The sequence below is a fragment of the Streptomyces sp. BJ20 genome (assembly GCF_022869105.1).
In the GTDB taxonomy this organism is placed as follows: Bacteria; Actinomycetota; Actinomycetes; order Streptomycetales; family Streptomycetaceae; genus Streptomyces; species Streptomyces griseoincarnatus.
In genome coordinates this window covers 5,060,918-5,288,051 of sequence record NZ_CP094918.1, presented here as the reverse complement: position 1 = coordinate 5,288,051, position 227,134 = coordinate 5,060,918, and the positions used below count along the sequence as shown (strand labels likewise).

202 protein-coding genes, 1 tRNA gene, 3 rRNA genes and 4 pseudogenes (2 of these 210 cut by a window edge) are annotated in these 227,134 nt (G+C 72.4%); 136 read left to right on the top strand and 74 right to left on the bottom strand.

Annotated features, from left to right (window positions below):
* A protein-coding gene (locus MTR79_RS23910) for a YbhB/YbcL family Raf kinase inhibitor-like protein (protein ID WP_244791941.1) crosses the window boundary here: on the bottom strand, window positions 1–446 show its 5' portion. 94 nt of this gene lie to the left of the window's left edge; the window shows 446 of its 540 coding nt (coding positions 1–446); it begins with the start codon at window positions 444–446; its stop codon lies off the left edge, out of view.
* 41 nt (window positions 447–487) lie between these two features.
* Window positions 488–1,270, bottom strand: a complete 783-nt coding sequence (locus tag MTR79_RS23905) for a sporulation protein (RefSeq protein ID WP_114873390.1) — start codon at window positions 1,268–1,270, stop codon at window positions 488–490.
* A gap of 191 nt (window positions 1,271–1,461) precedes the next feature.
* Between MTR79_RS23905 and MTR79_RS23900 the strand changes: the two are divergent.
* Together MTR79_RS23900 and MTR79_RS23895 are read left to right on the top strand one after the other, a co-directional pair.
* Window positions 1,462–1,629: pseudogene (locus MTR79_RS23900) on the top strand (3-methyladenine DNA glycosylase); the annotation flags it as partial.
* Window positions 1,630–1,649: 20 nt separating this feature from the next.
* Entirely contained in the window at window positions 1,650–2,249 is a 600-nt protein-coding gene (locus MTR79_RS23895) for a DNA-3-methyladenine glycosylase (RefSeq protein ID WP_244791939.1), read from the top strand.
* A gap of 7 nt (window positions 2,250–2,256) precedes the next feature.
* Here MTR79_RS23895 and MTR79_RS23890 read toward each other — a convergent pair whose 3' ends face one another.
* Complete coding sequence (locus MTR79_RS23890; protein ID WP_244791938.1) at window positions 2,257–3,759, bottom strand: recombinase family protein; 1,503 nt, start codon at window positions 3,757–3,759, stop codon at window positions 2,257–2,259.
* A gap of 47 nt (window positions 3,760–3,806) precedes the next feature.
* Between MTR79_RS23890 and MTR79_RS23885 the strand changes: the two are divergent.
* From MTR79_RS23885 to rrf, 4 genes and pseudogenes are all read left to right on the top strand, one after another.
* Window positions 3,807–4,158, top strand: a pseudogene (locus MTR79_RS23885) (DNA-3-methyladenine glycosylase); the annotation flags it as partial.
* A gap of 542 nt (window positions 4,159–4,700) precedes the next feature.
* Window positions 4,701–6,228 (top strand): 16S ribosomal RNA (locus MTR79_RS23880).
* A gap of 308 nt (window positions 6,229–6,536) precedes the next feature.
* Window positions 6,537–9,661 (top strand): 23S ribosomal RNA (locus MTR79_RS23875).
* A 104-nt stretch (window positions 9,662–9,765) separates the two neighbouring features.
* Window positions 9,766–9,882, top strand: a 5S ribosomal RNA gene (rrf, locus tag MTR79_RS23870).
* The 16S, 23S and 5S rRNA genes sit together here, the layout of an rRNA operon.
* A gap of 87 nt (window positions 9,883–9,969) precedes the next feature.
* Here rrf and MTR79_RS23865 read toward each other — a convergent pair.
* Window positions 9,970–11,196: a hypothetical protein gene (locus tag MTR79_RS23865; protein WP_244791937.1), complete on the bottom strand. Its 1,227-nt coding sequence runs from the start codon at window positions 11,194–11,196 to the stop codon at window positions 9,970–9,972.
* Between MTR79_RS23865 and MTR79_RS23860 the strand changes: the two genes are divergently transcribed.
* A complete protein-coding gene (locus tag MTR79_RS23860; protein WP_244791936.1) occupies window positions 11,161–11,802 on the top strand; it encodes a tetratricopeptide repeat protein in 642 nt (213 codons plus the stop codon). The genes MTR79_RS23865 and MTR79_RS23860 overlap by 36 nt on opposite strands.
* 81 nt (window positions 11,803–11,883) lie before the next feature.
* Here the strand turns inward: MTR79_RS23860 and MTR79_RS23855 are convergent, their stop codons facing one another.
* Window positions 11,884–13,176 (bottom strand): DUF1015 domain-containing protein, encoded by a 1,293-nt coding sequence (locus tag MTR79_RS23855; protein ID WP_244791935.1) that lies wholly within the window; start codon window positions 13,174–13,176, stop codon window positions 11,884–11,886.
* A gap of 72 nt (window positions 13,177–13,248) precedes the next feature.
* Between MTR79_RS23855 and MTR79_RS23850 the strand changes: the two genes are divergently transcribed.
* From MTR79_RS23850 to MTR79_RS23835, 4 genes are read left to right on the top strand one after another with little or no spacing between them, the layout of a single operon-like run.
* Window positions 13,249–14,277: an HAD hydrolase-like protein gene (locus MTR79_RS23850; RefSeq protein ID WP_244791934.1), complete on the top strand. Its 1,029-nt coding sequence runs from the start codon at window positions 13,249–13,251 to the stop codon at window positions 14,275–14,277.
* A gap of 55 nt (window positions 14,278–14,332) precedes the next feature.
* Window positions 14,333–15,376: an iron chelate uptake ABC transporter family permease subunit gene (locus MTR79_RS23845; RefSeq protein ID WP_102640190.1), complete on the top strand. Its 1,044-nt coding sequence runs from the start codon at window positions 14,333–14,335 to the stop codon at window positions 15,374–15,376.
* Complete coding sequence (locus tag MTR79_RS23840) at window positions 15,373–16,410, top strand: iron chelate uptake ABC transporter family permease subunit (RefSeq protein ID WP_244791933.1); 1,038 nt, start codon at window positions 15,373–15,375, stop codon at window positions 16,408–16,410. Before MTR79_RS23845 ends, MTR79_RS23840 begins: the two co-directional genes overlap by 4 nt.
* The gene (locus tag MTR79_RS23835) at window positions 16,407–17,273 is read left to right on the top strand and encodes an ABC transporter ATP-binding protein (protein WP_244791932.1); all 867 of its coding nucleotides are present in this window, start codon (window positions 16,407–16,409) and stop codon (window positions 17,271–17,273) included. The genes MTR79_RS23840 and MTR79_RS23835 overlap by 4 nt, the downstream gene beginning before the upstream one ends.
* A gap of 4 nt (window positions 17,274–17,277) precedes the next feature.
* On the opposite strand, the gene MTR79_RS23830 is transcribed toward MTR79_RS23835, so the two are convergent.
* Window positions 17,278–17,625 (bottom strand): sterol-binding protein, encoded by a 348-nt coding sequence (locus tag MTR79_RS23830; protein ID WP_244791931.1) that lies wholly within the window; start codon window positions 17,623–17,625, stop codon window positions 17,278–17,280.
* Between the two features lie 42 nt (window positions 17,626–17,667).
* Here MTR79_RS23830 and MTR79_RS23825 point away from each other — a divergent pair, with 42 nt between their 5' ends.
* The 5 genes from MTR79_RS23825 to MTR79_RS23805 all read left to right on the top strand — a co-directional run bounded on the left by MTR79_RS23825 (window position 17,668) and on the right by MTR79_RS23805 (window position 23,005).
* A complete protein-coding gene (locus MTR79_RS23825; RefSeq protein ID WP_048459167.1) occupies window positions 17,668–18,024 on the top strand; it encodes a hypothetical protein in 357 nt (118 codons plus the stop codon).
* A 7-nt stretch (window positions 18,025–18,031) separates the two neighbouring features.
* Window positions 18,032–18,847, top strand: coding sequence for a TlyA family RNA methyltransferase (locus tag MTR79_RS23820; RefSeq protein WP_086700406.1), 816 nt, complete (start codon window positions 18,032–18,034; stop codon window positions 18,845–18,847).
* On the top strand, window positions 18,844–19,749 hold the full coding sequence (locus MTR79_RS23815) for an NAD kinase (RefSeq protein ID WP_048459165.1): 906 nt from the start codon (window positions 18,844–18,846) through the stop codon (window positions 19,747–19,749). Before MTR79_RS23820 ends, MTR79_RS23815 begins: the two co-directional genes overlap by 4 nt.
* 167 nt (window positions 19,750–19,916) lie before the next feature.
* Window positions 19,917–21,659: a DNA repair protein RecN gene (gene recN / locus MTR79_RS23810; protein WP_244791930.1), complete on the top strand. Its 1,743-nt coding sequence runs from the start codon at window positions 19,917–19,919 to the stop codon at window positions 21,657–21,659.
* Between the two features lie 206 nt (window positions 21,660–21,865).
* Entirely contained in the window at window positions 21,866–23,005 is a 1,140-nt protein-coding gene (locus tag MTR79_RS23805) for a glycosyltransferase family 4 protein (RefSeq protein ID WP_086700403.1), read from the top strand.
* Between the two features lie 36 nt (window positions 23,006–23,041).
* Here the strand turns inward: MTR79_RS23805 and MTR79_RS23800 are convergent, their stop codons facing one another.
* The gene (locus MTR79_RS23800; RefSeq protein WP_086700401.1) at window positions 23,042–24,673 is read right to left on the bottom strand and encodes a PucR family transcriptional regulator; all 1,632 of its coding nucleotides are present in this window, start codon (window positions 24,671–24,673) and stop codon (window positions 23,042–23,044) included.
* Window positions 24,674–24,754: 81 nt separating this feature from the next.
* Here MTR79_RS23800 and MTR79_RS23795 point away from each other — a divergent pair, with 81 nt between their 5' ends.
* Complete coding sequence (locus MTR79_RS23795; protein WP_244791929.1) at window positions 24,755–25,711, top strand: LLM class F420-dependent oxidoreductase; 957 nt, start codon at window positions 24,755–24,757, stop codon at window positions 25,709–25,711.
* A gap of 7 nt (window positions 25,712–25,718) precedes the next feature.
* Here the strand turns inward: MTR79_RS23795 and MTR79_RS23790 are convergent, their stop codons facing one another.
* The gene (locus tag MTR79_RS23790) at window positions 25,719–27,521 is read right to left on the bottom strand and encodes a glycoside hydrolase family 15 protein (protein WP_189366025.1); all 1,803 of its coding nucleotides are present in this window, start codon (window positions 27,519–27,521) and stop codon (window positions 25,719–25,721) included.
* 461 nt (window positions 27,522–27,982) lie between these two features.
* On the opposite strand from MTR79_RS23790, the gene MTR79_RS23785 reads away from it, so the two are divergent.
* The 12 genes from MTR79_RS23785 (at window position 27,983) to MTR79_RS23730 (ending at window position 41,999) form a co-directional block, all read left to right on the top strand.
* On the top strand, window positions 27,983–29,632 hold the full coding sequence (locus tag MTR79_RS23785) for a CTP synthase (protein ID WP_048459161.1): 1,650 nt from the start codon (window positions 27,983–27,985) through the stop codon (window positions 29,630–29,632).
* Window positions 29,633–29,739: 107 nt separating this feature from the next.
* Window positions 29,740–30,366, top strand: coding sequence for an NUDIX hydrolase (locus tag MTR79_RS23780; protein ID WP_033276798.1), 627 nt, complete (start codon window positions 29,740–29,742; stop codon window positions 30,364–30,366).
* Window positions 30,367–30,550: 184 nt separating this feature from the next.
* Window positions 30,551–32,608 carry a tetratricopeptide repeat protein gene (locus MTR79_RS23775; protein WP_189366013.1) on the top strand — a complete coding sequence of 686 codons (2,058 nt, stop codon included), beginning with the start codon at window positions 30,551–30,553 and terminating at the stop codon, window positions 32,606–32,608.
* Window positions 32,609–32,744: 136 nt separating this feature from the next.
* Window positions 32,745–33,869 (top strand): alanine dehydrogenase, encoded by a 1,125-nt coding sequence (gene ald, locus MTR79_RS23770; protein ID WP_086702757.1) that lies wholly within the window; start codon window positions 32,745–32,747, stop codon window positions 33,867–33,869.
* A 413-nt stretch (window positions 33,870–34,282) separates the two neighbouring features.
* On the top strand, window positions 34,283–35,419 hold the full coding sequence (locus MTR79_RS23765) for a ParA family protein (RefSeq protein ID WP_244791928.1): 1,137 nt from the start codon (window positions 34,283–34,285) through the stop codon (window positions 35,417–35,419).
* On the top strand, window positions 35,404–35,964 hold the full coding sequence (locus tag MTR79_RS23760; protein ID WP_175449813.1) for a hypothetical protein: 561 nt from the start codon (window positions 35,404–35,406) through the stop codon (window positions 35,962–35,964). Before MTR79_RS23765 ends, MTR79_RS23760 begins: the two co-directional genes overlap by 16 nt.
* A gap of 555 nt (window positions 35,965–36,519) precedes the next feature.
* On the top strand, window positions 36,520–37,644 hold the full coding sequence (locus MTR79_RS23755; protein WP_244793288.1) for a segregation/condensation protein A: 1,125 nt from the start codon (window positions 36,520–36,522) through the stop codon (window positions 37,642–37,644).
* Window positions 37,641–38,294: an SMC-Scp complex subunit ScpB gene (gene scpB, locus MTR79_RS23750; RefSeq protein WP_189366011.1), complete on the top strand. Its 654-nt coding sequence runs from the start codon at window positions 37,641–37,643 to the stop codon at window positions 38,292–38,294. The genes MTR79_RS23755 and scpB overlap by 4 nt, the downstream gene beginning before the upstream one ends.
* Window positions 38,294–39,409: a pseudouridine synthase gene (locus MTR79_RS23745; RefSeq protein WP_048459156.1), complete on the top strand. Its 1,116-nt coding sequence runs from the start codon at window positions 38,294–38,296 to the stop codon at window positions 39,407–39,409. Before scpB ends, MTR79_RS23745 begins: the two co-directional genes overlap by 1 nt.
* Window positions 39,410–39,505: 96 nt before the next feature.
* The gene (locus MTR79_RS23740; RefSeq protein WP_086702751.1) at window positions 39,506–40,225 is read left to right on the top strand and encodes an NUDIX domain-containing protein; all 720 of its coding nucleotides are present in this window, start codon (window positions 39,506–39,508) and stop codon (window positions 40,223–40,225) included.
* Window positions 40,222–41,250: an ADP-ribosylglycohydrolase family protein gene (locus MTR79_RS23735; protein WP_244791927.1), complete on the top strand. Its 1,029-nt coding sequence runs from the start codon at window positions 40,222–40,224 to the stop codon at window positions 41,248–41,250. Before MTR79_RS23740 ends, MTR79_RS23735 begins: the two co-directional genes overlap by 4 nt.
* Window positions 41,247–41,999, top strand: a complete 753-nt coding sequence (locus MTR79_RS23730) for a nucleotidyltransferase domain-containing protein (protein ID WP_048459153.1) — start codon at window positions 41,247–41,249, stop codon at window positions 41,997–41,999. Before MTR79_RS23735 ends, MTR79_RS23730 begins: the two co-directional genes overlap by 4 nt.
* Here MTR79_RS23730 and MTR79_RS23725 read toward each other — a convergent pair.
* Together MTR79_RS23725 and MTR79_RS23720 are read right to left on the bottom strand one after the other, a co-directional pair.
* On the bottom strand, window positions 41,925–42,668 hold the full coding sequence (locus tag MTR79_RS23725) for a nucleotidyltransferase domain-containing protein (protein WP_086702747.1): 744 nt from the start codon (window positions 42,666–42,668) through the stop codon (window positions 41,925–41,927). The genes MTR79_RS23730 and MTR79_RS23725 overlap by 75 nt on opposite strands.
* A gap of 22 nt (window positions 42,669–42,690) precedes the next feature.
* Window positions 42,691–43,107, bottom strand: a complete 417-nt coding sequence (locus MTR79_RS23720; RefSeq protein WP_189366008.1) for a Rieske (2Fe-2S) protein — start codon at window positions 43,105–43,107, stop codon at window positions 42,691–42,693.
* Window positions 43,108–43,299: 192 nt separating this feature from the next.
* On the opposite strand from MTR79_RS23720, the gene aroH reads away from it, so the two are divergent.
* From aroH to der, 5 genes are all read left to right on the top strand, one after another.
* Window positions 43,300–43,662: a chorismate mutase gene (gene aroH, locus MTR79_RS23715; RefSeq protein ID WP_048459150.1), complete on the top strand. Its 363-nt coding sequence runs from the start codon at window positions 43,300–43,302 to the stop codon at window positions 43,660–43,662.
* Window positions 43,659–44,744, top strand: coding sequence for a prephenate dehydrogenase (locus tag MTR79_RS23710; protein ID WP_086702742.1), 1,086 nt, complete (start codon window positions 43,659–43,661; stop codon window positions 44,742–44,744). The genes aroH and MTR79_RS23710 overlap by 4 nt, the downstream gene beginning before the upstream one ends.
* A 138-nt stretch (window positions 44,745–44,882) precedes the next feature.
* Window positions 44,883–45,569, top strand: coding sequence for a (d)CMP kinase (gene cmk, locus MTR79_RS23705; RefSeq protein WP_048459148.1), 687 nt, complete (start codon window positions 44,883–44,885; stop codon window positions 45,567–45,569).
* Window positions 45,566–46,258 (top strand): lysophospholipid acyltransferase family protein, encoded by a 693-nt coding sequence (locus MTR79_RS23700; protein ID WP_189366007.1) that lies wholly within the window; start codon window positions 45,566–45,568, stop codon window positions 46,256–46,258. The genes cmk and MTR79_RS23700 overlap by 4 nt, the downstream gene beginning before the upstream one ends.
* Window positions 46,259–46,332: 74 nt before the next feature.
* Window positions 46,333–47,823, top strand: a complete 1,491-nt coding sequence (gene der, locus MTR79_RS23695; protein WP_048459146.1) for a ribosome biogenesis GTPase Der — start codon at window positions 46,333–46,335, stop codon at window positions 47,821–47,823.
* Between the two features lie 55 nt (window positions 47,824–47,878).
* Here der and MTR79_RS23690 read toward each other — a convergent pair whose 3' ends face one another.
* Together MTR79_RS23690 and MTR79_RS23685 are read right to left on the bottom strand one after the other, a co-directional pair.
* The gene (locus tag MTR79_RS23690) at window positions 47,879–48,253 is read right to left on the bottom strand and encodes a hypothetical protein (RefSeq protein WP_244791926.1); all 375 of its coding nucleotides are present in this window, start codon (window positions 48,251–48,253) and stop codon (window positions 47,879–47,881) included.
* A gap of 132 nt (window positions 48,254–48,385) precedes the next feature.
* Window positions 48,386–49,213, bottom strand: coding sequence for a hypothetical protein (locus tag MTR79_RS23685; RefSeq protein WP_086702737.1), 828 nt, complete (start codon window positions 49,211–49,213; stop codon window positions 48,386–48,388).
* 545 nt (window positions 49,214–49,758) lie between these two features.
* Between MTR79_RS23685 and MTR79_RS23680 the strand changes: the two genes are divergently transcribed.
* Window positions 49,759–50,406 carry a transglycosylase family protein gene (locus MTR79_RS23680; protein ID WP_244791925.1) on the top strand — a complete coding sequence of 216 codons (648 nt, stop codon included), beginning with the start codon at window positions 49,759–49,761 and terminating at the stop codon, window positions 50,404–50,406.
* A gap of 397 nt (window positions 50,407–50,803) precedes the next feature.
* Window positions 50,804–51,019: an I78 family peptidase inhibitor gene (locus MTR79_RS23675; protein WP_006131512.1), complete on the top strand. Its 216-nt coding sequence runs from the start codon at window positions 50,804–50,806 to the stop codon at window positions 51,017–51,019.
* A 63-nt stretch (window positions 51,020–51,082) separates the two neighbouring features.
* On the opposite strand, the gene MTR79_RS23670 is transcribed toward MTR79_RS23675, so the two are convergent.
* A complete protein-coding gene (locus tag MTR79_RS23670; protein WP_086702734.1) occupies window positions 51,083–52,087 on the bottom strand; it encodes a phosphatase PAP2 family protein in 1,005 nt (334 codons plus the stop codon).
* A gap of 234 nt (window positions 52,088–52,321) precedes the next feature.
* Window positions 52,322–53,602, bottom strand: coding sequence for a glycosyltransferase family 39 protein (locus MTR79_RS23665; protein ID WP_244791924.1), 1,281 nt, complete (start codon window positions 53,600–53,602; stop codon window positions 52,322–52,324).
* A gap of 275 nt (window positions 53,603–53,877) precedes the next feature.
* On the opposite strand from MTR79_RS23665, the gene MTR79_RS23660 reads away from it, so the two are divergent.
* A complete protein-coding gene (locus tag MTR79_RS23660) occupies window positions 53,878–55,578 on the top strand; it encodes an MFS transporter (protein ID WP_086702731.1) in 1,701 nt (566 codons plus the stop codon).
* 689 nt (window positions 55,579–56,267) lie between these two features.
* Window positions 56,268–57,458: an acyl-CoA dehydrogenase family protein gene (locus MTR79_RS23655; protein WP_086702730.1), complete on the top strand. Its 1,191-nt coding sequence runs from the start codon at window positions 56,268–56,270 to the stop codon at window positions 57,456–57,458.
* Between the two features lie 39 nt (window positions 57,459–57,497).
* Here the strand turns inward: MTR79_RS23655 and MTR79_RS23650 are convergent, their stop codons facing one another.
* Entirely contained in the window at window positions 57,498–57,935 is a 438-nt protein-coding gene (locus MTR79_RS23650; RefSeq protein ID WP_048459138.1) for a cell division protein SepF, read from the bottom strand.
* Between the two features lie 291 nt (window positions 57,936–58,226).
* On the opposite strand from MTR79_RS23650, the gene MTR79_RS23645 reads away from it, so the two are divergent.
* From MTR79_RS23645 to MTR79_RS23635, 3 genes are all read left to right on the top strand, one after another.
* A complete protein-coding gene (locus MTR79_RS23645) occupies window positions 58,227–59,405 on the top strand; it encodes a DUF5685 family protein (protein ID WP_086702728.1) in 1,179 nt (392 codons plus the stop codon).
* Between the two features lie 330 nt (window positions 59,406–59,735).
* The gene (locus MTR79_RS23640; RefSeq protein ID WP_086702726.1) at window positions 59,736–60,641 is read left to right on the top strand and encodes a S1 family peptidase; all 906 of its coding nucleotides are present in this window, start codon (window positions 59,736–59,738) and stop codon (window positions 60,639–60,641) included.
* 510 nt (window positions 60,642–61,151) lie between these two features.
* Entirely contained in the window at window positions 61,152–62,198 is a 1,047-nt protein-coding gene (locus MTR79_RS23635) for a S1 family peptidase (RefSeq protein ID WP_189366024.1), read from the top strand.
* A 60-nt stretch (window positions 62,199–62,258) separates the two neighbouring features.
* Here the strand turns inward: MTR79_RS23635 and MTR79_RS23630 are convergent, their stop codons facing one another.
* Complete coding sequence (locus MTR79_RS23630) at window positions 62,259–63,326, bottom strand: DUF3533 domain-containing protein (protein WP_086702723.1); 1,068 nt, start codon at window positions 63,324–63,326, stop codon at window positions 62,259–62,261.
* Between the two features lie 154 nt (window positions 63,327–63,480).
* On the opposite strand from MTR79_RS23630, the gene MTR79_RS23625 reads away from it, so the two are divergent.
* From MTR79_RS23625 to MTR79_RS23615, 3 genes are all read left to right on the top strand, one after another.
* Window positions 63,481–67,032 carry a DNA polymerase III subunit alpha gene (locus MTR79_RS23625; protein WP_244791923.1) on the top strand — a complete coding sequence of 1,184 codons (3,552 nt, stop codon included), beginning with the start codon at window positions 63,481–63,483 and terminating at the stop codon, window positions 67,030–67,032.
* Complete coding sequence (locus MTR79_RS23620) at window positions 67,029–67,997, top strand: hypothetical protein (RefSeq protein WP_189366002.1); 969 nt, start codon at window positions 67,029–67,031, stop codon at window positions 67,995–67,997. The genes MTR79_RS23625 and MTR79_RS23620 overlap by 4 nt, the downstream gene beginning before the upstream one ends.
* Before the next feature lie 203 nt (window positions 67,998–68,200).
* Window positions 68,201–69,064, top strand: a complete 864-nt coding sequence (locus tag MTR79_RS23615) for an alpha/beta fold hydrolase (RefSeq protein ID WP_244791922.1) — start codon at window positions 68,201–68,203, stop codon at window positions 69,062–69,064.
* 74 nt (window positions 69,065–69,138) lie between these two features.
* On the opposite strand, the gene MTR79_RS23610 is transcribed toward MTR79_RS23615, so the two are convergent.
* A complete protein-coding gene (locus MTR79_RS23610; protein WP_244791921.1) occupies window positions 69,139–70,191 on the bottom strand; it encodes a lytic polysaccharide monooxygenase in 1,053 nt (350 codons plus the stop codon).
* Between the two features lie 182 nt (window positions 70,192–70,373).
* Between MTR79_RS23610 and MTR79_RS23605 the strand changes: the two genes are divergently transcribed.
* A complete protein-coding gene (locus MTR79_RS23605) occupies window positions 70,374–70,844 on the top strand; it encodes a GNAT family N-acetyltransferase (RefSeq protein ID WP_244791920.1) in 471 nt (156 codons plus the stop codon).
* Between the two features lie 14 nt (window positions 70,845–70,858).
* Here the strand turns inward: MTR79_RS23605 and MTR79_RS33630 are convergent, their stop codons facing one another.
* Complete coding sequence (locus MTR79_RS33630; protein WP_086700014.1) at window positions 70,859–70,993, bottom strand: hypothetical protein; 135 nt, start codon at window positions 70,991–70,993, stop codon at window positions 70,859–70,861.
* A gap of 138 nt (window positions 70,994–71,131) precedes the next feature.
* Between MTR79_RS33630 and MTR79_RS23600 the strand changes: the two genes are divergently transcribed.
* Window positions 71,132–71,752 (top strand): class I SAM-dependent methyltransferase, encoded by a 621-nt coding sequence (locus MTR79_RS23600; RefSeq protein WP_189365998.1) that lies wholly within the window; start codon window positions 71,132–71,134, stop codon window positions 71,750–71,752.
* Between the two features lie 20 nt (window positions 71,753–71,772).
* On the opposite strand, the gene MTR79_RS23595 is transcribed toward MTR79_RS23600, so the two are convergent.
* Both MTR79_RS23595 and MTR79_RS23590 read right to left on the bottom strand, forming a co-directional pair.
* Window positions 71,773–72,273, bottom strand: coding sequence for a DUF402 domain-containing protein (locus tag MTR79_RS23595; protein WP_086699999.1), 501 nt, complete (start codon window positions 72,271–72,273; stop codon window positions 71,773–71,775).
* Window positions 72,254–73,186, bottom strand: a complete 933-nt coding sequence (locus MTR79_RS23590; protein WP_086700001.1) for a GNAT family N-acetyltransferase — start codon at window positions 73,184–73,186, stop codon at window positions 72,254–72,256. Before MTR79_RS23590 ends, MTR79_RS23595 begins: the two co-directional genes overlap by 20 nt.
* Window positions 73,187–73,282: 96 nt before the next feature.
* Here MTR79_RS23590 and MTR79_RS23585 point away from each other — a divergent pair, with 96 nt between their 5' ends.
* A complete protein-coding gene (locus MTR79_RS23585) occupies window positions 73,283–73,648 on the top strand; it encodes a GntR family transcriptional regulator (protein WP_086700016.1) in 366 nt (121 codons plus the stop codon).
* Between the two features lie 81 nt (window positions 73,649–73,729).
* Here the strand turns inward: MTR79_RS23585 and MTR79_RS23580 are convergent, their stop codons facing one another.
* Both MTR79_RS23580 and MTR79_RS23575 read right to left on the bottom strand, forming a co-directional pair.
* A complete protein-coding gene (locus MTR79_RS23580) occupies window positions 73,730–74,488 on the bottom strand; it encodes a DUF72 domain-containing protein (RefSeq protein WP_086700002.1) in 759 nt (252 codons plus the stop codon).
* A 16-nt stretch (window positions 74,489–74,504) separates the two neighbouring features.
* On the bottom strand, window positions 74,505–75,599 hold the full coding sequence (locus MTR79_RS23575) for a DUF5925 domain-containing protein (protein ID WP_189365994.1): 1,095 nt from the start codon (window positions 75,597–75,599) through the stop codon (window positions 74,505–74,507).
* A 169-nt stretch (window positions 75,600–75,768) separates the two neighbouring features.
* Between MTR79_RS23575 and MTR79_RS23570 the strand changes: the two genes are divergently transcribed.
* Entirely contained in the window at window positions 75,769–76,575 is an 807-nt protein-coding gene (locus tag MTR79_RS23570; RefSeq protein WP_244791919.1) for an SGNH/GDSL hydrolase family protein, read from the top strand.
* A 9-nt stretch (window positions 76,576–76,584) separates the two neighbouring features.
* On the opposite strand, the gene MTR79_RS23565 is transcribed toward MTR79_RS23570, so the two are convergent.
* The 4 genes from MTR79_RS23565 to MTR79_RS23550 form a co-directional block, all read right to left on the bottom strand.
* Window positions 76,585–78,204, bottom strand: coding sequence for a serine/threonine-protein kinase (locus tag MTR79_RS23565; protein ID WP_244793285.1), 1,620 nt, complete (start codon window positions 78,202–78,204; stop codon window positions 76,585–76,587).
* Window positions 78,205–78,282: 78 nt separating this feature from the next.
* Window positions 78,283–79,848 (bottom strand): nickel transporter, encoded by a 1,566-nt coding sequence (locus MTR79_RS23560; RefSeq protein WP_244791918.1) that lies wholly within the window; start codon window positions 79,846–79,848, stop codon window positions 78,283–78,285.
* Window positions 79,845–81,422 (bottom strand): hypothetical protein, encoded by a 1,578-nt coding sequence (locus MTR79_RS23555; RefSeq protein WP_244791917.1) that lies wholly within the window; start codon window positions 81,420–81,422, stop codon window positions 79,845–79,847. The genes MTR79_RS23560 and MTR79_RS23555 overlap by 4 nt, the downstream gene beginning before the upstream one ends.
* A 101-nt stretch (window positions 81,423–81,523) precedes the next feature.
* Window positions 81,524–83,056, bottom strand: coding sequence for a DUF4331 domain-containing protein (locus MTR79_RS23550; RefSeq protein WP_086700010.1), 1,533 nt, complete (start codon window positions 83,054–83,056; stop codon window positions 81,524–81,526).
* Window positions 83,057–83,339: 283 nt separating this feature from the next.
* On the opposite strand from MTR79_RS23550, the gene MTR79_RS23545 reads away from it, so the two are divergent.
* From MTR79_RS23545 to MTR79_RS23535, 3 genes are all read left to right on the top strand, one after another.
* Window positions 83,340–83,882 carry a sigma-70 family RNA polymerase sigma factor gene (locus tag MTR79_RS23545; protein WP_048459120.1) on the top strand — a complete coding sequence of 181 codons (543 nt, stop codon included), beginning with the start codon at window positions 83,340–83,342 and terminating at the stop codon, window positions 83,880–83,882.
* On the top strand, window positions 83,879–84,700 hold the full coding sequence (locus MTR79_RS23540) for an anti-sigma factor (protein WP_244791916.1): 822 nt from the start codon (window positions 83,879–83,881) through the stop codon (window positions 84,698–84,700). Before MTR79_RS23545 ends, MTR79_RS23540 begins: the two co-directional genes overlap by 4 nt.
* Before the next feature lie 126 nt (window positions 84,701–84,826).
* A complete protein-coding gene (locus MTR79_RS23535; RefSeq protein WP_031021765.1) occupies window positions 84,827–85,099 on the top strand; it encodes a hypothetical protein in 273 nt (90 codons plus the stop codon).
* 174 nt (window positions 85,100–85,273) lie between these two features.
* On the opposite strand, the pseudogene MTR79_RS23530 reads toward MTR79_RS23535, so the two are convergent.
* The 4 genes and pseudogenes from MTR79_RS23530 to hmgA form a co-directional block, all read right to left on the bottom strand.
* Window positions 85,274–85,438: pseudogene (locus tag MTR79_RS23530) on the bottom strand (ABC transporter permease); the annotation flags it as partial.
* 191 nt (window positions 85,439–85,629) lie between these two features.
* Window positions 85,630–86,799 carry a type ISP restriction/modification enzyme gene (locus MTR79_RS23525; RefSeq protein ID WP_244791915.1) on the bottom strand — a complete coding sequence of 390 codons (1,170 nt, stop codon included), beginning with the start codon at window positions 86,797–86,799 and terminating at the stop codon, window positions 85,630–85,632.
* 25 nt (window positions 86,800–86,824) lie between these two features.
* Window positions 86,825–87,574 carry a GntR family transcriptional regulator gene (locus tag MTR79_RS23520; RefSeq protein WP_102640611.1) on the bottom strand — a complete coding sequence of 250 codons (750 nt, stop codon included), beginning with the start codon at window positions 87,572–87,574 and terminating at the stop codon, window positions 86,825–86,827.
* A gap of 27 nt (window positions 87,575–87,601) precedes the next feature.
* Window positions 87,602–88,963, bottom strand: coding sequence for a homogentisate 1,2-dioxygenase (gene hmgA / locus MTR79_RS23515; protein ID WP_244791914.1), 1,362 nt, complete (start codon window positions 88,961–88,963; stop codon window positions 87,602–87,604).
* 182 nt (window positions 88,964–89,145) lie between these two features.
* Here hmgA and MTR79_RS23510 point away from each other — a divergent pair, with 182 nt between their 5' ends.
* The 8 genes from MTR79_RS23510 to MTR79_RS23475 all read left to right on the top strand — a co-directional run bounded on the left by MTR79_RS23510 (window position 89,146) and on the right by MTR79_RS23475 (window position 99,720).
* Entirely contained in the window at window positions 89,146–89,718 is a 573-nt protein-coding gene (locus MTR79_RS23510; RefSeq protein WP_086700395.1) for a hypothetical protein, read from the top strand.
* Entirely contained in the window at window positions 89,718–90,335 is a 618-nt protein-coding gene (locus MTR79_RS23505; RefSeq protein WP_086700393.1) for a TetR/AcrR family transcriptional regulator, read from the top strand. The genes MTR79_RS23510 and MTR79_RS23505 overlap by 1 nt, the downstream gene beginning before the upstream one ends.
* Before the next feature lie 101 nt (window positions 90,336–90,436).
* Window positions 90,437–92,701, top strand: coding sequence for a molybdopterin oxidoreductase family protein (locus MTR79_RS23500; RefSeq protein ID WP_086700392.1), 2,265 nt, complete (start codon window positions 90,437–90,439; stop codon window positions 92,699–92,701).
* Between the two features lie 135 nt (window positions 92,702–92,836).
* Window positions 92,837–94,246, top strand: a complete 1,410-nt coding sequence (locus tag MTR79_RS23495) for a citrate:proton symporter (RefSeq protein WP_086700390.1) — start codon at window positions 92,837–92,839, stop codon at window positions 94,244–94,246.
* 42 nt (window positions 94,247–94,288) lie between these two features.
* Window positions 94,289–95,533 (top strand): MFS transporter, encoded by a 1,245-nt coding sequence (locus tag MTR79_RS23490; protein WP_244791913.1) that lies wholly within the window; start codon window positions 94,289–94,291, stop codon window positions 95,531–95,533.
* A gap of 227 nt (window positions 95,534–95,760) precedes the next feature.
* Entirely contained in the window at window positions 95,761–97,137 is a 1,377-nt protein-coding gene (locus MTR79_RS23485; protein WP_244791912.1) for an ABC transporter ATP-binding protein, read from the top strand.
* Between the two features lie 92 nt (window positions 97,138–97,229).
* Complete coding sequence (locus tag MTR79_RS23480) at window positions 97,230–98,618, top strand: aldehyde dehydrogenase family protein (protein ID WP_086700386.1); 1,389 nt, start codon at window positions 97,230–97,232, stop codon at window positions 98,616–98,618.
* 16 nt (window positions 98,619–98,634) lie between these two features.
* Complete coding sequence (locus MTR79_RS23475) at window positions 98,635–99,720, top strand: Zn-dependent alcohol dehydrogenase (protein ID WP_102640620.1); 1,086 nt, start codon at window positions 98,635–98,637, stop codon at window positions 99,718–99,720.
* 346 nt (window positions 99,721–100,066) lie between these two features.
* Here MTR79_RS23475 and MTR79_RS23470 read toward each other — a convergent pair whose 3' ends face one another.
* The 3 genes from MTR79_RS23470 to MTR79_RS23460 all read right to left on the bottom strand — a co-directional run bounded on the left by MTR79_RS23470 (window position 100,067) and on the right by MTR79_RS23460 (window position 102,861).
* Window positions 100,067–101,167 (bottom strand): alkene reductase, encoded by a 1,101-nt coding sequence (locus MTR79_RS23470; RefSeq protein WP_244791911.1) that lies wholly within the window; start codon window positions 101,165–101,167, stop codon window positions 100,067–100,069.
* Window positions 101,168–101,239: 72 nt separating this feature from the next.
* On the bottom strand, window positions 101,240–101,842 hold the full coding sequence (locus MTR79_RS23465) for an NAD(P)-binding domain-containing protein (protein ID WP_244791910.1): 603 nt from the start codon (window positions 101,840–101,842) through the stop codon (window positions 101,240–101,242).
* Entirely contained in the window at window positions 101,839–102,861 is a 1,023-nt protein-coding gene (locus MTR79_RS23460; protein ID WP_244791909.1) for a zinc-binding dehydrogenase, read from the bottom strand. The genes MTR79_RS23465 and MTR79_RS23460 overlap by 4 nt, the downstream gene beginning before the upstream one ends.
* Window positions 102,862–102,955: 94 nt before the next feature.
* On the opposite strand from MTR79_RS23460, the gene MTR79_RS23455 reads away from it, so the two are divergent.
* Window positions 102,956–103,567 (top strand): TetR/AcrR family transcriptional regulator, encoded by a 612-nt coding sequence (locus MTR79_RS23455; protein WP_048459103.1) that lies wholly within the window; start codon window positions 102,956–102,958, stop codon window positions 103,565–103,567.
* A 25-nt stretch (window positions 103,568–103,592) separates the two neighbouring features.
* Here MTR79_RS23455 and MTR79_RS23450 read toward each other — a convergent pair whose 3' ends face one another.
* Together MTR79_RS23450 and MTR79_RS23445 are read right to left on the bottom strand one after the other, a co-directional pair.
* Complete coding sequence (locus MTR79_RS23450) at window positions 103,593–104,315, bottom strand: helix-turn-helix transcriptional regulator (protein ID WP_189365978.1); 723 nt, start codon at window positions 104,313–104,315, stop codon at window positions 103,593–103,595.
* Between the two features lie 667 nt (window positions 104,316–104,982).
* Window positions 104,983–105,624 carry a TetR/AcrR family transcriptional regulator gene (locus MTR79_RS23445; protein WP_244791908.1) on the bottom strand — a complete coding sequence of 214 codons (642 nt, stop codon included), beginning with the start codon at window positions 105,622–105,624 and terminating at the stop codon, window positions 104,983–104,985.
* A gap of 93 nt (window positions 105,625–105,717) precedes the next feature.
* Between MTR79_RS23445 and MTR79_RS23440 the strand changes: the two genes are divergently transcribed.
* The 3 genes from MTR79_RS23440 to MTR79_RS23430 all read left to right on the top strand — a co-directional run bounded on the left by MTR79_RS23440 (window position 105,718) and on the right by MTR79_RS23430 (window position 108,090).
* Window positions 105,718–106,869, top strand: coding sequence for an acyl-CoA dehydrogenase family protein (locus tag MTR79_RS23440; protein ID WP_086701494.1), 1,152 nt, complete (start codon window positions 105,718–105,720; stop codon window positions 106,867–106,869).
* Window positions 106,870–106,948: 79 nt separating this feature from the next.
* On the top strand, window positions 106,949–107,236 hold the full coding sequence (locus MTR79_RS23435; RefSeq protein ID WP_048459099.1) for a YiaA/YiaB family inner membrane protein: 288 nt from the start codon (window positions 106,949–106,951) through the stop codon (window positions 107,234–107,236).
* A 215-nt stretch (window positions 107,237–107,451) separates the two neighbouring features.
* A complete protein-coding gene (locus MTR79_RS23430) occupies window positions 107,452–108,090 on the top strand; it encodes a TetR/AcrR family transcriptional regulator (protein WP_086701493.1) in 639 nt (212 codons plus the stop codon).
* On the opposite strand, the gene MTR79_RS23425 is transcribed toward MTR79_RS23430, so the two are convergent.
* A complete protein-coding gene (locus tag MTR79_RS23425) occupies window positions 108,087–108,548 on the bottom strand; it encodes a MaoC family dehydratase (RefSeq protein ID WP_086701491.1) in 462 nt (153 codons plus the stop codon). The genes MTR79_RS23430 and MTR79_RS23425 overlap by 4 nt on opposite strands.
* A 131-nt stretch (window positions 108,549–108,679) precedes the next feature.
* Here MTR79_RS23425 and soxR point away from each other — a divergent pair, with 131 nt between their 5' ends.
* Entirely contained in the window at window positions 108,680–109,156 is a 477-nt protein-coding gene (soxR, locus tag MTR79_RS23420; RefSeq protein WP_086701490.1) for a redox-sensitive transcriptional activator SoxR, read from the top strand.
* Window positions 109,157–109,192: 36 nt separating this feature from the next.
* Here soxR and MTR79_RS23415 read toward each other — a convergent pair whose 3' ends face one another.
* The 3 genes from MTR79_RS23415 to MTR79_RS23405 form a co-directional block, all read right to left on the bottom strand.
* On the bottom strand, window positions 109,193–110,260 hold the full coding sequence (locus tag MTR79_RS23415) for an RNA ligase (ATP) (RefSeq protein WP_244791907.1): 1,068 nt from the start codon (window positions 110,258–110,260) through the stop codon (window positions 109,193–109,195).
* A 220-nt stretch (window positions 110,261–110,480) separates the two neighbouring features.
* Window positions 110,481–111,083, bottom strand: a complete 603-nt coding sequence (locus MTR79_RS23410) for a hypothetical protein (protein WP_048459094.1) — start codon at window positions 111,081–111,083, stop codon at window positions 110,481–110,483.
* Between the two features lie 465 nt (window positions 111,084–111,548).
* Window positions 111,549–112,805: a DUF1343 domain-containing protein gene (locus MTR79_RS23405; RefSeq protein WP_189365974.1), complete on the bottom strand. Its 1,257-nt coding sequence runs from the start codon at window positions 112,803–112,805 to the stop codon at window positions 111,549–111,551.
* 169 nt (window positions 112,806–112,974) lie between these two features.
* Between MTR79_RS23405 and MTR79_RS23400 the strand changes: the two genes are divergently transcribed.
* A complete protein-coding gene (locus MTR79_RS23400) occupies window positions 112,975–113,748 on the top strand; it encodes an SDR family oxidoreductase (protein ID WP_048459092.1) in 774 nt (257 codons plus the stop codon).
* A 205-nt stretch (window positions 113,749–113,953) separates the two neighbouring features.
* Window positions 113,954–114,547, top strand: a complete 594-nt coding sequence (locus MTR79_RS23395; protein ID WP_048459091.1) for a TetR/AcrR family transcriptional regulator — start codon at window positions 113,954–113,956, stop codon at window positions 114,545–114,547.
* Between the two features lie 57 nt (window positions 114,548–114,604).
* Here the strand turns inward: MTR79_RS23395 and MTR79_RS23390 are convergent, their stop codons facing one another.
* Entirely contained in the window at window positions 114,605–115,819 is a 1,215-nt protein-coding gene (locus tag MTR79_RS23390; protein WP_086701483.1) for an acyl-CoA dehydrogenase family protein, read from the bottom strand.
* A 6-nt stretch (window positions 115,820–115,825) separates the two neighbouring features.
* Window positions 115,826–116,848, bottom strand: a complete 1,023-nt coding sequence (locus MTR79_RS23385) for a phosphotransferase family protein (protein WP_086701481.1) — start codon at window positions 116,846–116,848, stop codon at window positions 115,826–115,828.
* 196 nt (window positions 116,849–117,044) lie between these two features.
* Between MTR79_RS23385 and MTR79_RS23380 the strand changes: the two genes are divergently transcribed.
* A complete protein-coding gene (locus MTR79_RS23380) occupies window positions 117,045–117,977 on the top strand; it encodes an NADP-dependent oxidoreductase (RefSeq protein ID WP_086701480.1) in 933 nt (310 codons plus the stop codon).
* A 99-nt stretch (window positions 117,978–118,076) separates the two neighbouring features.
* Here the strand turns inward: MTR79_RS23380 and MTR79_RS23375 are convergent, their stop codons facing one another.
* The 3 genes from MTR79_RS23375 to MTR79_RS23365 are packed head-to-tail and all read right to left on the bottom strand — an operon-like array spanning window position 118,077 to window position 119,366.
* Window positions 118,077–118,397 carry a DUF202 domain-containing protein gene (locus MTR79_RS23375; protein WP_189366023.1) on the bottom strand — a complete coding sequence of 107 codons (321 nt, stop codon included), beginning with the start codon at window positions 118,395–118,397 and terminating at the stop codon, window positions 118,077–118,079.
* An 8-nt stretch (window positions 118,398–118,405) separates the two neighbouring features.
* Window positions 118,406–118,798 carry a DUF202 domain-containing protein gene (locus tag MTR79_RS23370; protein WP_122215052.1) on the bottom strand — a complete coding sequence of 131 codons (393 nt, stop codon included), beginning with the start codon at window positions 118,796–118,798 and terminating at the stop codon, window positions 118,406–118,408.
* A 10-nt stretch (window positions 118,799–118,808) separates the two neighbouring features.
* Window positions 118,809–119,366, bottom strand: a complete 558-nt coding sequence (locus MTR79_RS23365; RefSeq protein ID WP_244791906.1) for an NUDIX domain-containing protein — start codon at window positions 119,364–119,366, stop codon at window positions 118,809–118,811.
* Between the two features lie 257 nt (window positions 119,367–119,623).
* On the opposite strand from MTR79_RS23365, the gene MTR79_RS23360 reads away from it, so the two are divergent.
* The 4 genes from MTR79_RS23360 to MTR79_RS23345 all read left to right on the top strand — a co-directional run bounded on the left by MTR79_RS23360 (window position 119,624) and on the right by MTR79_RS23345 (window position 123,636).
* Complete coding sequence (locus MTR79_RS23360) at window positions 119,624–120,574, top strand: hypothetical protein (RefSeq protein ID WP_189366022.1); 951 nt, start codon at window positions 119,624–119,626, stop codon at window positions 120,572–120,574.
* A gap of 57 nt (window positions 120,575–120,631) precedes the next feature.
* Window positions 120,632–122,173, top strand: a complete 1,542-nt coding sequence (locus tag MTR79_RS23355; protein WP_086704578.1) for an APC family permease — start codon at window positions 120,632–120,634, stop codon at window positions 122,171–122,173.
* Window positions 122,174–122,267: 94 nt separating this feature from the next.
* A complete protein-coding gene (locus MTR79_RS23350; protein WP_086704574.1) occupies window positions 122,268–123,029 on the top strand; it encodes a molybdopterin-dependent oxidoreductase in 762 nt (253 codons plus the stop codon).
* Entirely contained in the window at window positions 123,013–123,636 is a 624-nt protein-coding gene (locus MTR79_RS23345) for a cytochrome b/b6 domain-containing protein (protein WP_189365970.1), read from the top strand. Before MTR79_RS23350 ends, MTR79_RS23345 begins: the two co-directional genes overlap by 17 nt.
* 62 nt (window positions 123,637–123,698) lie before the next feature.
* On the opposite strand, the gene MTR79_RS23340 is transcribed toward MTR79_RS23345, so the two are convergent.
* Complete coding sequence (locus tag MTR79_RS23340) at window positions 123,699–125,096, bottom strand: gluconate:H+ symporter (RefSeq protein ID WP_086704577.1); 1,398 nt, start codon at window positions 125,094–125,096, stop codon at window positions 123,699–123,701.
* Window positions 125,097–125,172: 76 nt separating this feature from the next.
* Entirely contained in the window at window positions 125,173–125,691 is a 519-nt protein-coding gene (locus tag MTR79_RS23335) for a gluconokinase (RefSeq protein ID WP_086704850.1), read from the bottom strand.
* A gap of 144 nt (window positions 125,692–125,835) precedes the next feature.
* Between MTR79_RS23335 and MTR79_RS23330 the strand changes: the two genes are divergently transcribed.
* The gene (locus MTR79_RS23330) at window positions 125,836–126,537 is read left to right on the top strand and encodes an FCD domain-containing protein (protein WP_086704851.1); all 702 of its coding nucleotides are present in this window, start codon (window positions 125,836–125,838) and stop codon (window positions 126,535–126,537) included.
* 38 nt (window positions 126,538–126,575) lie between these two features.
* Here MTR79_RS23330 and MTR79_RS23325 read toward each other — a convergent pair whose 3' ends face one another.
* Window positions 126,576–126,962: a helix-turn-helix domain-containing protein gene (locus MTR79_RS23325; RefSeq protein ID WP_189365969.1), complete on the bottom strand. Its 387-nt coding sequence runs from the start codon at window positions 126,960–126,962 to the stop codon at window positions 126,576–126,578.
* A 105-nt stretch (window positions 126,963–127,067) separates the two neighbouring features.
* Here MTR79_RS23325 and MTR79_RS23320 point away from each other — a divergent pair, with 105 nt between their 5' ends.
* Complete coding sequence (locus MTR79_RS23320) at window positions 127,068–127,469, top strand: RidA family protein (RefSeq protein ID WP_086704853.1); 402 nt, start codon at window positions 127,068–127,070, stop codon at window positions 127,467–127,469.
* Window positions 127,470–127,490: 21 nt separating this feature from the next.
* Here MTR79_RS23320 and MTR79_RS23315 read toward each other — a convergent pair whose 3' ends face one another.
* Together MTR79_RS23315 and MTR79_RS23310 are read right to left on the bottom strand one after the other, a co-directional pair.
* The gene (locus tag MTR79_RS23315; protein WP_244791905.1) at window positions 127,491–127,868 is read right to left on the bottom strand and encodes a YchJ family metal-binding protein; all 378 of its coding nucleotides are present in this window, start codon (window positions 127,866–127,868) and stop codon (window positions 127,491–127,493) included.
* Window positions 127,869–127,932: 64 nt separating this feature from the next.
* Window positions 127,933–128,017 (bottom strand) — tRNA-Leu (locus tag MTR79_RS23310).
* A gap of 196 nt (window positions 128,018–128,213) precedes the next feature.
* Between MTR79_RS23310 and MTR79_RS23305 the strand changes: the two genes are divergently transcribed.
* The 3 genes from MTR79_RS23305 to MTR79_RS23295 all read left to right on the top strand — a co-directional run bounded on the left by MTR79_RS23305 (window position 128,214) and on the right by MTR79_RS23295 (window position 130,910).
* Window positions 128,214–129,539, top strand: coding sequence for a M20/M25/M40 family metallo-hydrolase (locus tag MTR79_RS23305; protein WP_048459075.1), 1,326 nt, complete (start codon window positions 128,214–128,216; stop codon window positions 129,537–129,539).
* A 168-nt stretch (window positions 129,540–129,707) separates the two neighbouring features.
* Complete coding sequence (gene chpH, locus MTR79_RS23300; RefSeq protein WP_006135972.1) at window positions 129,708–129,941, top strand: chaplin ChpH; 234 nt, start codon at window positions 129,708–129,710, stop codon at window positions 129,939–129,941.
* 165 nt (window positions 129,942–130,106) lie between these two features.
* Complete coding sequence (locus MTR79_RS23295) at window positions 130,107–130,910, top strand: chaplin (protein ID WP_244791904.1); 804 nt, start codon at window positions 130,107–130,109, stop codon at window positions 130,908–130,910.
* A gap of 77 nt (window positions 130,911–130,987) precedes the next feature.
* On the opposite strand, the gene MTR79_RS23290 is transcribed toward MTR79_RS23295, so the two are convergent.
* Window positions 130,988–131,176, bottom strand: coding sequence for a DUF5703 family protein (locus MTR79_RS23290; protein WP_004933366.1), 189 nt, complete (start codon window positions 131,174–131,176; stop codon window positions 130,988–130,990).
* A gap of 47 nt (window positions 131,177–131,223) precedes the next feature.
* Between MTR79_RS23290 and MTR79_RS23285 the strand changes: the two genes are divergently transcribed.
* Complete coding sequence (locus tag MTR79_RS23285) at window positions 131,224–131,907, top strand: hypothetical protein (protein ID WP_189365967.1); 684 nt, start codon at window positions 131,224–131,226, stop codon at window positions 131,905–131,907.
* Window positions 131,908–132,180: 273 nt separating this feature from the next.
* On the opposite strand, the gene MTR79_RS23280 is transcribed toward MTR79_RS23285, so the two are convergent.
* Together MTR79_RS23280 and MTR79_RS23275 are read right to left on the bottom strand one after the other, a co-directional pair.
* Complete coding sequence (locus MTR79_RS23280) at window positions 132,181–134,238, bottom strand: helix-hairpin-helix domain-containing protein (RefSeq protein ID WP_244791903.1); 2,058 nt, start codon at window positions 134,236–134,238, stop codon at window positions 132,181–132,183.
* Window positions 134,235–135,221 carry an aldo/keto reductase gene (locus MTR79_RS23275; RefSeq protein WP_086702039.1) on the bottom strand — a complete coding sequence of 329 codons (987 nt, stop codon included), beginning with the start codon at window positions 135,219–135,221 and terminating at the stop codon, window positions 134,235–134,237. The genes MTR79_RS23280 and MTR79_RS23275 overlap by 4 nt, the downstream gene beginning before the upstream one ends.
* Window positions 135,222–135,409: 188 nt before the next feature.
* Between MTR79_RS23275 and MTR79_RS23270 the strand changes: the two genes are divergently transcribed.
* Entirely contained in the window at window positions 135,410–136,465 is a 1,056-nt protein-coding gene (locus MTR79_RS23270; RefSeq protein ID WP_048459069.1) for an LLM class F420-dependent oxidoreductase, read from the top strand.
* Window positions 136,466–136,795: 330 nt separating this feature from the next.
* Window positions 136,796–137,584, top strand: coding sequence for a ferritin-like domain-containing protein (locus MTR79_RS23265; protein WP_189365965.1), 789 nt, complete (start codon window positions 136,796–136,798; stop codon window positions 137,582–137,584).
* Between the two features lie 12 nt (window positions 137,585–137,596).
* Here the strand turns inward: MTR79_RS23265 and corA are convergent, their stop codons facing one another.
* A complete protein-coding gene (gene corA / locus MTR79_RS23260) occupies window positions 137,597–138,592 on the bottom strand; it encodes a magnesium/cobalt transporter CorA (protein WP_048459067.1) in 996 nt (331 codons plus the stop codon).
* A gap of 107 nt (window positions 138,593–138,699) precedes the next feature.
* On the opposite strand from corA, the gene MTR79_RS23255 reads away from it, so the two are divergent.
* The 4 genes from MTR79_RS23255 (at window position 138,700) to mshC (ending at window position 142,203) form a co-directional block, all read left to right on the top strand.
* Window positions 138,700–139,386: a histidine phosphatase family protein gene (locus MTR79_RS23255; RefSeq protein ID WP_048459066.1), complete on the top strand. Its 687-nt coding sequence runs from the start codon at window positions 138,700–138,702 to the stop codon at window positions 139,384–139,386.
* Between the two features lie 87 nt (window positions 139,387–139,473).
* Complete coding sequence (locus MTR79_RS23250; RefSeq protein ID WP_048459065.1) at window positions 139,474–140,064, top strand: DUF3090 domain-containing protein; 591 nt, start codon at window positions 139,474–139,476, stop codon at window positions 140,062–140,064.
* Window positions 140,028–140,861: an SCO1664 family protein gene (locus MTR79_RS23245; RefSeq protein ID WP_244791902.1), complete on the top strand. Its 834-nt coding sequence runs from the start codon at window positions 140,028–140,030 to the stop codon at window positions 140,859–140,861. Before MTR79_RS23250 ends, MTR79_RS23245 begins: the two co-directional genes overlap by 37 nt.
* A 112-nt stretch (window positions 140,862–140,973) precedes the next feature.
* Window positions 140,974–142,203 carry a cysteine--1-D-myo-inosityl 2-amino-2-deoxy-alpha-D-glucopyranoside ligase gene (gene mshC / locus MTR79_RS23240; protein WP_048459063.1) on the top strand — a complete coding sequence of 410 codons (1,230 nt, stop codon included), beginning with the start codon at window positions 140,974–140,976 and terminating at the stop codon, window positions 142,201–142,203.
* Between the two features lie 129 nt (window positions 142,204–142,332).
* Here mshC and MTR79_RS23235 read toward each other — a convergent pair whose 3' ends face one another.
* The 5 genes from MTR79_RS23235 to MTR79_RS23215 form a co-directional block, all read right to left on the bottom strand.
* Window positions 142,333–143,310 (bottom strand): PAC2 family protein, encoded by a 978-nt coding sequence (locus tag MTR79_RS23235; protein WP_048459062.1) that lies wholly within the window; start codon window positions 143,308–143,310, stop codon window positions 142,333–142,335.
* A 227-nt stretch (window positions 143,311–143,537) separates the two neighbouring features.
* Window positions 143,538–145,154 (bottom strand): glycerol-3-phosphate dehydrogenase/oxidase, encoded by a 1,617-nt coding sequence (locus MTR79_RS23230; protein WP_086704663.1) that lies wholly within the window; start codon window positions 145,152–145,154, stop codon window positions 143,538–143,540.
* 7 nt (window positions 145,155–145,161) lie between these two features.
* Window positions 145,162–146,700 (bottom strand): glycerol kinase GlpK, encoded by a 1,539-nt coding sequence (glpK, locus tag MTR79_RS23225; RefSeq protein WP_048459060.1) that lies wholly within the window; start codon window positions 146,698–146,700, stop codon window positions 145,162–145,164.
* 83 nt (window positions 146,701–146,783) lie between these two features.
* A complete protein-coding gene (locus MTR79_RS23220; RefSeq protein WP_048459059.1) occupies window positions 146,784–147,578 on the bottom strand; it encodes an MIP/aquaporin family protein in 795 nt (264 codons plus the stop codon).
* A gap of 339 nt (window positions 147,579–147,917) precedes the next feature.
* Complete coding sequence (locus tag MTR79_RS23215; RefSeq protein ID WP_048459058.1) at window positions 147,918–148,682, bottom strand: IclR family transcriptional regulator; 765 nt, start codon at window positions 148,680–148,682, stop codon at window positions 147,918–147,920.
* Window positions 148,683–148,981: 299 nt separating this feature from the next.
* Here MTR79_RS23215 and metH point away from each other — a divergent pair, with 299 nt between their 5' ends.
* The 3 genes from metH to MTR79_RS23200 all read left to right on the top strand — a co-directional run bounded on the left by metH (window position 148,982) and on the right by MTR79_RS23200 (window position 155,405).
* On the top strand, window positions 148,982–152,494 hold the full coding sequence (metH, locus tag MTR79_RS23210) for a methionine synthase (protein WP_244791901.1): 3,513 nt from the start codon (window positions 148,982–148,984) through the stop codon (window positions 152,492–152,494).
* A gap of 152 nt (window positions 152,495–152,646) precedes the next feature.
* The gene (locus MTR79_RS23205) at window positions 152,647–153,348 is read left to right on the top strand and encodes an HAD family phosphatase (protein ID WP_086704661.1); all 702 of its coding nucleotides are present in this window, start codon (window positions 152,647–152,649) and stop codon (window positions 153,346–153,348) included.
* A gap of 449 nt (window positions 153,349–153,797) precedes the next feature.
* Window positions 153,798–155,405: an ABC transporter substrate-binding protein gene (locus MTR79_RS23200; protein WP_086704659.1), complete on the top strand. Its 1,608-nt coding sequence runs from the start codon at window positions 153,798–153,800 to the stop codon at window positions 155,403–155,405.
* A gap of 251 nt (window positions 155,406–155,656) precedes the next feature.
* On the opposite strand, the gene MTR79_RS23195 is transcribed toward MTR79_RS23200, so the two are convergent.
* Window positions 155,657–156,328 (bottom strand): response regulator transcription factor, encoded by a 672-nt coding sequence (locus tag MTR79_RS23195; RefSeq protein WP_048460039.1) that lies wholly within the window; start codon window positions 156,326–156,328, stop codon window positions 155,657–155,659.
* 14 nt (window positions 156,329–156,342) lie between these two features.
* Window positions 156,343–157,287, bottom strand: a complete 945-nt coding sequence (locus MTR79_RS23190; RefSeq protein ID WP_048460038.1) for a RecB family exonuclease — start codon at window positions 157,285–157,287, stop codon at window positions 156,343–156,345.
* 223 nt (window positions 157,288–157,510) lie between these two features.
* Here MTR79_RS23190 and MTR79_RS23185 point away from each other — a divergent pair, with 223 nt between their 5' ends.
* The 3 genes from MTR79_RS23185 (at window position 157,511) to MTR79_RS23175 (ending at window position 160,820) form a co-directional block, all read left to right on the top strand.
* Complete coding sequence (locus MTR79_RS23185; protein WP_048460037.1) at window positions 157,511–159,061, top strand: site-2 protease family protein; 1,551 nt, start codon at window positions 157,511–157,513, stop codon at window positions 159,059–159,061.
* 61 nt (window positions 159,062–159,122) lie between these two features.
* On the top strand, window positions 159,123–160,025 hold the full coding sequence (locus MTR79_RS23180) for a tRNA (adenine-N1)-methyltransferase (protein WP_019522703.1): 903 nt from the start codon (window positions 159,123–159,125) through the stop codon (window positions 160,023–160,025).
* Between the two features lie 219 nt (window positions 160,026–160,244).
* Complete coding sequence (locus MTR79_RS23175; protein ID WP_189366837.1) at window positions 160,245–160,820, top strand: hypothetical protein; 576 nt, start codon at window positions 160,245–160,247, stop codon at window positions 160,818–160,820.
* An 80-nt stretch (window positions 160,821–160,900) separates the two neighbouring features.
* Here the strand turns inward: MTR79_RS23175 and MTR79_RS23170 are convergent, their stop codons facing one another.
* Window positions 160,901–161,200 (bottom strand): ferredoxin, encoded by a 300-nt coding sequence (locus MTR79_RS23170; RefSeq protein ID WP_086699039.1) that lies wholly within the window; start codon window positions 161,198–161,200, stop codon window positions 160,901–160,903.
* Window positions 161,201–161,451: 251 nt separating this feature from the next.
* Here MTR79_RS23170 and arc point away from each other — a divergent pair, with 251 nt between their 5' ends.
* The 6 genes and pseudogenes from arc to prcA all read left to right on the top strand — a co-directional run bounded on the left by arc (window position 161,452) and on the right by prcA (window position 167,363).
* On the top strand, window positions 161,452–163,218 hold the full coding sequence (gene arc, locus MTR79_RS23165) for a proteasome ATPase (protein WP_086699041.1): 1,767 nt from the start codon (window positions 161,452–161,454) through the stop codon (window positions 163,216–163,218).
* A gap of 232 nt (window positions 163,219–163,450) precedes the next feature.
* Window positions 163,451–164,962: a depupylase/deamidase Dop gene (gene dop / locus MTR79_RS23160; protein WP_343233869.1), complete on the top strand. Its 1,512-nt coding sequence runs from the start codon at window positions 163,451–163,453 to the stop codon at window positions 164,960–164,962.
* Between the two features lie 198 nt (window positions 164,963–165,160).
* On the top strand, window positions 165,161–165,379 hold the full coding sequence (locus MTR79_RS23155) for a ubiquitin-like protein Pup (protein WP_086699042.1): 219 nt from the start codon (window positions 165,161–165,163) through the stop codon (window positions 165,377–165,379).
* 147 nt (window positions 165,380–165,526) lie between these two features.
* Window positions 165,527–165,706: pseudogene (locus MTR79_RS23150) on the top strand (endonuclease domain-containing protein); the annotation flags it as partial.
* Window positions 165,658–166,503 (top strand): proteasome subunit beta, encoded by an 846-nt coding sequence (gene prcB, locus MTR79_RS23145; RefSeq protein ID WP_244791900.1) that lies wholly within the window; start codon window positions 165,658–165,660, stop codon window positions 166,501–166,503. The pseudogene MTR79_RS23150 and the gene prcB, both read left to right, overlap by 49 nt.
* 65 nt (window positions 166,504–166,568) lie before the next feature.
* Window positions 166,569–167,363 (top strand): proteasome subunit alpha, encoded by a 795-nt coding sequence (gene prcA, locus MTR79_RS23140; RefSeq protein WP_189366836.1) that lies wholly within the window; start codon window positions 166,569–166,571, stop codon window positions 167,361–167,363.
* A 542-nt stretch (window positions 167,364–167,905) separates the two neighbouring features.
* Here prcA and MTR79_RS23135 read toward each other — a convergent pair.
* Window positions 167,906–168,907: a LacI family DNA-binding transcriptional regulator gene (locus tag MTR79_RS23135; protein ID WP_244791899.1), complete on the bottom strand. Its 1,002-nt coding sequence runs from the start codon at window positions 168,905–168,907 to the stop codon at window positions 167,906–167,908.
* 88 nt (window positions 168,908–168,995) lie between these two features.
* On the opposite strand from MTR79_RS23135, the gene MTR79_RS23130 reads away from it, so the two are divergent.
* The 17 genes from MTR79_RS23130 (at window position 168,996) to MTR79_RS23050 (ending at window position 186,452) form a co-directional block, all read left to right on the top strand.
* Window positions 168,996–170,255, top strand: a complete 1,260-nt coding sequence (locus MTR79_RS23130; RefSeq protein ID WP_244791898.1) for an MFS transporter — start codon at window positions 168,996–168,998, stop codon at window positions 170,253–170,255.
* Between the two features lie 9 nt (window positions 170,256–170,264).
* Window positions 170,265–171,626: a Pup--protein ligase gene (pafA, locus tag MTR79_RS23125; RefSeq protein ID WP_048460026.1), complete on the top strand. Its 1,362-nt coding sequence runs from the start codon at window positions 170,265–170,267 to the stop codon at window positions 171,624–171,626.
* A 137-nt stretch (window positions 171,627–171,763) separates the two neighbouring features.
* Window positions 171,764–172,765, top strand: coding sequence for an FKBP-type peptidyl-prolyl cis-trans isomerase (locus MTR79_RS23120; RefSeq protein ID WP_189366478.1), 1,002 nt, complete (start codon window positions 171,764–171,766; stop codon window positions 172,763–172,765).
* A gap of 62 nt (window positions 172,766–172,827) precedes the next feature.
* The gene (locus MTR79_RS23115; protein WP_019521618.1) at window positions 172,828–173,199 is read left to right on the top strand and encodes an FKBP-type peptidyl-prolyl cis-trans isomerase; all 372 of its coding nucleotides are present in this window, start codon (window positions 172,828–172,830) and stop codon (window positions 173,197–173,199) included.
* 123 nt (window positions 173,200–173,322) lie between these two features.
* A complete protein-coding gene (locus tag MTR79_RS23110; protein WP_086704624.1) occupies window positions 173,323–174,276 on the top strand; it encodes a WYL domain-containing protein in 954 nt (317 codons plus the stop codon).
* 18 nt (window positions 174,277–174,294) lie between these two features.
* Window positions 174,295–175,290 (top strand): WYL domain-containing protein, encoded by a 996-nt coding sequence (locus MTR79_RS23105; RefSeq protein ID WP_086704625.1) that lies wholly within the window; start codon window positions 174,295–174,297, stop codon window positions 175,288–175,290.
* Window positions 175,291–175,354: 64 nt separating this feature from the next.
* Window positions 175,355–175,615 (top strand): hypothetical protein, encoded by a 261-nt coding sequence (locus tag MTR79_RS23100; RefSeq protein ID WP_086704626.1) that lies wholly within the window; start codon window positions 175,355–175,357, stop codon window positions 175,613–175,615.
* A 9-nt stretch (window positions 175,616–175,624) separates the two neighbouring features.
* Window positions 175,625–175,819: a hypothetical protein gene (locus MTR79_RS23095; RefSeq protein ID WP_048460021.1), complete on the top strand. Its 195-nt coding sequence runs from the start codon at window positions 175,625–175,627 to the stop codon at window positions 175,817–175,819.
* A gap of 257 nt (window positions 175,820–176,076) precedes the next feature.
* A complete protein-coding gene (gene tatA, locus MTR79_RS23090) occupies window positions 176,077–176,355 on the top strand; it encodes a Sec-independent protein translocase subunit TatA (protein WP_048460020.1) in 279 nt (92 codons plus the stop codon).
* Window positions 176,356–176,447: 92 nt separating this feature from the next.
* Window positions 176,448–177,317 (top strand): twin-arginine translocase subunit TatC, encoded by an 870-nt coding sequence (gene tatC, locus MTR79_RS23085; RefSeq protein WP_244791897.1) that lies wholly within the window; start codon window positions 176,448–176,450, stop codon window positions 177,315–177,317.
* Between the two features lie 31 nt (window positions 177,318–177,348).
* The gene (locus tag MTR79_RS23080; RefSeq protein ID WP_189366477.1) at window positions 177,349–178,239 is read left to right on the top strand and encodes a diacylglycerol kinase; all 891 of its coding nucleotides are present in this window, start codon (window positions 177,349–177,351) and stop codon (window positions 178,237–178,239) included.
* Window positions 178,240–178,276: 37 nt separating this feature from the next.
* A complete protein-coding gene (locus MTR79_RS23075) occupies window positions 178,277–181,135 on the top strand; it encodes a DEAD/DEAH box helicase (protein ID WP_189366476.1) in 2,859 nt (952 codons plus the stop codon).
* Window positions 181,136–181,545: 410 nt separating this feature from the next.
* A complete protein-coding gene (locus MTR79_RS23070; protein WP_189366475.1) occupies window positions 181,546–183,156 on the top strand; it encodes an ATP-binding protein in 1,611 nt (536 codons plus the stop codon).
* A complete protein-coding gene (locus MTR79_RS23065; RefSeq protein ID WP_006132309.1) occupies window positions 183,153–183,560 on the top strand; it encodes a roadblock/LC7 domain-containing protein in 408 nt (135 codons plus the stop codon). Before MTR79_RS23070 ends, MTR79_RS23065 begins: the two co-directional genes overlap by 4 nt.
* On the top strand, window positions 183,557–183,967 hold the full coding sequence (locus MTR79_RS23060; RefSeq protein WP_048460015.1) for a DUF742 domain-containing protein: 411 nt from the start codon (window positions 183,557–183,559) through the stop codon (window positions 183,965–183,967). Before MTR79_RS23065 ends, MTR79_RS23060 begins: the two co-directional genes overlap by 4 nt.
* Window positions 183,948–184,568 (top strand): ATP/GTP-binding protein, encoded by a 621-nt coding sequence (locus MTR79_RS23055; RefSeq protein ID WP_189366474.1) that lies wholly within the window; start codon window positions 183,948–183,950, stop codon window positions 184,566–184,568. Before MTR79_RS23060 ends, MTR79_RS23055 begins: the two co-directional genes overlap by 20 nt.
* A 312-nt stretch (window positions 184,569–184,880) precedes the next feature.
* Window positions 184,881–186,452 carry a cytochrome P450 gene (locus tag MTR79_RS23050; RefSeq protein WP_244791896.1) on the top strand — a complete coding sequence of 524 codons (1,572 nt, stop codon included), beginning with the start codon at window positions 184,881–184,883 and terminating at the stop codon, window positions 186,450–186,452.
* Here the strand turns inward: MTR79_RS23050 and MTR79_RS23045 are convergent.
* The 3 genes from MTR79_RS23045 to MTR79_RS23035 form a co-directional block, all read right to left on the bottom strand.
* Window positions 186,446–187,399 (bottom strand): RluA family pseudouridine synthase, encoded by a 954-nt coding sequence (locus MTR79_RS23045; RefSeq protein ID WP_244791895.1) that lies wholly within the window; start codon window positions 187,397–187,399, stop codon window positions 186,446–186,448. The two genes, MTR79_RS23050 and MTR79_RS23045, sit on opposite strands and share 7 nt — an antisense overlap.
* A gap of 119 nt (window positions 187,400–187,518) precedes the next feature.
* On the bottom strand, window positions 187,519–188,358 hold the full coding sequence (locus MTR79_RS23040; protein WP_086700532.1) for a siderophore-interacting protein: 840 nt from the start codon (window positions 188,356–188,358) through the stop codon (window positions 187,519–187,521).
* 41 nt (window positions 188,359–188,399) lie between these two features.
* On the bottom strand, window positions 188,400–189,329 hold the full coding sequence (locus MTR79_RS23035) for a 5'-3' exonuclease (protein ID WP_233229845.1): 930 nt from the start codon (window positions 189,327–189,329) through the stop codon (window positions 188,400–188,402).
* 226 nt (window positions 189,330–189,555) lie between these two features.
* Here MTR79_RS23035 and MTR79_RS23030 point away from each other — a divergent pair, with 226 nt between their 5' ends.
* The 5 genes from MTR79_RS23030 to MTR79_RS23010 all read left to right on the top strand — a co-directional run bounded on the left by MTR79_RS23030 (window position 189,556) and on the right by MTR79_RS23010 (window position 195,949).
* Window positions 189,556–190,641: a glycine betaine/L-proline ABC transporter ATP-binding protein gene (locus MTR79_RS23030; RefSeq protein ID WP_244791894.1), complete on the top strand. Its 1,086-nt coding sequence runs from the start codon at window positions 189,556–189,558 to the stop codon at window positions 190,639–190,641.
* Complete coding sequence (locus tag MTR79_RS23025) at window positions 190,634–193,255, top strand: ABC transporter permease/substrate binding protein (RefSeq protein ID WP_244791893.1); 2,622 nt, start codon at window positions 190,634–190,636, stop codon at window positions 193,253–193,255. Before MTR79_RS23030 ends, MTR79_RS23025 begins: the two co-directional genes overlap by 8 nt.
* A gap of 408 nt (window positions 193,256–193,663) precedes the next feature.
* Window positions 193,664–194,236, top strand: coding sequence for an XRE family transcriptional regulator (locus MTR79_RS23020; protein ID WP_033274986.1), 573 nt, complete (start codon window positions 193,664–193,666; stop codon window positions 194,234–194,236).
* The gene (locus MTR79_RS23015) at window positions 194,233–194,961 is read left to right on the top strand and encodes a helical backbone metal receptor (RefSeq protein ID WP_244791892.1); all 729 of its coding nucleotides are present in this window, start codon (window positions 194,233–194,235) and stop codon (window positions 194,959–194,961) included. The genes MTR79_RS23020 and MTR79_RS23015 overlap by 4 nt, the downstream gene beginning before the upstream one ends.
* A 52-nt stretch (window positions 194,962–195,013) precedes the next feature.
* Complete coding sequence (locus MTR79_RS23010) at window positions 195,014–195,949, top strand: LysR family transcriptional regulator (RefSeq protein ID WP_244791891.1); 936 nt, start codon at window positions 195,014–195,016, stop codon at window positions 195,947–195,949.
* Window positions 195,950–196,348: 399 nt separating this feature from the next.
* Here MTR79_RS23010 and MTR79_RS23005 read toward each other — a convergent pair whose 3' ends face one another.
* The 3 genes from MTR79_RS23005 to MTR79_RS22995 form a co-directional block, all read right to left on the bottom strand.
* Window positions 196,349–197,035 carry a gamma-glutamyl-gamma-aminobutyrate hydrolase family protein gene (locus MTR79_RS23005; protein WP_086702638.1) on the bottom strand — a complete coding sequence of 229 codons (687 nt, stop codon included), beginning with the start codon at window positions 197,033–197,035 and terminating at the stop codon, window positions 196,349–196,351.
* 19 nt (window positions 197,036–197,054) lie between these two features.
* A complete protein-coding gene (gene eat, locus MTR79_RS23000) occupies window positions 197,055–198,500 on the bottom strand; it encodes an ethanolamine permease (protein WP_086702639.1) in 1,446 nt (481 codons plus the stop codon).
* A gap of 157 nt (window positions 198,501–198,657) precedes the next feature.
* Window positions 198,658–199,392, bottom strand: coding sequence for an FCD domain-containing protein (locus MTR79_RS22995; RefSeq protein ID WP_244791890.1), 735 nt, complete (start codon window positions 199,390–199,392; stop codon window positions 198,658–198,660).
* Window positions 199,393–199,476: 84 nt separating this feature from the next.
* On the opposite strand from MTR79_RS22995, the gene MTR79_RS22990 reads away from it, so the two are divergent.
* Genes MTR79_RS22990 through MTR79_RS22975 form a run of 4 tightly spaced genes read left to right on the top strand, consistent with a single transcriptional unit; the run spans window position 199,477 to window position 204,101 of the window.
* Window positions 199,477–200,847, top strand: a complete 1,371-nt coding sequence (locus tag MTR79_RS22990) for a glutamine synthetase family protein (RefSeq protein ID WP_086702642.1) — start codon at window positions 199,477–199,479, stop codon at window positions 200,845–200,847.
* Between the two features lie 8 nt (window positions 200,848–200,855).
* Window positions 200,856–202,232 carry an aldehyde dehydrogenase family protein gene (locus MTR79_RS22985; RefSeq protein WP_199207047.1) on the top strand — a complete coding sequence of 459 codons (1,377 nt, stop codon included), beginning with the start codon at window positions 200,856–200,858 and terminating at the stop codon, window positions 202,230–202,232.
* A gap of 6 nt (window positions 202,233–202,238) precedes the next feature.
* Entirely contained in the window at window positions 202,239–203,021 is a 783-nt protein-coding gene (locus MTR79_RS22980; RefSeq protein WP_086702645.1) for a 3-oxoacyl-ACP reductase, read from the top strand.
* 42 nt (window positions 203,022–203,063) lie between these two features.
* On the top strand, window positions 203,064–204,101 hold the full coding sequence (locus MTR79_RS22975) for a DUF2510 domain-containing protein (RefSeq protein ID WP_189366469.1): 1,038 nt from the start codon (window positions 203,064–203,066) through the stop codon (window positions 204,099–204,101).
* Between the two features lie 26 nt (window positions 204,102–204,127).
* Here the strand turns inward: MTR79_RS22975 and MTR79_RS22970 are convergent, their stop codons facing one another.
* Complete coding sequence (locus tag MTR79_RS22970) at window positions 204,128–205,330, bottom strand: amino acid deaminase/aldolase (RefSeq protein ID WP_189366468.1); 1,203 nt, start codon at window positions 205,328–205,330, stop codon at window positions 204,128–204,130.
* Window positions 205,331–206,649: 1,319 nt separating this feature from the next.
* Here MTR79_RS22970 and MTR79_RS22965 point away from each other — a divergent pair.
* Complete coding sequence (locus MTR79_RS22965; protein WP_244793283.1) at window positions 206,650–207,489, top strand: hypothetical protein; 840 nt, start codon at window positions 206,650–206,652, stop codon at window positions 207,487–207,489.
* Window positions 207,486–208,649 carry a type VII secretion-associated serine protease mycosin gene (mycP, locus tag MTR79_RS22960; protein WP_189366467.1) on the top strand — a complete coding sequence of 388 codons (1,164 nt, stop codon included), beginning with the start codon at window positions 207,486–207,488 and terminating at the stop codon, window positions 208,647–208,649. The genes MTR79_RS22965 and mycP overlap by 4 nt, the downstream gene beginning before the upstream one ends.
* A 21-nt stretch (window positions 208,650–208,670) precedes the next feature.
* Here the strand turns inward: mycP and MTR79_RS22955 are convergent, their stop codons facing one another.
* Window positions 208,671–209,480, bottom strand: coding sequence for a serine hydrolase (locus MTR79_RS22955; RefSeq protein ID WP_308430284.1), 810 nt, complete (start codon window positions 209,478–209,480; stop codon window positions 208,671–208,673).
* Window positions 209,481–209,540: 60 nt separating this feature from the next.
* Here MTR79_RS22955 and MTR79_RS22950 point away from each other — a divergent pair, with 60 nt between their 5' ends.
* On the top strand, window positions 209,541–210,320 hold the full coding sequence (locus MTR79_RS22950; RefSeq protein ID WP_244791889.1) for an SseB family protein: 780 nt from the start codon (window positions 209,541–209,543) through the stop codon (window positions 210,318–210,320).
* A 13-nt stretch (window positions 210,321–210,333) separates the two neighbouring features.
* Here the strand turns inward: MTR79_RS22950 and MTR79_RS22945 are convergent, their stop codons facing one another.
* The gene (locus MTR79_RS22945) at window positions 210,334–210,711 is read right to left on the bottom strand and encodes a DUF1844 domain-containing protein (protein WP_086705465.1); all 378 of its coding nucleotides are present in this window, start codon (window positions 210,709–210,711) and stop codon (window positions 210,334–210,336) included.
* 398 nt (window positions 210,712–211,109) lie between these two features.
* On the opposite strand from MTR79_RS22945, the gene infC reads away from it, so the two are divergent.
* The 10 genes from infC to MTR79_RS22895 all read left to right on the top strand — a co-directional run bounded on the left by infC (window position 211,110) and on the right by MTR79_RS22895 (window position 222,925).
* Window positions 211,110–211,754 carry a translation initiation factor IF-3 gene (gene infC, locus MTR79_RS22940; RefSeq protein WP_078540917.1) on the top strand — a complete coding sequence of 215 codons (645 nt, stop codon included), beginning with the start codon at window positions 211,110–211,112 and terminating at the stop codon, window positions 211,752–211,754.
* A gap of 110 nt (window positions 211,755–211,864) precedes the next feature.
* Window positions 211,865–212,059 (top strand): 50S ribosomal protein L35, encoded by a 195-nt coding sequence (gene rpmI / locus MTR79_RS22935; RefSeq protein WP_003977225.1) that lies wholly within the window; start codon window positions 211,865–211,867, stop codon window positions 212,057–212,059.
* A gap of 98 nt (window positions 212,060–212,157) precedes the next feature.
* The gene (gene rplT / locus MTR79_RS22930; protein WP_004933571.1) at window positions 212,158–212,541 is read left to right on the top strand and encodes a 50S ribosomal protein L20; all 384 of its coding nucleotides are present in this window, start codon (window positions 212,158–212,160) and stop codon (window positions 212,539–212,541) included.
* A gap of 183 nt (window positions 212,542–212,724) precedes the next feature.
* A complete protein-coding gene (locus MTR79_RS22925; protein WP_102641491.1) occupies window positions 212,725–213,585 on the top strand; it encodes an RNA methyltransferase in 861 nt (286 codons plus the stop codon).
* A 91-nt stretch (window positions 213,586–213,676) separates the two neighbouring features.
* Window positions 213,677–214,822 carry an ATP-binding protein gene (locus MTR79_RS22920; protein ID WP_244791888.1) on the top strand — a complete coding sequence of 382 codons (1,146 nt, stop codon included), beginning with the start codon at window positions 213,677–213,679 and terminating at the stop codon, window positions 214,820–214,822.
* Window positions 214,823–214,997: 175 nt separating this feature from the next.
* Window positions 214,998–216,116, top strand: coding sequence for a phenylalanine--tRNA ligase subunit alpha (gene pheS, locus MTR79_RS22915; protein WP_086699306.1), 1,119 nt, complete (start codon window positions 214,998–215,000; stop codon window positions 216,114–216,116).
* Window positions 216,116–218,638: a phenylalanine--tRNA ligase subunit beta gene (gene pheT / locus MTR79_RS22910; RefSeq protein WP_189366466.1), complete on the top strand. Its 2,523-nt coding sequence runs from the start codon at window positions 216,116–216,118 to the stop codon at window positions 218,636–218,638. Before pheS ends, pheT begins: the two co-directional genes overlap by 1 nt.
* An 898-nt stretch (window positions 218,639–219,536) precedes the next feature.
* The gene (locus tag MTR79_RS22905) at window positions 219,537–220,601 is read left to right on the top strand and encodes a PP2C family protein-serine/threonine phosphatase (RefSeq protein WP_244791887.1); all 1,065 of its coding nucleotides are present in this window, start codon (window positions 219,537–219,539) and stop codon (window positions 220,599–220,601) included.
* 289 nt (window positions 220,602–220,890) lie between these two features.
* The gene (locus MTR79_RS22900) at window positions 220,891–222,231 is read left to right on the top strand and encodes a transcriptional regulator (protein ID WP_086702870.1); all 1,341 of its coding nucleotides are present in this window, start codon (window positions 220,891–220,893) and stop codon (window positions 222,229–222,231) included.
* 166 nt (window positions 222,232–222,397) lie between these two features.
* A complete protein-coding gene (locus MTR79_RS22895) occupies window positions 222,398–222,925 on the top strand; it encodes an NUDIX hydrolase (protein WP_244791886.1) in 528 nt (175 codons plus the stop codon).
* Window positions 222,926–223,129: 204 nt separating this feature from the next.
* On the opposite strand, the gene MTR79_RS22890 is transcribed toward MTR79_RS22895, so the two are convergent.
* Complete coding sequence (locus MTR79_RS22890) at window positions 223,130–223,990, bottom strand: 3-hydroxybutyryl-CoA dehydrogenase (RefSeq protein ID WP_048459989.1); 861 nt, start codon at window positions 223,988–223,990, stop codon at window positions 223,130–223,132.
* Window positions 223,991–224,153: 163 nt separating this feature from the next.
* Here MTR79_RS22890 and MTR79_RS22885 point away from each other — a divergent pair, with 163 nt between their 5' ends.
* Window positions 224,154–225,443 carry a family 10 glycosylhydrolase gene (locus MTR79_RS22885; RefSeq protein ID WP_244791885.1) on the top strand — a complete coding sequence of 430 codons (1,290 nt, stop codon included), beginning with the start codon at window positions 224,154–224,156 and terminating at the stop codon, window positions 225,441–225,443.
* On the opposite strand, the gene MTR79_RS22880 is transcribed toward MTR79_RS22885, so the two are convergent.
* Together MTR79_RS22880 and MTR79_RS22875 are read right to left on the bottom strand one after the other, a co-directional pair.
* The gene (locus MTR79_RS22880; protein ID WP_048459988.1) at window positions 225,444–225,644 is read right to left on the bottom strand and encodes a DUF1918 domain-containing protein; all 201 of its coding nucleotides are present in this window, start codon (window positions 225,642–225,644) and stop codon (window positions 225,444–225,446) included.
* Window positions 225,645–225,842: 198 nt separating this feature from the next.
* Window positions 225,843–226,760 carry a DMT family transporter gene (locus tag MTR79_RS22875; protein WP_086702077.1) on the bottom strand — a complete coding sequence of 306 codons (918 nt, stop codon included), beginning with the start codon at window positions 226,758–226,760 and terminating at the stop codon, window positions 225,843–225,845.
* Between MTR79_RS22875 and MTR79_RS22870 the strand changes: the two genes are divergently transcribed.
* On the top strand, window positions 226,759–227,134 hold the beginning of the coding sequence (locus MTR79_RS22870) for a PLP-dependent aminotransferase family protein (protein ID WP_086702079.1). 1,061 nt of this gene lie beyond the right edge of the window; the window shows 376 of its 1,437 coding nt (coding positions 1–376); it begins with the start codon at window positions 226,759–226,761; its stop codon lies off the right edge, out of view. The genes MTR79_RS22875 and MTR79_RS22870 overlap by 2 nt on opposite strands.

Genomic DNA, 227,134 nt, shown 5'->3' with positions numbered 1-227,134 from the left:
TCCGCGTCCGGACCCAGCTTCTCCTGGTCCACGGCGTACACGGTGAACACGTACCGGTGCGGACCGTCACCGGGCGGCGGCGCGGCGCCGCCGAACTCCTTGGTGCCGTAGTCGTTCCGCGCGTGGACGGCGCCCTCCGGCAGCCCCTCGAACGAGCCGCTCCCGGCGCCGGCCGCCAGCTCGGTCACCGAGGCCGGGATGTCGAACACCACCCAGTGCCAGAACCCGCTGCCCGTCGGGGCGTCCGGGTCGTAGCAGGTCACGGCGAAGCTCTTGGTCTCCGGCGGGAAACCCTCCCAGCGCAGGTGCGGCGACGTGTTGCCCGCCGCGTGGACCTGAGCGTCCTTGAGCGTCGCCCCCGCCGTCACATCCTCGCTCGTCACCGTGAACGACGGCACGGGCGGATGGAAGTCATGGGGGAGCGGCCGCCGCTTGAGCTCGGTCACCTCGGTACCTCCTGATCGATGACGTTCGGTCCCGAACGAGCCTAGAACCAGTTCCGCTTGGAGCCGACCTCCGACAGCCACTGGTTCAGGTATGCCGCCCAGTCGGTCCCCTGGTAGTCGTTCAGGCCCACCTGGAAGGAACGGAACGTGTCGCTGCCCTCGCTGAACAGACCCGGCCTCTTGTCCATCTCCAGCACGACGTCCATCGCCTGCGCGTCGGCGACGAAGCTCAGCTCCACCTGGTTCAGCCCGCGGTACTGCGACGGCGGGTAGAACTCGATCTCCTGGTAGAACGGCAGCTTCTGCCGCGTCCCCCGGATGTGGCCGCGCTCCATGTCCGCGCTCTTGAAACGGAAGCCGAGCTGGATGAACGCGTCCAGGATCGCCTTCTGCGCCGGCAGCGGGTGCACGCTGATCGGGTCCAGGTCACCGGAGTCGACGGCCCGCGCGATCGCCAGCTCGGTGGTCACACCGATGTCCATCCCGCGCAGCGGCTGCCCGTCGATCATCGTGATCGGCGTCTCCCACGGGATCTCGAGCCCGAACTGCACGGCGTGCACCGCGCCCGCCTGCAGCTCGAAGGCCCCGCCCAGCTGCTGCTTGGTGAACTCGATGTTCTGCTTGTACTCCTCGTCGCCGCTCTCGACCTCGACCTTGGCCTGAAGACCGACCGACAGCCCTTCGATCTGCTGGTTCACGGACCCGCCCTGGATCCGCACCTCGCCCTGGACCACGCCCCCAGGAACGACGTTGACCTCGTGCAGCACCGTCTCGACCGAGGCCCCGCCGGCCCCCAGACTCGCCAGCAGCTTCTTGAACGCCATGTCTCTCCCTCTCCAGGCGACCCCGGCTGGGTCACACCCGATCCGCGGGCCAGCAGCACGTCGTGCGCCGGACTCCGATCCCTAACAACGCGATCCGGCCGCGGCCGGTTCCGTGTGCCCCACACCCCGGCGGCCGCGGCGACCGGTTGACCAGCCCGGCGCCGGCCCCGCCTCCAGTACCCTCGGACGGCATGATCGCGAGCCCCGACCGTACGCCCCTGCCGAGGGAGTTCTTCGACCGGCCCGTCCTCGAGGTCGCCCCCGACCTGCTCGGCCGCCTCCTCGTCCGCGACACCCCGGACGGCCCGATCGCCCTGATGTTCGGTGCGCCCGGCCCTATGTACGTCTACTTCACCTACGGCATGTCAAGGCGGTCGGGATGAACGTCGATCTCCTCGCCCACCCTGCCGAAGAGGTCGCCCCCAAGCTGCTCGGGAGTGTACTCACCTGCAAAACTGCCGAGGGGAGCGTAAGCATCGCCATCAGCGAGACAGAGGCGTACTCCGGCGCGGCCGACCCGGCTTCCCACGCCTACCGCGGCCGGACACCCCGTAACGCCGTCATGTTCGGACCCGCAGGACACCTGTACGTCTACCGGTCCCATGGTCTCCACTGGTGCGCCAACGTCGTCACCGGGACGGATGGCATCGCCTCGGCTGTCCTCATCCGGGCAGGCAAGGTCATCGAGGGGGAAGACCTGGCCCGCGAGCGGCGAGGGGAGAAGGTCGAGAGTCCACGCCTTGCCCGAGGTCCCGGGAACTTCTGCCAGGCGCTCGGCATCACAGCGGAACACAACGGTGCAGACCTCCTCACGGGTACCTCGGTCGTGTTGTCCGAGGGGGAGCCTGTACCTGCCGCGCTCATCCGGGTCGGTCCTCGGGTCGGCGTGAGCAAGGCCCACGACTGGCAACACAGGTTCTACCTCGCCGGCGATCCGACGGTCTCGGCGTATCGCCTGAGCCCGCGCGCCAAGCCGTGACCGGGTCTCAGGGGTGCCGGAACGTGATCCGGCAGTGCTCGGCCTTGAAGCTTCGAACCCCTCGACCACGCGGCATCAGCTCGACGCGCTCGCAGACTTGCATGACGACGGTCCGCACGTAGTCGATGCGGTCGGGGTCCTCGTAGTCCAGTTCCTCCCACAGGTACTCGTCGTCACCCAGGTCGACGCGTACCCGCTTCGCTGCCAGGTCTGCCAGCTCAGTCCGGATTTCGGTCAGGTCGGCGTCGCACCTGCCGATGCCCGTCCGCAAGGTCGATGCGTCGATGTCACCTACGGCGAACATCTCCGCCAGGGCGGTGCGCCTCTCGGATGCTGCCGTCTCCTCGGCCAGCAGCTCGGCCTCTCGCTCCTCGTCTGCGGGATCCGTGGCCGGCGCCGCGTTCCACTCCTCGGCCCTGCCGATGACCTTCCTGACCATGAAGGAGTCGAGAGGGTCCGCGGGGCAGGTGATGCACCGGTCACCTGAACAGGTGTAGATGCGGTACCGCTCTCCTGCCGCGTTCTTCCTGCTCCACCCTTGGGTGACGGCGGCCTGACACTTCGAGCAGCGGACCACGCCGGACAACAGGGCCTTGCGCTTGCCGCCACCGCCCGTGTTGCGCTCGGGGTCGCTCAGGTGGCGGACCAAGGCCCGGAACATGCCCTCAGAGACGATCGCCTCCCAGTTGCCCGCGCCGGTCTCCTCGGTCCGCCGCACGCGCTCCCCGTCCGGCTTCTCGACCCACTGCGAGTACGTCTGGATTCCCGCGTTCCTCGGCTTCAAGAGGACGCTCCGAAGGTTCGAGCTGCGCCACTCCTTGCCGTGAGGCGAGAGCAGTCCACGTGTGTTCCAGTCCTTCGCGACGGACCAGAGGGTGACGCCGGCCAGGACATCCTGGTACGCCTGCAGCAGGGCTTCCGCCTCTGCTTCCCGGTGCCTGCCGTCCCGCTCGAAGCCGAAGGGGCGAGTACTCCAGAAGGGCCTCCCCGACTCCCGGCGCCGCTGGTGTCCGAGTATCTGACGCTCAACTCGCATCTCGGTCTCGTTGCGAGCCACCACAGCGCCGATGCGAGCAGCGAGACGGCCGGACGGGGTGGACAGGTCGAGCACTCCCTGCGCCTGTGCGGCGGCCAGCGTGACGCCGGTCGCCTCGGCCAGGTCGACCAGATCCTCGAGGTCCCAGGGGGTGCGGTACATACGGTCGTAGTGGCGGGACACGATGGCGTCTGCCTTGCCGTCCTCCACCAGAGCCTTGACGCGCTCCCACTCGGCGCTCCGCTTGGTTCCCCGCTTCGTCGAAGCCGACGTGTCCTTCTCAACGATCGTGGCTACGACCGACCAGCCCTTCCGGTCGCACAGCGCCTGACTCAGCTCGACCTGTTGTGTCAGGTTTCCACCCTTGGACTCCTCGCCCCTCGGAGTGGGGCTGAGTCTGGCGTAGATGATCGCTCGCACTGCCTGTCTCCTGTTTGTCGTCGCTTGCGGATGATGCGGACCAACGACATACATGCCTGGTGAGTCACCTACGCATGTGGTCTTGCATGAACAGGGCCTTCCAGGGGCGGGCGAGCGCGGTGCTGCTGAGCGCGGATGAGATCCTCGAGCGCGGAGCTCGCCCGCACCCGCCGGCTTTCCGCCCGGAACGACAAGGAACTGGCCAAGGGCCCGGCCCGCCTCGCGACAGCCCTGGACGTCGACCGCTCCCTCAACGGCACGGACGCCTGCGCCACCGGCGACACTCCGCTCCGCATCCTCCACGGCACGCCCGTCGATTCCTCCCAGGTGCGGAACGGACCGCGCACCGGCGTCTCCGGGGAGGGGGGCGTGCACCCGTGGCGGTACTGGGTGGCGGACGATCCGACGGTCAGCCCCTACCGCGCCCACGTGCCGCGTCGGCGCCGAAGTTGACTCGCCCGTGGAAGATGCGTAACGTAGCCCGAGCCGCTTGAGCCGGGCAGGGCGTTCGTTCTGCATCCGCAAGCGGCCAACCCACTACCTACGACCACCCCATCAGCGGGGTCGATTCCGGCGTGTCCGCATGCCTGAATTCGAAGCCGCCGGCCCCGATTATGAATCGGGCGGGGAGATCGGTTAACGTAGTGAATGTCGAAAGGACGACGGGTGAAAGCCCAAAGCCCAACGACATCCCGTCGACCGGGAATCGGAGCCGAAAGGGTCTGATAGAGTCGGAAACGCAAGACCGAAGGGAAGCGCCCGGAGGAAAGCCCGAGAGGGTGAGTACGAAGGAAGCGTCCGTTCCTTGAGAACTCAACAGCGTGCCAAAAGTCAACGCCAGATATGTTGATACCCCGTCCATCCGGTTTCGGATGGTCGAGGTTCCTTTGAAAAAACACAGCGAGGACGCTGTGAACGTCGGGACTATTCCTCCCGATGTTCCGCTCTCGTGATGTGTGCACCCGCGCTTTTAATTAAGCACTGTCGGGTAAACATTCACGGAGAGTTTGATCCTGGCTCAGGACGAACGCTGGCGGCGTGCTTAACACATGCAAGTCGAACGATGAACCTCCTTCGGGAGGGGATTAGTGGCGAACGGGTGAGTAACACGTGGGCAATCTGCCCTGCACTCTGGGACAAGCCCTGGAAACGGGGTCTAATACCGGATACTGACCCGCTTGGGCATCCAAGCGGTTCGAAAGCTCCGGCGGTGCAGGATGAGCCCGCGGCCTATCAGCTTGTTGGTGAGGTAATGGCTCACCAAGGCGACGACGGGTAGCCGGCCTGAGAGGGCGACCGGCCACACTGGGACTGAGACACGGCCCAGACTCCTACGGGAGGCAGCAGTGGGGAATATTGCACAATGGGCGAAAGCCTGATGCAGCGACGCCGCGTGAGGGATGACGGCCTTCGGGTTGTAAACCTCTTTCAGCAGGGAAGAAGCGAAAGTGACGGTACCTGCAGAAGAAGCGCCGGCTAACTACGTGCCAGCAGCCGCGGTAATACGTAGGGCGCGAGCGTTGTCCGGAATTATTGGGCGTAAAGAGCTCGTAGGCGGCTTGTCACGTCGGTTGTGAAAGCCCGGGGCTTAACCCCGGGTCTGCAGTCGATACGGGCAGGCTAGAGTTCGGTAGGGGAGATCGGAATTCCTGGTGTAGCGGTGAAATGCGCAGATATCAGGAGGAACACCGGTGGCGAAGGCGGATCTCTGGGCCGATACTGACGCTGAGGAGCGAAAGCGTGGGGAGCGAACAGGATTAGATACCCTGGTAGTCCACGCCGTAAACGGTGGGCACTAGGTGTGGGCGACATTCCACGTCGTCCGTGCCGCAGCTAACGCATTAAGTGCCCCGCCTGGGGAGTACGGCCGCAAGGCTAAAACTCAAAGGAATTGACGGGGGCCCGCACAAGCGGCGGAGCATGTGGCTTAATTCGACGCAACGCGAAGAACCTTACCAAGGCTTGACATACACCGGAAAGCATCAGAGATGGTGCCCCCCTTGTGGTCGGTGTACAGGTGGTGCATGGCTGTCGTCAGCTCGTGTCGTGAGATGTTGGGTTAAGTCCCGCAACGAGCGCAACCCTTGTCCCGTGTTGCCAGCAGGCCCTTGTGGTGCTGGGGACTCACGGGAGACCGCCGGGGTCAACTCGGAGGAAGGTGGGGACGACGTCAAGTCATCATGCCCCTTATGTCTTGGGCTGCACACGTGCTACAATGGCCGGTACAATGAGCTGCGATACCGCGAGGTGGAGCGAATCTCAAAAAGCCGGTCTCAGTTCGGATTGGGGTCTGCAACTCGACCCCATGAAGTCGGAGTCGCTAGTAATCGCAGATCAGCATTGCTGCGGTGAATACGTTCCCGGGCCTTGTACACACCGCCCGTCACGTCACGAAAGTCGGTAACACCCGAAGCCGGTGGCCCAACCCCTTGTGGGAGGGAGCTGTCGAAGGTGGGACTGGCGATTGGGACGAAGTCGTAACAAGGTAGCCGTACCGGAAGGTGCGGCTGGATCACCTCCTTTCTAAGGAGCACTTCTCACCAACTCCGGTTGGTCAGAGGCCAGTTCATCAGCGAACGTCTGATGCTGGTTGCTCATGGGTGGAACGTTGACTACTCGGCGCACTTGATCGTCTTCTCCTTCCAGTACTGCTCTTCGGAGCGTGGAACGTTGAGGGAAGCGGGGAGTGTGTCGGGCACGCTGTTGGGTGTCTGAGGGTACGGCCGTGTGGTCGCCTTCAGTGCCGGCCCCAGTGCACTCAAGCCGTTTGGCTTGGGGTGATGGGTGGTTGGTCGTTGTTTGAGAACTGCACAGTGGACGCGAGCATCTGTGGCCAAGTTTTTAAGGGCGCACGGTGGATGCCTTGGCACCAGGAACCGATGAAGGACGTGGGAGGCCACGATAGGCCCCGGGGAGTCGTCAACCAGGCTTTGATCCGGGGGTGTCCGAATGGGGAAACCCGGCAGTCGTCATGGGCTGTCACCCTTGCCTGAACACATAGGGCAAGTGGAGGGAACGCGGGGAAGTGAAACATCTCAGTACCCGCAGGAAGAGAAAACAACCGTGATTCCGGGAGTAGTGGCGAGCGAAACCGGATGAGGCCAAACCGTATGCGTGTGAGACCCGGCAGGGGTTGCGCATTCGGGGTTGTGGGATCTCTCTTTCATGGTCTGCCGGCCATGAGGCGAGTCAGAAACCGTTGATGTAGGCGAAGGACATGCGAAAGGTCCGGCGTAGAGGGTAAGACCCCCGTAGTCGAAACGTCAGCGGCTCGTTTGAGAGACACCCAAGTAGCACGGGGCCCGAGAAATCCCGTGTGAATCTGGCGGGACCACCCGCTAAGCCTAAATATTCCCTGGTGACCGATAGCGGATAGTACCGTGAGGGAATGGTGAAAAGTACCGCGGGAGCGGAGTGAAATAGTACCTGAAACCGTGTGCCTACAAGCCGTGGGAGCGTCGCGTTGAGTGCTTGCACTCAACGTCGTGACTGCGTGCCTTTTGAAGAATGAGCCTGCGAGTTTGCGGTGTGTTGCGAGGTTAACCCGGGTGGGGAAGCCGTAGCGAAAGCGAGTCCGAACAGGGCGCTGTAGTAGCACGCTCAAGACCCGAAGCGGAGTGATCTAGCCATGGGCAGGTTGAAGCGGAGGTAAGACTTCGTGGAGGACCGAACCCACCAGGGTTGAAAACCTGGGGGATGACCTGTGGTTAGGGGTGAAAGGCCAATCAAACTCCGTGATAGCTGGTTCTCCCCGAAATGCATTTAGGTGCAGCGTCGTGTGTTTCTTGCCGGAGGTAGAGCACTGGATAGGCGATGGGCCCTACCGGGTTACTGACCTTAGCCAAACTCCGAATGCCGGTAAGTGAGAGCGCGGCAGTGAGACTGTGGGGGATAAGCTCCATGGTCGAGAGGGAAACAGCCCAGAGCATCGACTAAGGCCCCTAAGCGTACGCTAAGTGGGAAAGGATGTGGAGTCGCACAGACAACCAGGAGGTTGGCTTAGAAGCAGCCACCCTTGAAAGAGTGCGTAATAGCTCACTGGTCTAGTGATTCCGCGCCGACAATGTAGCGGGGCTCAAGCGTACCGCCGAAGTCGTGTCATTGCGATATGTACCCCCAACGGGGATCGTGATGGGTAGGGGAGCGTCGTCTGCCGGGTGAAGCAGCCGCGTAAGCGAGTTGTGGACGGTTGACGAGTGAGAATGCAGGCATGAGTAGCGATTCACACGTGAGAAACGTGTGCGCCGATTGACTAAGGGTTCCTGGGTCAAGCTGATCTGCCCAGGGTAAGTCGGGACCTAAGGCGAGGCCGACAGGCGTAGTCGATGGATAACCGGTTGATATTCCGGTACCCGCTGTGAAGCGTCAAACATCGAATCCAGTGATGCTAAGCCCGTGAAGCCGCCGGCTGAGTCTTCGGACGAGGTCGGAGTGGTGGAGCCGGTGACCCGAGCTGGTAGTAGGTGAGTGATGGGGTGACGCAGGAAGGTAGTCCATCCCGGGCGGTGGTTGTCCCGGGGTAAGGGTGTAGGACGTCAGGTAGGCAAATCCGCCTGGCATGTGTCTGAGACCTGATGCCGAGCCGATTGTGGTGAAGTGGATGATCCTATGCTGTCGAGAAAAGCCTCTAGCGAGTTTCATGGCGGCCCGTACCCTAAACCGACTCAGGTGGTCAGGTAGAGAATACCGAGGCGTTCGGGTGAACTATGGTTAAGGAACTCGGCAAAATGCCCCCGTAACTTCGGGAGAAGGGGGGCCACATCCGGTGATGAGCTTCGCGCTCTGAGCTGGGGGTGGCCGCAGAGACCAGCGAGAAGCGACTGTTTACTAAAAACACAGGTCCGTGCGAAGCCGTAAGGCGATGTATACGGACTGACGCCTGCCCGGTGCTGGAACGTTAAGGGGACCGGTTAGCTTGGATTCGTCCAGGCGAAGCTGAGAACTTAAGCGCCAGTAAACGGCGGTGGTAACTATAACCATCCTAAGGTAGCGAAATTCCTTGTCGGGTAAGTTCCGACCTGCACGAATGGCGTAACGACTTCTCGACTGTCTCAACCATAGGCCCGGTGAAATTGCACTACGAGTAAAGATGCTCGTTTCGCGCAGCAGGACGGAAAGACCCCGGGACCTTTACTACAGTTTGATATTGGTGTTCGGTTCGGCTTGTGTAGGATAGCTGGGAGACTTTGAGCATCGGACGCCAGTTCGGTGGGAGTCGTCGTTGAAATACCAGTCTGGTCGTGCTGGATGTCTAACCTGGGTCCGTGATCCGGATCAGGGACAGTGTCTGATGGGTAGTTTAACTGGGGCGGTTGCCTCCTAAAGGGTAACGGAGGCGCCCAAAGGTTCCCTCAGCCTGGTTGGTAATCAGGTGTTGAGTGTAAGTGCACAAGGGAGCTTGACTGTGAGACCGACGGGTCGAGCAGGGACGAAAGTCGGGACTAGTGATCCGGCGGTGGCTTGTGGAAGCGCCGTCGCTCAACGGATAAAAGGTACCCCGGGGATAACAGGCTGATCTTCCCCAAGAGTCCATATCGACGGGATGGTTTGGCACCTCGATGTCGGCTCGTCGCATCCTGGGGCTGGAGTCGGTCCCAAGGGTTGGGCTGTTCGCCCATTAAAGCGGTACGCGAGCTGGGTTTAGAACGTCGTGAGACAGTTCGGTCCCTATCCGCTGTGCGCGTAGGAGTCTTGAGAAGGGCTGTCCCTAGTACGAGAGGACCGGGACGGACGAACCTCTGGTGTGCCAGTTGTTCTGCCAAGGGCATGGCTGGTTGGCTACGTTCGGGAGGGATAACCGCTGAAAGCATCTAAGCGGGAAGCCTGCTTCGAGATGAGGACTCCCACCCACTTGATGGGGTAAGGCTCCCAGTAGACGACTGGGTTGATAGGCCGGATATGGAAGCACGGTAACGTGTGGAGTTGACCGGTACTAATAGGCCGAGGGCTTGTCCTCAGTTGCTCGCGTCCACTGTGTTAGTTCTGAGACAACGACCGTTGTCGGCTTTGAGTAGAACGCATAACAGAAGAGTGTGCTTGTTCGCTCGAAACCATTAGGGTTTCGGTGGTCATAGCGTAGGGGAAACGCCCGGTTACATTCCGAACCCGGAAGCTAAGCCTTACAGCGCCGATGGTACTGCAGGGGGGACCCTGTGGGAGAGTAGGACGCCGCCGAACAATCTTTGGAAGGACCCCTGGTCGCCAGCGTTCAGCTGGGGCCAGGGGTCCTTTTTGTATTTATGCTTGCAGTACCCGAGACAGGAGTCACCGATGTCCACCAACTCTCCCGACGACCGACCGGAGCGCGACCAGCGCCGACGGGACAGTGGTGACCGTTCGGACCGTGGCGGCCAGCGCGGCGGCCCCCGTCGCGGCAACGACCGCGACCGTGGCTTCCGCAGGGACGGCGACCGTCCTCCCTTCCGTCGCGACGACCGTGACAGGGACCGCACCGGCGACCGTGACCGCAGCGGCGGCCGGCCCGAGCGTGGCGACTTCCGCGGACGCGACGACAACCGCGACAACCGCGGGGGCGATCGCGGCGGGTACCGCGGCCGTGACGACCGCAGGGACGACCGTCGTGATGACCGCCGTGACGACCGGGACCGTGGCGGCTACCGCGGCCGCTCCGACGACCGTGGTGACCGTGGCGGTTTCCGTCGTGACGACAACCGTGGCGATCGCGGTGGCTTCCGCCGCGACGACGACCGTGGGTACGGCCGGCGCGACGACCGCAGGGACGACCGCCGCGATGACCGTCGTGACGACCGCCGTGACGACCGCCGTGACGACCGGGACCGTGGCGGCTACCGCGGTCGTTCCGACGACCGTGGCGACCGTGGCGGTTTCCGTCGTGACGACAACCGTGGTGACCGTGGTGGCTTCCGCCGCGACGACGACCGTGGGTACGGCCGGCGCGACGACCGCAGGGACGACCGGCGCGATGACCGCCGTGATGACCGCCGTGACGACCGGGACCGTGGCGGCTACCGCGGCCGCTCCGACGACCGTGGCGACCGCGGCGGCTTCCGTCGTGACGACGACCGCGGTGACCGTGGCGGTTTCCGCCGCGACGACCGCGACCGCGGCGGCTTCCGACGCGGTGGCGACAGCCGTACCGACACCCGTGGTGGCGACCGCGACTCCCGTGGTGGTGGCTTCCGGCGTGACGACCGTGACCGGGGCGACCGTGGCGGCTTCCGCGGCCGTGACGACCGTGACCGTGGGCGCGGGCCGCGTCGGGACGACCGGGGTGGCCGTCCCGGTGGCTTCCGTGGGCGTGACGACCGCCAGGGCGGCGGCCGGTTCCGTGACGAGCGGGACCGTGACCGCGAGCCCATCAAGCGGCTGCCGATCCCCGAGGACGTCACCGGCGAGGAGATCGACAAGGACGTCCGGCAGGAGCTGCAGAGCCTGCCCAAGACGCTCGCCGAGGACGTCGCCAAGAACCTGGTGATGGTCGCCCGGCTCATCGACGAGGACCCCGAGCACGCCTACGCCTACTCCCGTATCGCCCTGCGGCTCGCCTCGCGTGTGGCCGCCGTGCGGGAGGCGGCCGGCTTCGCCGCGTACGCGACGCAGAAGTACGGCGAGGCCCTCGCCGAGTTCCGTGCCGCGCGGCGGATGACCGGGACCGTGGAGCTGTGGCCGCTGATGGCGGACTGCGAGCGCGGTCTCGGCCGGCCGGAGAAGGCGCTGGACATGGCCGGCGCCCCCGAGGTGCAGAAGCTGGACAAGGCAGGTCAGGTCGAGATGCGGCTCGTCGCGGCCGGCGCCCGGCGCGACATGGGCCAGCTGGACGCGGCCATCGTCACCCTCCAGAGCCCCGAGCTGGCGTCGAACTCCGTGCAGCCGTGGACCGCGCGCCTGCGGTACGCGTACGCCGACGCGTTGCTCGCCGCCGGTCGTGAGGGCGAGGCGCGCGAGTGGTTCGCCAAGGCCGTCGAGGCCGACCGGGACGGCAGCACCGACGCCTCCGACCGGCTGGCCGAGCTGGACGGCGTCGAGTTCACGGACGCCTTCGTCGAGGACGAGGACGAGGACCAGGACGGCACCGACCGTGACGAGCGGGGCGCGCAGGACGACGACAAGGACTGACGTCCTCTCGGCACCACGCACATGAAAGGGGCGGGCCCCGGCCGAATGCCGGAGCCCGCCCCTTTCATGTGTCCGGACGCCTCAGAGGTCCAGTGCGCGCAGCACCAGGCCCGACGCCGGTTTCGGGCCGAACGACGTCGACTTGCGGGGCATCGTCACCCCTTGGCGAGCGAGCTCCCGCACCACGTCCTCGTGCACGGGGTGCATCAGCACCGCCGTACCGCCGTCGCGGCGGGCCTTGTCCACCGTGGCCGCCGTGTCGTGGATGTACGCGATGTGGGCGGGGTCGTCGGGCACGCGCCAGACGTGGTCGAGAAGCGTGGCGTGCAGGACCGTCGCGTCCAGGGTGCGCCAGGCCTCCGGGCGGTCCACGGGCACCGTGCGGTCCAGCAGCGCCGGGTCCGGCCGGTCGACGAGGTGGAAGGCGCCGTCGTCCCCGGTGAGGAGGAACGCGTTTCCCTCCTCCGCCGCCTCGGCCAGCGCGTCCATCGCCTTCGGCAGCGGCACATCCAGGCGGCGGACGCGGAAGAAGCCGTCCAGGGCTCTCAGTGCCCTGGCGACCGGCAGGCCGTGCAGCAGGCGGTGGATGGCGCGGACCCGCAGCGGATAGCGGGCCGTGTCGACAAGGAGCACCAGGCCGTGGTCCCACGGGCTGGGGGAAGGGTGCTCCGCGCGCAGCCTGCGGTAGGTCGCCCAGCGGTGGTGGCCGTCGGCGATGAGGGCCTGGTGGGCGGACAGTTCGTCGCGGATCACCGCCAGGCCGGCCGGGTCGGTGACCGGCCACAGGCGATGGTGGACGCCGTCCTCCGTGGTGGTCGCCAGGAGCGGAGGCCGCCCGGCCGTGCGCTCGATCAGGCCGGCCGTGCCCGCCGTCGTGTCGTCGCCCCGGTAGGTGAGGAGCAGCGGCTCCAGGTTGGCGCTGGTGGCGCGCATCAGGTCGGCGCGGTCCGCGACGATGTGCGGCATGACGTCCTCGTGCGGCAGCACCAGGTGCTCGTCCGGTTCGGAGACGCGCAGGGCGCCGATCACGCCCCGCTGCTCCAGGCCGTCGCCGTCGCGCTGCTCGTAGACGTACAGGCCGGGTTCCGGGTCGGGGGTGAGGACGCCCTCGGCGCGCCAGCGGCGGAGCGTCTCGGCGGCCTGGGCGTTGCGCTCCTCGGGTGCGGCGGCCTCGGGCAGGATCAGCCGGACGATGTTGTGCGGGTCGGCGGACTGGAGGTGGTGCAGGCCGTCGGGGCGGACCACGACGTCGTAGGGCGGGGATGTCACGGCGGCCAGGCTGCCGACCCGGTCGGGGTCGTAACGAAGGCCTCGGAACGGGGTGAGTTCCAGGCCTCGGGGCGCCGTTGCCTTCGAGTGACCTGCGGTGTTCATCCCGGCATCGTACGGGTGTCGGTGCGATGGGGGATGATCGGGGGAAAGCCGTCGAACGAGGAGCGATGCGGAATGAGCCGGAGCGTCAGGACGAGGCCCGAGGGCAGTGGCCAGGCCCTGAGCGAGGCGTACGACACGGCGCTGCTCGACCTCGACGGAGTGGTGTACGCGGGCGGCAACGCCATCGAGCACGCGGTGCCGTCCCTCGCCGTGGCGCGCGACGGCGGCATGCGGCTCGCCTACGTCACCAACAACGCGCTGCGCACGCCCGACGCCGTCGCCGCGCACCTGACCGAGCTGGGCATACCGGCCGAGGCCGGTGACGTCATCACCTCCGCCCAGGCGGTCGCGCGGCTCATCGCCGACCAGGTGCCGCAGGGCTCCCGGGTGCTCGTCGTGGGCGGCGAGGGTCTGCGGGTGGCGCTGCGCGAACGCGGTCTCGAGCCGGTGGAGTCGGCGGACGACGAGCCGGTGGCGGTCGTGCAGGGCTACGGCGGCCCGGAGCTGGCGTGGGGGCGGTTCGCCGAGGCGAGCTACGCCGTCGCGCGCGGGCTGCCGTGGTTCGCGTCCAACACCGACCTGACGATCCCCAGCGGCCGGGGCATCGCCCCCGGCAACGGCGCGGCGGTGGAGGTCGTGCGGATCGCCACGGGCGCCGAGCCGCAGGTGGCGGGCAAGCCGCTGCCGCCGATGCACCGGGAGACGATCCTGCGTACCGGTGCCGAGCGGCCGCTGGTGGTGGGGGACCGGCTGGACACGGACATCGAGGGCGCGTTCAACGGCGGGGTGGACTCGCTGCTGGTGCTCACCGGGGTGACCGACGGCGCGCAGCTCCTGGCGGCACCGCCGCAGCACCGGCCGACGTACGTGGACGCCGATCTGCGAGGGCTGCTGACCGGGCAGCCCGAGGTCGTCGGGGACGGCGGCGCCTTCCGGTGCGGCGGATGGACGGCGGCGGCCGGCGCCGGGCGGCTGGAGCTGGACGGGGACGGCGCTCCGGTGGACGGGCTGCGGGCGCTGTGCGCGGCGGCCTGGACGGCGGCGGGCGACGAGGGGTGCGGGCTGGACGCGGGGAAGGCCCTGGCGCGGCTGGGGCTCTGACGGCCCGCCGGTCACCGGATCTTGATCGATTCGGAGGATAGGCTAACCTAACCGGGTGTTGGTCGAGAGTCCCCCCGAACAGCGCGCGGAGACCGCCTCCGCGCTCCCCGGCCGCCGGGCGATACGCGCGGCCGGTCTGCTCGTGTCCCTCGCGGTCCTGGTGCTCGTCGCGCTGGCGAGTATCGCGGTCGGCGCGAAGGAACTGTCCCTGGGGCAGGTGTGGCACGGGCTGTTCGACGCGTCGGGCACCTACGCCGACACCGTGGTGTCCGACCGGCTGTCCCGCACCCTGCTGGGTCTGCTCGCCGGCGCCGCCCTCGGCCTCGCCGGGGCCGTGCTGCAGGCGCTGACCCGCAACCCGCTGGCCGACCCGGGACTCCTCGGCCTGAACGCGGGCGCCTCCGCCGCGGTCGTCACGGCCATCACCTTCTTCGGCGTCACCTCCCTGTCCGGATACGTGTGGTTCGCGTTCTGCGGGGCGGCCGCCGTCGGCGCCGTCGTGTGGTTCCTCGGCGGACGCCGGGGCGCCACCCCTGTACGGCTGGTGCTCGCGGGCACCGCCATCAGCGCCGCGCTCTACGGCTATCTCCAGGCCGTGATGATCCTCGACGACGCGGCCCTCGGCCGGATGCGCTTCTGGACGGTCGGCTCGCTCGGCTCCGGCAGCGACGAGGCCGTCATGCAGGTGGTGCCGTTCCTGGTCGTCGGCAGTGGGCTGGCGCTGCTGCTCGCCCGGCCGCTGAACGCCATGGCCATGGGTGACGACACCGCCAAGGCGCTCGGTGCCGACCTCAACCGCACCCGCGCGCTGTCCATGCTCGTCGCGACGATGCTGAGCGGCGCCGCCACCGCCGCGTGCGGTCCGATCGTCTTCGTCGGCCTGATGGTGCCGCACGTGGTGCGCTCCTTCACCGGGCCCGACCAGCGCTGGATCCTGCCGTACGCGGCGGTCCTGTCGCCGGTGCTGCTGCTCGGCGCGGACGTGCTGGGCCGGATCGTGGCCCGGCCGGCGGAACTCCAGGTGGGCATCGTCACCGCGATCATCGGCGGCCCGGTGTTCATTCTTCTCGTACGACGGCGGAGGACGGCCCAGCTGTGAAGACCAACCGTGCGGTGCGCGTCCCCGGCGGCCTCTCGGTCCGGCTGGACGTGCGTGCGTTCACCGTCGTCGTGCTGCTGATGGTGCTGGCGCTCGGCGCGAGCGTGCTGCTCGTCGGCACCGGTGACTTCCCGATGTCCGCCTCCGACGTGCTGACCACGCTCGTCGGGCAGGGAAGCGAGGGGCAGGAGTTCATCGTCACCGAGCTGCGGCTGCCGCGGGTCCTGGTAGGGCTGCTGGTCGGCGCCTCCCTCGGCATCGGCGGTGCCCTGTTCCAGGCCATCTCCCGCAACCCGCTGGGCAGCCCCGACATCCTGGGCCTCGGCCAGGGCGCCACGGCCGGCGCGCTCACCGTCATCGTGCTGTTCTCCGGCACCGCGAACCAGGTGGCTCTCGGCGCGCTCGCCGGCGGCCTGATCACCGGCACCGTCATCTACGTCCTGGCGTGGAAGCGGGGCGTGCACGGCTATCGGCTGGTGCTGGTCGGTATCGGCGTCTCCGCCGTCGTCACCGCCGTCAACGGCTATCTGCTCACCAAGTCCGACATCGTCGACGCCGCCCGCGCGGTCGTCTGGATGACCGGGTCCCTCGACGGGCGCGACTGGGACCAGGTGTGGCCGCTGCTCGCGCTGTGCGCCGTCCTCGTCCCGGTCGTCCTCGCCAACTCCCGCGCCCTGCGGATGACGGAGATGGGCGACGACGTCTCAGCCGCCCTGGGTGTGCGCGTCGAGCGGCTGCGGCTGGTGCTGATGCTGTCCGCCGTGCTGCTCACCGCGTCCGCGACCGCCGCCGCGGGACCCGTCAGCTTCGTCGCGCTCACCGCGCCGCAGCTCGCCCGGCGTCTCACCCGGTCGCCCGGACCGAACCTGATCGCCTCGATGTGGATGGGGGCAGCCCTGCTGGTCCTCGCCGACTTCGTCTCGCAGCGGGCGTTCGGCGCCGAACAGCTGCCCGTGGGCGTGGTCACCGGCGTCCTCGGCGGCGTCTACCTGCTGTGGCTGCTGGTCACCGAGCGCAGGGCGGGCCGGATATGAGCGAGGCCGAGAAGAAGAACACCCGAAGGAGCACCGTGAACCGTCTCTCCGCAGAGAACGTCACCCTGGCCTACGACCAGCGGGTCATCGCCGAACAGCTGTCGGTGGAGATCCCGGACCACTCCTTCACCGTCGTCGTCGGTCCGAACGCCTGCGGCAAGTCCACCCTGCTGCGCGCCCTGTCGCGCATGCTGAAGCCCGCCGAGGGCCGGGTGCTGCTCGACGGGCAGGCCATCCACTCGCTGCCCGCCAAGAAGGTCGCCCGCACCCTCGGCCTGCTGCCCCAGTCGTCCATCGCGCCCGACGGCATCACCGTCGGCGACCTCGTCGCGCGCGGCCGCTACCCGCACCAGAGCCTGCTGCGCCAGTGGTCCTCCGAGGACGAGCGGGTCGTACGGGAGTCGATGGCCCGCACCGGCGTCGCCGACCTCGCCGAGCGTTACGTGGACGAGCTGAGCGGAGGGCAGCGGCAGCGCGTCTGGATCGCCATGGCGCTGGCCCAGGAGACGCCGCTGCTGCTGCTCGACGAGCCGACCACCTACCTGGACATCCAGCACCAGATCGACGTCCTGGACCTCTGTGCCGACCTGCACGAGGAGCAGGGCCGCACTCTCGTCGCCGTGCTGCACGACCTCAACCACGCCGCCCGCTACGCCACCCACCTGATCGCCCTGCGCGAGGGCCGGGTCATCGCCCAGGGCGCCCCTGAGGACATCGTCACCGCCGAGCTGGTGGAGGAGGTGTTCGGGCTGCGCTGCCAGGTCATCGACGACCCCGAGACGGGCACCCCGCTGGTCGTGCCGGCGGCACGGGCGTCCCGTGCCAAGGCGGACGTCAGGAAGGCGGAGACCACGAAGGTCTGAGGCGTCAGAGGAGCTTCCGCAGCTGGAACAGGTCGCGCAGGCCCGCCTCCAGCCGCACCCGCCCCGAGGCCCACGCCGGCGCGAAGTGCAGCTCCCCGTCGACCAGGCCCAGGAGGTCGTCGCCCGTCATGGCGATCCGTATCTGCGCCTTCTCGCGCGGCGGGCCGGGGTGGGTCTCCCGCACCTCGATCCGGCCTCCGGTGAGGCGGCCCGCGAAGGTCACGTCCAGGTCCGTGACGTGGCAGCTGACGGACCTCTCCATCGACGCCGCCGCGCGGACGTCGCCCTCGGCGCCGCCCATGCTGTCCGAGAGCTTGTCGAGTGCCGCACGGCACTCCTCGATCGTGGCCATCGCGCACGACGGTACCCCAGCCGTTCGCGGTAGCGTCGGGGCATGAACGACGCAGTGCCGCAGGCGGCGGACACGGAGCCGGACACCGGGGCCCCGCAGGGCGGGCCGCCGGAGCAGGCCGCGCCGCAGCCGCCGTACGACGACGGGCCCGCCGGACCCGCACCGCTGGGCGTGCCGCGCACCCCGACCGGGAACGCCGAGGTCGACGCCCACGTGGAGCGGCTGGCCGACGCCGACCACCTCACCACCGACGGCCACCTCGAGGTGTACGAGGATGTACACCGGGGGCTGCGCGACGCGCTCACCGCGCTCGACGCCCGCCCGGGTCCCTCGCCCGCCGCCCCGCACCGGGGCACACCGGGGCACCCGTCCCAGTCGGCACACGTACACAGGAGCTGAACCGAACGTGGCAGGAGTCGCACGCCGCCGTCTCGACGCGGAGCTGGTCCGCCGCAAGCTGGCGCGCTCGCGCGAGCACGCCAGCCAGCTGATCGCCGCCGGGCGGGTCAGCGTCGGCAGGACGGTGGCGACCAAGCCCGCCACCCAGGTGGAGACCGCGGCCGCGATCGTGGTCGCCGAGGACGCCGGCGACCCCGACTACGTCTCGCGCGGAGGTCACAAACTGGCCGGGGCGCTGGACGCGTTCGTGCCGCGGGGGCTGGTCGTGAAGGAGCGGCGGGCGCTCGACGCGGGCGCCTCCACCGGCGGTTTCACCGATGTGCTGCTGCGGGCGGGCGCCGCCCACGTGGTCGCGGTGGACGTCGGATACGGACAACTCGCGTGGTCTCTCCGGCAGGATGAACGCGTGACCGTCAAGGACCGTACGAATGTACGGGAGTTGACGCTCGAGGCCATCGATGGGGAGCCAGTGGATCTTGTCGTGGGGGATCTGTCGTTCATCCCGCTCGGACTGGTGCTGCCCGCTCTGAAGCGGTGCGTGACGCCGGACGCCGATCTGGTGATGATGGTCAAGCCGCAGTTCGAGGTGGGCAAGGACCGGCTGGGCAGCGGCGGTGTCGTACGGAGCGCGCAGCTGCGCGCCGAGGCCGTCCGGGGGGTGGCCGCCAAGGCCTGGGAGCTGGGGCTCGGGGCGAAGGGCGTGACGGCGAGTCCGCTGCCCGGGCCCTCCGGGAATGTCGAATACTTCCTGTGGCTGCGGGCCGGGGCACCGGAACTGGACCCGGCCGACGTTGACCGTGCTGTGGCGGAGGGGCCGCGTTGACACCGAACCGTGCTCGTACTGTTTTCCTGCTGGCCCACACCGGGCGGGCCGCTGCCATCCGCAGCGCCGAGCTCGTGGTCAAGGGCCTGCTGCGCTCGGGGCTCGGGGTGCGGGTGCTGGAGGAGGAGGCCCGCGACCTGCCGCTCCCCGACGACGTGGAGACGGTCAAGGAGGCCACCCCGCAGTGCCTGGACGACTGCGAGCTGCTGATCGTCCTCGGCGGTGACGGCACGCTGCTGCGCGGCGCCGAGTTCGCCCGCGCCTCCGGGGTGCCGATGCTCGGCGTCAACCTCGGCAGAGTGGGCTTCCTCGCCGAGGCCGAGCGGGACGACCTGGAGAAGGTCGTCGACCGGGTGGTGAGCCGGGCGTACGAGGTCGAGGAGCGGATGACCGTCGACGTCGTGGTGCACCGCAACGGCGACATCGTGCACACCGACTGGGCGTTGAACGAGGCGGCCGTGCAGAAGGTGTCCGCGGAGCGGATGCTGGAGGTCGTCCTGGAGATCGACGGCCGGCCGGTGACCGGGTTCGGCTGCGACGGCATCGTGTGCGCGACCCCGACCGGGTCCACCGCGTACGCGTTCTCCGCCGGCGGGCCCGTGGTGTGGCCGGAGGTCGAGGCGCTGCTGATGGTGCCGATCAGCGCGCACGCGCTGTTCGCCAAGCCGCTGGTGACGTCGCCGAACTCGGTGCTGGCGGTGGAGGTGCTGCCGCACGTGCCGCCGGGGGTGCTGTGGTGCGACGGGCGGCGGACGGTCGAGCTGCCGGCGGGCGCCCGGGTGGAGGTGCGGCGGGGGGCCGTGCCGGTCAGGCTGGCTCGCCTGCACCATGCTTCCTTCACCGACCGGCTCGTCGCGAAGTTCGCGCTGCCCGTGTCGGGGTGGCGGGGGGCGCCGCAGTAGTCGTCACCGATGGGGTGGTTTCCCTACAGGGGCGGCCGCGGGTGGATCGTGACTCGCCGCGCCCACACGGCGGAGCCGCACATCGATACAGCCCCGCGCCCCTGAAGGGGGTGCACTCACGTGGGTGACAGGGGCGGGGCGGTCGCACTCCGCCGCGTGGACCTCGTATGGTCGTGTCCGTGCTAGAGGAGATGCGGATACGGTCGCTCGGTGTCATCGACGACGCTGTGGTGGAGCTGTCACCCGGCTTCACCGCCGTCACCGGTGAGACGGGTGCGGGCAAGACCATGGTGGTCACCAGCCTGGGCCTGCTGCTGGGCGGACGGGCGGATGCGGCCCTGGTGCGGATCGGCGCGCGCAACGCCGTGGTCGAGGGACGGATCGCCGTGCCCGAGGGCTCACCGGCCGGCGTGCGCGCGGAGGAGGCCGGGGCCGAGCTCGACGAGGGGACGCTGCTGGTCAGCCGTACCGTGTCGGCCGAGGGCCGGTCGCGGGCGCACCTGGGCGGGCGCAGCGTGCCCGTGGGGTTGCTCGCGGAGCTCGCCGACGACCTGGTGGCCGTGCACGGGCAGAGCGACCAGCAGGGCCTGCTGAAGCTGTCCCGGCAGCGCCAGGCGCTCGACCGGTACGCCGGGTACGCGGTCGCCGTGCCGCTCGGGAAGTACGCGGAGGCGTACAAGCGGCTGCGGGCGGTCACCGCGGAGCTGGAGGAGATCACCACCCGTGCGCGGGAGCGGGCCCAGGAGGCCGACCTGCTGCGCTTCGGGCTGGAGGAGATCGCCGCCGTCGAGCCGCGCGCCGGGGAGGACACGGAGCTGGCCGAGGAGGCCGAGCGGCTCGGGCACGCCGAGGCGCTCGCGTCGGCCGCCGCCGTCGCGCACGCCGCGCTGGCGGGCAACCCGGAGGACCCGGAGGGCGTGGACGCCGGGACGCTCGTCGCGGGCGCCCAGCGGGCGCTGGAGGCCGTACGGGCGCACGACCCGGCGCTGGCCGCGCTGACCGACCGCATCGGCGAGATCGGCATCCTGCTGCGGGACGTCGCGGGCGAGCTGGCCGGTTACGCCGACGACCTGGACGCGGACCCGCTGCGGCTCGCGGCGGTCGAGGAGCGTCGGGCTGCGCTGACCGCGTTGACCCGCAAGTACGGAGAGGACGTCGCCGAGGTGCTGGCCTGGGCGGAGCGCAGCGCCGCGCGCCTCACCGAACTGGAGGGCGACGACGAGCGGATCGGCGAGCTGACCGCCGAGCGCGACGGACTGCGCTCCGAACTGGGCGCGCTCGCACAGGAGCTGTCGGAGGCGCGGACGGAGGCGGCGGAGCGGTTCGCGGCGGCCGTGACGGAGGAGCTGGCGTCGCTCGCCATGCCGCACGCGCGCGTGTCGTTCGACATCCGGCAGACCGAGGACCCCGACGGCGTCGAGGTGAACGGGCGCACGGTGGCGTACGGGCCTGCGGGTGTGGACGAGGTCGAGCTGCTGCTGGCCCCGCACCCCGGGGCGCCGCCCCGGCCGATCGCCAAGGGCGCCTCGGGCGGTGAGCTGTCGCGCGTGATGCTGGCCGTCGAGGTCGTCTTCGCCGGGACCGACCCGGTGCCGACGTATCTCTTCGACGAGGTGGACGCCGGCGTCGGCGGCAAGGCGGCGGTGGAGATCGGGCGGCGTCTCGCCCGGCTGGCGAAGAAGGCGCAGGTCGTCGTCGTCACGCACCTTCCGCAGGTGGCCGCGTTCGCCGACCGGCAGCTTCTGGTGGAGAAGACCGACGACGGCTCGGTCACCCGGTCCGGCGTGAAGGTGCTCGAAGGCGAGGACCGCGTACGGGAGTTGTCGCGGATGCTGGCCGGCCAGGAGGACTCCGAGACGGCGCGGGCGCACGCGGAGGAGCTGCTGGCGGCGGCGCGGGCGGACGCCTGACCCTGCCGGACGGTGACCTTCCGTCATCCTTACGGGTGATGTGCCGTCCGGTGTGGACCCGGCGTACGCCCGCGCGTTTCCCAGAACTGCCGTGCGTGCTGGCATGCTTGACGGTGTACGCGGAGGACGCCGCGCGGGCCACCCCTCCGCGGGATCCTTCGGTACGTTCGTCGTGACCGTCCGACCCGAACCAGGAGCCCGGCCACGTGACCCCCGTGAGCAGCCACGCACCGCACGGCCAGTCGCCGTTGCGCACCGTGCAGGTGCTGGGCGGCGGCAACGCCGCCAGCGGCGCGCACGTCCGCTCGCTGGCCGCCGGGCTCGTGGCACGGGGCGTACGGGTCACGGTGTGCGCCCCCGAAGACGCGGAGCGCGCCTACGGCTTCACCGGCGTCGGCGCGGAGCACGTCCCCGTGCCCCGCAGCAGCGACCCGGGGTCGGTGGCCGCACTGCGCGCCGCCTGCTCGGGCGCCGGCCTGGTGCACGCGCACGGTCTGCACGCCTCGTTCCGCACGTCCCTCGCGCTCGGCGGGCGCAGCACCCCCTTCGTCGTCACCTGGCACGACCGGGCGTACGCCGAAGGTCCTCGCGCCCACTTCCTGCGCGTCCTGGAGCGGCGGGTCGTCCGCGCGGCCGGGGTGGTGCTGGGCACGACCTCCGCGCTGGTGGACCGGGCCCGCCGCAGCGGGGCGCGGGACGCCCGGCTCGCCGCGGTCTCCCTGCCCGGACCCCGCAGCGCCCAGGCGTCCGAGGAGGCCGAGCGTCGCACCCCCAAGGTGCGGGCCGAACTCGGCGCTGTGGAACGCCCGTTGATCATCGCCGTCGGCTCCCTGGAACGGCACCGCGGCCTCGACGTCCTGGTGGACGCCGCGCACGCCTGGCAGCGCCTCGACCCGGTGCCGCTCGTGGTCATCGCGGGGGAGGGGCCGCTGCACGGCGAACTACGGCGCGCCGTCGAGGCGCGGGACCTCCCGGTACGGCTGGTGGGCCGCCGGGAGGACGCCTCCGACCTGGTCGCCGCGGCCGACGTGGCCGTCCTGCCCAGCCGCAGGGAGGAGGCCCGGTCGACGTTCGCGCAGGAGGCGCTGCACGCGCGCGTGCCGCTCGTCGCGACCCGGGTGGGCTCCGTCCCCGAACTCGTCGGCGACGCGGCCGAACTGGTGCCGCAGGGCAACGCGCGGGCGCTCGCCGACGCCGTGACCCGGCTCCTGGCGGACCAGGAGCACCGGGAGTCGCTCGTGCGGCGGGGCGTGCGGCAGGCCGCGACGTGGCCCACCGAGGACCAGACGGTCGCCCAGGTGCTCAGCGTCTACGACGAGCTGACCCAGCCCCGGCCGCTGGCCTGACCCCGCTGTCCGCGGGCGCTGTCCGAGGGCCCACGCTCAGGGCACGTGCCGCCGCGCCCGCAGCGCCAGGCTCAACGTCAGCACCGTCTGCGGGTCGTCGAGGTCGGCGCCGAGCAGCTCCCCGATGCGGGCCAGCCGGTTGTACAGCGTCTGCCGGTTCAGATGCAGCTCCCGCGCGGTCTCCGCCTTGCGTCCGGCGTGCGCCAGATACGTCTCCAAGGTCGGCAGCAGCGCGGGCCGCGAGCGCCCGTCGTGGTCCAGCACCGGGCCGATCGCCCGCCGCACGAAGTCCGCCAGGTCCGGATGGTCACGCAGCCGCCACAGCAGCAGGTCGATGTCCAGCCGCCTGGCGTCGTACCAGGGCCGCTCGGGCAGCCCCTGTGCCGCCGTCGCCGTCTCCACCGCGTGCCGCAGCCCCGTCGGCACCGCCGCCCAGTCGCCGGCCGGCCCGACCACCACCACGGGCGGCCGCCCGCCAGGACGCAGCATGCCCGCGCGCTCCACCCCGGCGCGCAGCGCGGCCGCCACCCGGTCCGCGACGGACGGCCGCTCCGACTCCGCGCGCAGCGCGAGCAGCAGCGGCACCCGCCCCTCGACCGGCCGCACACCCAGCAGCACCGGCACCCCGAGGGACGACAGCTCCTCGCCCACCGCGCGGGCCAGCACCGCCCAGCCGCCGCCCTGCGGCGACAGCGCGTCGCCGAGCCTCATCACCACCGGCAGCAGCGGCCCCCGGCCCGGCTTGAAGCCCAGCACGCGGGCCTGCGCGGGCGCGTCCCCGGCGCCGATCCGGCCCTCGGCGAGGTCGGTGAGGAAGTCGCCGCGGCCGCGCGCCGCCAGCTCCTCCTCCTGGCGTGCCTGCATCAGCACCAGGGCGAGGATGCCCGCCGCCCGCTCGGCCGCCATCCGGTGCACCGGCTCCGGCGCGCTGCGCACCGGCAGCAGCACCAGGCGCGCCCGGACACCGCCGCCGCCGGGCCCGCCGCCGGGCACGTCCACGAGGACCGTGCCGGCCGGCGGGTCGTCGCGCTGCCGGTCGCGCAGCCCCTCCCACACCTGGAGCGGGTCCGCGCGCTCGGGACCCTCGCCGGCCGCGTACAGCAGCCGGCCGTCGGTGGTCTCCAGGAACACGGGGTTGCCGGTGAACCCGGCGAGGATCTCCAGCACCTGCGGCACACCCCCGCCGCCCAGCAGCGCCTCGGTGCAGCGCCGGTGCACCTCCTCCGCGCGCTGGAGCAGCGCGTAGTGCCCGTTGACGATCTCGGTGTGGATCTCCTCGGTGACCGTGACGAACGGCACCTCACGGTGCAGCTGCACCAGCGGCAGCCCGGCGGAGCGGGCCGCGTCCACCAGGGCGGCGGGCAGCCGGCTGAAGCGCGGGCCGAGCTCGACGACCAGGGCCGCGATGCCCCGGTCGGCCAGCGTGCGGACGAACGCCCGCTGGTCGGCCGGGCGCGTACCCAGCCCGTAGCCGGTGGTCAGCAGCAGTTCGCCCCCCTTGAGCAGGGAGGCGATGTTGGGCACCTCACCCGCGTGCACCCAGCGCACCGTGCGCCCCAGCCGGTCGGCGCCCGCCACGATCTCCGGCAGACCACCGCGCAGCCCCGGCAGCTCCAAGGCGCGCCGCACGGTGATCCCGCCGCCCCGGCTGTCGTATCCGCTGTCCATACCCGGACGCTACCTGCGCCGATGCCGCCGGCGCACACAAGGGGCGCGTTGCCGCCGGGCCGCCCGGGTAGGGGCCCGGCCATGGAGATCAGCGTGGTGGCCGCGGCCCGCGAGGACGGGAGCCCGGTCGAGGAACCCCTGCGGGTGGCCGTGACCGCCGACCGGCTCGGGTACGGCGAGGTGTGGCTCGGTGAGGGACCCACGTGGAACGCGTTCGTACTGGCCGCGGCGGCCGGGAGGGCCACCGGGCGGATCGCGCTGACGGCCGGCCCGGTGGCGGTGTCGGTGCGGGACGCGTACGGCATCGCGCGGGGTGCCGCGTCGGTGGCCGCGGTCACCGGACGCCGGGTGGGGGTGGCCCTGGGCACGTCCAGCAAGCGGGTCGTCCAAGGGGTGCACGGACGGCCGCGCGAGCGTCCGGCGGCCGTGCTCGAGGAGACGGCCGCGTCGCTGCGGACGCTGCTGCACGCCGAGCCGGGCGAGCCGGTCGTACCGGACAGCGGGTTCCGCCGCCGGCAGCGGCCGCCCGGGGGACCGCTCACGGTGGCGGCGTTCGGCGACCGGGCGATCGCCACGGCCGCGGCGCACGCCGACCGGATGCTGCTGGACGTCGTCTCGCCGGAGCAGGTGCGCGCGCTGCGCGCCAAGCTGGACGCGGCGGCCGAGCGGGCGGGCCGCCCGCGGCCCTCACTCGCCGCCTGGCTGCCCGCCGCCGTCGATCCGGAACCGGCCTCGCTCGAACAGGTCCTGGGCACCATCGCGGGCTATCTGACGGTGCCGGGCTACAGCGACGTGTTCGCCGACGCCGGGTTCGGGGAGGCGGTGGAGCTGGCCGCCGACGGCGCGGACCGCGCCACCCTGGTCCGGGTCCTGCCGCAGGAGGCCGCCGCGACGGTCGGCCTGGTCGGCGACCCGGACACGGTACGCGCCCGGATCCACGCCTACGCCGCGGCCGGACTCGACGAGATCGCCCTGGTGCCGGCGACGGCCGGTGACCCGGCGGGCGAGCGGACCCTCACGGCCCTCGCGCCCGCCTGACCCGGGGTCAGCCCCCGTACGCCCCCGACGCCGTCAGGCGCAGGGCCGTGTCGATGAGCGGCACGTGGCTGAACGCCTGCGGGAAGTTGCCGACCTGACGCTGGAGGCCCGGGTCCCACTCCTCCGCCAACAGACCGAGGTCGTTGCGCAGCGACAGCAGCTTCTCGAACAGCTTCCGTGCCTCGTCCACGCGGCCGATCATGGCCAGGTCGTCGGCCATCCAGAACGAGCAGGCGAGGAAGGCGCCCTCGTCGCCGGGCAGGCCGTCGACGCCCTCGTCCGTGCCCTCGGTCGGGTAGCGCAGGATGAATCCGTCGGAGGTGGACAACTCGCGCTGGATCGCCTCGACGGTGCCGATCACCCGCTTGTCGTCCGGCGGCAGGAAGCCCACCTGGGGGATCAGCAGCAGGGCCGCGTCCAGCTCCTTGGAGCCGTAGGACTGGGTGAAGGTGTTGCGCTCCTTGTCGTAGCCCTTCTCGCACACGTCGCGGTGGATGTCGTCGCGGAGCTGCTTCCATTCCTCGAGCGGGCCGTGGGCGTCGCCGGACTCGATCAGCTTGATCGTGCGGTCCACGGCCACCCAGGCCATCACCTTGGAGTGCACGAAGTGGCGGCGTGGGCCGCGCACCTCCCAGATGCCCTCGTCGGGCTCCTGCCAGTGCTTCTCCAGGTAGCTGATCAGCTTCAGCTGGAGCAGCGAGGCGTAGTCGTTGCGCGCCAGGCCGGTCATGTGGGCCAGGTGCAGGGCCTCGGTGACCTCGCCGTACACGTCGAGCTGGAGCTGGTGCGCCGCGCCGTTGCCGACCCGGACCGGGGCGGAGGCCTCGTAGCCCGGCAGCCAGTCCAGCTCCGCCTCGCCCAGCTCGCGCTCGCCGGCGATGCCGTACATGATCTGCAGGTTCTCCGGGTCGCCGGCGACCGCGCGCAGCAGCCACTCGCGCCAGGCGCGGGCCTCCTCGCGGTAGCCGGTGCGCAGCAGCGAGGACAGGGTGATCGCCGCGTCACGGAGCCACGTGTAGCGGTAGTCCCAGTTGCGGACGCCGCCGATGTCCTCGGGCAGCGAGGTGGTCGGCGCGGCGACGATGCCGCCGGTCGGGGCGTAGGTGAGGGCCTTCAGCGTGATCAGGGAGCGGATCACGGCCTCGCGGTAGGGGCCGTGGTACGTACAGTGCTCGACCCACTCGCGCCAGAAGTCCTCGGTGGCCCCCAGGGACTGCTCGGGCTCGGGCAGCGCCGGGGGCTGCTTGTGCGAGGGCTCCCAGGAGATGGTGAACGCCACCCGGTCGCCGGGCGCCACGGTGAAGTCCGAGTACGTGGTCAGGTCCTCGCCGTAGGTCTCGGCGCTGGTGTCGAACCACACCGAGTCCGGTCCCGCCACGGCGACGGTCCGGCCCTCGTGCCGGTGCACCCACGGCACCACCCGGCCGTAGGAGAAGCGCATGCGCAGCACCGAGCGCATGGGGACCCGGCCCGACACGCCCTCCACGATGCGGATCAGCTGAGGGGCGCCGTCGCGTGGGGGCATGAAATCCGTCACGCGGACCGTGCCGCGGTTGGTCTCCCACTCGGATTCCAGGATCAGGGAGTCGCCCCGGTACCGCCGCCGGGTCGCCGCGGGCGGCTCCGCGTCCTCGGCGTGCGCGGGGCCCAGCCGCCAGAAGCCGTGTTCCTCGGTTCCCAGCAGCCCGGCGAAGATGGCGTGCGAGTCGAAGCGCGGCAGGCACAGCCAGTCGACCGTGCCGTCCCGGCAGACCAGCGCTGCGGTCTGCATGTCTCCGATGAGTGCGTAGTCTTCGATGCGCCCGGCCACGTGCATCTCCAGTCGAACGGCCACGTCACCCCGCGAGGGGCTGTCGCTAGTGCGGTCAAGGGGGTATTGCAATGCGTCGTTGAGCTGCGAAGCAAAGCAGTCGCTCGGCCCTACGTGCAAAACGCCAATCTTCGCTCAACGAACTGACGAGCTCACGTTGTTCCGGAACTTACGGGCGGGGGTGGTGCCGTTCGGCCGGCCGGGCTCGGCAGCGAGTGTCCGAGCAGGATACGACGCACGTAGATGATCTGTGTGCCGCTCGCGGCAACGCGGCTACGCCGAACGAGTGAGCCCCGGGTGAGGGACCCGTGTGCGCTACATGCTCCGTGGTCCCGTGTGCGCGGAGCGTGGCCGTGAGCCGTTCCCCCGCGGCGCTGATACGCTGGTAGCCCGTGGACCGGTGGGCGAGAAACCCCGGAACCGCACCCACAGACCGCGACCACGGGAGCCCCCCTTTGGCCATGCCGCCCAAATCAACGACGACCAAGCACATCTTCGTCACCGGGGGTGTCGCCTCCTCTCTCGGCAAGGGCCTGACCGCCTCCAGCCTCGGCATGCTGCTCAAGGCCCGCGGTCTGCGCGTGGTCATGCAGAAGCTCGACCCGTACCTCAACGTCGACCCGGGCACGATGAACCCCTTCCAGCACGGTGAGGTGTTCGTCACCAACGACGGCGCCGAGACCGACCTGGACATCGGTCACTACGAGCGCTTCCTCGACCGCGACCTCGACGGCTCCGCGAACGTCACCACCGGCCAGGTCTACTCCACGGTGATCGCCAAGGAGCGGCGGGGCGAGTACCTGGGCGACACCGTCCAGGTCATCCCGCACATCACCAACGAGATCAAGCACCGCATCCGGCGCATGGCGACCGACGAGGTCGACGTGGTGATCACGGAGGTCGGCGGCACGGTCGGCGACATCGAGTCGCTGCCGTTCCTGGAGACGGTCCGCCAGGTGCGGCACGAGGTCGGCCGCGACAACGTGTTCGTGGTCCACATCTCCCTTCTTCCCTACATCGGCCCCTCCGGTGAGCTGAAGACCAAGCCGACCCAGCACTCGGTGGCGGCGCTGCGCAACATCGGCATCCAGCCCGACGCGATCGTGCTGCGCTGCGACCGCGAGGTCCCCACCGCCATCAAGCGGAAGATCTCGCTGATGTGCGACGTGGACGAGGCCGCCGTCGTCGCCTGCCCCGACGCCCGCTCGATCTACGACATCCCGAAGACCGTGCACGGCGAGGGCCTGGACGCCTACGTGGTCCGCAAGCTGGACCTGCCGTTCCGCGACGTCGACTGGACCACCTGGGACGACCTGCTGGACCGGGTGCACAACCCCGACCACGAGATCACCCTGGCCCTGGTCGGCAAGTACATCGACCTGCCGGACGCCTACCTGTCGGTGACCGAGGCGCTGCGGGCCGGCGGCTTCGCCAACAAGGCCCGCGTCAAGATCAAGTGGGTCACCTCCGACGACTGCAAGACCCCGGCGGGCGCCCAGGCCCAGCTCGGCGACGTCGACGGCATCTGCATCCCCGGCGGCTTCGGCGACCGCGGCGTGCTGGGCAAGGTCGGCGCGATCAAGTACGCCCGCGAGAACAAGATCCCGCTGCTGGGCCTCTGCCTGGGCCTTCAGTGCATCGTGATCGAGGCGGCGCGGAACCTGGCGGACGTCTCCGACGCCAACTCCACCGAGTTCGACCCGGCCACCGCCCACCCGGTGATCTCCACCATGGCGGAGCAGCTCGACATCGTCGCCGGCGAGGGCGACATGGGCGGCACCATGCGGCTCGGCATGTACCCGGCCAAGCTGGCCGAGGGCTCCATCGTCCGCGAGGTCCACGACGGCAAGGAGTACGTCGAGGAGCGCCACCGGCACCGCTACGAGGTGAACAACGCCTACCGCGCGGAGCTGGAGAAGAAGGCCGGCCTGGTGTTCTCCGGCACCTCGCCCGACGGCAAGCTCGTCGAGTACGTGGAATACCCGCGTGACGTGCACCCCTACCTGGTCGCCACCCAGGCGCACCCGGAGCTGCGGTCGCGTCCGACCCGCCCGCACCCGCTCTTCGCCGGGCTGGTGAAGGCCGCGGTCGAGCGGAAGATCTCGCAGTAGCACGCCCAGTTGTACGGTTGCCGGGGTGCGAACCTTCAACGGTTCGCGCCCCGGCCGCCTTTTCGCAGGCAGGCCGGGTACCACCGCTTCGGTTCGGAAGGACAGGCATGACGATCAAGGACACCCCTGAGGAGTGGGAGATCCGCGGGACGCAGACCCCCTTCGTCGGCAAGAAGACCTCCATGCGCACGGACGAGGTCGTCATGCCCGGGGGCGCCGTGGTCCACCGCGACTACCAGGTCCACCCGGGGTCCGTGGCCGTCCTCGCCCTCGACGACGCGGACCGGGTCGTGGTGCTGCGCCAGTACCGGCACCCGGTGCGCCAGAAGCTGTGGGAGATCCCGGCCGGCCTGCTCGACGTGCCCGGCGAGAACCCGCTGCACGCCGCCCGGCGCGAGCTGTACGAGGAGGCACACGTCAAGGCGGAGGACTGGCGGGTGCTGGCCGACGTCTACACCACGCCCGGCGGCTGCGACGAGGCCGTGCGGATCTTCCTGGCCCGGGGCCTGTCCGAGGCCGAGGGCGACCGGTTCGCCGTGGAGGACGAGGAGGCCGACATGGAGCTGGCCCGGGTCCCCGTCGACGAGCTGGTGCGCGGCGTGCTCGCCGGTGACCTGCACAACAACTGCCTGGTGGTGGGCGTGCTGTCGCTGGTCGCCGCCCGCTCGGGCGACGGCCTGGACGCGCTGCGCCCGGCGGAGGCGCCGTGGCCGGCCCGCCCGTTCGAGGCGTGAGGCCGTACGGCCTCTGACGCCCCGACCCGGGGCGTGAATCCTACGATCTGTTGATCCGATCGAGGGAGTCTCGCCCACCACACCGCGCTCCTCACGGAACGTCGCAGAGCGTGAACTAGGCTCTGGAAAACGCCCGTACGGAGACCCGGCGGGCTTGCGCGTGCGGTGGACGGGAGTGTGGCCCGTGACGGATCAGGCGGTGGACCCGAACGGTGTGCGGCTCCCTCAAGGGGCTCACCCGGAAGGTCGATTCCTGGGCCGTACCAGGGAGTTGAAGGAACTGCGCGCCGACATCGAGCGCGCCGGGCTCGACACCCTCTCCGGCCGCAAGGCCCCCCGCGCCCGCGTCCTGCTCATCGCGGGACGGCCCGGATCCGGTCGGTCGGCGCTCGCCGGGGAACTCGTCCGTCAGGTCGCCGCCGACTACCCGGACGGCGTCCTGCGCACCCGGCTGAGCGACCCCGACGGCACCCCCGTGCCCGTCGGCCGCGCCGCCCGGGACCTGCTCGACGCGCTCGGCGAGCCCGCCCCCGCCGGCGCCCCCGAGGACCAGCTCGGCGAGGCGCTGCGCACCGCCCTCGCCGAGCGCCGCGCGGTGCTCCTGCTCGACGACGCCGCCGACGCCGAGCAGGTCGACGCCCTGCTCCCGGACAACCCCGGCTGCCTGGCCGTCGCCGTCTCCTCCGGCCCGCTCACCGGCATCGCCGACGTCCGCCCCTGCACCCTCGGCGGCCTGGACACCAAGTCCGGGGTGGAACTGCTGTCCCGGTTCACCGGCTCGGTGCGCATCACCGTCGACCCCCGGGCCGCCGAACGCCTCGCCGAGCAGTGCCAGGGCCAGCCCGCCGCGCTGGTGCTGGCCGGCGGCTGGCTCGCCGCACGCCCCAAGGCCGCCGTCGCCGACCTGGCCAAACAGCTCCACACGGACCCCGGCGCCGAACCCATGACCGCCCGGCTGCTGCGGCTGGTGCACGACGCGCTGCCGCAGACCGCCGCCCGCACCCTGCGCCTGCTCGCCCTCGCGCCGGCCGGACTCGTCGACCCGCACACCGCCGCCGCGCTCACCGGCTGCTCGGTGGAGGCCGCGCACACCACGCTCGACGACTTCGCCGCCCACGGCCTGCTCCACTCGGTCGGCTCCTCCCTGCCGCAGTACCGGGTGCCCGGCTGCCTGCACCGCGAGCTGCTCCGGCTCGCCGAGGACCACGAGCGGCCCGCCGAGCTCCAGCTCGCCCGCGCCCGCATGCTGGAGCGCACCGTACGGCTGCTCCAGTCCTGCCGGGCCGTCACCGAGACCGACAGCCCCGAGGCCCGCCAGAAGGTCCTCGCCCTGCCGCGCCCCCTGCGTTTCCCCACACCCCGCGCCGCCGCCGACTGGCTGCGCCTGCGCCGACCCGCCCTGCTGGCCGCCGCCCGGCTCGCGGTCGCCGACGGGGAGCTGGACACCCTGGCCCGGCGGCTGATGTCCCAGTTGGTGCGGGCCATGGTCGCCCACTTCGGCACCCGCGGCGCCGCCGGCGACCTCTACGACATCCACAACCTCGTCCTCGACGTCGCCGAGCGCCGCGAGCTGCCCCGCGAGCGGGCCGCCGCCCTGCTCAACCTCGGCGACCTCGACGCCCGCACCGGCCGGACCACGGAGGCGCTGGCGCGCTACCGTGCCGCGCTGGACGCCGGACGCGAGGCGAACGACCCCTACGCCACCGGGCGCGCGATGGAATCCGTAGGCGGCGCGCACCTGGAGCTGGGGGACTACGACCGGGCGGCGGACTGGTTCGGCCGCGCCCTCGCCGAGCGCCTCGCCCGCGACGAGCGCCCCGAGGCCGCCCGGCTCTACGGCCGCATCGGCGCGGCCCACACCTACGCGGGCCGCTACGGCGAGGCGATGCGCAACTGGCGCGCGGCCGTCGCCGGCCACCGCAGGGACGGGGACGTGGCCGCGCAGGCGCGGGCGCTGAGCGAACTGGGCCGGGTGCAGGAGTACGCGGGGCGGCTGGAGGAGTCGCTGCGCACCTGCCGGGAGGCCGTGGAGTGGGCGCGGCGGGCCGAGGACACCCGGCTGCAGGCCGCGCTGCACCTGCGGCTGGCCGACTCGTACGAGCGTCTGGGCGACCCCGCGTCGGCCGCGCTGCACCGGAGTACGGCCGGGCGCATGCTGGCCGAGGAGGCCACTGAGGGCGACTCCGAGCCGGAACATGGAGCTAACGCCTGCGAAATCCGTACCGCTTCCGCTGAAGATTGATGCAATGGAAGGCTAGACAGCGGGAACGCCTTCATTAGACTGGCTCTGCCGCACCATCTCCTGCGGTCTCTCCCGGTGTGCCCGTGCGTGCCCGGGTATGTGTAGTGATATCCCCGTACCGTCTGAGCCAAGGACCGTGATCGACGTGAAGGTCGGCATCCCCCGCGAGGTCAAGAACAACGAGTTCCGGGTGGCCATCACCCCCGCCGGCGTGCACGAGCTGGTGCGCCACGGCCACCAGGTCGTCATCGAGCGCGGCGCCGGTGTCGGCTCCTCGATCCCGGACGGCGAGTACATCGCCGCGGGCGGTCAGATCCTGGACACCGCCGACGAGGTCTGGGCCGCCGCCGACCTGCTGCTCAAGGTCAAGGAGCCGGTCGCGGAGGAGTACCACCGCCTCCGCAAGGACCAGACGCTCTTCACCTACCTGCACCTGGCCGCGTCCAAGGAGTGCACGGACGCGCTGCTGGAGTCCGGCACCACCGCCATCGCCTACGAGACCGTCGAGCTGCCCAGCCGCGCGCTGCCGCTGCTCGCCCCGATGTCCGAGGTCGCGGGCCGGCTCTCCACCCAGGTCGGCGCCTACCACCTGATGCGCGCCCACGGCGGCCGCGGTGTGCTGCCCGGCGGCGTCCCCGGCGTGCTGGCCGGCCGCGCGGTCGTCATCGGCGCCGGCGTCTCCGGCTGGAACGCCGCGCAGATCGCCATCGGCATGGGCTTCCACGTGACCCTGCTCGACAAGGACATCAACAAGCTCAAGGAGGCCGACAAGGTCTTCGGCACGCGCATCCAGACCGTCGTCTCCAACGCCTTCGAGCTGGAGAAGGCCTGCCTGGAGGCCGACCTCGTGATCGGCGCCGTGCTGGTGCCGGGCGCCAAGGCGCCGAAGCTGGTCACCAACGAGCTGGTCTCCCGGATGAAGGCCGGAAGTGTCCTTGTCGACATCGCGATCGACCAGGGCGGCTGCTTCGAGGACTCCCGTCCGACCACGCACGCCGAGCCGACCTTCAAGGTCCACGAGTCGGTGTTCTACTGCGTCGCCAACATGCCCGGCGCGGTGCCCAACACCTCGACCTACGCGCTCACCAACGCGACGCTGCCGTACATCGTCGAACTCGCCAACCGCGGCTGGGTGGAGGCGCTGCGCCGCGACCCGGCGCTCGCCAAGGGTCTCAACACCCATGACGGCAAGGTTGTTTACCGCGAGGTCGCCGAGGCGCACGGTCTCGAGCACATGGAGCTCGCCTCGCTGCTCGGCTGACCCGAGCGCGGCGTCAAGTCGACCAAGTCACGGAGTCGCGAAGGCGATACGTCAACACGGGACGTCAACACCTCGCACCAGGCCGGACCTTGCGTGCCAAGGTCCGGCCGGATGTGTGTATGGTCACGTCCTGGTTCGAGGACAACTCGCCTCGAACGTAACCGTTCTACCGATTCGTACACCCGTGAATCCTGCCGTGCGACGGCTGTACGCCCTTGACAGAGGGGTGTTTCATTACCGACACATCGTGCCGGGTCCGGCGGATTGTGTTGCTGCGGACGGCTGACACGCCATAGAGTCGCCAATCGTCGGCATGGTGCCACGCTGACCTGTCTAGAAGTTTCCTGGTCACCAAGGAGGTAAGACGACTTGTGAATGAGTCGACATTTACTCCCGGGGGTGGTCAACCAGGAATGCCTGCGCCGGACCAGGGGTCCGCGGGATTCGCTGCTGTCGGCTCCGTCGCTGTGCGCACCTTCGCAGCCCACCAGAGTCACGCAACTCCAGGAGTGACTCACCCAGCACACCAGAGCATGGATGGCCATCACGTGAACGCCATGGCCGGCGACGGAAGTGGCGCGCCCCACAACCATTTCGCCGACTACGACGAACTGCCCGAGGGGCACTTCTACGACCCCGACGCCGAGTACGAGCCCGATCCGGAGTACGCGGCCACGCTCGCGCCCGACGCGGCACGCCAGCGCCGTGAGCGCATCGGCCCGACCGGTCGCCCGCTGCCGTACTTCCCGATCCCGGGTCCGCTGACCGACCACGGGCCCGCGAAGATCATCGCGATGTGCAACCAGAAGGGCGGCGTCGGCAAGACCACGTCGACCATCAACCTGGGCGCCGCGCTCGCGGAGTACGGACGCCGGGTGCTGCTCGTCGACTTCGACCCGCAGGGCGCGCTGTCGGTCGGACTCGGCGTCAACCCGATGGAGCTCGACCTCACCGTCTACAACCTGCTCATGGAGCGGGGCATGGCGGCCGACGAGGTCCTCCTGAAGACCGCCGTCCCCAACATGGACCTGCTGCCCAGCAACATCGACCTGTCGGCGGCCGAGGTCCAGCTGGTGAGCGAGGTCGCGCGCGAGTCGACGCTGCAGCGGGCGCTGAAGCCGCTGATGGACGACTACGACTACATCGTGATCGACTGTCAGCCCTCGCTCGGCCTGCTCACGGTCAACGCGCTCACCGCGGCGCACAAGGTGATCGTGCCGCTGGAGTGCGAGTTCTTCGCGCTGCGCGGCGTCGCCCTGCTCACCGAGACCATCGAGAAGGTCCAGGAGCGGCTCAATCCGGAGCTGGAGCTCGACGGGATCCTCGCCACCATGTACGACTCGCGCACGGTGCACAGCCGTGAGGTGCTCGCGCGGGTGGTCGAGGCGTTCGACGACCACGTCTACCACACGGTCATCGGACGCACGGTCCGCTTCCCGGAGACCACGGTCGCCGGTGAGCCGATCACCACGTACGCGTCCAACTCCGTCGGTGCCGCCGCCTACCGCCAGCTCGCCAGGGAGGTGCTCGCCCGGTGTCACGCCGAGTGAGTCTGCCGGGGGCCGACGAACTCTTCCGTACGACAGGGGGGATGGCGCTCCAGGCGTCCACTCCCAGGCGTGGCGGCGACGCCCGGGTCCCCGCTCCCGCGGGGGAGGGCGACGCGGCCGGGGCCGCCCACGAGGACGCTCCGCAGTCGGTGCCCGTGCAGGGCGGCGACGGCGAGGGCGCGGAGCACGTCGCGGCGGACGTGGAGCCCGCCGAGGCCGGCGAGTCCCGCAGCCGGGGCGCCGCGGGCGCCGGACGGCGCGCGGCGGCGGCCGGCGACGGTGCGGCCGCCGCGACCCCGCGCAAGCGGGGACGGCCTGCGGCACGGCGGCCCAGCGGCCGCGAGCGGCACGACGAGAAGATCACCGTGTACGTCTCCGCCGAGGAGCTGATGGACCTCGAGCACGCGCGTCTGGTCCTGCGCGGTGAACACGGCCTCGCCGTCGACCGCGGGCGCATCGTCCGCGAGGCGGTCGCCGTCGTCCTCGCGGACCTGGAGAGCCGGGGGGACGCCAGCATCCTCGTACGACGCCTGCGGGGACGGTAGCGGTAGCCTGCGGGGGCCATGACCTCGAACGACCCAGCCGCCCCCGCGCCTCGCCGCCGCCCCCTGGGCCGCGGCCCGGCCACCTCTGCGGACGCGGCGCCCCTCTCTCCCGAGGGGACGAGGGCGCACCCCGAGCGGGCCGAACCTGCGGACGCCTCACCGACGGTTCCGTCCGCTGCGTCGACCGACGAGCGGCGGGCCCCTGGCGAGGCGGCTGAGCGCCCCGAGGGCGTGCCTGAGTCTGCTGGCGGGGCTGTGCCTTCTGATGCGTCGCTCGCGGTTTCGGGCGGTGTGCCTGCCGTCGAGGGCGTGTCGCACCGGCCTGGGGCCGCGGAATCGCCTTCCGCGGTGCGGGACGTGCCGAGCGGAGCGGATGAACGCACCGAAGGTGTGGCCGCGGCGCCGGCGGTTCCGTCCGGTGCGCCTGCTGATGCACGGCGGGTGTCCGGCACCGAGGCCGGGAGTCCCGAGGGCGTCGGCACTGCGCGTGCGCCTGTCGGCGAGGGCGCGGAACGGCGACCCGCTGATGCCGGCCCGCACGGCGCTTCCGCGGACGTGCGGGAGGCGCTCCAGGGCGCCGGGCTGCCGGCTGAACCGGCCTCACGTCCAGGCGCGCCCGCACGCCCCCGCCCGCTGCCGCTGTCGGATCCGGCGGCCACCGCGCGGTCGGCGGTCGCGCCGCCCGAGCCGGTCGGCGGGGACGGCGTCCGTGCCGCCGAGCGGCGGGCGGCCGGTGCGACGGAGGCCGGCGGGCCGCCGGAGGCGCCCGACGGCGTCGTGCAGGCGTCGGCGCGTGCGTCCGGCGGTGCCGGTGAGCCGAGGACCGGCGGCTCCCGGGACGGGCCGTCCGCCCCCGAGGGTGACCCCGACGACGGGCGGTTCACCGTTCGGCTGGCCAACTTCGAGGGGCCCTTCGATCTGCTCCTGCAGCTGATCGCCAAGCACAAGCTGGACGTCACCGAGGTCGCCCTGTCCAAGGTGACCGACGAGTTCATGGCGTACATCCGGGCGCTGGGGCCCGACTGGGATCTGGACGAGACGACCGAGTTCCTCGTGGTCGCCGCCACCCTGCTCGACCTCAAGGCGGCCCGGCTGCTGCCCGCCGCCGAGGTGGAGGACGAGGCCGACCTCGCCCTGCTGGAGGCCCGCGACCTGCTGTTCGCGCGGCTGCTGCAGTACCGCGCGTACAAGCAGATCGCCGACATCTTCAGCCGCAGGCTGGACGACGAGGCGCACCGGTTCCCCCGTACCGTCGGGCTGGAGCCGCACCACGCCGAACTGCTGCCGGACGTGGTCATCAGCATCGGGCCCGAGGGGTTCGCCAAGCTGGCGGTCAAGGCGATGCAGCCCAGGCCCAAGCCGCAGGTGTACGTGGACCACATCCACGCGCCGCTGGTCAGCGTGCAGGAGCAGGCCGGGATCGTCGTCGCGCGGCTCAAGGAGCTGGGCGAGGCGAGCTTCCGGGCGCTGGTCGAGGACACCGACGACACCCTGACCGTCGTGGCCCGCTTCCTCGCCCTGCTGGAGCTGTACCGGGAGAAGGCCGTCGCCCTCGACCAGGAGAGCGCGCTGGGCGAGCTGACCGTGCGCTGGACGGGGGGCGACGAGGACGTGGCGGCGGCCGTCACCGACGAGTTCGACCGGCCGCCCGAGCAGCCCCAGGAGGAGAGGACACCGTGAGCGAGGACACGAGCGGGGGCCCGGACGGGGCCGGCGGGGTCGCGGAGCTCGACCTGAAGCCGGCCCTGGAGGCCGTGCTGATGGTCGTGGACGAGCCCGCGACCGAGGAGCACCTGGCGAAGATACTGGAGCGGCCGAAGCGGCAGGTCGCCGACGCCCTGCGGGAGCTGGCCGACGAGTACACCGTCCAGGGCCGCGGCTTCGAGCTGCGCCGGGTCGCCGGCGGCTGGCGGTTCTACACCCGTCCCGAGTACGCCGCGGCCGTCGAGGGCTTCGTCCTGGACGGCCAGCAGGCCCGCCTGACCCAGGCCGCGCTGGAGACCCTCGCGGTCGTCGCCTACCGGCAGCCGGTCAGCCGCAGCAGGGTCTCCGCGGTGCGCGGGGTCAACTGCGACGGCGTGATGCGCACCCTCCTGCAGCGGGGTCTGATCGAGGAGGCGGGCACGGAACCCGAAACAGGTGCGATCCTGTACACGACGACGAACTACTTCCTGGAGCGGATGGGCCTGCGCGGTCTGGACGAGCTCCCGGAGCTCGCGCCCTTCCTCCCGGAGGCGGAGGCGATCGAGGCCGAGACACTGGAAGGGGTCCCGTCGTTCGATCCGGACGCCCCGGATTCCGAGGACGCAGACGACAAGACGGAATTTTGATGCGAAGCAGCAGCGGCAGGAACAGCAGCGGAAACAACGGCGGGAGCCGTGGTGGCAACAGCGGCGGCCGCGGCGGGAGCGGCGGTGGCCGCGGTGATCACCGCGGCGCCGGCAACAACCGTGACGACCGGCAGGGCGGCCGTCCGAAGAAGCCGCGCCCGGAGGAGCGGCGCTACGACGTGGGCCCCGGCGCCTCCCAGGAGGGACCCAAGTCGGGCCGTGGGCCCGGGGCGCGCGGCGGCGCCAAGGGCGGGCCGAAGAAGCCCCTGCAGCGGGGCCGCTCGGTCCCGTCGACGTCCCGCGAGTACGAGGCGCGGGCCGAGGAGCGCAATCGGGAGCGGTACGCGGGCAGGAAGGACGTCAAGCTGCCCAAGACCTTCCCGGGCGCCGAGCAGGAGGGCGAGCGGCTGCAGAAGGTGCTCGCGCGGGCTGGCTACGGCTCCCGGCGGGCCTGCGAGGAGCTGATCGAGCAGGCGCGGGTCGAGGTCAACGGCGAGATCGTGCTGGAGCAGGGCAAGCGGGTCGACCCGGAGAAGGACGAGGTCAAGGTCGACGGCCTGACCGTGGCGACGCAGTCGTACCAGTTCTTCTCGCTGAACAAGCCCGCCGGTGTCGTCTCCACCATGGAGGACCCGGAGGGGCGTCAGTGCCTCGGTGACTACGTCACCAACCGCGAGACCCGGCTCTTCCACGTCGGCCGGCTCGACACCGAGACCGAGGGCGTCATCCTGCTCACCAACCACGGCGAGCTGGCGCACCGGCTGACCCACCCCAAGTACGGGGTGAAGAAGACCTACCTCGCGCACATCGTCGGGCCCATCCCGCGCGACCTGGGCAAGCGGCTCAAGGACGGCATCCAGCTCGAGGACGGGTACGCCCGCGCCGACCACTTCCGGGTGGTGGAGCAGACCGGCAAGAACTACCTCGTCGAGGTGACCCTGCACGAGGGCCGCAAGCACATCGTGCGCCGCATGCTCGCGGAGGCCGGCTTCCCGGTCGACAAGCTGGTGCGCACGGCCTTCGGCCCGATCACCCTGGGTGACCAGAAGTCGGGCTGGCTGCGGCGGCTGTCGAACACCGAGGTCGGCATGCTGATGAAGGAGGTCGACCTGTAGGTCGGTCTTCAAGAGGCCGGTCCTCAAGAGGCTTGTGCTTCCGCACCCCACCCCCTTTAATAGTCACACCGACTATTAAAGGGGGTGGGGGTCGTCATGGACGGCTACGACAAGCACGCCTTCGAGCCCTTCGCCGTGACCGTCGACCTCGCCGTGTTCACGATCCGCGAGGCCGCGCTGCACGTCCTGCTCGTCGAACGGGGCCAGGAGCCGTACGCCGGCCGCTGGGCGCTGCCCGGGGGCTTCCTGCGGCCCGACGAGTCCGCGGAGCGCGCCGCCCGGCGCGAACTGGGCGAGGAGACCGGCCTGACCGACGTCACCGGCCCGCACCTGGAGCAGCTGCGCACCTACAGCGAGCCCGACCGGGACCCCCGCATGCGCGTGGTGTCCGTCGCCTTCGCCGCGCTGCTGCCCGACGCCCCCGAGGCGCACGGCGGCGGCGACGCGGCCCAGGCCCGCTGGACCCCGTACGAGGCGGCACGGGACCTCGCCTTCGACCACGACCGGATCCTCGCCGACGCGCGGGACCGGATCGGCGCCAAGCTCGAGTACACCGGGCTCGCCACCGCCTTCTGCCCGCCGGAGTTCACCCTCGGTGAGCTCCAGCAGGTCTACGAGACCGTCTGGGGCACGGCCCTGGACCGCCCCAACTTCCGCCGCAAGGTCCTCGCCACCCCCGGCTTCGTCGAAGCCGTCCCCGGCGCCGCGCGCCTCACCGGCGGCCGGGGCAAGCCCGCCGCGCTGTACCGCGCGGGCACCGCCGCCGCCCTCCACCCGCCGCTGCTCCGGCCCACCCCGGAAGGACGTCCCGCATGACCACGCCCGCCGTCACCAAGCGCGCCGCGACCGGAGCGCTCACCGGACTCGCCCTCGGGGACGCGCTGGGCTTCCCCACCGAGTTCAAGGACGTCCCCTCGATCCTCGCCGCCTACGGCGACTGGCGTTCCCTGGAGCTGCCGAAGCCGGCCGTCGTCACCGACGACACACAGATGACCCTGGCCCTCGGGCGCGGCCTGCGCACCGCCATGGACCGCGGGACGCTCGGCCCGAAGCGCCTGGAGCGGCCGGTGCGCGAGGAGTTCGTGGAATGGTGGCGCTCCCCGGAGAACAACCGCGCCCCCGGCAACACCTGCCTGCGCGCCTGCCACCTGCTGTCCCGCCACGAACGCCCCTGGCAGGACGCCAGCCAGATCCACTCCAAGGGCTGCGGGGCCAACATGCGCGTCGCCCCCCTCGGCCTGGCTCCCGGCCTCACCGACGAACAGCGCGCCGGCGCCGCCCAGTTGCAGTCCGCCCTCACCCACGGACACCCCACCGCGCTGGCCGCCTCCGACCTCACCGCGCACGCCGTACGGCTGCTCGCCGAGGGCGCCGAACCGACCGGCCTGATCGGCCTGCTGCGCTCCTACGCCTACGACAACCGCGACCGTTACCACGAGTTCTGGCTCGGCGACCTGTGGACCCGCGCCCAGGACCCGTCCCCGGAACACTTCATCGCGCGCGGCTGGGACGAGTGCCTGGAGATCCTCGGTCGTCTCCAGGACGCCGTACGGACCGTCTCGCCGGAGACCGACCCGTGCCTGGCCACCGGCGAGGGCTGGATCGCCGAGGAGGCCCTGGCGACCGGCCTGCTCTGCTTCCTCCTCTTCGTCGACGAGCCCGTGACGGCCCTGCGCCGTGCCGCCTGCACCTCCGGCGACTCCGACTCCATCGCCTGCCTCGCGGGGGCCTTCGCGGGCGCCCACCTGGGCGCGGACGCCTGGCCCGCCGACTGGGCCGACCGCATCGAGTACCGCGACGAACTGCTCGCCCTCGGCACGCTCTGGGACGTCGGCCGGTGACCGCCGCCCTCGGCCTCGACCTGCGCCCGGTGATCGAGCAGCAGCCCGATCCGGTGCTGTTCGCCACGGTCTCCGGCGCGCACCTCTACGGCTTCCCCTCCCGCGACTCCGACGTGGACCTGCGCGGCGCCCACCTCCTCCCGGCCGCCGCCCTGGTGGGACTGCGGGAACCGGAGGAGACCCGGTCCCGGATGTGGGACCGCGACGGCGTCGAGATGGACCTCGTCACCCACGACCTGCGCAAGTTCGTCCGCCTGATGCTGCGCCGCAACGGCTACGTCCTCGAGCAGCTGCTGTCCCCGCTGGTCGTGCACACCACCGAGACGCACCGGGAGCTGACCGCGCTCGCGCCCGGGGTGCTCACCAGCCACCACGCCCACCACTACCGGGGCTTCGCGGGCACCCAGTGGCGGCTGTTCGAGAGGAACGGCGAGCTGAAACCGCTGCTCTACACCTTCCGCGTGCTGCTCACCGGCATCCACCTCATGCGGGCCGGTGAGGTGCAGGCGCACCTGCCCACCCTCACCGGGGAGGTGACCGAGGCGCCCGCCTACCTCGCGGAGCTGATCGCCGCCAAGGCGGAGCGGGAGCACGGGGGCGCCGGCGTCGACCGGGACCGCGTGCGGGCCGACGTGGAGCGGCTGCACGGGGTGCTGGACGGCGCGCAGGCCGCGTCAGCTCTCCCGGGAGCGCCGAGCGGGCACGACGCCCTGCACGACCTGCTCGTGCGGGTACGCCTGGAGGGCTGAGGCGCGGCGGGTGCGGACGAGGAAGTCCTCCACCCGCCGGCGGTCCGGCTCCTCCGGGAGCGGGCTGTGCGCCGCCGCCTCCTCGGCCTCCCGCGTCAGGCGGTTCATGCGGGTCTCCAGCTCGGGCCACGGCACCTCGCCGCGCTTCACCTCCAGCAGCTCCTCCCGGCGGTCGCCCACGTCGACCGTCAGGACGCCCGTGCGCAGCAGGTCGCGGGCGGTCATCAGAAGGCGGAGCAGATGCATCGCGTGCTTCCAGCGCGGAGCCCCGTGGTTGCGGACGTCGGCGTCCAGCTTCCCGCGCTGCCCGTGGGCGTACCTGACGAACGTCTCGTGGACCTTGCGGGAGAGGAACGCGCCGCGCAGCGCCAGCAGCTCGCGGCCGGTGGCGTCGGCGTACTCGACCAGCGGGGAGTGCAGGCACTCCAGGATGTTCGGATTGCCGCGCAGCGCCAGCTCGCAGAAGCGCTCCAGCTCCCAGCTGAACTGCTCCTCCGCCGGACCCTCCACGTGCGTGGGAGGCTTGTCGAAGCGCCAGAACAGGGGAGTGGGAGCCAGGAACACGCCCCGGCGGTCGGTGTCGCTGTCCTCCGTGGCCAGACCGAAGGCGCGCGAGCCCATGACACAGGCGTAGATCGTGTGGTCCGTCACCAGGCTCTCGGGGCGCATGCCGGGGAGCGTACGCGGCGGATCACGCCCGGCGAACCGTATTTCCGTCCACCGTGATCCGCTCCTCGGGCAGCGGCCGGGTCGCCGGACCCCGCTCCACCGAGCCGTCGGCGATGCGGAAGCGGCTGCCGTGGCAGGGACAGTTGATCGTGCCGTCCGCGACCTCGGAGACCAGGCACCTCTGGTGTGTGCAGATCGCCGAGAACGCCCTGAACTCGCCCTCCTCGGGCTGGGTGACCACGATCTCCTCCGCCCCGAGGATCCTGCCCCCGCCCACCGGCACGTCCGCGACCGGCAGCAGCTCCTGCCCGGGCGACCCCGCCCCTTCCGCGGTGTCCGAGGGCGTGCCGGTCCCGCCGTCCTCCGAACCGCAGCCCGCGGTCAGCGCCGCCGCTCCCGATGCGAGCAGGACGGTGCGCCGCGTCGCCCGTGTGGTCATCTCGTCACTCCCTGGATCGCCGTCGCCGCATCCTGACACCGATAACGGAACAGAGGAAGCAATACCGGCGAAACGTCACCCTGGGCGCATACCGGTCGTCTCAGCGGGCGGGCGTCCCGCACCGGCCCGGCCCGCGGCTGACTACGCTGGACGACCGAACAGCCTTTACACACGTGAGCGAGGAGCATCGTCGTGGCGGTACGCGCGGTCCGGGGGGCCGTCCAGTTGGAGCGGGACGAGGCCGGACACATGGAGGAGCAGGTGGGAGCCCTGCTCACCGCGGTGCTGGAACGCAACGGACTGCACACCGACGACCTGATCAGCATCTGGTTCACCGCCACACCCGACCTGCACTGCGACTTCCCTGCCGCCGCCGCCCGCAAGCTGGGCATCGCCGACGTGCCCCTCATCTGCGCGCAGGAACTCGACGTCGAGGGCGCCATGCCCCGCGTCGTCCGCCTCCTCGCCCACATCGAGTCCGACCGGCCCCGCGCCGACATCAACCACGTCTACCTCGGCGCCGCGGCCGCCCTCCGCAAGGACATCGCCCAGTGAGAACCGCCCTCGTCATCGGCACCGGACTGATCGGCACGTCCGCCGCCATCGCCCTGAACCGGCGTGGCGTCGCCGTCCACCTCGCCGACCACGACCCCGAGCAGGCCCGCACCGCCGCCGCCCTCGGCGCCGGCACCGACGAGGCGCCCGACGGGCCCGTGGACCTCGCCGTCGTCGCCGCCCCGCCCGCGCACGTCGCCGACGTGCTCGCCGACGCCATGCGGCGCGGCGTCGCCCGCGGCTACATCGACGTCGCCAGCGTCAAGGGCGGCCCCCGCCGCGAACTCCAGGCGCGCGGACTCGACCTCACCCACTACATCGGCACCCATCCCATGTCCGGGCGGGAGAAGTCCGGCCCGCTGGCCGCCACCGGCGACCTCTTCGAGGGCCGCCCCTGGGTGCTCACCCCCACCCGCGACACCGACACCGAGGTCCTCAACCTCGCCCTGGAACTGGTGTCGCACTGCCGTGCCGTGCCGGTCGTCATGGACGCCGACGCCCACGACCGTGCCGTGGCCCTCGTCTCCCACATGCCGCACCTGGTGTCCAGCATGGTCGCCGCCCGCCTGGAGAACGCCGACGAGGCCGCCGTCCGGCTGTGCGGGCAGGGCATCCGTGACGTGACCAGGATCGCCGCCTCCGACCCGCGGATGTGGATCGACATCCTCTCCGCCAACCCCGGACCCGTCGCCGACCTGCTCACCGACGTCGCCGCCGACCTCGAGGAGACCGTCCGCGCCCTGCGCGCGCTGGAGTCCTCCGACGAGCACAAGCGCCGCGAGGGCGTCACAGGCATCGAGGACGTGCTGCGCCGCGGCAACGCCGGCCAGGTCCGCGTCCCCGGCAAGCACGGCTCCGCCCCGCGCGTCTACGACACCGTCGCCGTGCTCATCGACGACCAGCCGGGCCAGCTCGCCCGTATCTTCGCCGACGCCGAGCGCGCCGGGGTCAACATCGAGGACGTCCGCATCGAGCACGCCACCGGACAGCAGGCCGGCCTCATCCAGCTCATGGTCGAGCCCAAGGCCGCACCCGTCCTCGCGGCCGCGCTGCGGGAGCGGGGCTGGGCGATCCGGCAGTGACCCCCGTCTCCCCGCCCGTCCCTGCGAGACGGGGAGGGCGTCCGCATGTCGGACGGGTTCCCGGGAGCCAGTAATCTGGTGCGGGGCGTGTCCACGCCCCGCACACCCCACCCCACCGCACCAGGAAGGTGTTCCTCCGTGGAAAACGGCGTCGCCAAGCCCGTGATCGTCGCGATAGACGGTCCCTCCGGCACGGGCAAGTCGAGCACGTCGAAGGCCGTGGCGGCGCAGCTCGGCCTGAGCTACCTGGACACCGGCGCCCAGTACCGGGCGATCACCTGGTGGATGGTGACCAACGGCATCGACACGGCTGACCCGTCCGCGATCGCCGCCGCGGCCGCCAAGCCCGACATCCTCTCCGGCACCGAGCCCACGGCGCCGACGATCACCGTCGACGGCGTGGACGTGTCCGGCCCGATCCGCGAGCAGGACGTCACCTCCAAGGTCAGTGCGGTCAGCGCGGTGCCCGAGGTGCGCGCCCGGATCACGGATCTGCAGCGCGCCATCGCCGCCTCCGCCGTCACCGGCATCGTCGTCGAGGGCCGCGACATCGGCACCACGGTGCTGCCCGACGCCGACCTGAAGATCTTCCTCACCGCCTCCCCGGAGGCCCGCGCCGCCCGCCGCAGCGGCGAGCTCAAGGGCGCCGACCTGCACACCACCCGCGAGGCCCTGATCAAGCGGGACGCGGCCGACTCCAGCCGCAAGACCTCCCCGCTGGCCAAGGCCGACGACGCGGTCGAGGTGGACACCACCGACCTGACCCTGCAGCAGGTCATCGAGTGCGTCGTCACCCTCGTCGAGGAGAAGCGGGCGGGGAAGTGACCGACGTTCCCTCGATGCGGGGCGCCGAGGTCGGACGGCGCATCGGCGTCGGCCTGATGTACGGGCTGTTCAAGCCGCGCGTGCTGGGCTCCTGGCGGGTCCCCGCCTCCGGCCCGGTGATCTTCGCCGTGAACCACTCGCACAACATCGACGGCCCCATGGTCATGGGCGTGGCGCCCCGGCCGACGCACTTCCTGATCAAGAAGGAGGCGTTCGTCGGCCCGCTCGACCCGTTCCTGACCGGCATCGGCCAGCTGAAGGTCGACCGGCACTCCACCGACCGCACGGCCATCGCCCGGGCGCTGGGCGTCCTGGAGCAGGGCGGCGTCCTCGGCATCTTCCCCGAGGGCACCCGCGGTGAGGGCGACTTCGCCTCGATACGTGCCGGGCTCGCGTACTTCGCGGTGCGCAGCGGGGCGCCGATCGTGCCGGTCGCCGTCCTGGGAAGTTCCGACCGGCCCGGCCGGTTGACAAAGGCGCTGCCCCCGCTGCGCTCCCGCGTCGACGTCGTCTTCGGCGACCCGTTCGACGCCGTCGAAGGGGCGGGAAGCTCCGGTACGGGTGGTGGTGGGCGACGGGCGGGCGGCAGCGGGAGACGTACGCGCAAGGCGCTCGACGAGGCCACGGCACGCATCCAGAAGCAGCTCACCGCCCACCTGGAAAACGCCAGGCGTCTCACCGGCCGCTGAGCGACACTTGAGTAGTGGATCTCCGTCACCACGGGGGTTCCACCGATCACCACGATGAACGAGGTACCGACTTCATGAACGACCACATCGAGCCCGGCGGCTCGGACGCGCACGACGCTGCGCACGAGCACGATCACGGGGCGCTGGGCGATGCCGAGTTCGCGGAGTTCATGGAGCTCGCCGCGGAGGAGGGCTTCGACCTCGAGGACGTCGAGGGCGCCATCGAGGCGGCGGGCCACGGCCCGCTCCCGGTGCTCGCCGTCGTCGGCCGCCCCAACGTCGGCAAGTCGACCCTGGTGAACCGGATCATCGGCCGCCGCGAGGCGGTCGTCGAGGACAAGCCGGGCGTCACCCGCGACCGCGTCACCTACGAGGCCGAGTGGGCGGGCCGCCGCTTCAAGGTCGTCGACACCGGCGGCTGGGAGCAGGACGTCCTCGGCATCGACGCCTCCGTCGCCGCCCAGGCCGAGTACGCCATCGAGGCGGCCGACGCGGTCGTCTTCGTGGTGGACGCCAAGGTCGGCGCCACCGACACCGACGAGGCCGTCGTCCGCCTGCTGCGCAAGGCGGGCAAGCCGGTCGTGCTGTGCGCCAACAAGGTGGACGGCCCGAGCGGTGAGGCCGACGCGTCCTACCTGTGGTCCCTGGGCCTCGGCGAGCCGCACCCCGTCTCCGCCCTGCACGGCCGCGGCACCGGCGACATGCTGGACAAGGTCCTGGAGGCGCTGCCGGAGGCCCCGGCGCAGAGGTTCGGCGCCGCCCTCGGCGGTCCGCGCCGGATCGCCCTGATCGGCCGGCCCAACGTCGGCAAGTCCTCCCTGCTCAACAAGGTCGCGGGCGAGGAGCGGGTCGTCGTCAACGAACTCGCCGGCACCACCCGTGACCCGGTCGACGAGATCATCGAACTCGGCGGCAAGACCTGGAAGTTCGTCGACACGGCGGGCATCCGCAAGCGGGTCCACCTCCAGCAGGGCGCCGACTACTACGCCTCGCTGCGCACCGCCGCGGCCGTCGAGAAGGCCGAGGTGGCGGTCGTCCTGATCGACGGCTCCGAATCCATCTCGGTGCAGGACCAGCGCATCGTCACCATGGCCGTCGAGGCGGGCCGCGCGCTCGTCCTGGCGTACAACAAGTGGGACACCCTGGACGAGGAGCGCCGCTACTACCTGGAGCGGGAGATCGAGACCGAGCTCGGCCAGGTCGCCTGGGCGCCCCGGGTGAACGTCTCGGCCCTCACCGGCCGCCACATGGAGAAGCTGGTCCCGGCGATCGAGACGGCCCTGGCGGGCTGGGAGACCCGGGTCCCGACGGGCCGCCTCAACGCCTTCCTGGGCGAGCTGGTCGCCGCCCACCCGCACCCGGTGCGGGGCGGCAAGCAGCCGCGCATCCTGTTCGGCACCCAGGCGGGCACCAAGCCGCCGCGGTTCGTGCTGTTCGCCTCCGGCTTCATCGAGGCGGGGTACCGGCGCTTCATCGAGCGCCGGCTGCGCGAGGAGTTCGGCTTCGAGGGCACGCCGATCCACATCTCGGTGCGGGTGCGGGAGAAGCGCGGACGCAAGAAGTAACCGTGCATGACGAAGGGGCGGTCCCGATCGCGGGACCGCCCCTTCGCCGTGTCCGTCAGACGCCGCTGCGGGGGGACGGGGGCAGCCCGGCCGGCACATGGTGCATCTCGTTGGTCCCGCGCCCCGCCGGGCCCACGCGCTGCCACTGCGGCGGCTCCACGGCGGACCGGACGAGGGACGCGCCGAACGACCCGGGACTGTGGTCACGGTACGCGCCCGTACTGTGCGGGATGTTCCCGAAGGCGGTGAAGCCCCAGTCCTCCTCGCCGCTGCGGTCGCCCGGCAGCGTACGGAAGGACTTGACGTACTCGGCGTAGAGAGCGTCGTAGATCGGCGTGGCCGAGTGGCCGCTGCGGGAGTCCTGCGTCGGGCGCACGGGTGCGGGGACCGAGGCGAGGGACTGGCGGCGGGGAGCGTCATATGCGTGCACGTATGTCCAAACGACCCCGTGCCACAAGGGATGCGGCCCCCCTGGAGTTTTCGCGCGTCGGCGCCCGTCAGGGGTGCGGGGAACCGCGAGACCAGCCCCCACGCACCGTCGGCCGACGCACGACGTCCCGCGTCAGATCCCGGCCAGCGGCAACGCCGCGGACACCAGCTTCCCGTTGGCCGCGGCCTTGTCCAGCGCGTCCCGCATCAGATCCTCCCGGGGCTGACGCCCGATGGACCCCACCGGCGCGGCGAACATCAGCACCTGCTGGTGCTTGTTCGCCGCCGCCCGCCACCCGTCGGTGACCTGCAGCGGCTGGTGCGCCTGCCACCAGGCCACCGGACGGCCCCCGTTCGGGTTCGGCTGGAGCACGGCGTGCAGCTGCCCCGCCGCCAGCAGCACCGACCACCCGTGCAGCACGGGCGGCACGGCGGCCAGCTCGGTCATCGGCATGAAGCCCTGCTCGATCAGCAGCGGCAGGAAGTCGTCGCCGGACCCGAAGGTGCCGGGCCGGGCGACGGGGGCGGTCGGCTCGACCACGAGCGCCGGGTGCAGCTCGTTCTGGATCAGCACCAGCCCGCTGGTCACCCCCAGCACTGCCTGCTCGGGCACCAGGTTGGACGACTGCTGCGGCGACTGCTGGGTGTGCTGCGGAGGCAGCGGCTGCTGCTGGGGCTCCCCGCCCACGGCGCCGATCGACCGCACGGCGCCCTGGAGCTGTTCCTCGGTGACCTGGACGACCTGCGAGGGCAGGCAGGTGGCGTGGGCGAAGGCGAGCACGGCGGTCTCGTCCCCGATGAACAGGACGGTGCTGGTGCGCTCCTGCTCCGAGTCGCCCGGAGTCCGGCAGGAGGTGCAGTCGTAACTGCCCGGGGCGGACTCTCCGGCGAGCAGGCGGGCTGCTTCTTCGTCGCCGATCTCGGCGCGTACCTCGTCGCTGACGTCGAGCATGCGCGGCACGGGTGGCTCCCTCGGGATGCGGTGCGTGGCGAGGCCGGGTGGCTCCCGGCCCGTGGTCCGGGTGGGTCCCCGGCTCATGAAGAAGACAACGGGCGATCTGTGGCGGTAGTCACGCCTTACGGCGAACGGAATCGAACCATCCAGCGCGCAGCGTCACGGCAGGTGCGGAATCCGGCACTCAACGTCAACTCACCTTTGACGCAAGGGGTTTGACCGGGTGAGGTGCCTCACAACCAGCTCCGCCCAGTGGTCGACAAATCCGGAAATCGCGCAATGAAATGGGTGGCCGAAAATCGCTGATACCCCGGGTAAGTCTCAACTGGCCAGGGGCGACGGGCCGTTGGTTGATCCTGGTGCCGACGGCTCCCTACATTCCTCCGCCGGGTGCAACGAGCACCGCTCGGGTACGTCCGCCGACCGCACCACCGACGCACCACCCTTCGTACGACCCCGACGGCGGACGGGGCGGCCGCGGCCCGCGCGTCCCCTGACGCGCCGGGCGGCGTTCCGCCAGGGGAAGCCCGGGTCCTCGGGGAAGGACATCCATGTCCGTATGTGCCGACAACACCCGTCGTAACGCCCGCGGGGCGCGTACCGCGGCCTTCCTGGCCGGCGCAACCCTGCTCGCGCCGCTCGGACTGCTGGCCGCCGCAGGCGGCGCGGCGGCCGCGGACGACGGGGTGTGGGACCGCATCGCCCAGTGCGAGAGCGGCGGCGACTGGCACATCAACACCGGCAACGGCTACTACGGCGGGCTCCAGTTCTCCGCCTCCACCTGGCGCGCCTTCGGCGGCACCGCGTACGCCCCGACGGCCGACCGCGCGAGCAAGGCCCAGCAGATCGAGATCGCGACGAAGGTCCAGCGCACGCAAGGCTGGAACGCCTGGCCCGTCTGCGGCGCCCGAGCCGGGGCGTCGGGGCCCGCCCCCGTCGCGGACCCGGCGCCCGCGAAGAAGGCCGGTCAGGAGTCGGCCGCGACGCAGCGGAGCACGGTGCAGGCGGCCCCCGGGCGCGCCGCCGCCCGCCCGGACCGGGGCGCTTCCCGCGGTGACTGGACCGTCCGTCCCGGCGACACCCTGAGCGGGATCGCCGCCCGTCACGGGACGGACTGGCAGCGGTTGTACGCGGCCAACCGGGACGTCATCGGCGACGATCCCGACGTGATCGTGCCCGGGCAGCGGCTCGACATCTGAGGCGCCCCCGTCATCGGGGAACCAGGGTCCCTCCGGCCGTCCGGAGGGGCCTTCGCCCGTCTCGTCCGCCTGGGCACGCCGACCCATGTGACGAAAATGCGCACTTCTTGTGCACACCCCTTTCACGGGGCGACCGTGCCCGCCCGGGAATGCGCCGCGGAAGCACTCCCGAATACCTCACGCGACACAATTCTTTCGGGGTTTGTCGGGGCCACGGCGAGGTACTCGGGAATCTTTTTGAATGCCACCGGGCGGAGCACACAACCGCTCTTTCGGGTGACCGCCGCCCGTACGCCCCCGTCGTGATCCTGTGACACAAGTGTGACCACGAACGGTCGCGGGCACCGGCTCCCGGCGCGGACTTCCGCGTTTCCGGGCCAGGGCATAGCGTGGCCGCATGGCACCCATTCCGACACCCCCCACGGAACCCAGCGACAGTCCGGACGCCTATGTCGGCCTCGCCGCCGACCGGGCCGAGCACCTCGCGCGTGAGCGCGGCTGGTCCTCGGTGCGGGCCCTGGCGCCGGGGACGATCGTCACCATGGAGTACCGCGTGGGCCGGCTGAACTTCGAGGTGAGGGACGGCCGGGTGGCGCGGGCCTGGAAGGGCTGAGACACCCCGACGGCCCCGGTCCTCGGGCAGAGGACCGGGGCCGTCGGGCTGTCCGGGGGTCCCTCAGGGGCGCGGCGCAGGCGTCGTCCCGCGCGGGTGACGGTCGGTGTGCTGCGGGCGCCGGCTGCCGGCGGGCGTCACCGGGGAGCGCTCGGCGCGGCTGGTGTGCGGGCCGGGCGCGAGATAGACCGGCGACCGGGCCGCGCGTCCGGCGGGCACCGGCTCGTGCACCGTGCCGGCGGGGCGCTCGGTGAGCGGACGGACCACGACGGGGCCGTCCGCCGGGGCGGGTACCGGCGCCTTGGTGCCGCGGCGGTCGCCCAGCCGGTCCCGCACGGCGAGGATCCGGGCCTCGGCCCGCGCGATCAACGGCTCGAACCAGGGCAGCGCGAGCAGGATCAGCAGGCCCGCGGCCCAGCCCAGCAGGACGTCGCTGAGCCAGTGGGTGCCGATGTAGACGGTGGACAGCCCGACGCCCAGGGACGTCACGGCCGACAGTGCGGAAAGCCAGCGGCGGGCCCGCGGGGTGGAGGCCAGATAGGCCAGGATTCCCCAGGTCACCACGGCGTTCGCGGTGTGACCGCTCGGAAATATATCCCCGCCGAGCCACATCTCGTTCGAGCCGATCTCGGTCGCGTAATGCGGTCCGAGCCGCCCCATGCCGTACTTCGCGGCGCCCACCGTGACGTTGAGCAGCAGCAGGGAGACGCCGAGGGCGAGCAGCGGGCGCAGCGTGTGCTGCCGCCAGGAGCGCCAGCCGAGCCAGGCGGCGACCATCACGGCGGTGGGGCCGCGCTGGCCCAGCACCACGTAGTAGTCGACGAAGGCGTGCAGCTCCGGCCACTGCTGGTAGGGGCGGAAGAACATGACCTGCCAGTCCAGGCGGACCAGCCAGGAGGTGACCACCACGGCCCACACGATCGCCGCGTAGAAGGCCAGGGTCGCGCCGAGGAGCACGATCCGGTGCCGGCTCATTCGCGGCATGCCGACGTGGGCCGGTCGCTCCGGCTCACGGTCCAGCCTCGCGAACACCCGGTCCAGACGGGTGTGACTCCGTTCGGTACGCACCCAATCGACGTTACAGCGAGTGAGTGTGCCGACCCGACGATTCAGCGGCTTTGTGATGACGATGTGATGTGGCATCCCTCTCAGACGCGCCCTTTATTTCCGGCGAATCCGAGCCCCCGCCCGCAATTGTTTTGGGCATGTCGAGCGCCCTCGGTTTATCGGCTGACCGAATTGGTTCACCTGCGGCTCGTGTGGAATTCCCCTGCCGCTCACCGGCCGTCCGGGCCGGCGGGATCAGGGCGGTCCGGACCCGTTCAGCCAGAAGGCGCCGTAGGCCGCCGAGCCCGCCGCGACCGCCACCAGTCCCGCCGCGAGCAGGCGCGTCCGCGCCCGGGCCAGGGCCACGGCGAGCGGCAGGAGCAGCGGGAAGGCCGGCATCAGCAGCCGCGGTTTCGACCCGAAGTAGCTCGACGCGCACAGGGCGAGCGCCGTGACCGTGCCGGCGTAGACCAGCAGCGGGAGCGGCTGTCCCCGGCGTACGCACAGGACGTAGAGCCACACCACCAGGGCCACGCCGACGACCAGAGCGACCCCGGCGAGGGCCGACGGGAAGGACGTGAACCGTCCGGCGACGAACAGGGCGAACGCGTAGCCCCCGTCGAAGCCGTTGCGCCAGCCGGCCTGCACGTCCAGGTAGCCCAGCAGGCCGCCCCCGGTGCGGTCGCCGACCCACAGGACGTACCCGGCGGCCCCGAGGGGCGCGAGCAGCATCCCGACCACCCGGCGCAGGCGCACACCAGGGGCGTGCGGCGATGGCGGAGCGCCGTCCGGTGCGCCCGTATGCGGGGCGCCGGACGGGGGACCGGCGTGGCCGCCGTCGCGCGCGCCGCCCGCCGGTACCGCACTGCCGTCCCCCACGAAGGAGGAGCCGGACCGCTCCCGAAGGAAGGCGGCCACCCCGGCCGCCCAGACCGCCGCGACCACCGCCAGCCCCACCGGCCGGGTCAGCCCCGCCAGCCCCGCCAGCAGGCCCGCCGTCACCCAGCGCCCTGTCAGCACCGCGTACAGGGCCCAGGCCGCCAGCGCCGTGAACAGCGACTCGCTGTACGCCATCGACTGCACGATCCCGACCGGCAGCACCGCCCACAGCAGCACCGCGCACACCCCGGCCCGCCGCCCGTACAGATGGTCGGCCACGGCGAAGATCCCCCAGGCCGCGGCGAGCGAGGCGAGCAGGCTCACCACGAACCCCCCATCCGCGTACGACAGCGGGGAGACCGCCGCGGCCAGCCGCTCCAGCCACGGCAGCAGCGGGAAGAACGCCAGGTTGGAGTGCACGTCGCCATTGGGGAGCCGCACCTCGTAGCCGTACCCCAGCTCGGCGACCCGGGTGTACCAGAGGGAGTCCCAGCGGGCGGTCAGCAAGGTGTACGCGCTCTTGCCGCGCGCCTCGCTCCACAGGGCCAGGACGACCAGGCCCAGGGCACGCACGGCGGCGTACCCGAGGAGCGCCGGGGCGGCCCGGCGAAGAGCTCCGGGGCGGGCCGCGGCGGCACGCGTCTCGAGATCGTTCACGCGCCGATTATCGACCCGGCCCGGCACCGGCCCGCCCGCGTCGGTGTGGGAACCGTACGGAGGAACGGGCCGGGGGAGTGGTGTACGCCACACGGATCGGCCGCGAGGTTGAGAGGCCCGCCACTCGACCTCAGCGTTCCCTCGCGTACTCTGACGTGTCACTCGCCGTTCGCCGCGCGGGCCGGGGACGACCGCTCCTCTCCGGCCGAGGCACGGGGGAGTCCCCCACCCCGTGAGCCCGCGGTACCGCGAGGGAACTTCTGGGAGGTACGTACATGTCCGGGACGACCACGGCCGCCGCGCTGCGCCGTCGGGCGGCCGGGGCCGGTGCCAACCGGTGGGTGGTGCTCGTCGTCCTCTGCGTCAGCCTGCTGCTGGTCGCCGTCGACGCCACCGTGCTGCACGTGGCCGTCCCCGCCGTCACCGAGGACCTCAAGCCCGGTGCGGTGGAACTGCTCTGGATCGTCGACGCATATCCGCTGGTCTGTGCCTCGCTGCTGATCCTGTTCGGCACGCTGGGCGACCGCGTCGGCCGCAGACGCGTCCTCCTCCTCGGCTACACCCTGTTCGGCGTGGCCTCGGCCATGGCGGCCTTCGCGGACGACGCGCACCTGCTGATCGTGGCGCGGGCGCTGCTCGGCGTCGGCGGCGCGATGATCATGCCGGCCACGCTGTCGATCCTGCGCCAGGTCTTCCCCGACCGCCGTGAGCGGGCGCTCGCCATCGGCATCTGGAGCGCCGTCGCCGCCGTGGGCGCCGCGGTCGGACCGCTGCTCGGCGGCTTCCTGCTGGAGCACTTCTGGTGGGGCTCGGTCTTCCTGGTCAACATCCCGCTGATGCTGGTCAGCCTGCCCGTCGGGCGGATCCTGCTGCCCGAGTCGAAGGGCGACAGCGACGGCCCCTGGGACGTGGTCGGCGCGCTCACGGCCGCCGCAGGGCTGTTCGCGATGGTCCTCGGGGTGAAGCGGCTCGGCGCGGGCGAGCTCGGCGCGGCCACGCTGCTGCCGCTGGCCGCGGGGGTCGTCCTGCTGGTGCTGTTCGTCCGCCGGCAGCGCAGGCGCGAGCATCCGCTGCTCGACCTGCGGATGTTCTCCCGGCCCGCGTTCAGCACCTCGGTCGGCTGCATCGTGCTGGCCATGCTCGCCCTGGTGGGCCTCGAACTGATCGCCGCGCAGTACCTCCAGCTGGTGCTGGGGCTGTCTCCGCTGGAGACCGGGCTGCGGCTGGTGCCGCTCACCTTCGCGGCGATGGCCGCGGGCCTGGCGGGCGCCCGGATGCTGCGCCGGTTCGGTCCGCGCCGCATGGTCTCCCTCGGCTTCTGCCTCACGGCCGGGGCGGTGGTGCTGCTGACCGCCATGGGCGGCGACGACAACGCCCCGCTGCTGCTCGGCGGGTTCGTGCTGCTCGGCTTCGGCCTGGAGACCACCCTCTTCGGCGCCTACGAGTCGATGCTCAGCGAGGCCCCGCAGGACCAGGCCGGCGGGGCGGCGGCCATCGGCGAGACGTCCTACCAGCTCGGCGCGGGCATCGGCATCGCGCTGCTCGGCAGCGTGATGAACGCGGCCTACGCGCCCGGGCTCTCCCAGGTCCCCGGGGTGCCGGCCTCCGCGTCCGCCGCGGCGGCGCACTCGCTGGGCGAGGCGTACGAGGTCGCGGCCCGCCTCGGCGGCCCCGCGGGTGAGGCGCTGCGCCTGGCCGCCCGCCACTCCTTCGTCCACGGCCTGCACGTCACGCTCCTGGTCAGCGCGGGCCTGCTCCTCGCCGGCGCGGCGATGGCCCTGCGCCTGCCGCGCCTGATGCACTGCGACCCGGAGGAAACCCCCTCCGGACCCGCGTCCGCACCGTCTTCGGCCCCGTCCGGCTCCGCCCCCGCCTCCGGGACCACCGCCGAGGCGTCTCCCGCCGCAGGGCTCGGCAGCACCCCCATGCGGATGCCCGCGCAGCGGGAGTCGCGTGGCTCGGGCGTGAAGGTCTGACCCGCCAGACCGGAGCCACCTCCGGCCATGCCGCCGAGCCCTCCCTGGGGGCCACTGTCACGGTTGCCCCGTGGGCTGCGTCCTCGGCGGTCCGCCGGGGTGCCCTTCGGTAAGGCCGCGAAGCTGTTCGCGAGGCCGGTGACGAGGCCGTCTCCGGGCCCGCCGTTCTGGCCGTGGCCGGTAGCGCCCCCAGGCCGGTAGCGCCCCCAGGCCGGTGGCGTCCCCCGAGGCCTGGCTCCGGGGATGGCCCGTCTTGGGTCTGCTGTTTTGGCTGTCTTCGGTGGCTTCTCGAGGCCTGGCTCCGGGGACGGCCCGTCTTGGGTCTGCTGTTTTGGCCGTCTCCGGGGGCTCCCCGAGGCCCGGCTTCCGGTGACGGCCCACGCCGTCCCCCCCGGGGGCCGAACCCGGTGGCGCTCGCTCCGGAAGCCCGGGAGGGGACCGGCGTGCCCGAACGGCGGAAGCCCCTGCGCGGCCCGCGAGGCCGGCATGGGGCTCGGTGCGCCCCGGCACCGGGACCGCCCCTGTGCGAACGCCCGCGCGGCGGTTGCCGTGGAGGGCCGGGGGCGCGGTGTGACGCGTCCGGCGTGGACCGGGGTGGACGGAGGGAGGACCGCGTCGTAACGTCGGGCCGAGCCTGACTAGCAGTGCTAGTCGACGTACCGGATGACCAGCCCCCGGAGGGTGCACCCATGGCCGCGTCCGCGAAGCCGCCCGCGTTCGACCCCGCCGACCCCCTCGGCCTCGACGACCTGCTGGAGCCGGAGGACCTGGCGATCCGGGACACCGTGCGCGGCTGGGCGGCGGACCGTGTGCTGCCGTACGTCGCGGACTGGTACGAGAAGGGCGAGCTGCCGGACGTCCGCGGGCTGGCCCGGGAGCTCGGCGGGATCGGCGCGCTCGGCATGTCCCTCGACGGGTACGGCTGCGCGGGCGCGAGCGCCGTGCAGTACGGGCTGGCCTGCCTGGAGCTGGAGGCGGCAGACTCCGGCATCCGCTCCCTGGTGTCCGTGCAGGGCTCCCTCGCCATGTACGCGATCCACCGCTTCGGCAGCGAGGAGCAGAAGCGGCAGTGGCTGCCCCGGATGGCAGCCGGCGAGGTCATCGGCTGCTTCGGGCTCACCGAGCCCGACCACGGCTCCGACCCCGGCTCGATGCGCACCTACGCCAAGCGCGACGGCTCCGACTGGGTGCTCAACGGCCGCAAGATGTGGATCACCAACGGGTCCGTGGCCGGGGTCGCGGTCGTCTGGGCGCAGACCGACGACGGGATCCGCGGCTTCGCCGTCCCCACCGACGCGCCGGGCTTCTCGGCCCCGGAGATCAAGCACAAGTGGTCCCTGCGCGCCTCCGTCACCAGCGAGCTGGTCATGGACGACGTACGGCTGCCCGCCGACGCGGTGCTGCCGGAGGTGACCGGGCTGAAAGGCCCGCTGAGCTGTCTGTCGCACGCCCGGTACGGGATCGTGTGGGGCTCGATGGGCGCCGCGCGCGCCTGCTTCGAGGCGGCCGTCGACTACGCGAAGTCACGGGAGCAGTTCGGGCGGCCCATCGGCGGCTTCCAGCTCACCCAGGCCAAACTCGCCGACATGGCGGTGGAACTGCACAAGGGGATCCTGCTCGCCCACCATCTGGGGCGGCGGATGGACGCCGGCCGCCTGCGTCCCGAGCAGGTCAGCTTCGGCAAACTCAACAACGTGCGCGAGGCGATCGAGATCTGCCGCACGGCCCGGACGATTCTCGGGGCCAACGGGATCTCGCTGGAGTACCCGGTGATGCGGCACGCGACGAACCTGGAGTCGGTGCTCACCTACGAGGGCACCGTGGAGATGCACCAGCTCGTGCTGGGCAAGGCGCTCACCGGAATCGACGCGTTCCGGTAGACCTGCCTGCGGGGGCGGGGCCGGCTCGGCGGCCCCGCCTCAGCTCTGGTTGAAGAAACCGTCGGCGCGGTGCGCGGCCGGCTCGCCGCTGACCACCTCGGTGTCGGCGGGGCTGAGCAGGAACACGCGGTTGGACACCCGCTCGATGGAGCCGCGCAGACCGAAGATCAGACCCGCCGCGAAGTCGACGACGCGCTTGGCGTCGGTGGCGTCCATGGCCGTGAGGTTCATGATGACCGGCACACCCTCGCGGAACAGCTCACCGATGGCGCGGGCGTCCCGGAAGCTGTCCGGGGTGACCGTGCCGATCCGGCGGCCCCGCTCCTCGGCGGCGTCCGCGGCCACCTTGACCCGAGGGTCGGTGACCCAGGCCTCGCCGGGCTCGGTCCCGTCGGAGTAGTCGTCGTCGTAGTAACGCTCGTCTTCGTTGTCGTCGACGAGGCCAAGCCAGGCACTCGCCTTGCGTACCGATCCCATGGACGCCTCCTCTCACAGCGGTCTTTCGTGCTTTCCGCATCCCTATGGTCGTCCATGATGCGGAGGGTGCGCCAAGTGGATAGACGCCGCGCGGGGGGTTTGTGACGGTACTGGTGCACAGCGAATCCGTCGAGAGTCCTGGTTTCCCAAGGGCCGTGACACAAACGGATGCTGACTGAGAGTGAAATATGATTCTACGCGGCGTACGGGTGAAGAGGGGTGCATCCGGGTGAACGCCGCGACCGGTACGATGCCGCAGCCGAACGTCGTACACATGCACGGGGGGACGTCGTGTTCGGGATCGTCAGGCCCTGCCGTCACCGGCTGGGCGAGAAGCTCACCGCCCAGTGGACGGCCCATCTCTGCGGGCTCTGCCTGGCCCTGCGCGGCGACCACGGGCAGCTCGCGCGCATCGTCACCAACTACGACGGGCTGCTGATCTCCGTCCTGACGGAGGCTCAGGCGGACCCGGGCGGCTCCACGGGACGCCGGACCGCCGGCCCCTGCCCGCTGCGCGGGATGCGCACCGCGTCCGTCGCCCACGGCGAGGGCGCGCGGCTGGCCGCGGCCGTCTCCCTCGTCCTCGCCTCCGCCAAGGTGCGCGACCATGTCGCCGACGGTGACGGGCTGCTGGCCCGCCGTCCGGTGGCGCTCGCCGCGCGCCGGGTGGCGGCGGGCTGGGACCGGGCGGGCGCCCGGACCGGCTCCGACGTCGGGTTCGACACCGCCGTCCTGGTCGACGCGGTGGACCGGCAGACCGGCATCGAGTCGCTGGCCGGACCAGGCACCCCGATCCTCACCGTCACCGAGCCGACCGAGACGGCGACCGCGGCGGCCTTCGCGCACACCGCGGTGCTCGCCGGGCGGCCCCGGAACGCCGCACCGCTCGCGGAGGCCGGGCGTCTCTTCGGGCGGCTCGCGCATCTGCTGGACGCGGTGGAGGACCGGGAGGCCGACGCCGCCTCCGGCGCGTGGAACCCGCTCACCGCCACGGGCACCTCGCTCGACGAGGCCCGCCGGCTCGCCGACGACGCCGTGCACGGCATCCGGCTGGCGCTGCGCGAGGCCGAGTTCACGGACGGCGGTCTCGCCCACCGGCTTCTGGTGCATGAGCTCCCCAACTCCGTCCGACGCGCCTTCGGTACGCCCTCCTGTGCCCACGGTTCGCATCCGTACGCCCCTCCGGGTGCTCCCGGTGCTCCCGGTGCGCCGGGTGGGCCCACCCCGCCCGAACCGCCGCGCCGGGACCGGCGCGGGCTGCTGGCGGGATGCGCCGTGTGGCTGGGACTCGCCTGTACCTGTCAGCTCTGCTGCGGCACCTACGAGGACCCGTGGACGCGCGAGCGCAAGGAAGGCTGTCTCCACAACTGCGACTGCGACTGCTGCGACTGCTGTGAGTGCTGCAACTGTTGCAACTGTGGCGGAGAGGACGGCTGTTGCAGCGGTTGCGACTGCGGCTGCGACTGCTGAGGCGGCCTCGGACGTGACAGACGTGCTCACGGTTCCCTCCGTGGGTCTGCCGGGGGCGGGATCCAGCCACCCCGATCCTTGTTCGACCGGTCGTCACCCCGGTGTGACGACCGGTGACGCCGGGGCGGGAGGGGAGCAAGTCGACCAGTCGTCCCTAATCCTCAGGCCAAAAGGCACCCTTGCGCCGAACGGTCGGTCGGCCGAATACTCACCGCAGCGCTTGTCAGGGGCACGACGGGTCCGGAATCCGGTTCGCCGGCCGCTGACTGCGCCTCACCGGGCCCGCAAACCCCACGAGGGCCCCCAACTTCCTTTGTGGAGGAACGAAACGTGAGGATCAAGCGCACCACCCCCCAGAGCGGCATCTCGAGACGGACTCGGCTGATCGCCGTTTCCACCGGCCTCGTGGCCGCCGCCGCGATCGCGATCCCCAGCGCGAACGCGGCCGAAACCCCCACCACCTTCAGCACCTCCGCGCTCAAGAGCGCGAGCGGCTCGGTGCTGAAGGCCGACGTCCCGGGCACCGCCTGGGCCGTCGACAGCAAGACCAACCGGGTCGTCGTGACCGTCGACAGCACCGTCTCCCAGGCCGAGATCAACAAGATCAAGCAGCAGGCCGGGGAGAACGCCGAGGCGATCACCGTCAAGCGCACCCCGGGCAAGTTCACCAAGCTCATCCAGGGCGGCGACGCCATCTACGCGAGCAGCTGGCGCTGCTCCCTCGGCTTCAACGTCCGCAGCAGCAGCGGAGCCGAGTACTTCCTGACCGCCGGTCACTGCACGGACGGCGCGGGCACCTGGTACTCCAACTCCGCGCGCACCACGGCCATCGGCACCACGGCCGGATCCAGCTTCCCGGGCAACGACTACGGCATCGTCCGGTACACCGGCTCCGTCAGCCGGCCCGGTACCGCGAACGGCGTGGACATCACCCGTGCGGCCACCCCGAGCGTGGGCACCACCGTCATCCGTGACGGCTCCACCACGGGCACGCACAGCGGCCGGGTGACCGCGCTCAACGCGACCGTCAACTACGGCGGCGGAGACATCGTCTCCGGTCTCATCCAGACCACGGTCTGCGCCGAGCCCGGTGACTCCGGCGGCGCGCTCTACGGCAGCAACGGCACCGCGTACGGTCTGACCTCCGGCGGCAGCGGCAACTGCTCCTCCGGCGGCACGACCTTCTTCCAGCCGGTGACCGAGGCCCTGAGCGCCTACGGGGTCAGCGTCTACTAGGACGCCCCGCCGGCCCGGCCGGTTCTGTACGGCTCCCGAGGGGCCGACAGTCCTCACGAGCCCCCGCACGCGACCCGCGTGCGGGGGCTCGTCCCTGTTCCGGGCCGGGTCCCACGGCCGGTGCGATCGCGACTCCCGCGCGCCGCGCACCGGACGGATCCTGCCGTGGAGGGGCGATTTTCAGCCATCGACCGAACGGGCGGTACGTGCCCCCGGTGACCCCCGCGTGACGTTTGCAGTGTGAACCGTCCCGCGTCTCCATGAACTGTCAGGACATAGAGGGCGCACGGATGTTGTCGCACGCGCGTCTGGAAGTCGACCTTGTGAGCGCCCTGTGACGTTCGGAAGAGTAGGCGGCGTTCAACCGGCGCGGGCGTGCCTTTTGCTGTGTTCCACCCCCGTGGCCGTACGCCTTCCGGTCCGGCGAGGTCCCCACAACCCCTCCGGGCCGTCCCCCCCACAGGAGGACGTGAGTTGAAGCACCGACGCATACCCAGGCGCCGTGCCGTCATGGCGGGTGCGGGCATCGCCGCACTGGCCGCGGGCGCGGTCACCTTCCAGACTGCGAACGCCAGTGAGGTCCCGGCCGACGCCGCGCCCCGCACCCTCTCGGTCCAGGCGGCCGGAAACCTCGCCTCGACGCTGCTCCAGGACCTGGGCACCGACGCGGCGGGAACGTACTACGACGCGAAGACCAAGAGCCTCGTGGTGAACGTGCTCGACGAGACCGCGGCCGAAGCCGTCGAGTCGGCCGGCGCGAAGGCCAGAGTCGTGGCGAACTCGCTCGCCGACCTGAAGAGCGCGCGCACCGCGCTCCAGCAGGACGCCACCGTCCCGGGCACGTCCTGGGTGACCGACCCGGTCGCCAACAAGGTCGTCGTCACGGCCGACCGCACGGTCTCCAAGGCCGAATGGGCCAAGCTGACCGAGGTCGCCGAGGGCCTCGGCACCACGGTCGAGCTCCAGCGCACCAAGGGTGAGTTCAAGCCCTTCGTCGCGGGCGGCGACGCCATCACCGGCAACGGCGGGCGCTGCTCGCTGGGCTTCAACGTGACCAAGGGCGGCGAGCCGCACTTCCTCACCGCGGGCCACTGCACCGAGGGGATCTCGACCTGGTCGGACTCCTCGGGCGGCGTCATCGGCGAGAACGCCGCGTCCAGCTTCCCGGGCGACGACTACGGCCTGGTCAAGTACACGGCCGACGTGGCGCACCCGAGCGAGGTGAACCTCTACGACGGCTCCTCGCAGTCGATCTCCGGCGCGGCCGAGGCGACCGTCGGCATGCAGGTGACCCGCAGCGGCTCCACCACCCAGGTCCACTCCGGCACGGTCACCGGCCTGGACGCCACCGTGAACTACGGCAACGGCGACATCGTCAACGGTCTGATCCAGACCGACGTGTGCGCCGAGCCCGGCGACAGCGGCGGCTCGCTCTTCTCGGGCAGCAGCGCGGTCGGTCTCACCTCCGGCGGTAGCGGCGACTGCACCTCCGGCGGCACGACCTTCTTCCAGCCCGTCACCGAGGCCCTGTCGGCCACCGGTACGCAGATCGGCTGAGCCCGCTCCGGCAGGCACGGCGTCCCGTTCCTCCCGCGCGGAGGGGCGGGACGTCCGCGTTCAGGCACCGGATCCTCGTGCCGTGCGCGCCGGTTCCGGCTCCGGCCGCCGGCGCAGCGCCGACATCAGCACGGTGACGACGGTCCCCGCCACGGCCCAGGCGGACAGCACCAGCAGCGGGCCGGTCACGCCGTTGCCCCGGAAGTACACGATCGAGCGGGCCGCCCAGGTGCCCGCGCCCGGGGGCAGCGCCGGTCCGATCGCCGCCCAGAACGGTGGCAGCAGCGGCCCCGGCAGGGCGCCGCCCGAACTGGGGTTGCCGAGGATCACCACGATGAGGATCGCCACGCCGATCCCGATGACCCCGAAGACGGCCTGGAGCGCGAGCGTGGCGGCGCCCACCGCGAAGATGATCAGCGCCCCCAGCCCCCACAGCCCCGCGAACCCGTCCGGCAGCGCGTCCAGGGCCGGTCCGGCGATCAGCGCGCCGCCGAGCCCCCCGAGCACCGCGACCACGGCCATGGCACCGAGCCGGATCACCGCCCGGCGCGGGGTGGACGCGCGGGCGCCCGAGCTGATCGCCAGGATCGACGCGCACAGATAGCCGCCCACGCACCAGCCGACCACCACGTAGAACGACGACAGCCCGTTGGCGTCCTGGGCGGAGGCCGGGGCGACGTCCTCGACCCGCAGGGTGCGCCGCTCGTCCCGCTCCACCTCGGTGAAGAGCCGCTCCAGGGCGGTGGCCAGCGAGGTGCCGCCACCGGTGGCGACCAGCAGGGTGTCGGTGGTCCCCTCGGGGTCGACCACCAGGGCCCCGTCGATGTCCCGGTCCTCGATCTGCCGGCGGGCGGTCGCCTCGTCCGCCACCGTCCGGGGATCCAGCGGCGAGCCCGGCAGCTCCTCCAGCCGGGTCACGGTCTCCTTCGCCACGGGCGGGGGCGCGACGACCCCGACGGCCGCGTCCCGCAGGGCCGGGTGGTGCAGGGCGCCCACGTACGAGGTGATGAACAGCAGCATCAGCGCGATCACGCCGAGCACCAGCAGGGTGGCCCGCGGGGTGACGGCGTCGCGCACCTCCCCGAGGAACGAGCGGGGTCGGGCCCCGGGGCCGGTGCTCTGTGTCATGTCCCCACGGTCCGGGGGAGCGGGCGTTTGCGCAGGTGGGACAGGGCCGAACGGATGTCGCACACTCATTCGAAAATTGGTCTATGGTGGGGGTGAGGTGACTGGGAACAGTTGTTCGATAGACGGTCGGGACTCACGAGTGCGGGAGGTGCGTGTGCCGGGTTTCACGCATCTGCACACCGTCTCCGGGTTCTCCCTGCGCTACGGCGCCTCCCACCCGGAACGGCTGGCCGAGCGCGCCTCCGAGCGCGGCATGGACGCCCTCGCCCTCACCGACCGCGACACCCTCGCCGGGTCCGTACGCTTCGCCAAGGCCTGCGCCAAGGCCGGCGTCCGCCCGCTGTTCGGCGCGGAGCTGGCGGTGACGCCCCCGGCCGCCGCCCCCGCCCCCGGCGACAGCTCCGTACGGCGGGACCGCCTCCGCACCCCGGTGCGCGGCGGTGCCTTCATCGACGAGTCGACACCGCGCGTGACCTTCCTCGCCCGGGACGGCGCCCGCGGCTGGGCCGACCTGTGCCGGCTGGTCTCCGCCGCCCACACCGCCGACGGCCTGCCCCGGCTGGACTGGGAGGACAACCACGCCGGCGGGCTGACCGTCCTGCTCGGCCCCGACTCCGACGTCGGCCGCGCCCTCGCCGCGGGACGCCCCGACCGCGCCGCCCGGCTGCTCGCCCCCTGGCGCGAGGTGTACGGCGACGCGCTGCGCCTGGAGGCCGTCTGGCACGGCCGCACCGGCACCGGACCCGGCTCGCTGCGGCTGGCCGCCCGCACCCTGGGCTTCGCCGCCGAGCAGCGCGTGCGGCCCGTGCTCAGCAACGCCGTCCGGTACGCCGACCCCGGCCTCGGCCCGGTCGCCGACGTGCTGGACGCGGCCCGCCGACTGGTCCCGGTCGACCCGGCCAAAGGGCTGGACTCCGGCGAGGCCTGGCTGAAGGACCAGGGCGCCATGCTGGAGACGGCCGAGCGGATCGTGGAGGCCGCCGGCTTCCGCCGCGACACCGCCCTGCGGCTGCTCGACCAGACGCAGACCACGGCCGCCGAGTGCCTGGTCGACCCCGAGGACGACCTCGGCATGGGCAGCGTCCACTTCCCCGAGCCGCACCTCGTCGGCGCCGGCCGCCGCACCGCCCAGCGGGCGCTGGCCTCCCGCGCGACGGCGGGCATGGTGCTGCGCGGCTACGACCGCCGCCGGGAGTACTGGGAGCGGATGCACCACGAGCTGGACATCATCGCCCACCACGGCTTCGCCTCCTACTTCCTCACCGTCGCCCAGGTGGTCGACGACGTGCGGGACATGGGCATCCGGGTCGCCGCGCGGGGATCCGGCGCCGGCTCCCTGGTCAACCACCTGCTGGGTATCGCGCACGCCGACCCGGTCGAGCACGGGCTGCTGATGGAGCGCTTCCTGTCCAAGGAGCGGGTGGTGCTGCCGGACATCGACATCGACGTGGAGTCCGCGCGGCGGCTCGAGGTCTACCGCGCGATCATCGGCCGGTTCGGCGCCGAGCGGGTCGCCACGGTCGCCATGCCGGAGACCTACCGGGTACGCCACGCCGTCCGGGACGTCGGCGCCGCGCTGTCCATGGACCCGGCCGAGATCGACCGGGTCGCCAAGTCCTTTCCGCACATCCGTGCCCGCGACGCCCGCGCGGCGCTCGAGGAGCTGCCCGAACTGCGGCAGCTGGCGGGGGAGAAGGAGAAGTACGGCAGGCTGTGGGAGCTGGTCGAGGCCCTCGACGCGCTGCCGCGCGGGGTCGCCATGCACCCCTGCGGGGTGCTGCTGTCCGACGCCTCCCTGCTGAACCGGACGCCGGTCATGCCGACCAGCGGCGAGGGTTTCCCGATGGCGCAGTTCGACAAGGACGACGTGGAGGACCTGGGGCTGCTCAAGCTGGACGTGCTGGGCGTGCGGATGCAGTCGGCGATGGCGCACGCGGTCGGCGAGGTGGAGCGGGCGACGGGGGAGCGGATCGACCTGGACGCGGTCCCGGACGGTGATCCGGCGACGTACGGGCTGATCCGGTCGACCGAGACGCTCGGCTGCTTCCAGATCGAGTCACCCGGCCAGCGGGACCTGGTGGGGCGGCTCCAGCCGTCGACCTTCCACGACCTGGTCGTGGACATCTCGCTGTTCCGGCCGGGACCGGTCGCCGCCGACATGGTGAGGCCGTTCATCGAGGCCCGGCACGGGCGGACGCCGGTGCGCTACCCGCACCCGGACCTGGAGGAGGCGCTGAAGGGGACGTACGGCGTCGTGGTCTTCCACGAGCAGGTGATCGACATCGTCTCGGTGCTGACCGGTTGCGGGCGCGGCGAGGCGGACCGGGTGCGGCGCGGGCTGTCCGACCCTGAGTCGCAGGGGCGGATCAAGGTGTGGTTCGCCCAGCACGCGGCGGCCCGGGGCTACGACGCGGAAACGATTCAGCGGACCTGGGAGATCGTGGAGGCCTTCGGCTCCTACGGCTTCTGCAAGGCGCACGCGGTCGCCTTCGCCGTGCCGACGTACCAGTCGGCGTGGCTGAAAGCGCACCACCCGGCCGCCTTCTACGCCGGGCTGCTCACCCACGACCCCGGCATGTACCCGAAGCGGCTGCTGCTGGCGGACGCCCGGCGGCGAGGGGTGCCGGTGCTGCCGTTGGACGTGAACAAGTCGGGGGTCGCACACAGGATCGAACTGGTGTCTGATTCGGGGGATGTGAAGGGGGCGCCGAAGGGCGGGAAGCCGGTATGGGGCCTGCGCCTGGCGCTGTCCGACGTGCACGGCATCAGCGAGGCCGAGGCGGAGCGGATCGCCGAGGGCCAGCCGTACGCCTCGCTGCTCGACTTCTGGGAGCGGGCCCGGCCCAGCCGTCCGCTCGCCGGGCGGCTCGCCCAGGTCGGCGCGCTCGACGCGTTCGGCGCCAACCGCCGTGACCTCCAGCTGCACCTGACCGAACTGCACCGCGGCGCCCGCGGCGGGCGAGGTGACCAGCTCCCGCTGTCCGGGGGCCGGCGGACCGCCTCCGCCGGGCTGCCCGACCTCACCGAACCGGAGAAGCTCAGCGCCGAACTCGGCGTGCTGTCCATGGACGCCTCCCGCCATCTGATGGACGACCACGGCACCTTCCTCAAGGAGCTGGGCGTGGTCTCCGCGCGGCGGCTGCGCGAGGTGCGGCACGGAGAGACGGTGCTGGTCGCGGGCGCCAAGGCGGCCACCCAGACCCCGCCCATCCGCTCCGGGCGGCGGGTCATCTTCTCCACCCTGGACGACGGCACGGGCCTGGTCGACCTCGCGTTCTTCGACGACTCGCACGACACCTGCGCCCACACCGTCTTCCACTCCTGGCTGCTGCTGGTGCGCGGGGTGGTGCAGCGGCGCGGCCCGCGCAGCTTCAGCGTGGTCGGCTCCGCCGCGTGGAACCTCGCCGACCTGCTGGAGATCCGCCGGGAGGAGGGGCTGGAAGGGGTCGCCGCGCGGCTCGCCGCGCCGGCCGGCAACGGCTCCGGGGCCGCCGACGACGGCGACGCGCCGGCCCGCAGGCGGCTGGCCGGTTCGGACGGGCTGCCCGCGCCGGCCGGCTCGGCCGCCCGGGATCCGATGGAGGAACGGACGATCCGCATGCCCACGGGGTACGAGATGCACCCCTGGGCCGATCTGCGCCCCGCGGGCGAAGGGCCCGCGGTGGGAAGGAAGTTGTGGCACCAGAGTCCGGGGAGTGCGGGATGACCATTCTCTGCGTACGTTTCCAGCTGCCGCCGATGTACGAGGCGGCCCTGCCGGGGCTGCTCGGCCTGCTGGAGGAGTTCACCCCCGTCGTGCAGGCCCTGCCACCGGACGGGGCGCTGGCCGATCTGCGCGGCGCCGAACGGTACTTCGGGCGCACCGCGCTGGAACTGGCCTCGGTGATCCGGGTGCGCGCCCTCGCCCTGCACGGCGTCGACTGCGTGATCGGCGCGGGACCCGGACCGATGACGGCCCGCATGGCGCTGCGGGAGGCCAGGCCGGGCCGGACCCGCGCGGTGGCCGAGGACGAGGTGCGGGAGTTCCTCGCCGGACAGCCCGTCGTCGCGCTGCCCGGCGTGGGCGCCAAAACCGCCCGCACCCTGTGCGAGTACGGCCTGGACACCCTCGGCCGGGTTGCCGCCGCCCCGCTGTCCACGCTCCAGCGGCTGGTGGGCGCCCGCGCCGGACGCGAGCTGCACGAGAAGGCGGGCGGCGTCGACCGGGGCCGGGTCGTCCCCAACGCCGTCTCGCGCTCCCTGGCCGCCGAACGTCCCTTCACCCGCGACGAGCTGGACCCCGGCCGGCACCGGCGCGCCCTGCTCTCGGCCGCCGAGGAGCTGGGCGCCCGGCTGCGCGCGCTGGACAAGGTCTGCCGCGGCCTCAGCCTCACCGTCCGCTACGCCGACCGGTCGGCGACCACCCGCACCCGCACCCTCCCCGAGCCGACCGCGCACTCGCCCGCGCTCACCAGGGCGGCGTACGGCCTGTACGAGGCGCTCGGTCTGCAGCGCGCCCGGGTACGCGCGGTGGTGCTGCGCGCGGAGGGCCTCGACCCCGCCGAACAGGCCGCCCACCAGCTCACCTTCGACCCGGTGGACGAGAAGGTGCGCCGCATCGAGGAGGTCGCGGACCGCGTACGGGCCAAGTTCGGCCCGCACGCGCTGATGCCGGGGACGCTGGCGGCCTGAGGACAGCGGTGCTTTGTCCCGTTCGATGACGCAATATCAGGTCGCGGCGGGGGGATGTGGGGGAGTCATGGGATTTTTTACCGACCCGTAACTTCCCGGCTTTCCCTACTCGCCCGTAACTTGATGAGTGAACAGCATCCCGTGATCCGGATCACAGGGCGTAGGACCCCACCCTTCCCCTTGAGCCGCAAGGAGATCACACGATGCTGCCCTGGAAGCGGGTGATCAGACCGCTGGCCGCGTTCCTGCTGGCCGCGGTCGCCGTCACCGCCCCCGCCGCGTCGGGCGCGCAGGCCGCCGCCGCACCCAGCTCCGGCTGGAACGACTTCACCTGCAAGCCCTCCGCCGCCCACCCCCGCCCCGTCGTCCTGGTCCACGGCACCTTCGGCAACTCCGTCGACAACTGGCTGGGCCTCGCGCCCTACTTGAAGAACCGCGGCTACTGCGTCTTCTCCCTCGACTACGGCCAGCTCCCCGGCGTCCCCTTCTTCCACGGCCTCGGCCCCGTCGAGAAGTCCGCCGAGCAGCTCGACGCCTACGTCGACCGGGTGCGCGCCGCGACCGGCGCCGCGAAGGTCGACGTCGTCGGCCACTCCCAGGGCGGCATGATGCCCCGCTACTACCTCAAGTTCCTCGGCGGCGCCGCCGAGGTGAACGCCCTCATCGGCATCGCCCCCAGCAACCACGGCACGACGCTCAGCGGTCTCACCGCGCTGCTGCCCTACTTCCCCGGCGCCGAGGACCTCCTCGGCACGGCCACCCCCGCCCTCGCCGACCAGATCGCCGGCTCCGCCTTCCTCACCAAGCTCAACGCGGGCGGCGACACCGTCCCCGGCGTCCGCTACACCGTCATCGCCACCAAGTACGACCAGGTCGTCACCCCGTACCGCAGCGCCTTCCTGACCGGGCCGAACGTCCGCAACGTGGTCCTCCAGGACCTCTGCGCGGTCGACCTCTCCGAGCACCTGGCCATCGGGCTGCTCGACCGGATCGCCTTCCACGAGGTGGCGAACGCCCTCGACCCTGCCCGCGCGAAACCCACCACCTGCGCCTCCGTGTTCAGTTGACACGTGTCAGCCCGAGGTGGGAAGCAGCGGGTCCCTGTCCGGCCTGAGCCGCCGGACAGGGACCCGCCGCCGGGTCAGCGCCCGTGGCGTCCGGCCGCCGTGCGCCGCCGAGCGGAGGCGAACAGCGCGGCCGAGCCGAGCGCCAGCGCCGCGGCGCCGCCGATCATCAGGTACGGCGTGTTCGCGTCGCCGCCGGTCTCCGCCAGGTCCTGCCCGCCGCCGGCCGCCTTCAGCTGGTTCCCGGTGTCCGCGGCGACCGGGTCGGCCGTGGTGGCGGGGTCGTCGTCACCGTGCCCGTGGTTCTCGACCGTCGACTTCCCGGCGCCGGCCTCGATCTGCTCCTGGGACGGGGCGGAGGCGGACGGCGCCGGGGCGGGCGCCTCCTGGGCGTCGCCACTCGCGGCGTCCTCGCCCTTCTCCGCCTGGCCGCCCTTGTCCGCCTCGCCGCCCTTGTCCGCCGTTCCGCCGCCGGCCGCGCCGCCGCCCGCCTGGGCGCCGCCGAAGGTGACGTCCGAGCAGGAGTAGAACGCCTCCGGGCTGTCCGACCGCTGCCAGACCGCGTACAGCAGCTGCTGCCCGGAGCGCTCCGGAAGGGTGCCGGAGAAGGTGTAGAAGCCGTCGGCCGCGCCCGGGTCGGTGGAGGTCGCCACCGGGTTGGCCAGGTCCAGGTCGTCCCAGGCCAGCGGCTGGGCCGGGTCGTAGCCGGGCTTGGTGATGTACACCGTGAAGGTGCCCTTGTGCGGGGCCGTCACGCGGTACTTGAAGGTGTGGTCGCCGCTGGACACGCTCGTCGCCGGCCAGTCGGCGCGCGCCAGGTCGAGGCCCTTGAACGCCTCGTTGCCCGCGCTGCACAGCTTGCCGTCCGGAATCAGCTCCTGGTGACGTCCGCCCGCGTCACCGATGCGGACACCGTTCCAGTCGTACAGCGCCTGGGTGCCGCCGGCCGCGACGGCCGCCTTGCACGCCTCCGACTTCGGGCTCTCCGGCCCTTCGCCGAAGCACTGGAAGACCCGGCTGACCGGGTCGCCCATCGAACCGTGGGCGGCGGCCGGCGTGGCGGCCAGTCCGGTGAGGGCGAGCGGGGCGAGAGCCATGGCGGCGACAGCGGCCTTGCGGCGAGCGGACATGGGGCAGCAACTCCTCGGCGAACAGCGGATCTCATGGGGGAACCCCGGGGGGATCCCGTGGGGGTGGCTCAGAAACTAGCCCCGGGAAACCCGGAAATCGCCCGGTGAGGGCGGTACGGGGAGATCCTTATGGTCGCTTTAAGGGAGCGTTCGGACTGGGATCAGGTAGGTACCGTGCCCGCATGACGAACGCACGGATCAGGCCGGCCGTCGCCGCCGACGTACCGGCCGTGGAAGCGGTGGTCGACGCGGCCTTCCGCCCCTACGTGGCGCGCATCGGAGTCGTGCCGGTGCCCATGGAGGCGGACCACGCGGCGGACGTGGCCGCGGGCCGGGTGTTCGTCGCGGAGCTCCCGGAGGACGGCGGGACCGCGCGCGTGGCCGGCCTCGTCGTGCTGGAGCCCCGCGCGGGCCACCTGTACCTGGACACCGTCGCCGTCCTCCCCGACGCGCAGGGCGCCGGTCTCGGACGGCTGCTGCTGGAGTTCGCGGAGGCCCGGGCGCGGGCGCTCGGACTGCCCGAGATCCGGCTGTTCACGAACGCCATGATGCGGGAGAACCAGAAGATCTACCCGCGGCTCGGCTACGAGACCGTGGAGCGGCGGGTGACCGGCCCGTACGACCGGATCCACTACCGCAGGCGGCTGAGCTGAACCCCGGGGGGCGTTCAGCCGTCGGGCCACCAGGTGCGGGCGACGTCCTTGCGGACCTCGGGGCGCTCCGCGGGACGCTCGTCGGCCTCCTCACGGACCCGGCGGGCGTCCGTCCTCCTCGAGGGCTTCCGCACGGTGACGCGGCGCATGGCTGCCTCCTCGAAGGCCCACCGGGTCACCCGTTCCCACGGCGGTGAACCTTTCGGGGGAGAGTTCCTCATCCGTCCCGTCGTGTCTGTGGCCCCGATCACGAATCGACTGTCAGTGGCCGGTGTCACCCTGAGCCCATGACCACAGATGACGGTGAAGGGACGGACGCCGGCGGTGTCGACTGGGACGCGCGGGCGGCCACCTTCGACGAGGAGCCGGACCACGGCCTGCGCGACCCCGAGGTGCGCGCCGCATGGGCCGCGCGGCTGAAGGACTGGCTGCCCGGCCGGCCCGGCGACGTCCTCGACCTCGGCTGCGGCACCGGAAGCCTCTCCCTCCTCGCCGCCGAGCAGGGCCACCGGGTCACCGGCGTGGACCGGTCCCCGGCCATGGTGCAGCTGGCCCGGCAGAAGCTCGCCGGGAGGCACGCGGTCTTCCTCACCGGCGACGCGGCCCGCCCGCCCGTCGACGGCGAGCGGTACGACGCCGTCCTCGTCCGGCACGTGCTGTGGACGCTGCCCGAGCCGGGCCGGGTGCTGCGCCGCTGGCGCGACCTGCTGCGGCCGGGCGGACGGCTGGTGCTGGTCGAGGGCGTGTGGGGGGCGGTGAGCCCGGCCGGCATACCCGTGGACCGGCTCACCGCCCTTCTTGCCCCGCTCACCGCCCGGGTGCGCGTGGAGCGGCTGTCCGGGGACCCGGCGCTGTGGGGGCGGGAGGTCGACGACGAGCGGTACGCGGTGGTGGCCCTGCGGGAGTGACCCCGGGCCCGAAGGGGGTCTCAGGCGAGCAGGGCGCCCAGACCCGCCCCTCGGGCCAGGGCGTCCAGTTCGTCGAGGGCGGCCACGGCGGCCGCCGCCGCGCCCGGGTCCCGGGCGGCCAGGCCGCTCTCCGCGAACTCGTCCTCGTCCAGCCGCCGTACGTCCGTGCCGTCGGCGGAGACCCACAGGTCCAGGTCGAGGTCCTCCACCACCAGGCGGCCCCCGGACAGCTCGGCCGGGCGGGTGATGTCGCAGTAGTGGCCCTTGAGCGCGCCCCCGGAGGCGCGCACCTCCTTCACGGAGTACCAGCGGTCACGCCAGTAGTGCTCCGTGAAGACGTCCCCGGGCTCGAACCGCACGAAGCCGAAGTCGCGCACGCCCTCGCCCGCCCACGGGGCGCGCACGCTCACCCTGGTGCCGTCGTCGGCGAGCAGCTCCGCCGGGTAACTGATCTTCGTGCGGCCCGCCTTGACCAGGACCACCTCGACCGTCGCCGGTCCGTCAGCCGAGTCCGCGGACATACCGCACCTCCGTCCCGCACAGCTCGTAGCCGAACCACTTGTTGATCGCGATCATCGGCTCGTTCCCCGTGTCGTTGCCCGTGAAGGCCTCCGTGTACCCGGCCGCGCGGGCCCGGTGCAGCGAGTCGTTCTTCGCGAGCTTCGCCAGACCCCGCCCGCGGTGGGCGCGGGCCGTGCCGGTCATGCCCGTCGCGTACCGGGTGCCACCGTCGGTGCGGGCCGCCGTGAACGCGGCGGGCCGGCCGTCCACCACGGCCACCGTGGTCAGCTCCGCGTCGAACAGCGGATGCCGCCAGGTCTCCCTGAGCCACGCCTCGTAGTCGGTGAACTCCGTGTCCACGTCGCTCGGTTCGTCCGCCGTGGTCTCCGCGTCCAGCTCGAACAGCGGACGCGGGTCGTCGGCGTACGCGGAACCCGGACGCAGCTCCACCCCAGGCGGCGGGTCCTGGAGCGGGGGCAGTTCGCGGTGCGCCAGGTCCAGGCGGAGGAAGTGCGCGGAGCGGCTCGCCCGGTAGCCGTGCAGCTCGGCGAAGGCGCGGTTGCCGGGCTCGTCCAGCACCCAGGCCAGCAGCCGGGTCGCGCCGTGCGCGGTCAGATGCTCCTCGGCGGCGCGCACCAGCAGCGTGCCGCCTCCCCGGCGCGTGTGCCGGGGGTGCACGTAGACGTTGACGTTGCCCTGGCCGGGCACGGTGCTGTCGTGCACCAGGTGCACCTGGGCCGTGCCGATCACCTCGCCGTCGTCGTCCACCGCCACGAGCGGGCGGTAGTGGGCGTCGGGGTGCATCTGGGTGAGGTCGTGGGCCAAAGACTCGGGGGTGACCAGGATGAACGGCAGGGCGGCCCGCCGTACGCGGGCGAAGCCCTCCAGGTCGGCCCGGGAGTCGGGGCGGACGTCGCGGACGGTCACTGTCATGTGAGGGCACGCTACGAGGTGGTGCGGCGGGGTGCCTCCCATTTTTCGTGGCCGGGGTATGCGGCCTCCGGGGCGGGGGTGCGCGAGAATCGCGGCGTGACTGTACGGATCCACATCCAGGACGGAACACCGCCTTACGAGCAGGTGCGGGCGCAGATCGCCGAGCAGGCGCGGTCGGGGGAGCTGCCGGTGGGGTACCGGCTGCCCACCGTGCGGGGGCTGGCCGAGACCCTCGGCCTCGCGGCGAACACGGTCGCCAAGGCGTACCGGGCGCTGGAGGCGGACGGGGTGATCGAGACGCGGGGCCGGAACGGAACGGTGATCGCTGCCGCTGGGTCGGCGGCGGAGAGGGAGGTTGCCGCCGCGGCTGCGGTTTTTGCTGAGCGGGCTCGGAGGCTGGGGGTGGGGGAGGAGGTGGCCATGGCCGCGGTGCGGGACGCCCTACGGGCGGTTTTTGAGTGACGTTCAGTGTCCACTGCGGGTTCGTTCGGGTTGATCGCGCGGTTCTCCGCGCCCCTGAGGGTGGGGCTGGGCCTTCAGTGTTCACCGCCGGTGGGTGGGGGCTCGGCGCGCAGTTCCCCGCGCCCCCAGGCGGGTCAGGGTTCTGGCGTTGTGGATCGCTGCCGCGTTGGGGTCGTTGTTGAAGTAGGCGTACACGTCTGCTTCTCGGGGCCACGTCGTGGTGATGCGGGTCAGCCAGGTGTGGAGGGACCGGCGGCCGTAGTTCGGCCAGGGGTGGGCTCGGCCCTGGTGGAAGCGGACGTAGCCCCAGTCGGTGGTGCGCCACAGCGGGGTGACCGGGCGGGAGAGGACGTCCGCCCAGCAGAGGGCGGCGCCGCGTGACTCCAGGACCGTGCGGACGTCCGGTGTCCACCAGGACGGGTGGCGGGGTTCGACGGCCACCCGGGTGGACTCCGGGAAGCAGCGCAGGCAGGCGTCCAGGAGCGCGGGGTCGGCCTGGAGCGTCGGCGGGAGCTGGAGGAGGACCGGGCCCAGGCGGTCGCCGAGGGCGGTGGCGCGGCTCATCAGGCGCTCCACCGGCTCCTCGGGGTCCTTCAGCCGCTTGACGTGCGTCAGGTAGCGGCTCGCCTTGACCGCGACGACGAAGCCCGGCGGGGTGCGCTCCCGCCAGGACGCGAAGGTCTCCCGGGAGGGGAGCCGGTAGAACGCGTTGTTCACCTCGACGGTGGGGAAGGCGGCCGCGTACTCCTCCAGCCACAGCCGTACCGGCAGACCGGGCGGATACAGCACGCCGCGCCAGTCCTTGTACTGCCATCCCGAGGTTCCGACCAGCAGCGGCATGCGGCCCTCCCGGCTCCTACAGGTACAGGCCCGCGTCCGCGTCGCCGCGCGGCTCCGGCAGGGAGGTCGGGGACGTGCCCCGGCGCAGGGCGTACAGCTCGGCCAGGGTCGCGCCCTCGCGTCCGACGCCCTCCTCGTGGCCCAGCCAGTTCACCGCCTCCCTGCGGGTCAGCGGCCCCACCTCGATGCGGGCCAGGCAGCGGCCCGGACGCACCACGGCGGGATGCAGCCGCTCCAGGTCCTCGTTGGTGGTGACGCCCACCAGGACGTTGCGCCCCTGGCCGAGCAGGCCGTCGGTGAGGTTCAGCAGCCGGGACAGCGCCTGGCCCGCCGTGTGCTTTGCCTCGCCCCGGATCAGCTCGTCGCAGTCCTCCAGGAGCAGCAGCCGCCAGCGGTTCCTGCCCGACGCGTCCTCCTCGCCGATCGCGATGTCCATGAGATAGCCGACGTCGGAGAAGAGCCGCTCCGGGTCCAGGACGCAGTCCACCTGGCACCAGTCGCGCCAGGACCGGGCGAGCGTGCGCAGCGCGGAGGTCTTGCCGGTGCCCGGCGGGCCGTGCAGCAGGAGCAGCCGCCCCGAGATGTCCTCGGGGGTGGTCTTCATCAGACGGTCCATCGCGTCCGCCACGGGGGCGGTGTAGTTGGGCCGGATCTCCTCCCAGGTGCCGGCCGTGATCTGCCGGGTGGTGCGGTGCGGGCCGCGCCGAGGGGAGACGTACCAGAAGCCCATGGTGACGTGCTCCGGCTGCGGTTCCGGCTCGTCGGCCGCGCCGTCGGTGGCCTCCTCCAGGATCCGCTTCGCCAGGTCGGCGCTGGTCGCGGTCACCGTGACGTCGGCGCCCCGGCTCCAGCGGGAGATCAGCAGCGTCCAGCCGTCCCCCTCGGCCAGGGTGGCGCTGCGGTCGTCGTCCTTGGCGAGCCGCAGCACCCGCGCCTGCGCGGGCAGGAGCGTCGCGCCGGACCGGACGCGTTCGATGTTGACGGCGTGCGAGTAGGGCTGCTCGCCCGTCGCGAAGCGGCCGAGGAACAGCGCGTCGACGACGTCGGACGGGGAGTCGTTGTCGTCGACGTTGAGCCGGATCGGCAGGGCGTCGTGTGGGTGCGCGGACATGCCGCCATGATCGGTCACGAGCGCCCCCTGTGCACCCGATTTGCCTCGTGCGCCGGTGCGCGCGTGTTTGTCCGGTACTCAACGGTAATACTTTTGACATGAACACTTCCGCTCAACACGCGTAGTTGGTACGACGGTTGAGGCAGAGATCCTGCTAAAGGGAGGTTCCATGAGACGTTCCCGACTTGCCCTCTTCCTCACCGCTCTGGTCCTCGCCGTCACCGCCACCCTCACCGGGGCGACCGCGGCGCACGCGTCCGCGCAGGCGGCCCCCGGCCCGTACGTGGCCCTGGGCGACTCCTACTCCTCGGGTGTCGGCGCCGGCAGCTACATCTCCTCCAGCGGCGACTGCAAGCGCAGCACCAAGGCCCACCCGTACCTCTGGGCGGCCGCGAACTCCCCCTCGTCCTTCTCCTTCACGGCCTGCTCGGGCGCCCGGACGGGTGATGTCCTCTCCGGGCAGCTCGGCCCGCTCTCCGCGAGCACCGCCCTCGTCTCCATCAGCATCGGCGGCAACGACGCGGGATTCGCCGACGTCATGACGACCTGTGTGCTCCAGTCCGACAGCTCCTGCCTCTCCCGCATCGCCACCGCCCGGGCCTTCGTCGACTCGACGCTGCCCGGCAGGCTCGACGGCGTCTACACGGCGATCCGGGACCGGGCGCCCAACGCCCATGTCGTGGTGCTCGGCTACCCCCGCTTCTACCGGCTCGGCACCACCTGCATCGGCCTCTCCGAGACCAAGCGGAAGGCCATCAACGACGCCTCCGACCACCTGAACAGCGCCATCGCCGCGCGCGCCCGCGCGTACGGCTACACGTTCGGCGACGTCCGCACCACGTTCACCGGCCACGAGATCTGCTCCGGCAACTCCTGGCTGCACAGCGTGGACTGGCTGAACATCGGCAACTCGTACCACCCGAAGGCCGCCGGACAGTCGGGCGGCTACCTCCCGGTGCTCACCTCGGCTGCCTGACCCCGCGGTTCAGTAACCGTCCCCGTCCGCACCGGACGCCGAGGCGGAGGCCCCGCCCGACGGGGTCTCCGTCGCGCACACCACCGAGAACGGCACGGTCCCGGACGTCGCGCGCACCGGCTCCCGCACCTCCACACCGATCCGGCCGTGGAGTTCCCCGCTCTCCGAGTACGTCGTCACCACCACCGTGTCCCGCTCGGTCCGGCCGCCGTCCGCGGGGAACGACAGGGTGCGCCAGCCCCGGTCCGCCGCCGAGCCGTCCTCGGTCGCCCAGCGGTAGCGCACCTCGGCCGGGAGCCGGTTCACCGTGAACGTCGCCGTGAACGAGGGCGCCTCCTCGTGCGCGGGCGGGCAGGCGCCGGAGTACTCCGTGCGCGTGCCGGTCACCGCGACCGACACCGTGACGGCCGGGGTCTCCTCCTCGTGCCCGCCGTCGTCGCCCTCGTCCTCGGTCGCGTCGTCCGTCGCGGAGGAGGAAGGCGACGGGTCGTCCTCCGTCTCCGTCCCTCCGGCGCCCTTGTCGCCGGTCGTGGCCGGGGAACTCGCCCCGCCGTTCCCGGCCTCCGGCTCACCGTCGTCCTGGTCCAGCAGCGCGTACGTCAGCCCCGCCAGCGCGAGCATCAGCAGCACCAGCCCCGCGATCAGCAGTGCGGAGCTCCTCCGCCCGCGTGGGGGCGGGGCCGTCGCCGTGGCGGCCGTGGGCGCTCCGCCGGACGGCTGGTGGTAGGTCACGAGCGGCTGATACGGGTCGGTCGGCGGCGGCGCGGGAAGCGCGGCCACCGTGGGCGCGTACGAGGAAGCCGTACGCGCCGGGTCCGCGCCCGGAGTGCCCCCGGCGGCGACCACGCGCAGGTACTCCGACGCCCGTTCCGCGGGGAGGCGTTCGGCCGGATCCTTGCGCAGCAGCCCTTCGACGACCGGCGTGAGCGGACCCGCCCGGCGGGGCGGCGGCAGCTCCTCGTCCACGATCGCCCGCAGCGTGGACAACGGGGTGTCGTGCCGGAACGGGGAGTGGCCCTCGACCGCCGCGTACAGCAGCACGCCCAGCGACCACAGGTCGGACTCCGGACCGGGGGTACGCCCCAACGCCCGCTCCGGCGCCAGGAACTCCGGCGAGCCGACGACCTCGCCGGTCATCGTCAGGGCCGAGCTGCCCTCGACCGTGGCGATCCCGAAGTCGGTGAGCACCACCCGGCCGTCGTTCGCGATCAGCACGTTGGCGGGTTTCACGTCCCGGTGCAGCACCCCGGCCGCGTGAGCGGCGCGTAGCGCGGCCAGCACCTCGGCGCCGATACGTGCCGCCCGCCGCGGGGTCATCGGACCCTCCGCGTCCAGCACCTCCGCCAGCGACAGACCGCGCACCAGCTCCATCACGATCCACGGACGGCCGTCCTCCGTGGCCACGTCGTACACCGTCACCACGGTGCGGTCGGCGATGCGGGCCGCCGCCCACGCCTCCCGCTCGAGGCGGGCGTACATCCGTTCCACGTCGGACGCCGGCAGGCCCGCCGGGGCGCGGACCTCCTTCACCGCGACCTCGCGGTGCAGCAGCTCGTCCCGGGCCCGCCACACGGTGCCCATGCCGCCCTCGCCCAGCGGCGACAGCAGCCGGTACCGTCCCGCGACCACCCGCTCACTGCCCGGTTCTTCGGACACGGCGCCCCCTATCGCGTCCGGGCGAATTCGCCCTTTCCTCATGAAAGTAGCTCAGCCGAGTGCGGATGCGGCCCCCCTGAACACCAATCCGGCGCCCAGCACCAGGACCACGCACGCCGAACCGAGGGGCGCGCTCCGGCGCACCAGCGCCGCCCACGGCGCGCTCGTCCAGCGCGGGCGCCGGGCCAGCAGCCGGGACACGCCCCCGCCCGCCCGCACCACCGCGTACCCGGCGGCGGTGAGGGTGAGCGCCAGTCCGACGCCGTACGCGACGACGAGCAGCAGCCCGAACCAGGCGTGGCCCAGAGCGGCGGCGCCGACCAGCACCACGACGGCGGACGGACTGGGGACGAGACCGCCCGCGAACCCGAGCAGGATCGTGCCGCGCACCGAGGGCGCGGCGGGATGGGTGTGCGTACGCCCGCCGTGGGTGTGGGTGAGGGCGGTATGCGGGTGCGGGTGCGGGTGCGGGTGGTCGTGGTCGTGCCGGTGGGGATGGCCCTGGGGGTGCCCGTGGTCGTGAGGGTGTTCGTGCCCGGGTTCGTGCTCGTGGGGGTGAGGATGCGTGTGATGACCGCGCTGGCGCAGCGCGCGGCGTACGAGCTGGGCGCCGGCCAGGATGACCAGCACGCCGCTCGCGATCCCCAGCCAGGCGACCACGGAGGGCGCGGCGGCGGAACCGGCCGTGACCAGCAGCCCCAGGGCGACCACGCCGAGGGTGTGGGTGACCGTGACGGAGGCGGCCATCGGCAGCACGTCCCGCATCCGCGCCCGCCCGCCGCGGGCCGCCGCGGTCGCGGCCATCAGGGTCTTGCCGTGGCCCGGCGCGAGCGCGTGCATCGCGCCGAGGACCACCGCCAGCAGCAGGGCGAGCGCGGCGAAACCGACGGTCAGGTCACGCCGGGCCACGAGGTCGTCCAGGGCCCGCGTCCAGCGGTCGGCGCCCCGGGGCAGGATCGCGGAGGCGGGCGCGTCCGCCTCGTCCGTCCCGCCCGCCGCCGTCGCCGGGCCGCCGGGACGGACCCGCAGGGACGCGGTCCGGGTGTCGGGCGGGGAGTCGAGCCGCCCCTCCGGGTAGCGGGTCAGCCGGGCGGAGAGCGATTCCTCGGGCACGTCCGAGGCGGCGAGCGTCGTACGGTCCCCCCGCGCGGTGACCTCCCGCCAGCCGGGGCCCGAGTCACCCCCCGCCGCGCGGAAGTCGACGGCGACCGTACGGCCCCGGGGGAGGGGCGCGGTCAGCCGGCACTCCACGCGCAGGGTGTCCAGTCCCGCCTGGCCGGGCCGCACCAGGACGCGGGCGGCGCGCACGGTGAGCGGCGCCGGACGTCCGTCGGCCCGGACCTCGCTGTCGCGGGCGGCCGTCGCGCACCGCTCACGGGCCCAGGCGTCGCGGCCCAGGCCGGCGAGGTCCGGCGCTGCCTGGGTCGCGGGGATCTCGGCGAGGTCCTCGACGTGGTGCACGCGCAGTTCGCCGGGCGCGGCCACCAGGCCGTCGTACCGGTTCACGGTGAAGTTGCCGAGCGGGTGCGCGCTCGCCTCCGTGGCCGGGACCAGGGCGAGGGCGGTGGCGGCGGCGAGGAGCGCCGCGCCGGCCGTGGCGGGACGGAGGAGACTCAACGCGCCGCCTCCAGGTCCTTCAGGGCGGCCCGCGCCGCACGGGCGCCGAGCGGGGAGAAGCCCGGGTCCAGCTCCAGGGCGGCGGTGAGGGAGGCGCGGGCGGCGCGGTCGTGCCCGGTGGCCTTCTCGATGATGCCCCGGTGGTGGAGGAAGGCGGCGTCCCGGTAGCCGGTGGCCGTGGCCCGGCGGGCGTACGGCAGGGCTTCCGCGGAACGGCCCGCCCGGTGCAGCGCCCAGGCGAGGGCGTCCGCCGTGTGCACCGTCCGCCGGCGGTCCCACTCGGCGCGGGCCGCGCGCAGCGCCTCGGCGGGGTCCCCGTGGTCCGCCGCGGCGAGCGCGGTGTCGAGGTCCACGTCCACGCCGCCGGCCCGGGCCAGCGCGGTCCAGGCGTCGACGAGGGCGTACTGCTCGCGGGCCTTCGCGCGGTCGCCCCGGTCCTCGTACAGCTCGCCGAGGGCGACCAGCGGGCCGGGCAGCGGGGAGCGGGCGACGACCTGCTCCAGCGTCGTGATCGCGCCCGCGCGGTCGCCGACCGAGGCCTGGGCGCGCGCCCGGCCCTCCAGGGCGGGGAGGTGGGCGTCGTCCGCGGCGAGCGCGCGGGCGTAGTGGCGCAGGGCGATGCCGTACCGGCCCTGACCGCGCTCCAGGTTGCCCAGCGCGGTTGCCACGTACGCCACGTCGGCGGGGCCGGCCGCGGTGCCGAGGGCCTGGTGCAGCACCCGGCGGGCGGTACGCACGTCGCCGCGCAGCTCCCGCACGTACGCGTACCGGGTGAACACGGGGACGCCCGGACGCCTGCGGTCGGCGACGGTGGCCGCCTTCGCGGCCTCCTCGTACCGGCCGAGCTCCACCAGGGCGTCGATCCGGGAGCAGAGGGCGCGTTCGCTGTACGGGTTCCGCGCCAGGGCGCGGTCGGCGTGGTCCAGTGCGGCGGCGAAGTCGTGGCGCGCGGCGGCGAGGGCGGCCTGCCCGGCGAGCGCCCGGTCGTTGCCGGGACGCAGGGCGAGGGACCGCGCGAAGGCGCGTTCGGCAAGGGCGTAACGGGAGGGGTCCCCGTCGGTCCGCGCCCGCTCCACCTGCGCGGCTCCGAGCGTCGCCCACGCCCCGAAGTCCCGCGGCTGCTCCCGCACGTGGGCCTGCAACGACCGGATCCCCGTGTCCAGGTCCCCCCGGACCAGCACATCCGCGTCCACCGCCCGGGACACCCCGGGCACGGCACGCGCCGCGTCCCGCCCGTCACCCCCCACGGCGACGGCCCCGGCGGTCATCGCCACGGCCAGCAGCACGGCGCACGACGTGAGATGCGGTCCGCGCCCACGGCGCACGGCGGCGGCGAACCGCCGCAGCGCGTCGACGCGTTCGGCGGTGGACGCGGCCCGCGGCGCCTGGGCGGCCGCCGGTCCTTCCGAGGCTGCCGGCGCCTCCGAGGCGGCTCGCACCTCTGAGGCGGCTCGCACCTCTGAGGCGACTCGCGCCTCCGAGGCGGCTCGCGCCTCCGAGGCCGTCGGCGCTCCGGCGGGCGGTGTCGCCTCCTGGCCGCTCCCGCGGGTGCTGTCGTTCGTGCGCGGGGACATGGGGCTCCTTCGTCGATGGGGGCGCGGCCCTGCCGTGGGGGAAGGGAGGGGAGGGCCGCGCCGGTCGGTGGGGCGGCCGGGCGCGCCGGCCGCCGGGTGGGTCAGTACGCGCGGCGGCGCATGCGGCGCCACCACATGAGCGCCACGCCGATCAGCAGCAGTCCGCCCGCTCCCGCACCCGCGGACGCGGCGATGAGGGTGGTGTCGTCCGCGCCGTCCGCACCGGCGGGCCGCAGCGCGTCACCGAGCTGGCTGCGGACGTCGTTGCCGCTGTCGACACCCTTGGCGAGCGGGCCGCGCGAGCCCTCCGTGGGGTTCGCCAGGTACGGGAAGGAGGCGCCGAACTTCTTGTCGTTCTCGTCGACCGCGTCGCCCAGGTCGTTCTTCGCCCCGACCAGCTCGCCCTCGACCACCTGGAGCGCGGCGTCCACCACGTCGTCCGTCAGCCGGCGCCCGTTGGGGAAGCCGGCGGTGTCGCCGTCCAGGACGCCCAGCCGCTTCGGCTTCGCGGCCGGCGCGATCGAGGTGTTGAGGCGCAGCATCTCCGAGGGGCGCACGTGCGGCGGCTGGTTGAGGCCCTCGACGCCCTTGAGGAACACGTCGACCAGGTCGTCGCGCGGTTCCTCCGGCGCCGGGATCTTGTAGATCGCCTCGATCAGCTTCGGCAGCTCCGGCTCCGTGACGTTCTTCAGGAACTGGGCGTCGTCCCACGGCGCGGACGCGTTGAACGTGTCCTTGTCGCCGACCGGGTTGACGACCTCGTTCACCAGCGGGTTGCCCAGCCGCGACACCTGCACGAAGTGCCCCTCGGCGTTCTTGCGCTGGGTGGTGGACCAGATGCCGACGACCGGCTGCTCCGCGGACTCCGTGATGAGGTGCGTCGGCACCTGCAGCGCCACGGAGTTGACGTTGTAGCCCTTGAGCGTGTCGTTGCCGACCTCCGAGAGGTTCCCGCCGTACAGCAGGTCGAAGACCCGCAGGTCGAGGAAGAACGGGTCGTCGGCCTGGCCGGCGAACGTGGTCGTGCCGCCCGCCAGTTCGTGCACCGCCTGCCTGCGCAGGGTGTCGTAGTCCGGCATGGACGCCTTGCCGACGTTCGACGGCGCCACCGGCACGTCGTCCGCGATCTTCGTGCGGGACACCGCGTGCTGGTCCTTCAGTTTCAGCATCTCGAGGTCGTAGGTCTGCGTGATGTTGAGGTCCGGGTCGTCCAGGCTGGTGACCGGGCCGGTGTTGTAGAGGAACGTCCTCTCGTTCTTGACGTGCGTCCTGAACGTGTAGCGGAACAGCAGTTCGCCCTGCGCGTCACCGTTGGTGTCGATGTGGAGGTCGTACTGCGCGTCCTCGGCGAACGTGAAGAAGTTCGGTCCGCCGGCGGGCTCCTCGAACGGGATCCAGTTCGCGATGATCGTCGTCGTGTCCGGCTTGTCGGGGCTGACGAACGCGTACAGGTCGGTGTTGTCGAACTGCGGGGTGCCCGAGATCAGCGGAGCCTCCCGGTGGGAGGAGGCCGAGGCCGCCTCGGGTTCCAGCGCGGACGCGCCCGCGGCCGCGAGACCTCCGGCGGCCAGCGCACCGCAGATCAGGGTCGCGAGGCTCCTGCGCCCCGAACCGGTCCTGGAGTCAGTTGTCATGCCGTCCGTCCTCAGTGCCGACTTGCCTTGACGCACTGGGATTCGGAGCACCGGCGGGACCGGATTGGCCGAAGCGCGGACGAATTTTTCCGCGCCCCTCGCGCCCGATGTCGCGCACGGCTTCGCACTCGCCGCTCCCCGACGGCCGGTTCCCGCTCAGCATTTCTCCGCGCCGACCCGCGTTTTCGGCCCGGTGATCCGTACTTCCCATCCGGAGGCGCGCTCGCTGCGAATGCCTTGTGCGACCGGGCGGTCCGGCAGGGCCGGGAGAGGGGGACGAGCGTTGGAGGCGGACCAGTTGCTGATCCGCGTGGCCGGAGGCGACCAGAAGGCCTTCGAGGACCTGTACGGACTGGTGTCCGGGCCGGTCTACGGACTGGTGCGGCGCGTGGTGCGCGACCCGGCCCAGTCCGAGGAGGTCGCCCAGGAGGTGCTGCTCGAACTGTGGCGCTCCGCCGCCCGGTTCGACCCCGGCCGGGGCAGCGCCCTGTCCTGGGTGCTCACCCTCGCCCACCGCAGGGCCGTCGACCGGGTGCGCAGCGTCCGCGCGGCCGGCGAGCGCGAGCAGCGGGAGGCGCGGCGCGGCCACGGTCCCGCCTTCGACCAGGTCGCCGAGGAGGTCGAGGCCGGCCTCGAACGCGAATGGGTGCGCCGCTGCCTGGACCGCCTCACCGCGCTCCAGCGCCAGTCGGTCACCCTCGCCTACTACGACGGCTACACCTACCGCGAGGTGGCCGAGCGGCTCCGACTGCCGCTGGGCACCGTCAAGACCCGTATGCGGGACGGGCTCACCCGCCTGCGCGACTGTCTGGGAGGCGCGGCATGAGCGTGTTCCGCCGGCTGTTCTCCCGCGAGGACCCGCACTCGCTGGCCGCCCCCTACGCCCTCGACGCGCTGGACCCTGCCGAGCGGGTCCGCTTCGAGAAGCATCTGAGGTCCTGCGACCGGTGCGCCGCCGAGGTGCGCGACCTCGCCGAGGACGCCGTCCGGCTGGCCTGGTCCACCGCCGCGCCCGCCCCGCCCGACCTGCGCGACCGGGTCCTGGCCGCCGTGCGCACCACCACCCAGGAACCCGCCTCGCAGGAGAGGGCCAGGACCGCTCGGGAACCACAGCTCCCGGCTCACGTCTGGGGGGCCGCGCCCCCGCCGCGCGCCCGGGAGCGCCGCCGGGCGGTGCTGCTCGCGCCGTTCGCGACGGCCACCGCCGCCGCGGCGCTCGTCGTCGCCTCGTTGTTCGCCGTCCAGGCGAACCGCACCCAGGACGAACTCGCCGCCGAGCGCGACCGGGCACGTGAGATCGCCCACGTTCTGGCCGCGCCGGACGCCCGTGCGAGCAGCGGCCGGGACGCCCGCGGCCGCACGATCGGAGTGATCGCCTCCGTATCGGCCCGCGGGGCGGTCGTCACTCTGGGCGGATACGACGACCCTCCGTCGGGCCGGGTGCGTCAGCTCTGGCTCATGGACCGGGAGGGCCGGCCCCGCTCGCTCGGGCTCTTCGAGGGCGACACGCCCTTGGCGGCGTCGGGTCTCGACCCCGCTTCGTCGTCACTCGCGGTAACCGTCGAACCGGACGGCGGCTCTCCGCAACCCACCGGCCAGCCCATCGTCCAACTCGCCCTGAAAACGGTCGGATTCGGAGAGTAATCGTCGAGTGTTCGTCAACACCCTTACGGGGAAGGTGAATCCTGTGACCTCGATACACGGGTGCCCGTACGGGGCGATAGGGTTACCCTGCCCGGGCCGGGTGGAGTCGTACGGGTGGGGAGTGACATGGAACAGATAACAGTGCGCAGCAGGGCCAGGGTCCCTGCGATCACCTGCGGCAGCAGCGCGAGCAGTTCGCGCCTCGACCGCCACCTCTCGGTCCTCGCGGGACCGGCCGTCCCGCAGCGGGAGACGGCCGAGGCGACGTCGCTCATGCGTGAGCTGACCGCGCGTGACAGCGCGCACCACGGCACCAGGGGCGCACGGGCCCGCGCGAGCCGTGTCTCGCTCTTCGCCCCGCTGCGCCGACTGCGCCGCTCCCTGTTCGGCAGCCGGTAGCGTCCGCGCCGGACGGTCCCACCCGTCCCGGCGCGGCGTCCGCCCGCCCGTCGTCCCCACGGCACAAGGCCCTGCCCCGCCGGCCCGCGACACCGGCCCTCACCCTGCCGACCCCGATCCCACCCGGCGTCCTCGCAGGGGCACCCTCCAGCGTCGGCGCGATGCCGCGACCGCTCACCGCTCACCCTTCGCGTACTGCCGTACCGCCAGCGGCACGAACACCGCGAGCAGCAGCGCGCACCAGGCCAGTGACCCCGCCACCGGATGCGCCATCGGCCAGGCCGCGCCCTCCGGCACCGGCGCGTTGCCGAACAGGTCCCGCAGTGCCGTCGCCACCGCGCCGTCGTGTGCGCCGCCGGTGGCGGTTTCCTCGCGGCGTGCCCGCGCGCGACGCCGCCGTGCCGCACGGGGCGCCGCCCCTCCGTGCTGGGCGGCGCCGGTTGGGGCGTGCCGGGTCGCATCCCGTGCCGGGCGGCGCCGGTTCGGCCGTGCCGCGTCGCACCACGTGCCGGACGGCGTCCACCCTCCGCTCAGAGCAGCGCGAGCTGCCCCTCCGGGCCCTCTTCGTGGGTGTCCAGTACCGAGGCCGGGCGGCGGGTCCGGGCGGGGGTAGGCAGGACGCCCGCTGCGCGCAGGTCGGACGGGGTGACCTGTGACGGGACATCAGCCGCCAACTCCTCGCGGAGCGGCCGCGCTTCGGCGAGAAGGGTGAGGACCGTGACCAGCTCCAGGAGCTCCGACGTCCAGGGCTGCGGCCATGCGGCCGGACGGATCGCCTCCAGGGTGCCCGGCTCGGCCGGGTCCGTGCGGGACGCGAACCACGCCTCGAGCACCCGCACCCCGCCCGACTCGAACTCCCACGCCTCCACCGGCACCGGGGAGACGCGCCCCTCGCCGAGCAGCAGCGCCTCCTCGTCGCGGTCGTAGGTCAGCGCGGGCGGACGGGACGGCAGCGGAGCGCGGACGTACGGGCGGCGGCCGCCGGGGAGTCTGGGGCGTTCGCCGTCCCGCCGCATCAGCCAGAGCATGCGGCGGCCCAGCGCCACCCCTCGCTGCCACGTGTCCGGGTCGGCGGTCAGCGGCACGGCGAGCCCGTCCGGCGAGGGACGCGTCACGGCCGTCGCCCAGGCGAGGACGTCGACGGGGGAGACCTCGAGCCCCAGCCGGGCGGCGAGGTGGTCCGTCAGCCCGGGGGTCAGGTTGGGCTCGGTGGCGTCCGGGCGGCGGTACAGCGGGCGGATCCGGCCCGTGCGCAGGACAGGGAAGAGGGAGGTCGCCAGCAGCGGCGGCCCTTCGCCGGGCGTCTCGACGGCGAAGATCTGGCGGTCGTCCGCCACCCGCCACAGCTCCGGCCGGGGAGCGTCGATCAGCCGCTGGTCGGGGATCAGCCACTGCTCGTCGAACGGCCCGGCCAGCACCCGCACCGGCTCCGGGCACGGCCCGGTCGCGCGGGCCAGCCGCTCCGTGCCGCCGTCCTGCCCGGGCAGCTGACCGACCGCCGTGTGCGGGGTGCGGGACCGCGTCGGCCGGAACAGGGCCTCGCGGTCCGGGCCCTCGGCCTTCACCAGCGCGTCCCAACGAGCCTTCAGGGACGCCGCGTCGGGGGCCGCCGGCCACCCCCGGCCGAGCCGCGGCGGTGCGACGGACCACGGCATGAGGTCCGCCAGCAGCGGAGCGTCGTCGTGCGTCACGCTGGGCATCGTACGACCTGCCGGCGGGCGCGGATCAGGTGGCGTCCAGGGTCACCGTGAAGGAGAAACGGTCGCCCCGGTAGTGGATGACGGCCACGTCCAGCGCCTTTCCCGCGGAGTCGTACGTGACGCCCGTGTAGTGCAGGATGGGGCTGAGCAGCGGGACCCGGAGCAGCCGCGCCGTCTCCGGGTCCGCGAGCCGCGCCTCCACGGTGTCCGTGATGCGGCTGATGTCCGCGCCGACGACGTCCCGCAGCACCTTCGTCATCGGCCACCGCACCAGATCCTGCGGATCGATCCGCCAGGCCAGCTCCGGGCGGACGTAGTTGCGGGCGTGGTTGGTCGGCTCACCGGTCTTCTCGTCGCTGCGCAGCCGGTGGTAGGCGGCGGTCTCCGCCAGATCCGGGAAATGTTCGGCGAGTTCGGACGGCACCGGCGCGGGCCCGTGCTCCAGCAGCTCCGTCGTCATGCCGGACTGCTGGGCCACGATCGCGTCGACCGAGCCCAGCAGCCGCACCGGCGCGCCCCGCCGGGCGTCCGGCTCGATGAACGTGCCGCGCCGCCGGTGCCGGGTGATCAGCCCCTCGTCCTCCAGCTCCTTCAGCGCCTGCCGCATGGTCAGCACGCTCACCCCGTAATGCCCGGCCAGCTGCTCCTCGGTGGGCAGGCGCAGCGGGTCGTGGGGCGAGCGGCCGAGGATCGAGGCGCGCAGCGACTGGGACACCTGATACCAGAGCGGCAACTTGCGGTTGAGGACGATCGAGTCCGGGGCGAAGGAGGTCACGCGCTATCCGTACCGGTCGGAGAACGGTCAGTGCAATGGCCGGAAGTGACGCTCGAGGCCCCGCCACACGTCGTCGTACCCCTGCTGGAGGTGCTCCGCGCGTGCCGCCTGGGGGGTGAGGGACACCGGCCAGCGGGTCTCGAACATGAAGGCGAGCCCGTCGTCGATCTTCTGCGGCCTCAGCTCCGCCGCGCTCGCCCGGTCGAACGTCTCCCGGTCCGGGCCGTGCGCCGACATCATGTTGTGCAGCGAGCCGCCGCCCGGCACGAAGCCCCCCTTCCCGGCCGCCTTCGCGTCGTACGCGCCCTCGATCAGGCCCATGTACTCGCTCATCACGTTCCGGTGGAAGTACGGCGGCCGGAACGTGTCCTCGCCGACCAGCCAGCGCGGCGCGAACACCACGAAGTCCACGCCCGCGAGACCCGGCGTGTCGCTCGGGGAGGTCAGCACGGTGAAGATCGACGGGTCGGGGTGGTCGTACGAGATGGTGCCCATCACATTGAACCGGCGAAGGTCGTAGGCGTACGGCACATGGTTGCCGTGCCAGGCGACGACATCCAGCGGGGAGTGGTCATAGGTGGCCGCCCACAGGTTGCCGCAGAACTTGTTCACCACCTCCACCGGACCCTCGACGTCCTCGTACGCGGCGACCGGGGCGCGGAAGTCCCGGGCGTTCGCCAGCCCGTTGGCGCCGATCGGGCCGAGGTCGGGCAGCCGGAAGGCCGCACCATAGTTCTCGCACACATATCCGCGGGCGGTCTCGTCCAGCAGCTCCACACGGAAGCGCACCCCACGCGGGATCAGCGCGACGTGTCCCGGTTCCACATGCAGCATCCCGAACTCCGTGCGCAGCAGCAGCCCGCCGCGCTCCGGCACGATCAGCAGCTCACCGTCGGCGTCGCTGAACACCCGCCGCATGGAGGCGGTGGCGTGGTACAGATGCACCGCCATACCGCTGCGCTGGGCCACGTCACCGTTGCCGCCCAGGGTCCACAGGCCGGCCAGGAAGTCCGTGCCCTCGTCCGGATCCGGCAGCGGGTTCCAGCGCAGCCGGTTGGGGTCGGGCACCGTCTGGGTGAAGGGCGCCGAGCGTAGCGCGCCGTTGCCCGTGCGGGTGAACGACGGGTGCGCGGCGGACGGGCGGATCCGGTACAGCCACGAGCGGCGGTTCTCCGCCCGCGGCTCGGTGAAGGCCGACCCGCTCAGCTGCTCCGCGTAGAGCCCGAGCGGCGCGCGCTGCGGGGAGTTGCGGCCCACGGGCAGAGCCCCCGGCACCGCTTCCGAGCTGTGCTCGTTGCCGAAGCCGGAGAGGTGCTCCAGACCCTCGGCGGTCTTGCGCGCCTCCTCGCGTTCCGTCGCGCTCCCGCGGGCGGTGGCCCCGTCGCTCATGTCCGCTGCTCCCTTGCACCGAGCCGATTCCTATGGAACACCGTAGGATTGCGGTTACCCGGGCGCAAGGGTGCCACGCGGTCTCGTCCGGGGCCGGACCTCCGCTCTCCCCTTCGCGGAGGATCAGGAACCAGACTCCAGGGGGATTCGCGCGTTCGGACCCCTGTTCTACGCTCCCCCGCATGACGTGGAGGTGGAGGACAGTCATCCCCGCGCTCGCGGTCTGTGTCGTCGTGCCGGCCGGATCCGCGGGCTGCGACACCCCGGGCGGCCGGGGGAGCGGCGAGGTGTCGTCCTCACCCGTGGGCCGGCTCCTCGACGAGCGTGACGAGGACGGCAGCCCCTACCGGGAGGTGGACGAGGAGGGCGCGCCCCAGGTCACCGTGGAGGTCGTCCCCGACGCCGAGGGGGGCTGGGACGTACGGCTGCGGGTGCGCAACTTCCGCTTCTCGCCCGACGGTACGGGCCGCCGCGCCGAGCCCGGCCGGGGCCTGGCGCACCTGGAGGTGAACGGCCGCCGCGTCGCCGTGCTGCGCACCCCCGAGTACCACCTCGCCCCCGGCGCCTTCCCGCGCGGCACCCACCAGGTCACCGCACGGCTGTACGCGGACGACGGGTCCGTGTGGGCCGTCGACGGCGAACCCGTGGAGAGCACCGCGGACATCACCGTCTCCGGGCAGGAGCCGACCCCGGAGTCGAGCGTGGAGCCCATCCCCGAGGGGCCCGGTTCACCGGAAGGGCCCGGGGAGGCATGATGAGGGCCGTGTCCCACACGCCATCGCTCCGCCGGGCGCCGGTGCAGCGGCGCAGCGCCGAACGGCTGGCCAGGATCCTCGACGCCTGCGCCGGACTCCTCGACGAGGTCGGCTACGACGACCTGTCCACCCGCGCGGTCGCCGAGCGCGCCGGGGTGCCCATCGGCTCCGTCTACCGCTTCTTCTCCAACAAACGCCAGATGGCCGACGCGCTCGCCCGGCGCAACCTGGAGCGCTTCACCGACCGCGTCACCGAACGGCTGGCCGTCACCGGCGACCGCGGCTGGCGGTACGCCATGGACGTCGTCCTCGACACGTACCTGGACATGAAGCGCACCGCTCCCGGCTTCTCCCTCGTCGACTTCGGCAACCAGATCCCCGTCGGGGCGCGCCGCGCCGAGCCCAACCACCGCGTCGCCGACCGGCTCGCCGCGCTCCTCTCCGGCCACCTCGGCCGCCCGGCCGACGACGACCTGCGCCGCACCTTCCTGGTGGCCGTGGAGGCCGCCGACGCCCTGGTCGACCTGGCGTTCCGGGTGGCGCCCGAGGGGGACGAGAAGGTCGTCGCCGAACTGCGCGCGCTGCTCCGGGCGTATCTGGCCCGCGTCCTGGACTGACCCCGGGTCCCGCCCGGATTCCCGCACGCCCTCCCCTCCATGCGTACCGGTCGGTATGCTCGGCTCGTCCATGCGTCACCGCCGCCGTACCGGGAGGACCCGTGTCCCGCACCGCCCTGCGTATCTGCCCCCTGTGCGAGGCCACCTGTGGCCTGGTCCTCACCGTCGACGACGGCAAGGTCACCGGCGCACGCGGCGACCGCGACGACGTGTTCAGCAAGGGCTTCGTCTGCCCCAAGGGCGCCGCCTTCCCGGAAGTGGACTCCGACCCCGACCGGCTGCGCACCCCGCTCGTCCGCGTCGACGGGGAACTGCGCGAGGCCACCTGGGAGGAGGCCTTCGACGCCGTCGCCGCCGGACTGCGCGGCACCGTCGACCGGTACGGCCCGCACGCCGTCGGCGTCGTCCTCGGCAACCCCAACGTCCACACCATGGCCGGCGCCCTCTACCCGCCCCTGCTCATCGGCGGGCTCGGCACCCACAGCCTCTTCACCGCGTCCACCGTCGACCAGATGCCCAAGCACGTCTCCAGCGGGCTCCTCTTCGGCGACGCCAACCTCATCCCCGTGCCCGACCTGGACCGCACCGACCATCTGCTGCTGATCGGCGCCAACCCGCTCGAGTCCAACGGCAGCCTCTGCACCGCGCCCGACTTCCCCGGCCGGCTCAAGGCGCTCAAGGCGCGCGGCGGCACTCTCACCGTCGTCGACCCGCGCCGCACCCGCACGGCCCGCCTCGCCGACCGGCACCTCGCCGTCCGCCCCGGCACCGACGCGCTGCTGCTCGCCGCGATCGCCCGCACCCTCTTCGACGAGGACCTCGCCGACCTCGGAGCCGCCGCCCCGCACATCGAGGGTCTCGCCGGACTCTCCGACGCCCTCGCCGACTTCACCCCCGAGGCGGTCGCCGGCGCCTGCGACGTCGACGCCGCCGTCATCCGCACCCTCGCCCGCGAACTCGCCGCCGCGCCCACCGCAGCCGTCTACGCCCGCATCGGCAGCTGCACCGTCCCGCACGGCACCCTCGCCAGCTGGCTCGTCGACGTCCTCAACGCCCTCACCGGCAACCTCGACCGGCCCGGCGGCGCGCTCTTCCCGCAGGCCGCCACCGACAGGACACCGCGCCCCGCGGGACCCGGCCGCGGCTTCGCCCTCGGCCGCTGGCACTCGCGCGTCAGCGGCCACCCCGAGGCCAAGGGCGAACTGCCGCTGTCCGCCCTCGCCGAGGAGATCGACACCCCCACCGAGGAGGGCGCCCCGGTCCGTGCCGTCGTCGCCGTCGGCGCCAACCCGGTGCTCTCCGCACCCGACGGCGACCGGCTGGACAAGGCGCTCGCCTCGCTCGACTTCATGGTGAGCGTCGACCCGTACCTCAACGAGACCTCCCGGCACGCCCACGTCGTCCTGCCGCCGCCTCCGCCGGCCCAGAGCCCCCACCACGACTTCGCGTTCAACACCCTCGCCGTGCGCAACCAGGTCCGCTACACGCGCCCCGCCGTGCCCCTCGAACCCGGCCGCATGGCCGAGACCGAGATCCTCGCCCGGATCGTCCTCGCCGCCACGGGCATGCACGGCGCCGATCCGTCCGCCGTGGACGACCTGGTGATCCGGCAGACCCTGGGCAAGGCCGTCCGCGAACCGCACTCCCCGGTCCACGGCCGCGACCCCAAGGAGCTCGCCGGCCTGCTCACCGGCGACAACGGCCCCGAACGGCGCCTCGACATGATGCTCCGCCTCGGCCCCTACGGCGACGGTTTCGGCGGCGACCCCGACGGGCTCACCCTGGAGAAGCTGCTCGCCCACCCGCACGGCATCGACCTCGGACCGCTGCGCCCGCGCCTGCCCCAGCCGCTGAAGACCCGCAGCGGCAAGGTGGAGCTGCTGCCCGGCCCGATCGCCGCCGACCTGCCCCGGCTGCGGGCCGCCCTTCGCGACCGCACCGACGGACTCGTCCTGGTCGGCCGCCGCCATCTGCGCTCCAACAACAGCTGGCTGCACAACGTGCCCGCCCTCACCGGCGGCTCCAACCGCTGCACCCTGCACCTCCACCCCGACGACGCACAACGCCTCGGCGTACGGGACGGGCAGCCCGTGCGGGTCAAGGGGGCCGGGGGAGAGGTGACCGTCCCCGCCGAGGTCACCGACGCCGTGCGCCGCGGAGTGGTGAGCCTGCCGCACGGCTGGGGCCACGACCGGCCCGGCACCCGCACCCGGCACGCCTCCGCGAATCCCGGCGTCAACGTCAACCAGCTCCTCGACGGCAGCCTCCTCGACCCGCTGTCCGGCAACGCGGTGCTCAACGGCGTGTCCGTCGAGGTGTCCCCGCAGCACGCCGAGGAACCGGAAACGGTCACCGCGCTGACCTGAGTAAACGCCTGACCTGGGGTTTTGCGCTTATTGCTCACGGTCTCACGTCTTGTTGACGCCGCCCGGGCGTACCTAACGTCGTCACACCGCCGGCCCTCGCCGGAAGTTCAAGGGCGAACGTTAGGTGTCCCATTCATGCTGACCATCCTCGGCTTCGCCATGATCGCGACCTTCCTGGTCCTGATCATGACGAAGAAGATGTCGCCGATCGCGGCGCTCGTGCTGATTCCCGCGCTGTTCTGCGTGGCCGCCGGCAAGGGCGCCCACCTCGGCGACTACGTCATCGACGGAGTGACCGGCCTCGCCCCGACGGCGGCGATGCTGATGTTCGCGATCGTCTACTTCGGCGTCATGATCGACGTCGGACTCTTCGACCCGGTCGTGCGCGGAATCCTCCGCTTCTGCAAGGCCGACCCGATGCGGGTCGTCGTGGGCACCGCCGCGCTCGCCGCGATCGTGTCGCTGGACGGCGACGGCTCCACCACCTTCATGATCACCGTCTCGGCGATGTACCCGCTGTACAAGCGGCTGGGGATGAGCCTGGTCGTGATGACCGGCGTCGCCGCCATGGCCAACGGCGTCATGAACACCGTCCCCTGGGGCGGCCCCACGGCCCGCGCGGCCACCGCCCTGAAACTCGACGCCGCGGACATCTTCGTCCCGATGATCCCCGCCCTGCTTGTCGGCCTGCTGGGCGTCCTCGGCCTCGCCTACGTGCTGGGGCTGCGGGAGCGCAGGCGGCTCGGGGCGCTGCGGATCGCCGACGATGAGTCCGTCGAGACGAAGGAGACGGTGCTGGTCGGCGCGGGCGCGGGCGCGGGTGCCGGTGGCGGACGTCTCGGGAAGCGGCCCGTCGGAGGCGGTACGGGCGAGGCGGACGGCGGGGACGACGACGGGGACCTCCTCAAGGGCCTCGACCCGGACCGGCCCACCCTGCGGCCGCGCCTGTACTGGTTCAACGCGCTGCTCACCGGCACCCTGATCACGGCGATGATCCTGGAACTGCTGCCCATCCCGGTGCTGTTCCTGCTGGGCGCCGCGCTCGCCCTCTCCGTCAACTACCCTCGCCTGCCCGACCAGAAGGCCCGCATCGCGGCCCACGCCGACAACGTCCTCAACGTCTCCGGCATGGTCTTCGCCGCCGCCGTCTTCACCGGCGTCCTCCAGGGCACCGGCATGGTCGACAGCATGGCGGGCCGGCTGGTCGACGCCGTCCCCGAGGGACTGGGCCCGCACATGGCCCTCGTCACGGGCGTGCTGAGCCTGCCGCTCACCTACTTCATGTCCAACGACGGCTTCTACTTCGGCGTCCTGCCCGTGCTCGCCGAGGCCGGGGCGGCCCACGGCGTCACTCCGCTGGAGATGGCCCGCGCCTCCCTCGTCGGCCAGCCGCTGCACATGTCGAGCCCGCTCGTCCCCGCGGTGTACGTCCTCGTCGGCATGGCCCGGGTCGAGTTCGGCGACCACACACGGTTCGTGGTCAAGTGGGCGGCGCTGACGTGCCTGCTGATCCTGACGGCCGGAATCCTCTTCGGCACGATCTGACCCCGCGCCGCACCCCCCCCGCATCTCTGGGAGGACCTCGTCATGACGCCCGGCGGGAACCGCGGCTGGCTGCTCCGCCTCGTCGTCGCCTTCGGCTTCGCGCAGGCGGCCGTGTCGATGGCCCGGCCCGCCGTCTCCTACCGGGCGCTGGCCCTCGGCGCGGACGAGCGCGCGGTCGGCGTCATCGCGGGTGTCTACGCGCTGCTGCCGCTGTTCGCCGCCGTCCCGCTCGGCCGGCGCACCGACCACGGCCGCTGCGCGCCGCTGCTGCCGACCGGCGTGGTGCTGATCTCCGCGGGCTGCGCGCTCAGCGGCGTCGCCGGATCGCTGGGGGCGATGGCGCTGTGGAGCGGGGTGATGGGCCTCGGGCACCTGTGCTTCGTGATCGGCGCGCAGTCGCTCGTGGCCCGCCGGTCCGCGCCGCACGAACAGGACCGCAACTTCGGGCACTTCACCATCGGCGCCTCGCTGGGGCAGCTCGCCGGGCCCGTCGCGGCGGGGGCGCTGATCGGCGCGGACACGGCCCGCACCAGCGCGGTCGCCCTCCTCGCCGCGGGAGCGGGCGGCGCCGTCGCGCTCACCTCGCTGTGGCGCGTCGAGGAAGCGGGGGCGGTGAAACCCCGTGCGTCGCGGGACGACCGGGTGCCGGTGCGGGGCATCCTGCGGGCGCGCGGGGTGCCGGCGGGCATGCTGATCAGCGTGGCGGTGCTGTCGGCGACCGACATCCTCACGGCGTATCTCCCTGTGGTCGGCGAGCACCGGGGGATCGACCCGGCGGTGGTCGGCCTGCTGCTCAGCCTGCGCGCGGCGGCGACGATCGCCTGCCGGCTGGTCCTCACCCCGCTGCTGCGACTGCTCGGCCGTCGGGCCCTGCTCACGGTGACGTGCCTGCTGGCGGCGGAGCTGTGCGCGGCGGTCGCGCTGCCGCTGGCGGTGCCGTCTCTGGCGCTCGTCCTCGCGGCCCTCGGCTTCTGCCTGGGCGTGGGCCAGCCGCTCTCCATGACCACGGTCGTCCAGGCCGCCCCGCCCGCGGCCCGCTCCACCGCCCTGGCCCTCCGCCTGACAGGCAACCGCCTCGGCCAGGTCGCGGCCCCAGCGACGGCGGGCCTGATCGCCGGAGTGGCGGGAGTGGCGGCCCCGTTCGTGATGCTGGGCGCGCTGTTGCTGGCGTCGGCGGGCGTGGCGGTACGCACGCCGCCGGGTCCGGCGCCGGACGGCCAGGCGGCCGGCACGGCACCCGCCGGGTCCCCGCCCGAGGCACCGGGCAAGTGCACCGCCCCGCGGTGAGCCGCCAGGGAAGGGATGAGGGCTCTCAGTCCCCCCCGCACGTGCCGCCGTCTCGAACGCTTGCCTCCGGTTTCTCACAAGGCGGACGGAACGCCCCGATCTCGTCCGTTGTCTTCCCCGGCCGCCTACTTTCCGTTAGCTTCCGTGACTCACACGCCCCGTACGACCCGCACGGGGCGTCCGACCGCGGAGCAGCAGCGCCCTGATGAGCCCCCGGGGGCACTTTCATGACACGCGCCATCACCCTGCACGACGTGAGCAAGTCCTACACGCGAGGTGCTCGCGTGGTCGACCGGTTGTCCCTGGCCATCACCCCGGGTGAGTTCCTCGTCCTGCTCGGCCCGTCCGGCTGCGGCAAGTCCACCGTGCTGCGCATGATCGCGGGCCTTGAGGAGATCGACGAGGGCAGCCTCTTCCTCGACGGCGAGTACGCCAACGAACTGCCGCCGTCCGAACGGGACATGGCGATGGTGTTCCAGAACTTCGCCCTGTACCCGAGCATGACCGGCCGGGACAACATCGGCTTCCCCCTCCGCATCGAGGCCCCAGGCGACGACCCGTCGCCCAAGGTGGACGCCACGGCCCGGATGCTGGGCATCGAGGACCTCCTCGACCGTTTCCCCGCCCAGCTCAGCGGTGGTGAGCGTCAGCGCGTGGCGATGGGCCGGGCCATCGCCCGCCGCCCCTCCGCCTTCCTGATGGACGAGCCGCTGTCCAACCTCGACGCGAAGCTCCGCAACCACGTCCGCGCGGAGATCTCGCAGCTCACGCAGCAGTTGGGGGTCACCACCGTCTACGTCACCCACGACCAGTCGGAGGCGATGTCGCTCGGCGACCGGGTCGCCGTGCTCCGCGGCGGCGTCCTCCAGCAGGTCGGCACGCCCCGCGCGGTGTACTCGCTCCCCGAGAACGTCTTCGTGGCCGCCTTCATCGGCACCCCGCGCATCAACCTCCTGCGGGGCCTGGTCCGCGCACCGCTGGACGGCGCGATGACCGTCAGCCTGGGCAAGCAGTTCCTGCGGCTGCCCGAACCGCTGTCCCTCGACCACCAGCTGCTCCGGGTGCAGCAGGGCCGCGAGGTCATCGTGGGCCTGCGTTCCGAGGCCGTGCGGATCGCCAAGCCATCCGCCGCGCGCCCCGGCGAGGTGCCCCTCACCGGTCTGGTGGAGCACCTGGAGTTCCAGGGCCACGAGGTACTGGTGCACTTCAACACCGGCTCCCGCCCCGCCGTCGTCCCCGAGCTGGAGGCCCCGCGCCCGGCCCCCGGACGGGCGGGTGTCCGGCGCCGCCGCCGTGAGGGCGGCACGGTGCTGGAACGCCTCCGGGAGCGCGCGGGCGCCCTCCGGGCGAGCCCCGTACGCACGGGCGCCGTGGCCACCCTGGACGGATCCGACCGCCCGGGCCCTGGCGACACGTCCTCCGCGCCCGCCTCCGCCGAACCCCGCCTCCCCGGCGACCTCATCGTCCGCACCACGCCCGACATCCGCCTCCGGTACGGCATGCAGGTGCCGCTCCTGGTCGACCTCGCCCACCTCTTCGTCTTCGACCAGCACGGTCAGAGGATCTGCCCCAGCCCGGACCGCCTGCCCGACCTGGAGGAGTGAGCGGCGGCACGCGGCCGACCCTCTGGCGCGGGAAAACTAACATCGCTAGTTTAGGTGTCCGCACAGGACGCCCCCGCCCCGGAGGAACCGCGATGAAGGCATACGACGGCATGTACATCGACGGCGCCTGGCGCCCCGCCGCCGGCCCCGACGTGATCGAGGTCGTCGGCCCGGCGGACGAGCAGGTGATCGCCACCGTCCCCGCGGGCACCGTGGAGGACGTCGACGCCGCCGTGCGCGCCGCCCGCGCGGCCCTCCCGGCCTGGGCCGCCACCCCGCCCGCCGAGCGCGCGGCCCGTCTCGCCGCGCTGCGGGACCAGCTGCACGCCCGCAGGGACGAGATCGCCGCGACGGTCACCGCCGAGCTCGGCGCGCCCGAGAAGCTCTCCCGGACCGTCCACGCCGGCGTGCCGGTCGCGGTCGCCGGCTCGTACGCCGAGCTGGCGTCGACGTACTCCTTCGAGGAGAAGATCGGCAACTCGGCCGTGTACCACGAACCGGTCGGCGTGGTCGCCGCGATCACCCCGTGGAACTACCCGCTGCACCAGATCGTCGCCAAGGCGGCCCCGGCCCTCGCCGCCGGCTGCACGATCGTGGTGAAGCCCGCCGAGAACACCCCGCTGGTCGCCCGGATCTTCGCCGAGTGCGTGCACGAGGCCGGCGTCCCGGCGGGCGTGTTCAACCTGGTCACCGGCCTCGGCGCGGTGGCCGGACAGGCGCTCGCCGAGCATCCGGACGTCGACCTGCTGTCCTTCACCGGCTCCACCGCCGTCGGCCGTCGGATCGGCGCGATCGCCGCCGGCATGGTGAAGCGGGTCGCGCTGGAGCTCGGCGGCAAGTCCGCCAACGTCATCCTGCCCAGCGCCGATCTCGCCCGCGCCGTCAACGTCGGCGTCGCCAACGTGATGTCCAACTCCGGCCAGACGTGCAGCGCCTGGACCCGCATGCTGGTCCACCGCGACCGGTACGACGAGGCCGTGGAGCTGGCCGCGGCCGCCGCCGCCAAGTACGGCGACCGCATCGGCCCCCTCGTCAGCGCCCGCCAGCGGGACCGCGTGCGCGGCTACATCGAGAAGGGCGTCGCCGAGGGGGCCCGCCTCGTCGCGGGCGGCCCCGAGGCCCCGCGCCCACAGGGCTGGTACGTCAGCCCAACCGTCCTCGCCGACGTCACTCCGGACATGACCGTCGCGCAGGAGGAGATCTTCGGCCCCGTGCTGTGCGTACTGCGCTACGAGGACGAGGACGACGCCCTGCGGATCGCCAACGGCACCGTCTACGGCCTGGCCGGCGCCGTCTGGGCCGGTGACGAGGCGGAGGCCGCCGCCTTCGCCCGCCGCATGGAGACCGGCCAGGTCGACATCAACGGCGGCCGGTTCAACCCGCTGGCGCCGTTCGGCGGCTACAAGCAGTCGGGCGTGGGCCGCGAACTCGGTGTCCACGGACTGACCGAGTACCTCCAGACCAAGTCCCTCCAGTTCTAGGGAAGTCGAGATCCTCATGGCCGTACGAGCCGCCGTTCTGCCCGCCGTGGGCGCCCCGTTGGAGATCACCGGGGTCGACCTGCCCGAGCCCGGGCCCGGTGAGGTGCGCGTCCGCCTCGCCGCCGCCGGGGTGTGCCACTCCGACCTGTCCCTGTCCGACGGCACCATGCGCGTGCCCGTCCCGGCGGTCCTCGGCCACGAGGGCGCCGGCACCGTCGCCGCCGTCGGCGAGGACGTCACCCATGTCGCCCCCGGCGACGGCGTCGTCCTCAACTGGGCGCCCTCCTGCGGCGCCTGCCCCGCCTGCGGGCGCGGCGAGGTGTGGCTGTGCGCGCACGCCCTGGACGGGGCCGCCCGCGTGCACGCCCGCCGCGCCGACGACGGCACCGAACTGCACCCGGGCCTGAACGTGGCCGCGTTCGCCGAGGAGACCGTGGTGCCCGGCGCGTGCGTGCTGCCCGCCCCGGACGGCGTCCCCCTCGCCGACGCCGCCCTGCTCGGCTGCGCCGTCCTCACCGGCTACGGCGCCGTCCACCACTCCGCCCGCGTCCGTGAGGGTGAGACCGTCGCGGTGTTCGGCGTCGGGGGAGTGGGCCTCGCCGCGCTCCAGTCGGCCCGGATCGCGGGCGCCGCCACGATCGTCGCCGTGGACGTCTCCCCGGAGAAGGAGGAACTGGCCCGCGCGGCCGGCGCCACCGAGTACGTCGTCGCCTCCGACACCACCGCCCGCCAGATCCGCGCCCTCACCGGGAAGCAGGGCGTGGACGTCGCGGTGGAGTGCGTCGGGCGGGCGAGCACCATCCGCACCGCCTGGGAGTCCACCCGGCGCGGCGGACGCACCACGGTCGTCGGCATCGGCGGCAAGGAGGAGAAGGTCTCCTTCAACGCCCTGGAGATCTTCCACTGGGGCCGCACCCTCGCCGGCTGCGTCTACGGCAACTCCGACCCCGCCCGCGACCTGCCGGTCCTCGCCGGGCACATCCGCTCCGGCGCCTTCGACCTGGGCGCCCTGGTCACCGAGCGGATCACCCTGGACGGCATCCCGGCCGCCTTCGACACCATGATCGCCGGCAAGGGAGGCCGCGCGCTGGTCGTCTTCTGAGCCACGCCGGTGCGACCGCGCCCCCAGGGGCGCGGGGAACTGCGCGAGCAACCCTCAGGGCGCGGCACCTGCCCCCCGCTCGGGGAGTCCCCAGGGGCGCGGGGAACTGCGCGAGCAACCACGATGGCGCGGCACCTGCCCCCCGCTCGGGGAGTCCCCAGGGGCGCGGGGAACTGCGCGAGCAACCACGATGGCGCGGCACCTGCCCCCCGCTCGGGGAGTCCCCAGGGGCGCGGGGAACTGCGCGAACAACCCCCACGGCGCCGCACCCGCCCCCGTCCCCCGCCACCCCCGTCCCCGCCCCCCGAACCGGTGAAGGAGGCGGCCGCGGCGCCGTCGACGCGCCCTACGGCCGGCCGGCGGCGGGATAGTCGGTGTACCCCCGCTCACCGCCCGAGTAGTACGTCTCGCGGTCGCCCTCGGCGAGCGGAAGGCCCTGGGCGAACCGCTCCACCAGGTCCGGGTTCGCGATGTACGGCGCCCCGAAGGACACCGCGTCGGCCAGCCCCCGCGCGATCAGGTCGTTGCCGCTCTCCCGGGTGAACCCGAGGTTGGCGACGACCGACCCCCGGTAGTGCGCGCGGAAGCGGCCGAACGCGGTGAGCGTGTCGTCACCGCCCGCGCCCCCGTCCGGGCCGACCAGATGCAGATAGGCCAGGTCGCAGTCGCCGAGCCGCTTGAGCAACTGGTCGTAGTCGGCGAGCAGTTCTTCGTCCGCGGTGAAGGTGGTCCCGTTCCGCCAGTAGGGGGAGAGCTTCACACCGACCCGGTCGGCGCCCCACACCTCGGTGACGGTGTCCACGATGTCGAACAGGAGCCGCGCCCTGTTCTCGGCGCTGCCGCCGTAGGCGTCGGTGCGCCGGTTGAGGCGGGGGTTGAGGAACTGGGCGATGAAGTGGTTGCCCTGCGCGTGGATCTCCAGACCGTCGAAACCGGCGCGCCGGGCGTTCTCGGCGGCCCGGCGGTAGTCGTCGAGAGTGGCGGCGATCTCCGCGCCGGTCAGGGCGCGGGGCGTGACCGTCTCCTTCGGACCGTCGTGCGTGTACGACATCTCGTGCGGGTTGACCGCCGAGGGCGCCACGGGGAGCCGGCCGCCGAGGTGGTCCGGGTGGGAGAGGGCGCCGAGGTGGCCGATCTGCGAGACGATCCTGCCGCCCGCCGCGTGCACGGCGTCGGTGACCTGGGCCCATGCGGCGGTCTGCGCGTCCGTCCAGATGCCGGGGACGTTGATGTAGCCGACGGCGTCCGGGCCGACCCAGGTCCCCTCGGAGACGATCAGCCCGGCACTCGCGCGCTGTGTGTAGTACGCGGCGTGCAGGGCGGTCGGGACCAGCTCCGCATTGGTGGCCCGGGCGCGGGTCATGGGCGCCATGAGGACACGGTTGGGAAGGTCGAGCGCGCCCAGGCGGACGGGCCGGAGGAGGGGCTGGGAGGCGGTGTCGGACATGGGTGATCTCTTTCTCTCGTACGTTTCTCTTGGATGAGGCAGGGGACGGGCGCCGCGCCCGTGGAGAGGTGCTCAGTCCTGCTTGAGGACGTGCAGTCCCGACAGCGGCCCGCCGAGCTGGATCAGACGGCCGCCCTCCCGGAGCGGACCGAGGTCGACGGGGGCGAAGCCGAAGGAATCGGCCAGACGCTCCACGGTCCGCTTGGCGTCCGGGTCGTCGCCGGCCAGGAACAGCACCTGCCGCCCGGCCGCGTGCCGCGGGTCGGCCGCGATGTACTGCGCGAAGAGGGCGTTGAACGCCTTCACCACACGCGCCCCCGGCAGCAGGGACGCCACGTACTCGCTGCCGGTGAGGTCGCCCAGGTCGGCGATCCTCGGGGTCGGGGGAAGGGACGCGAACTGGTTGGTGGCGTCGACGACCACGGTGCCGTCCAGGCGGGGGAGGGAGGCGGCGACCTCCGGCACGCGCGGCCAGCCGACCGCGAGCACGACGAGGCCGGCGGCGGCCGCCTCCGCCGGGGTCCCGGCACTCGCGAGCGGGCCCAGCTCCCGCACCAGCGGGGTCAGTGAGGCGGGCCCGCGGCTGTTGCTGAGGACGACCTCGTGGCCTCGGCGGATCGCGTGCCGGGCGAGGGCCTGGGCGACGGTTCCGGCGCCGAGCATGCCGATCCTCATCGCGCGCCCCCGGTCTCAGGCGGTGAGGTGAGCAGCACGGTGCCGCTCTTGCCCGGGCGGCGGGCATGCTCCACGGCGGCCTTGACGTCGGCCAGGTCGTAGCGGGCCGCGACCTCCAGCAGTTCCGGGGACGTGCGCGCCAGGTCCACGGCGAACGCGACGTCCTCCGCCTGCTGCCCGGTGGTCCGGTCGGTCCAGTGCCAGATGGTCACACCCCGGATCGTCAGGCCCCGGTTGACGAACGGCAGGTCGTCCAGCGCGGTGCTGCCGGAACCGAGCCGGCCGTAGCCGATCAAGGTGCCGCCGTCGGCGAGCAGGGCGGCGAGGTCCCGGGTGAGTGAGCCGCCGACGCAGTCCAGGACGGCCCGCGCGCCCTCGCCGCCGGTCGCGCGGCGTACCTGCTCCCGCCAGTCGGCGTCCGACGTGGAGATCACGGGCTGCGCGGGGAACAGCTCGCGCAGCGCCCGCGCCCCGGCCGCGCTGCGCACCAGGTTGACCAGGCGCAGGCCCTGGCGGTCGGCGCGCGCGGCGACGAGCCGGCCGACGGATGAACCGGCAGCGGTCTGCACGACCGGGCCGTCGTGCCCGTCCAGGGCCTGCTCCACCGCCCGGTGCAGCATCAGCAGCGTCAGCGGGTTGACCAGCATCAGCGCGGCGGTGTCGTCCCCGACCTCGTCCGGCACGGGCACGGCGCGTTCGGCCGGGACCACGACGTACTCGGCCCAGGTGCCCGGCGCGGGGAACACCGCGACGCGCTCGCCGGGGCGCGGCGCCCGCACGCCCGCGCCGGTGCTCTCGACGACGCCCATTCCCTCCACGCCGGGGGTCAAGGGCTTCGACTCCTGGTCCGGGAGGCCGGGCAGGCCGCCTTCGACGGCGACCAGGTCGCCCGGGTGGACGGGCCGGACCAGCAGACGGACCAGGACCTCTCCGGCGCCGGGATGCGGCCGGCCGGCTTCCTCCCGCACGTCGAGGACCTCGGCGGGGTCCCCACGGCGGGTGTGCACGACGGAGCGCATGACTCCTCACCACCTTTTAATGATGATCGACATTAAAATAATGATGAGGGGTAACCTTGAAAACGTCAAACAGCGTCGGAGCGGGAGGGCGGGCATGCCGCGGATCACCAAGGAAGAGAAGGCCAGGAACCGGCAGAACATCGTCGAGGCGGCCGGACGCATGTTCCGCGCGCAGGGCATCGACGCCGTCGGCATCGCCGACCTGATGAAGGAGGCGGGTCTCACCCACGGCGGCTTCTACAACCACTTCGCCTCCAAGGACGACCTGGCCGCCGAGGTCTGCAACGCCTCGTTCGCCGCCTCACTGGGCGTGCTGCGGCAAGCCGTCGAGGAGGGGGACGTGCCTGCCGGGCCGCCGCTGCGGCGGGTGGTGGAGGACTACCTCTCCGCGGAGCACCGCGACGCCCCCGACGGCGGCTGCCCCTCCGCCTCGCTCGTCATCGACGCGGGACGGCACACCGAGGCGGTGCAGCGGTCGTACGCGGCCGGGGTGGAGGGCTACCTCGCCGGATTCGCCGGGGAGTTCGCCCGCGAAGCCGGCGAGGGGGAGGACGGCGAGGTCACTCCCGAGGAGGCGCGGGAGCGTGGTGTGCTGCTGCTCAGCAGGATGGTCGGTGCGATGGTGCTGGCGCGGGCGGTGCGGCATGTCGAGCCGGAGCTGTCCGACGAGATTCTGCGTACGTGCCGGGCGCACGCCCTGGACTGACCCGCGCCGGGTGTCCGGGCGCGGGTCAGCGCAGCGTCGCCGTGTCGATCCCCAAGAGGTCGGTGAGCGCCCGCTCCCCGGCGCCGGTCACCTTCACGGCGCGGCTCGAGCCGATCCGTACGCACCAGCCCTGGTCCAGGAGGTGCCGGCACAGGGCCGCGCCCGCCGCCCCCGCCAGGTGCGGGCGGCGCTCCGTCCAGTCCAGGCAGGCGCGGGCGAGCGGGCGCCTGCCCCGCCGGCCGAGGTCCGCGCCGAGCGCGCCGAACCAGTCCAGCCCCGCGTCGGTGAGCGCGAACCCGGTGTCCTGGCGCAGGAGCCCGCGCGCGGTGAGGGCGTCGGTGACGGCGATCCCGAGCCGCCCGGCGAGATGGTCGTAGCAGGTACGGCCGCGTGCCATCGCGGAGTCCGCGCCGGACTGCCGCAGGCCGCGCGGCGGTTCGGCGGCGTCGGGGGCGATGTGCGCCGTGAGGTCCTCCACGAGCTGGGCGACCCGGGCGTCCGCCAGCCGCACGTACCGGTGCCTGCCCTGCCGCTCCTCGGCCAGCAGCCCGCCGCCGACCAGCTTGCCCAGGTGCTCGCTGAGCGTGGACGCGGCGACTCCGCAGTGCCGCGCCAGCTCACCCGCCGTCCAGGCCCGCCCGTCCAGCAGCGCGAGCAGGCACGCGGCCCGCGTCTCGTCCGCGGCCAGCGCGGCGAGGCGGGCGACGGCGCCGGCCCTGGGGTCCTTGAAGGTCATGCCCTCCAGCATGCGGCAGGAACGGTTCGGCGGGTGCCGAACCGTGCACGGGCCGCGGACGGCGGCGCCCGCAGGGTGCGTTGAGGATCGGTCCCGACCCGACGAGCGGGCGTCGGGGTCGCCCCCAGAGGCGCGGGGAACTGCGCGAGCGCCCCCCGCCGGGCCGCTCGGCGGGCGGAGGTGTGGGTCCACGGTGCGGGGTTGTGGGTCGTGCCCCGCGCGGCAAGCGCGCTCTCAGGGGCGCGGGGAACTGCGTGAGCGCCTCTCGCCGGGCCGCTCGGCGGGCGGAGGTGTGGGTCCACGGTGCGGGGTTGTGGGTCGTGCCCCGCGCGGCAAGCGCGCTCTCAGGGGCGCGGGGAACTGCGCGAGCGCCCTCCGCCGGGCCGCTCGGCGGGCGGAGGTGTGGGTCCACGGTGCGGGGTTTTGGGTCGTGCCCCGCGCGGCAAGCGCGCTGTCAGGGGCGCGGGGAACTGCGTGAGCGCCCCTCGCCGGGCCGCGCGGCGGGCGGAGGTGTGGGTCCACGGTGCGGGGGTTGTGGGTCGTGCCCCGCGTGGCAAGCGCGCTGTCAGGGGCGCGGGGAACTGCGTGAGCGCCCCCCACCGGGCCGCACGGCGGGGCGGAAGCTCGGGTCCACGGTTCCGGATCCGCCCCGGCGCCGCGCCCGCCGGCCCGGGCGCCGTCAGGTGCGTTGCCGTACCTGCTCGTACTGCAGGGCGAGCCCGTCCAGCAGTACCGTCAGGCCCGTTTCGAAGGCGCGTTCGTCGATCTTCTCCTGCTGCTCCGCGAGGAGATGTGCCTGACCCAGGTGCGGGTAGTCCGCGGGGTCGTAGGCGCTCGCGTCGTCCACGAAGCCGCCGGCGAACGAGCCGAGCGCCGAGCCCATGATGAAGTACCGCATCAGCGCGCCGATGGACGTGGCCTGCGCGGGCGGCCAGCCCGCCTCGACCATCGCCCCGTAGGCCGCGTCGGCCAGCCGCAGCGCCGCCGGGCGGCGGCCGGGGCCGCGGGCCAGCACCGGGACGATGTTGGGGTGGTCGCGCAGCGCGTTGCGGTAGGACACCGCCCAGTCGTGCAGCGCCGTCCGCCAGTCCCGGCCGTCCTCGAACATCGACAGGTCGACCTGCGCGCTCACCGAGTCCGCCACCGCCTCCAGGATCTCGTCCTTGGTGCGGAAGTGGTTGTAGAGCGACGGCCCGCTCACCCCGAGCTCGGCGGCGAGACGGCGGGTGGAGACCGCCGTCAGTCCTTCCGCGTCCACCAGCGCACGCGCCGTCTCCACGATCCGGTCGGTGCTGAGCAAGGGCTTGCGCGGTCGGGCCATGGCGCACATAGTAGGGCTGCGGTCGTAAACTAGCACTGCTAATTTACCCGTACGCGATCACGCGCGTCTCACATTCACATGGGGTGACTCGGGATGAACCTGGAGCTGAGTGACGAGCAGGAGGCGGTTCGCCGGCTCGCCCGGGACTTCGTGCGGCGCGAGGTCACGCCGTACGCCGCCGCCTGGGACCGCGCGGAGGAGGTGGACCGGGGCATCGTGAAGAAGCTCGGCGAGGTCGGCTTCCTCGGGCTGACCATCGACGAGGAGTACGGCGGGTCCGGCGGCGACCACCTCGCGTACTGCCTGGTCACCGAGGAGCTGGGGCGCGGGGACTCCTCCGTGCGCGGCATCGTCTCCGTGTCCCTCGGGCTGGTCGCCAAGACGATCGCCGCGTGGGGGACCGAGGAGCAGAAGCGGAGCTGGCTGCCGGGGCTGACCTCCGGCGCGTACGTCGGCTGCTTCGGGCTGACCGAGCCCGGCACCGGCTCCGACGCGGGGAATCTCGCCACGCGGGCGGTGCGGGACGGTGACGAGTACGTCATCGACGGCTCGAAGATGTTCATCACGAACGGGACGTGGGCGGACGTGGTGCTGCTGTTCGCGCGCTCCACGGACGCGCCTGGGCACAAGGGCGTCTCGGCCTTCCTGGTGCCGGCCGACACGGCGGGGCTGACCCGCCGCGCCGTGCACGGCAAGCTGGGGCTGCGGGGTCAGGCCACGGCCGAGTTGGTGTTCGACGGGGTGCGGGTGCCCGCGTCCGCGATGCTCGGCGAGGAGGGGAAGGGGTTCTCCGTCGCCATGTCCGCCCTGGCGAAGGGGCGGATGTCGGTCGCGGCGGGCTGCGTCGGGATCGCCCAGGCCGCGCTGGACGCGGCGGTGGCCTACGCGGGGGAGCGGGAGCAGTTCGGCAAGCCGATCGCGGGGCACCAGCTGGTCCAGGAGCTGATCAGCGACATCGCCGTCGACGTGGACGCGGCGCGGCTGCTCACCTGGCGGGTCGCCGATCTGATCGACCGGGGGAAACCGTTCGCCGTGGAGTCGTCCAAGGCGAAGCTCTTCGCCTCGGAGGCGGCGGTACGGGCCGCGAACAACGCGCTGCAGGTGTTCGGCGGGTACGGCTACATCGACGAGTACCCGGCGGGGAAGCTGCTGCGCGACGCGCGCGTGATGACGCTGTACGAAGGCACCAGCCAGATACAGAAGCTGGTCATCGGGCGTGCGCTGACGGGGATTTCGGCGTTCTGAGGACCGGGCCGGCGAACTGAGTACGGTATGAGTATCTCGGCGGATGTGGTCGCGGCCACATCCGCCGATTCTGTTCCGCATGAGCGAGACACCGGTCAAGCAGCAGAGCACGGCGGCCTTCTACGGTCAGGCCGTGGCTTCCTTCGCCCTGGCCCTCGGGGCCACCGCCGTCGGCATCTACAACCTGGAGACGGACGCGTGGGTCCGCGGCTTCCTGAGCATCGCGGTTCTCTACCTGGTCACGTCGGCCTTCACCCTGGCCAAGGTCATCCGTGACCGACAGGAGGCGGGACAGATCGTCAACCGGGTCGACCAGGCCCGCCTGGAGAAGATGCTGGCCGACTACGACCCGCTGCAGAAGCTGTGAGGGTGCGGGTGTGTGCGCGGGCACGGGACGCCTACGGCGGGTGGGTGGAGCGGGGTCGGGGCGGACGTCCTCGCTCCGGCGCGAAGCGCAACCCCCCGGCCGGCCGCCCCGCAGCGCGCTGCGAACCCGCGTCCCGGAAACGCCCGCAGGGCACGCTAAGCGCTCGCTCACCCTTGCCGGTAGGATGACGATCCTGTCAGCGAATGGGGTGAGCGATGAGTACGGCGGAGGAGACGGCCGGCGGTGAGACGCAGCCGTGGGGTGAGGTCACGCCCGACGCGGCCCGGCGACTGCTGCTCGCCGCCGTGGAGGCCTTCGCGGAGCGCGGCTACCACGCCACGACGACCCGCGACATCGCGGGCCGCGCCGGCATGAGCCCGGCCGCGCTCTACATCCACTACAAGACCAAGGAAGAGCTGCTCCACCGCATCAGCCGCATCGGACACGAGAAGGCGCTGGACATCCTGCGCACCGCGTCCCGCGGCGAGGGCACCGCGACCGAGCGGCTCGCCGACGCGGTCAGCTCGTTCGTCCGCTGGCACGCGCGCGGCCGTACGACCGCCAGGGTCGTGCAGTACGAGCTCGACTCGCTGGGCCCGGACGCCCGCGCGGAGATCGTCGGCCTGCGCCGCCAGGTCGACGCCGAGGTGCGGGGGATCATCGAGGACGGCGTCCGCTCAGGCGAGTTCGACGTCCCGGACGTGCCGGGCACCACGCTCGCCGTGCTGTCCCTGTGCATCGACGTGGCCCGCTGGTTCAACGTCGACGGGCCCCGCACCCCGGAGGAGGTCGGCGCACTCTACGCCGACCTCGTGCTCCGCATGGTGGGGGCCAGGAACGCCGGAACCGCCTAGAGGTAGTACCGGGCCACCGACTCCGCCACGCACACCGGCTTGTCGCCGCCCTCGCGCTCCACGGTGAAGGCGGTGGCGACCTGGACGCCGCCCGCGACCTCGTCCACGGCGCTGATCCTCGCCGTGGCGCGCAGGCGCGAGCCGACCGGCACGGGGGCCGGGAAGCGCACCTTGTTCGTGCCGTAGTTGACGCCCATCCTCACGCCCTCGACGGACAGCAGTTGCGGGCCGAACAGCGGCAGCAGCGACAGCGTCAGATAGCCGTGCGCGATGGTCGTGCCGAACGGGCCCGCCGCGGCCTTCTCCGGGTCCACGTGGATCCACTGGTGGTCGCCGGTGGCCTCGGCGAACAGGTCGATCCGCTTCTGGTCGATCTCCAGCCAGTCGGTGTACCCCAGCTGCTCGCCCACCGCCGCCTTCAGGTCGTCGACGGACGTGAAGATCCTCGGCTCTGCCATGTCCCGGCCTCTCGCGTCACGTAATCGCAGGCGCATCCGCGTGCGCATGCCTAAGCAACTGCTTAGCATGGTCGGCCGTGGGGCCGCTGTCAACGGACGGGCCGCCGGACGCGGTCGGTAGGCTTCGGGGAGTGCACCGGATTCCAGAGAAGATCCACGAGCTCACCGTCGGCCAGCTCTCCGCCCGCAGCGGGGCCGCCGTGTCGGCCCTCCACTTCTACGAGGCCAAAGGGCTGATCCGCAGCCGGCGCACCTCCGGCAACCAGCGCCGCTACACCCGTGACACCCTGCGCCGCGTCGCTTTCATCCGCGCCGCCCAGCGCGTCGGCATCCCGCTCGCCACGATCCGTGAGGCTCTCGCCGAGCTGCCCGAGGAGCGCACACCCACGCGCGACGACTGGGCGCGGCTCTCCGAGGCGTGGCGGTCCGAACTGGACGAGCGCATCCGGCAGCTGAACCGGCTGCGCGACCACCTGACCGACTGCATCGGCTGCGGCTGTCTCTCGTTGGAGAGCTGCGTGCTGTCCAACCCCGACGACGTCTTCGGCGAGCGCCGCACCGGCTCCCGGCTCATGGTGGAGAGCGGCAGGAAGAACTCCGGCGGTTGACGGAGGGCGGGCGGCCACCCGCCGCCCGCCCCTGGCTCACTCGTACTCCGTGCCGCCCTTGCGGGTCAGATACGCCGGGCTCACCGCCTTAGCGATGGCCCGGCCGCCCGTCACCGGGCTGTGCCGCTCGGTCACCGGCCGGATCACCACGCCCTCCCGGATGTGCAGTTCCCTGCCGGACACCGTCTCCCGGCCGCCGGCCAGCTCCATCACCCGCTCGCTGTCGTACGGGCCGGTCCAGAGGCGGGGCACCAGCGGCAGGCGGCCCCCGAGGAGCTCCGCCGCGTCCAGCCAGCGCACCTGCCCGTCGATCTCCGCGGACACGTCGAACGCGGCGTACCCGAGGGTGTCGCGCCGCCCGTCCGCGCCGTACGACAGGTCCTGCACGCCCGCGCCGTACACCTCGCCGAAGACGCCGACCCGCCGCGCGCCGAGCCGGGCCGCGAGCTCGGCGGCCGCCTCGGCGACGCCGTGGCCGCGCACCGCGCGCCAGTACAGGTTGCGCGGGTCCTCCTTCAGAGCGAGGGACTTCGATCCGAAGCCCTTCGAGGAGACGTACACGCGGTCCTCGTCCGCGGCGTACGTCAGCAGGCAGGCCGTGCCGTGCAGCTTCTCCGTGACCACGACGTGTTCGCCGGGGGAGAAGATGCCGGGGTGGCGCTGGAGGTTCTCGATGTCGACCCAGGGCAGCAGGGCGGGCGCGGACTCCACCTCGCCGCTCATGGCCGGCGGGACCGGCGGCACCCACTTGGTGACGCCGAGCAGCTCCGCGAGGTCGGTGCCGTCGGCGGCGGCCCGTACCAGGTCGACGTCCGCGAGCGCCTTCGGGCGGCACACGATGCCCTGCGACAGCTCGCCGCGCAGCCGGACCGCCTTGACCCGGTCGTGGTTCCCGCCCGCCAGCCGGCCGGTCAGGCCCAGCTCGTCGATCAGGACGGGCGGCAGCACGGACTGCTCGGGGATGTACACGGCGGCGTCGCCCGTGCGGTAGGCGCCCTTGGCGACGACGGCCCGGTACAGCCCCACCTGGGCCAGCTCCAGGGCGTCGGCGTTCGGATGCGGGTGGACGGTCAGTATCTCGGCGGTGACGCGCAGCGTCGACATCGGAACGGCTCCCAGGTTCTCAGGTGGGTTTCATCAGCCCCAACTGTCCTGAGAACAAAACCGTGGAACGACCGGTTTACCGCCTGCTACCGTCCCGGGGCGCCGGGGGTGCGGCATCCTGGCGCGCACCCCCTGCCCCCCGTTGCTCCGGCCGCTCGTCACCGTGTCCGGCTGTCGCTCGTCGCTCTCGTCGGTCGTGTCGTCCTCGTCGTCCGCCGGGTCAGGCGGAGACCAGCAGCCTCGCGCGGCGGGACTCCGCGAGGGCCGCCGGGGACAGCACGGGACGCGGGACCAGGATGCCGCACTCCGTGCACACCGGGCCCGACGAGGGTTCGTGATCCAGGTCGTGGCGCCAGACGAGCCGTGCTCCTCCGCACACGGGGCAGGACGAGCCCGGCTCACGCTCCAGCGCGGCGATCAGCCGCCGGAGCACCTCCGCCATGGGCTCCGTCGGGTGCACCCGCGGGTCGTCGCACCAGGCGACCCCGAAACCTCCCCAGGTCATCCGGTGCCAGTCGTCCACAGTGCCCGGCCTGCGCAGACCATCGTGCTTCTCCTTCCTGCGGCGCTCGGCGAACTCCACCTCGTACGCCAGCCAGACCGCCCGGGCCTCCTCCAGCTCGTCCAGTGCGGCCACGAGCCGCGCCGGGTCGACGGAGCGGTCCTCGGGATCGAACCCGGCCCGCGAGCACAAGTGGTCCCAGGTCGCGCGGTGCCCGTACGGGGCGAACCGCTCCAGGCACTTGCGCAGCGAGTAGCGCCGCAGCGCCAGATCGCACCGGGGATCTCGGACCTGTCTCGCCAGACTTCGGAAACCGGCCATCGTCCTGCACCTCCGTCACACCTGCACCTGTAATCCGGTCACTTCGGCGTCGTCGAACGGACGTCGCCGAATAGACGTGTCGGCGCGCGATTCGGCTCCATCCTTTTTCCGATGGCCCCCTCAGCCGGCCGCGGGGAACGCCGGGCCAACTCCCTTGGCCCGTAATTAAGTTGTCGTCGTCGCGGGGATACCGGCGGTAACCGGCCCCTGTCCCTTCCTGCGGAGGGGCGGCCCTTTTCCCGACGCTCTGAGAACTCCCCGCGGCTTCCACGGGTTCCTGAACACCCCGCCGATATGCACACCGATCACCGGTCCGTCGGCCGGTAAACCTCGCGTCACCCGGGGCGCGGCGCTGACAGCGCAGGTCACGGCGGTGGGCGGGGCGGAAAAGGAGGCGTGAACGCGACGGCGGCGGATCGCCGTCCCGCGATCCGCCGCCGCCCACGTGCCCCGGCCGGCCGAGGCCTACCGGTAGAGCAGATGCTCGCGCCGCTTCCGGCGGAACGCCGCCAGCTCGCTCTGCCAGCCCGCCACCACCTCGTCCGTGTCCGCGCCCGCGTCGATCATCGTGCGGACCTGGGTGGAGCCGGTGAGCTTGTCGATCCAGTTGTCCGCGCGCCAGGCGAAGCCGTCCCACGACCGCTTCGCCGTGATCAGCAGGCCGATGCCGGTCCGCACCGGGTCGAACCGCTCGCGGTCGTGCACATGCAGCTGCACACCCCCGATGGTCTTCCCCTGGAACTTCGAGAACGTCGGCGCGAAGTACGCCTCACGGAACCGCACGCCGGGCAGCTCCAGCTCGTTCGCCGCGGCCGCCCAGCGTCCGTCGACGCCCTCCGCGCCCAGCAGCTCGAACGGCCGGGTGGTGCCGCGCCCCTCCGACAGGTTCGTGCCCTCGAACAGACACGTCCCCGAGTACACCAGCGCCGTCTCCGGCGTCGGCATGTTCGGGCTCGGCGGCACCCACGGCAGACCGGACGCGTCGTAGAAGTCCGACCGCTTCCAGCCCGACATCTTGACGGTCTCCAGGGCGACGGGCGTCTCGAGGAACTCCGCGTTGAAGAGCAGCGCCAGCTCCGCCACCGTCATCCCGTGCGCCTGCGAGATCGGCTGCCGTCCGACGAACGTGGCGAACTCCTCGTGCAGCACCGGCCCCAGCGCCGCCCGTCCGCTCACCGGGTTCGGCCGGTCGAGCACCACGAACGACAGGCCCGCGAGCCGCGCCGCCTCCATGCAGTCGAAGAGCGTCCAGATGTACGTGTAGAAGCGGGCGCCGGCGTCCTGGATGTCGAAGACCACCGTGTCCACGCCGGACGCCGTGAAGATGTCGGCGAGGTCCTGACCGCTCTTCAGGTAGGTGTCGTAGACGGGCAGACCGGTCGCCGGGTCGTCGTGGCGGCCCTCGGAGCCGCCCGCCTGAGCGGTGCCCCGGAAACCGTGCTCGGGGCCGAAGACCGCGGTCAGGTCCACTTGGTCGTCGGCGTGCATCACGTCGACGATGTGCCGCACGTCGCGGGTGATGCCGGTGGGGTTGGTGACCACGCCCACCCTGCGGCCGTCGAGCAGCGCGTAGCCGTCCGCCGCGAGCCGTTCGAACCCGGTGCGCAGCGTGCGGCCGCCGCCGTGCCCCGACCCCGGCCCCGGCGCGGCGGCGGCCGGCGCGGCGGAGGCCGCGACCGCGGCCGTGGTGGTGGCGAGCAGGCTCCGTCGGGACAGCCTCATGCGGTGACCTCCGTGATCGCGGTACATGTCATGGCCACGCACGCTAGCGCGCGCGGCCGCCCCGGGGAACGAGCGGGACCGATGCCACGCGGAACGCCTCTTCCTCACGGCATACCGACCGGTTAGTCTGACGCGGTCAGGCGTTCGCGAGCCGCGTCGGAGGAGACCGATGGTGCAAGCCGTGCAGGGTGCGAAGGTGGTCGTCACGGGAGCCGGGGGCGGTATCGGAGCGGCACTCGCCCGTCGTTTCGCCGCGCAGGGGGCGCGGGTCGTGGTCAACGACCTGGACGCCGCCCGCGCCAAGGCCGTCGCCGAGGAGATCGGCGGTCACGTGGTGGCGGGCGACGCCTCCTCGGTCGTCGACGAGGCCCGGGACGCCCTCGGCGGGACGGTCGACGTCTGGTGTGCCAACGCCGGGGTCGGCCGCGACGGCGGGGAGCCCGGGCAAGCGCTGCGCGAGGAGGACTGGGCGCTGTCCTGGGACGTCAACGTGATGGCGCACGTCCGCGCGGCGCACGCGCTGCTCCCCGAGTGGCTGGAGCGCGGCAGCGGCCGTTTCGTCTCCACCGTCTCCGCCGCCGGACTGCTCACCATGATCGGCACCGCCCCCTACAGCGTCACCAAGCACGGCGCCTACGCCTTCGCCGAGTGGCTCTCGCTGACGTACCGCCACCGCGGGGTGAAGGTGCACGCCATCTGCCCGCAGGGCGTGCGCACCGACATGCTCGACGCCAGCGGCAGCGCCGGGGACCTCGTGCTGAAGCCCACCGCGATCGCGCCGGAGGACGTGGCCGACGCCCTGTTCGAGGGCATCGAGCAGGACCGCTTCCTGATCCTGCCGCACCCCGAGGTCGCCGAGTACTACCGTGCCCGCGCGGCCGACCCCGAGCGCTGGCTCGGCGGCATGAACCGCGTCCAGCGGCAGTGGGAGACCACGCGCTGACACCCGCGCCGGCACCCGCCCGACCCCCCGCCGGGCGGGTGCCGGCGCCGACCCCGCCCGCACTTCTCCTCGCTCCGGGGGAGAAACTGGGCGGGGAGGCGGTGCCCGAAGCGGCGATCGCGTGGAGTGGGAAGATCTCCCGGCGGGGACGGCGTTCCCTGGACGCACGACGACCGACAGCAACACGGAAAGGCGGGTGGCGGCAGTGCCCAGAACGACGGACGGTGACGGGACCCCCGTGCCGCAGCGGCTGCTGGCCGCCGCCACCCGGCTCTTCGCCGAGCAGGGCTACGACCGCACCTCGGTGCAGGAGATCGTCGAGGCGGCCGGGGTCACCAAGGGGGCGCTGTACCACTACTTCGGCTCCAAGGACGACCTGCTGCACGAGGTCTACGCGCGCGTGCTGCGTCTCCAGCAGGAGCGCCTGGACCAGTTCGCCGACGCCGACGAGCCCATCGAGAAGCGGCTGCGCGGCGCGGCGGCCGACGTCGTCGTCACCACCATCGAGAACCTCGACGACGCCTCGATCTTCTTCCGCTCCATGCACCACCTGAGCCCGGAGAAGAACAAGCAGGTCCGCGCCGAGCGCCGCCGCTACCACGAGCGGTTCCGGGCGCTGATCGAGGAGGGCCGGCGCGAGGGCGTCTTCTCCACGGCGACCCCGGCCGACCTGGTCGTCGACTACCACTTCGGCTCGGTGCACCACCTGTCCACCTGGTACCGCCCCGACGGCCCGCTCAGCCCTCAGGAGGTCGCCGACCACCTCGCCGACCTCCTGCTGCGCGCGCTGCGCCCGTAAGCGCGTCACCGGCCCGCCGGGCGCCCGACGGCAGCCGACGAGCCGGTTCACCGCCCGCTACAGGTACTTCTTGATCTCCCGGCGGGCCAGCGACCGCTGGTGCACCTCGTCCGGGCCGTCCGCGAGCATCAGCGTGCGCGCGCCCGCGTACAGCTCGGCCAGCGGGAAGTCCTGGCTCACGCCGCCCGCGCCGTGCAGCTGGATCGCCCGGTCGAGGATGCCGACGACCGTGCGCGGGGTGGCGATCTTGATGGCCTGGATCTCGGTGTGCGCGCCCCGGTTGCCGACGGTGTCCATCATCCAGGCCGTCTTCAGCACCAGCAGCCGCAGCTGCTCGACCGCGACCCGCGCGTCCGCGATCCAGTTCTGCACCACGCCCTGCTGGGCGAGCGCCTTGCCGAAGGCCTCGCGGGACACCGCCCGCCGGCACATCAGCTCGATCGCCCGCTCGGCCATGCCGATCAGCCGCATGCAGTGGTGGATCCGGCCCGGACCGAGCCGCGCCTGGGCGATGGCGAACCCGCCGCCCTCCTCACCGATGAGGTTCGACACCGGCACGCGCGCCTCGTCGAAGACCACCTCGGCGTGTCCGCCGTGGTAGTGGTCCTCGTAGCCGAAGACCTGCATGGCCCGCTCCACGGTGACGCCCGGGGTGTCGCGCGGGACCAGGACCATGGACTGCTGCCGGCGGATGTCCGGGCCGTCCGGGTCGGTCTTGCCCATCACGATGAAGATCTTGCAGTCCGGGTGCATGGCCCCGGAGATGTACCACTTGCGTCCGGAGATGACGTACTCGTCGCCCTCCCGCCGGATGTGCGTGGTGATGTTGGTGGCGTCGGAGGAGGCCACGTCCGGCTCGGTCATCGCGAACGCGGAACGGATCTCGCCCGCGAGCAGCGGCTCCAGCCACTGCTTCTTCTGCCGCTCGTCGCCGAACTGCGCCAGCACCTCCATGTTCCCGGTGTCGGGCGCGGCGCAGTTGGTGGCGGTCGGCGCGAGCTGCGGGGACCGGCCGGTGATCTCGGCGAGCGGCGCGTACTGGAGGTTGGTGAGGCCGGCGCCGTACTCGGCGTCGGGCAGGAACAGGTTCCACAGGCCCTGTCGGCGGGCCTGTGCCTTCAGCTCCTCCACCACCGGCGGGTTCTCCCACGGCGAGGACAGCCGCGCCCGCTGCTCGTGCGCGACCTGCTCGGCGGGGTACACGTGCTCGTCCATGAAGGCGAGGAGCCGGGCGCGCAGCTCCTCGGTGCGCGCGTCGAACGCGAAGTCCATGTCTCGTCAGCCTTCCTGAAGGGTGGTCAGACCGTGCTCGATAAAGACCGGGACCAGATCGCCGATGCGGTCGAACCCGGCTCCGACCGTCTGCCCCAGCGTGTACCGGTAGTGGATGCCCTCCAGGATCACGGCGAGCTTGAACCACGCGAACGCCGTGTACCAGGAGACGGACGACACGTCCCGCCCCGACCGTGCGGCGTACCGCTCGATCAGCTCGGCCGGCGTCGGATGGCCCGGGGCCTCGGCGGTCGTGGACACGGGGGAGTCCGGCATGCCCAGCGGGCTGCTGTACATCACCAGCAGGCCCAGGTCCGTCAGCGGGTCGCCCAGCGTGGACATCTCCCAGTCCAGGACGGCGCGGACGGACTCGTCGTCGCTGATCAGCGCGTTGTCGAGGCGGTAGTCGCCGTGCACGACGGTGGGCGCGGGCGAGACGGGCAGCTCACGGCCGAGCGCGGCGTGCAGCTCGTCGATGCCGGCCAGCTCGCGGTTGCGGGAGGCGTCGAGCTGCTTGCCCCAGCGCCGCAGCTGCCGGTCCAGGAAGCCCTCGGGCCGCCCGAAGTCCGCGAGCCCGACCTCGGCGGGGTCGACGGCGTGCAGGTCGACCAGCGTGTCCACCAGGTTCAGCACGGCCGTGCGGGTCCGCTCGGGGCCCAGGGGCGCCAGCTGCCCGGCGGTCCGGTACGGGGTGCCCTCGACGTACTCCATGACGTAGAACGGCGCGCCCAGCACCTCCTCGTCCTCGCACAGCAGCACCGGACGCGGCACCGGCACCCGGGTCGGGTGGAGGGCGCTGATCACCCGATGCTCGCGCTTCATGTCGTGCGCGGTGGCGAGGACATGGCCGAGCGGCGGACGGCGCACGACCCAGGTCCCCGCGCCGTCGGTGACCGTGTAGGTGAGGTTGGACCTGCCGCCCTCGATCAGCCGGCCGGAGAGGGGGCCGCCGAGCAGGCCGGGCCGCTCGCGTTCGAGCAGCTCGCGCAGCCGGTCGAGATCCAGTCCGGGCGGGTGGTCGGGGCTCATCGTCGCTCCTGTGGGCAGGCGGACAGTACCCGCCCATGATGCCGACCGGTCGGTATGCCGTCCAGACCGGGAGCGAAACGTGATCGGGTCCACGATAGGGGGAGCGCCTTCCGCCGTCGGCCCCTCCCGTGACGCGAACGGCGTACATCGGGCCGTTCGGCTTGCACGCCGTGGGCCGACCCCGGAGGGTCGACGCATGAAGGCGATCAGCTACGCACGGTACGGCGGCCCCGAGGTCCTCGAGTACGGCGAGGCGGACGACCCCAAGCTGGGCCCCGACGACGTGCTCGTCGAGGTCCGGGCGGTGTCCGTCAACCCGGTCGACTGGAAGGCCCGCCAGGGGCACCTCGACGCGATCCTCCCGGCCGTCTTCCCGGTGATCCCCGGGTGGGACCTCGCGGGCGTCGTCGTCCGCCCCGGACCCGCGGTCCCCGAGTTCGCCGAGGGGGACGAGGTGATCGGCTACGTCCGCGAGGACGTCCTCTCCGCAGGCACCTGCGCCGAGTACGTGGCCGCCCCCGTACGCACCCTCGCGCCCAAGCCGCGGCGTCTGTCCTTCGAGGAGGCGGCCGGCATCCCTCTCGCGGGGCTCACGGCGTACCAGGTGCTGCACCGGGCCCTCCGCGTGCGCCGGGGTGAGACGGTGCTGGTGCACGCGGCCGCCGGCGGCGTGGGCTCCGTCGCGGTCCAGCTGGCCGCGCACCTCGGCGCGCGGGTCATCGGCACGGCGGGCGAACGCAACCACGACTTCGTGCGAGGGCTGGGGGCGGAGCCCGTGAGCTACGGCGAGGGTATGGCCGAACGCGTCCGGGGGCTCGCCCCCGAGGGGGTGGACGCGGTCTTCGACACGGTGGGCGGGGACGCCCTCAAGGCCTCCGCGAATCTCGTGGTGCCGGAGGGGCGGCTGGCGTCGATCGTCGATCCGGGGGTGACCGGCTACGGCGGCGCGTACTGGTTCGTCCGGCCCGACCCCGCGGACCTCCGCAAGCTGTCCGAACTGGCGGACCAGGGGATCCTGACGATCCACGTCGAGGAGACGTTCCCCCTGGACCGGACGGCCGACGCGCACCGCCGCAGCGAGGAGGGCCACGTGCGCGGCAAGATCGCGATCACGGTGCCCGACAAGTAGCCCGTCCGGCGCTTGAGAACGAGGCCCGTCAGGGCCGACGGGGGGTCTGGGGGCGCAGCCCCCAGGGACGGACGGGAAGGGGCGGCGGGGGCGAAATCCTCACCCCAGCACCACTCCCGCCCCACCCCCCACCGTCACCAGCACACACACCACGACCCCCACCGCGTAACGAAGCGAGAGCCGCTCAGGCTCCCCGCCCCCCGCCAGCCCCCGGATCCGCCGCTGGGCGACCACCAACACCCCCGCCCACCCCACACAGCACACGACCCCCGCAGCCAGCACGCCCCCCGACGCCCCACCCGCCAACCCCGCCTTCCCCGCCAGCACGGCCACTACCGTGCTCGCCAGCGTCGTCCGCCGCCACGCCAGCCGAGTCCGTTCGGGCTGCAGCCCCGGGTCCCTCTCCCCAGGCACAGGCACCCCGGGGGTCACGCCTCCCACCCCACCAGCACCACCACGACCATCACCACGGCCACCCCCGCCACCACCACCCCCAGCAGCGCCGGGAAGCGCGACACGGGCAGATCCTCCCCCCGCCGCATCGCCCGCTCGCACCGCACCCAGTGGTTGACCGCCCGCAGTGCGCACAGCGCCCCCGCCGCCAGCAGCGCGAGGGCCAGTCCGACCCGCCACCCCCAGGGCAGATCGGGCAGGAACTGGTCCACCGCGAATCCGCCGCCGATCAGGGCGAGCGCGGTCCGCAGCCAGGCGAGGAACGTCCGCTCGTTCGCCAGCGAGAAGCGGTAGTCGGGCGTCTCCCCGTCGTCCCGCACCTCGGCGGGGGAGAACCACAACCGGACGTTCCGTGCAAAGTCGATCACGGGGGCGACCTTACCGGTCACCCCCGACCCCTCGGCCCGCCCGATACGCCCGCAGCCGCTCGTACGCCGCGAGCCCGTCCGGCACCCACTCCCATGCGCCGAGCCGCCGCCGCACCTCGTCCTCGGGCAGGAAGGCGTGCCAGGCCACCTCCTCGGCCTGCGGACGCACCTCCAGCTCGCAGCGCACCTCGTAGACCGCGGACCACCAGGTCCCGTTCCCGCCGCCGTCGTACAGGAAGGTGAACAGGTGCGAGGGGCGGGGGAGGCCGGCCACGCCCAGCTCCTCCTCCGCCTCCCGCAGCGCCGCGTCGTCGTACGTCTCGCCCGCCCCGACCACCCCGCCGACGAACATGTCGTACAGCGACGGGAACACCAGCTTCGTCGGGGTGCGGCGGTGGACGAAGATCCTGTCCTCCGCGTCCCGCGCCAGGACGAAGACGCAGCGGTGGCGCAGCCCTCGTGCGTACGCCTCGCCGCGCGGGGCCTGTCCGATCACCCGGTCGTTCTCGTCGACGATGTCGAGGATCTCGTCGGCGCTCGTTCCGCTCCCACTGCCGCTGTCGCTCATGCCGCCATCAAAGCAGCGCCGTCGCCGTCCCGGGCGCTCCCGAGCTACGGCACGGGGGCGCGAGGTCGTTCACGGGCGACACAAGTTGCCCGTTCGTGACCGCAGTTGACGCGTGTAACGGCCTCGGTGCCCTTGACGTGATCCGTTGGCTGACGGTTTGCTGTCCGTGATCAGCTCGTGGCGATCGGCAGCCGACCACTGCCACCGACCACCCGCCGCGAGCCGTATGACAAGAGAAGCGCGTGAGGAAGTTCGCGGTGCCCCCACCCCCGCCTCCCCTCGGCCGCGCCCGCAAACGGGCGGTACAGGCCTACGACGAGGCCCTCGACGACGCCGAACTCGTCGCCGCGCGGGCCGCACTGGCACAGGGGCGCTGGCAGAGCACCCGCTCGCTGCTGGTCAGGACGGGGGACGACCGGGACCGCCGCGGACACCGGATCACGGTGCTCGCGAAGGAGCCGTACTGCGCCGCGTGGGCCCGCGAGTGGCTGCTCGCCGAGCCCGACTCCGGTGACGCGACGGTGCTGCTGGCCATGGCCCAGGTACGGCGCGCCCTGCGCGGCAAGGAGAAGCCCGCCCGGGCCGGCGAGGCCTGCCGCAAGGCCGCCGAGCAGCTGCCGCACGACCCGACGCCCTGGCTGGGGCTGCTGATGCTGGAGTGCTCCCGGGGCGCGGACGGCGACGTGGTCCGGATCTTCGAGCAGGTGCGCACCCGCTACGCGGACCACCACCACGCCCACCACCTGGTCGTCGGCTGGCTCGCGGAGCGCCGCGTGGAGGCGGGTCCCGACCCGCTGCACGAGGTGTACGACTTCGCCAACTGGGCCGCCGAACAGGCCCCCGCCGACTCGCCGCTGGCCATCCTGCCGGTCATCGCGCACGCCGAGCGCTACCGCTCCCTCGCCGCCGCCGGGCACGAGCCCGCCGACCCGGCCGCGTCAGGCCACTGGGTCGGACGCCGCGCCCGGCAGGTGATGAAGGCGGCCTTCGACTGGTGGCTGGAGTGGGAGCACGAGGACCACCCGCGACGGCTGGTCGACCTCAACTTCCTCGCCCACGCCAAGGTCTGCGAGGGCCGGGGGGCCGAGGCGGCCGCGCTGTTCCACCGCATCGGCGACCACGCCACCCCCGCCCCCTGGTCCTATCCCGACCGGGACGGCCTCACCGCCTTCCGTACCGCACGCGCCGCCGCCCTGGGCACGGCCTGACCCCCACCCCGAACGCCCCCCCCCCGCACCCACCACCGACCCAAGGACGGTCTCGAGATGACGACGGACAGTTCGAGCACCAACAGAGCCCCGGCCGAGGGGATCAGCACCTTCAAGGGTCAGGACCGCGCCCTGCGGGCCGACCGCCTCGGCACCGGGGGCCTGCTGCTCTCCGTACTGGCCGCGACCGCCCCGCTCATGGTCGTCGCGGGTGTCATGCCCACAACATTCGCGGTGATGGGCATCGTCGGCCAGCCGCTGCTCTTCGTGGTCCTGGGCACCGTGCTGGTCCTGTTCAGCCTCGGCTACGCCGAGATGAGCCGGCACGTCCACAACGCGGGCGCCTTCTACGCGTACATCTCCCGCGGACTCGGCGGCACCGCCGGCGCGGGTGCCGCCCTGGTCGCCCTCGTCGCCTACAACTCCCTCCAGGTCGGCATCTACGGCATCTTCGGCTTCGAGGTCTCCGGCCTCTTCGCCACCTACGCCGACCTGGAGGTCGCCTGGTGGATACCGGCGCTCGCCGCCGCGCTCGCCGTGGGCGTGCTCGGCTGGCTGAAGATCGACGTCAACGCGAAGGTCCTCGGCGTCCTGCTGGTCATCGAGGTGCTGCTGGTCGTCGTCTTCGACATCGCCGCCGTCGCCGACCCCGGCAAGGAGGGCCTGTCGCTGCACGCCTTCAACCCGGACACCCTCACCGGCGCCGGCGTCGGCACCGCCCTGTGCTTCTGCATCGCCGCCTTCCTCGGCTTCGAGCAGGCACCGGTCTACGCGGAGGAGACCAGCAGGCCGCACGTCCTGGTGCCGCGCGTGATGTTCCTCGCCGTCGCCGGCGTCGCCGTCTTCTTCGCCGTCAGCAGCTGGGCCCTCACCGTGGCCACCGGACCCGCCACGATCGTCGCCACCTCCCAGGAGCAGAGCGCCGGCCTGCTGTTCTTCCTCACCGAGGACCGGCTCGGCTCCACCTTCACCGACGTCCTGCACGTGCTGTTCGTGACCGGCATGTTCGCCGCCATGCTCAGCTTCCACAACGTCGTCGCCCGGTACGCCTTCGCCATGGGCCGCGAGGGCCTGCTGCCCGCCGCCTTCGGCCGCACGACGGGCTCCAGCGGCGCCCCCGGCACCGGCTCCCTGCTGCAGACCGGCATCGCCGTCGTGCTGGTGCTGACCTTCGCGCTCACCGACGACAAGCCCACCGGCGACCCCACAGCGCCCGTGCTGCACCTGTTCACCTGGGGCGGCAACATCGGCGCGCTCGGCGTCATCGTCCTCATGGCGATCGCCTCGCTGTCCGTCGTGGTCTTCTTCGTACGGCGCGGCGCCGCGGGCGCCCAGGCCTGGCGGCTGGTCACCTCGGCGGTGGCCGGCATCGCCCTCGTGGTGATCGCGGTCTACACGGTCAAGGACTTCGACGTCCTCGTCGGCACCGGCCCGGACTCCGCGCTGCGCTGGATCCTGCCCGGCGTCATCGGCCTCGCCCTCGTGATCGGACTCGTGCAGGGCGCGATCCTGCGCACCCGCGCCCCCGAGACCCACGCGCGCATCGGCCTGGGCAACGAGGCGTTCCAGCTGGAGAAGGAGGCAGAGCGCACCCCGTAGGACAGGCCCTCGCGCCGGCCCCGCTGCTTACCGAAGTCTGACGGGCGCCCGCGTTCCCTGGTCCGCCCGGGGGTGCGGGTGCTCGAATGAGGGGGTGAAACCCGAACACCCTTCGCACGGCCGGGACGTCCCGGGCGGCGGCGACCCGGACGCGCGCGGCGCGCCCGTCGGCCGCCGCGTCCTGCTCGGCACCCTCGGCCTCGGCGCGCTCGGCCTGGCCGCCGCGCCCTCCCTCCAGCGCGGCCTGGAGTCCCTCCTCGCGGGCGCTGCCGACCGCGACCCCACCGGCCTGACCGGACTCCTCCCGAACGGCGGCGGATTCCGCTACTACTCGGTCGCCGCGTCCGTCCCGCGCAAGGACGCCCGCTCCTACCGGCTCACCGTCGACGGCCTCGTCGACCGCCCCGCCGCCTACACCCTCGCCGACCTCAAGGCCCTGCCGCAGACCCGCCTGGTGCGGGACGTGCAGTGCGTGACCGGCTGGCGGGTGCCCGGGACACCGTTCGAGGGCGTGCGGCTGTCCCGGCTGCTGGACGCGGCCGGGGTGCGCCCCACCGCCCGCGCGGTGCGCTTCACCTGCTTCGACGGGACGTACTCCGAGAGCCTCACCCTCGACCAGGCCCGCCGCGCGGACGTCCTGGTCGCCCTGCGCATGCAGGACGAGGACATCGGCCACGGCCACGGCGGCCCGGCACGGCTCTACGTGGCGCCCATGTACTTCTACAAGTCGGCCAAGTGGCTCTCCGGCATCACCGTCACCGACGAGGTCGAACCGGGCTACTGGGAGCTGCGCGGCTACGACGTCGACGCCTGGGTCGGCCGCTCGAACGGACGCGACGATGCCCCCACGAGCTGACGCCCCGCCCGCCGCCACGACCGTACGGCGCTTCACCCCCGCCCAGCGGTGGGCGCACCGCGCCGTCGCCCTGCTCATGGGCGTCTGCGTGGCCACCGCCGCCTGCCTCTACGTCCCCCAGCTCGCCCAGCTGGCCGGGCGCCGCGCCCTGGTCGTCACCCTCCACCAGTGGTCGGGCCTGCTGCTGCCCGTGCCCGTGCTCGCCGCCCTCGTCTCCCGCGCGTTCCGCGCCGACCTGGGCCGGCTCAACCGCTTCGGGCCGCACGACCGTGTCTGGCTGCGGGCCGTCCTGCGCCGCGACCGCCGCCCCGCGTCCCGCCCGGCGGGGAAGTTCAACGCCGGTCAGAAGCTGTACGCGGCTTGGATCGCCGGGGCCACCCTGGTGATGCTCGGCACCGGGCTGCTGATGTGGTTCACCCACCTCACGCCGCTGGCCTGGCGCACTGCCGCGACCTTCGTCCACGACTGGCTGGCGCTGACCGTCGGCGTCGTCCTCGCCGGACACGTCGGCATGGCTCTCGCCGACCCCGAGGCCCGCCGCGGTCTGCGCACCGGCGCGGTCCGCCGCGCGTGGGCCGAGCACGAGCACCCCCTGTGGCGGCCTTGAACACGACGGCGGCCCGTCCGCCCCTCCCGTGAGGGGGCGGACGGGCCGTCGTGTATCCGGTCCTAGATGATCAGGGACAGCAGGAGCACCAGCGCCCCCGCGACCACCGAGATGATCGTCTCCATGATCGACCAGGTCTTGATCGTCTGGCCGACGTTCAGGCCGAAGTACTCCTTCACCAGCCAGAAGCCGGCGTCGTTGACATGGCTGAAGAACAGCGAACCGGCGCCGATGGCGAGCACCAGCAGCGCGGCGTGCGTCGTCGACATGTCGGCCGCGAGCGGCGCGACCAGACCGGCCGCCGAGACGGTCGCCACGGTCGCCGAGCCCGTCGCCAGCCGGATCGCCACCGCGATCAGCCAGGCCAGCAGCAGCGCGGGGATCGACCAGTCCTCGGAGATGTCCAGGATCATCTGGCCCACACCGGTGTCGATCAGGGTCTGCTTGAAGCCGCCGCCCGCGCCGACGATCAGCAGGATGCCCGCGATCGGGGCCAGGCCCTTCTCCACCAGGGAGGAGATCCGCTCCTTGCTGAAGCCGGCGGGCATGCCCAGGGTGAAGATGCCGACCAGCACGGCGGCGAGCAGCGCGATCAGCGGGGAGCCGATCACGTCGAAGACGCGCTGCACGTTGTGCTCGGGGTCGTCGATCACGATGTCGACGAGCGCCTTGGCCAGCATCAGCACGACCGGCAGCAGGATCGTGGCCAGCGTCGCGCCGAAGCCGGGGCGCCGCTCCAGGTCCTCGGAGGGACGCTGCGGGATCATCCGCTCGGGCGCCGGGACGTCCACCCAGCGGGCGGCGTACTTGGAGAACACCGGACCGGCGATCACCACGGTCGGGACGGCGACGAGCACGCCGAGCGCCAGCGTCACGCCCAGGTTGGCGCCGACCGCGTCGATGGCGACCAGCGGACCGGGGTGCGGCGGGACGAGGCCGTGCATCACGGAGAGACCGGCGAGGGCCGGGATGCCGATGCGCATGAGCGAGTAGTTGCCGCGCTTGGCGACCATCAGCACCACCGGGATCAGCAGCACCACGCCGACCTCGAAGAACAGCGGCAGACCGATGACCGAGGCGATCAGCACCATCGCCCACGGCATGTAACGGCCGCTGGCCCTCGCGAGGATGGTGTCGACGATCTGGTCGGCGCCGCCCGAGTCGGCGAGCATCTTGCCGAGGATCGCGCCGAGGGCGATCAGCACGCCCACACCGGCGACGGTGGAGCCGAGCCCGGCGCTGAAGCTGGTGATGACCTTGTCCAGCGGAGCGCCGGCGAAGGCGCCGAGCGCCAGTGACCCGATGGTCAGCGACAGGAAGGCGTGCAGCTTGAACTTGGTGATGAGCAGGACGATGACGGCTATGCCCGCCAGGACGGCGATGCCCAGCTGAGCGTGGCCGGCCGAGGTGATCGGCTCGGGTACGTCCGCTGCCAGCATCTCGACGCTGAGTCTGGTCACGGTGGATCCCTAGGAAGTGCGAGGTCGGGGGGAAGGGCGGCCCGGGGGAGGGGCCGGGGGCCGGTGGGGGTGGGGCCTACGCGGTCGGCCCGGAGAGCGACGCCAGGGCGGTGGCCGCCCGTTCGGTGATCTTCTCGGGGCTGCCCGTCACGTTCACGGCGACCCCGGCCTCGTCCGGCTCCAGCGGCTGGAGCGTCGCGAACTGGGAGTCGAGAAGTGCCGTGGGCATGAAGTGCCCCTGCCGGTGGGACATCCGGTCCTCGACGAGGGCGCGGTCGCCGGTGAGGTGCACGAAGACCACGCCGGGCGCGGCGGCCCGCAGCCGGTCGCGGTACGAGCGCTTCAGCGCCGAGCAGCTGACCACGCCCCCCAGACCCGCGCGCCCCTGCGCCCAGTCGCCGATGGCGTCGAGCCAGGGCCACCGGTCGTCGTCGGTGAGCGGGGTGCCCGCCGACATCTTGGCGATGTTGCTCTGCGGGTGGAAGTCGTCGCCCTCGGCGTACGGAACGCCGAGGCGGGCCGCGAGCAGGGGACCGATGGTGGTCTTGCCCGTTCCGGCGACGCCCATGACCACGACGACGTGGGGGGTGTTCATCGCTGCCTCACTGTCTGCTGTCCTCGTCGACACCTTGCCGATGATGTCGACGGCAACTGAAACTTATAAGTACGACAACTTCAAGAGTCTGTGACGAATAAATCTGACTTTTTATCGGTGTGATCCGCCCCGTACTCTGAGTGCATGAGCACCACGGGCCGGGGGCTGCACGGCCGCGTACTGGACACCCTCGGCCCCGAGATCACCGCAGGCGGGTATCCGCCCGGCAGTGTGCTGCGCACCGACGAACTCGCCCAGCGCTTCGACGTGTCGCGCTCCGTGATGCGCGAGGTGGTCCGTGTCCTGGAGTCCATGCACCTCGTGGAGTCCCGCCGCCGCGTCGGCGTCACGGTCCTCCCGGCCTGCGAGTGGAACGTCTACGACCCGCAGGTCATCCGCTGGCGCCTGGCCGGCGCCGACCGCCCCCGCCAGCTGCGTTCCCTCACCGTGCTGCGCTCCGCGGTCGAACCGGTCGCGGCCGGCCTCGCCGCGCGCAACGCCACGGCCGAGCAGTGCGCCGAACTCACCGAGTGCGCCCTGGGGATGGTGGCGCACTCACGCGGCCACAAGCTGGAGGGCTACCTCTTCCACGACGTGGCGTTCCACCGTGTCATCCTGACCGCCTCCGGCAACGAGATGTTCGCCCGCCTCGGCGACGTGGTCGCGGAGGTGCTGGCCGGACGCACGCACCACGACGTGATGTTCGAGGACCCCGACCCGGCCGCCGTCACCCTCCACGTCCAGCTCGCCGAGGCCGTCCGCGCACGCGACGCCGCCCGCGCGGAGAAGCTCACCCGCGAGATCACCGAGGGCGCCCTCCAGGAACTCGACATCCTGGCGCCCTGACCTGCCCGCCGGCGGACTCTCCTCTCGGCCGGTCGCGGTCACCGGTCGCCGAAGCGCTCCCGCGCCTGCTCGATGTGCCCCAGGTGCTCGTGCGTCCACCCGCAGATCGCGTCCACGGCGGTGCGCAGCGCGCGCCCCGGTCCGGTGAGGGTGTACTCGACGCGCGGCGGCACGGTGGGGTGCACCGTCCGCTCGACCAGGCCGTTGCGCTCCAGCATGCGCAGATTCTGCGTGAGCATCTTGTGGCTGACGCCCTCGACCTCGTCCCGCAGCTCGCTGAACCGCAGGGTGCCCTCGCCGAGCGCCTCGATGATCAGCAACGCCCACTTGTTGGCGACGTCCGAGAAGATCTCCCGCGCCAGGGAGTCCGCGCGCCGCAGATCGGCGTCCTCCGGCAGTCCCACCAGTACACGCTTGGTCACCATCAGGTTCCCCAGTCACCGAAAAGTGCGTTCTTCCAGGTCGGCGCTCACTCTCCTACAGTTTCCGGGTAACCACAAGAGACCGACTGGAAAAGGACGAACCCACCCATGGCCACCAGTGACCTCTTCTCCTACGGAATCCCGGCCGAGAGCGACTTCGGCTACGCGCAGGCGATCCGCTCCGGCGATCTGATCCACGTCTCGGGACAGCTCGCCTTCGACGAGGCGGGCGGATTCCCGGACCCCGGCGACTTCGCCGCCCAGCTGCGGCGCACGCACACCAACATGGACCGCGTCCTCGCCCACTACGAAGCCACCCGGAGCCAGATCATCACGCAGACCCTCTACGTGGTGGACCTCGCGCGTCACGCCGCGGCCACGGCCGAGGCCAACCTCGCCTACTTCGGCGGCCACCGCCCGGCGAGCACGGTCCTCGGCGTCACCGAACTCACCCTGCCCGGCCAGCTCGTGGAGATCGCCTTCGTCGTCGACACCCGGCTGCCCGCCTGAGCCGGCCCTGGCCGGGGTCCTTCAGCCGAGGAAGTCCCCGTCGACGTACACCCAGGCCCCGTCGACCCGTTCGAAGCGGCTGCGCTCGTGCAGGGAGCCGCGCCGGTACGCGGCGCGGAAGGTGACCGTGCCGGTGGAGTGGAAGGCGGAGCCGTCCTCCGTGGCGAGGATCTCCAGTCCGGTCCACCGCATCGCCGGATCGAGGTCGAGCCGGGCCGGGCGGGTCCGCGGATGCCACGTCCGCAGGAGGTACGCTCCGTCCTGCCGCACGAACGCCGCGTACCGGGACCGCATCAGCCGCTCCGCCGTCGGTGCGGAGGCCCTACCGGAGTGGAAGCGGCCGCAGCACTCCTCGTAGGCCTCGGGGAGACCGCAGGGGCAAGGCGTGCGAGACGTCATGGGGCACCTTCCGTACAAACGCCCGAGGGCCCCGACCGTCCGGTCGAGGCCCTCATGAAGCAAGTGTCCGAGGGGGGACTTGAACCCCCACGCCCGATAAAGGGCACTAGCACCTCAAGCTAGCGCGTCTGCCATTCCGCCACCCGGACAAGGTGTCTGTCGCGCGGGTTTCCCCCCGCGGCGACGACATAAACATTACCAGGTGTTCCGGGGTGGCCGATCACCCCCGGCGCGCCGCCGCGTGAACGGCGTGTGACGGGCCGGGGCGGGTCTTGGGGCCGGACGCCGGGAGGGGGAGGATGGGGAGGACCGACCAGCGGGAACACCAGCAGCGGGAGGAAGCACGTGAGCGAGACGGACCCGGCCAAGGGCGTCACCGGTGAGGACGAGGTCGTGGACCTCTGCCGCGAGCTGATCCGGATCGACACCAGCAACTACGGCGACCACTCGGGCCCCGGCGAGCGCAAGGCGGCCGAGTACGTCGCCGAGAAGCTCGCCGAAGTCGGCCTGGAGCCCCAGATCTTCGAGTCCCACCCCGGACGCGCCTCCACCGTCGCCCGGATCGAGGGCGAGGACCCGTCGCGGCCCGCCCTGCTCATCCACGGCCACACCGACGTCGTGCCCGCCAACGCGGACGACTGGACCCACCACCCCTTCTCCGGCGAGATCGCCGACGGATGCGTGTGGGGACGCGGGGCCGTCGACATGAAGGACATGGACGCGATGACCCTCGCGGTCGTCCGCGAGCGCATGCGCAGCGGCCGCAAGCCCCCGCGGGACGTCGTCCTCGCCTTCCTCGCCGACGAGGAGGCCGGCGGCACCTACGGCGCCAAGCACCTGGTGCGCGAACACCCCGAGCTGTTCGACGGCGTCAGCGAGGCGATCGGCGAGGTCGGCGGCTTCTCCTTCACCGTCAACGAGAAGCTGCGCCTCTACCTCGTCGAGACCGCCGAAAAGGGCATGCACTGGATGCGGCTCACCGTCGACGGCACCGCGGGCCACGGCTCGATGACCAACGACGACAACGCCATCACCGAGCTGTGCGAGGCCGTCGCCCGCCTCGGCCGCCACAAGTGGCCGGTCAGGGTCACCAAGACCGTCCGCGCCTTCCTGGACGAGCTCTCCGACGCGCTCGGCACCGAGCTCGACCCGGAGAACATGGACGAGACCCTCGCCAAGCTCGGCGGCATCGCCCGCATGATCGGCACCACCCTGCGCAACTCCGCCGCGCCCACCCAGCTCGGCGCCGGCTACAAGGTCAACGTCATCCCCGGCCAGGCCACCGCGCACGTCGACGGCCGCTTCCTGCCCGGCTACGAGGAGGAGTTCCTCGCTGACCTCGACCGCGTCCTCGGCCCGCGTGTGCGGCGCGAGGACGTGCACTCCGACAAGGCGCTGGAGACCGACTTCGACGGCCGGCTCGTCGACGCCATGCAGACCGCGCTGAGCGCCGAGGATCCCATCGCGCGTGCCGTGCCCTACATGCTCTCCGGCGGCACCGACGCCAAGTCCTTCGACGACCTCGGTATCCGCTGCTTCGGCTTCGCGCCGCTGAAGCTGCCCCCGGAGCTCGACTTCGCGGGCATGTTCCACGGCGTCGACGAGCGGGTGCCGGTGGACGGCCTCAAGTTCGGTGTCCGCGTGCTCGACCGGTTCCTGGACGCGTCCTGAGAGACCGTCCCCTGCCAGAGATCGGAGACGTGCCGAAGAATCGGTCAGACGTGCGGAGTTGACCGGGAAGAGTGAATGCGACCATAAGCTCGTAGCCTCATTACTTCCTCCTCGTTACCCGTGATGTGATCCGCGACTTTGGATCACATTGCCAACTAGGAGGAATACATGCTGAAGAAGGTCGTCGCCGTCGCGGCCGCCACCGGTGGTCTGGTTCTCGCGGGCGCGGGCATGGCCGCCGCCGACTCGGGCGCGCAGGGTGCCGCCGTGCACTCGCCGGGCGTCCTGTCCGGCAACGTCGTGCAGGTGCCGGTTCACGTTCCCGTCAACGTCTGCGGCAACACGATCTCCGTGATCGGGCTGCTGAACCCCGCCTTCGGCAACACCTGCGTCAACGCGTGACGTCGTGTCTCGCCCTCTAGGCACCGCCCGCTGAGGGTTCGAGCCCGTCGGCCCCGGAGCGCGCGCCATGCGCTCCGGGGCCGACCGGTTCCTCATTCGTCGAGAATTCCGGGACACGGCACGCACCGCGTCCCGGCAGCAGGTCCGAGGACAGGGAATTCAGCAATGCGACAGGTCACCCGCAAGGGCTTGATGACCATGGCCGCCGCCACCGGTGTGCTCGCCGCCGCGGGCGGCGCCGCCGCCCACGCCGACTCCGGCGCGACGGGCGGGGCCAAGGGCTCGCCGGGCGTGCTCTCCGGCAACGTCGTGCAGGCGCCGGTGCACGTCCCGGTGAACGTCTGCGGCAACACGGTCAACGTCGTCGGGGTCCTCAACCCGGCGGTCGGCAACGCCTGCGCCAACAAGGGTGGCTCCGGCCACCACGGCGGCTCGCACGCCCACGGCAAGGCGAGCGACTCGCCCGGCGTGGCTTCCGGCAACGTCGTGCAGGTACCGGTGCACGTGCCGGTGAACGTCTGCGGCAACAGCGTCGACGTCATCGGCGTGGGCAACGCGGCGGCCGGCAACGAGTGCGCCAACACGGGGCACGACGGGGGGCACCCGGGTGAGCCCGGTGAGCCCGGTGAGCCCGGTGAGCCCGGAGAGCCGGGCAACCCGGGGGAGCCCGGTGACCCGGGGGAGCCTGGAGAGCCCGGTGAGCCCGGCAATCCGGGGGAGCCCGGTGAGCCGGGGAACCCTGGTGAGCCCGGAGAGCCCGGCAACCCGGGAGAGCCCGGGAACCCGGGAGAGCCCGGTACGCCCGGCACCCCGGACACCCCCTCCACCGGCAACCAGCCGGGCCCGCGGGGCGACGGGCAGCTCGCCCAGACCGGCAGCGAACTGCCGCTCGGCCTCGCGCTGCCGGCCGGCGCGGGTGCGCTGCTCGCCGGCGGCATCCTGTACCGCAGGGCGCGCGCCGCGGCGTGATCTCGGACACACGGAGCGGACCCCGCGGCCGACGCGGGGTCCGCTCCGCCCGTTGACTCCGGTCGGGCGCGCCCAGCTCACCAGGTGGCGCGCACCTGGCGGATGATCCGCCGCCGCAGCCGCACCCTGCGGCTGCCGTCACGCATCAGCGTCAGGCGGTACAACTCCCAGTGACCGTACTCGGCATGGTCCGTCAGCAGACGTGCCGTCTCCTTGCGGGAGACCCCGCGCGGCACGTACACGTCGACAAATTCGTATTCCGGCATCGCATCTATTGTGCGGGCCGGGCCCCGGTACGGATAGCGTCTGCACTATGTCTGATGCTGCGCAGCCCACCGCTGCCGAGGTACGCGCCGCCGCCGAGGCGGTGAAGACCGCGCTCGACCGCCACCTGGCCGCGGTCGAGAGCCGGTCGGGTGACGACGACCCGGCCGTCTACGAGGCCTTCAACCAGCTGGCCGCGGCCGCGGAGACGTACGACGAACTGCTCTACGACCGCTACGACGAGGTCACGCCCTTCGAGATCCCCAGTGCCGAGGAGGCCCTGCCCCCGTACGGCGGCCCCGAGGAACCGAACGCCCTCAGTGTGCTGATCCGCCGCGACTACACCGTCGTCGAGCCGCAGCGGCTGCTGGCGCACGCCCAGCGGATCGAGGAGGCGGACGACGAGAGTTCGGAGGCCTCCAGCACCGTCCACGGCGCGCTGGGCCTGCTGTTCGGGGAGTACGAACCGGACGAGATCGCCTCCCGGCACAAGGAGTTCGGCCTGGAGGAGGGCGACTCCACGCTCTGGGTCACGGCATCGGACGAGATCCCCGACCCCGGCGAGTGGCTCGAGGCCCCCTTCGAGCAGGTGGACCCCGAGGCGGTGGTGTGCCGCTTCGACGTCAGCGCGGTCTTCGACGACGACGAGGACGACGAAGAGGACGACGACCTGGAGTCGGCCCTGTCCCCGGACGCGGACGAGGACCTGGAACCCCTGGACGCGGACCGCTGACACGACACCCGCCGGCGGCGGCACCCTGACGGGGGTGCCGCCGCCGACGTGTATGCGGCACCGGGTGCCCCCGCTCACCGGGCGTCGGCGGGGGTGCCGTCCTGCCGCGGCCGGCCCGCTCAGCCGGTCGTGCCGGCGGCCGAACCGCGCGCTCCGGCACCGTTCAGCCCTGGTAACGCCCGCGGCCCGGGGCGTACGGCCGCGCCGCGCCCCGGCCGCACGCGGCGAAGCTCACCGCACGCCGGTCGGGCACGGGGCGCCTGACCGGGGCCCCTACTCCGCCGCCCCCGGCAACTGCGGCGCCAGCAGCGCAGGCAGACGTGTCGTGCGCGGCTTCGCCGGGATGTCTGTGACCGCTCGCTGGAGGGCCTGGTCGACTCCGTGGACCACCGACAGGTGGCGGTCGGCTCGACTGAAGGCCGTGTAGATCCAGGGGCGGTTCAGGGCGGGGACCGCGTCGCCGGGGAGGACCACGACCGCCGCGGACCAGCGGGAGCCCACCGCCTGGTGCGCGGTCAGCGCCCACCCGTGGCGGACCGTCTGCTCCACCCGGTCCCGCGGCACGACGACCGTCTCGCCCGCACAGTCCAGGCGCAGCCCCTCGGCGTCCGCCCCGACCACCCGGCCCGGGAGCGTGCGTCCGGGGACCGGGGACCACGCCACCCGGTCGCCGGGGTCGAAGCCGGCGAAGCGGCCCGGGCCTGGGTTCAGCCGGTCCTTCAGCGCCGCGTTCAGCACACGAGTGCCGACCGCGCCCCCGTGGCCCGGGGTGATCACCTGCGTCTCCTCGGCCGGCACGCCGATGGCGCGCGGCACCGAGTCCGCCACCAGCTGCACGGTCCGGTGCACCGCCTCGCCCGCGTCCCGCACCGGCACGATGACGACCTCCTTCTCGGGGGCCTCCACCTGGAGCAGCTCGCCGACGCCGACGCCCGAGACCAGCTCGCCCAGCGGCCCCGGGTCCGGGCGCCGGGAGGCGACCTGCGGGCAGGCCCGCGCCGCCAGCAGGTCCGCGAACACCCGCCCGGGACCGACCGACCACAGCACCGCCGGATCGCCGGACAGCACCAGCCGCGCCCCGTCCGGCAAGGACTCCGTGAGCAGCGCGGCGGTCTCCACGTCCAGCTGCGGCGCGTCCAGCACCACCAGCAGGTCCACGGCCAGCGCGCCCTCAGGGTCCCGCCCGGGCCCCTCCGAGCCGGACAGCAGCCCGGCGACCGTGGCCACACCCGGGCCCTGTACGCGGGACGCGAACCGCTCCCGCCCGACCGTGCTGTGCGTGGCGGCCCAGGCGCGCAGGCCCATGACGTGCGCCGCGTCCAGCAGCGCCGCCGGCTCGGCCAGCGCCGCCTCGCCGCCGGTGTGCAGCACCAGCCCGTGCCCGGAGGCCGCGCGGATCAGGTCGGCCGCGGAGCCCTCCGCCGCGGCGGCGGCCCGCTCCCACTCCTCGGCCGCACCGTCCTGTTTGGGCGCCGAGCTGACCAGCCGGGCCAGCCCGTCGGCGAGGCTCTCCTCGGCGAGGGCGCAGCGCTCCAGACCGACCAGCACCCGGACGGGCTGCTCCTCGTCCTCCCCGACCGGTTCGCCGACGGCGTCCTGGAACACGAGGACGTCCCCCTCGGCGATGGCGTTCCGCACCGCGTCCTCCGGGCCGGGCACGCCCTGACGGCCCAGCGCCTCGGTGAGCGCGGCCATCTCCAGCACCGTGTGCCCGGCCGGCGCGGCCTGCTCCAGCAGCCAGACGGTCAGCGCGCGGCCCCGCCGCTCGTCACCGGGCCCGGCCTCACCGCCGAGCAGCGCGCGGGCGAACCCGTCCGCCTGCTCGGGCCGGACGCCCGGCACCCGCAGCAGCTGCCAGGGGTCCTCCCGCAGCAGCTCCGCGGCGCCCTCGCCCAGGGCCGCGGCCGCCGCCGCGGCGAGCGCGGCGGGCGCACCGCCGCGCGTCAGCACCTCCCGCACCTCGCCCACGGTGCCCTCGGCGGGCGCGGCCGGTCCCTCGGGAACGACCACCGGGGCCCGCCGCACGGGCTCCGGCGCGGGGCGCCGCGGAGCGGGCCGGGCCTCCTCGAACACGGTGGCCGACGGCTTCTCGCCGCTCTCCACGGCCCGTACGGCGGCGAGCAGGTCGGCCGCCGTGCCGCTGAGCTTGGTGCCGGCCTCGATCGGACCCTGCCGCTCCGCCTTGCGCCGCTCGATCCGCTCCCGCTCCAGACGCTGCGCGGCCAGCTCCGCCTCGGCCTCGGACACCTGCGCGCCCTCGGCGGGCGTGCCGTCGGCGGGCGTGCCGTCGTCCGCGCTCCGCGGCTCCTCAGGGGTCTCCGGCGTGCTCACAGCGTGCTCCAGTCGTGATCGGGATAGCGGTGCACCGGAGCCGACACGTCGTCGAGCGCCCGGCAGATCTCGTCAGGAAGACTAAGCGTCTCCACTGACAACGCCGCAGTGAGCTGCTGCGCCGTGCGCGCGCCGACGATGGGCGCGGTCACCCCGGGCCGGTCGCGGACCCAGGCGAGCGCGACCTGGAGCGCGGTCACCGCGAGCCCGTCCGCCGCGGTCGTCACCGCGTCCACGATCCGGCTCGCCGTGTCGTCCAGGTACGGCGCGACGAACGGCGCGAGGTGCTCCGAGGCGCCGCGGGAGTCGGCCGGGGTGGCGTCCCCGCGGTACTTGCCGGTGAGCACACCCCGCCCGAGCGGGGAGGACGGCAGCATGCCGATGCCGAGGTCGAGCGCGGCGGGCAGCACCTCCCGCTCCACCCCGCGCTGCAGCAGCGAGTACTCCATCTGGGTGCTCGCCAGACGCGTGCGCGCGCCCGGCACGGCGAGCTGCCAGGCCGCGGCCTTGGCGAGCTGCCAGCCGCAGAAGTTGGACACGCCCGCGTACCGCGCGCGCCCGCTGGCGACGGCGATGTCCAGCGCCTGGAGCGTCTCCTCCAGCGGGGTGGCCGGATCGTAGGCGTGGACGTGCCACACGTCGACGTGGTCGGTGCCGAGGCGGGCGAGCGAGGCGTCGAGCGCGGAGAGCAGATGGCTGCGTGAGCAGTCGAACCGGCGGTCCGGGTCGGGCACGCTCCCGGCCTTCGTCGAGATCACCAGGTCCCGGCGCGGCACCAGACCGTCCATCAGCCGCCCGAGCAGGTACTCGGCCTCCCCGTCGCCGTACACGTCCGCCGTGTCGACCAGCGTCCCGCCCGCGTCCCAGAACGTCTTCAAGAGCTCTGCCGCGTCGTGCTCGTCGGTGTCACGGCCCCAGGTGAGGGTCCCGAGCCCGATCCGGGACACACGCAGGCCGGTACGGCCGAGATGCCTCTGCTCCATGAACGCCGAGATTACTGGCCGGAGCTGTGCGTGTGGGGGGCTGTGGACAACCGTTTTCCGGGCGTCGCGCGGTCCCGCGCGCGCCCGGCCGGACCCGTGCGGTCGTACCTCCCGCGCCCCTGCCTCGCGGGCGCGGGAGGTATAAGGTCTGCGCAAGTCACGTTACTGATCGGTAAGGGGAGACGGCCATGCAGCTAGGGATCAACCTCGGCTACTGGGGCGCCGGAATGGACGCGGACAACCTCGCCGTGGCCCAGGAGGCGGACCGCCTCGGCTACGCGGTCTGCTGGGCCGCCGAGGCCTACGGCTCCGACGCCGCCACCGTCCTCGCCTTCGTCGCCGCCCGCACCGAGCGCATCGACGTCGGCTCGGCCATCTTCCAGATCCCGGCGCGCCAGCCGGCCATGACCGCGATGACCGCGGCCACCCTCGACTCGCTCTCCGAGGGCCGTTTCCGCCTCGGCCTCGGCGTCTCCGGGCCCCAGGTCTCCGAGGGCTGGTACGGCGTCAAGTTCGACAAGCCGCTCGCCCGCACCCGCGAGTACGTCGAGATCATCCGCAGGGCGATGACCCGCGAGCGCCTCTCCTTCGAGGGCGAGCACTGGACCCTGCCCCTCCCCGGCGGCCCGGGCAAGCCCCTCAAGCTCACCGTGCACCCGCAGCGCGAGCACATCCCGCTGTACATCGCCGCGATCGGTCCGAAGAACCTCGAGCAGACCGGTGAGATCGCCGACGGCGCCCTGCTGATCTTCCCCTCCGCCGACCACCTGGAGGACACGGCCGTCAAGCACATCCGCGCGGGCCGCGAGAAGGCCGGCAAGACGCTCGACGGCTTCGACGTCTGCCCGACCGTCCCGCTCGCCGTGGGCGACGACAAGGACGTGGCCACCCTCGCCGACACCTTCCGCCCCTACACGGCGCTGTACGTCGGCGGCATGGGCAGCCGCAAGCAGAACTTCTACAACCAGCTCGCCCAGCGGATGGGGTACGAGCGGGAGGCCGCCGAGATCCAGGACAAGTACCTGTCCGGCGACAAGCAGGGCGCGGCCGCCGCCGTCCCGCACGACCTGATCGACCGCACCACCCTGCTCGGCTCGGTCGACCGCATCGCCGACCGCATGAAGGCCTACGCGGCCGCCGGGGTCACCACCCTCACCCTCGCGCCCGCCGGCTTCACCCTCGACGAGCGGCTGGCCTCGCTGCGCGCGGGCGTCGAGGCCCTGGAGCGCGCGGGCCTGGCCTGACCCGTCCGGCCGCCGCCGCGTCCCCCGCGGCGGCGGCCAGGTCCTGCGGCCGTGGTGGGGGCTCGGGGGTCGACCCCGCCACGGCCGTCACCCACAACAACGCCCGCGCCCCGACAGGGTTACGGCTCCCCGCGCGCGCCCCACCCCAGCGCCCGGACCCCCGCACGCGCGCGTCCGGGTCACCCGCCCGCCGCCCGGCACGTACGCCAATTGGCGGAGTTGTCCGCCGCACCTGTTGCCGCACGTGCCGAGCCGCATTTGACTCCTTCTTTGCGACGACTGAGGACATGCGGACCGCGGAACCGCGGACGCCGCGGAGAGGTGGGCCCCATGCTGTCGGCGAAGAGCCTGTTCCAGGAGATCCTCGACCACGACGAGTCCTTCGCGCTGTTCTGCTCGATCGCGGCCAGCGGCGAGTCCCAGGGCGGCTGGGAGAACGCCCGCATCGCGGCGCTCGTGCCCGAGAGCCAGCGCGACCTCGCCCCCAAGATCACCCGGCACGGCGCCGACGAGGACAAGCACGGCCGTATCTTCAACGCACTGCTCAAGAAGCGCGGTCTGGACCCCGTCCCGGTGCCCCCGGAGACCGACTACACGATGCTGCTGGAGCGGAACGGCATCGGCCTGGCCCACGACAAGCTCAAGCGCGACGAGCCCCTGACCGTCCAGGACATCGTCACCTACCTCGCCCACAGCCGGGTCACCGAGCAGCGCGCCTCCGAGCAGATGGAGCTGTTGCGCAAGCACTTCGCCGACCACCCCGACCTCGGCCGCGCGGTGAGGATGATCTCCGACGACGAGGACAACCACCTCGCCTACTGCCACGAGGAACTGCTCCGCTTCGCCTACGCCGGACACGGCCGCGTCATCCAGCGCACCCTGCGCGAGTGCGCGCTCGCCGAGATCCGCGTCTACCGCGACGTCAGCCTCGCCGTGATGGCCCACATGGGCCGTATCCTCGGCTGGCCGAAGCCCAAGGCGGCGCTGCTCGCGGCCGGCATCCACGCCGTGTACCTGTACGAACGCCTCGGCGGCCGGCGCCGGATGGTCTCGCTGCGGATGCCCGAGCGGCGCGACGCGCTGGGCGGCCCCGCCACCCCGGAGCCGGAGGCGGCCTGACCCCCTCGCCCGCTACAGCCACCCCCGGCGTTTGAACGTGCGGAACAGCACCACCTCGAGCGCGGCCATCAGCGCGATCACCACCGGGTACGACCACGTCCAGTGCAGTTCGGGCATGTGCTCGAAGTTCATGCCGTAGATCCCCGCGATCATCGTGGGGACCACGGCCATCGCCGCCCACGCGGAGATCTTGCGCATGTCGTCGTTCTGCTGGACGCCGACCTGCGCCAGATGTGCCGACAGCACGTCCGACACCAGCCGGTCCAGGCCCTCCACCGACTCGTTGACGCGGGTGAGGTGGTCGTGGACGTCACGGAAGTACGGCTGCGCGCCCTCCTCCACGAACGGCACCCGCGGCGCCGGCGCGCCGGTCCCCGCCAGCCGGGCCATGGGCGCGGTCAGCGGCACCGTCGCCCGGCGGAACTCCAGGATCTGCCGCTTGAAGCCGTAGATCCGCGACGCCGTGTGCCGCGAGCCGCCCGCGTCGGGGGTGAAGACCTCCGTCTCCAGCTCCTCCAAGTCGGTCTGCAGCTCGGTCGCCACCTCCAGGTAGTGGTCGACCACGGCGTCGGCGACCGCGTACAGCACCGCCGTGGCCCCCTCCCGCTGGAGCTCCGGCTCCCGTTCCAGCCGTTCCCGTACCGCTTCCAGCGGTGCGCCCCGCCCGTGCCGTACGCTCACGGCGAACGAGTCGCCGAGGAAGATCATGATCTCGCCGGACGACACCGTGTCGCTGTCCGGCTCGTACACCACCGGCTTCAGGACCACGAAGACCGAGTCGTCGTACACCTCCAGCTTGGGCCGCTGATGCGCCTTGAGGGCGTCCTCCACGGCCAGCGGATGCAGCCCGAACTCCCGCGCGACCAGGTCGAACTCCTCGGCCGTCGGCTCGTGCAGCCCGATCCAGACGAAACCTCCCGCCGACCGTGCCTGCTCCAACGCGTCGGAGAAGTCCTGGGACCCCTCCGACCTGTGCCCCTCCCGGTAGACGCCACAGTCGACGATCACGAAGCGTGTCCTCCCGTCCCGGCAGCCGGTCTGCCGTCCCGTATCCGTTCCGCTGCCGTCCTCATGCCCCGGTTCCCGCGTACGTCCGTACGCCTACCCTGGGCGGCATGCCCACGTTGCTCCTGGTCCGGCACGGACGATCCACCGCCAACACCGAGGGACTGCTCGCCGGCTGGACGCCCGGCGTGCACCTCGACGACCGCGGCGCCGCACAGGCCGCCGCCCTGCCCGGACGGCTGGCCCCGCTGCCGCTGGCCGAGGTCGTCACCAGCCCGCTCGACCGCTGCCGGGAGACCGTCGCCCCGCTGCTCCAGGCCCGCCCCGGCCTCACCCACCACACCGACGAACGCGTCGGCGAGTGCCACTACGGCGACTGGACCGGACGCAAGCTCGCCGAGCTCAAGGACGAGCCGCTCATGGAGGTCGTGCAGGCGCACCCGTCCGCCGCGGCCTTCCCCGGCGGGGAGTCCATGCGTGCCATGCAGACGCGCGCCGCCGAGGCGGTGCGCGAGTGGAACGCGCGCGTGGAGCGCGACCACGGACCCGACGCCGTGTACCTGATGTGCTCGCACGGCGACATCATCAAGTCCCTGGTGGCTGACGCCCTCGGACTTCATCTCGACCTCTTCCAGCGGATCTCCGTGGAACCGTGTTCCATCACCGCGATCCGTTACACCCGGCTGCGCCCCTTTCTCCTCCGGCTCGGCGACACCGGCGACTTCGCGTCCCTGGCGCCGCGCGAGGAGCCGCAGGCCGGCGACGCCACGGTGGGGGGCGACGCGGGCGCACCGTGATCGTTCCCCGCAGTAGGGTGAAGCGACCGCAGGGTTGCGCTGCGGCCCACCCACCGCCCGTTCCCCGACTCTCAATGGAGACAGGACGTGTCCCGTCAGGTGTTCCTCTACGACCAACCGGAACGTTTCGTGGCCGGCACGGTCGGACTGCCAGGGCGCCGTACGTTCTTCCTCCAGGCCTCAGCCGGCTCCCGGGTGACCAGCGTGGCCCTGGAGAAGACCCAGGTCGCGGCGCTCGCCGAACGGATGGACGAACTGCTCGACGAGGTGGTGCGCCGCAGCGGCGGCAGCGCGGCGGTGCCCGCGATGGCGCCGACCGAGATCCACGACACCGCGCCGCTGGACACCCCCGTGGAGGAGGAGTTCCGCGTCGGCACCATGGCGCTCGCCTGGGACGGCGAGGAGCAGCGCATGATCGTGGAGGCGCAGGCCCTCGTCGAGCTGGACGCCGACTCCGACGAGGACCTCGCCGAGGCGGAGGAGCGGCTGCTCCAGGACGAGGAGAACGGCCCGCCGATGCTCCGCGTCATGCTCACCGGGGCACAGGCGCGGGCCTTCGCCAAGCGCGCCCTGGACGTCGTCAACGCGGGGCGGCCGCCGTGCCCGCTGTGCAGCCTCCCGCTCGACCCGGAAGGACACGTATGTCCGCGCCAGAACGGATACCGCCGCGGAGCGTGACCGCCACCGACCCGGCCGCGGCCGAGCTGCTCGTCCGTGGCGAGCTGACCGTGCGCGGACGCATCCGCGAGGCGTCGAACGCCGCGCTGTACTGCACCGTCACCCACGAGGACCGCGAGGCAGCCTGCGTCTACAAACCTGTCGCGGGGGAGCGGCCCCTGTGGGACTTCCCCGACGGCACCCTGGCCGGGCGTGAGGCCGCCGCGTACGAGGTGTCCCGGGCGACCGGCTGGGACCTGGTGCCGCCCACGGTGCTGCGCGACGGGCCGTACGGCGAGGGCATGTGCCAGCTGTGGATCGAGACCGGACCCGGCGCCGAACTGCTCGCCCTGGTGGACGGCGAGGAGCCGGAGCCGGGCTGGAAGGCGATCGGTTTCGCCGAGGTCGGCGAGGGCCGCACCGCGCTGCTCGTGCACGCCGACGACGACCGGCTGCGCCGCCTCTCCGTGCTCGACGCGGTGATCAACAACGCCGACCGCAAGGGCGGGCACCTGCTGCCCACGGCCGACGGCCGCCTCTACGGCATCGACCACGGGGTCACCTTCAACACCGAGAACAAGCTGCGCACACTCCTGTGGGGCTGGGCGGGGGAACCCCTGCCCGAGGAGGCCCTGGACGTCCTCAAGCGCCTCAGGGACGCCCTCGCGCCCTCCGGGCTCCTCACCGCGGCCCTGACCCCGCTGATCACCCCCGCGGAGATCGACGCCACCCGCGCCCGCGTGGACGCCCTGCTCGCCTCCGGCACCCATCCGGAACCGGGCACCGGCTGGCCCCCCATCCCCTGGCCGCCGGTCTGACCGTGACGGAGGCCGGTGACGCACACGGAGCGGCGACACGCAAGAACGCCTTCCCGGCCATACGGCCCGCTCCGGTTCGTATCCGGAACTGCGGTCCGGTTAGGCTCATGACATGCATGCCTGGCCCGCTTCCGAAGTCCCCGCCCTGCCCGGTCAGGGCCGCGATCTGAGGATCCACGACACCGCGACCGACGGTACGGTCACCCTCGACCCCGGTCCGGTCGCCCGTCTCTACGTCTGCGGCATCACGCCCTACGACGCCACCCACATCGGACACGCGGCGACCTACAACGCGTTCGACCTGGTGCAGCGCGTGTGGCTCGACAACAAGCGGCAGGTTCACTACGTCCAGAACGTCACCGACGTCGACGACCCGCTGCTGGAGCGGGCCGAGCGCGACGGCATCGACTGGACCGCGCTCGCCGAGCAGGAGACCGCCCTGTTCCGCGAGGACATGACGGCCCTGCGGATGCTGCCGCCCCGGCACTACATAGGCGCGGTCGAGGCCATACCCGGCATCGTCCCGATCGTCGAGCGGCTCCGTGAGCTCGGCGCCACCTACGAGATCGACGGCGACATCTACTTCTCCGTCGAGTCCGACCGGAACTTCGGCCAGGTCTCGCACCTGGACGCGGCCGCCATGCGGATGCTGTCCGCCGAACGCGGCGGCGACCCGGACCGCCCGGGCAAGAAGAACCCCGTCGACCCGATGCTCTGGACGGCCGCCCGCGCGGGCGAGCCGAGCTGGGACGGCGGCTCGCTCGGCCGCGGCCGGCCCGGCTGGCACATCGAGTGCGTGGCCATCGCCCTCGACCACCTCGGCATGACCTTCGACATCCAGGGCGGCGGCTCCGACCTGGTCTTCCCGCACCACGAGATGGGCGCCTCGCACGCCCAGGTACTCACCGGCGAGTACCCGATGGCCAAGGCCTACGTGCACGCCGGCATGGTCGCCCTGCACGGCGAGAAGATGTCCAAGTCCAAGGGCAACCTGGTCTTCGTCTCCCAGCTGCGGCGCGAGGGCGTCGACCCGGCGGCGATCCGCCTGGCGCTCCTCGCCCACCACTACCGCTCCGACTGGGAGTGGACCGACCAGGTCCTCCAGGACGCCGTGACCCGCCTCGACCACTGGCGCGCCGCGGTCTCCCGCCCCGACGGCCCGCCCGCCGAGGCGCTCGTCGAGGAGATCCGCGACGCCCTCGCGGACGACCTGAACGCCCCGGCCGCGCTCGCCGCCGTCGACCGCTGGACCGTCCTCCAGGAGCAGACCGGAGGCACCGACACCGGCGCCCCCGGCGTCGTCTCCCGCGCGGTGGACGCCCTGCTGGGAGTCGCCCTGTAGGGAAGCGCCTCTCAAGGGGCGCGGGGAACTGCGCGAGCAACCACAGCGGCGCCGCACCCGCCGCACAACGGCGAGACAGCGCGAAGGGGCGCCCCGTTCAAGGAACGGGGCGCCCCTCGCTGCGTCTCCTCAGTCGTCCGGCGACTCGTCGCCGTCCTCCTGCCGGGGCGACTTGGGCGGCCGCGACCGCCCGCCCGGCCCGTCACGCCGGTAGGACGGCCCCTCCGAGCCGTCGGCGGTGGCGTGACCGCCCGGCGGCCCCGACGCCCCGTCCCGCCGCCGCAGATACCGCTCGAACTCCCGGGCGATCGCCTCACCGGACGCCTCCGGCAGCTCGGCGGTGTCCCGCGCCTCCTCCAGCGTCTGCACGTACTCGGCGACCTCGCTGTCCTCCGCGGCCAGCTGGTCCACGCCCACCTGCCAGGCGCGCGCGTCCTCGGGCAGCTCGCCCAGCGGGATCCGCACGTCGATCAGGTCCTCGAGCCGGTTCAGCAGCGCCAGCGTGGCCTTCGGGTTGGGCGGCTGCGACACGTAGTGCGGGACCGCCGCCCACAGCGACACCGCGGGCACGCCCGCGTGCGTGCACGCCTCCTGGAGGATGCCGACGATGCCCGTGGGCCCCTCGTACTTGGTCTCCTCGAGGTCCATGCGGCGGGCCAGGTCCGGGTCGGACGTGGTCCCGCTGATCGGGACCGGACGGGTGTGCGGGGTGTCACCGAGCAGCGCGCCCAGCACCACCACCAGCTCCACGCCCAGCTCGTGCGCGAAACCGAGGATCTCGTTGCAGAACGAGCGCCAGCGCATGGACGGTTCGATGCCGCGCACCAGCACCAGATCGCGCGGTTTCTCGCCGCCCACCCGCACCACCGACAGTCGCGTCGTCGGCCAGGTGATCTTCCGCACGCCGTTCTCCAGGAACACCGTGGGGCGGTTGACCTGGAAGTCGTAGTAGTCCTCGGCGTCGAGCGCCGCGAACACCTCGCCCTTCCACTCCCTGTCCAGATGCGCGACCGCGGTGGATGCGGCGTCACCGGCGTCGTTCCAGCCCTCGAACGCGGCCACCATGACCGGGTCGATCAGCTCGGGAACCCCCTCGAGCTCGATCACCCAGCGCCTCCTTCCGACGTGCCCTCGCGTACGCACCAACCTTACGGCGTGTCCGCGAAGGCTCCCGCAGCTCCCCGCACAAGGGGAGTGCCCCATCACTGCCCCGCACGGCTCCGGGAAACACCCCGCGCCGCGGACCGCGGAACGCGGTGAGGGGCGGCCCCGTCGGCGCGGGCCGCCCCTCACCGCGCGCCGGCTCCCGTGCGGGGGAGCCGGCGCGGGCGCGGTCACTTCTTCCCGAGCAGCTCCTGCACGTCCGCCCGGACCTCGTCCGTGGCCAGCCCGCGGATGGTCAGGGTGGTGCGGCGGCGCAGCACGTCGTCCGCCGTCTCGGCCCACTCGTGGTCCCGGGCCCACACGACCTGTGCCCAGATCTCCGGGGCGTCCGGGTGGACGCGCCGGGCCAGCGCCGGGTCCTCGTTCGCCAGGCGAGCGATGTCGAAGGCCAGCGACCCGTAGTGGGTGGCCAGGTGCCGGGCGGTGTCCGCCGCCATGCGAGGGCCGGGCGCCGGGCCGTCCACCAGCAGGCGGTGGGCGACGGCGCGCGGGTTGGCCACACCGGGCAGCGGAAGCTTCTTCGGCAGGGCGCCGACCGGCTCGAAGTCCTCGCCCAGCGGGTGACCGGGCAGCTCCTGGAGCTTGCGCATCACCGTGCGGCCGATGTGACGGAACGTCGTCCACTTGCCGCCCGCGACGGACAGCATCCCGCCCTTGCCCTCGGTGACCACCGTCTCCCGCTTCGCCTTGGCCGTACTGCCGGGGCCGCCCGGCAGCACCCGCAGACCGGCGAAGGAGTACGTGATCAGGTCACGGTCGAGCTGCTGGTCGCGGACGGAGAACGCGGCCTCGTCGAGTATCTGCGCGATGTCCTTCTCGTTCACCGCGACGTCCGCCGGGTCGCCCTCGTACTCCTCGTCAGTGGTGCCGAGCAGCAGCATGTCCTCCCAGGGGAGGGCGAAGGTGATCCGGTACTTGTCGATCGGCGTGGCGAGCGCGGCCTTCCACGGGGAGGTCCGCTTCAGGACCAGGTGCGCGCCCTTCGACAGGCGGATCGACGGGGCCGCGTCCGGGTCCTCCATGCGGCGCAGGTGGTCCACCCACGGGCCGGTCGCGTTGAGCACCAGCCGCGCGTCGACGCCGAACTCGTCGCCGGAGAGACGGTCCCGCAGCTCGGCGCCGGTGACCCGGCCCTTGGTGAAGCGCAGGCCCGTCACCTCGGCGTGGTTGAGGACGACCGCGCCGGAGTCGGCCGCCGCGCGGACCGTCATCAGCGCCATGCGCGCGTCGTTCATCTGGTCGTCGCCGTACACGGCCACGGCCTTGAGGTTCTCGGTGCGCAGCTCCGGCACGTCCTGCGCGGCCTTCGCCGGCGACAGCAGGTGACCGACGCCGTCGCCGAACGCCGACAGCGCCGAGTAGGCGAACACACCGGCCCCGAGCTTCGCCGCGCCGTGCGGCCCGCCCTTGTACACGGGGAGGTAGAACGTGAGCGGGTTCGCCAGGTGGGGGGCCACCTGACGGGAGACCGCACGGCGCTCGAAGTGGTTCTCCGCCACCAGCCTCACCGCGCCGGTCTGCAGGTAGCGCAGACCGCCGTGGAGCAGCTTGGAGGAGGCGGAGGAGGTGGCTCCGGCGAAGTCACCGGCGTCCACCAGAGCCACCCTGAGACCGGACTGCGCGGCGTGCCAGGCAGTGGAGATGCCCAGGATGCCGCCGCCGATGACGAGGAGGTCGTACGACGCCTTGGAGAGCTGCTCCCGGGTCTCGGCACGGCTCGGGTTCGGGCCGGACGCCGGGTGCGTCCCCAGGGCAGGCACGGACTGCAGGGTGGCTTGGGTGGTCATGGCGGTTCTACTCCTCGTCCTCGAGCCAGCCCATGGTCCGCTCGACGGCCTTGAGCCAGCTCTTGTACTCACGGTCGCGGGTGTCCGCGTCCATGCGGGGGGTCCACTCGGCGGCCCTGCGCCAGTTGGCGCGCAGGTCGTCGGTGCTGTTCCAGAAGCCGACGGCCAGGCCGGCGGCGTAGGCGGCGCCGAGGCAGGTGGTCTCGGCGACCATCGGGCGCACCACGGGGGCGTCCAGGAAGTCCGAGAGCGTCTGCATCAGCAGGTTGTTGGAGGTCATGCCGCCGTCGACCTTGAGGGCGGTGAGCTCCACGCCGGAGTCCTTCGTCATGGCGTCGGCGATCTCGCGCGTCTGCCAGGCGGTGGCCTCCAGGACGGCGCGCGCGAGGTGCGCCTTGGTCACGTACCGGGTGAGGCCGGCGATCACACCCCGGGCGTCGGAGCGCCAGTACGGGGCGAACAGGCCGGAGAAGGCCGGCACAAAGTAGGCGCCGCCGTTGTCCTCGACGGACAGCGCCAGGGTCTCGATCTCGGCGGCGGTGGAGATCAGGCCCATCTGGTCCCGCATCCACTGCACCAGTGAACCGGTGACGGCGATCGAGCCCTCCAGGGCGTAGACCGTGTCCTGGTCGCCGATCTTGTAGCCGACCGTGGTGAGCAGGCCGCTGTAGGAGTTGATCAGCTTGTCGCCGGTGTTCATCACCATGAAGGTGCCGGTGCCGTAGGTCGACTTGGTCTCGCCCTCGGCGAAGCAGGTCTGGCCGAACAGCGCCGCCTGCTGGTCGCCGAGCGCCGAGGCGACCGGGATGCCGCCGAGCAGGTCGCCCAGCTTGCCGCCCTTGATCTCGCCGTAGACCTCGGCGGAGGAGCGGATCTCGGGCAGCATCGGCGTCGGGACGCCGATCGACTCGGCGATCTTCGCGTCCCACTGCATGGTGTGCAGGTTCATCAGCATGGTGCGGGAGGCGTTGGTGACGTCGGTGACGTGCCGGCCGCCGTCCGTTCCGCCCGTGAGGTTCCAGATGACCCATGTGTCCATGGTGCCGAAAAGAATGTCGCCCGCCTCCGCACGCTCCTTCAGACCCTCGACGTTGTCGAGCAGCCAGCGCGCCTTGGGACCGGCGAAGTAGGAGGCCAGGGGCAGGCCGGTCTCGCGGCGGAAGCGGTCCTGGCCGACGTTGCGGCCCAGCTCACGGCAGAGGGCGTCGGTGCGGGTGTCCTGCCAGACGATCGCGTTGTGGACCGGCTCGCCGGTGTTCTTGTCCCACAGCACGGTGGTCTCGCGCTGGTTGGTGATGCCGATGGCCTTGATGTCGTCCCGGGTGATGCCGGCCTTGGCGACTGCGCCGGCGACCACCTCCTGGACGTTCTCCCAGATCTCGGTGGCGTCGTGCTCCACCCAGCCGGGCTTGGGGAAGATCTGCTCGTGCTCCTTCTGGTCGACGGAGACGATGCGCCCGTCGCGGTCGAAGACGATGCAGCGGGAAGAGGTGGTGCCCTGGTCGATCGCGGCGATGAACGGGCCGGCGGTGTGGGCGTCGGTCACGGTGTGCTCCTGAACGTTCCTTGGTTACGGGGCAGTGGGTACGGCGCTTCTACAACGATCGCGGTCGAAGCCGGTCGGGCCGTCTACGCGAAGGCGATGTTGTAGACGCCGGCCGCGATGGCGCCACCGATCAGCGGACCGGCCACCGGGACCCAGGCGTACGACCAGTCGGAGCCGCCCTTGTTGGGCAGCGGCAGCAGGGCGTGGACGATACGGGGGCCGAGGTCACGGGCGGGGTTGATGGCGTACCCCGTCGGGCCGCCCAGCGACAGGCCGATCGAGACCACGACGAGCGCGGTGATGAGACCGCCGAGGACGCCGAGGCCGTTGCCCGCGTCGTTCAGGCCCTGCGTGAGGACGGCGAGCAGCAGCACGAAGGTGCCGATGATCTCCGTGGCGAGGTTCTGCACCGTGTGCCGGATCTCCGGACCCGTGGAGAAGACGCCGAGCACCGGGCCGGCGCCCTTCTCCTGTGCCTCGACGGCCTTGGCGGACGTCGTCTGGGCGCCCGGGCCACCGACGATCTCCTTGTCGGTGAGGTGGGCGTGGAACTGGCCGTAGTAGGCGAGCCACACCAGCGTGGCGCCGATCATCGCGCCGAGGATCTGCGCGGCGAAGTAGGTCGGAACGTTGGCCCACTCGCCGTCCTTGATGGCGAGCGCGAAGGTCACGGCCGGGTTCAGATGGGCGCCGGAGAGCGGCCCCGATATGTAGACCGCCGTCATGACGGCGAAGCCCCAGCCGAAGGCGATGGCGAGCCAGCCGGCGTTACGGGCCTTGGAGGCCTTGAGCGTCACGGCGGCGCACACACCGCCGCCGAGCAGGATGAGTATGGCGGTACCGATGGTCTCGCCGATGAAGATGTCGGAGCTGGACACCCGCGACTCCTTTGTCCTTCGTCCAGGGATGCCGACCCCCGGGTCCCTCCGGGGATTGGCGCCCTCAGGGTGAGAGCGTTGCCGGCCCTTGGCGTTGTCCCACTCTAGCGCGTATTGCCGGTAGGTGTTCGACAATGCCGACCGATGGACGGGAGTCTTGCCCGGCACCGGAGATGCGTCAAGAGTCTCGGTTGTCGAAAAGTGCGATCGTTACTGATCGCCAGGCTTGCCGTGCCGGACCGGTTGTTGCCCGTCTTCGTACGGGCGCATGCGTGTGCCCCGGCCCGCCCGCAGGCGTCCGGGTGCTGTGTGTCCGTGTCCGGCGCGCGTCCGGCCCGCTCAGAAGCGTCCGGCGCCCAGGTCCCGCGACACCGCGCGGGCGCAGTCCCGCACCGCCGCGATCAGCTCGGGCCGCAGCTCCCCGTCCTTGCGCAGCCGCTCCACCGCGCCCGTGATGCCGACCGCCCCGACCGGCATGCGCCGCCGGTCGTGGATGGGCGCGGCGAGCGAGGCCACGCCCTCCCAGGTCTCCTCCACGTCCGCCGCGTAGCCCCGCGCGCGGGTGAGGTCGAGGATTTCCTCGAAGGCCTCGACGCCGCACACCGTGCGGTCGGTGAACGCCTTGCGGTCGGCCTCCAGGGCCTCGCTGTGCGCGACCGGGTCGTAGGCCGCCAGCACCTTGCCCAGGGCCGTGGAGTGCAGCGGCTGCATGGCGCCGATCTCCAGCACCTGCCGGCTGTCGTCGGGCCGGAAGACGTGGTGCACGATCAGCACGCCCTGCTGGTGCAGCACCCCGAGATGGACGCTCTCCCCGCTGGAGCGGGCCAGGTCGTCCGTCCACACCAGGGCGCGGGCGCGCAGCTCGTGCACGTCCAGATAGGTGGTGCCCAGACGCAACAGCTCCGCGCCCAGCTGGTAGCGGCCGGAGGCCTCGTCCTGCTCCACGAACCCCTCCTGCTGGAGGGTGCGCAGGATGCCGTGGGCGGTGCCTTTGGCGAGGCCCAGCGAGGAGGCGATGTCCGAGAGGCCGAGCCGTCGCTCGCCGCCCGCGAGCAGGCGCAGCATCGCTGCCGCCCGTTCGAGCGACTGGATGTTCCGTGCCATCGCCGTACTGCCTCCGTCCCCTTCGAGCGCCGACTCGCGACGTCGCTGCCGCTGTTCGGCAATGCCGAACACTACCGGTCGATGCCGACCCTTCGCTAATGGTCGGTGATGATCGGTCGCGTCTCCCCCGCGCCGACCGTCGCCCGTCGGCCATCTTCGTCCGGCCCGTGGACGCCCCCGACGCCAGGGGGCGGTCCCGGATACCCTGACGGCGTGCGCCCTGCCGGGGAAGCTCGAACAGGTGACTTTTCCGGGCAGCCGCAAAGCCGACAGCCGTCGCACCTGAGGGAGCCCTTTTCATGGCCTCGTTGCCGCCGACCCCTTCCGCCGACAGCCGGACCCGTGTGTCCGCGCTCCGAGAGGCCCTGGCCACCCGCGTGGTGGTCGCCGACGGAGCGATGGGCACGATGCTCCAGGCCCAGGACCCCACCCTCGAGGACTTCCAGAACCTCGAGGGCTGCAACGAGATCCTGAACCTGACCCGCCCCGACATCGTCCGTTCGGTCCACGCGGAGTACTTCGGCGCGGGCGTCGACTGCGTCGAGACGAACACGTTCGGCGCCAACCTCACCGCATTGGGCGAATACGACATCCCCGAGCGCGTGCTCGAACTGTCCGAGGCGGGCGCGCGCATCGCCCGCGAGACGGCCGACGAGTTCACCGGCCGCGACGGCCGGCCGCGCTGGGTCCTGGGCTCCATGGGGCCGGGCACCAAACTGCCCACCCTCGGCCACACCACGTTCGGCGCCATCCGTGACGCCTACCAGCAGAATGCCGAGGGCCTGCTCGCCGGCGGCGCCGACGCGCTGCTCGTGGAGACCACGCAGGACCTGCTGCAGACCAAGGCCTCCGTCATCGCCGCCCGCCGCGCCATGGAGGCCGTCGGCCTCGAGGTGCCCCTGATCGTGTCGGTGACGGTGGAGACCACCGGCACCATGCTGCTCGGCTCGGAGATCGGCGCGGCGCTGACCGCGCTGGAGCCGCTGGGCATCGACATGGTCGGCCTGAACTGTGCGACCGGCCCCGCCGAGATGAGCGAGCACCTGCGCTACCTGGCGCGCCACTCCCGCGTCCCGCTGTCGTGCATGCCGAACGCGGGCCTGCCCGAACTGACCAAGGACGGCGCCCACTACCCGCTGACCGCGCCGGAGCTGGCGGACGCGCAGGAGACGTTCGTGCGGGAGTACGGACTGTCGCTGGTGGGCGGCTGCTGCGGCACCACGCCGGAGCATCTGCGGCAGCTGGCGGAGCGCATGCGCGGGGTGGCCCGGGTGGAGCGTGACCCGCGTCCGGAGCCGGGTGCGGCGTCGTTGTACCAGAGTGTGCCGTTCCGGCAGGACACCTCGTACCTGGCGATCGGTGAGCGGACGAACGCCAACGGGTCGAAGAAGTTCCGTGAGGCGATGCTGGAGGGCCGCTGGGACGACTGCGTGGAGATGGCGCGGGAGCAGATCCGCGAGGGCGCGCACCTGCTGGACCTGTGCGTCGACTACGTGGGCCGGGACGGCGTGGCGGACATGCGGGAGCTGGCGGGGCGTTTCGCGACCGCGTCGACGCTGCCGGTGGTGCTGGACTCCACCGAGGTCGACGTGATCCGGGCCGGGCTGGAGAAGCTCGGCGGCCGTGCGGTGATCAACTCGGTGAACTACGAGGACGGCGACGGCCCGGAGTCCCGCTTCGCGAAGGTCACGCAGTTGGCTCGGGAGCACGGTGCGGCGCTGATCGCGCTGACGATCGACGAGGAGGGCCAGGCGCGCACGGCGGAGAAGAAGGTCGAGATCGCCGAACGCCTGATCGAGGATCTGACCGGGAACTGGGGCATCCGTGAGGAGGACATCCTCGTGGACTGTCTGACGTTCACGATCTGCACGGGTCAGGAGGAGTCCCGCAAGGACGGCATCGCCACGATCGAGGGCATCCGTGAGCTGAAGCGCCGCCATCCGGACGTGCAGACCACGCTGGGGTTGTCGAACATCTCCTTCGGCCTGAACCCGGCCGCGCGCATCCTGCTCAACAGTGTGTTCCTGGACGAGTGCGTCAAGGCGGGCCTGGACTCGGCGATCGTGCACGCGTCGAAGATCCTTCCGATCGCCCGGTTCAGCGAGGAGGAGGTGACGACCGCTCTCGATCTGATCTACGACCGGCGCTCGGAGGGCTACGACCCGCTGCAGAAGCTGATGCAGCTGTTCGAGGGTGCCACGGCGAAGTCGCTGAAGGCGGGCAAGGCCGAGGAGCTGGCGGCGCTGCCGCTGGACGAGCGGCTCAAGCGCCGGATCATCGACGGTGAGCGTAACGGCCTGGAGGCCGACCTGGACGAGGCGCTGGAGTCGCGTAGGGCGCTGGACATCGTCAACGACACGCTGCTGGACGGCATGAAGGTCGTTGGTGAGCTGTTCGGGTCGGGGCAGATGCAGCTGCCGTTCGTGCTGCAGTCCGCCGAGGTGATGAAGGGCGCGGTGGCTCATCTGGAGCCGCACATGGAGAAGACCGACGAGGCGGGCAAGGGCACGATCGTGCTGGCCACGGTGCGCGGGGACGTGCACGACATCGGCAAGAACCTGGTCGACATCATCCTGTCGAACAACGGCTACAACGTGGTCAACCTCGGTATCAAGCAGCCGGTGTCGGCGATCCTGGAGGCCGCGGACGAGCACCGGGCCGATGTGATCGGCATGTCGGGTCTGCTGGTGAAGTCCACGGTGATCATGAAGGAGAACCTGGAGGAGCTCAACCAGCGGGGTCTGGCCGCGGACTACCCGGTCATCCTGGGCGGCGCGGCCCTCACCCGCGCCTACGTGGAGCAGGACCTGCACGAGATCTACCAGGGTGAGGTCCGCTACGCCCGCGACGCCTTCGAGGGCCTGCGTCTGATGGACGCCCTGATCGGGATCAAGCGGGGCGTGCCGGGTGCGAAGCTGCCGGAGCTGAAGCAGCGGCGGGTGCGCGCGGCGACCGTGGAGGTCGAGGAGCGTCCCGAGGAGGGAAGCGTCCGCTCCGACGTCGCCACCGACAACCCTGTCCCGCAGCCGCCGTTCTGGGGCACCCGCGTCGTCAAGGGCATCCAGCTCAAGGAGTACGCGTCCTGGCTGGACGAGGGCGCGCTGTTCAAGGGCCAGTGGGGCCTGAAGCAGGCCCGCACCGGCGACGGCCCCACCTACGAGGAGCTGGTGGAGACCGAGGGCCGGCCGCGGCTGCGCGGTCTGCTGGACCGGCTCCAGACGGAGAACCTGCTGGAGGCGGCCGTGGTGTACGGCTACTTCCCGTGCGTCTCCAAGGACGACGACCTGATCGTCCTGGACGGGGAGGGCAACGAGCGCACCCGTTTCACCTTCCCGCGCCAGCGCCGCGGCCGCCGTCTGTGCCTGGCCGACTTCTTCCGCCCGGAGGAGTCCGGCGAGAAGGACGTCGTCGGGTTCCAGGTCGTCACCGTCGGCTCCCGCATCGGGGAGGAGACCGCCCGGCTGTTCGAGGCCAACGCCTACCGCGAGTACCTCGAGCTGCACGGCCTGTCCGTCCAGCTCGCCGAGGCCCTCGCCGAGTACTGGCACGCCCGCGTCCGCTCCGAGCTCGGCTTCGCGGGCGAGGACCCGGACGCCATGGAGGACATGTTCGCCCTGAAGTACCGGGGAGCCCGCTTCTCCCTCGGCTACGGCGCGTGCCCCGACCTGGAGGACCGCGCGAAGATCGCGGACCTGCTGGAGCCGGGACGCATCGGCGTGCAGCTCTCCGAGGAGTTCCAGCTCCACCCCGAGCAGTCCACCGACGCCATCGTGATCCACCACCCGGAGGCGAAGTACTTCAACGCCCGCTGAGCCGGTCCGGCGACGCCCGCCGGGCCCGTGCGGCCGCCGCCCCGGAGGCCGCACCAGGCACTTCCGGCGCGCACGACGTACACTGGTCGGTCCACCGCAGGCCGGTTCCCTTTGTGGGAACCGGCCTGATCGTCCCTTTAGGAGGTATGTGGATGACCAGTACGGTCCCCGCGCTCGGAACACTTACGGCCGAAGGCTCGGCCCTCCAGGCCGTGCTCCTCGACATGGACGGCACCCTGGTGGACACCGAGGGCTTCTGGTGGGACGTCGAGACCGAGGTCTTCGCGTCCCTCGGGCACACCCTCGACGACGCCTGGCGCCACGTCGTGGTCGGCGGCCCCATGACCCGGAGCGCGGGCTTCCTGATCGAGGCGACCGGGGCCGACATCGGCCTCGACGAGCTCACGGTCCGGCTCAACGACGCCTTCGAGAGCCGCATCGACCACGCCCTGCCGCTGATGCCGGGCGCCGCGCGCCTGCTCGACGAACTGGCCGAGCACGAGATCCCGACGGCGCTCGTCTCCGCCTCCCACCGGCGCATCATCGACCGGGTGCTGCCCGTCCTGGGAGCCGAGTACTTCGCCCTGTCGGTCGCCGGTGACGAGGTGCCGCGCACCAAGCCGCACCCCGACCCCTACCTCGCGGCGGCCGCCGGACTCGGCGCCGACCCGGTGCGCTGCGCGGTCGTCGAGGACACGGTCACCGGCGTCACCGCCGCCGAGGCCGCCGGCTGCCAGGTCGTCGCGGTGCCCTCCGTGGGTCCGATCACCCCGGCCGCCCGGCGCACGGTCGTCCCGTCGCTGGCCGCCGTGGACCTGCCGTTCCTGCGCGGTCTGATGACGGACCTGCGCTGACCGCTCACGCGGTGTGCACCGCCGTCGGAACCGGCATGCGCGGCGCTCCGTCCAGGGGCCGTTCCGTCCGAGCCGTCCGCATGCGTTTCCGGCCGCCGGTGACCGAATACGCACTGCCACCGAGCCTGTTTTCACACGTGACTTTTGCCACATCCACACGGATCGACAACGATGTCCGGGTGTGCATCCCGCCCTATTGGGGAGATCACCGGCGCGCCCATGTGTCCTGATTGATGAGAAGCTGCACCAATCCTTCCCCGGTCATCCCTGTCGGTCCGTTCACACCTGGTTCCGCTGCGTGATGAGGCCCCAACTCCGGGGGCTGTGAACCCTCCTGCGGACGCGGACTAATGTCGTCGCGAGAACCACACCCCTCCTTGCTCGCCGCCGTGCCGACCCCTGCACGCGCGGACGGCGCGGAGACGACGACGTCCTGGAGAAACTCGAGCATGAACCGCAAGACTTTGGTGCTGGCGGCCGCGATGGGCCTGCTCGCGCCGGTGCTCGCCGCCTGTGGTGACACCGAGAGCGGCAGCGGTGACGGCGATGCGATCGTCGTGGGCACCACGGACCGGTTCACCGCCTCGGAGGAGGAGGGGCTCGCCCCCCTCGACCCCGCCTGGGCCTACGACGTCGGCACCTGGAACATCCTGCGGCAGACCGTCCAGACCCTCATGGTCCAGCCCCGCGGCGACGGCGAGCCCGTGCCCGAGGCGGCCGAGTCCTGCGGCTTCACCGACGCCGGCAACGAGCGCTACACCTGCACCCTGCGCGACGGCCTCCAGTTCTCCAACGGAGACCCCATCACCGCGCAGGACGTGAAGTACTCCATCGACCGCGCCATCTCCCTCGAAGGTGACAGCGGTGTCTTCGCCCTGCTGTCCACCATCGACACCATCGAGACGCAGGGCGACCGCGAGGTGATCTTCCACCTCAAGGCGGCCGACGCGACCTTCCCGTACAAGCTGTCCACCCCGGTCGCGGGCATCGTCAACAAGGACGACTACGCCCAGGGCAAGCTGCGCGAGGGCTTCGACATCGACGGCTCCGGCCCCTACACGATGGAGTCCGAGGTCGAGGACGGCGCCCTGGTCCGCGCCACCTTCACCAAGAACCCCTCGTACAAGGGCGCGCTGCAGGCCAACAACGACAAGGTCGAGCTGGTCGCCTACGACAGCGCCGACTCCATGGGCGATGCCCTGGAGGACGGCAAGATCGACGTCATGACCCGCAGCATGTCGCCGGAGCAGATCCAGCAGCTGGCCAACGCCACCGACGGCGACATCGAGCTGGTGGAGTCCCCCGGTCTGGAGATCCGCTACCTGGCCTTCAACACCAAGGCCGAGTCGGTGAAGGACAAGGCCGTCCGCCAGGCGATGGCCCAGGTGATCAACCGCGACGAGCTCGTCGGCAAGGTCTACGGCAGCCAGGCCGAGCCGCTGTTCTCGCTCGTGCCCGCCGGCGTCACCGGCCACTCCAACGCGTTCTTCAACAAGTACGGCGACCCGAACGTGGCCAAGGCGCGCGAGCTGCTCGAGGACGCCGGCGTCGACACCCCGGTGAAGCTCACGCTGCACTACACGACCGACCACTACGGTCCCGCCACCAAGGCCGAGTTCGAGCAGCTCAGCAAGCAGCTCAACGACAGCGGCCTGTTCCGGACGGACATCGAGGGCACCTCCTGGGACAAGTTCCGCCCGGCCGGCCAGAAGGGCAAGTACGACGTCTACGGCATGGGCTGGTTCCCGGACTACCCGGACGCCGACGCCTTCGTCGCGCCGTTCCTCGACGAGGACAACTTCCTCAACTCGCCTTACGTCAACAACGACGTCCGCAAGGATCTGATCCCCCAGTCGCGCCGCCAGGCCGACCGTCTGAACGCCTCGAAGACGTTCGAGGAGATCCAGGACATCGTCGCCGACGACGTCCCCGTGCTGCCGCTGTGGCAGGGCAAGCAGTACCTCGCCGCCCGCGACGACATCACCGGCACCGCCTACGCGCTCAACTCCTCCTCCACGCTCCAGCTGTGGGAGCTCGGACGCGGCGTCAGCGGCTGACGCACGTGTACGCCGCGGTCCGGTGGTCAGGTCCGGACCCAGGGAAACGACGAGGCATCGCACGTGAACCTGCGCACCCGGTGGCCGGTACTGCCCCTCGTGGCCGTGCCGGCCTCCGGCCCGCTGACCGGCTGCGGCTCCGAGGACGGGGGCGTGTGAGCAAGAGCAGCTGACCCGCCGCACACACGAATGTGGGGGCGCCCTCCCGCCGGGAGGGCGCCCCCACATTCGTGTGTGCGGGAACGTACGCGCTACTGCGCTCCGGGGCGCACCAGCCCGCTCTCGTACGCGTACACCGCGGCCTGCACACGGTCGCGCAGGCCCAGCTTGGTCAGCACATGGCCGACGTGCGTCTTCACTGTGGTCTCGCTGACGAACAGGTCGGCGGCGATCTCCGCGTTGGACAGCCCGCGCGCGACCAGCTTCAGCACCTCGACCTCGCGGTCGGTCAGCGTGTGCAGCGTGTCCGGCACCGGCTCCTCGCCGGACGGCAGATGCGTGGCGTACTTGTCGAGCAGGCGGCGGGTGATGCTGGGCGCGAGCATCGCCTCACCGGCGGCCACCACCCGGATCGCCTGCACCAGCTCGTCGGCCGGGGCGTCCTTCAGCAGGAAGCCGCTGGCCCCCGCCTTCAACGCCTCCACCACGTACTCGTCGAGATCGAACGTCGTCAGCACCAGCACCTTCGCCGGGCCGTTCCGCTCCGGGCCGGTGATCTGGCGGGTGGCCTCCACCCCGTCCATCCGCGGCATGCGGATGTCCATGAGCACCACGTCGGGCTGCAGCGCCCGCACCTGGTCCAGGGCCTGGAGTCCGTCACCGGCCTCGCCGACGACCGCGAGGTCCTGTTCGGCCTCCAGGATCATCCGGAATCCGGTGCGCAGCAGCGGCTGGTCGTCGACCAGTAGGACGCGGATGGCCACGTAAGTCTCCTTCGCTAGTCCGGCCCCATTCTGCCCTGCTCGACCCCGCCGGACTCAGGCGCCCTCAAGGGCAGCGGGTAGGGCGGGGGAGTGCCGCCGAACTCCGGGCAGTGCGCCTGGTGGTCGCACCAGCCGCACAGCTTCGTCGGCCGGGGCCGCCAGTCGCCCGTCTCGGTCGCCCGCCGGATCGCCTCCCACAGCGCGAGCAGCTTGCTCTCCACCCGCTCCAGATCCGCGAGCACCGGGTCGTACGTCAGCACGTCCCCGCTGCCCAGGTACACCAGCTGGAGGCGGCGCGGGACCACCTTCTTCAGGCGCCACACGACCAGGGCGTAGAACTTCATCTGGAACAGCGCGCCCTCCGCGTACTCCGGGCGGGGCGCCTTGCCCGTCTTGTAGTCGACGATCCGCACCTCGCCCGTGGGCGCCACGTCCACCCGGTCGATGATGCCGCGCAGCCGCAGCCCGGAGTCCAGCTCCGCCTCCACGAACAGCTCCCGCTCCGCGGGCTCCAGCCGGCTCGGGTCCTCCAGCGTGAACCACCGCTCGACCAGTGCCTCCGCCTCCGTCAGCCAGCGCGCCAGCCGCTCGCCCTCCGGGTCGTCCGCGAACAGCTCCGCGACCTCCGGTCTGCTCTCGCGCAGCCGGTCCCACTGGCCGGGGATCAGCGACTTCGCGCGCGGCACGGTGCGGTCGCCGGCCGGGGCGTCGAACAGCCGCTCCAGCACCGCGTGCACCAGCGTGCCCCGGGTCGCCGCCTCGCTCGGCTTCTCCGGCAGCCGGTCGATCACCCGGAACCGGTACAGCAGCGGGCACTGCATGAAGTCACTCGCACGGGACGGCGACAGCGAGGCGGGCGGCGCGGCCGGGGGACCGGCCACCACGACCGTGTCCGCTGCCTCGCCGGGCCCGGCCGGGCTGATGTCGGGCCGCGTCGCGCCCTCGGTGCTCGTCTCCATGACCACAGACCTTACGGCCCGCCGCCGACATCGCGGCGACCCTGTGGACGACCTCCGGGGTACGAGGGCGGGGAGTGCGCCACGGGGGAGCGTGGGGAGGAAGGGGAACGAGGGGGGTGGAGAGAGGGGTGCGGGGCGGAAGAGGCGGCGGACGGCGCATACCATCGACCCAGGACCCTCCCGTCCGGCAGGCGCGGGAGACGCAGCGAACGAGGGGACACCGGTGGACGTAAGCGGCGGGCGCGGACAGCCGCGGCCCGGCAACGACGAGTCGGCCGAGCACACCGGGCCCGAGGCCCAGCCCCCCGGCGGCACCGGCGACGCCCCTGCGACTCCCTCCACCCCGACGCCCGCCGACGCGACGGACGCCCGGCCCGAGGGCCCCACGCCCGACCCCGGCGCCCCGGCGCCCGAGGGCGGGACGCCGCAGGACACCGGCGCCGAACCGGACCACGAGGCCCCCGCGCCCGGCCACGACCGGCACCGCACCCCCGCGCACACGGAACCTCCGGCACACCGCCCCTCCCACGCCCCCGCCGAGCGGCCCGAGCACCCCGACCACCCGTTCGCCCACTCCGGCAGCGGCGGCGGCAAGGGACAGCCCCCGCAGCGCCCCGAGGAGCGCAAGCGCGGCGGACTGCTGATGGGCCGCCCGTTCGGCGTGCCCGTGTACGTCGCGCCCAGCTGGTTCCTCGTCGCCATCCTCATCACCTGGGTGTTCGGCGGCCAGATCGACCGCGTCCTGCCCGAGCTGGGCGCGGCCAGCTACCTGGTCTCCCTGTTCTTCGCGGTGGCCTTCTACGCCTCCGTGCTGGTGCACGAGCTGGCGCACACCCTTGCCGCCCTCCGCTTCAAGCTCCCGGTGCGCCGCATCCAGCTCCAGTTCTTCGGCGGCGTCTCCGAGATCGAGAAGGAGGCCGAGACACCCGGCAGAGAATTCGTGCTGGCGTTTGTCGGCCCGCTGCTCTCCCTGGTGCTCGCCGGGCTGTTCTACCTCGGCCTGCTCGCCGTCGACCCGAGCAGCGTGCCCGGCGTGCTGCTGGCCGGCTTGATGGTGTCCAACCTCATCGTGGCCGTCTTCAACCTGCTGCCCGGCCTGCCGCTGGACGGCGGCCGGATGCTCCGCGCGGTCGTCTGGGCCATCACCGGCAAGCCCATGACCGGCACCGTCGCCGCGGCCTGGGTGGGCCGCGCCCTCGCCGTCTGCGTGCTGATCGGGCTGCCGCTGCTCACCCAGTCCGGGGCGCTCGGCTCCGACGCCGTGGACAACGTCGGCATGGACACCGTCCTGGACGCCCTGCTCGCCGCCATTCTCGCCGCGATCATCTGGACCGGCGCCGGGAACAGCCTGCGGATGGCCCGACTGCGCGAGCACCTGCCCGAGCTGCGCGCCCGCACCCTCACGCGCCGCGCGGTCCCCGTGGAGAGCGACACCCCGCTCTCCGAGGCGCTGCGCCGGGCCAACGCGGCCGGCGCCCGCGCGCTGGTCGTCGTCGACGCCGAGGGCATGCCGTTCTCCCTGGTCCGCGAGGCCGCGATCGTCGGCGTGCCCGAGCACCGGCGCCCCTGGGTGGCGGTCGGCACCCTCGCCCAGGACATCACCGAGGGCATGCGCGTCTCCGCGGAACTGGCCGGGGAGGAGCTGCTGGACGCACTGCGCTCGACGCCCGCCACCGAGTACCTGGTGGTCGAGGAGACCGGAGAGATCTACGGCGTGCTGTCCGCCGCCGACGTGGAGCGCGCCTTCGTCAAGGCCATGGCGCGCCCCTCCTGACCCGCCGCCCCCGCCGCCGTCCGTGGTCGGCGGGCCCTCCGGGGACCGGTACGCTGGTCACATGTCCGAACCGACCGGTGCCGCCCGCAGGCGCGGGCCCTTCAAGGTCGGGGACCAGGTACAGCTGACCGACCCCAAGGGCCGCCACTACACGTTCACGCTCGAGGCCGGGAAGAACTTCCACACCCACAAGGGTTCCTTCCCCCACGACGAACTGATCGGCGCTCCCGAGGGCAGCGTTGTCCGCACCACCGGGAACGTCGCCTATCTCGCGCTGCGCCCCCTGCTCCCCGACTACGTCCTGTCCATGCCCCGAGGGGCAGCCGTCGTCTACCCGAAGGACGCGGGGCAGATCCTCGCCTTCGCCGACATCTTCCCCGGCGCGCGCGTCGTCGAGGCCGGCGTGGGCTCCGGCTCGCTCAGCAGCTTCCTGCTGCGCGCCATCGGCGACCAGGGCATGCTGCACTCCTACGAGCGCCGCGAGGACTTCGCCGACATCGCCCGCCAGAACGTGGAGCGCTACTTCGGCGGCCCGCACCCCGCCTGGCAGCTCACCGTGGGCGACCTCCAGGACAACCTGTCCGACACGGACGTCGACCGCGTCATCCTCGACATGCTCGCCCCCTGGGAGTGCCTGGAGGCCGTCTCCAAGGCGCTCGTCCCCGGCGGCATCCTCTGCTGCTACGTGGCCACCACCACCCAGCTCGCCCGGACCGTCGAGTCCATCCGGGAGATCGGCTGCTTCAACGAGCCGACCGCCTGGGAGACGATGATCCGCAACTGGCACATCGAGGGCCTGGCCGTCCGCCCCGACCACCGGATGATCGGCCACACCGGGTTCCTGCTCACCGCCCGCAGGCTCGCCGACGGCGTCGAGCCGCCCATGCGCCGGCGCCGCCCGGCCAAGGGCGCCTACGGCGAGGACTACTCCGGCCCCAACGCCGACGGAGGCACCGGCCGCTGACGCGGTTCGCATCCCTGCAACGCTCCGGCGCCGTGGCCCAGTTCCCCCTTCCCGACGGGAACTGGGCCACGGCGCCGACGCGTTGCCGTCCTGACCCGAACCGGACCCCCACGGCACCTCCGCGTGACGACTGCGGACCCCGCCGTTCCCTCCGTCCTGTGACGTGTGGCACGATGCTGGCCACCCCCACCGGCACAGCCCTCACAGGAGACACTCCTCGTGCAGCCTTCCGCCGTTCCGGAGCTCGCCCACACGCACGCCCGGCCCATCCACTGGGTCGCGACCGCCACGGCCGTCGCCGGTGTCGTGGCGCTCTCCTCCGTCCTGCAGCCCGACCACGCGACCGCCGCCGCGCCGGGCGCCCCGCACACGAAGAACGCACCGGCGCAGGCGCTGCCGCCGGACCCGGCCGACGTGGAGTTCCCGCTCGACTGCGGTCCCGTGAAGCTGGTGGTGAAGAAGCACGCGTCCGGCGACCTCGACGGCGACGGCCGCCCCGAGACGGTCGCCGCGGTCCACTGCGACGCCCCGATGGGCACCCCGCCCGACGGCGTCTACGTGCTCACGCGGACCGCCGGAGCGGAGCCGCGCGTGGTGGCCACGCTCGTCGACCCCGAGGACCGCACCAACGTCGAGGACTTCTCCGTACGCGGCGGGGACGTCGTCGCCACGCTGCTCGGCTACTCGTCCTCCGACGTGCCCCGTTGCTGCCCCGACGTGCGCGAGACGGTGAAGTGGCACTGGGAGAACGGCGCGTTCGTCCGGTCCACGCCGTCCGACGCGCGGAGCGTGTGACCCACACGCGGGCGCGCGGCGACCACGCGCGCCTGGGCGTGAGAGGAGTCAGACAGGCGTGACCCGCCGTGCGACGGCGGTCACCCCGCGTCGGGCCCGTACACCTCGACGCTGTCCGAAACGCGCCGGACGTGGATGCACTCGCCGGGGCACTCCTTCGCGGAGTCGACGACGTCCGTGAGGAGAGGCAGCGGGACGGGCGTTGCCGCGCCCTTGTCCTGGAGCAGCTCGTCCTGCGCGTTCTTCACGTACGCCAGGCCGTCGATGTCCAGCTCGAACACCTCGGGCGCGTACTGGGCGCAGATGCCGTCGCCGGTACACAGATCCTGGTCGATCCAGACCTCCAGGGCCTCGGCGCCGGTTGGGGCCTCCTGCTGCACGATCGTCTCTCCTGCCGTTGGGTTCGCCGAGCCGAGCGGGAATCCGGCCAGCTCTGACGGGTGTTGAACACGTCGACCCTAACGCCGACTGGGTTCCGATCATTCTCGTTGGGTATTCCCCTGGCGTGAGGGAGAGCGCAAGGGTGAAGATCGGACACACCCCGACCGTCTTTGTGATCTAGGGGTTTCAATCGACACCCGCCCAGGTAGGGTCTGGAAGCGTCCAGCTCCCCTTGGAGGAGGTGAGGACCGTGGCAGCCCACGACGACGACATGAACCGCGGCATCCGCCCGGGACGCGGGTCCGACGACCCGGCCGGGCAGATCGCCTACCTTGAGCAGGAGATCGCCGTCCTGCGACGCAAGCTCGCCGACTCTCCGCGGCACACGAGAATTCTCGAAGAGCGGATCGTCGAGCTGCAGACCAACCTGGCCGGCGTGTCCGCCCAGAACGAACGGCTGGCGAGCACCCTCCGTGAGGCCCGCGACCAGATCGTGGCCCTCAAGGAGGAGGTCGACCGGCTCGCGCAGCCCCCGGCCGGCTTCGGCGTGTTCCTCGTGGCGAACGAGGACGGCACGGCCGACATCTTCACCGGCGGCCGCAAGCTGCGGGTGAACGTGAGCCCGAACGTCGAGCTGGAGGAGCTCCGGCGCGGCCAGGAAGTGATGCTCAACGAAGCGCTCAACGTGGTCGAGGCCATGGAGTTCGAGCGCGTGGGCGAGATCGTCACCCTCAAGGAGATCCTCGAGGACGGCGAGCGGGCCCTTGTCCTGGGTCACACCGACGAGGAACGGGTGGTGCGGCTCGCCGAGCCGCTGCTGGACGTCACCATCCGCGCCGGTGACGCCCTGCTCCTGGAGCCCCGCTCCGGATACGTCTACGAGGTCGTACCCAAGAGCGAGGTCGAGGAGCTCGTCCTCGAGGAAGTCCCCGACATCGGCTACGAGCAGATCGGCGGCCTCGGCAACCAGATCGAGGCCATCCGCGACGCGGTCGAGCTGCCGTACCTCTACCCGGACCTGTTCAAGGAGCACGAGCTGCGGCCGCCGAAGGGCGTGCTGCTCTACGGGCCCCCCGGCTGCGGAAAGACGCTCATCGCCAAGGCCGTGGCGAACTCGCTGGCCAAGAAGGTCGCCGAGGTCACCGGTGTCGCCGCCGGCAAGAGCTTCTTCCTCAACATCAAGGGCCCCGAGCTGCTGAACAAGTACGTCGGTGAGACCGAGCGGCAGATCCGCCTGGTCTTCCAGCGGGCCCGGGAGAAGGCCAGCGAGGGCACGCCCGTCATCGTCTTCTTCGACGAGATGGAGTCCCTCTTCCGCACCCGCGGCTCCGGCGTCAGCTCGGACGTGGAGAACACCATCGTCCCGCAGCTGCTCGCCGAGATCGACGGCGTGGAGGGCCTGCAGAACGTGGTCGTGATCGGCGCCTCCAACCGTGAGGACATGATCGACCCGGCCATCCTGCGCCCCGGCCGGCTGGACGTGAAGATCAAGATCGAGCGTCCGGACGCCGAGGCGGCCAAGGACATCTTCGGCAAGTACCTCACCGAGCGCCTCCCGCTGCACGCCGACGACCTCGCCGAGCACGGCAGCGACAAGGCCATGACGGTCCAGAGCATGATCCAGACCGCCGTGGAACAGATGTACGCGGAATCGGAGGAGAACCGCTTCCTGGAAGTCACCTACGCCAACGGCGACAAGGAAGTCCTGTACTTCAAGGACTTCAATTCCGGCGCCATGATCGAGAACATCGTGGGCCGCGCCAAGAAGATGGCGATCAAGGACTTCCTGGAGAAGAACCAGAAGGGTCTCCGCGTCTCCCACCTCCTCCAGGCCTGCGTGGACGAGTTCAAGGAGAACGAGGACCTGCCCAACACCACCAACCCGGACGACTGGGCCCGGATCTCCGGAAAGAAGGGCGAGCGGATTGTTTACATCCGCACCCTCATCACCGGAAAGCAGGGCGCGGACACCGGACGCTCCATCGACACGGTGGCGAACACCGGTCAGTACCTGTAAAAGCGAGGGCGGCTGCGGGTGCCCACCACGGGTACCCGCAGCCGACTGCTTTTCGGTGCCACGGCTGGAGCACAGCAATGACGCAAATGATCTCCCCACCAGCACAGAGGCGTTCTAGGCTCTTCGGTACCGCCGAGTCGCGCAGTGCGGGGACGGGCACCGCACACGCACCGGAGCGCCAGCGGTACTGCGGCGCCCCCGACCGGGGACGCCGCCGGGCAAGGAGGGCCGCATGACCGTACGGCGAGTAATGGGCATCGAGACGGAGTACGGAATCTCCGTCCCCGGTCACCCCAACGCCAATGCCATGCTCACCTCGTCCCAGATCGTGAACGCCTACGCGGCGGCGATGCACCGGGCCCGCCGGGCCCGCTGGGACTTCGAGGAGGAGAATCCGCTGCGGGACGCGCGAGGGTTCGACCTCGCCCGCGAGGCCGCCGACACCAGCCAGCTCACCGACGAGGACATCGGCCTGGCCAACGTCATCCTGACCAACGGCGCGCGGCTCTACGTCGACCACGCCCATCCGGAGTACAGCGCCCCCGAGGTCACCAACCCGCGGGACGCCGTGCTGTGGGACAAGGCCGGTGAGCGGATCATGGCGGAGGCGGCGGAGCGGGCCGCGCAGCTGCCGGGCGCCCAGCCGATCCACCTGTACAAGAACAACACCGACAACAAGGGCGCGTCCTACGGCACGCACGAGAACTACCTGATGAAGCGGGAGACCCCCTTCTCGGACATCGTGCGCCATCTGACGCCGTTCTTCGTCTCCCGGCAGGTCTTCACCGGCGCCGGCCGGGTCGGCATCGGCCAGGACGGTCACGAGCACGGCTTCCAGATCAGCCAGCGTGCGGACTACTTCGAGGTCGAGGTGGGCCTCGAGACCACGCTGAAGCGCCCCATCATCAACACGCGCGACGAGCCGCACGCGGACGCCGAGAAGTACAGGCGGCTGCACGTGATCATCGGCGACGCGAACCTGTCCGAGATCTCGACCTATCTCAAGCTCGGCACGACGGCGCTGGTGCTGTCCATGATCGAGGACGGGTTCATCGCGGTGGACCTGGCCGTCGACCAGCCGGTGCGGACCCTGCACCAGGTGTCGCACGACCCCTCCCTGAAGCACCTCGTCACGCTCCGCAGCGGCCGGACCCTGACCGCCGTGCAGCTCCAGATGGAGTACTACGAGCTCGGCCGCAAGTACGTCGAGGAGCGCTTCGGGGCCGACGCCGACGAGCAGACCAAGGACGTGCTCGCCCGCTGGGAGGACACGCTCACGCGGCTGGAGAACGACCCGATGAGCCTCGCCGGCGAGCTGGACTGGGTCGCCAAGCGGGAGCTGATGGAGGGCTACCGGCGCCGTGACGGCCTCGACTGGGACGCGGCCCGGCTGCACCTGGTCGACCTGCAGTACGCCGACGTACGCCCCGAGAAGGGCCTGTACAACCGTCTGGTGGCCCGCGGACGGATGAAGCGGCTGCTCGACGAGGCCGAGGTCGAGCGCGCCCGTACGCAGCCTCCGGAGGACACCCGCGCCTACTTCCGCGGGCGGTGCCTGGAGCAGTACGCGGACGACGTCGCAGCGGCTTCCTGGGACTCGGTGATCTTCGATCTGCCGGGCCGGGACTCGCTCCAGCGGGTCCCAACCCTCGAACCGCTTCGCGGGACGCGTAATCACGTCAAGGCGCTCCTGGACCGCTGCCGGACGGCGGAAGACCTGGTCAGGGTGCTTTCCGGCGGCTGAGCGGGTGAGCCGCGCCCGTACCGGGTACCTGCGAGTACCCGGTACGACCGGCCGGACAGGGTGGAAATCCGCCCGTCCGGGAATCATCGAGGTGGTCCCCGTACGTTGGAGCAACTGCGGGGGCATTGTCGGACCCGGCTTGTAGGGTCTGATCTTGACCGAGCAACTGTGTCGGGCGAACCGAGCGGGGTGAGGGTGATGGCGACCAAGGACACCGGCGGCGGACAGCAGAAGGCCACGCGGTCCACCGAGGAGGTCGAGGAGCAGGCGGCAGAGGCGCAGGCTTCGGAAGACCTCAAGGAGCGTCACGAGAAGCTCAACGACGACGTGGACGACGTCCTGGACGAGATCGACGACGTGCTCGAGGCCAATGCCGAGGACTTCGTGCGGTCCTTCGTGCAGAAGGGCGGCGAGTAGCCTCACCGGCTTCGCCGGTTCGGCAGTCACTGCGGTAAGCGGTAAGGAGGGGGCGCTGTCCGTGGCCGGTCCTGTGGCCGGCCACGGATTGCGTTCGCTCGGCTCCGGGTGGTGGCGCCGACGGCTCTTCCAGAAGCTGTTGTCGGAAATGTGGATCATTGCTGTGGGGCGGGTAGGGTCCGTGGCGTAATGTGCTTCAACTGCAATTCGGCCATCGGCAAGTTGGGAGATGATCCCGACGCTGTTCGTCGGGCAGCTGCCTACCTGGAAGGAACTTCGTGGAAGCCAACACTCCTGGCACCGGGCGTCTGCCGGCTGCCTTCCTGACGCCGGGCTCCTCCTCCTTCATGGACTTCCTCTCCGAGCACCAGCCGGAGCTGCTGCCGGGCAGGAGGACGTTGCCGCCCGTGCAGGGCGTGATCGAGGCCCCGCACGGCACGACCATCGTGTCCGTCACCTTCCCTGGCGGTGTGGTCCTCGCCGGTGACCGGCGGGCCACCATGGGGAACGTGATCGCGCAGCGGGACATCGAAAAGGTGTTCCCGGCCGACGAGTACTCGGCGGTCGGCATCGCCGGCACGGCGGGCCTCGCCGTGGAGATGGTCAAGCTCTTCCAGCTCGAGCTCGAGCACTTCGAGAAGGTCGAGGGCGCGCAGCTGTCGCTGGAGGGCAAGGCCAACCGGCTGTCGACGATGATCCGCTCGAACCTGGGCATGGCCATGCAGGGCCTGGCCGTGGTGCCCCTGTTCGCCGGGTACGACGTGGACCGGGAGAAGGGCCGGATCTTCTCCTACGACGTCACCGGCGGGCGGTCCGAGGAGCACGGGTTCGCCGCGACCGGATCCGGGTCGATCTTCGCGCGCGGTGCGATGAAGAAGCTGTTCCGTGAGGACCTGAGCGAGGCCGAGGCCACCACGCTGGTGGTGCAGGCGCTGTACGACGCGGCAGACGACGACTCGGCGACCGGTGGTCCCGATGTCGCGCGCCGGATCTATCCGATCGTCACCGTGAACACCGAGGACGGCTACCGCCGGCTCTCCGAGGACGAGTCGTCCGACATCGCCCGGTCCGTGCTGGAGCGCAGGCTGGAGCAGCCGGACGGCCCGAGGGCCTCGTTGCTGTAGATCTGGGGCTCAGGGTGGTCCTTCAGGGTGGTCCAGTGACTTCGACAGAAAGGGACGGGTAACCGGTGTCGACGCCGTTCTATGTCTCACCTCAGCAGGCGATGGCGGACCGGGCGGAGTACGCCCGCAAGGGCATCGCCCGAGGCCGCAGCCTGGTCGTGCTGCAGTACGCCGACGGGATCGTGTTCGTCGGTGAGAACCCGTCCCGTGCGCTGCACAAGTTCAGCGAGATCTACGACCGGATCGGGTTCGCCGCGGCCGGCAAGTACAACGAGTACGAGAATCTGCGGATCGGTGGCGTGCGCTACGCCGACCTGCGGGGTTACACCTATGACCGCGGTGACGTCACCGCGCGCGGTCTGGCGAACGTGTACGCGCAGACGCTCGGCACGATCTTCTCCAGCGTGGGGGAGAAGCCGTACGAGGTGGAGCTGGTGGTGGCCGAGGTCGGGGAGACCCCGGAGCAGGACCAGATCTACCGGCTGCCGCACGACGGGTCGATTGTGGACGAGCACGGCTCGGTGGCGGTGGGGGGCAACGCGGAGCAGATCAGCGGGTACCTCGACCAGCGGCACCGGGACGGGATGACGCTGGCGGAGGCGCTGAAGCTGGCGGTCCAGGCGTTGTCGCGGGACACGAACGGCAGCGAGCGGGAGATTCCCGCGGAGCGGCTGGAAGTGGCGGTGCTGGACCGGACGCGGCCGCAGAAGCGGAAGTTCAAGCGGATCGAGGGGCGGCAGCTGGTTCGCCTCCTGGAGGCGGCGGGCGGCTCGGGCGGCTCGGGCGGCTCGGATGGCCCGGACAGCTCGGATGGCCCGGACGGCCCGGATAAGACGCGGTCCGGCGGGGACGTGGAGTAACCGCCGGTGGGGGCTGAGGGCTGATGCCTGCGGCGCAGGGTTCTGTGCGGTGGGGGTTGATGTAGCGCCCAGGTGGGGTGGTGGTGCGGGGCCGCGGTGGGGGTGGTCGTCCTCGGTCTGGCGCGAGAGTGCGTGCTGGAGAGGTTCGGGGCGTGGACGCGCCAGCCGCTGCGGGCGCCCACCCCCACCCCGTCCCCTCCCCGCCGTCGGCGGCTGCACCGACACCGGTGGCGGATGCCGCCATTCGCCGCCCCCGGGCGCGCGGTGGCGTTCGCGAGTGTCGCCAACTGCGGGCAGTCGTGCCTCCGCCAGTGCCTCAAGGGCCTGGGAGGTGCCCCCAGGGCGATGGGGGTACCTCCCGCTCGAGCGCAGTCGAGAGTGGGGGAGGGTGGGCGCGGCGGCGCCTTGTCGGCGCCAGGTGCGCGAACACTCCCGGATCGCACCCACGCCGGTGCTCGCTCCCCGCGCACTGCGGGCGGTCGTTCCGCTGGGTGGGCGCCGGGTGCGCCGACACCCGACCGGCCCGCACCCACGCCCCCTGCTCACGGGACCCGGGTCGTCGAACCCCGGACCTCCAGGTGGACCGGGATGTCCGTCCCGGAGGGCTGTTCGCCGTTCAGGACGGCGAGCAGCGCCTGCATGCCACGCTCGCCGAAGAGTTCCGCGTCCAGGCGGACAGTGGTCAGTTCCGGGTCGATCGCCGTGGCGAGCGCCAGATCGTCCATTCCGGTGACGGAGAGATCCGCGGGAACGCGCAGTCCCAGACGGCGTGCGGCCTTGTAGACGCCGGCCGCCAGCTGGTCGTCGTCGCAGACGACCGCCGTCACCCGGTCCCCCGAGGTCAGCGCGTCCTCCGCGGCGGCCTCCGCCCCCTTGATGGAGATCGGCGAGCGCGCCGTGCGCAGGGACGAGCCCGGCACGCGGCGGAGCCGCGCCTCCAGCTCCCGTGCCCGGACCTCGAAGGTCCAGGACGGTACGTCCGCGCCGAGATGCAGGAAGTGGCGGTGGCCCAGCCCGAGAAGGTGCTCCGCCACTTGCCGGACCCCGTCCGCGATGTCCAGGTTCACCGTGGTCCCGGGGGCGGTGGGGTCGCTGTCCAGCATGACGAGGGGAAGCTGGTCGCCCCGGATGGCGGTGAGCGCCTCCGCCGCCATCGAGGACGCGATGACGCCGTCCAGCGCGGCCTGGGCGGACGCGAACGGGTCGCGGGCCGGGCCGATGCCCTCGGGGGAGGGGTAGAGCACCACGCCGAAGCCGTGGCGGGAGGCGACACGGGCCGCGCCCGTGTAGACGCCCGCGAAGAACTCCGTGGTCAGGGCCGGCACGACCAGCAGAACCGTACGCGTGCGGCCCAGCCGCAAGTTGCGGGCCGCGAGGTTGGGGCGGTAGCCCAGCGTGCGCGCGGCCTCGCGGACGCGTTCCGCCGTGGTCTCCGAGACCCGGCCCCGCCACTTGTCGCCCAGCACCAGGGACACCGCGGCCTGGGAGACGCCTGCTTCCCGGGCGACGTCCCGGCTCGTCGGGCGGGTCCTGGCTCTGGGCACCGGCGCTCCTTCATCTGGACTGCTGAACAGCGGTCATGGTACGTATGGGGAGGTTAGTTATACGTAACACTTCAGTGAGAGGGCCGGTATGGCGACGGGTTACCTGGACATCCTCCGGGCGCGGCACGCCACCCGGCTGCTGGTGGGCACGCTGGTGGGACGGCTGCCCAACGCGACCGCGCCGATCGCGATCGTGCTGTTCGTGCGGGCGGAGGGCGGGTCGTACAGCCTCGCCGGTGTGCTCGCCGCGGTGTACGGCGTGTCCAACGCCGTGGGGCAGCCGGTGCTGGGGCGGCTCGTCGATCTGAAGGGGCAGCCCCGTGTGCAGCTGCCTGCCGCGCTGCTGTCGGCGCTGGCGATGGCCGTGTTCGCCTTCACGGGGACGGGGTCGCTGGTCGTCGCGTATGCCGCCGTCGCCCTGGCGGGGCTGTTCACTCCGCCGTTGGAGGGCGGGCTGCGGGCGTTGTGGTCCTCGGTGCTCCCGAAGGAGGAGCACGTGCACCGGGCGTACGCCCTCGACGCCGTGGCCCAGGAGGTGATGTTCGCCGTCGGGCCGCTGCTCGTGACGGTGTGCGTCTCCCTGTGGTCGGCCCAGGCGGCGCTGCTCGTGCTGAACGTCGTCGGGGTGCTGGGCGCCCTGTCCGTCGTCGTCTCGGCGCCCTCGCGGGCCTGGCGGTCCGCGCCGCGTGAGGCGCACTGGCTGGGGGCGCTGCGCTCACCCGGGCTCATCGCGCTGCTCGGGGCCTTCCTGGCCGTCGGCATGGCGCTGGGGTCCATCACAGTGGCCGCGGTGACGTACTCCGACGACCACGGCGGCGACGTCGTGTACGGCTGGATGATGGCCGGGATCGGGCTGGGCGCGCTGGTCGGCGGCATCGCGTACGGGGCGCGGCAGTGGGCCGGGGAACCCGCGCGGCGGCTCCAGGCGATCGTGGCGCTGCTCGCGGTGTTCTACCTGCCGCTGACGCTGATGCCGGGCCCGGTGGCGATGACGCTGCTCATGGTGCTCGCGGGGGTGTTCCTGGCCCCGGCGATCGCGTGCGCGTTCGTGCTGGTGGACCGGCACGCGCCGCGCGGGACGGTCACCGAGGCGTTCTCCTGGCTGGTGACCACCTTCACGGTCGGCGCGTCGCTCGGCACCGGTGTGACCGGGCCCGTTGTCGAGGCCGGCGGGGCGCTCTGGGGATTCGCCGTACCAGGTGCGGCGGGCGGCGTGTCGCTACTGGTTTTGACCGCCACCGGAAGGGTATTGGCGGTTCCGGGCAGGACGGCGGTTGTCGCGGCCGGTTCGGAAAATGATCCGAACCGTGCCGTCGAACCCCGTTTCAGCTCGAAGGATCGGGCGTAATGTTCCCTCATGGACCGCCGCATTTTCGGGCTGGAGAACGAGTACGGCGTCACGTGCACGTTCAGGGGACAGCGCCGCCTGTCGCCTGACGAGGTGGCGCGGTACCTCTTCCGCCGTGTCGTGTCATGGGGCCGAAGCAGCAATGTCTTTCTGCGGAACGGCGCCCGCCTCTATCTCGACGTGGGGTCACATCCGGAATACGCAACGCCGGAATGTGACAACGTGACCGAACTGGTCACCCACGACAAGGCCGGCGAGCGCATTCTCGAAGGACTCCTGGTGGACGCCGAACGACGCCTGCACGAGGAGGGAATCGCGGGCGACGTCTACCTCTTCAAGAACAACACCGACTCGGCGGGCAACTCCTACGGCTGCCACGAGAACTACCTCGTGGCCCGGCACGGGGAGTTCTCCCGGCTCGCGGACATCCTCATCCCGTTCCTGGTGACGAGGCAGCTGCTGTGCGGGGCCGGCAAGGTGCTGCAGACGCCGCGCGGCGCCGTCTACTGCGTCAGCCAGCGCGCCGAGCACATCTGGGAGGGCGTCTCCTCGGCGACGACCCGCTCCCGGCCGATCATCAACACACGGGACGAGCCGCACGCCGACGCCGAGCGCTACCGCCGGCTGCACGTCATCGTCGGCGACTCGAACATGTCCGAGACGACCATGCTCCTCAAGGTCGGCGCCACCGACCTGGTGCTGCGCATGATCGAGGCGGGCACCGTCATGCGCGACCTCACCCTGGAGAACCCGATCCGGGCGATCCGCGAGGTCAGCCACGACATCACGGGCCGCCGCAAGGTGCGCCTGGCCAGCGGCCGGGAGGCGTCCGCGCTGGAGGTGCAGCGCGAGTACTACGAGAAGGCGGTGGACTTCTGCGAGCGCCGCGGGATCCGCACCGGCACCGTCGACCAGGTGCTGGAGCTGTGGGGCCGGACGCTGGACGCGATCGAGTCCGAGGACCTCGACCGCATCGGCACGGAGATCGACTGGGTCATGAAGTACAAGCTGCTGGAGCGCTACCGCGCCAAGCACAACATGACCATGTCGCACCCGCGGGTCGCGCAGATAGACCTCGCCTACCACGACATCCACCGCCGTCGTGGCCTGTACTACCTGCTCGAGAAGAAGGGACAAGCCGCCCGGATCTGCGACGACCTGAAGATCTTCGAGGGCAAGTCCGTGCCGCCGCAGACCACTCGGGCCCGGCTGCGCGGCGACTTCATCCGGCGTGCCCAGGAGCAGCGCCGTGACTTCACGGTCGACTGGGTGCACCTCAAGCTCAACGACCAGGCCCAGCGCACCGTGTTGTGCAAGGACCCGTTCCGTTCGGTGGACGAGCGGGTGGAGAAGCTGATCGCCGGCATGTGAGAGGACCTGTCCCCGGGAGTTGATGAAACACCCGGAACGTCACACGGGCGCCGTACGTTACACCGTGCGGCGCCCTTCTCACGCCGTAGAGTTGCGCGGACGCCATCCACAAGATCGATGATTACGAGGCCCCCACCGTGCGCCGACGCTCACTTCTCATTGCCGTTCCCGCTGGACTGGCCGCCCTCGCCGCGTGCGGCGACGACAAGTCCGACTCCGGCAAGGCCAGCGAAACGGCCGCGCCCTCCGAGTCCGAGGCGTCGGCGGCGCCGTCGCCGAAGATCGTCGAGGGCCCGCTGCCGGCGATCACGGCCGGGACCAGGTTCGGGGAGAAGCCGACCGTCGCGAAGGGCAGTGGCGAGCCCTCCAAGGACCTCGCGGTGAAGACGGTCATCGCGGGCGGTGGGCGCACGATCGCGGAGAACGACTTCGTCGTCGCCCACTACCTGGGCCAGGTCTGGAGCACCGCCAAGGTGTTCGACAACTCCTACGACCGCAAGGAGCCCCTGGCCATCCAGCTCGCCCAGGGCGCGATCATCGACGGCTGGCGCTACGGGCTCGTGGGGAAGAAGGCCGGCAGCCGCGTCCAGATGGCGATCCCGCCCACCTGGGGCTACGGCGAGCAGGGCAACGCGCAGGCGGGCATCAAGGGCACCGACACGCTGGTGTTCGTGGTCGACGTGCAGGACACGTTCAACGCCAAGAGCTCCGCCAAGGGCACCGACGTCGCCCAGGACAACATCGACCTGCCCAAGGTCGGCACCAACACCGACGGCAAGGCCCCCTCCATCGAGGTGCCGGACTCCGACGCGCCGAAGAAGCTCGTGGCGAACTACGTCATCGAGGGCGACGGCGAGAAGGTCGGCGCCGAGGACAGCGTCCTGGTGCAGTACAAGGGCGTGCTGTGGGACGGAGGCAAGGAGTTCGACTCCACCTACGGCCGCGGCCAGCTGACGTCCTTCTCGCTCCAGCAGGTAGTCAAGGGCTGGGCGCAGGGCCTGACCGGCAAGAAGGTCGGCAGCCGCGTCCTCATCGTCATCCCGCCGGAGCTGGGGTACGGCGACAACCCGCCGCAGGGCAGCGAGATCAAGAAGGACTCCACGCTGGTCTTCTCCGTGGACATCCTCGCGAAGCTCTGACCCCGCCGGGATGCAAGACTGTGCGTGTTCGCCTTTCCGCAGACAAGCAGGAGCATGAAGACGTGAGCATCGACAAGCCCGAGATCGACTTCCCGGGCGGCGAGCCCCCGGCGGACCTCGAGATCAAGGACATCTGGGAGGGCGACGGCGAGGTGGCGAAGGCGGGCCACACCGTCACCGTCCACTACGTGGGCGTCGCCTTCAGCACCGGCGAGGAGTTCGACGCCAGCTGGAACCGCGGCACCCCCTTCCGCTTCCCGCTGGGCGCGGGCCGGGTCATCAAGGGCTGGGACCAGGGCGTGCAGGGCATGAAGGTCGGCGGCCGCCGCCAGCTGACCATCCCGGCCCACCTCGCCTACGGCAACCAGAGCCCCACCCCGGCGATCCAGCCCGGTGAGACCCTGATCTTCGTGGTCGACCTGCTCGGCGTCTGATCCGACCGGAGTCGATCGCCGAGGGCCCATGCCTGTCCGGGCACGGGCCCTCGGCTTTTACCACGCCACCCCGGGGCGGTACGGTCATCGGTCGTAGGCACCATAGGGAGGCGAAGCGCGTCGATGGCCATTGCCAAGGCCGAGCGGCTGATGAATCTGGCGCTGTGTCTGCTCGGGACGCGGCGGCCGCTCACCAAGCGCGAACTGCGTGAGTCCATCGAGGCGTACCTCGAGGCGGGCTCCGACGACTCCTTCAACCGCATGTTCGAGCGCGACAAGGACGACCTGCGCGAACTCGGACTGGTCATCGAGACCGTCGAGAACCTCGAGGGCGACACGGGCTACCTCGCCCGCCGTGACAGCAACCGGCTGCCGCCGATCACCCTGGACGCCGAGGAGGCCGCCGCCCTCGGGCTCGCCGCGAAGGTGTGGCAGCAGGCCCGGCTGGCCGGCGCGGCCTCCGGCGCCCTGCAGAAGCTGCGGGCGGCCGGACTCCCCGAGGACGTCGACCCGTACGGAGCGCACGGCGCGCTGGAGCCGCGCATCCCGGTGCACGAGGCCGCGTTCGAGCCGCTGATGCTCGCCTGCCGCGACCGCCGCCCGGTCGTCTTCGACTACCGCAAGGCCAACGCCGCCCAGCCCGAGCAGCGGCACGTCGAGCCGTGGGCGCTGGAGTGCTGGCGCGGCCACTGGTACCTGGCCGGCTGGGACCGCGACCGCGGCGCCGAGCGGGTCTTCCGGCTCTCCCGGATCACCGGCAAGGTGCGCTCGCGTGCCGGCCGGTTCAGCGTGCCGGTGCCGGACGTCGTCACCGTACGGGAGACCGTGGCGAGCTGGGCCGGGGAGACCGCCGACCGCTCGGCGCGCATCCGGCTGCGCTCCGACGCAGGCTTCCCGCTCCGGGCGAAGGCCACCTCGGTCCGGGAACTCGGCGACGGCTGGGACGAGTTGGAGATCCCGTACGGGCACGGACTGGACGCCTGGCTGGTGGAGTTCGGACCCGACGTGGTGGTGCTCGAGCCCGAGGAACTGCGGGCCGACGTGGTGGACCGGCTGCGTGCCGTGGCCAAGGGCTGAGGGGGAGCGGACGACAACGTGGCAGGCAAACCGGTCAGGCCCGTGAACGCCATCGACCAGACCCGGCGGATGCTGTCCCTGGTGACGTATCTGCGTGAGCGCCCCGGCGCCCGCATCGAGGACGTGGCGCGCGCCTTCGGCATCACCGAGGACGAGCTGGTCTCCGACCTCGACGTGCTGCCCATGTGCGGCACCAGCTTCCGCGGCGGCGACCTGCTGGACATCGACACCGACGGCGAGCGCATCTGGTGGCACAACCCGGCCGCCCTCGGCGCCGACGCGGCCGAGCCGCTGCGCCTGGCCGCCGACGAGGCGACCGCGCTGCTCGTCGCCGCCCGCGCCGTGGCCACGCTGCCGGGGCTGCGCGAGAGCGACCGTCAGGCGCTGCTGCGGGCCACCGCCAAGGTGGAGACCGCGGCCGGCGAGACGGCCGGCGCCAGCTCCCGGCTCTCGGTGACCTTCGAGTCCGAGGGCGGCGTCTTCGCGGACGTCGACCGGGCCATCGCCGAGCGCCGCCGGCTGTGGATCCGCTACTACTCACCCGCCCGCGACGAGGTCACCGAGCGGGAGATCGACCCCATCCGCCTGGTCAGCGTCGGGCACACGTACGTCGAGGCGTGGTGCCGCCGCTCCGAGGCGCGGCGCACCTTCCGGCTCGACCGGGTCGCCGAGATCAAGATCCTGGACGAGCCGTCCGCGCCGCCCGAGGTGGAGCTGCGCGACCTGTCCGAAGGGCTGGTGCAGCCCGCGGCCGAGGACCCCGAGGTGGTCGTCGAGGTCGGTCCCGGCGGGCGCTGGGTCGCCGAGTACTACCCGCACGACAGCGCCGATGAGCTTCCCGACGGCGGTCTCCGTATCACCCTGCGCACCCCCGACCCCGCGTCGCTGAAGCGGCTGGCGCTGCGGCTCGGCCGCGACGGACGCATCGTGGAGCCGCAGGAGCTGGCCGAGAGCGCCCGCCGGGCGGCGCGTGAGGCGCTGGCGGCGTACGACGGGGCCGGGGCGGCGGGATGACCGGGCAGGACGACAGTCAGGAGCGAGGGCTTTGAGCGAGTCGGCGACCACAGGGGCACCGGGCATGACGGCGGCGTCCGCGTTCGCCGGGATGAGAAGCGTGGCCCCGGTGATGTTCCGGGCGGGCTGCCCGGACTGCCGGGAGCGCTTCGAACTCTCCGCGAGCGCGCTGCGACTGGCCATCGGCGCCAGCAGCCGCACCACGTTCTACTCCTTCACCTGCCCCGAGTGCGGCGCCGCCGTCCGCAAACCCGCGGGGGAGCGGATCGTCGAGCTGCTCACCGGCGGCGGGGTGCGTACGCTCCGGCTGCACTCGACCGTTTAGGCTCGACCCATGTTCTGGCCGATGTTCGCCGTGGCCCTGGGATTCCTGGGGCTGATGGTGCTCGCAGTGCTCGCCGTCCGGGTCTTCGTCGAGGCGGAGCGCCTCGGCAGGCAGGTCGCGGACTCAGCCCGGCGCATCGGCCGCGCGGCCGAGGACCTGGAGCGCGCGGCGACGAGCACGGCCCGCTCGGCGGAGGCCCTGTAACCCCGCGGCCCGGCACCGGCGGGTCGCCGCAGTCCGGACGGCCGTCGTCGCCGCCCTGTCATGGGCCGGGGCCCGGCAGGTACGCTGCTGATCGCGGCCCGGAGAACGAGGCACGGGCCGCGGACGGGAGTACGCACAGGGATTGCCGGACGTTTACCTCTGGGCGTTACGATCGCTGTCTGCACCGTCCTTCGGACGCATGTCCGACCGGTCGGACAGCCCCCCACCCACCCGCCTCGGTGAGAAGGTAAAGACTTATGGGACGGCTCGGACCTACCGAGATCATTCTGATCCTCGTCGTCATCATCCTGCTGTTCGGTGCGAAGAAGCTCCCCGACATGGCGCGGTCGCTCGGCAAGTCCGCCCGCATCCTGAAGAGCGAGGCGAAGGCGATGAAGGAGGACAAGTCCTCCGCTCCGGCCGACCCGCCGGCGACCGACGAGCAGCCCCCGGCGCAGCGCACCATCCAGGCCGCCCCCGGCGACGTGACCAGCTCCCGCCCGGTCACCGAGCCGACGGACACGACCAAGCGCTGACGCAGGGCCGGTGACCTCCGGCCCGCCGCACGAGATGGGAACGTGGGTTGCTCAAGTCTGCCCGCACACAGCAGAGGGATCCCGAGGGGCGCATGCCTCTTGTGGAACACCTGCGTGAGCTGCGGAACCGCCTGGCCAAGGCCGTGCTCGCGATCGTCGTGGTGTCGGTCGTCGCCGCGTTCTACAGCGAACAGCTCATGCAGTTCCTGGCCGAGCCGGTGCCCAAGTGCGACGACCTGACGAACAGCGACGGCGGCAACTGCGCCATCGTGTCGTTCAACACCCTGACGTCGCCGTTCACCACGACGATCAAGGTGAGCCTCATGGCGGGCCTGGTCATCTCCAGCCCGGTCTGGCTCTACCAGCTGTGGGCCTTCGTCGCCCCCGGTCTGCACCGGCACGAGAAGAAGTACACCTACGTCTTCACCGCGGCCGCGGTGCCGCTGTTCGCCGGCGGCGCCCTCCTCTCGTACGTCATCCTCCCGGTCAGCATCAAGGTGCTGCTCAGTCTCACGCCCGGGGGATCGGCGAACATCCTGTCGCTCGACGAGGTCCTCGACTTCACCATCCGCATGGTGCTGGTCTTCGGCCTGGCCTTCGAGCTGCCGCTGCTGCTGATCATGCTGAACATGGTGGGCATCGTGTCCGGCCGCCGGATGGCGGGCTGGTGGCGCGGTGTCGTCATGGGCGTCTTCGTCTTCGGCGCGGTCGCCACGCCCACCACCGACCCCGTGGGCATGCTCGCCCTGTCGGGGCCGATCGTCGTCCTGTACTTCTTCGCCGTGGGCTTCTCGCTGATGAACGACAGACGGCGCGCCCGCAGGGAGTCCGAGGGCCCCTCCGACGACGAGGCCTCCGAACTCGACCACACCCCGGAAGCGGTCGAACCGGCCGAACCGGTCACCGCGCTGCCCGAGCAGACCTCCCGGGACCGCGTCAACGGTTATGACGACGTGACCTGAGGACGGTCCGCCACCTCGTAGGGTCGCTCCCGTGACCAGCGAGATCACCCTCTTCGTGAACCCCACCGCGGGCGGCGGCCGGGGCGCCCGCGCGGCGCGGACGGCGGCCGCCGCCCTGCGCGACGCCGGCTTCCATGTCGGCACCGTGACGGGCGACGGCCCCGAGGACGCGCTGTCCCGGGCGCGCAGCGCCGTCGAGGAGGGCACCGGCGCCCTGATCGCCGTCGGCGGCGACGGCATGGCCAACCTCGCCCTGCAGGCCGTCGTCGGCACCGGCACCCCCTTCGGTCTGGTGGCCGCGGGCACCGGCAACGACTTCGCCCGGGCGCTCGGCATGCCGCTGCGTGAACCCGCCACGTCCGGCCGGATGATCGCCGACGCCCTCAAGAGCGGGCGCTCCCGCGACGTCGACCTCGGCCGGATCGGCGACCGCTGGTTCGGGGCCGTGCTCGCCTCCGGCTTCGACTCCCGGGTCAACGACCGGGGCAACCGGATGCGCGCCCCCCTGGGCCGCTTCAAGTACGACGTGGCCATGGTCGCCGAGCTGGCCGCCTTCCGGCCGCTGCCGTACCGGATCACCCTGGACGGCGGCGCCGTCCGCGAGGTCGAGGCGACGCTGGTGGCCGTGGGGAACGGGCCGTCCTACGGCGGGGGCATGCGGATATGCCCGGGCGCCGATCTCACCGACGGGCTGTTCGACGTCACCGTGGTCGGCGAGTGCAGCCGGGCCACGCTGCTGCGGGTGTTCCCGCGCGTCTACAAGGGGACGCACGTCGACCACCCCGTGGTGACCGTGATGCGGGCGGCGAGCGTGGAGCTTGCCGCCGAGGACGTCACCGGCTACGCGGACGGCGAGTACGTCGGGCCGCTGCCGCTGACCGCCACCTGCGTGCCGGGGGCGGTCCGGGTCGTCGGCCCCTGAGCGGGCGTCGCCGCACCTCACGTGGCCGATCCGGATAATGATCGTCGCGTTGTCGGTGCGGCCCGGTACGCTCGAAAGCACGATGACAGAGGACCTCTCACCGGCCGAGCGGTACGCGGCAGCACGCAGGCGCGCTGCCGAGCAGGCCACCTCGCTCGCCTCCTTCCGCGAGATGTACGACTTCGGCCTCGACCCCTTCCAGGTGGAGGCCTGCCGGGCCCTGGAGGCCGGGAAGGGCGTGCTGGTCGCCGCCCCCACCGGATCCGGCAAGACGATCGTCGGCGAGTTCGCCGTCCACCTCGCCCTCCAGGAGGGCAAGAAGTGCTTCTACACGACGCCCATCAAGGCGCTGTCGAACCAGAAGTACGCCGACCTGTGCCGCCGCTACGGCACCGAGAAGGTGGGCCTGCTCACCGGTGACAACAGCGTCAACTCCGAGGCGCCCGTGGTCGTGATGACCACCGAGGTCCTGCGGAACATGCTGTACGCCGGGTCGCAGACCCTCCTCGGCCTGGGCTACGTGGTGATGGACGAGGTGCACTACCTCTCCGACCGCTTCCGGGGCGCCGTCTGGGAGGAAGTGATCATCCACCTCCCGGAGTCGGTGACGCTGGTCTCCCTGTCGGCGACCGTGTCCAACGCCGAGGAGTTCGGCGACTGGCTGGACACCGTCCGCGGCGACACCGAGGTGATCGTCTCCGAGCACCGGCCCGTGCCGCTGTTCCAGCACGTGCTGGCCGGCCGTCGGATGTACGACCTGTTCGAGGAGGGGGAGGGCCACAAGAAGGCCGTCAACCCCGACCTGACGCGTATGGCCCGTCTTGAGGCGAGCCGCCCGTCCTGGGGCGACCGCCGCCGGGGCCGCAACGGCATGCGGGAGGCGGACCGCGAGCGGGAGCGCAGACAGCGCTCGCGCGTGTGGACGCCGAGCCGGCCGGAGGTCATCGAGCGGCTCGACGCCGAGGGCCTGCTGCCCGCCATCACCTTCATCTTCAGCCGGGCCGCCTGCGAGGCCGCCGTGCAGCAGTGCCTGTACGCGGGCCTGCGGCTCAACGACGAGGAGGCGCGGATCCGGGTCCGCGACCTGGTCGAGGAGCGCACCGCCTCCATCCCGCCGGAGGACCTGCACGTCCTCGGCTACTACGAGTGGCTGGAGGGCCTCGAGCGGGGCATAGCCGCCCACCACGCGGGCATGCTGCCGACCTTCAAGGAGGTCGTCGAGGAGCTGTTCGTGCGCGGTCTGGTGAAGGCCGTGTTCGCGACCGAGACCCTGGCCCTCGGCATCAACATGCCCGCGCGCTCGGTGGTGCTGGAGAAGCTGGTCAAGTGGAACGGCGAGCAGCACGCCGACATCACCCCCGGCGAGTACACCCAGCTGACCGGCCGGGCGGGCCGCCGCGGCATCGACGTCGAGGGCCACGCCGTGGTGCTGTGGCAGCGCGGGATGAACCCCGAGCACCTGGCGGGACTGGCCGGCACGCGCACGTATCCGCTGCGCTCCAGCTTCAAGCCGTCGTACAACATGGCGGTCAACCTGGTCGAGCAGTTCGGGCGGCACCGCTCGCGGGAGCTGCTGGAGACGTCGTTCGCGCAGTTCCAGGCGGACAAGTCGGTCGTCGGCATCTCGCGCCAGGTGCAGCGCAACGAGGAGGGCCTGGAGGGCTACAAGGCCTCGATGACCTGCCACCTGGGCGACTTCGAGGAGTACGCGCGGCTGCGCCGTGAGCTGAAGGACCGGGAGAACGAGCTGGCCCGCCAGGGTCAGGTGCAGCGGCGCGCGGAGGCGGCCGTAGCGCTGGAGAAGCTCAAGCCCGGTGACGTCATCCACGTGCCCACCGGCAAGTACGCCGGGCTGGCGCTGGTGCTCGACCCGGGGCTGCCCGCGGGCCGGGCCAACGGCCACCGGGGCGTGGAGTACCACGACGGTCCGCGCCCGCTGGTGCTGACCGCCGAGCGGCAGGTGAAGCGGCTGGCGTCGATCGACTTCCCGGTGCCCGTGGAAGCACTGGAGCGGATGCGGATCCCGAAGACCTTCAACCCGCGCTCGCCGCAGTCCCGCCGGGACCTCGCCTCCGCGCTGCGCACCAAGGCCGGTCACATCGTGCCGGACCGGCACCGCAAGAACCGCGCCCCTGCCGCCGACGACCGGGAGATCGCTCGGCTGCGCAAGGCGCTGCGGGCCCACCCGTGCCACGGCTGCCAGGACCGGGAGGACCACGCCCGCTGGGCCGAGCGCTACCACCGGCTGCTGCGCGACACCTCGCAGCTGGAGCGGCGCATCGAGGGCCGGACGAACACCATCGCCCGCACCTTCGACCGGATCGTCGCGCTGCTGACCGAGATGGACTACCTGCGCGGCGACGAGGTCACCGAGCACGGCAGGCGGCTGGCGCGGCTCTACGGCGAACTCGACCTGCTGGCCAGCGAATGCCTGCGCGAGCGCGTCTGGGAGGGTCTCGGCCCCGCCGAACTCGCCGCGTGCGTCTCGGCGCTGGTGTACGAGTCGAGGGTCGCCGACGACGCGATGGCGCCCAAGCTGCCCTCGGGCGGGGCGAAGGCGGCGCTCGGCGAGATGGTCCGCATCTGGGGCCGGCTGGACGCGCTGGAGGAGGACTTCCGGATCAGCCAGACCGAGGGCGTGGGCCAGCGTGAGCCCGACCTCGGCTTCGCCTGGGCCGCCTACATGTGGGCCTCCGGCAAGGGCCTGGACGAGGTGCTGCGCGAGGCGGAGATGCCGGCCGGTGACTTCGTGCGCTGGTGCAAGCAGGTCATCGACGTGCTGGGGCAGATCTCCGCGGCGGCCCCGGTCGCCGAGGGCTCGACGGTCGCGAAGAACGCCCGCAAGGCCGTGGACGGTCTGCTGCGTGGGGTGGTGGCCTACTCGTCCGTGGGCTGACCCCGCTCGACGCTCTCTCCGGAAGCCCGGTGCGCCCCCCGCGCGCCGGGCTTCTGCACTGCGCGCGCTCTCGTGCGGTCGCATCACCCGCCGCGTGCGCGGGAAGGGATGGGGAGGTCTCCGGAAGGCCGTGGGCCGCCGTTCAGGGGGTCCGGTTCACCCGTGACGGTGAGTGGTCGTCGTACACCTGTGTGCTGTGACACACCGTGTTCGAATCGTGCCGGACCGTGCAAATGGCCCTGAGCGTACTCCTGCCCCGGGGGCCGATTCCGGCAGTTGCTGAATATGACATGGCGATGATCCCGTCGGACTAAGCTCGCCCGCAGCGCACCGAGTTGAGATGAATTCGTGCGCCTGTTCCCTTATGTGCACGTTCCCGACCGTCAGTCGATACGCTTCAGAGGGCTCACATGGCGAGTGTCCACCTTCCTTACGCACGCGTGCTGTTGCTGCCGGCCATAGTGATGGCCGCGGCAACCGGAGCCGCCGTCGCCCTGGTGACGGAGCCCGCCCGGACCGCCGTCGGCGTGTGCGGCGCCGTAGCGACCCTGCTGGTGGCCGCCACCGCGACCGAGGCGGTGCGCCGCGGCCGCGTACTGCGGGAGGCGCGCGCCGAGCACGAGCGTCACCGTGCGTATCTGGAGGCGCGGATCGCCGCCCACGACACGGAGACCGAGTACTTCGTCCAGCAGGTCTTCCCCGCCTGCCTCGGCCACCTGCACGCCGGCAACGAGCCGGACGAGGTGATGCGCGACCTGCCGCGGCTCAACCCGTCCTGGCAGGACCTCCCCACGTACCAGCAGGTGCTGCTGCGCAGGGTCCTCAAGATCATCGACGACGAGGAGAACCTGCGTGACTCCTCGCAGCGTTCCTTCGTCTCCATCGCCCGCCGCGTCCAGGCCATCGTCCACCAGCAGGCCAAGGAACTGAGGGAGATGGAGGAGGACCACGGCCGCAACCCCGAGGTCTTCGACGACCTCCTGCGCATCGACCACGGCACCGCGCTGATCGGCCGCCTCGCCGACTCCATCTCCGTCCTCGGCGGCGGCCGCCCCGGGCGCCAGTGGCCCAAGCCGGTCGCCCTCTACAGCGTGCTGCGCGGCGCCATGTCCCGCATCCTCGAGTACCGCCGCATCGACCTGAAGTCGATCGCCAAGATCAACATCAAGGGCATCTACGTCGAGCCGGTCATCCACGCCGCCGCCGAACTCCTCGACAACGCCACCCGCTACTCGCCGCCCACCAGCAAGGTCAGCGTCACCGCCACCGAGGTGCAGACCGGCGTCGCCATCGAGATCGAGGACGCCGGCGTCAGCCTCGACGAGCAGGCCCGCGCCCGCATCGAGGGCATCCTCGACCGCGCCCAGCGCGGCGTCGACCTCCAGGAGATCGGCGGCAACCCGCGCCTCGGCCTCGCCGTCGTCGGCCGCCTGTGCACCCAGTTCAACATGCAGGTGTCGCTGCGCGCCTCCGCCTACGGCGGCGTCCGCGCCGTCCTGGTCGTCCCCAGCGAGATGATCACCGACGAGCCCGGCGTCGGCCTCGCCCACGGCATCGGCGCCACCGCCGTGCCCCGCCCCGTCGACGCCCTCCCCGGCCCTCAGCGCGCCCCCAAGACGCGACGCCCCACCAGCCCCCGCATCCCCGAGACGGCCGTCCTGGAGGACGACGTCCCCGAGGTCACCGAGTGGACCGCGGGCGGCCTCCCGCAGCGCCGCAGCCGCGTCAAGACCCCGCTCGCCCAGCGCTACGCCGAGCAGGCCGCCGCCGAGCGCGCCGAGCGCGAGGCCAAGGAGCGCGGCGAGGAGTACCACGACATCTGGGCCGCGGCCGCGCCCGAGAAGAAGAAGCGACACGACCGCGAACCCGGGCTGTGGGTCGACGCCTTCTGGGAGGGACTGAAGAAGGACCTCGACCCGGACGTCCACCCCACCGACTTCACCCGGAACCCGACCGCCTACCTGCATCTCATCAACGAACCGGCCCGCACCGAGGCCGAGGACGAGGGGGACCTCAAGTGATCCAGCAACGAGCCAACTTCGACTGGATGCTCAAGGAGCTCGCCGACGGCGTACCCGGCGTCGAGATGATCGTGGTGCTCTCCGCCGACGGCCTGCGCATCGCCCGCTACGGCGGAGAGCCGGACGCGGCCGACCGGGTCGCCGCCGCCTGCGCCGGCGTGCAGAGCCTCGCCGCCGCCGTCGCCCAGGAACTCCCGCACGGCGACGGCGAGATGAAGATGGTGCTCATCGAGATCGACGAGGGCTACTTCTACCTGATGGCGGCCGGCGCCAACGCCTACCTCGCGGTGCTCTCCGACATGACCTGCGAACCCGGCCGCATGGGCGGCATGATGCGCGACCTCGTCGTCCGCATCGGCGCCCATCTGACCAGTCCGCCCCGACGGAACGGGCAGACCGTATGACTCCTCCCCAACGCCAGAGGCGCACTCCCGGGCAGGGCACCCCCGCACAGCCGGCCGCCCCGGCCCGGAAAGAAGGCGAGGGCGGCAACCCGGAGCGGCTGTACGTCGTCGCGGGACCGGACGGCAAGCGCGCCGACATCGACCTGGTCACGCTGATCGTGGCGCGTTCCCCCGACCCCCCGCCCTCCGCCACCCCCGAGCAGGCGGCGCTGCTCCGGCTCTGTGTCGCCCCCCTGTCCGTGGCCGAGCTGTCGGCCTATCTCAGTCTGCCGTTCAGCGTGGTGACCGTGCTGATCACCGAACTGCTGACGGCGGAACTGGTCCAGGCGCGCTCCTCGATCGTCCGCAAGGCGCTCCCGGACCGTTCCCTTCTCGAAGCGGTGATGCATGGACTTCAACGGCTCTGACACCATCCCGGGCCCACGCGCCGAGGACCAGCTGCCCCACACGGCGCAGTCCGCGGTGAAGATCGTGATCGTCGGCGGGTTCGGGGTCGGCAAGACCACCATGGTCGGCTCGGTCAGCGAGATCAGACCGCTGACCACCGAGGAGACCATGACGCAGGCCGGCATCGGGGTCGACGACAACTACGGCTCCGCGTCCAAGACGGCCACCACCGTCGCCATGGACTTCGGCCGCATCAAGATCACCGACGAGCTGGTGCTGTACCTGTTCGGCACGCCGGGCCAGGAACGCTTCTGGTTCCTGTGGAACGGCCTGTTCGAAGGCGCGCTCGGCGCGGTCGTGCTGGTCGACACTCGTCGCCTCGAGGTCAGCTTCGACGTCATGGGCCGCCTGGAGGAACGCGGCGTGCCGTTCGTCGTGGCCGTCAACTCCTTCCCGGACGCTCCCCGTTACCCGATCGCCGACCTGCGGACCGCGCTCGACCTGTCCGAGATGATCCCCATCGTGGAGTGCGACGTGCGGCGCCGCGCCTCCAGCCGCGACGTGCTGATGACGCTGATGCGCTTCCTGCACTCGCTCGCGATGACGGGATCGTTGACCTGACGGGCTCGCTTTCCTGACGGGCTCGCCCACGTGAGGGCTCGTCCACACGAGGGGCTCGTCGACATGAGGGCTCGCACGCCCGAAGCGCTCGCCCATATGACGGGCTGGCCCACATGAGGGCTGGCCCACATGACGGGTTCGTCGACATGACGGCTCGCCCACCCGAAGTGTTTGCCCACCCGAAGTGCTTGCCCACCCGAAGTGCTTGCCCACCCGAAGTGCTTGCCCACATGACGGGCTGGCCCGCATGACGCGCGGGACCTTCCCCTTTCCCGGGTCTCTGAGACTTTCCCCCTTTCCGGAGCGACCACAGTGACGCCTGAATCCCACTCCCAGACGCCGGACCGCCCGGCCGATGACGACGCCCGGCCCGGACCGCCCCCCGGATGCCCCGCGCACGGCCTGGGCCCCGGCGGACTCGCCCGGCTCCACGAGTCGGACGACCTCAAGAAGCTCTACGAGCGGCTGCGCGAGGAGCACGGCCCGGTGGCGCCCGTGCTCATCCACGACGACGTACCGCTGTGGGTGGTGCTCGGCCACGCCGAGAGCCAGCAACTGGTGCGCGGTCCGGCTCAGTTCACCAAGGACAGCCGCATCTGGTCCGCGCTCCGCGACGGCCTGGTCAAGCCCGACCACCCGCTGATGCCGCACATCGCCTGGCAGCCGATGTGCGCCCACATCGAGGGGGAGCAGCACCGGCGCTGGCGCGGCGCCATCGACACCGCCGTCTCCGCCACCGACTTCCGCAGCCTGCGCCGGTACGTCAACCGCAGCGTCCAGCGGGTCGTCAACCGGTTCTGCGAGGCCGGCGAGGCCGATCTGGTCAGCGGGTACGCCGAGCACCTGCCGATGGCCGTGATGTGCCACGTCCTCGGCATGCCCGACGAGTACGACGACCGCATGGTGCAGGCGGCCCGCGACATGATCCGCGGCACCGAGACCGCCATCGCGAGCAACGCCTACGTGATGGAGGCGCTGAACCGCCTCACCGCCCGCCGCCGGAAGGAACCCCAGGACGACTTCACCGGCCACCTCGTCAGCCACCCGGCCGGGCTCTCCGACGAGGAGGTCAGCCAGCACCTGCGGGTGGTGCTGATCGCCGCCTACGAGGCCACGGCGAACCTGCTCGCCAACGTGCTGCGCCAGGTGCTGATCGACCCGCGCTTCCGGTCGCAGCTCAACGGCGGCCAGATGACCGTGCCCCAGGCGGTGGAGCAACTCCTCTGGGACGAACCGCCGTTCAGCACCATCTTCGCCTACTACGCCAAGCAGGACACCGAGCTGGGCGGGCAGCGCATCCGCAAGGGCGACGGGCTGCTGTTCGCGCCCGCGCCGGCCAACGTCGACCCGCGGGTCCGCCCCGACCCGACCGCCGACATGCAGGGCAACCGCTCGCACCTCGCGTTCGGCGGCGGTACCCACGAGTGCCCCGGCCAGGACATCGGCCGTGTCATCGCCGAGATCGGCGTCGACGCCCTGCTGATGCGGCTGCCGGACGTGGAGCTGAGCTGTGCCGAGGAGGAGCTGACCTTCACCGAGTCGATCGCCTCGCGCCATCTGGTGTCACTGCCGGTGCACTTCACGCCGCGGCCGCAGCAGGAGATCACGCAGGCGCCGGGCCACGAGGCCGGCGCGGGGGCGCCGGCCTCGTACGACTGGCAGATCGGCGGGGTTCCCCGGCAGGCGAAGGCGCCTGCCCCTGCGCCCGCTTCTGTGGGTGCTTCCGCGAGGGGTGCGGACGCGGCTGTGGCGGGTGCGGGCGTCGGCGGGGCCCCGGACGACGGGCCGAGCCCGGCCGCCGTGCCCGTGGCGCCGCCGCTCGCGCGGTCCGAGCCGCCCAGGGGCGCCTGGCAGCGGTTCCTGCGGTGGTGGCGCGGCTACTGATCCGCCGCCCAGGTGCCGTACGAGGTCCACGCCTCGAGTGCCCGGCCGCTGGTGAACCGGCGTTCCGTACCCGTCAGCGGGTCCGTGAACGCCAGTCCACGCGCCAGCAGTTGCAACGGGCGCCGGAAGTCGCCGGCCGGGACCTGGGCGGTCACCTCGGGGTAGAGGGGGTCGCCCAGGATCGGCACCCCCAGGGCGCTCATGTGGACCCGGAGCTGGTGGGTCTGGCCGGTGCCGGGCACCAGCCGGTACCGGGCCAGGCCGTCCTCCCGGTGCGCGAGCAGCTCCACCCGGGTCTCCGCGTTCGGCTCGCCGTCGACCTCCCTCGCGGTCAGCACCCCGCGCTCCTTGACGATCCGGCTGCGGACGGTGCGGGGGAGGTCGAGGGCCGGGTCGTAGGGGGCGACGGCCTCGTACTCCTTGTGCACCCGGCGGTCGCGGAACAGCGTCTGGTACGCGCCGCGCTCCTCGGGGCGGACGGTGAACAGCACCAGTCCCGCGGTGAGGCGGTCCAGGCGGTGCGCGGCCGTCAGATGCGGCAGGCCGAGTGTGTGGCGGAGGCGGGCGAGGGCCGTCTGGCGGACGTGGCTGCCTCGGGGTGTGGTGGCCAGGAAGTGCGGTTTGTCCGCGACGACGAGGTGGTCGTCCCGGTGCACCACGTGCAGGGGGAAGGGGACGGGGGGTTCCTCGGGCATGTCGCGGTGGAACCACACCGTGAGGCCGGGGGCGTACGGGGTATCCGGGGGGACGGGCCGGCCGTCGGCGCCGACGATCTCACCTGCGGTGAACATGGCGTCGAGCTGGGTGGGCGGGGCGGAGAGGCGCGAGATCAGGTGCTCGCGGACTGTCGTGCCCGGGCCGGCCGCCGGCAGACGCACCCGGACCGGGTCCACACCGTCGCGTTGCGGCAGGGGTGGGGGAGGGGTGGGGGTGCGTCGGCGTCTCACGTGGGGCAAGGGTACGGGGGTGTTCGGTTGTTCGCGCAGTTCCCCGCGCCCCTGAGCGGGTGTGCCGTGCGTGTGCTTCGTTCGTCCGGTGGGGGCTGGGCGCGCAGTTCCCCGCGACCCTACGGGGCGCTGTTCTCCTGTTCCGCCTCGATGCGGGCGTTCCATTCCTTCTTGGAGGCCTGCCAGCCGTCCTCGTTGTGGCCCAGGCGCCAGTAGCCGGAGATGGAGAGGTCCTCGCGGGGGATCGCGCGGTCCACGCGGAGGAGGCGGCGGAGTTCCTTCACGAAGTGGGCCTCGCCGTGGACGAAGGCGTGGACGCGGCCCTCGGGCCAGTCGAGGGCCCGGAGGGCCTCCACCAGGGCCTCGCCGACCCTGCGGTCACCGCGGTGCAGCCAGCGGATCTCCACGTCGGAGTCGATCTTCTGCTCCTCCTCCGGCCCCGCGATCTCCAGCAGGGCGACCGCGCGGGCGCCCTGCGGGAGCGACTCCAGGGCGCGGGCGATCGCGGGCAGCGCGCTCTCGTCGCCGGCCAGGAGGTGCCAGTCGGCGGCCGGGTCGGGGGCGTAGGCGCCGCCGGGGCCGAGGAAGCGGACGACGTCGCCGGGGCGGGCGTTGATCGCCCAGGGGCCGGCCAGGCCCTCGTCGCCGTGGATCACGAAGTCGAGGGTCAGCTCACGGTGTTCGGGGTCCCAGTGACGGATCGTGTACGTGCGGGTCACCGGCCACTGCTCGCGCGGGAACTCGGCGCGGATCCGCTCCAGGTCGAAGGGCTCCGGGTAGACCGCGCCCGGCGCCGGGAACAGCAGCTTGACGTAGTGGTCGGTGCAGGTGTCCGCCGAGACGCGGGAGAGGCCCTCGCCGCCCAGCACCACGCGCTGCATGTGCGGGGTCAGCCGCTCGGTGCGGACGACCACGCCGGTGTGCGGGGTGCGCGGCGCGCGTGCCGGTCGCTCTGCCATGAGGGCCTCCCAATCACGGTTAGGTATGCCTAAGTTAGCACCTACCGCTCCGCGAGAGTCGCCAGCAGGCGGGTCACCGAACCGCCCAGGCCCCAGCGCACGGCCAGGGACTCCACGGCGGCCGGGTCGCGCGGGGCGCGCGGCAGGGCCGTGTCGACGTCCGGGACCGGGACGTCGTCCGCGACCCGGACGACCTTCGGCGCCACCGCGAGATACGGCCGCGCCTCGTCCAGACGCCTGCGCTGTGTCGGCGTGAGCTTCGACCGCGGGTCGTCCACGGCCGCCAGGATCCCGGCCAGGTCCGTGAACTCGGCCAGCAGCTTGGCCGCCGTCTTCTCCCCGACGCCGGGCACGCCCGGCAGGCCGTCGCTCGGGTCGCCGCGCAGCAGCGCCAGATCCGCGTACCCCTTGCCGTCCACCCCATACTTCGCGCGCAGCGCCGCCTCGTCCGTGACCTGCAGCGTGCCGACGCCCTTCACCGGGTACAGCACGCGCACCCCGCGCGCGTCGTCCACCAGCTGGTACAGGTCGCGGTCGCCGGTGACGATGTCGACCGGGCCGTCCGCCCGCGCGGTGAAGGTGCCGATCACGTCGTCCGCCTCGTACCCGGCGACGCCCACCCGGGCGATGCCGAGCGCGTCGAGCACCTCCTCGATCACCGGCACCTGCGGCGACAGCGTGTCCGGCACCTCCTCCACGTCCGGCCCCGTCTCCTGCTCCTCGGCGACGCGGTGCGCCTTGTAGGAGGGGATCAGCTCCACCCGCCACTGCGGGCGCCAGTCTGCGTCCATGCAGGCCACCAGGCGCTCCGGCCGATGGTCCTTGACCAGGCGGTCGATGAAGTCCAGCAGCCCGCGCACGGCGTTCACCGGTGTGCCGTCCGGCGCCTTGACGGACTCCGGGACGCCGAAGTAGGCGCGGAAGTAGAGGGAGGCGGTGTCGAGAAGCATCAGTCCGGTCACGTCCCGCATCATGCCCCACCCCACCGACAGCACCGGCGTGGCGGCGCGCCCGTGTGGCCCTCCGTGCGACGTGTTGCGTTCTGTGCCACATGTGTGAGGCGGCCCACGAAAAGTTTGCGCCGCCCCATTCCGGGGAGGCGCGGCGGCGGAACGATGCCGGTTGCTCTTTCAACCTGTCGCGGACCCTCGGTCCGCCGCGTCGCTCCGGCATCTGTCGCCGAGACGAGAGGTACGTGTGTCATCAACGCTTGAGGCCGAGCATCTGTTCAAGGTGTTCGGCAGACGACCGGACCAGGCAGTCGAACGACTGCGCAACAACACGGCGGACCGCGAGGAGCTGCGGTCCGACGGCGTCACCGCCGCCGTCATCGACGCGTCCTTCTCGGTGGAGCCGGGCGAGATCTTCGTCGTCATGGGCCTCTCGGGCTCCGGCAAGTCGACCCTGCTGCGGATGCTGAACGGTCTGCTGGAACCGACCGCCGGACACGTCCGCTTCGACGGGCAGGACCTCACCGCCCTGTCCGACCGCGAGCTGCGGGACGTCAGGTCCCGGAAGATCAGCATGGTCTTCCAGCACTTCGCGCTCTTCCCGCACCGCAGCGTCCGTGACAACGCTGCCTACGGTCTTGAAGTGCAGGGCGTGCCCCGCGCCGAGCGCGAACGCCGCGCCGACGAGGCGCTCGCCCTGTGCGGCCTGGCCGGCTGGGAGGACTCGTGGCCCGACGAGCTGTCCGGCGGCATGCAGCAGCGCGTCGGCCTCGCCCGCGCGCTCGCCACCGACGCCGACCTGCTGCTGATGGACGAGTCCTTCAGCGCCCTCGACCCGCTGATCCGCCGCGACATGCAGGACCAGCTGATCGAGCTGCAGAAGAAGCTGAAGAAGACCATCGTCTTCATCACCCACGACCTCAACGAGGCCATGCGCCTCGGTGACCGCATCGCCGTCATGCGGGACGGTCGTATCGTCCAGATCGGCACCGCCCAGGACATCCTGATCCGGCCGGCCAACGACTACGTGGCCTCCTTCACCCAGGACGTCGACCGCTCCCGCGTGCTCACCGCCCAGGCCGTGATGGACACCGAGGTGCGCGGCGACGAGGCCGACTGCGCCTGCGAGACCGCCCTGCCGGACACGTCCTTCACCGACCTGTGCGCCATCAGCGCGCGCGTGCCGCACCCGGTGGCCGTGGTGGACGACGGCGACGTCGTCGGCGTCGTGCCCCGGCAGCGTCTGGTCGGCTTCCTCGGCGACGAGGAGGCGGCCCCCGGCGTCTGCGAGAGCCCCAAGGGACAGGGCGGGAAGGTGATGGCCAATGCCTAGGATCCCGCTCGGCGACTGGGTCAACACCTCGGTCGACTGGCTGCTCGACAACCTGACCTGGCTGTTCGACTTCTTCAAGGCCGTCTTCACCGGCGCCTACGAGGGCGTCAACGCCGTCCTCCAGGCCCCGGAGCCGCTGATCCTCTGCGGGATCTTCGCGGTCATCGCCTTCTGGCTGCGGGGCACCCTCGCCGGTGTCCTCACCTTCGTCGGCTTCGCCTTCCTCGACTCCATGGAGTTGTGGGAAGACTCGATGGTGACACTGTCCCTGGTGCTCGTCGCCACCGTGATCGCCCTGGTGATCTCGGTGCCGGTGGGGATCTGGGCGGCCCGGTCCGACCGGGTCAGCGCCTTCGTACGGCCGATCCTGGACTTCATGCAGACGCTGCCGGCGATGATCTACCTCATCCCGGCGATCCTGTTCTTCGGGACCGGTTCCGCCCCCGGCATCGTCGCCACCCTGATCTTCGCGCTCGCCCCCGGCGTGCGCATGACCGAGCTGGGCATCCGGCAGGTCGACAAGGAACTCGTCGAGGCGGCCGAGGCGTTCGGCACCACGCCCCGCAACACCCTGCTGCGTGTCCAGCTCCCTCTGGCGCTGCCCACGGTGATGGCGGGCGTCAACCAGGTCATCATGCTCGGCCTGTCCATGGCGGCGATCGCCGGCATGGTCGGCACCGGCGGCCTCGGCGGCGCCGTCATCGAGGCCATCGGCCAGCTGAACATCGGCCTCGGCGCCGAGTCCGGCCTGGCCATCGTCATCCTGGCGATCTACCTGGACCGCATGACCAGCGCCCTGGGCACCCAGGTGTCGCCGCTGGGCCGCCGCGCGGCCGCCAAGGCGCGCGCCGCGCAAGGGCTCAAGATCTGGTCCTACCGTCCGCGGCCGCAGGTCGCCGTGGTCGGCATCGTCGTCCTGGCCCTGGCGGCGGGCGGCATGGGTCTGTTCGGCGGCTCCGGCGGGTCCTCCGGCACCACCGCGGACGACAAGAACGTCGGCGACGGCAAGAAGATCAGCATCGGCTACATCCCCTGGGACGAGGGGGTGGCCTCCACGTTCCTGTGGAAGGAGATCCTCGAGCAGCGCGGCTTCGAGGTCGAGGCCAAGCAGCTGGACGCCGGGCCGCTCTACACCGCGCTGGCGCAGGGCGACGTCGACTTCCAGACCGACGCCTGGCTGCCCACCACGCACGCGGAGTACTGGAAGACGTACGGCGACCGGCTCGAGGACCTCGGCACCTGGTACGAGGAGACGACTCTGGAGCTGACCGTCCCCTCGTACATGAAGGACGTCAACTCCCTCGAGGACCTCAAGGGCAAGGCCGCCGCCTTCGGCGGGAAGATCACCGGCATCGAGTCCAGCGCCGGCATGATGGGCCTGCTGAAGAGCAAGGTGCTGCCCGACTACGGCCTCGACAAGGAGTACAAGGTCGTCGACAGCTCCACCCCGGCGATGCTGGCCGAACTCAAGCGCGCCTACAGCAAGAAGGAACCGGTCGTCGTCACGCTCTGGTCGCCGCACTGGGCGTACAGCGACTACGACCTGAAGAAGCTGAAGGACCCCAAGGGCTCCTGGGGTGAGGGCGACGCGGTGCACCTGGTGTCCCGCAAGGGCTTCGCCGGTGAGAACCCGGTCGTCGGGCAGTGGCTGAAGGACTTCTCGATGAGCGAGAAGGAACTCACCAGCCTGGAGGCCGAGATCAACAAGGCCGGCAAGGGCCGTCAGCAGGAGGCCGTGCGCGCCTGGCTGAAGGGCAACCCGGACGTCGTCGACAAGCTGGCCCCCGTGAAGTCGGGTTCGGGCGGCGACACTCCCGCCGAGGCGAAGCGCGCCCTGGACGTGGCGTGGTTCCCGTGGGAGGAGGACGTCGCCGTCACCTACCTGTGGAAGAACGTCCTGGAGCGGCGCGGCTACAAGCTGAATCTCAAGCAGATGGAGGTCGGTCCGGTCTACACCGGCCTCGCGTCCGGGGACATCGACCTCAACTTCGACGCGTGGCTGCCGCACTCGCAGAAGAACTTCTACGAGCCGAACAAGGACAAGCTCACCGACCTCGGCACCTGGTACGAACCGGTGTCGCTGGAGATCTCCGTCCCGTCCTACGTCAAGGACGTCAAGTCCCTGGCGGACCTCAAGGGCAAGGCCGACCTGTTCGGCGGGCGGATCGTCGGCATCGAGGCCGGCACCGGCCAGATGGACATCCTGAAGAACAAGGTGCTGCCCGCCTACGGCCTGGACGAGGAGTACAAGGTCGTCGACGGCTCCTCGCCGGCGATGCTGGCCGAGCTCAAGCGCTCCTACGCCAAGAAGAAGCCGGTCGCGGTAACGCTCTGGTCGCCGCACTGGGCGTACAACGACTACGAGCTGACCAAGCTCGCGGACCCGAAGCGCGCATGGGGCGCGAGCAACACCATCCACACCATCGCGAGCAAGAAGTTCCCCGAGCAGTACCCGCAGCTCACCGAGTGGATCAAGGACTTCCACATGAGTGAGGACGAGCTCGGCTCCCTGGAGGCGGAGATCAAGAACCGCGGCCAGGGGCACGAGGAGGAGGCCGTCGCCGCCTGGCTCGAGGAGCATCCGGACATGGTGGAGCGGATGACGCCGCAGTAGCCGTCGCGACACCGGTCACGTCCTGCGAGGGGCGGGTCCCGGAGCGTCCCCCAGGGGCGCCCGGACCCGCCCCTCGCGCCGTCCGGAGCCGCCCCCCGCCACCGTAGGAATCCGGACAACCACAGAGCGCGAACCCCTCCCCGAACCTTCCCCGACCTCCCCGTGACCTTCCGGCGAACACGGTGAACAATGGCGGGAACACCCCTTTTCGCATCCGAGGTGTGCCGAGGGGCCCGGCGGGCGGCTGGCGTGAACTGTGAGGTCCGCACCGGCCGCACAGGACGGCGACGTGACAGGCGCCTGAAACGGTTTGCCGAACATGCGTAGGGTGCAGACAACCCAGCAGGGGAAGAGCGCCGGAACCTCGGCGGACGGGTACGACGAGCGGCGAAGGAGGGAGCCGGAGCGATGGGCGACCACAAAGAACAGCCCCTTCGGGTGGGCGCGGCCGTGCGGCGGCGACGTCGCACGCTGGACCTCACCCTCGCCGTCGTGGCCGAGCGCAGCGGTCTGTCGGTCCCGTTCCTCAGCCAGATCGAGAACGAGCGCGCGCGCCCCAGCCAGACCTCCCTGGAGAAGCTCGCCGACGCGCTGCGCACCACCGCGGTCGAACTGCTCGCCGCCGCCGACCCGGCGTGCAGCGTGGACGTCGTGCGCGCCGAGGGCACCGAGGAGTGGGCGGAGCCGCGGGTGCGGTCCCTGGTCCGCGGCCACCACCAGATGCACGCCCAGGAGTTCACCGGCGACCACGACGCCGGACGTGAACTGCAGTTCCGCAACGACCAGTTGATGTACGTCGCCGAAGGCGCCGTGGAGATCGAGGCGGAGGGGCGCGCCTACCGCCTCGGCCGCGGCGACACCCTCTACCTCACCGGCGGCGTACGGCACCGCTGGCGGGCCACGGTGCCGGAGACCCGGCTGCTGGTCGTCGCCGTCGCCGAGCACATCGAGGCGCTGCGGGACACCAAGCCGCGCCGATGAGCACTCCACGCGTGGTGTCCCTCGTCCCCTCGCTCACCGAGGCCGTGGCGATGTCGGCGCCCGGTGCCCTGATCGCGGCCACCGACTGGTGCACGCATCCGCCCGGCCTGGACGTCCCGCGCATCGGGGGCACCAAGAATCCGAAGACCGACCGGATCGCCGGGCTGGCCCCCGACCTCGTGATCGCCAACGAGGAGGAGAACCGGCCGCCCGACCTCGACGCCCTGCGCGCGGCGGGCCTCGACGTCCTGGTCACCCACGTACGGACCCTGCCGCAGGCCTTCGCCGAACTGGACCGCGTCCTGGCCGCGTGCGGGGTGCGGAGCCGGCCCGGCTGGCTGGACGCGGCGGAGGCGGCGTGGGAGGCGCCCCCGCCGTTCCCGGAGCCGCGCACGGCGGTCGTCCCGATCTGGCGCCGACCTTGGATGGTGCTCGGCCGCGACACCTTCGCGGGCGACCTGCTGGCCCGGCTCGGCGTACGCAATCTGTACGCGGACCACTCCGAACGGTATCCGCGCGTCCCGCTCGACGAGTCGCGCGCGGAACGGCCGGATCTGGTCGTCCTCCCCGACGAGCCGTACCGCTTCTCCGCCGACGACGGTCCGGAAGCCTTCCCGGGCCTCCCGTGCGCCCTGGTCGGAGGACGCCATCTCACCTGGTACGGCCCGTCGTTGACGGAGGCACCGGAGGTGCTGGGGCGGGCGTTGCGGGAGATCGGCGTCTGACGGCCGGTGCTCGAGCGGCGGGCGTGTGGCGCGCGTTGCATAAGCTGGGCTTATGAGCAGGACGGAAGACCACGGCGACGAACGGTCCGGGAACGGCGGTTCGCTCGCGCACCGGGTGCCCGACCTCGGCGCGCTCGAGCTGCTGCTCGCCGTGGCACGGGTGGGGAGCCTGGGCCGGGCCGCGCGGGAGCTGGGGATCACCCAGCCCGCCGCGAGCAGCCGGATCCGGTCGATGGAACGGCAGCTGGGCGTCGCCCTCGTCGACCGCTCACCCCGTGGGTCCCGGCTCACCGACGCGGGCGCCCTGGTCACCGACTGGGCCCGGCGGATCGTCGAGGCGGCCGAGGCGTTCGACGCGGGCGCGCAGGCGCTGCGGGACCGCCGGGACTCACGCCTGCGGGTCGCGGCGAGCATGACGATCGCCGAGTACCTGCTGCCGGGATGGCTCGTCGCGCTGCGCGCGCAGCGGCCCGACACGGCCGTGTCCCTGCTCGCCGGCAACTCGACGGCGGTCGCGGAGCGGCTGCTGGCGGGGGAGGCGGACCTCGGCTTCGTGGAAGGGCTGACGGTGCCGGCCGGACTCGACTCCGCGGTGATCGCCCACGACCGGCTGGTCGTCGTCACGGCCCCCGCGCACCCCTGGGCCCGCCGCAGAAGCCCCCTCGCGGCGGAGGAACTGGCGGCCACGCCGCTGGTCCTGCGGGAGGAGGGCTCGGGCACCCGCCAGGTGCTGGACGCGGCGCTCGGCGGACTGGCCCGCCCGCTGATCGAGCTGTCCTCGACGACGGCGGTGAAGGCGGCGGCGGTCGGCGGCGCGGGTCCCGCGGTGCTGAGCGAACTGGCGGTGGGGGAGGAGCTGGGGATGCGGCGCCTGGTCCGGATCCCGGTCCAGTCGGTCGCCCTGGCCCGCGCCCTGCGGGCGGTCTGGCCCACGGGCCACCGCCCGACGGGGCCGGCACGGGATCTGCTGTCGCTGACGCGCACCTGAGAGATCGGGCTCGCGCCCGCTGCCGGGACGAGCCGGCTCCCCTGACCGGGCCGCGCCCCCGGCGACGGGGGTGAGCGGGGCATTCGGCCGCGGTGAGGTGGAGTCCTGTAGGGGATCTCCGTGCGGTTGTGTGGGCTGCGCTTGCGGACCGGGCGGCCGGGGGTGCCGGGGTTGGTCCGGGGGATGGTGGCCTCGTCCCGGTGACGTGGGGTGGGGGCCGGGCCGCGGTGAGGTGGCGTCCTGTGGGGAATTTCCGTGTGGCTTGGTGGGCTGCGCTCGCGTACTCCCGTGGTGTCGGGGCCGGTCAGGGGTGGGGGGCGGCGGCCGGGACCCGGGCGTCGTACATGGCGTACGCCCTTGGCCGGGTCGGATTCCGGCTACCGGGGCGGCACCCGCCCGTCAGACCCCCGCCGCGGTGATCAGCGCGCGGACCACCCGTTCGTCCTCCCCCATCTCCGGGTGCCACTGCACCCCCACCACCCAAGGGCCGTCGGGCCGTTCGACCGCCTCCACCGTGCCGTCCTCCGCGTACGCGGACGGGATCAGGCCGGTGCCGAGGCGGTCGGCCGCCTGGTGGTGGTAGGTCGGGACCGACGTCTCCTCGGGGACGGCCTCCGCGTACCGCGTGCCCGGGACCGGCTTGACCGGGTGGCGGCCGAAGACGCCCGGGACCTCCGCGTGGCCGTCGATGTGCTGGACGAGCGTGCCGCCGAGGGCGACGTTCAGCAGCTGCATGCCCCGGCAGATGCCGAGCAGCGGCACGCCCCGCTCCAGGGCGGCCCGGATCAGCGCCAGCTCCCAGGCGTCCCGGGCCCGTGCCGGAGGCCCCGTGCGCGGGTCGGGCTCGGCGCCGTAGTGGACGGGCTCCACGTCCGGGCCGCCCGCGATCACCAGGCCGTCCAGGCGGGCCACGGCCGCCGCCGCGTGTTCCGGCGCGTCCGGCGGGAGCATCGCCGCCAGCCCGCCCGCCCGCTGCACCAGTCGTGGGTAGCCGGCCGGCAGCAGCGCCGCGTCCAGCTGCCACACGCCCCACCGCACGCCCGACTCCGCGTACGTACTGATGCCGATCAGTGGCCTGCCCGACACCCGGGCACCTCCCTCTTCCTCAGTCCCGCGCCAGCTCCGCCTCGGCCGCCGCCAGCGCGGCGAACTCCTCCTCAGGCGCCTTCGCCACCAGGTGCTTGCGGCTGTACAGCCCGAAGTACGCCAGCGCCACGACGTACACCGCCAGCGCGATGAACGCCGCCGTCACGTCCACCAGGAACGTCGCCACCAGCGCCGCGCAGGCCAGCACCAGCGCCACCGACGAGGTCAGCACCCCGCCCGGCGTCCGGTACGGCCGCGGCAGCTCCGGCTCCCGGCGCCGCAGCACGATGTGCGACAGCGACATCAGCGCATAGGAGATCGTCGCACCGAACACGGCGATGTTCAGCATCCGCGCCCCGTTGCCCGTGCTCGCGGCCAGCGCGAACCCGATCGCGCCCGGGACCACCAGACCGAGGTACGGCGCCCGGCGGCTGCTGGTCAGGGACAGGAAGCGGGGCAGGTAACCCGCCCGGGACAGGGCGAACAGCTGCCGCGAACCCGCGTAGATCAGCGAGAAGAACGAGGCGATGAGCCCCGCGAGTCCCGCGTAGTTCACGATCCTGCTCAGCACCGTCGCCTCGCCGTCCGGCTGGAGCGCCTCGACCAGAGGGTTGCCCGCGTCCTGGATCGCGTTCGAGCCGCGCGCCCCGGCCGCCGTGAAGAAGGTCATCAGGGCCAGCACCACCAGGATGCCCATCGACCAGCGGATCGCGCGCGGCAGCGTACGGGCCGGCTCCCGGGTCTCCTCGGCGGCCAGCGGCACGCCCTCCACGCCCAGGAAGAACCACATGCCGAACGGGAACGCCGCCCAGATGCCGAGCAGCCCCATCGGCAGCCAGGAACTGGCGCCCAGCGCCGAGGAGTCCACCGGGATGTCGTCCAGCGACGACGCGTCGAACTCGGGCAGCGCCGCCAGCGCGAACACCACCAGCGCGGCCACCGCGACACCGGTGACGACGAAGCTGAAGCGCAGGGCCTCGCCCACGCCCCACAGGTGGATACCGATGAAGACGATGAAGCAGGCGAGGTACACCGGCCAGCCCGACTCCAGGCCGAACAGACCGAGCGACTCGACGTAGTCGCCGATGAAGATGGAGATCGCGGCCGGCGCGAGGACGTACTCGATGAGGATGGCCGTGCCGGTGAGGAAGCCGCCCCAGGGGCCGAGCGCCCGGCGGGCGAAGCCGTAGCCGCCGCCCGCCGTGGGCAGGACCGACGACAGCTCGGCGAGCGCGAACACCATGCAGGTGTACATGACGCCCATCAGGACCATGGCGATCGCCAGGCCCCCGAAGCCGCCCTCGGCCAGGCCGAAGTTCCAGCCGGAGTAGTCGCCGGAGACCACGTAGGCGACGCCGAGGCCGGTCAGCAGCAGCCAGCCCGCGCTGCCCCGGCGCAGTTTCCGGCGCTCCAGGTAGTCGTCGGGCTCACCGGCGGGTTCACGGGATGCGGATGGAAGGCTCACGGCACGGCTCCCCAGGAGGCGGTGTGGCGCGGAAGATGGTAATGGAACGGATCCAGACCTTTGTGGGCCCATACCTTCGTGGCGCACCCGACGTGAGCGCAACCCCCGTGCGTTAAGCCGCGGTAAACCCTCCCCCGGACCCGCCGCGCGCCACACGTCAGGCGAGGAACCCCCGCAGGAGCGCCGCAGTACCCGCACAGTGCTCCCGCATCACCTCGCGCGCCCCGTCCGCGTCCCCCTCGAGGACCGCCTCCACCAGCGCCGCGTGCTGCCGCTGCGAGTGCTCCAGGTTGCGCACCAGCAGCGGGATGCAGTCCAGCAGATCGTTCACCGTCGCCCGGACGGCCGCGTACTGCGCGGTCAGCGTCGGCGAGCCGGACAGCTCCGCCAGGGTGAGGTGGAACAGCGTGTCGGCCCGCCGGTAGTCGCCCAGCGGCGCCTCCTGCGTGCCCGCCAGCGCCTCCCGCAGCCGCCCCGCCTGCCCGTCCGTCAGCCCGTGCGCCGCGCACAGCCCGGCCGCGCCCACCTCAAGCACCTCCCGGAAGCGCAGCACGTCCTCGATGTCCACCTCGGCGATCCGCCGCCGCAGCTCCTCCTCGCCGGCGTCCGTCGCGCGGGGCAGCACGAACGTCCCGCCGTACCGGCCGCGCCGCGACTCCACCAGGCCCTGGTCCTGGAGCACCTTCAGCACCTCGCGCAGCGTCACCCGGCTGATCCCCAGCCGCTCCGCCAGCTCCCGCTCGGCGGGCAGCCGCTCCCCGTCCGCCACCAGACCCAGCCGCACCACCTGGAGGATCTGCTCCAGCGCCTCCTCGAAGCCGTTGCCAGCACGGACCTGCCGCAGCACCGGCGCCAGCCGGTCCCCGACCGCGCCGACCGCATCCTCCGGCATCTGGTCGTGCCCCCTTCCCAAGCAATGGTTCCCGGCAATACCTTATGGCTCCCGGCTGACCGAAGAAGCCCAGGAGGCCCTCCCGTGGCAGACCGCACACCCCCGCTTCCCGTCGAGGAGCTGCACGCCCTCGTCGCGGGCGGCGAGATCGACACTGTCGTCCTGGCCTTCCCCGACATGCAAGGCCGCCTCCAGGGCAAGCGGTTCGCCGCCCGCTTCTTCCTCGACGAGGTCCTCCACCACGGCACCGAGGGCTGCAACTACCTGCTCGCCGTCGACGCCGACATGAACACCGTCGACGGCTACGCCATGTCCTCCTGGGAGACCGGCTACGGCGACTTCGCCATGTACCCGGACCTGGACACGCTGCGCCGCCTCCCCTGGAACGAGGGCACCGCGATGGTCGTCGCCGACCTCGCCTGGGCCGACGGCTCCCCGGTGGCCGCCGCGCCCCGGCAGATCCTGCGCCGGCAGCTCGACCGGCTCGCCGCCCTCGGCTACACCGCCCAGGTCGGCACGGAGCTGGAGTTCATCGTCTTCAAGGACACCTACGAGCAGGCCTGGGACGCCGGCTACCGCGGCCTCACCCCGGCCAACCAGTACAACGTCGACTACTCGGTACTCGGCACCGGACGCATCGAGCCCCTGCTGCGCCGCATCCGCAACGAGATGGCCGGCGCCGGCCTCACCGTCGAGTCGGCCAAGGGCGAGTGCAACCCCGGCCAGCACGAGATCGCCTTCCGCTACGACGAGGCCCTGGTCACCTGTGACCAGCACTCCGTCTACAAGACCGGGGCCAAGGAGATCGCCGCCCAGGAGGGCGTCTCGATCACCTTCATGGCCAAGTACAACGAACGCGAGGGCAACTCCTGCCACATCCACCTCTCGCTCGCCGACCTCGGCGGCGAGAGCGCCATGCCGGACTCCCCGGAGGACCCGGACAGCATGTCCGAGGTGATGCGGCACTTCCTCGCCGGACAACTCGCCGCGCTCCGCGAGTTCTCCCTGCTCTACGCCCCGCACATCAACTCCTACAAGCGGTTCCAGCCGGGCTCCTTCGCCCCCACCGCCGTCGCCTGGGGCCACGACAACCGCACCTGCGCGCTGCGCGTCGTCGGCCACGGCCGCTCCCTGCGCTTCGAGAACCGGCTGCCCGGCGGCGACGTCAACCCCTACCTCGCCGTGGCCGGCATGGTCGCCGCAGGCCTGTACGGCGTCGAGCAGCGCCTCGAACTGCCCGACCCCTGCGCGGGCAACGCCTACTCGGCCGGTTTCGACCACGTCCCCACCACGCTGCGCGAGGCCGCCGAGCTGTGGGAGCGCAGCGAGATCGCCAAGGCGGCCTTCGGCGAGGAGGTCGTCGCCCACTACCGCAACATGGCGCGCGTCGAGATCGACGCCTTCGACGCCGCGGTCACCGACTGGGAGCTGCGCCGCTCCTTCGAACGCATGTGAGGCCCCGAGTGTCCGACCAGTCCGCCGAGCTCCAGGTGCGCAACCCCGCCACCGAGGAGGTCATCGCCACCGTCCCGGCCGCGAGCCCCGCCGACGTGGACGCCGCCGTCACCCGCGCGTCCCGCGCGCAGACCGCCTGGGCCGCCCTCGCGCCGGGCGACCGCGCCCGTCTGCTGCGCCGGTTCGCCGCCGCCGTCGACGACCACGTCGAGGAACTCGCCCGGCTGGAGGTCCGCGAGGCCGGCCACACCCTGGGCAACGCCCGCTGGGAGGCGGGCAACGTCCGCGACCTGCTCGACTACGCGGCCGGGGGAGTGGAACGCCTCACCGGCCGGCAGATCCCCGTGCCGGGCGGCGTCGACGTCACCTTCCTCGAACCGCTCGGCGTCGTCGCCGTCATCGCGCCCTGGAACTTCCCCATGCCCATCGCGGCCTGGGGCACCGCCCCCGCCCTCGCCGCCGGCAACGCGGTCCTCCTCAAACCCGCCGAGACCACCCCCCTCACCGCCCTGCGCCTCGCGGAACTCGCCCTGGAGGCCGGACTCCCCGAGGGGCTGTTCCAGGTACTGCCCGGTCACGGCGCGGTCGCCGGGAACGCCCTCGTCGAACATCCCGGCGTCGCCAAGATCGTGTTCACCGGGTCCACGGCCGTCGGCAAGCAGGTGTGGGCCAAGGGCGCCGCGCACCTCAAGCGGGTCACCCTCGAACTCGGCGGCAAGAGCCCCAACATCGTCTTCGCCGACGCCGACCTGGAGGCCGCCGCGGCCGCCGCCCCCCTGTCCTTCCTCGACAACGCCGGACAGGACTGCTGCGCCCGCACCCGCGTCCTCGTCGAACGCTCCGCCCACGACCGCTTCCTGGAGCTGCTCGCCCCCGCGATCGAGGGCGTCCGCGTCGGCGACCCCGGCCGCGACGAGGACGTCGACATGGGCCCGCTGATCTCCCGTACCCAGCTCGACCGTGTCCGCTCCTACGTCCCCGACCACCTCGACGGCATCCGCGGCAAGGCACCCGAGGGCCCCGGCTACTGGTTCCCGCCCACCGTCCTCACCGGCGTCCGCCCCGAGGACCGGGTCGCCGTCGAGGAGGTGTTCGGGCCCGTCGCGGTCGTCCTCCCCTTCGACGACGAGGCCGACGCCGTCCGCCTCGCCAACGCCACCGACTACGGACTCGCCGGCTCCCTGTGGACCCGGGACGTCGGCCGAGCCCTGCGTGTCTCCCGCGCCGTGCGCGCCGGGAACCTGTCCGTCAACTCCCACGCGAGCGTCCGCTACTGGACCCCCTTCGGCGGGTTCAAGCAGTCCGGCGTGGGCCGCGAGCTGGGCCCGGACGCCCTGACCGCCTTCACCGAGACCAAGAACGTCTTCATCAGCACGGAGGCCTGACCGCACATGAGCGAGGACATCATCTGCCGCCGCCTGACCGGCCGCACCGCCGTCGTCACCGGAGCCGGCAGCGGCATCGGGCTCGCCTCCGCGCGCCGCCTCGCCTCCGAGGGGGCGAACGTGGTCTGCGCGGACGTCGACGAGGTGCGCGGCAAGGCCGCCGCCGAGGAGACCGGCGGGATCTTCGTGAACACCGACGTCACCGACCCCGAGCAGGTCGAGGCGCTGTTCCGCACCGCGTACGAGACGTACGGCAGCGTGGACGTCGCGTTCAACAACGCGGGCATCTCGCCGCCCGACGACGACTCCATCCTCGAGACCGGCCTGGAGGCGTGGAAGCGGGTCCAGGAGGTCAACCTCACCTCCGTCTACCTGTGCTGCAAGGCCGCCATCCCTTATATGCGGGAGCAGGGCAGGGGCTCCATCATCAACACCGCGTCCTTCGTGGCCCGGATGGGCGCGGCCACCTCGCAGATCTCGTACACCGCCTCCAAGGGCGGCGTGCTCGCCATGTCCCGTGAGCTCGGCGTGCAGTTCGCCCGGGAGGGCATCCGGGTCAACGCGCTGTGCCCCGGACCGGTCAACACCCCGCTGCTCCAGGAGCTGTTCGCCAAGGACCCGGAGCGGGCCGCGCGCCGGCTGGTGCACATCCCGCTCGGCCGGTTCGCCGAGGCCGAGGAGATCGCCGCCGCCGTCGCGTTCCTGGCCAGTGACGACTCGTCCTTCGTCAACGCGACCGACTTCCTCGTCGACGGCGGCATCTCGGGGGCGTACGTCACACCCCTGTAGAGCCCGTCCCACGGGGACGGCGCCCGTCGTTACAGTGCCTGGATGAGCGTGACGCCCCCGCCCGGCTGGTACCCCGACCCCCACGCCCCGCACCTGGAGCGCTGGTGGGACGGCACGGCCTGGACCGAGCACCGGCGCACGCCGGCGTCCGGTTCCGCGCCGGCGGCCGGGGCGGGGGCGGGCGGCTTCGGTGCGCCGAGCGCCCTTCATACGCCGAACGCGCCCGGTGCGCCGGGGCCGTACGGGGCGGCGGGCGGCTACGGTCCTCCGGCCGTGCCCGGCCGTGGCGGCTCAGGCGGCTCGGGCGGGTCCGGCGGGGCCAAGGCCGTCGCGCTGACCGCCGCCGGGGCCGTGCTGGTCGCCGCCGTCGTCGCCGGGGCCGTGGCACTCACCCGTGACGACGAGGACCCCGAGGCCCGCACCGGTCCCGGCCCGACCGCCCCCGCGCCCACGACGGAGTCCACGCGGCCGTCACCCTCGCCGTCCGTCTCCGAGCCCGCGCCGGAGGACGAGGGCGTGGTCGTGGACGAGCTGAACGGCGTCACCTTCCCGCTCCTCGACGGCTGGGTCCGCCCCCGGCACGTGGTGGAGAAGGACGCCGTCATGACCACCGACGGCACCCACGACTGCCCCGGTGAGGGCTCCCTCTGCCGCGGCGGCATGGTCGTCTCCCGCACGGTGACCGCCACCGACGAGTCCTCGTCCCGCGTACTCGCCGAGGCGGACATCCCCGAGGCCGCCGAGGAGGCCTTCGACGAGGACGCCCTCGGCAACCGGCCCTACGGCGGCATGAAGTCCCACCAGGTCGTCAAGGCGGGGCCCGTCGCGGTGGCGGGCCGCGCCGGCTACCTGGTGCGCTGGCGGGTGACCACCGCCAAGGGCCCCGGCGGCTACGTCCAGTCCCTCGTCTTCCCGTCCAGCGTCGGTACCGAGTCCCCGGTCCTCGTCCGGTTCGTCTTCGAGGCGGGCCCGGACGGGCCGCCCGTGGCCGACATGGACCGCATCACCAGGGGCATCCGCTCCACCGCCGACCAGACGTCCGGCGGCGGTGTCGGCAGCAGCATCGGTCCGACCGGCTGAGCGGCCACGGAGCGGGCGCGGCGCGGCTACAGGAAGGTGTGTCCCTCACCCCGGTACGTCGGCACGGTCGCCGTCACGGCGTCCCCCTCCACCAGGTGCAGCGTGTCGAACCGCTCGCACAGCTCGCCCGCCTTGGCGTGCCGGAACCACACCTTGTCGCCGATCAGCAGATCGTCCGCGACCGGCCCCAGCAGCGGCGTCTGCACCTCGCCCGCCCCCTCCTGCGGGTCGTAGCGCAGCCCCTCCGGCAGATACGGCACCGGCAGCCGGTCCGCGCCGGACGCGCCGGACGCCGGGTAGCCGCCGCCCAGCACCGTCACCACGCCGACCCCGGGCCGTCGCACCACCGGCAGGGCGAACAGCGCGGCCGGACGCCCCGTGAACGACGTGTAGTTGTCGAACAGCCGCGGTACGTAGAGACCCGAACCGGCCGCGATCTCGGTCACCGCGTCCTCGGCCGCCGTGTGCTGCACACTGCCCGTGCCGCCGCCGTTGACGAACTCCAGGTCCGGCACGACCTCCCGGACCGCCCGCACCACCGCGGCCCGCCGCTCGGCGAGTTCGCGGCGCGCGGCCGCCTGCATCAGCCGCACCGCGCGGGACCGCAGCGGCCTCCCGGCCACCGCGTCCCCGACCCCGGCCACATGGCCCTCGTACGCCATGATCCCGACGACCTTGAACCCCGGCCGGCGCACCACCGCGCGGGCCACCTCGGCGACCTGGGCGGGGGAGTGCAGCGGGGAGCGGCGGGCGCCGATCCGCACCCGCCCGCCGAGCAGCTTCAGCGCGGTGTCCAACTCCAGGCACACGCGCACCACTTCACTGCCGCCGGCCCGCGCCGCGTCGATCAGGTCCAGCTGCGCCGGATCGTCGATCATCACGGTGACGGCGGCGGCCAGCTTGGGATCGGCGGCGAGTTCGGCGTACCCGGCGCGGTCGGCGGACGGATAGGCGAGGAGGACGTCGTCGAAACCGGAGCGGGCCAGCCACAGCGACTCGGCGAGCGTGAACGACATGATCCCCGCGAAACCCTCGCGGGCCAGGACGCGTTCGAGCAGCGCCCGGCAGCGCACGGACTTGCTGGCGACCCGGATCGGCTTGCCCCCGGCACGGCGGACCAGATCCTCCGCGTTGGCGTCGAAGGCGTCCAGATCCACGATCGCGACGGGGGCGTCGAGCTGTGCGGTGGCCCGGTCGTAACGGGCCCGGTCGGCGGCGCGCGCAGTCATGACCGCAGCCTGCCAGACCGGATTACCGCAGGGTAGGGGGACGTTCCGGGCAGATGCCGCGGGCCTGTGGACTGGTTCCCGTTCGGCGTGCCGCACGCCGTAGAGTGACGCGCACGCACGGCGGTACGGGGCCGGCCCGGTCGTCCGGGCGGGATGACGCGCCGGTCGTGCGGGTATCTGTGCCCGGGACGCGTCCGCGCCGGGCCACCTGGCAGCGACGCACCGGCCGCGGACGACGAGGACCGGCCCGGGCACGAGGAAACGGGGGGTGCATGAGCACGGAAGCGCGCCGCGCCTCCCTCCCCCCGCGCCCGCCCCACGCCCCCCGCACCGCAGGCAACCCGGGGCCGTTCGACCCCAGGACCCCGCTGGACGACACCGCCTCGCCGCAGGCGGACCGGCCCGCCTCCGACGACACGGGCGCCGCCGACAAGGACCGCGCCGAAGCTCGGCGCCCCGGGCCTGGCTCGTCCGGCGCGTGGGAGGCGGGTACGGCGGCGGGTGACAGCACGACGACGCCCGGGGCGTCCGCCGACGCGCCTTGCGCGGACGCGGCCCGCCCGGAGCGGCCGCACCGGCCGTCCGGCACCGACGACGGCACGAGCACCGTCGGCCCCCGACGCCCCGTGCCCGACGGCACCCCCCGGCCCGCGGCCCCCGCCGAGCCGACGCACCGCCCGACGCCGCCCGCCGCGCCCGACGCGCGCCGCACGGGCGCGGTCCCGGCGCGTCCTGGCACGGGCGGAGCGGACTCCGCCGAGCGGCCGTACCGCGCGGTCGGCGAGGGCCCTACCGGTCGCGCGGCGACGCCCACCGGGTCCGACGTGCTCGGCACAGGCTCCGCCGAGCGGCCGTATCGCCCGGTCGGCGAGGGCCCCACGGGCCGCCCGGTCACGTCCGACGCGCGCCGCACGGACGCGGTTTCGGCGGAACCTACGTATCGTCCTGGCACGCACGGCACGGACTCCGCCGAGCGGCCGTACCCCCTGGTCGGCGACGGAACCCCCGCCCCCGGCGACACACCCCAACGCCCCGTCCCCGGGGCGCGCCCCCGTTTTCCCCGGATCGGGGCCGACGGCCCCGACCGCGCCGCGCCGCCGCCGCGGGCCTCCGCGCGGTTCCCGGACGCGCCGCCCACCGTCGGGCGGGGCGTGTCCGCGCCCCCCGGCGTCGGGCAGCGCGTGTCCCAGACGCCGCCCGCACCCTCCGCGCCGCCGCGGCCCGCGCACCGGCCCCGTACGGAAACCCCCTCCGAGACGACCACCCGGCTGCGCCCCGTCCCGGCCCAGCCGGACCCCGCGTTGTCCTGGAGTGCGCCCATGTCCCCGGGCGGCGTCCCGGGCGCGGGGCGTCCCGCCTCCGTGTCCTTCGGGGAACCCGAGAGGCGGCCCCGCCCGTTCGCCCGCCGCACCCGCGGCCAGGTCGTCGCCGCGGCCGTCTGTCTCGTGCTCGGCACGGGGCTGATCGGCGGCGCCGTCACCGGCGCCTGGCTCGCCGACGGGCCCGAGGGCCCAGGCACCCGGCACGCCTTCGCGGTCGCGGGCGACCTGTGGCACGAGGTGCCCGTCGACCAGCTGTTCCCGCCCACCGTGCAGGGCCGGGGCGCGGGCCCCGGGGAGGCCGACCGCGTCTGGACGCGCATCGCCGTCGCCCCCGACAGCGGCTGCAAGGGCGCCTTCGACGCCCTGCTCACCCGCGCCCTCGCCCCCGTCGGCTGCGAGCGCCTGCTCCGCGCCACTTACACCGACGCCACGCAGAGCCACGTCACCACCGTCGGCCTGTTGTTCACCGAGGCCGACGCGGCCGGCATGGGGGCCCTCGCCCGCCGCTTCGAGCGCGAACGACTGGACCGCCGCGGCGACCTGATGCCGCTGCCCTACGCGGCGAAGGACACCGCGGCCGAGGGCTTCGGCCCCGACCAGCGGGCCTCCTGGGCGATCTCCGTCCTCACCGACGCCCCCGTCGTCGTCTACGCCGTCTCCGGCTGGGCCGACGGCCGGACCGTCGACGAGCCGCAGCCCGCCGAGGACGCCATGCGGTCCGGAGCCACCACCGCCCCCGCCCAGGCGGGCCTTGGCCACGAGGCCCGCGGTCTCGCCGACCGCTTCGAACGCGCCCTGCGCCAGCGGGCCGGCACCCCCACGGAGCGTCCGTCATGAGGAAGCGCCCCGCCGCCCTCGGCGGCCTGCTCGCCGCGGCCCTCGTCCTGGTCCCCGCGACCACCGCGCACGCCGACACCATCCGCGACCGGCAGTGGGCCCTGGACGCCCTGCACGCCGACCAGGTGTGGCCCACCACGCGCGGTGCGGGGGTCACCGTCGCCGTCCTGGACACAGGCGTCGAGGCCGACCACCCCGACCTCGACGGCAACGTCCTCCCCGGCAAGGACCTCGTCGGCTTCGGCGCGCGCGAGGGCGACGAGGCGTGGGCCCGCCACGGCACCGCCATGGCCGGCATCATCGCCGGTCACGGGCACGGCCCGGGCAACGGCGACGGCGTCCTGGGCGTCGCCCCCGAGGCGAAGATCCTCCCCGTCCGCGTCATCCTCGAGGACAAGGACCCGGCCCGCGCCAAGGCCCGCAGCACCCGCGGCAACGCCCTCGCCGAAGGCATCCGCTGGGCCGCCGACCACGGCGCCGACGTCATCAACCTCTCCCTCGGCGACGACTCCGCCTCCGCGCACCCGGAGGAGGGCGAGGACGGGGCGATCCAGTACGCCCTGCGCAAGGGCGTCGTCGTCGTGGCCTCCGCCGGCAACGGCGGCGAGAAGGGCGACCGGATCTCCTACCCGGCGGCCTACCCGGGCGTCATCGCCGCCACCGCCGTCGACCGCTACGGCACCCGCGCCCCCTTCTCCACCCGCCGCTGGTACGCCACGGTCAGCGCCCCCGGGGTCGACGTGATCATCGCCGACCCCGACCACAAGTACTACGAGGGCTGGGGCACCAGCGCCGCCGCCGCGTTCGTCTCCGGAGCCGTCGCCCTGGTCAAGGCCGCCCACCCGGACCTGACCCCGGCGCAGATCAAGCGGCTCCTGGAGGACACCGCCCGCAACGCGCCCGCCGCAGGCCGCGACGACTCGCGCGGCTTCGGGTTCATCGACCCGGCCGCCGCGATCGAGGCCGCGGGCCGTCTGAAGCCGGAGGGCCTGAAGGCGGCGGCGTACGGCGACGAGTACTTCGGCCCGGGCCCGGCCGCCGACAGTCCCGGCGACGACACCGCCGACTGGGCCGCGCCCCTCGCGGGGGGCGCCGGCGGCGTCCTCCTGGTCGCGGCGGTCGTGCTGTGGCGGGGGCGCAGGGAGAGTGACACGTTCTGACTGCGCCGGGCGCCTGCTGGTTCAGTCCGCCCCGCCACGAGGGGGTGGTGGCGCCGCGTTGGCGGGTGCGGGTAGTGCGTGGCTGGTCGCGCAGTTCCCCGCGCCCTTGAGGGGCGCTGCTGCCACCGCCCCAGCTGCGGGCATTCGTGCCGCCGGGGCGGCACGGGTGGGCGCAGCGGCACCTCCGCAGTGCCGCACCGCGTCCCGCGCCGCCTCCTCCACCCGTGCCACCCCCTCCGCCATCGACGCGTGGCCGTCCGACAGCACCGCCACCGTGTACACGCGCCCGCCCACGGTCACGCACCCCGTGCTGTTCACCACCCACAGGCCGGTCGCGTCCCGCGGCAGCCAGCCGTTCTTCACGGCCCACCGCGTGCCCGGGTCGGCCAGGGCCGGCACACCCCACGCCTGTTCCGGCACGACCCGCTCCATCAACTCCCGCACGTACGCCCGTGCGTCCCCCGGTGCGAAAACCTGCCGCAGCAGCCTCACCCGGTCCGCGGCCGTCGTCCGGGTCAGGCCCCAGCGCGCGTCGGCCACGGTGCGGGTGAGGCCGAGCCGGGCGTTCGCCGCGTCCAGCCCCGCCGCCCGCCCCACCACCTGCCACAGCGCCGTCGCCGCGTCGTTGTCGCTGCGTACGATCATCGCCTCCGCGTGCGCCCGCTCGGCGGCGGTGAGCTCACGCTCCGCGTCCCGCGCGGTCAGCAGCAGCGCGGTCAGGATGTCCACCTTCACCACGCTCGCGGTCACGAAGACGCCCCCTCCCGAGGCGTACGTCTCCCCGTCCGCCAGGTCCAGCGCCGCCGCCGACACCCTCGGTCCGTCCGTCACCCCGCGCTCCCTCCCGCCCGCGTCCGGGCGTCCCGCCCACGGCCGCTAAGGTCGGTGACCGTGGCGAACAAGAACATTCCCGACTCCCCCTTCCGCGACGACGACGGAACCGCCGACCCCCGGCTGAGCGCCGCGCTCGCCGCCTGGGCGGAGGACGGCAACGCCGTCGGCCCGGTCCTGGAAGCCCTCAAGGACGCCCGCCTGCTCGTGCCTGTGGTGGCCGTGCTCGGCGAGGTGGAGGAAGACGACGAAGAGGGGCGCGAAGCTCCTCGGAAGGGTGGCGGCGGGCGACGGGGGGGCGGGCTGCGCCGCGAGAAGACCAGCGACATGGCCGTACCGACCCTGAAGGCCGGAGGCCGCAAGGCGCTGCCCGCCTTCACCTCCACCGACTCCCTGACCCGCTGGGACCCGGCGGCCCGCCCCGTCGCCGTACCGCTGCACCAGGCTCTCCAGGCCGCCGCGCACGAGGAGGCGGACACGGTCGTCCTCGACCTGGCGGGCCCGGTGCCGTTCGAACTGACCGGGCCCACGCTGCTCGCCCTCGCCGAGGGCCGCACCAGCACCGACCCGCTGAAGGACCCCGCCGTCGTCGAGGCCGTACGGGACGCCGTCGCCGCCGAGCCCTCCGTGGTCCGCGCCCACCTCGGGCCGGGACAGGCCGACGGCACCCTCGCCCTGGTCTTCGACCCGTCCGTGCCGGTCCCCGAGGCCGCCAGGGCCGTCGCGCAGCGGCTCGCCGCCGACGAAACGCTGAGGGCCCGCCTGGTGCGCGGTCTCGACCTGGCAGTCCTGCCGGCCGAGGCCATGCCTCCCGGCGAGCCCTTGTACGTACGTCGGTGATGCAGACGAGCCGTCAGCCGTAGACCGCGCCCGTGTACTTCTCGCCCGGCCCCTTGCCCGGCTCGTCCGCGACCAGGGAGGCCTCGCGGAAGGCGAGCTGCAGCGACTTCAGGCCGTCCCGCAGCGGTGCCGCGTGGAACGAGCTGATCTCGGTCGCCGAGGCGTCCAGCAGACCGGCCAGCGCGTGCACCAGCTTGCGGGCCTCGTCCAGGTCCTTGTGCTGGTCGCCCTCCTCGGTCAGACCGAGCTTCACGGCGGCGGCGCTCATCAGGTTGACGGCGACCGTCACGATCACCTCGACCGCAGGGACCTCCGCGATGTCGCGGGCCATGGCGTCGAAGTCGGGGCTGCCGGGGGTCTCGGGGGTGTCCGAGGGGGAGGTCTCACTCATGCCCCACACGATAGGCGCAGCCCGGCGCGCTCCCGACGCCAGGAGCCGGGCGGACGGCCGGTTGGTACCGGTCTCCGGGAGCTGCTAACCTGGTGTAACGACCGGTCGGACCCGCATGTCTCACGGCACGCGAGCCCGGCCCACAAGTGGAGGCTTTCGAACTCCCACCTGGCCGCTCTCAGGGCGGCGGGTCACCGGTCAGGCAGATCCCGTCCCCGAGTCGGTGGTCGGCCCGAAAGCGCGCCCCGCGGTCCCCGTGGCGGTGCTCCGGTAGTTCGAGGAGCCCCGTCTGTGATCGTCCGGGGCATTTTTCGTGTCTCGGCGCGGTTAGGTCTAACGAATACAGACGTTACGCGGCTGTCCGCCAGACCGTCGCGTGGTGCTACCGAGGAGGATCCATCAGCGCCGAGCCCCGCATCAACGACCGGATTCGCGTTCCCGAGGTGCGACTTGTCGGTCCCAGCGGCGAGCAGGTCGGGATTGTCCCGCTTGCCAAGGCCCTGGAGCTTGCGCAGGAGTACGACCTCGACCTCGTGGAGGTCGCGGCGAACGCCCGTCCGCCCGTGTGCAAGCTCATGGACTACGGGAAGTTCAAGTACGAGTCGGCCATGAAGGCCCGTGAGGCGCGCAAGAACCAGGCGCACACGGTCATCAAGGAGATGAAGCTCCGGCCGAAGATCGACCCGCACGACTACGACACCAAGAAGGGTCACGTCGTCCGGTTCCTCAAGCAGGGCGACAAGGTCAAGATCACGATCATGTTCCGTGGTCGCGAGCAGTCCCGGCCGGAGCTCGGTTACCGGCTTCTGCAGCGACTCGCGGAGGACGTGGCCGACCTCGGGTTCGTGGAGTCGAACCCGAAGCAGGACGGCCGCAACATGATCATGGTTCTCGGTCCGCACAAGAAGAAGACCGAGGCGATGGCCGAGGCCCGCCAGGCACAGGAAGCCCGCAAGGCAGAAGCGAAGGCCAACCCCGGCAAGTCGCAGAACGCCGCCGACGCGGACTCCGTCCAGGCGGCCGAGGAGCCGGCCGAGGCGTGACTCCCCGGGGCGCGAGCCCCAGGAAGTAACCAGACACAAGTACGACGCTCCACCGTGCCCGGTTTCACGACCGGGCACAGGAGCGCCACCGACGAGGAGAGAACGGCGCTATGCCGAAGAACAAGTCGCACAGCGGTGCCAGCAAGCGCTTCAAGATCACCGGCTCCGGCAAGGTGCTCCGCGAGCGTGCCGGCAAGCGCCACCTGCTCGAGCACAAGTCGTCCCGTGTGACGCGTCGCCTCACCGGCAACGCCGAGATGGCCCCGGGCGACGCCGCGAAGATCAAGAAGCTTCTCGGCAAGTGACGCCCCGGCGCGTGAGCGCCGTACGTACGTCAGACCGGGACCCATTCGATACCGGGCCGTGTGAGCACCACCACGGCCCCGCTACAAGGAGTTAACAAGTGGCACGCGTCAAGCGGGCAGTCAACGCCCACAAGAAGCGCCGGGCGATCCTCGAGCAGGCCTCCGGCTACCGCGGTCAGCGCTCGCGCCTGTACCGCAAGGCCAAGGAGCAGGTCACCCACTCGCTGGTCTACAACTACAACGACCGCAAGAAGCGCAAGGGCGACTTCCGTCAGCTGTGGATCCAGCGCATCAACGCCGCTGCCCGCGCCAACGGCATCACGTACAACCGCTTCATCCAGGGTCTGAAGGCCGCCAACGTCGAGGTGGACCGCAAGATCCTGGCCGAGCTGGCTGTCAACGACGCCACCGCCTTCGCCGCGCTCGTCGAGGTCGCGCAGAAGGCGCTGCCGGCGGACGTGAACGCGCCCAAGGCTGCGTGAGGTCGTCGGCCTCGGCCGACGTTCTGTGCTCCGGGACCCGCAGGCTTCGGCCTGCGGGTCCCGTGCTGTGTCGTTGCCCCGGCCGGCTCGTCGGCTGCGGGTTGGTGGTGGCTGGTCGCGCAGTTCCCCGCGCCCCTGAGGGTGTTGTGCCGGCCCTCGGTCGAGAAGTTGAAGGTGACTGAAATGGTGTCCGTCGGTCCTGAGCTGATTTCTCCTCGGTCCGCCCGGGTGAGCGCCGCGCGGCGGCTCGCCAGGCGTAACTTCCGGGGGAAGGAGCGGCTGTTCCTCGCCGAGGGACCGCAGGCCGTCCGTGAGGCCGCCGCGCACCGCACCCAGGACACAGCCACCCTCGTCGAGCTGTTCACCACCCCCGAGGCCGCCGAGCGGTACGCCGACATCGTCGGTGCCGCCCGGGACGCCGGCGCCCGTGTCCACCTCGCGTCCGACGAGGTCGTCGCCGACATCTCCACCACCGTCACCCCGCAGGGCCTCGTCGGCGTCTGCCGGTTCCTGGACACGCCGTTCGAGGAGATCCTCGCCGCCCGTCCCCGCCTCGTCGCCGTCCTCGCCCACGTCCGCGACCCCGGGAACGCCGGCACCGTGCTGCGCTGCGCCGACGCCGCCGGGGCCGACGCCGTCGTCCTCACCGACGCCTCGGTCGACCTCTACAACCCCAAGGCCGTCCGCGCCTCCGTCGGCTCCCACTTCCACCTGCCCGTCGCCGTGGGCGTGCCCGTCGAACGCGCCGTCACCGGACTGCGCGACGCCGGCGTACGGCTGCTCGCCGCCGACGGCGCGGGCGACCGCGACCTCGACGAGGAGCTCGACAAGGGCGCCATGGGCGGCCCCACGGCCTGGATCTTCGGCAACGAGGCCTGGGGCCTGCCCGAGGAGACCCGCGCCCTCGCCGACGCCGTCGTCCGCGTCCCCATCCACGGAAAGGCGGAGAGCCTGAACCTCGCCACCGCCGCCGCCGTATGTCTCTACGCGTCGGCACGTGCACAGCGCGCCGCCGGAGGGTCCCGCTCCGTCACCGAGAGCTAGTAGGCTGACCAGCTCGGGGACCTCCCCAAGCTCTCGGCCGGGGCCCGGGAACGGGGCGCCCCGAGGACGTTCCGAGAGGTGGGGTACGGGGATGAGCGTCGGCACGAGCAGCGCACGGGGAGAAGAGCGCACGGCGCGCCCGCCCGCGCCCCGGCCCGGTGACGTCGCCGACCTCGGCATCGACCCCGACCAGCTCCCCGACGGACTCGTCGTCGCCGACGAGCACGGCAGGGTGGTCTGCTTCAACGCCGCCGCCCAACGCATCACCGCCGTCCCCGCCGAGCAGGCCCTCGGCCGGACCCTGGAGACCGCGCTGCCGTTAGAGGACCTGGAGGGGCGCCGCTGGTGGCAGCTCACCGACCCCTACGGCGGACTCGCCATCCGGGTCGGCCAGCCCGAGCGCAACCTCCTGCTGCACGGCGGCCGCGAGGTCCTCGTCTCCGCCCGCTACGTCCGCACCCGCCCGACCGGGCCCGTCCGCCGAGTCGTGGTCACCCTCCGCGACACCGAGGCACGGCGCCGGACCGAGCGCAGCCACGCCGAGCTGATCGCGACCGTCGCGCACGAACTGCGCTCCCCGCTCACCTCGGTCAAGGGCTTCACCGCCACCCTGCTCGCCAAGTGGGAACGCTTCACCGACGACCAGAAGCGGCTCATGCTGGAGACCGTCGACGCCGACGCCGACCGCGTCACCCGGCTCATCGCCGAACTGCTCGACATATCCCGCATCGACTCCGGGCGCCTCGAGGTGCGCCGCCAGCCCGTCGACATCGGGGCCGCCGTGGGCCGGCACATCCAGGCGCACGTCGCGGCCGGCCGGCCCGCCGACCGGTTCCTGCTGCGGGTCCAGCACCCGCTGCCCGCCCTGTGGGCCGACCCCGACAAGATCGACCAGGTGCTGAGCAACCTGCTGGAAAATGCCGTGCGCCACGGCGAGGGAACCGTCACCATCGACATCACACCCTCGGCGTCGCCCCGCGACCGTGAGCACGCCGAACCCGCAGCCACGTCGGTCACCGTCAGCGACGAGGGGCCCGGCATCCCGGAGGAGTCCATGAACCGCGTCTTCACCCGCTTCTGGCGGGGCAGCAAGCGCGGCGGCACGGGCCTCGGGCTGTACATCGTCAAGGGCATCGTCGAGGCCCACGGCGGCACCATCACGGTCGGACGCGCCCCCGGCGGCGGCGCCGAATTCCGATTTACGTTGCCCGTGGCGGCCCCCGCGTATCTCACCTGAGACGCCTGCGGCCCCCACGGGCGCCTTCGCGTACCCCCACCCCGTTAGACTCGGCCTTTGGCACCTTTGCGTCCCGAGGACGGAAGCCGCGACGCCGACCAGACGCGCGACGGACCATTCGTCCACGAGTCGATGACGGGGACCATCAGCCAGCCAATCGGAAGCACGGGAAGAGATGTCGGCACCGAATAAGTCGTACGACCCTGTCGAGGTCGAGGCGTTGAAACCGGAAGAGATCGAGCGCATGCGGGACGAGGCGCTCGCCGCCTTCGCCGCCGCGGACTCCCTCGACGCGCTCCAGGAGGCGAAGGTCGCCCACACCGGCGGCGCCTCCCCGCTGGCCCTGGCCAACCGCGAGATCGGCGCGCTGCCCCCGCACGCCAAGGCCGAGGCCGGCAAGCGCGTCGGCCAGGCCCGAGGTGCCGTGAACAAGGCGCTTGCCGCCCGCCAGGCGGAGCTGGAGGCCGAGCGCGACGCCCGCGTCCTCGTCGAGGAGTCCGTGGACGTCACGCTGCCGCACGACCGTGTCCCGGCCGGCGCCCGCCACCCCCTCACCACGCTCTCCGAGCGCATCGAGGACATCTTCGTGGCCATGGGCTACGAGGTCGCCGAGGGCCCCGAGGTCGAGGCCGAGTGGTTCAACTTCGACGCGCTCAACATCGGCCCGGACCACCCGGCGCGCGGCGAGGCCGACACGTTCTTCGTGCAGGGCCCCGAGGACGCCGACGCCGGCGTCGTGCTGCGCACGCACACCTCGCCCGTGCAGATCCGCTCCCTGCTCGACCGCGAGCTGCCGGTCTACGTGATCTGCCCCGGCCGCGTCTACCGCACCGACGAGCTGGACGCCACGCACACCCCCGTCTTCCACCAGGTCGAGCTGCTCGCCGTCGACGAGGGCCTGACCATGGCGGACCTCAAGGGCACCCTGGACCACATGGTCCAGTCGCTGTTCGGCGCGGAGATGAAGACCCGGCTGCGGCCGAACTTCTTCCCCTTCACCGAGCCCAGCGCCGAGATGGACATGCTCTGCTACGTCTGCAAGGGCGCGTCCGTCGGCAACCCCGACCGGCCCTGCCGCACCTGCTCCAGCGAGGGCTGGATCGAGCTCGGCGGCTGCGGCATGGTCAACCCGCGGGTGCTCACCGCCTGCGGCGTCGACCCGGAGAAGTACAGCGGCTTCGCCTTCGGGTTCGGCATCGAGCGGATGCTGATGTTCCGCCACAACGTCGAGGACATGCGAGACATGGTCGAGGGTGACGTCCGGTTCACCCGGCCGTTCGGGATGGAGATCTGATGCGGGTCCCGCTTTCCTGGCTGCGGGAGTACGTCGACCTGCCGGCCACCGAGACCGGCCGCGACGTGCAGGCCAAGCTGATTTCGGCCGGCCTTGAGGTCGAGACCGTCGAGCACCTCGGCGCCGACCTCAAGGGCCCGCTGGTCGTCGGTCAGGTGCTGACCATCGAGGAGCTGGAGGGCTTCAAGAAGCCGATCCGCTTCTGCACGGTCGACGTCGGCCAGGCCAACGGCACCGGTGAGCCCCAGGAGATCGTCTGCGGCGCCCGGAACTTCTCCGTCGGCGACAAGGTCGTCGTGGTCCTGCCCGGCGCCACCCTGCCCGGCGGCTTCTCCATCAGCGCCCGCAAGACCTACGGCAAGGTCTCGCACGGCATGATCTGCTCCAGCGGCGAGCTGGGCATGGGCGACGACGGGACCCACGGCATCATCGTGCTGCCGCCGGAGACCGAGGTCGGCAAGGACGCCGTCGAGCTGCTCGAACTGGTCGACGAGGTCCTGGACATCGCCGTCACCGCCAACCGCGGCGACTGCCTGTCCATCCGCGGCGTCGCCCGCGAGACCGCCATCGCCTACGGCCTGCCGCTGCGCGACCCGGCGCTGCTCGACGTGCCCGGCCCCAACGCGTTCGGCTACCCGGTGAAGGTCTCCGACCCGGCCGGCTGCGACCGCTTCACCGCCCGCACGGTGACCGGCCTCAGCCCCGAGGCGCGCTCCCCGATCTGGCTCCAGCGCCGGCTCCAGAAGGTCGGCATGCGCCCGATCTCGCTCGCCGTCGACGTCACCAACTACGTGATGATGGAGCTCGGCCAGCCGCTGCACGCCTACGACCGCCACCAGGTCCAGGGCACGATCGGCGTCCGTCGCGCGCAGGAGGGCGAGAAGATCGTCACCCTCGACGGCGTCGAGCGGAAGCTGCACGCCGAGGACCTCGTCATCACCGACGACCGCGGCCCCATCGGCCTGGCCGGTGTCATGGGCGGCGCCGACACCGAGATCGCCGACCACGACCCCGCCGAGGAGGGCGCCGCGGCGACGACCGACGTGATCATCGAGGCGGCCCACTTCGACCAGGTGTCGGTGGCCCGCACGGCCCGCCGCCACAAGCTGTCCTCCGAGGCGTCCCGGCGCTTCGAGCGCGGTGTGGACCCGCAGGCCGCGTCTGCCGCCGCGCAGCGCACCGTCGACCTGCTGGTACTGCTCGCCGGCGGCACCGCCGAGGCCGGCGTCACCGAGGTCATCGCCCCGAGCGCGCCGCACACCATCACCCTGGCCGCCGACCACCCGGACAAGGTCGCCGGTGTGACCTACGGCCGGGAGACCGTCGTCCGCCGCCTCCAGGAGGTCGGCTGCGACGTCTACGGCCAGGACGAACTCATCGTGACCGTCCCGTCGTGGCGTCCCGACCTCACCGACCCGAACGACCTCGCCGAGGAGGTCATCCGGCTGGAGGGTTACGAGAACCTGCCCTCCACCCTGCCCAGGCCGCCCGCCGGCCGGGGTCTGACCGGCCGCCAGCGGCTGCACCGCCGCATCGGCCGGGCGCTCGCCGGAGCCGGGTACGTGGAGGCGCTGAACTACCCGTTCGTCAGCGAGCAGGTCTTCGATCAGCTCGGCCTGGAGGCCGACGACCCGGCCCGCCGCGTCGTCAAGCTGGTCAACCCGCTCAGCGACGAGGAGCCCGCGCTGCGGACCTCCCTGCTGCCCGGGCTGCTCGCCGCCCTGCGCCGCAACGACGGCCGGGGCTCGCACGACCTGGCGCTGTTCGAGACCGGCCTGGTCTTCCAGCCGCGCGACGCAGCCAGGGTCGCTGCCAACCTCCCCGTCGACCGGCGCCCCAGCCCCGACGACATCGCTGCGCTGAACGCCGCGCTGCCCGACCAGCCCCGGCACGTCGCCGTGGTCCTGGCCGGCGCCCGCGAGCAGGCCGGCTGGTGGGGCAAGGGCCGTCCGGCCGACTGGGCCGACGCGGTCGAGGCCGCCCGGACCGTCGCCCGCGAGGCCGGCGCCGAACTGGGTATCCGCAAGGGGCAGTACGGTCCCTGGCACCCGGGCCGCTGCGCCGAGCTGACCGTCACCGTCGACGGCGCCGAGCGCGTCGTCGGGCACGCCGGTGAGCTGCACCCGCGCGTCCTGAAGACGCTGGGCCTGCCCGCGCGCGCCTGCGCGATGGAGCTGGACCTGGACGTCCTGGAGCGGGTCGGCGACACGGTCCCGCAGGCGCCGTCCATCTCCACCTTCCCGGTCGCCACGCAGGACGTCGCCCTGGTCGTCGACGCCTACGTGCCCGCCTCGGACGTGGAGGCGGCGCTGCGGGAGGGCGCGGGCGAACTCCTTGAGTCCATCCGCCTGTTCGACGTCTACGAGAACGCCGAGCAGCTGGGCGAGGGCCGCAAGTCCCTGGCCTACGCGCTGCGCTTCCGCGCGGACGACCGCACACTGACCGTCGACGAGGCGTCGGCGGCCCGCGAGGCGGCGGTCGCCCTGGCGACGGACCGCACCGGAGCGGTACTCCGCGGCTGACGCCGCACGCTGTCCCACGCACGGGCCGGTCCCAAGGCAGACGCCTTGGGACCGGCCCGTCGTGCGTCTCCGGGGCGAGTGCGCCGACGGGGCGTGCTGCGGGCCGGCACCCGCGAGGCACGCTGCTGGCCCGGCGGGGCGCGGGAGGCTGTGGTCGAGGGGGTGTGGCCGGTCGGTGAGGCGTGTGCGGTGAGGGGGTGGCCGTCGTGCGGTCGGTGTTTCGGGGTGCCCGGGGCTGGGGGTGTGGGCTGTTGGGCGGCGGGAAGCGGCGGTCCTTCGGTCCGTGAGGCGCTTGCGGAGGGCGGCTCGGCGTCGTGGGGCCCCCGGACCGGCCGGGGCGCGTGTCCACGGCCCGTTCGCACGCGGTGCGTGCCGCGTCGGCCGGGCCGCCCGGACGCAGCAGATCCGCCACCGCGCAGGCTGCCGCACCGCGATGCCGGGCCCGGGGCGCGATCCGAAGCGGGACAGCGGTCACGCCGACCCAGCGCGGTGGCTCACCGCGTGAGGCGCGCGGCGCGGAATGTGCCGGGGCGGCATGGACCCATCGCGACAGGCGGAGGGGCCCGCTGTCGCCGTTCCGTCGGGGCGGGTGGCCCCGCACCGTGGTGGTTCCGCCGGCGCCGGTGCGGGCGTAACGGGCGCGCACCAGCGCAAGGGATCGCAGGGGTGAGGGGGCCCGAAGGGCCGGAGAGCGGGTTCCGGTTCGGGCATATGCGGGGGTGGGCGCGGGCATGTCAGGGCTGGTCAGTGAGCGGAACTCCGGCGTCCTGCCGGTTACTCACTCGTTCGGGTGACTGAGCCGGGTGATGCGTCCGGAACGGCCGTCGCGGTCGACAGAATCGGACCGGCCTCTCGAGGCCGGTCTGCGCTGTCCGGGCCTATTTGGGGGGCCATCGGCATGATCCGCTTCAACCCTGGGGCTCCCCGCGGGGTGCCACCCCGGTTCCTGTCACGACTGCGCTCCCTCGCGGTGCCGACGGCGTGGGGCGCCGTCGCGGTGGCCTACCGGCTGACCTGCCCGCTCGCCCGGGACGACGCTCTCGCCGCACGCCTGGTCAGCAGCGCCGTGCTGTGCGCCGTGGGGACGGGGATCGTCCTGCACTTCCGGCGCCGCATGCTCCGCGAGGTCCGGCACGCCCACAGGATCGCCGAGGCCGCCCAGAGCGTGCTGCTGCGGCCCCCGCCGCCACGGGTCGAGGGCCTTGCCGTCGCCGCCGTCCACCTCTCCGCGGACCGGGGCGCCCGCATCGGCGGTGACCTGTACGAGGTGACGGCCACCGAGCACGGCGTACGGGCCGTCATCGGCGACGTCCGCGGCCACGGCCTCGGCGCCGTCCGTACCGGCGCCGCCGTCCTCGGAAGCTTCCGCGAGGCAGCCCACGACGAGAAGACCCTCGCCGGGGTGCTGCGCCGCCTGGAGCGCGCCATGGACCGGCACCTGCGGGAGTGGGCGCACAGCGACCACCCCGCCCCGGACGGCGCCCCCGCCGCCGAGGAGTTCGTCACCGTCCTGCTGCTGGAGATCCTCCCGGACGGCGAGGTGCACGCCCTCAACTGCGGCCACCCCTGGCCGTACCGGCTGACCGGCGCGGGTGCCGAGCCGCTGGCCCACGCCGACCCTCTCCCGCCGCTCGGCCTGTTCCCGCTGCCCGGCGAGCTTCCCGCCACCGAGTGCGGCCGTCTGCTCCCGGGCGACATCCTCGTCCTGCACACCGACGGCGCGGAGGAGGCCCGCGACACCGACGGCCGCTTCTTCCCGCTCGGCGACGTCCTCGCCGAGGCGGTCCGCGACCGCCCGCAGACGCCCCAGGCCGTCCTGCGGACGGTCCTCACCGCCCTGCTCGATCACAGCGTCGGCCCGCCGAAGGACGACGTGGCCCTGCTGATCCTCAGGAACGAGCGCTGCTCCCCGACCACGCGGCAGACCCACGGTGTCTCCCGGTCGGCCACGGCAGACCGGTAGCGGCACGCCTTGCCCGGCCACGGCCGACCCGGGGTGCCGCGCGAGGCCGGCGGCCGTCCGCCCCGCCACGGAGTGTCGGGCAGGCGGCCGGGCGGACGGCGAACATACGGGCCGCCGCTGTACGAGGGGGAGCCGGCGGCCCGGCCGGCCTCTTTCGAGGCAATTCAGTCAACCGGCCGGGCACGCTCAGCGACAGCGCGTGCACACTGCGGATGCGGGCACTCCGTTCACACCCCGTGTGAACGCGCAGCCACTACCCTGTCCGCACCGAGTCACCGGGGGGCCCGACATGCAGCCCAACACTCTGCTGGACGCGATCCTCGACGAGGCCGGCGTCTCCCACGCGGGGCTGGCCGCACACGTCAACCAGGCGGGGCGGGCACGCGGTCTGACACTGCGCTACGAACACACCGCCGTGGCCCGGTGGCTGAAAGGACAGCGCCCCCGGGGCCAGGTGCCCGACCTGATCTGCGAGGTGCTCGCCGCCCGGCTGCGCCGCCCCGTCACGCTCGACGACATCGGCCTGGGCGTCCCCGGTGACCCGGCCGTCACGCACACCGGTTCGCTCTCCGGCTTCGTCGAGCGGGCCACCGCCCTGTGGCGTTCCGACCAGCAGGGCCGCCCGCACCTCCTCGGCGCCCCCGCCGTCACCGGCACCCCGGCCGTGATGCCCGTCTGGGAGTGGGAGAATCCGCCCGAGGACGTGGACGTCTCGCGCGGTGGCCCGCACCGGGTCACCCCCGGGGACCTGGAAATGCTGCGCGCCGCCCGCGCCCACTACGAGCAGATGTACCGCAAGGCCGGCGGCATGGCGACCCGCGCCCGTATCGTCGGCTTCCTCAACGCAGAGGCGGCCCCGCTGCTGCGCGGCAGCTACACCGACGCCACCGGCCGCCAACTCCACCGTGCCACGGGCGGGCTGGTCGCCGTCGCGGGCATCTGCGCCTACGACTCCGACGCCCACGGCCTCGCCCAGCGCTACTTCCACCAGGCGCTGCGGCTCGCCAAGGCCAGCGGCGACCGGGGCCTCGGCGCGTACGTCATCGCCCTGCTCGTCAACCAGTCCCTGCACATGCGGGAGTTCCGGCAGGCGGTCGCCTTCGCGGAGGCCGCGCTGCGCGCCGCCGGTCACCGCATCACGCCCGCGCTCGCCTCGGACCTGTACGCGATGCAGGCCAAGGCGTACGCCCATCTCGGAGACGCGGCAGGCGCGTTGTCCTGCATCCGGCGGGCCGAGGAGTCCGCCGAGCGCATCCACCGCGGCCACGAGCCCGACGAGACCGGCTATGTCCAGCCGGGCCTGGTCAACGTGCAGGTGGCGGAGGCGCTGTTGAGCCTCGGCGAGCTGGCGGCGGCGGGGGAGCACGCGGCGGCGGCCGTCGACACCCCGGCGCACGACCGGGGCCGGGTGCACCGGCTGGCCATGCTGTGCACGGTCGAACTGCGCCAGGGCAACGCCGACCGGGCGGTGGCCGTCGCCGTGCAGATGGCCGAACAGGCCCGAGGCATGGAGTCGCAGCGGCTGCGCGACCGGCTGCGCGAGGTGCGCGAGCATCTGCTCCGCAGCGGGGGTGCGGGCACCGCCGAGGCCGCCGAACTCATCGACGGAGCGCTGCGGGTGCCGCTGTAGACGGCACCGGGCCGCCTCCGGCGTACGAGGGGCGGCCGGGACCGGGCCGCGCCCGGCGCGTGCCTCGCCGCGCCGCCCCATGCGTCACGGGCGGCCCTCCGTGCGCCTGCTGTGCGGCCGCCGCTGCTGCGATATTGCCCCTTACCCATCGGAAGGCGGCAGAACCATGCAGTGGACGAAACAGAACGAACAGCCTGTGTACTCAAACCGCTGGTTCAGCGTCAATCTCGCAGATGTCGAACTCCCGGACGGCCGACACCTCGACCACTTCCTCATACGGCTGAGGCCCGTCGCCGTGGCCACGGTCGTCAACGACGCCAACGAGGTCCTGCTGCTGTGGCGGCACCGCTTCATCACCGACAGCTGGGGCTGGGAACTCCCGGCGGGCGTGGTGGAGGACGGCGAGGACATCGCCGGCGCGGCGGCCCGGGAACTGGAGGAGGAGACCGGCTGGCGCCCGGGCCCCCTGCACCACCTGATGAGCGTGGAGCCGTCCAACGGCCTCACCGACGCCCGCCACCACATCTACTGGTCCGACGAGGGCGAGTACGTCGGCGACCCCGTCGACGCGTTCGAGTCGGACCGTCGTGAATGGGTCCCCCTGAAGGTGGTCCCGGATCTGGTCACCCGCGGCGAGGTGCCCGGGGCCAACATGGCAGCCGCCCTGCTCCTCCTGCACCACCTGCGCCTCTAGGAGCCGTCGCCTGCCTCGCCGCCCGCGGTCCGGGCGTCGTCGGCACGCACGTCCCGGCGCTGCTCGCCCTGGCCCGGCGCCCCGCCCGCAACCCCGCGCCGCGCGCCCCGCTCACCCACCGCCGGCGGGCGTTCGGCGGAAACACCTCGGGCCCCGGGCCGCACGACCGGCCAGGGACCCGAGGAGGAGCGAAGGCTCGTACGGTCACTCGTAGGAGTAGAAGCCCGACCCCGTCTTGCGGCCCAGGCGGCCCGCGTCCACCATGCGCTGGAGCAGGGGGGGAGCCGCGTACAGGGGCTCCTTGTACTCCTCGTACATCGAGTACGCGACCGAGGCGACCGTGTCCAGGCCGATCAGGTCGGAGAGCTTGAGCGGGCCCATCGGGTGGGCGCAGCCCATCTCCATGCCGTTGTCGATGTCCTCGCGGCTGGCGATGCCCGACTCGAACATCCGGATCGCGGAGAGCAGGTACGGGATCAGCAGCGCGTTGACCACGAAGCCGGAGCGGTCCTGGGCGCGGATCGCGTGCTTGCCCAGCACCTTCTCGGTGAAGACCTGCGCGCGGCTCAGGGTGCCCTCGGAGGTGGTGAGCGCCGGGATCAGCTCGACCAGCTTCTGCACCGGGGCCGGGTTGAAGAAGTGGATGCCGATGACGTGGTCCGGGCGGGACGTGGCGACGGCCAGCTTCACCAGCGGGATGGACGAGGTGTTCGACGCCAGGATCGCGTCGGGGCGGGTCACCACCTGGTCGAGCACCTGGAAGATCTCCGTCTTCACCTGCTCGTTCTCGACGACGGCCTCGATCACCAGATCACGGTCGGCGAACTCGCCGAGGTCCGTGGTGAAGGTCAGCCGGGCCTGCGTGGCCTCCAGCTCCTCGTCGCTGATCTTGCCGCGCTCCGCCGCCTTCGTCAGGGAGTTGAACAGCCGGGTACGGCCGATCTCCAGGGCTTCGCCGGTGGTCTCGGCGACCTTGACGTCCAGCCCGGAACGGGCGCACACCTCGGCGATACCCGCGCCCATCTGACCGCAGCCCACCACTCCGACGCGTTCGATGTCGGTCACATCGTCCCTTTCGCTACTGCCTACGGCTGTGGCAGGGTGCCGGGTCCCGGCGCCTGCTCCGTTCGTGCACGTTACTCCGAAGTATCGATGATCGATCGCGGGGGTGGGGCATCCTGGCCGGGGGACCCGCCCTGACCAGGCGGTTCCGGGACGATCGTGACAGATGTCGCCACAGCGGAGTCAGGGGGCGAGGGTGCAGGTGTCACGCAGGGGCTTCGCGGCGGCGGCACTGGCCGCGCTGGCGACGACGGCGCAGGGGTCCGCCGCGCCGCGGCCGGCGCGGGACACGGGCACGGCGGGCGGGCCCGGGCGGGGAGGCGCGGCGAGCGGTGAGATGCGGGGCGTGTGGGTGGCCACCGTCACCAATCGCGACTGGCCGTCACGGCCCGGCCTGGGCGCACGCCAACAGCGCGCCGAACTGCTCGCCCACCTCGACACGGCCGTCCGTGCCCGCCTCAACACCGTGATGCTCCAGGTGCGGCCCACCGCCGACGCGCTGTGGCCGTCGCCGCACGAGCCGTGGTCGCAGTACCTCACCGGCACACAGGGCACCGACCCCGGCTGGGACCCACTCGGCACGGCGGTCGCGGAGGCGCACGCCCGCGGGCTGGAGCTGCATGCCTGGTTCAACCCGTACCGGGTCGCCCTGCACGCCGATCCCACGCGGCTCGCGGCCTCCCACCCGGCGCGCCGCAACCCCGGCTGGGTGATCCCGTACGGCGGGAAGCTGTACTACGACCCGGGGCTGCCCGAGGTCCGGGCGTTCGTGCGGGAGGCGATGCTGGACGCGGTGCGGCGCTACCCGGTCGACGGGGTGCATTTCGACGACTACTTCTACCCGTACCCGGTGGCCGGGCAGACCTTCGACGACGACGCCGCCTACGACCGGTACGGGGCCGCCTTCCCCGACCGCGCGGCCTGGCGGCGGGACAACGTCGACCGGCTGGTCCACGAGACGGCCGAGGCGATCCGGACGATCCGCCCCGGTACGCGTTTCGGCATCAGCCCCTTCGGGGTGTGGCGCAACGCCGACGTCGACGAGCGGGGCTCCGCCACCCGCGCGGGCGTGCAGTCGTACGACGACCTGCACGCGGACACGCGGAAGTGGGCGCGGGAGAACTGGATCGACTACATCTGCCCGCAGCTGTACTGGAACATCGGCTTCGCCGCGGCCGACTACGCGAAGCTGCTGACCTGGTGGGCCGACGTCGTGCGCGGCTCGGGCACGCAGCTGTACGCGGGGGAGGCGCTGTACAAGGCGGGGGACCCGGCGCAGCCCGCCGCCTGGCAGGACCCCGCCGAGCTGTCCCGTCACCTCACGCTGGCGAAGAAGTACCCCGAGGTGCGGGGGCACGTGTTCTTCGCGGCGCGCGAGGTGACGGCCGATCCGGTCGGGGCCATGGCACGGGTGGTGGCCGACCACTACGGCCGGCCCGCCGGGTCCCCGTCCTGATCAGTGCCGGGTCACGACCTCCCGGTGCCGGATCTCGGTGTCGGGGCCGGGGGAGCAGATGCCCTCGTGCCCGTCCTCGAACCGGACCCGGTACGGCGGGTCGCCGTCCCGGCCGAGCACTTCGACGATCTCGCCGACCTTGTCGTGCTGGCCGACCACCCTGCCGTGCTGGACAAGCCGGTCACCCTCGGTTGCGCGCATCGTCGCCTCCTCACCTGACGGGAGCAGCGGTCCATGCTCCTTCGAGTCTACGGCGGGCGCCCCAGGACGGCAGCGGTCCGGCCGCGATGCCGGGGGCACGCGGCCGGGTCTGATCCTTCTCGACGGCTGCGCGTGCCGGGCCCCGTGTCCCCGCCGCCCCGGCCCTGCCGCGCCCTGTCCAGCCGGCCGCGTCCGCGACTACCCCCGCGCCCGCTGTGTCACCGCGATGCACACCAGGACGGCGAGAGCCGTCACCGGGGCCGCCCACGGGAGGTGTTCGCCCAGGAGGAAGACCGACCAGAACAGGGTCAGCAGGGGCTGCGCGAGCTGGAGTTGGCTGGCCTTCGGGACGCCGATGGAGGCCATGCCCCGGTACCAGACGATCAGGCCGAGGAACTGGGAGCCCGCCGCCACCCACAACAGGCCGGTCACGCTGTGCGCGGTGATGTGGACCGGCTCCGCGGTCAGGGCCACCGCGGCCACCGGCACCGTGAGCGGCATGCACAGCACCAGCGCCCAGCCGATGACCTGCCAGCCCGGCATGGCGCCGGCCAGCCGACCGCCCTCGGTGTAGCCGGCCGCGCAGATCAGCAGGGCGCCGAAGAGGTACACGTCCGCCGTCGTCAGCGCGCCCCCGCTCTGCTGCACGGTGAACGCCACCACCGCCGCCGCGCCGGCCAGGGCCGCCGCCCAGAAGGTGCGCGAGGGGCGCGAGCCCGTCCGCAGGGACGACAAGAGGGCCGTGGTGAGCGGCAGCAGGCCGACGACGACAGCGGCGTGCGCCGTCGTGGACGTCTGCAGCGCCAGCGTGGTCAGCATCGGGAAGCCGAGCACCACCCCCGCCGCGACCACCGCGAGCCCCGCCCAGTGGCGGCGGGCGGGGAGCGGCACACGCAGGGCCAGCAGACAGCCGCCGGCGATCACCGCCGCGAGCACGCTGCGCACCGCCACCAGCGACCAGGGGCCGAAGCCCTCGAGGCCCCAGGCGGTGGCGGGGAAGGTCAGGGAGAAGGCGACCACTCCGAGGGCGGCCTGGAGGGTGCCGAAGCCACGGCCCTGCGAGGGAGCGGGAACTGCTATCGGACCTGCGGCAGTAGCGCTACTCTGTGCTCTCATGCAAGAGAGTAGCAGCGTCGGTGAACTGGCGGAACAGCTCCGACAGGAGCTGGACCGCTACTCTCCCGGTGAGAAGCTCCCGTCCAGCCGTGCCCTCGTCGAGCGGTTCCGGGTCAGCCCCGTGACCGTCTCCCGGGCCCTGGCGCGCCTCGCCGCCGAAGGGCTGGTCGTCACCCGCCCCGGCGCCGGCGCCTTCCGCGCCCGGCCCCGCACACCGGCCGCCCTCACCGGCGACACCTCCTGGCAGGAGGTCGCCCTCAGTGCCGACGGCGCCGCCGACCTCGTCCCGCGCTCGGTCGACGCGTCCGGCGTCCTCGTCTCGCTCGCCGCCCCCGCGCCCGGGGTGATCGAGTTCAACGGCGGCTATCTGCATC

Coding starts and splice junctions, on each gene's coding strand:
- dop (WP_343233869.1), top strand. CDS start 163,451: ATGACCGTACGGCGAGTAATGGGCATCGAGACGGAGTACGGAATCTCC.
- MTR79_RS22920 (WP_244791888.1), top strand. CDS start 213,677: ATGAGCGTCGGCACGAGCAGCGCACGGGGAGAAGAGCGCACGGCGCGC.
- MTR79_RS22895 (WP_244791886.1), top strand. CDS start 222,398: ATGCAGTGGACGAAACAGAACGAACAGCCTGTGTACTCAAACCGCTGG.
- pafA (WP_048460026.1), top strand. CDS start 170,265: ATGGACCGCCGCATTTTCGGGCTGGAGAACGAGTACGGCGTCACGTGC.
- pheT (WP_189366466.1), top strand. CDS start 216,116: ATGCGGGTCCCGCTTTCCTGGCTGCGGGAGTACGTCGACCTGCCGGCC.
- MTR79_RS23675 (WP_006131512.1), top strand. CDS start 50,804: ATGGCACCCATTCCGACACCCCCCACGGAACCCAGCGACAGTCCGGAC.
- hmgA (WP_244791914.1), bottom strand. CDS start 88,963: ATGAGCGACGGGGCCACCGCCCGCGGGAGCGCGACGGAACGCGAGGAG.
- MTR79_RS23895 (WP_244791939.1), top strand. CDS start 1,650: ATGAACGTCGATCTCCTCGCCCACCCTGCCGAAGAGGTCGCCCCCAAG.
- MTR79_RS23835 (WP_244791932.1), top strand. CDS start 16,407: ATGAGCGAGGCCGAGAAGAAGAACACCCGAAGGAGCACCGTGAACCGT.
- MTR79_RS23265 (WP_189365965.1), top strand. CDS start 136,796: ATGCTGTCGGCGAAGAGCCTGTTCCAGGAGATCCTCGACCACGACGAG.
- MTR79_RS23460 (WP_244791909.1), bottom strand. CDS start 102,861: ATGCGCTCCGTCGTGCACACCCGCCGTGGGGACCCCGCCGAGGTCCTC.
- MTR79_RS23465 (WP_244791910.1), bottom strand. CDS start 101,842: ATGAGGATCGGCATGCTCGGCGCCGGAACCGTCGCCCAGGCCCTCGCC.
- MTR79_RS22905 (WP_244791887.1), top strand. CDS start 219,537: ATGATCCGCTTCAACCCTGGGGCTCCCCGCGGGGTGCCACCCCGGTTC.
- MTR79_RS23785 (WP_048459161.1), top strand. CDS start 27,983: ATGCCGCCCAAATCAACGACGACCAAGCACATCTTCGTCACCGGGGGT.
- MTR79_RS23035 (WP_233229845.1), bottom strand. CDS start 189,329: ATGCGGGACGTGACCGGACTGATGCTTCTCGACACCGCCTCCCTCTAC.
- MTR79_RS23470 (WP_244791911.1), bottom strand. CDS start 101,167: ATGTCCGACACCGCCTCCCAGCCCCTCCTCCGGCCCGTCCGCCTGGGC.
- MTR79_RS23720 (WP_189366008.1), bottom strand. CDS start 43,107: ATGACCACACGGGCGACGCGGCGCACCGTCCTGCTCGCATCGGGAGCG.
- MTR79_RS23285 (WP_189365967.1), top strand. CDS start 131,224: ATGTCTGATGCTGCGCAGCCCACCGCTGCCGAGGTACGCGCCGCCGCC.
- MTR79_RS23905 (WP_114873390.1), bottom strand. CDS start 1,270: ATGGCGTTCAAGAAGCTGCTGGCGAGTCTGGGGGCCGGCGGGGCCTCG.
- MTR79_RS23295 (WP_244791904.1), top strand. CDS start 130,107: ATGCGACAGGTCACCCGCAAGGGCTTGATGACCATGGCCGCCGCCACC.
- MTR79_RS33630 (WP_086700014.1), bottom strand. CDS start 70,993: ATGCGCCGCGTCACCGTGCGGAAGCCCTCGAGGAGGACGGACGCCCGC.
- pheS (WP_086699306.1), top strand. CDS start 214,998: ATGTCGGCACCGAATAAGTCGTACGACCCTGTCGAGGTCGAGGCGTTG.
- MTR79_RS23525 (WP_244791915.1), bottom strand. CDS start 86,799: ATGCCCAGCGTGACGCACGACGACGCTCCGCTGCTGGCGGACCTCATG.
- MTR79_RS22880 (WP_048459988.1), bottom strand. CDS start 225,644: ATGCGCGCAACCGAGGGTGACCGGCTTGTCCAGCACGGCAGGGTGGTC.
- mshC (WP_048459063.1), top strand. CDS start 140,974: ATGCATGCCTGGCCCGCTTCCGAAGTCCCCGCCCTGCCCGGTCAGGGC.
- MTR79_RS23400 (WP_048459092.1), top strand. CDS start 112,975: ATGGTGCAAGCCGTGCAGGGTGCGAAGGTGGTCGTCACGGGAGCCGGG.
- MTR79_RS23335 (WP_086704850.1), bottom strand. CDS start 125,691: ATGAACACCCCCCACGTCGTCGTGGTCATGGGCGTCGCCGGAACGGGC.
- MTR79_RS23630 (WP_086702723.1), bottom strand. CDS start 63,326: ATGACACAGAGCACCGGCCCCGGGGCCCGACCCCGCTCGTTCCTCGGG.
- MTR79_RS23735 (WP_244791927.1), top strand. CDS start 40,222: ATGACCACGCCCGCCGTCACCAAGCGCGCCGCGACCGGAGCGCTCACC.
- MTR79_RS23405 (WP_189365974.1), bottom strand. CDS start 112,805: ATGAGGCTGTCCCGACGGAGCCTGCTCGCCACCACCACGGCCGCGGTC.
- MTR79_RS23725 (WP_086702747.1), bottom strand. CDS start 42,668: ATGCGCCCCGAGAGCCTGGTGACGGACCACACGATCTACGCCTGTGTC.
- MTR79_RS23510 (WP_086700395.1), top strand. CDS start 89,146: ATGACGTGGAGGTGGAGGACAGTCATCCCCGCGCTCGCGGTCTGTGTC.
- MTR79_RS22875 (WP_086702077.1), bottom strand. CDS start 226,760: ATGAGAGCACAGAGTAGCGCTACTGCCGCAGGTCCGATAGCAGTTCCC.
- MTR79_RS23555 (WP_244791917.1), bottom strand. CDS start 81,422: ATGTCCCCGCGCACGAACGACAGCACCCGCGGGAGCGGCCAGGAGGCG.
- MTR79_RS23215 (WP_048459058.1), bottom strand. CDS start 148,682: ATGGCACGGAACATCCAGTCGCTCGAACGGGCGGCAGCGATGCTGCGC.
- tatC (WP_244791897.1), top strand. CDS start 176,448: ATGCCTCTTGTGGAACACCTGCGTGAGCTGCGGAACCGCCTGGCCAAG.
- MTR79_RS23680 (WP_244791925.1), top strand. CDS start 49,759: ATGTCCGTATGTGCCGACAACACCCGTCGTAACGCCCGCGGGGCGCGT.
- MTR79_RS23110 (WP_086704624.1), top strand. CDS start 173,323: ATGGCCATTGCCAAGGCCGAGCGGCTGATGAATCTGGCGCTGTGTCTG.
- MTR79_RS23425 (WP_086701491.1), bottom strand. CDS start 108,548: ATGGCAGAGCCGAGGATCTTCACGTCCGTCGACGACCTGAAGGCGGCG.
- MTR79_RS23635 (WP_189366024.1), top strand. CDS start 61,152: ATGGCGGGTGCGGGCATCGCCGCACTGGCCGCGGGCGCGGTCACCTTC.
- recN (WP_244791930.1), top strand. CDS start 19,917: ATGGTCGTGTCCGTGCTAGAGGAGATGCGGATACGGTCGCTCGGTGTC.
- MTR79_RS23325 (WP_189365969.1), bottom strand. CDS start 126,962: ATGGTGACCAAGCGTGTACTGGTGGGACTGCCGGAGGACGCCGATCTG.
- MTR79_RS23580 (WP_086700002.1), bottom strand. CDS start 74,488: ATGCCGCTGCTGGTCGGAACCTCGGGATGGCAGTACAAGGACTGGCGC.
- MTR79_RS23070 (WP_189366475.1), top strand. CDS start 181,546: ATGGCGAGTGTCCACCTTCCTTACGCACGCGTGCTGTTGCTGCCGGCC.
- MTR79_RS23180 (WP_019522703.1), top strand. CDS start 159,123: ATGTCCGAACCGACCGGTGCCGCCCGCAGGCGCGGGCCCTTCAAGGTC.
- MTR79_RS23155 (WP_086699042.1), top strand. CDS start 165,161: ATGGCGACCAAGGACACCGGCGGCGGACAGCAGAAGGCCACGCGGTCC.
- MTR79_RS23605 (WP_244791920.1), top strand. CDS start 70,374: ATGACGAACGCACGGATCAGGCCGGCCGTCGCCGCCGACGTACCGGCC.
- MTR79_RS23205 (WP_086704661.1), top strand. CDS start 152,647: ATGACCAGTACGGTCCCCGCGCTCGGAACACTTACGGCCGAAGGCTCG.
- MTR79_RS23780 (WP_033276798.1), top strand. CDS start 29,740: ATGACGATCAAGGACACCCCTGAGGAGTGGGAGATCCGCGGGACGCAG.
- MTR79_RS23505 (WP_086700393.1), top strand. CDS start 89,718: ATGAGGGCCGTGTCCCACACGCCATCGCTCCGCCGGGCGCCGGTGCAG.
- MTR79_RS23740 (WP_086702751.1), top strand. CDS start 39,506: ATGGACGGCTACGACAAGCACGCCTTCGAGCCCTTCGCCGTGACCGTC.
- MTR79_RS22970 (WP_189366468.1), bottom strand. CDS start 205,330: ATGACTGCGCGCGCCGCCGACCGGGCCCGTTACGACCGGGCCACCGCA.
- MTR79_RS23765 (WP_244791928.1), top strand. CDS start 34,283: ATGCCTGCGCCGGACCAGGGGTCCGCGGGATTCGCTGCTGTCGGCTCC.
- MTR79_RS23390 (WP_086701483.1), bottom strand. CDS start 115,819: ATGGACTTCGCGTTCGACGCGCGCACCGAGGAGCTGCGCGCCCGGCTC.
- MTR79_RS23550 (WP_086700010.1), bottom strand. CDS start 83,056: ATGACAACTGACTCCAGGACCGGTTCGGGGCGCAGGAGCCTCGCGACC.
- MTR79_RS23485 (WP_244791912.1), top strand. CDS start 95,761: ATGACACGCGCCATCACCCTGCACGACGTGAGCAAGTCCTACACGCGA.
- MTR79_RS23480 (WP_086700386.1), top strand. CDS start 97,230: ATGAAGGCATACGACGGCATGTACATCGACGGCGCCTGGCGCCCCGCC.
- MTR79_RS23255 (WP_048459066.1), top strand. CDS start 138,700: ATGCCCACGTTGCTCCTGGTCCGGCACGGACGATCCACCGCCAACACC.
- MTR79_RS23345 (WP_189365970.1), top strand. CDS start 123,013: ATGCCCCCACGAGCTGACGCCCCGCCCGCCGCCACGACCGTACGGCGC.
- MTR79_RS23270 (WP_048459069.1), top strand. CDS start 135,410: ATGCAGCTAGGGATCAACCTCGGCTACTGGGGCGCCGGAATGGACGCG.
- MTR79_RS23130 (WP_244791898.1), top strand. CDS start 168,996: ATGGCGACGGGTTACCTGGACATCCTCCGGGCGCGGCACGCCACCCGG.
- MTR79_RS23430 (WP_086701493.1), top strand. CDS start 107,452: ATGAGTACGGCGGAGGAGACGGCCGGCGGTGAGACGCAGCCGTGGGGT.
- MTR79_RS23450 (WP_189365978.1), bottom strand. CDS start 104,315: ATGCTGGAGGGCATGACCTTCAAGGACCCCAGGGCCGGCGCCGTCGCC.
- MTR79_RS23075 (WP_189366476.1), top strand. CDS start 178,277: ATGATCGTCGCGTTGTCGGTGCGGCCCGGTACGCTCGAAAGCACGATG.
- tatA (WP_048460020.1), top strand. CDS start 176,077: ATGGGACGGCTCGGACCTACCGAGATCATTCTGATCCTCGTCGTCATC.
- MTR79_RS23575 (WP_189365994.1), bottom strand. CDS start 75,599: ATGTCCGCGCACCCACACGACGCCCTGCCGATCCGGCTCAACGTCGAC.
- MTR79_RS23495 (WP_086700390.1), top strand. CDS start 92,837: ATGCTGACCATCCTCGGCTTCGCCATGATCGCGACCTTCCTGGTCCTG.
- MTR79_RS23275 (WP_086702039.1), bottom strand. CDS start 135,221: ATGGAGCAGAGGCATCTCGGCCGTACCGGCCTGCGTGTGTCCCGGATC.
- MTR79_RS23595 (WP_086699999.1), bottom strand. CDS start 72,273: ATGTCCGCGGACTCGGCTGACGGACCGGCGACGGTCGAGGTGGTCCTG.
- metH (WP_244791901.1), top strand. CDS start 148,982: ATGGCCTCGTTGCCGCCGACCCCTTCCGCCGACAGCCGGACCCGTGTG.
- MTR79_RS23890 (WP_244791938.1), bottom strand. CDS start 3,759: ATGTATGTCGTTGGTCCGCATCATCCGCAAGCGACGACAAACAGGAGA.
- MTR79_RS22945 (WP_086705465.1), bottom strand. CDS start 210,711: ATGAGTGAGACCTCCCCCTCGGACACCCCCGAGACCCCCGGCAGCCCC.
- MTR79_RS23245 (WP_244791902.1), top strand. CDS start 140,028: ATGTCCGCGCCAGAACGGATACCGCCGCGGAGCGTGACCGCCACCGAC.
- MTR79_RS23100 (WP_086704626.1), top strand. CDS start 175,355: ATGACGGCGGCGTCCGCGTTCGCCGGGATGAGAAGCGTGGCCCCGGTG.
- MTR79_RS23570 (WP_244791919.1), top strand. CDS start 75,769: ATGAGACGTTCCCGACTTGCCCTCTTCCTCACCGCTCTGGTCCTCGCC.
- MTR79_RS23415 (WP_244791907.1), bottom strand. CDS start 110,260: ATGTCGACGCTGCGCGTCACCGCCGAGATACTGACCGTCCACCCGCAT.
- MTR79_RS23015 (WP_244791892.1), top strand. CDS start 194,233: ATGAGCACTCCACGCGTGGTGTCCCTCGTCCCCTCGCTCACCGAGGCC.
- MTR79_RS23850 (WP_244791934.1), top strand. CDS start 13,249: ATGAGCCGGAGCGTCAGGACGAGGCCCGAGGGCAGTGGCCAGGCCCTG.
- MTR79_RS22885 (WP_244791885.1), top strand. CDS start 224,154: ATGTCGCCACAGCGGAGTCAGGGGGCGAGGGTGCAGGTGTCACGCAGG.
- MTR79_RS23795 (WP_244791929.1), top strand. CDS start 24,755: ATGGAGATCAGCGTGGTGGCCGCGGCCCGCGAGGACGGGAGCCCGGTC.
- rpmI (WP_003977225.1), top strand. CDS start 211,865: ATGCCGAAGAACAAGTCGCACAGCGGTGCCAGCAAGCGCTTCAAGATC.
- MTR79_RS23800 (WP_086700401.1), bottom strand. CDS start 24,673: ATGGACAGCGGATACGACAGCCGGGGCGGCGGGATCACCGTGCGGCGC.
- MTR79_RS23610 (WP_244791921.1), bottom strand. CDS start 70,191: ATGTCCGCTCGCCGCAAGGCCGCTGTCGCCGCCATGGCTCTCGCCCCG.
- MTR79_RS22925 (WP_102641491.1), top strand. CDS start 212,725: ATGGTGTCCGTCGGTCCTGAGCTGATTTCTCCTCGGTCCGCCCGGGTG.
- MTR79_RS23385 (WP_086701481.1), bottom strand. CDS start 116,848: ATGAGCCCCGACCACCCGCCCGGACTGGATCTCGACCGGCTGCGCGAG.
- MTR79_RS23435 (WP_048459099.1), top strand. CDS start 106,949: ATGAGCGAGACACCGGTCAAGCAGCAGAGCACGGCGGCCTTCTACGGT.
- MTR79_RS23455 (WP_048459103.1), top strand. CDS start 102,956: ATGCCGCGGATCACCAAGGAAGAGAAGGCCAGGAACCGGCAGAACATC.
- MTR79_RS23095 (WP_048460021.1), top strand. CDS start 175,625: ATGTTCTGGCCGATGTTCGCCGTGGCCCTGGGATTCCTGGGGCTGATG.
- MTR79_RS23855 (WP_244791935.1), bottom strand. CDS start 13,176: ATGAACACCGCAGGTCACTCGAAGGCAACGGCGCCCCGAGGCCTGGAA.
- MTR79_RS22995 (WP_244791890.1), bottom strand. CDS start 199,392: ATGCCGGAGGATGCGGTCGGCGCGGTCGGGGACCGGCTGGCGCCGGTG.
- MTR79_RS23660 (WP_086702731.1), top strand. CDS start 53,878: ATGTCCGGGACGACCACGGCCGCCGCGCTGCGCCGTCGGGCGGCCGGG.
- der (WP_048459146.1), top strand. CDS start 46,333: ATGAACGACCACATCGAGCCCGGCGGCTCGGACGCGCACGACGCTGCG.
- MTR79_RS23650 (WP_048459138.1), bottom strand. CDS start 57,935: ATGGGATCGGTACGCAAGGCGAGTGCCTGGCTTGGCCTCGTCGACGAC.
- MTR79_RS23020 (WP_033274986.1), top strand. CDS start 193,664: ATGGGCGACCACAAAGAACAGCCCCTTCGGGTGGGCGCGGCCGTGCGG.
- MTR79_RS23290 (WP_004933366.1), bottom strand. CDS start 131,176: ATGCCGGAATACGAATTTGTCGACGTGTACGTGCCGCGCGGGGTCTCC.
- MTR79_RS23445 (WP_244791908.1), bottom strand. CDS start 105,624: ATGGCCCGACCGCGCAAGCCCTTGCTCAGCACCGACCGGATCGTGGAG.
- MTR79_RS22975 (WP_189366469.1), top strand. CDS start 203,064: ATGAGCGTGACGCCCCCGCCCGGCTGGTACCCCGACCCCCACGCCCCG.
- MTR79_RS23320 (WP_086704853.1), top strand. CDS start 127,068: ATGGCCACCAGTGACCTCTTCTCCTACGGAATCCCGGCCGAGAGCGAC.
- chpH (WP_006135972.1), top strand. CDS start 129,708: ATGCTGAAGAAGGTCGTCGCCGTCGCGGCCGCCACCGGTGGTCTGGTT.
- MTR79_RS23860 (WP_244791936.1), top strand. CDS start 11,161: ATGGTCGCCCGGCTCATCGACGAGGACCCCGAGCACGCCTACGCCTAC.
- MTR79_RS23025 (WP_244791893.1), top strand. CDS start 190,634: ATGCCTAGGATCCCGCTCGGCGACTGGGTCAACACCTCGGTCGACTGG.
- mycP (WP_189366467.1), top strand. CDS start 207,486: ATGAGGAAGCGCCCCGCCGCCCTCGGCGGCCTGCTCGCCGCGGCCCTC.
- MTR79_RS23055 (WP_189366474.1), top strand. CDS start 183,948: ATGGACTTCAACGGCTCTGACACCATCCCGGGCCCACGCGCCGAGGAC.
- MTR79_RS23440 (WP_086701494.1), top strand. CDS start 105,718: ATGAACCTGGAGCTGAGTGACGAGCAGGAGGCGGTTCGCCGGCTCGCC.
- MTR79_RS23615 (WP_244791922.1), top strand. CDS start 68,201: ATGCTGCCCTGGAAGCGGGTGATCAGACCGCTGGCCGCGTTCCTGCTG.
- MTR79_RS23825 (WP_048459167.1), top strand. CDS start 17,668: ATGAACGACGCAGTGCCGCAGGCGGCGGACACGGAGCCGGACACCGGG.
- MTR79_RS23590 (WP_086700001.1), bottom strand. CDS start 73,186: ATGACAGTGACCGTCCGCGACGTCCGCCCCGACTCCCGGGCCGACCTG.
- MTR79_RS22900 (WP_086702870.1), top strand. CDS start 220,891: ATGCAGCCCAACACTCTGCTGGACGCGATCCTCGACGAGGCCGGCGTC.
- MTR79_RS23190 (WP_048460038.1), bottom strand. CDS start 157,287: ATGGAGACGAGCACCGAGGGCGCGACGCGGCCCGACATCAGCCCGGCC.
- MTR79_RS23380 (WP_086701480.1), top strand. CDS start 117,045: ATGAAGGCGATCAGCTACGCACGGTACGGCGGCCCCGAGGTCCTCGAG.
- MTR79_RS23490 (WP_244791913.1), top strand. CDS start 94,289: ATGACGCCCGGCGGGAACCGCGGCTGGCTGCTCCGCCTCGTCGTCGCC.
- MTR79_RS22980 (WP_086702645.1), top strand. CDS start 202,239: ATGAGCGAGGACATCATCTGCCGCCGCCTGACCGGCCGCACCGCCGTC.
- MTR79_RS22965 (WP_244793283.1), top strand. CDS start 206,650: ATGTCCCCGGGCGGCGTCCCGGGCGCGGGGCGTCCCGCCTCCGTGTCC.
- MTR79_RS23365 (WP_244791906.1), bottom strand. CDS start 119,366: ATGAGCGACAGCGGCAGTGGGAGCGGAACGAGCGCCGACGAGATCCTC.
- MTR79_RS23830 (WP_244791931.1), bottom strand. CDS start 17,625: ATGGCCACGATCGAGGAGTGCCGTGCGGCACTCGACAAGCTCTCGGAC.
- MTR79_RS23040 (WP_086700532.1), bottom strand. CDS start 188,358: ATGGCAGAGCGACCGGCACGCGCGCCGCGCACCCCGCACACCGGCGTG.
- MTR79_RS23060 (WP_048460015.1), top strand. CDS start 183,557: ATGACTCCTCCCCAACGCCAGAGGCGCACTCCCGGGCAGGGCACCCCC.
- MTR79_RS23010 (WP_244791891.1), top strand. CDS start 195,014: ATGAGCAGGACGGAAGACCACGGCGACGAACGGTCCGGGAACGGCGGT.
- MTR79_RS23315 (WP_244791905.1), bottom strand. CDS start 127,868: ATGACGTCTCGCACGCCTTGCCCCTGCGGTCTCCCCGAGGCCTACGAG.
- MTR79_RS23600 (WP_189365998.1), top strand. CDS start 71,132: ATGACCACAGATGACGGTGAAGGGACGGACGCCGGCGGTGTCGACTGG.
- MTR79_RS23620 (WP_189366002.1), top strand. CDS start 67,029: ATGACCATTCTCTGCGTACGTTTCCAGCTGCCGCCGATGTACGAGGCG.
- MTR79_RS23230 (WP_086704663.1), bottom strand. CDS start 145,154: ATGACCACCCAAGCCACCCTGCAGTCCGTGCCTGCCCTGGGGACGCAC.
- MTR79_RS23355 (WP_086704578.1), top strand. CDS start 120,632: ATGACGACGGACAGTTCGAGCACCAACAGAGCCCCGGCCGAGGGGATC.
- MTR79_RS23655 (WP_086702730.1), top strand. CDS start 56,268: ATGGCCGCGTCCGCGAAGCCGCCCGCGTTCGACCCCGCCGACCCCCTC.
- MTR79_RS23535 (WP_031021765.1), top strand. CDS start 84,827: ATGGAACAGATAACAGTGCGCAGCAGGGCCAGGGTCCCTGCGATCACC.
- MTR79_RS23410 (WP_048459094.1), bottom strand. CDS start 111,083: ATGGCCGGTTTCCGAAGTCTGGCGAGACAGGTCCGAGATCCCCGGTGC.
- MTR79_RS23330 (WP_086704851.1), top strand. CDS start 125,836: ATGAGCACCACGGGCCGGGGGCTGCACGGCCGCGTACTGGACACCCTC.
- MTR79_RS23475 (WP_102640620.1), top strand. CDS start 98,635: ATGGCCGTACGAGCCGCCGTTCTGCCCGCCGTGGGCGCCCCGTTGGAG.
- MTR79_RS23200 (WP_086704659.1), top strand. CDS start 153,798: ATGAACCGCAAGACTTTGGTGCTGGCGGCCGCGATGGGCCTGCTCGCG.
- MTR79_RS23745 (WP_048459156.1), top strand. CDS start 38,294: ATGCGAAGCAGCAGCGGCAGGAACAGCAGCGGAAACAACGGCGGGAGC.
- MTR79_RS23540 (WP_244791916.1), top strand. CDS start 83,879: ATGAGCGTGTTCCGCCGGCTGTTCTCCCGCGAGGACCCGCACTCGCTG.